The 168,743-nt window shown below is 67.1% G+C and carries 155 protein-coding genes and 2 pseudogenes (1 of these 157 only partly in view); 86 read left to right on the forward strand and 71 right to left on the reverse strand.

What is annotated here, in order from left to right; all coding sequences use genetic code 11:
- Together LQD00_RS13790 and LQD00_RS13795 are read left to right on the forward strand one after the other, a co-directional pair.
- On the forward strand, nt 1-1,237 hold the 3' portion of the coding sequence (locus LQD00_RS13790; RefSeq protein WP_232717761.1) for a UDP-glucose dehydrogenase family protein. The gene continues 200 nt to the left of window position 1, outside the view; 1,237 of the gene's 1,437 nt are visible here — the last part of the coding sequence; the start codon falls outside the window, past its left edge; the stop codon is at nt 1,235-1,237.
- 78 nt (nt 1,238-1,315) lie between these two features.
- Nucleotides 1,316-3,148: a hypothetical protein gene (locus LQD00_RS13795; RefSeq protein WP_232717762.1), complete on the forward strand. Its 1,833-nt coding sequence runs from the start codon at nt 1,316-1,318 to the stop codon at nt 3,146-3,148.
- Nucleotides 3,149-3,234: 86 nt separating this feature from the next.
- Here the strand turns inward: LQD00_RS13795 and LQD00_RS13800 are convergent, their stop codons facing one another.
- On the reverse strand, nt 3,235-3,825 hold the full coding sequence (locus LQD00_RS13800) for a TetR/AcrR family transcriptional regulator (RefSeq protein WP_232717763.1): 591 nt from the start codon (nt 3,823-3,825) through the stop codon (nt 3,235-3,237).
- A 106-nt stretch (nt 3,826-3,931) separates the two neighbouring features.
- On the opposite strand from LQD00_RS13800, the gene LQD00_RS13805 reads away from it, so the two are divergent.
- Complete coding sequence (locus LQD00_RS13805) at nt 3,932-5,530, forward strand: DHA2 family efflux MFS transporter permease subunit (protein ID WP_232717764.1); 1,599 nt, start codon at nt 3,932-3,934, stop codon at nt 5,528-5,530.
- Here the strand turns inward: LQD00_RS13805 and LQD00_RS13810 are convergent.
- From LQD00_RS13810 to LQD00_RS13835, 6 genes are all read right to left on the reverse strand, one after another.
- On the reverse strand, nt 5,492-6,619 hold the full coding sequence (locus LQD00_RS13810) for a PDR/VanB family oxidoreductase (protein ID WP_232717765.1): 1,128 nt from the start codon (nt 6,617-6,619) through the stop codon (nt 5,492-5,494). The two genes, LQD00_RS13805 and LQD00_RS13810, sit on opposite strands and share 39 nt — an antisense overlap.
- Before the next feature lie 9 nt (nt 6,620-6,628).
- Entirely contained in the window at nt 6,629-7,540 is a 912-nt protein-coding gene (locus tag LQD00_RS13815; protein ID WP_232717766.1) for a metal-dependent hydrolase, read from the reverse strand.
- The gene (locus LQD00_RS13820; RefSeq protein WP_232717767.1) at nt 7,537-9,318 is read right to left on the reverse strand and encodes an SDR family oxidoreductase; all 1,782 of its coding nucleotides are present in this window, start codon (nt 9,316-9,318) and stop codon (nt 7,537-7,539) included. The genes LQD00_RS13815 and LQD00_RS13820 overlap by 4 nt, the downstream gene beginning before the upstream one ends.
- A 238-nt stretch (nt 9,319-9,556) precedes the next feature.
- On the reverse strand, nt 9,557-10,810 hold the full coding sequence (locus tag LQD00_RS13825; protein ID WP_006868898.1) for a pyridoxal phosphate-dependent aminotransferase: 1,254 nt from the start codon (nt 10,808-10,810) through the stop codon (nt 9,557-9,559).
- Nucleotides 10,811-10,930: 120 nt separating this feature from the next.
- Entirely contained in the window at nt 10,931-14,518 is a 3,588-nt protein-coding gene (locus LQD00_RS13830) for a (Fe-S)-binding protein (protein ID WP_232717768.1), read from the reverse strand.
- A 240-nt stretch (nt 14,519-14,758) separates the two neighbouring features.
- Nucleotides 14,759-16,132, reverse strand: coding sequence for a WS/DGAT/MGAT family O-acyltransferase (locus LQD00_RS13835; RefSeq protein ID WP_232717769.1), 1,374 nt, complete (start codon nt 16,130-16,132; stop codon nt 14,759-14,761).
- A 262-nt stretch (nt 16,133-16,394) separates the two neighbouring features.
- Here LQD00_RS13835 and LQD00_RS13840 point away from each other — a divergent pair, with 262 nt between their 5' ends.
- Nucleotides 16,395-16,907, forward strand: coding sequence for a SanA/YdcF family protein (locus LQD00_RS13840; RefSeq protein WP_232717901.1), 513 nt, complete (start codon nt 16,395-16,397; stop codon nt 16,905-16,907).
- Nucleotides 16,908-17,021: 114 nt separating this feature from the next.
- Here the strand turns inward: LQD00_RS13840 and LQD00_RS13845 are convergent, their stop codons facing one another.
- Complete coding sequence (locus tag LQD00_RS13845; protein ID WP_232717770.1) at nt 17,022-19,226, reverse strand: acyltransferase family protein; 2,205 nt, start codon at nt 19,224-19,226, stop codon at nt 17,022-17,024.
- Nucleotides 19,227-19,382: 156 nt separating this feature from the next.
- On the opposite strand from LQD00_RS13845, the gene LQD00_RS13850 reads away from it, so the two are divergent.
- From LQD00_RS13850 to LQD00_RS13860, 3 genes are all read left to right on the forward strand, one after another.
- The gene (locus LQD00_RS13850) at nt 19,383-19,946 is read left to right on the forward strand and encodes a dihydrofolate reductase family protein (protein WP_232717771.1); all 564 of its coding nucleotides are present in this window, start codon (nt 19,383-19,385) and stop codon (nt 19,944-19,946) included.
- Between the two features lie 311 nt (nt 19,947-20,257).
- Nucleotides 20,258-21,616, forward strand: a complete 1,359-nt coding sequence (locus tag LQD00_RS13855) for a styrene monooxygenase/indole monooxygenase family protein (protein ID WP_232717772.1) — start codon at nt 20,258-20,260, stop codon at nt 21,614-21,616.
- Nucleotides 21,617-21,772: 156 nt separating this feature from the next.
- Nucleotides 21,773-22,705 carry an oxidoreductase gene (locus LQD00_RS13860; protein WP_232717773.1) on the forward strand — a complete coding sequence of 311 codons (933 nt, stop codon included), beginning with the start codon at nt 21,773-21,775 and terminating at the stop codon, nt 22,703-22,705.
- 82 nt (nt 22,706-22,787) lie between these two features.
- Here the strand turns inward: LQD00_RS13860 and LQD00_RS13865 are convergent, their stop codons facing one another.
- The gene (locus tag LQD00_RS13865) at nt 22,788-23,873 is read right to left on the reverse strand and encodes an NAD(P)H-dependent amine dehydrogenase family protein (protein ID WP_232717774.1); all 1,086 of its coding nucleotides are present in this window, start codon (nt 23,871-23,873) and stop codon (nt 22,788-22,790) included.
- Between the two features lie 36 nt (nt 23,874-23,909).
- Entirely contained in the window at nt 23,910-25,013 is a 1,104-nt protein-coding gene (locus LQD00_RS13870; protein WP_232717775.1) for a Rieske 2Fe-2S domain-containing protein, read from the reverse strand.
- A gap of 212 nt (nt 25,014-25,225) precedes the next feature.
- Between LQD00_RS13870 and LQD00_RS13875 the strand changes: the two genes are divergently transcribed.
- A complete protein-coding gene (locus LQD00_RS13875; protein WP_232717776.1) occupies nt 25,226-26,278 on the forward strand; it encodes an alpha/beta fold hydrolase in 1,053 nt (350 codons plus the stop codon).
- A 13-nt stretch (nt 26,279-26,291) separates the two neighbouring features.
- Here the strand turns inward: LQD00_RS13875 and LQD00_RS13880 are convergent, their stop codons facing one another.
- Nucleotides 26,292-27,350, reverse strand: coding sequence for a pirin family protein (locus LQD00_RS13880; RefSeq protein ID WP_232717777.1), 1,059 nt, complete (start codon nt 27,348-27,350; stop codon nt 26,292-26,294).
- A 106-nt stretch (nt 27,351-27,456) separates the two neighbouring features.
- Here LQD00_RS13880 and LQD00_RS13885 point away from each other — a divergent pair, with 106 nt between their 5' ends.
- From LQD00_RS13885 to LQD00_RS13895, 3 genes are read left to right on the forward strand one after another with little or no spacing between them, the layout of a single operon-like run.
- Nucleotides 27,457-27,882: a winged helix-turn-helix transcriptional regulator gene (locus LQD00_RS13885; RefSeq protein WP_232717778.1), complete on the forward strand. Its 426-nt coding sequence runs from the start codon at nt 27,457-27,459 to the stop codon at nt 27,880-27,882.
- Nucleotides 27,879-28,760 (forward strand): LLM class flavin-dependent oxidoreductase, encoded by an 882-nt coding sequence (locus tag LQD00_RS13890; RefSeq protein WP_232717779.1) that lies wholly within the window; start codon nt 27,879-27,881, stop codon nt 28,758-28,760. Before LQD00_RS13885 ends, LQD00_RS13890 begins: the two co-directional genes overlap by 4 nt.
- A 26-nt stretch (nt 28,761-28,786) precedes the next feature.
- Nucleotides 28,787-29,428: a TetR/AcrR family transcriptional regulator gene (locus tag LQD00_RS13895; RefSeq protein WP_232717780.1), complete on the forward strand. Its 642-nt coding sequence runs from the start codon at nt 28,787-28,789 to the stop codon at nt 29,426-29,428.
- On the opposite strand, the gene LQD00_RS13900 is transcribed toward LQD00_RS13895, so the two are convergent.
- Nucleotides 29,425-29,763 (reverse strand): hypothetical protein, encoded by a 339-nt coding sequence (locus LQD00_RS13900; RefSeq protein WP_232717781.1) that lies wholly within the window; start codon nt 29,761-29,763, stop codon nt 29,425-29,427. The genes LQD00_RS13895 and LQD00_RS13900 overlap by 4 nt on opposite strands.
- Before the next feature lie 155 nt (nt 29,764-29,918).
- Between LQD00_RS13900 and LQD00_RS13905 the strand changes: the two genes are divergently transcribed.
- Genes LQD00_RS13905 through LQD00_RS13925 form a run of 5 tightly spaced genes read left to right on the forward strand, consistent with a single transcriptional unit; the run spans nt 29,919 to nt 34,393 of the window.
- The gene (locus LQD00_RS13905; protein ID WP_232717782.1) at nt 29,919-30,692 is read left to right on the forward strand and encodes a hydroxyethylthiazole kinase; all 774 of its coding nucleotides are present in this window, start codon (nt 29,919-29,921) and stop codon (nt 30,690-30,692) included.
- 59 nt (nt 30,693-30,751) lie between these two features.
- The gene (locus tag LQD00_RS13910) at nt 30,752-32,113 is read left to right on the forward strand and encodes an LLM class flavin-dependent oxidoreductase (protein WP_232717783.1); all 1,362 of its coding nucleotides are present in this window, start codon (nt 30,752-30,754) and stop codon (nt 32,111-32,113) included.
- Complete coding sequence (locus LQD00_RS13915) at nt 32,110-32,985, forward strand: sulfurtransferase (RefSeq protein ID WP_232717784.1); 876 nt, start codon at nt 32,110-32,112, stop codon at nt 32,983-32,985. Before LQD00_RS13910 ends, LQD00_RS13915 begins: the two co-directional genes overlap by 4 nt.
- Nucleotides 32,982-33,731: an HAD family hydrolase gene (locus LQD00_RS13920; RefSeq protein WP_232717785.1), complete on the forward strand. Its 750-nt coding sequence runs from the start codon at nt 32,982-32,984 to the stop codon at nt 33,729-33,731. Before LQD00_RS13915 ends, LQD00_RS13920 begins: the two co-directional genes overlap by 4 nt.
- Nucleotides 33,728-34,393 carry a GntR family transcriptional regulator gene (locus LQD00_RS13925; protein WP_232717786.1) on the forward strand — a complete coding sequence of 222 codons (666 nt, stop codon included), beginning with the start codon at nt 33,728-33,730 and terminating at the stop codon, nt 34,391-34,393. Before LQD00_RS13920 ends, LQD00_RS13925 begins: the two co-directional genes overlap by 4 nt.
- A gap of 8 nt (nt 34,394-34,401) precedes the next feature.
- On the opposite strand, the gene LQD00_RS13930 is transcribed toward LQD00_RS13925, so the two are convergent.
- Nucleotides 34,402-35,157 (reverse strand): cutinase family protein, encoded by a 756-nt coding sequence (locus LQD00_RS13930; RefSeq protein ID WP_232717902.1) that lies wholly within the window; start codon nt 35,155-35,157, stop codon nt 34,402-34,404.
- Between the two features lie 120 nt (nt 35,158-35,277).
- Here LQD00_RS13930 and LQD00_RS13935 point away from each other — a divergent pair, with 120 nt between their 5' ends.
- The 5 genes from LQD00_RS13935 to LQD00_RS13955 all read left to right on the forward strand — a co-directional run bounded on the left by LQD00_RS13935 (nt 35,278) and on the right by LQD00_RS13955 (nt 40,769).
- The gene (locus LQD00_RS13935) at nt 35,278-35,661 is read left to right on the forward strand and encodes an SRPBCC family protein (protein ID WP_232717787.1); all 384 of its coding nucleotides are present in this window, start codon (nt 35,278-35,280) and stop codon (nt 35,659-35,661) included.
- 242 nt (nt 35,662-35,903) lie between these two features.
- Nucleotides 35,904-37,181: a hypothetical protein gene (locus LQD00_RS13940; protein ID WP_232717903.1), complete on the forward strand. Its 1,278-nt coding sequence runs from the start codon at nt 35,904-35,906 to the stop codon at nt 37,179-37,181.
- 53 nt (nt 37,182-37,234) lie between these two features.
- Nucleotides 37,235-38,542 carry a lipase family protein gene (locus tag LQD00_RS13945; RefSeq protein WP_269785018.1) on the forward strand — a complete coding sequence of 436 codons (1,308 nt, stop codon included), beginning with the start codon at nt 37,235-37,237 and terminating at the stop codon, nt 38,540-38,542.
- A 78-nt stretch (nt 38,543-38,620) separates the two neighbouring features.
- Nucleotides 38,621-39,139, forward strand: coding sequence for an alpha/beta fold hydrolase (locus tag LQD00_RS13950; protein WP_232717789.1), 519 nt, complete (start codon nt 38,621-38,623; stop codon nt 39,137-39,139).
- Between the two features lie 142 nt (nt 39,140-39,281).
- Entirely contained in the window at nt 39,282-40,769 is a 1,488-nt protein-coding gene (locus LQD00_RS13955) for a DHA2 family efflux MFS transporter permease subunit (RefSeq protein ID WP_232717790.1), read from the forward strand.
- Between the two features lie 13 nt (nt 40,770-40,782).
- Here LQD00_RS13955 and LQD00_RS13960 read toward each other — a convergent pair whose 3' ends face one another.
- Nucleotides 40,783-41,214, reverse strand: coding sequence for a DoxX family protein (locus tag LQD00_RS13960; RefSeq protein ID WP_232717791.1), 432 nt, complete (start codon nt 41,212-41,214; stop codon nt 40,783-40,785).
- 281 nt (nt 41,215-41,495) lie between these two features.
- Here LQD00_RS13960 and LQD00_RS13965 point away from each other — a divergent pair, with 281 nt between their 5' ends.
- From LQD00_RS13965 to lon, 3 genes are all read left to right on the forward strand, one after another.
- Nucleotides 41,496-41,639 (forward strand): hypothetical protein, encoded by a 144-nt coding sequence (locus LQD00_RS13965; protein ID WP_167330284.1) that lies wholly within the window; start codon nt 41,496-41,498, stop codon nt 41,637-41,639.
- Nucleotides 41,640-41,830: 191 nt separating this feature from the next.
- Nucleotides 41,831-42,436 carry a VOC family protein gene (locus LQD00_RS13970; protein WP_232717792.1) on the forward strand — a complete coding sequence of 202 codons (606 nt, stop codon included), beginning with the start codon at nt 41,831-41,833 and terminating at the stop codon, nt 42,434-42,436.
- A 161-nt stretch (nt 42,437-42,597) separates the two neighbouring features.
- Nucleotides 42,598-44,925 (forward strand): endopeptidase La, encoded by a 2,328-nt coding sequence (gene lon, locus LQD00_RS13975; protein ID WP_232717793.1) that lies wholly within the window; start codon nt 42,598-42,600, stop codon nt 44,923-44,925.
- A gap of 60 nt (nt 44,926-44,985) precedes the next feature.
- Here lon and LQD00_RS13980 read toward each other — a convergent pair whose 3' ends face one another.
- The 4 genes from LQD00_RS13980 to LQD00_RS13995 all read right to left on the reverse strand — a co-directional run bounded on the left by LQD00_RS13980 (nt 44,986) and on the right by LQD00_RS13995 (nt 49,462).
- A complete protein-coding gene (locus tag LQD00_RS13980; protein WP_232717794.1) occupies nt 44,986-45,804 on the reverse strand; it encodes a DUF1353 domain-containing protein in 819 nt (272 codons plus the stop codon).
- 117 nt (nt 45,805-45,921) lie between these two features.
- Nucleotides 45,922-47,187 carry a sulfotransferase gene (locus LQD00_RS13985; RefSeq protein WP_232717904.1) on the reverse strand — a complete coding sequence of 422 codons (1,266 nt, stop codon included), beginning with the start codon at nt 47,185-47,187 and terminating at the stop codon, nt 45,922-45,924.
- Complete coding sequence (locus LQD00_RS13990) at nt 47,187-48,272, reverse strand: DUF1214 domain-containing protein (RefSeq protein ID WP_232717795.1); 1,086 nt, start codon at nt 48,270-48,272, stop codon at nt 47,187-47,189. Before LQD00_RS13990 ends, LQD00_RS13985 begins: the two co-directional genes overlap by 1 nt.
- Nucleotides 48,269-49,462 carry a hypothetical protein gene (locus LQD00_RS13995; RefSeq protein ID WP_232717796.1) on the reverse strand — a complete coding sequence of 398 codons (1,194 nt, stop codon included), beginning with the start codon at nt 49,460-49,462 and terminating at the stop codon, nt 48,269-48,271. The genes LQD00_RS13990 and LQD00_RS13995 overlap by 4 nt, the downstream gene beginning before the upstream one ends.
- Nucleotides 49,463-49,813: 351 nt before the next feature.
- Here LQD00_RS13995 and dnaK point away from each other — a divergent pair, with 351 nt between their 5' ends.
- From dnaK to LQD00_RS14035, 8 genes are all read left to right on the forward strand, one after another.
- Nucleotides 49,814-51,661, forward strand: a complete 1,848-nt coding sequence (gene dnaK, locus LQD00_RS14000; RefSeq protein ID WP_005195174.1) for a molecular chaperone DnaK — start codon at nt 49,814-49,816, stop codon at nt 51,659-51,661.
- The gene (grpE, locus tag LQD00_RS14005; protein WP_232717797.1) at nt 51,658-52,281 is read left to right on the forward strand and encodes a nucleotide exchange factor GrpE; all 624 of its coding nucleotides are present in this window, start codon (nt 51,658-51,660) and stop codon (nt 52,279-52,281) included. The genes dnaK and grpE overlap by 4 nt, the downstream gene beginning before the upstream one ends.
- A gap of 136 nt (nt 52,282-52,417) precedes the next feature.
- The gene (gene dnaJ / locus LQD00_RS14010) at nt 52,418-53,617 is read left to right on the forward strand and encodes a molecular chaperone DnaJ (protein ID WP_232717798.1); all 1,200 of its coding nucleotides are present in this window, start codon (nt 52,418-52,420) and stop codon (nt 53,615-53,617) included.
- Nucleotides 53,618-53,620: 3 nt separating this feature from the next.
- Nucleotides 53,621-54,019 (forward strand): heat shock protein transcriptional repressor HspR, encoded by a 399-nt coding sequence (locus LQD00_RS14015; protein ID WP_005195171.1) that lies wholly within the window; start codon nt 53,621-53,623, stop codon nt 54,017-54,019.
- Between the two features lie 54 nt (nt 54,020-54,073).
- Entirely contained in the window at nt 54,074-54,541 is a 468-nt protein-coding gene (locus LQD00_RS14020) for an SRPBCC family protein (RefSeq protein ID WP_232717799.1), read from the forward strand.
- 75 nt (nt 54,542-54,616) lie between these two features.
- Nucleotides 54,617-54,919: an antibiotic biosynthesis monooxygenase family protein gene (locus LQD00_RS14025; RefSeq protein WP_006868930.1), complete on the forward strand. Its 303-nt coding sequence runs from the start codon at nt 54,617-54,619 to the stop codon at nt 54,917-54,919.
- A 39-nt stretch (nt 54,920-54,958) separates the two neighbouring features.
- Entirely contained in the window at nt 54,959-56,053 is a 1,095-nt protein-coding gene (locus LQD00_RS14030) for a hypothetical protein (RefSeq protein WP_232717800.1), read from the forward strand.
- Nucleotides 56,054-56,136: 83 nt separating this feature from the next.
- Entirely contained in the window at nt 56,137-57,210 is a 1,074-nt protein-coding gene (locus LQD00_RS14035) for a hypothetical protein (protein WP_232717801.1), read from the forward strand.
- A 15-nt stretch (nt 57,211-57,225) separates the two neighbouring features.
- Here LQD00_RS14035 and LQD00_RS14040 read toward each other — a convergent pair whose 3' ends face one another.
- The gene (locus LQD00_RS14040) at nt 57,226-58,377 is read right to left on the reverse strand and encodes an FAD-binding oxidoreductase (RefSeq protein ID WP_232717802.1); all 1,152 of its coding nucleotides are present in this window, start codon (nt 58,375-58,377) and stop codon (nt 57,226-57,228) included.
- Between the two features lie 131 nt (nt 58,378-58,508).
- Between LQD00_RS14040 and LQD00_RS14045 the strand changes: the two genes are divergently transcribed.
- Nucleotides 58,509-59,636: an amidohydrolase family protein gene (locus LQD00_RS14045; RefSeq protein ID WP_232717803.1), complete on the forward strand. Its 1,128-nt coding sequence runs from the start codon at nt 58,509-58,511 to the stop codon at nt 59,634-59,636.
- A gap of 35 nt (nt 59,637-59,671) precedes the next feature.
- Here the strand turns inward: LQD00_RS14045 and LQD00_RS14050 are convergent, their stop codons facing one another.
- Nucleotides 59,672-60,616 carry a serine/threonine-protein kinase gene (locus tag LQD00_RS14050; RefSeq protein WP_232717804.1) on the reverse strand — a complete coding sequence of 315 codons (945 nt, stop codon included), beginning with the start codon at nt 60,614-60,616 and terminating at the stop codon, nt 59,672-59,674.
- 86 nt (nt 60,617-60,702) lie between these two features.
- Nucleotides 60,703-61,128 (reverse strand): nitroreductase/quinone reductase family protein, encoded by a 426-nt coding sequence (locus LQD00_RS14055; RefSeq protein WP_232717805.1) that lies wholly within the window; start codon nt 61,126-61,128, stop codon nt 60,703-60,705.
- Between the two features lie 87 nt (nt 61,129-61,215).
- Here LQD00_RS14055 and LQD00_RS14060 point away from each other — a divergent pair, with 87 nt between their 5' ends.
- Complete coding sequence (locus tag LQD00_RS14060) at nt 61,216-62,580, forward strand: FAD-binding oxidoreductase (protein WP_232717806.1); 1,365 nt, start codon at nt 61,216-61,218, stop codon at nt 62,578-62,580.
- Here LQD00_RS14060 and LQD00_RS14065 read toward each other — a convergent pair.
- Nucleotides 62,558-63,766: a GGDEF domain-containing protein gene (locus LQD00_RS14065; protein WP_232717807.1), complete on the reverse strand. Its 1,209-nt coding sequence runs from the start codon at nt 63,764-63,766 to the stop codon at nt 62,558-62,560. The genes LQD00_RS14060 and LQD00_RS14065 overlap by 23 nt on opposite strands.
- Before the next feature lie 294 nt (nt 63,767-64,060).
- On the opposite strand from LQD00_RS14065, the gene LQD00_RS14070 reads away from it, so the two are divergent.
- The 4 genes from LQD00_RS14070 to LQD00_RS14085 all read left to right on the forward strand — a co-directional run bounded on the left by LQD00_RS14070 (nt 64,061) and on the right by LQD00_RS14085 (nt 67,892).
- Nucleotides 64,061-64,972, forward strand: a complete 912-nt coding sequence (locus LQD00_RS14070) for a LysR family transcriptional regulator (protein WP_232717808.1) — start codon at nt 64,061-64,063, stop codon at nt 64,970-64,972.
- A 424-nt stretch (nt 64,973-65,396) separates the two neighbouring features.
- Entirely contained in the window at nt 65,397-66,710 is a 1,314-nt protein-coding gene (locus LQD00_RS14075; protein ID WP_232717809.1) for a hypothetical protein, read from the forward strand.
- Between the two features lie 16 nt (nt 66,711-66,726).
- Complete coding sequence (locus LQD00_RS14080) at nt 66,727-67,527, forward strand: hypothetical protein (RefSeq protein ID WP_232717810.1); 801 nt, start codon at nt 66,727-66,729, stop codon at nt 67,525-67,527.
- A 5-nt stretch (nt 67,528-67,532) separates the two neighbouring features.
- Nucleotides 67,533-67,892, forward strand: a complete 360-nt coding sequence (locus LQD00_RS14085) for a hypothetical protein (RefSeq protein WP_232717811.1) — start codon at nt 67,533-67,535, stop codon at nt 67,890-67,892.
- A 72-nt stretch (nt 67,893-67,964) separates the two neighbouring features.
- On the opposite strand, the gene LQD00_RS14090 is transcribed toward LQD00_RS14085, so the two are convergent.
- From LQD00_RS14090 to LQD00_RS14100, 3 genes are all read right to left on the reverse strand, one after another.
- Nucleotides 67,965-69,647, reverse strand: a complete 1,683-nt coding sequence (locus LQD00_RS14090) for an acyl-CoA dehydrogenase family protein (RefSeq protein ID WP_232717812.1) — start codon at nt 69,645-69,647, stop codon at nt 67,965-67,967.
- Nucleotides 69,647-70,288: a TetR/AcrR family transcriptional regulator C-terminal domain-containing protein gene (locus LQD00_RS14095; RefSeq protein ID WP_232717813.1), complete on the reverse strand. Its 642-nt coding sequence runs from the start codon at nt 70,286-70,288 to the stop codon at nt 69,647-69,649. The genes LQD00_RS14090 and LQD00_RS14095 overlap by 1 nt, the downstream gene beginning before the upstream one ends.
- 86 nt (nt 70,289-70,374) lie before the next feature.
- Entirely contained in the window at nt 70,375-71,781 is a 1,407-nt protein-coding gene (locus LQD00_RS14100) for an amino acid permease (RefSeq protein ID WP_232717814.1), read from the reverse strand.
- Nucleotides 71,782-72,028: 247 nt separating this feature from the next.
- On the opposite strand from LQD00_RS14100, the gene msrB reads away from it, so the two are divergent.
- The 3 genes from msrB (at nt 72,029) to LQD00_RS14115 (ending at nt 73,878) form a co-directional block, all read left to right on the forward strand.
- Nucleotides 72,029-72,514 (forward strand): peptide-methionine (R)-S-oxide reductase MsrB, encoded by a 486-nt coding sequence (gene msrB, locus LQD00_RS14105; protein WP_232717815.1) that lies wholly within the window; start codon nt 72,029-72,031, stop codon nt 72,512-72,514.
- Entirely contained in the window at nt 72,511-73,059 is a 549-nt protein-coding gene (gene msrA / locus LQD00_RS14110) for a peptide-methionine (S)-S-oxide reductase MsrA (protein ID WP_232717816.1), read from the forward strand. Before msrB ends, msrA begins: the two co-directional genes overlap by 4 nt.
- 150 nt (nt 73,060-73,209) lie before the next feature.
- Nucleotides 73,210-73,878, forward strand: a complete 669-nt coding sequence (locus LQD00_RS14115; protein ID WP_232717817.1) for a GAF and ANTAR domain-containing protein — start codon at nt 73,210-73,212, stop codon at nt 73,876-73,878.
- 5 nt (nt 73,879-73,883) lie between these two features.
- Here LQD00_RS14115 and LQD00_RS14120 read toward each other — a convergent pair whose 3' ends face one another.
- Together LQD00_RS14120 and LQD00_RS14125 are read right to left on the reverse strand one after the other, a co-directional pair.
- On the reverse strand, nt 73,884-74,669 hold the full coding sequence (locus tag LQD00_RS14120) for a GAF domain-containing protein (RefSeq protein WP_232717818.1): 786 nt from the start codon (nt 74,667-74,669) through the stop codon (nt 73,884-73,886).
- On the reverse strand, nt 74,666-75,385 hold the full coding sequence (locus LQD00_RS14125; protein WP_232717819.1) for a GAF and ANTAR domain-containing protein: 720 nt from the start codon (nt 75,383-75,385) through the stop codon (nt 74,666-74,668). The genes LQD00_RS14120 and LQD00_RS14125 overlap by 4 nt, the downstream gene beginning before the upstream one ends.
- A 361-nt stretch (nt 75,386-75,746) precedes the next feature.
- Here LQD00_RS14125 and LQD00_RS14130 point away from each other — a divergent pair, with 361 nt between their 5' ends.
- The gene (locus tag LQD00_RS14130; protein ID WP_232717820.1) at nt 75,747-76,697 is read left to right on the forward strand and encodes a PfkB family carbohydrate kinase; all 951 of its coding nucleotides are present in this window, start codon (nt 75,747-75,749) and stop codon (nt 76,695-76,697) included.
- On the opposite strand, the gene LQD00_RS14135 is transcribed toward LQD00_RS14130, so the two are convergent.
- Nucleotides 76,694-77,326, reverse strand: coding sequence for a flavin reductase family protein (locus LQD00_RS14135; protein ID WP_232717821.1), 633 nt, complete (start codon nt 77,324-77,326; stop codon nt 76,694-76,696). The genes LQD00_RS14130 and LQD00_RS14135 overlap by 4 nt on opposite strands.
- 67 nt (nt 77,327-77,393) lie before the next feature.
- Here LQD00_RS14135 and LQD00_RS14140 point away from each other — a divergent pair, with 67 nt between their 5' ends.
- Nucleotides 77,394-78,131, forward strand: a complete 738-nt coding sequence (locus LQD00_RS14140) for a tyrosine-protein phosphatase (RefSeq protein ID WP_232717822.1) — start codon at nt 77,394-77,396, stop codon at nt 78,129-78,131.
- 166 nt (nt 78,132-78,297) lie between these two features.
- Here the strand turns inward: LQD00_RS14140 and LQD00_RS14145 are convergent, their stop codons facing one another.
- The 7 genes from LQD00_RS14145 to LQD00_RS14175 all read right to left on the reverse strand — a co-directional run bounded on the left by LQD00_RS14145 (nt 78,298) and on the right by LQD00_RS14175 (nt 86,279).
- Nucleotides 78,298-79,803, reverse strand: a complete 1,506-nt coding sequence (locus tag LQD00_RS14145; protein ID WP_232717823.1) for a Mur ligase family protein — start codon at nt 79,801-79,803, stop codon at nt 78,298-78,300.
- A 40-nt stretch (nt 79,804-79,843) separates the two neighbouring features.
- The gene (locus tag LQD00_RS14150) at nt 79,844-81,082 is read right to left on the reverse strand and encodes an acetyl-CoA C-acetyltransferase (RefSeq protein WP_232717824.1); all 1,239 of its coding nucleotides are present in this window, start codon (nt 81,080-81,082) and stop codon (nt 79,844-79,846) included.
- Nucleotides 81,079-82,776: an AMP-binding protein gene (locus tag LQD00_RS14155; RefSeq protein WP_232717825.1), complete on the reverse strand. Its 1,698-nt coding sequence runs from the start codon at nt 82,774-82,776 to the stop codon at nt 81,079-81,081. The genes LQD00_RS14150 and LQD00_RS14155 overlap by 4 nt, the downstream gene beginning before the upstream one ends.
- On the reverse strand, nt 82,773-83,645 hold the full coding sequence (locus LQD00_RS14160; RefSeq protein WP_232717826.1) for an alpha/beta fold hydrolase: 873 nt from the start codon (nt 83,643-83,645) through the stop codon (nt 82,773-82,775). Before LQD00_RS14160 ends, LQD00_RS14155 begins: the two co-directional genes overlap by 4 nt.
- Entirely contained in the window at nt 83,642-84,376 is a 735-nt protein-coding gene (locus LQD00_RS14165) for a hypothetical protein (protein WP_232717827.1), read from the reverse strand. Before LQD00_RS14165 ends, LQD00_RS14160 begins: the two co-directional genes overlap by 4 nt.
- The gene (locus LQD00_RS14170) at nt 84,373-85,566 is read right to left on the reverse strand and encodes an acyl-CoA dehydrogenase family protein (RefSeq protein ID WP_232717828.1); all 1,194 of its coding nucleotides are present in this window, start codon (nt 85,564-85,566) and stop codon (nt 84,373-84,375) included. Before LQD00_RS14170 ends, LQD00_RS14165 begins: the two co-directional genes overlap by 4 nt.
- A gap of 86 nt (nt 85,567-85,652) precedes the next feature.
- On the reverse strand, nt 85,653-86,279 hold the full coding sequence (locus LQD00_RS14175; RefSeq protein ID WP_232717829.1) for a TetR/AcrR family transcriptional regulator: 627 nt from the start codon (nt 86,277-86,279) through the stop codon (nt 85,653-85,655).
- Between the two features lie 119 nt (nt 86,280-86,398).
- Between LQD00_RS14175 and LQD00_RS14180 the strand changes: the two genes are divergently transcribed.
- Nucleotides 86,399-86,887 (forward strand): nuclear transport factor 2 family protein, encoded by a 489-nt coding sequence (locus LQD00_RS14180; RefSeq protein WP_232717830.1) that lies wholly within the window; start codon nt 86,399-86,401, stop codon nt 86,885-86,887.
- Between the two features lie 53 nt (nt 86,888-86,940).
- A complete protein-coding gene (locus tag LQD00_RS14185; RefSeq protein ID WP_232717831.1) occupies nt 86,941-87,753 on the forward strand; it encodes a mycofactocin-coupled SDR family oxidoreductase in 813 nt (270 codons plus the stop codon).
- A gap of 32 nt (nt 87,754-87,785) precedes the next feature.
- On the opposite strand, the gene LQD00_RS14190 is transcribed toward LQD00_RS14185, so the two are convergent.
- Nucleotides 87,786-88,793 (reverse strand): LacI family DNA-binding transcriptional regulator, encoded by a 1,008-nt coding sequence (locus LQD00_RS14190; protein ID WP_232717832.1) that lies wholly within the window; start codon nt 88,791-88,793, stop codon nt 87,786-87,788.
- Nucleotides 88,794-88,929: 136 nt separating this feature from the next.
- Here LQD00_RS14190 and LQD00_RS14195 point away from each other — a divergent pair, with 136 nt between their 5' ends.
- Nucleotides 88,930-90,117 (forward strand): acyl-CoA dehydrogenase family protein, encoded by a 1,188-nt coding sequence (locus tag LQD00_RS14195; protein WP_232717833.1) that lies wholly within the window; start codon nt 88,930-88,932, stop codon nt 90,115-90,117.
- Nucleotides 90,114-91,250, forward strand: a complete 1,137-nt coding sequence (locus LQD00_RS14200; RefSeq protein ID WP_232717834.1) for a CaiB/BaiF CoA transferase family protein — start codon at nt 90,114-90,116, stop codon at nt 91,248-91,250. The genes LQD00_RS14195 and LQD00_RS14200 overlap by 4 nt, the downstream gene beginning before the upstream one ends.
- An 81-nt stretch (nt 91,251-91,331) precedes the next feature.
- Here the strand turns inward: LQD00_RS14200 and LQD00_RS14205 are convergent, their stop codons facing one another.
- On the reverse strand, nt 91,332-92,306 hold the full coding sequence (locus LQD00_RS14205) for an isopenicillin N synthase family dioxygenase (protein WP_232717835.1): 975 nt from the start codon (nt 92,304-92,306) through the stop codon (nt 91,332-91,334).
- A gap of 167 nt (nt 92,307-92,473) precedes the next feature.
- Between LQD00_RS14205 and LQD00_RS14210 the strand changes: the two genes are divergently transcribed.
- A complete protein-coding gene (locus LQD00_RS14210; protein ID WP_232717836.1) occupies nt 92,474-93,157 on the forward strand; it encodes a GAF and ANTAR domain-containing protein in 684 nt (227 codons plus the stop codon).
- Nucleotides 93,158-93,181: 24 nt separating this feature from the next.
- On the opposite strand, the gene LQD00_RS14215 is transcribed toward LQD00_RS14210, so the two are convergent.
- On the reverse strand, nt 93,182-93,523 hold the full coding sequence (locus LQD00_RS14215) for an STAS domain-containing protein (protein WP_232717837.1): 342 nt from the start codon (nt 93,521-93,523) through the stop codon (nt 93,182-93,184).
- A 511-nt stretch (nt 93,524-94,034) separates the two neighbouring features.
- On the opposite strand from LQD00_RS14215, the gene LQD00_RS14220 reads away from it, so the two are divergent.
- Complete coding sequence (locus LQD00_RS14220) at nt 94,035-94,838, forward strand: SigB/SigF/SigG family RNA polymerase sigma factor (RefSeq protein WP_232717838.1); 804 nt, start codon at nt 94,035-94,037, stop codon at nt 94,836-94,838.
- 81 nt (nt 94,839-94,919) lie between these two features.
- Here the strand turns inward: LQD00_RS14220 and LQD00_RS14225 are convergent, their stop codons facing one another.
- Nucleotides 94,920-96,098 (reverse strand): zinc-dependent alcohol dehydrogenase, encoded by a 1,179-nt coding sequence (locus LQD00_RS14225; RefSeq protein ID WP_232717839.1) that lies wholly within the window; start codon nt 96,096-96,098, stop codon nt 94,920-94,922.
- A 1-nt stretch (nt 96,099) separates the two neighbouring features.
- Nucleotides 96,100-96,534 carry a hypothetical protein gene (locus tag LQD00_RS14230; protein ID WP_232717840.1) on the reverse strand — a complete coding sequence of 145 codons (435 nt, stop codon included), beginning with the start codon at nt 96,532-96,534 and terminating at the stop codon, nt 96,100-96,102.
- Between the two features lie 304 nt (nt 96,535-96,838).
- Here LQD00_RS14230 and LQD00_RS14235 point away from each other — a divergent pair, with 304 nt between their 5' ends.
- Nucleotides 96,839-97,264 carry an ATP-binding protein gene (locus LQD00_RS14235; protein WP_232717841.1) on the forward strand — a complete coding sequence of 142 codons (426 nt, stop codon included), beginning with the start codon at nt 96,839-96,841 and terminating at the stop codon, nt 97,262-97,264.
- A gap of 9 nt (nt 97,265-97,273) precedes the next feature.
- On the opposite strand, the gene LQD00_RS14240 is transcribed toward LQD00_RS14235, so the two are convergent.
- The 5 genes from LQD00_RS14240 to LQD00_RS14260 all read right to left on the reverse strand — a co-directional run bounded on the left by LQD00_RS14240 (nt 97,274) and on the right by LQD00_RS14260 (nt 102,222).
- Nucleotides 97,274-98,179 carry a glycosyltransferase family 2 protein gene (locus LQD00_RS14240; RefSeq protein WP_232717842.1) on the reverse strand — a complete coding sequence of 302 codons (906 nt, stop codon included), beginning with the start codon at nt 98,177-98,179 and terminating at the stop codon, nt 97,274-97,276.
- Nucleotides 98,176-99,153, reverse strand: coding sequence for a hypothetical protein (locus LQD00_RS14245; RefSeq protein WP_232717843.1), 978 nt, complete (start codon nt 99,151-99,153; stop codon nt 98,176-98,178). The genes LQD00_RS14240 and LQD00_RS14245 overlap by 4 nt, the downstream gene beginning before the upstream one ends.
- Entirely contained in the window at nt 99,150-100,259 is a 1,110-nt protein-coding gene (locus LQD00_RS14250) for a glycosyltransferase (RefSeq protein WP_232717844.1), read from the reverse strand. The genes LQD00_RS14245 and LQD00_RS14250 overlap by 4 nt, the downstream gene beginning before the upstream one ends.
- Nucleotides 100,252-101,370, reverse strand: coding sequence for a glycosyltransferase family protein (locus LQD00_RS14255; protein ID WP_232717905.1), 1,119 nt, complete (start codon nt 101,368-101,370; stop codon nt 100,252-100,254). Before LQD00_RS14255 ends, LQD00_RS14250 begins: the two co-directional genes overlap by 8 nt.
- A 204-nt stretch (nt 101,371-101,574) precedes the next feature.
- Nucleotides 101,575-102,222: a PAS and ANTAR domain-containing protein gene (locus LQD00_RS14260; RefSeq protein ID WP_232717845.1), complete on the reverse strand. Its 648-nt coding sequence runs from the start codon at nt 102,220-102,222 to the stop codon at nt 101,575-101,577.
- A 237-nt stretch (nt 102,223-102,459) separates the two neighbouring features.
- Here LQD00_RS14260 and LQD00_RS14265 point away from each other — a divergent pair, with 237 nt between their 5' ends.
- The gene (locus LQD00_RS14265; RefSeq protein WP_006868980.1) at nt 102,460-102,708 is read left to right on the forward strand and encodes a hypothetical protein; all 249 of its coding nucleotides are present in this window, start codon (nt 102,460-102,462) and stop codon (nt 102,706-102,708) included.
- A gap of 162 nt (nt 102,709-102,870) precedes the next feature.
- Nucleotides 102,871-103,734, forward strand: coding sequence for an SDR family oxidoreductase (locus LQD00_RS14270; RefSeq protein WP_232717846.1), 864 nt, complete (start codon nt 102,871-102,873; stop codon nt 103,732-103,734).
- 13 nt (nt 103,735-103,747) lie between these two features.
- On the opposite strand, the pseudogene LQD00_RS14275 reads toward LQD00_RS14270, so the two are convergent.
- Together LQD00_RS14275 and LQD00_RS14280 are read right to left on the reverse strand one after the other, a co-directional pair.
- Nucleotides 103,748-105,038, reverse strand: a pseudogene (locus tag LQD00_RS14275) (lipase family protein).
- A gap of 56 nt (nt 105,039-105,094) precedes the next feature.
- Nucleotides 105,095-107,356: an ATP-binding protein gene (locus LQD00_RS14280; protein ID WP_232717906.1), complete on the reverse strand. Its 2,262-nt coding sequence runs from the start codon at nt 107,354-107,356 to the stop codon at nt 105,095-105,097.
- A gap of 213 nt (nt 107,357-107,569) precedes the next feature.
- Between LQD00_RS14280 and LQD00_RS14285 the strand changes: the two genes are divergently transcribed.
- From LQD00_RS14285 to LQD00_RS14320, 8 genes are all read left to right on the forward strand, one after another.
- The gene (locus LQD00_RS14285; protein ID WP_232717847.1) at nt 107,570-109,222 is read left to right on the forward strand and encodes a flavin-containing monooxygenase; all 1,653 of its coding nucleotides are present in this window, start codon (nt 107,570-107,572) and stop codon (nt 109,220-109,222) included.
- A gap of 44 nt (nt 109,223-109,266) precedes the next feature.
- The gene (locus tag LQD00_RS14290; protein ID WP_232717848.1) at nt 109,267-109,896 is read left to right on the forward strand and encodes a flavin reductase family protein; all 630 of its coding nucleotides are present in this window, start codon (nt 109,267-109,269) and stop codon (nt 109,894-109,896) included.
- Nucleotides 109,893-111,515 carry a 4-hydroxyphenylacetate 3-hydroxylase family protein gene (locus tag LQD00_RS14295; protein WP_232717849.1) on the forward strand — a complete coding sequence of 541 codons (1,623 nt, stop codon included), beginning with the start codon at nt 109,893-109,895 and terminating at the stop codon, nt 111,513-111,515. The genes LQD00_RS14290 and LQD00_RS14295 overlap by 4 nt, the downstream gene beginning before the upstream one ends.
- Nucleotides 111,516-111,570: 55 nt before the next feature.
- The gene (locus LQD00_RS14300; protein ID WP_232717850.1) at nt 111,571-112,518 is read left to right on the forward strand and encodes an alpha/beta hydrolase; all 948 of its coding nucleotides are present in this window, start codon (nt 111,571-111,573) and stop codon (nt 112,516-112,518) included.
- An 83-nt stretch (nt 112,519-112,601) separates the two neighbouring features.
- Nucleotides 112,602-113,795, forward strand: coding sequence for a CynX/NimT family MFS transporter (locus LQD00_RS14305; protein WP_232717851.1), 1,194 nt, complete (start codon nt 112,602-112,604; stop codon nt 113,793-113,795).
- Nucleotides 113,796-113,851: 56 nt separating this feature from the next.
- Nucleotides 113,852-115,204: a hydroxysqualene dehydroxylase gene (locus tag LQD00_RS14310; RefSeq protein WP_232717852.1), complete on the forward strand. Its 1,353-nt coding sequence runs from the start codon at nt 113,852-113,854 to the stop codon at nt 115,202-115,204.
- Nucleotides 115,205-115,217: 13 nt separating this feature from the next.
- On the forward strand, nt 115,218-116,006 hold the full coding sequence (locus tag LQD00_RS14315) for a PaaI family thioesterase (RefSeq protein ID WP_232717853.1): 789 nt from the start codon (nt 115,218-115,220) through the stop codon (nt 116,004-116,006).
- A 246-nt stretch (nt 116,007-116,252) separates the two neighbouring features.
- Nucleotides 116,253-117,191, forward strand: a complete 939-nt coding sequence (locus LQD00_RS14320; protein WP_232717854.1) for a phytanoyl-CoA dioxygenase family protein — start codon at nt 116,253-116,255, stop codon at nt 117,189-117,191.
- A gap of 96 nt (nt 117,192-117,287) precedes the next feature.
- On the opposite strand, the pseudogene LQD00_RS22900 reads toward LQD00_RS14320, so the two are convergent.
- The 4 genes and pseudogenes from LQD00_RS22900 to LQD00_RS14335 all read right to left on the reverse strand — a co-directional run.
- Nucleotides 117,288-117,359 (reverse strand): annotated as a pseudogene (locus LQD00_RS22900) (hypothetical protein); the annotation flags it as partial.
- A 234-nt stretch (nt 117,360-117,593) separates the two neighbouring features.
- Nucleotides 117,594-118,733: a CoA transferase gene (locus tag LQD00_RS14325; RefSeq protein WP_232717855.1), complete on the reverse strand. Its 1,140-nt coding sequence runs from the start codon at nt 118,731-118,733 to the stop codon at nt 117,594-117,596.
- 34 nt (nt 118,734-118,767) lie between these two features.
- Nucleotides 118,768-119,796: a MaoC family dehydratase gene (locus LQD00_RS14330; protein ID WP_232717856.1), complete on the reverse strand. Its 1,029-nt coding sequence runs from the start codon at nt 119,794-119,796 to the stop codon at nt 118,768-118,770.
- Complete coding sequence (locus LQD00_RS14335; protein WP_232717857.1) at nt 119,789-120,604, reverse strand: HpcH/HpaI aldolase/citrate lyase family protein; 816 nt, start codon at nt 120,602-120,604, stop codon at nt 119,789-119,791. Before LQD00_RS14335 ends, LQD00_RS14330 begins: the two co-directional genes overlap by 8 nt.
- 201 nt (nt 120,605-120,805) lie before the next feature.
- Between LQD00_RS14335 and LQD00_RS14340 the strand changes: the two genes are divergently transcribed.
- Together LQD00_RS14340 and LQD00_RS14345 are read left to right on the forward strand one after the other, a co-directional pair.
- Nucleotides 120,806-121,957: an acyl-CoA dehydrogenase family protein gene (locus tag LQD00_RS14340; RefSeq protein WP_232717858.1), complete on the forward strand. Its 1,152-nt coding sequence runs from the start codon at nt 120,806-120,808 to the stop codon at nt 121,955-121,957.
- 46 nt (nt 121,958-122,003) lie between these two features.
- A complete protein-coding gene (locus tag LQD00_RS14345; protein ID WP_006867510.1) occupies nt 122,004-122,747 on the forward strand; it encodes a GntR family transcriptional regulator in 744 nt (247 codons plus the stop codon).
- 63 nt (nt 122,748-122,810) lie between these two features.
- Here LQD00_RS14345 and LQD00_RS14350 read toward each other — a convergent pair whose 3' ends face one another.
- The gene (locus tag LQD00_RS14350) at nt 122,811-124,289 is read right to left on the reverse strand and encodes an MFS transporter (RefSeq protein WP_232717859.1); all 1,479 of its coding nucleotides are present in this window, start codon (nt 124,287-124,289) and stop codon (nt 122,811-122,813) included.
- Nucleotides 124,290-124,384: 95 nt separating this feature from the next.
- On the opposite strand from LQD00_RS14350, the gene LQD00_RS14355 reads away from it, so the two are divergent.
- Both LQD00_RS14355 and LQD00_RS14360 read left to right on the forward strand, forming a co-directional pair.
- Nucleotides 124,385-124,888 carry a MarR family winged helix-turn-helix transcriptional regulator gene (locus tag LQD00_RS14355; protein WP_232717860.1) on the forward strand — a complete coding sequence of 168 codons (504 nt, stop codon included), beginning with the start codon at nt 124,385-124,387 and terminating at the stop codon, nt 124,886-124,888.
- Nucleotides 124,885-125,757: an SDR family oxidoreductase gene (locus tag LQD00_RS14360; protein ID WP_232717861.1), complete on the forward strand. Its 873-nt coding sequence runs from the start codon at nt 124,885-124,887 to the stop codon at nt 125,755-125,757. Before LQD00_RS14355 ends, LQD00_RS14360 begins: the two co-directional genes overlap by 4 nt.
- A 42-nt stretch (nt 125,758-125,799) precedes the next feature.
- On the opposite strand, the gene LQD00_RS14365 is transcribed toward LQD00_RS14360, so the two are convergent.
- Genes LQD00_RS14365 through LQD00_RS14390 form a run of 6 tightly spaced genes read right to left on the reverse strand, consistent with a single transcriptional unit; the run spans nt 125,800 to nt 131,798 of the window.
- Nucleotides 125,800-126,216, reverse strand: a complete 417-nt coding sequence (locus LQD00_RS14365) for a carboxymuconolactone decarboxylase family protein (protein WP_232717862.1) — start codon at nt 126,214-126,216, stop codon at nt 125,800-125,802.
- Nucleotides 126,217-126,262: 46 nt separating this feature from the next.
- Nucleotides 126,263-127,051 carry an IclR family transcriptional regulator gene (locus tag LQD00_RS14370; RefSeq protein WP_232717863.1) on the reverse strand — a complete coding sequence of 263 codons (789 nt, stop codon included), beginning with the start codon at nt 127,049-127,051 and terminating at the stop codon, nt 126,263-126,265.
- A gap of 50 nt (nt 127,052-127,101) precedes the next feature.
- Nucleotides 127,102-127,962 (reverse strand): carbon-nitrogen hydrolase family protein, encoded by an 861-nt coding sequence (locus LQD00_RS14375; RefSeq protein ID WP_232717864.1) that lies wholly within the window; start codon nt 127,960-127,962, stop codon nt 127,102-127,104.
- Nucleotides 127,959-128,963 (reverse strand): LLM class flavin-dependent oxidoreductase, encoded by a 1,005-nt coding sequence (locus LQD00_RS14380; RefSeq protein WP_232717865.1) that lies wholly within the window; start codon nt 128,961-128,963, stop codon nt 127,959-127,961. The genes LQD00_RS14375 and LQD00_RS14380 overlap by 4 nt, the downstream gene beginning before the upstream one ends.
- A 1-nt stretch (nt 128,964) precedes the next feature.
- The gene (gene hydA, locus LQD00_RS14385) at nt 128,965-130,443 is read right to left on the reverse strand and encodes a dihydropyrimidinase (protein WP_232717866.1); all 1,479 of its coding nucleotides are present in this window, start codon (nt 130,441-130,443) and stop codon (nt 128,965-128,967) included.
- Nucleotides 130,440-131,798: an aminotransferase class III-fold pyridoxal phosphate-dependent enzyme gene (locus LQD00_RS14390; RefSeq protein ID WP_232717867.1), complete on the reverse strand. Its 1,359-nt coding sequence runs from the start codon at nt 131,796-131,798 to the stop codon at nt 130,440-130,442. Before LQD00_RS14390 ends, hydA begins: the two co-directional genes overlap by 4 nt.
- A gap of 346 nt (nt 131,799-132,144) precedes the next feature.
- Here LQD00_RS14390 and LQD00_RS14395 point away from each other — a divergent pair, with 346 nt between their 5' ends.
- From LQD00_RS14395 to LQD00_RS14405, 3 genes are read left to right on the forward strand one after another with little or no spacing between them, the layout of a single operon-like run.
- The gene (locus tag LQD00_RS14395; RefSeq protein ID WP_232717868.1) at nt 132,145-132,987 is read left to right on the forward strand and encodes a substrate-binding periplasmic protein; all 843 of its coding nucleotides are present in this window, start codon (nt 132,145-132,147) and stop codon (nt 132,985-132,987) included.
- A gap of 24 nt (nt 132,988-133,011) precedes the next feature.
- A complete protein-coding gene (locus LQD00_RS14400) occupies nt 133,012-133,668 on the forward strand; it encodes an amino acid ABC transporter permease (protein ID WP_006867521.1) in 657 nt (218 codons plus the stop codon).
- A 49-nt stretch (nt 133,669-133,717) separates the two neighbouring features.
- Nucleotides 133,718-134,542: an amino acid ABC transporter ATP-binding protein gene (locus LQD00_RS14405; protein WP_232717869.1), complete on the forward strand. Its 825-nt coding sequence runs from the start codon at nt 133,718-133,720 to the stop codon at nt 134,540-134,542.
- Here the strand turns inward: LQD00_RS14405 and LQD00_RS14410 are convergent.
- Nucleotides 134,539-135,966: an FUSC family protein gene (locus LQD00_RS14410; RefSeq protein WP_232717870.1), complete on the reverse strand. Its 1,428-nt coding sequence runs from the start codon at nt 135,964-135,966 to the stop codon at nt 134,539-134,541. The genes LQD00_RS14405 and LQD00_RS14410 overlap by 4 nt on opposite strands.
- Before the next feature lie 66 nt (nt 135,967-136,032).
- On the opposite strand from LQD00_RS14410, the gene LQD00_RS14415 reads away from it, so the two are divergent.
- Nucleotides 136,033-136,530 carry a MarR family winged helix-turn-helix transcriptional regulator gene (locus tag LQD00_RS14415; protein ID WP_232717871.1) on the forward strand — a complete coding sequence of 166 codons (498 nt, stop codon included), beginning with the start codon at nt 136,033-136,035 and terminating at the stop codon, nt 136,528-136,530.
- Between the two features lie 10 nt (nt 136,531-136,540).
- Here the strand turns inward: LQD00_RS14415 and LQD00_RS14420 are convergent, their stop codons facing one another.
- Nucleotides 136,541-137,410, reverse strand: a complete 870-nt coding sequence (locus LQD00_RS14420; protein ID WP_232717872.1) for a siderophore-interacting protein — start codon at nt 137,408-137,410, stop codon at nt 136,541-136,543.
- Between the two features lie 106 nt (nt 137,411-137,516).
- Here LQD00_RS14420 and LQD00_RS14425 point away from each other — a divergent pair, with 106 nt between their 5' ends.
- Nucleotides 137,517-138,590, forward strand: a complete 1,074-nt coding sequence (locus tag LQD00_RS14425; protein ID WP_232717873.1) for an enoyl-CoA hydratase/isomerase family protein — start codon at nt 137,517-137,519, stop codon at nt 138,588-138,590.
- A 30-nt stretch (nt 138,591-138,620) separates the two neighbouring features.
- Nucleotides 138,621-139,397: an enoyl-CoA hydratase gene (locus LQD00_RS14430; RefSeq protein ID WP_119033221.1), complete on the forward strand. Its 777-nt coding sequence runs from the start codon at nt 138,621-138,623 to the stop codon at nt 139,395-139,397.
- Nucleotides 139,398-139,484: 87 nt separating this feature from the next.
- Here the strand turns inward: LQD00_RS14430 and LQD00_RS14435 are convergent, their stop codons facing one another.
- The gene (locus LQD00_RS14435) at nt 139,485-140,375 is read right to left on the reverse strand and encodes a LysR substrate-binding domain-containing protein (RefSeq protein WP_232717874.1); all 891 of its coding nucleotides are present in this window, start codon (nt 140,373-140,375) and stop codon (nt 139,485-139,487) included.
- 90 nt (nt 140,376-140,465) lie between these two features.
- Here LQD00_RS14435 and LQD00_RS14440 point away from each other — a divergent pair, with 90 nt between their 5' ends.
- Genes LQD00_RS14440 through LQD00_RS14455 form a run of 4 tightly spaced genes read left to right on the forward strand, consistent with a single transcriptional unit; the run spans nt 140,466 to nt 143,941 of the window.
- Complete coding sequence (locus LQD00_RS14440) at nt 140,466-141,701, forward strand: acetyl-CoA C-acetyltransferase (protein WP_232717875.1); 1,236 nt, start codon at nt 140,466-140,468, stop codon at nt 141,699-141,701.
- Complete coding sequence (gene pcaD, locus LQD00_RS14445; RefSeq protein WP_232717876.1) at nt 141,698-142,471, forward strand: 3-oxoadipate enol-lactonase; 774 nt, start codon at nt 141,698-141,700, stop codon at nt 142,469-142,471. The genes LQD00_RS14440 and pcaD overlap by 4 nt, the downstream gene beginning before the upstream one ends.
- Complete coding sequence (locus tag LQD00_RS14450) at nt 142,468-143,250, forward strand: CoA transferase subunit A (protein WP_232717877.1); 783 nt, start codon at nt 142,468-142,470, stop codon at nt 143,248-143,250. Before pcaD ends, LQD00_RS14450 begins: the two co-directional genes overlap by 4 nt.
- A gap of 10 nt (nt 143,251-143,260) precedes the next feature.
- Nucleotides 143,261-143,941, forward strand: coding sequence for a 3-oxoacid CoA-transferase subunit B (locus LQD00_RS14455; RefSeq protein ID WP_232717878.1), 681 nt, complete (start codon nt 143,261-143,263; stop codon nt 143,939-143,941).
- Here LQD00_RS14455 and LQD00_RS14460 read toward each other — a convergent pair.
- The 4 genes from LQD00_RS14460 to benA are packed head-to-tail and all read right to left on the reverse strand — an operon-like array spanning nt 143,887 to nt 151,367.
- Nucleotides 143,887-146,610, reverse strand: coding sequence for a helix-turn-helix transcriptional regulator (locus LQD00_RS14460; protein ID WP_232717879.1), 2,724 nt, complete (start codon nt 146,608-146,610; stop codon nt 143,887-143,889). The two genes, LQD00_RS14455 and LQD00_RS14460, sit on opposite strands and share 55 nt — an antisense overlap.
- Before the next feature lie 22 nt (nt 146,611-146,632).
- The gene (benC, locus tag LQD00_RS14465; RefSeq protein WP_232717880.1) at nt 146,633-149,413 is read right to left on the reverse strand and encodes a benzoate 1,2-dioxygenase electron transfer component BenC; all 2,781 of its coding nucleotides are present in this window, start codon (nt 149,411-149,413) and stop codon (nt 146,633-146,635) included.
- A gap of 11 nt (nt 149,414-149,424) precedes the next feature.
- Nucleotides 149,425-149,964: a benzoate 1,2-dioxygenase small subunit gene (gene benB, locus LQD00_RS14470; RefSeq protein ID WP_269785000.1), complete on the reverse strand. Its 540-nt coding sequence runs from the start codon at nt 149,962-149,964 to the stop codon at nt 149,425-149,427.
- Nucleotides 149,965-149,975: 11 nt separating this feature from the next.
- Nucleotides 149,976-151,367: a benzoate 1,2-dioxygenase large subunit gene (gene benA, locus LQD00_RS14475; protein WP_232717881.1), complete on the reverse strand. Its 1,392-nt coding sequence runs from the start codon at nt 151,365-151,367 to the stop codon at nt 149,976-149,978.
- A 230-nt stretch (nt 151,368-151,597) separates the two neighbouring features.
- Here benA and LQD00_RS14480 point away from each other — a divergent pair, with 230 nt between their 5' ends.
- The 4 genes from LQD00_RS14480 (at nt 151,598) to catC (ending at nt 154,884) form a co-directional block, all read left to right on the forward strand.
- Nucleotides 151,598-152,560 (forward strand): LysR family transcriptional regulator, encoded by a 963-nt coding sequence (locus tag LQD00_RS14480; RefSeq protein WP_232717882.1) that lies wholly within the window; start codon nt 151,598-151,600, stop codon nt 152,558-152,560.
- Nucleotides 152,557-153,663, forward strand: coding sequence for a mandelate racemase/muconate lactonizing enzyme family protein (locus tag LQD00_RS14485; protein WP_232717883.1), 1,107 nt, complete (start codon nt 152,557-152,559; stop codon nt 153,661-153,663). Before LQD00_RS14480 ends, LQD00_RS14485 begins: the two co-directional genes overlap by 4 nt.
- Before the next feature lie 73 nt (nt 153,664-153,736).
- Nucleotides 153,737-154,603 carry a catechol 1,2-dioxygenase gene (gene catA, locus LQD00_RS14490; protein WP_232717884.1) on the forward strand — a complete coding sequence of 289 codons (867 nt, stop codon included), beginning with the start codon at nt 153,737-153,739 and terminating at the stop codon, nt 154,601-154,603.
- Complete coding sequence (gene catC, locus LQD00_RS14495) at nt 154,603-154,884, forward strand: muconolactone Delta-isomerase (RefSeq protein ID WP_006867540.1); 282 nt, start codon at nt 154,603-154,605, stop codon at nt 154,882-154,884. The genes catA and catC overlap by 1 nt, the downstream gene beginning before the upstream one ends.
- 222 nt (nt 154,885-155,106) lie before the next feature.
- Here the strand turns inward: catC and LQD00_RS14500 are convergent, their stop codons facing one another.
- The gene (locus LQD00_RS14500; protein ID WP_232717885.1) at nt 155,107-156,282 is read right to left on the reverse strand and encodes a metallophosphoesterase; all 1,176 of its coding nucleotides are present in this window, start codon (nt 156,280-156,282) and stop codon (nt 155,107-155,109) included.
- A gap of 116 nt (nt 156,283-156,398) precedes the next feature.
- On the opposite strand from LQD00_RS14500, the gene LQD00_RS14505 reads away from it, so the two are divergent.
- Complete coding sequence (locus tag LQD00_RS14505; protein ID WP_232717886.1) at nt 156,399-157,241, forward strand: sulfurtransferase; 843 nt, start codon at nt 156,399-156,401, stop codon at nt 157,239-157,241.
- Between the two features lie 3 nt (nt 157,242-157,244).
- Here the strand turns inward: LQD00_RS14505 and LQD00_RS14510 are convergent, their stop codons facing one another.
- From LQD00_RS14510 to LQD00_RS14520, 3 genes are read right to left on the reverse strand one after another with little or no spacing between them, the layout of a single operon-like run.
- The gene (locus tag LQD00_RS14510) at nt 157,245-158,288 is read right to left on the reverse strand and encodes a spirocyclase AveC family protein (RefSeq protein ID WP_232717887.1); all 1,044 of its coding nucleotides are present in this window, start codon (nt 158,286-158,288) and stop codon (nt 157,245-157,247) included.
- 36 nt (nt 158,289-158,324) lie between these two features.
- Nucleotides 158,325-158,513, reverse strand: coding sequence for a ferredoxin (locus LQD00_RS14515; protein ID WP_232717888.1), 189 nt, complete (start codon nt 158,511-158,513; stop codon nt 158,325-158,327).
- The gene (locus tag LQD00_RS14520; protein WP_232717889.1) at nt 158,510-159,994 is read right to left on the reverse strand and encodes an aldehyde dehydrogenase family protein; all 1,485 of its coding nucleotides are present in this window, start codon (nt 159,992-159,994) and stop codon (nt 158,510-158,512) included. The genes LQD00_RS14515 and LQD00_RS14520 overlap by 4 nt, the downstream gene beginning before the upstream one ends.
- A 164-nt stretch (nt 159,995-160,158) precedes the next feature.
- Between LQD00_RS14520 and LQD00_RS14525 the strand changes: the two genes are divergently transcribed.
- The 3 genes from LQD00_RS14525 to LQD00_RS14535 all read left to right on the forward strand — a co-directional run bounded on the left by LQD00_RS14525 (nt 160,159) and on the right by LQD00_RS14535 (nt 162,903).
- Nucleotides 160,159-160,965 (forward strand): FadR/GntR family transcriptional regulator, encoded by an 807-nt coding sequence (locus tag LQD00_RS14525; protein WP_232717890.1) that lies wholly within the window; start codon nt 160,159-160,161, stop codon nt 160,963-160,965.
- A 133-nt stretch (nt 160,966-161,098) separates the two neighbouring features.
- The gene (locus tag LQD00_RS14530; RefSeq protein ID WP_232717891.1) at nt 161,099-162,598 is read left to right on the forward strand and encodes a class I adenylate-forming enzyme family protein; all 1,500 of its coding nucleotides are present in this window, start codon (nt 161,099-161,101) and stop codon (nt 162,596-162,598) included.
- On the forward strand, nt 162,595-162,903 hold the full coding sequence (locus LQD00_RS14535; RefSeq protein WP_232717892.1) for a hypothetical protein: 309 nt from the start codon (nt 162,595-162,597) through the stop codon (nt 162,901-162,903). The genes LQD00_RS14530 and LQD00_RS14535 overlap by 4 nt, the downstream gene beginning before the upstream one ends.
- A gap of 37 nt (nt 162,904-162,940) precedes the next feature.
- Here the strand turns inward: LQD00_RS14535 and LQD00_RS14540 are convergent, their stop codons facing one another.
- Entirely contained in the window at nt 162,941-164,170 is a 1,230-nt protein-coding gene (locus tag LQD00_RS14540; RefSeq protein WP_232717893.1) for a CaiB/BaiF CoA transferase family protein, read from the reverse strand.
- Between the two features lie 2 nt (nt 164,171-164,172).
- Nucleotides 164,173-165,270, reverse strand: coding sequence for a DUF7065 domain-containing protein (locus tag LQD00_RS14545; protein ID WP_232717894.1), 1,098 nt, complete (start codon nt 165,268-165,270; stop codon nt 164,173-164,175).
- Between the two features lie 196 nt (nt 165,271-165,466).
- Between LQD00_RS14545 and LQD00_RS14550 the strand changes: the two genes are divergently transcribed.
- The 4 genes from LQD00_RS14550 to LQD00_RS14565 all read left to right on the forward strand — a co-directional run.
- Entirely contained in the window at nt 165,467-166,621 is a 1,155-nt protein-coding gene (locus LQD00_RS14550) for an amidohydrolase family protein (RefSeq protein WP_232717895.1), read from the forward strand.
- Between the two features lie 4 nt (nt 166,622-166,625).
- Nucleotides 166,626-166,868, forward strand: coding sequence for a hypothetical protein (locus LQD00_RS14555; protein WP_232717896.1), 243 nt, complete (start codon nt 166,626-166,628; stop codon nt 166,866-166,868).
- Nucleotides 166,865-168,109: an FAS1-like dehydratase domain-containing protein gene (locus LQD00_RS14560; protein ID WP_232717897.1), complete on the forward strand. Its 1,245-nt coding sequence runs from the start codon at nt 166,865-166,867 to the stop codon at nt 168,107-168,109. The genes LQD00_RS14555 and LQD00_RS14560 overlap by 4 nt, the downstream gene beginning before the upstream one ends.
- Before the next feature lie 396 nt (nt 168,110-168,505).
- The coding region (locus LQD00_RS14565; RefSeq protein WP_232717898.1) for an IS110 family transposase at nt 168,506-168,743 on the forward strand (238 nt) is incomplete at its 3' end.

The raw sequence follows: 168,743 nt of genomic DNA on the forward strand, positions 1-168,743 counted from the left end.
CACCGACCACTCGGTAGCCGCCGACCACGCCTCGGTCCACTTCATCGGCGTCGGCACCCCGCAGGAGGTACGCGGTCATCGCGCCGACCTGTCACACGTCCACGCGGCAGTCGATTCACTTGTTCCCACGCTCCGGGGAAGACACGTTCTGATCGGCAAGTCCACCGTCCCCGTCGGCACGTGTGAGGAACTGTCGCAACGGATCTCGAACCTCTCGGCGCCGGGAGCCGAGATCGAGCTGTCATGGAGTCCGGAGTTCCTCCGCGAAGGCTTCGCCGTCGAGGACACCCTGTCGCCCGACCGTATGGTCCTCGGTGTCGGGCGACTCGTCGACGACCCGCAGGTCCCGCAGGCGGAATCCCTGGCCGGTCAGGTGGTCCGGGACATCTACCGCGAGGTCCTGGAAACCGGAATCCCGTTCATCGAGACCGACTGGGCCACTGCCGAACTCGTCAAGGTATCGGCCAATGCATTTCTCGCCACGAAGATCTCGTTCATCAACGCGATGAGCGAACTGTGTGAGATCGCCGGCGCCGACGTCGGCACGCTCGCCGACGCGATGGGGCACGACGCCCGGATCGGGCGACGATTCCTCAACGCAGGTTTGGGCTTTGGCGGAGGCTGCCTGCCCAAAGACATCCGTGCACTGACCGCCCGCGCCGATGAGATGGGTGCGCCTCGCGCAGTCGGGTTCCTGCGCGAGGTCGACGCCATCAACATGCGTCGACGCAGCGCCGCCGCGGAATTGGTTGCCGAAGCGCTCGGGGGAGAAGTCCTGGGCTGCAATGTCGCCGTACTCGGAACCGCATTCAAACCGGAAAGCGACGACGTGCGGGATTCGCCCGCTCTCGCCGTCGCCGGCCGTCTCGCGCTCGACGGCGCATCGGTCACCGTGTTCGACCCTCAGGCCATGGAGAACTCGCGCCGGGTACAGCCGATGTTGAGCTACGCCACCTCGGCACGCGCCGCGTGCGATCGAGCGGATGTTGTCGTCGTCACAACCGAATGGGCGGAGTTCGTGCACATGTCGCCGGACGAGCTCGCATCGGTGGTGCGGCACAAGCGCATCGTCGACGCCAGACGCTGCCTCGACTCGCAGGCCTGGCGGTCGGCGGGGTGGGACTACCGCGCGCTCGGCGGTCCCGTGCCCGCGCGAAAAACCGGGACAACCAGTTCGTTCACGCAGGTGAACGGCTCGCCGACGAAAGCGGTTCCCTCCGTACACGTGTTAGGTTGAACCCCGCGATGTGATCAGGGGACACCTTCTCGCCGTGGGGGCGTGCTGGGCGAGGTGCACAAGTGCAGGAATTATCAGATGACCGACACGGTGTTCGATTCGGCTGTGGGACCGGCCTCTGCGGCAGCAGAGAGCCCGGTCGAGTCCGCAGTGCTCGACGACGTGCGGTCCAAACTCCGTCTGCGCGGGCTTGACGGCGACGCTCGAGTGGTCCTCCTGGGGCTCGACGGGAACGGATGCGTGTCGGTCGGACGCTTCGACACCTCCCGCGGCACCGTCGCCGACACCTATGCCGACGCCGCGCTCTCACTCGGAGCGCTCGACCGTGCCATCGCCGACCACCTGACCCGAATCGGACGGGTCGAATCACCCACATCGCCCGAGTGGCAGGACGAACTCTTCGATCTCATCTCGCGCGGACGTGAACGACTGCAGGATTCCGATGGCACGTTTCTGATGGGACGCCAACACATTCGGTTGTTCCGGATGGCGCGGCGAGATGTCGAGGAGGCCGGTGGTGCGCTCATCGCACGCGGGGAGGATCTGGCTCGTGCGGCGGTGGCCGGCGCGCAGGCCCATGCAGTCGTCATCACCGACGGCCTCGGCGTGTGGCCCGGCCTCCGCGACGGGATCGCGAAAGCCGTACCGGTACCGGTCGTCGACGCCGCTCCCGGTCCGATGACGGCTCCGGTGCCAACCGGACCGCTCGACGGACCCCGGAACGAGTCCGAGCCAGAAGTGCGTGCCTCCGCTCCCGGCGACACGGCCGCCACCGACAGCCCTCCGACGCCCGTCGGAGAACCTGCGGCCGACGCACCGGCGGAGGCACCCGTCGAAGCCGCCACCGCGCAGCCCGACGACCTGGAACCCGGCGTCAGCGACACAGATGCCGGTGCCGATCTCGCCGAACCCGATGAGCGTCTCCCTGACGCCACCGATGACACGAAGCATGCCGACGCGGAGGACGGCGGCAGCGCTGATCCCGCAGAGGCCACCGCGACGGCCGACAGTCCGGACCCGGCCCAGCCGACACCCGGAGACGACGATCGAGTCGCGGTCGAGCCCCCGGCATCCACGGACGCAGAGGCAGCCGAGACCACGGACCGCCGCGGAGCCGACACTTTCGACAGCAAGGTCGAGTTCGCTGCCGAAGGTGAGACCAGGGCCGAACCCGAACCTGTCGTCGACGATTCCCCAGAGCTCTCTGCCGACGAGGTCACCGACCAACCCGCCACGGGGGTGGCCGGATCCGCGCCTGACGACGCCCCCACCGAGAAACTCTCGCTGCCGTTCGCCCCGCATGCCGGAAACCATGGTCGTTCAGGCGATTTCCCGGTCATCGGTGTCGAGCGGAAGCTCCATTCGCCGGTCGCGCAACCGGTGGACCCAGGCCCTGCAACGGCTTTCGGCGCCCTGACAGTGCATTCCGGGCCCACTCCGGTTCCGGAAACCGCGCCGGCTGACGTGCACATGCCGGACCCGGTCGTGTCGCCACACGCGAACGCCCCTGCACCGGAGTCATATTCGCCCGTCCCTCAGACCGGTTCGACGCCGGCTGGTTCTCGGCGCACGGCGAAGCGGCTAATGGCCGGGGTGGCGCTCGTCTGCGCACTCGCAGTCATCGGAGTCGCGGTCGCGCTGGCCGCGGGGAGCAACGACTCCTCGCCGGCACCGGTTGCAGGTCCGACCACGCCGGCGACGACGGCACCGACCACCCAGGAGTACGCCGATCCGGCGATCTTCGCGGAGGCACGTCAACCGGCGCAGCGTTACACGCCACCGCCACCGCCCGTGACGACCAACGAGCCGGCACCCTCGCCACCACGGCCCCGATCCCGCGCACCGCGACCGCAGCGCGGCGTGACGATCCCGAACCCGATCCCCGGACTCCCGCCGATCGTCCTGCCGTAACCGGGCGGGGATCAGTCGGGCGGGGATCAGTCGGGCGGGGATCAGTCGGGCGGGATCGGCCAGGCGGGGATCGGTCGGGCGAGCCGTCACTCGGCGGGTTGTGCCCGCAGTCCCCGCGCGATGAAGTCCAGGACGTTCTCGTAGTTCGCGTCGGCTTCCACGTTCGGCGGCAGTGCACCCATGAGTTCCAGGCTGACCGCCCCGTGCACCGCCGACCACGTCTGCATCGCGAGCGTCGTCGGGTCGCCCGTCGCGACCACGCCCGCGACCTGCCCGTAGCGGATGACGTCGACAAGTACCTCGAAGGCGTGAGCCGCGACCTCGAGCTCGGGCGTGCACCGAGCGGAGAACATCAGCCCGTAGACGACCGGACTCGACGTGGCGAAGCGACGGTAGCCGCGCCCCGAGCTCCGCAGACGCGCGGACGGATCGTCGTCGCTGGCGGCCACCGCTCGGCCCAGCTCGGCGTAACCGTCGGTGACCAGCGCATCCAGTAGTCCGTCGCGGCCGTCGAAGTGGTTGTAGACGCCCATCGGCGCGACGTTCGCCTCGGCCGCCACCGCTCGGACGGTCAGCCCCGCCTCGCCATCCCGCTCGAGGATCGTGCGGCCGGCTCGGATCAGTGATGAACGGATCTCGGCGGCTGAGGTACGGGTGCGCGGCTTCGCGGGGGACATATTGACAATCTACTAGAACGGTGTTCTTCTTGAATAGAACGTTGTTCTACAACAGTGGTACGGCGTTCCATATCCGAACTGTCGCTCACGGAACAGGAGAATGCTGATGCGTACTGGACGTATGGGTTCACGCTGGTGGGCGCTCGGCGCCCTCAGCTTTGCCGAACTGCTGGTCATGATCGACAACACGATCGTCAACGTCGCCCTGCCGACGCTGGCCCGCGACCTCGATGCCGGGATCTCCGGCCTGCAATGGATCGTCGACGCCTACACGCTCGTGTTCGCCGGTCTCCTCCTGACCGGCGGCTATCTGGGCGACCGGTTCGGTCACCGGCGGATGCTCCTCACCGGTGTCATCGGCTTCATGGGGGTGTCCATCCTCGCGGCGTCGTCGCAGAACCTCGGTCAACTCATCGCTTCCCGTGGTGGTCTCGGGTTCTTTGCGGCACTGGTGTTCCCGGCGACACTGGCCATCATCACGACGATCTTCGTCGACGCCAAGGAACGGGCGACGGCCGTCGGTATCTGGGCCGCCGTCTCCGGTATCGCCGTCGCCATCGGCCCCGTGATGGGTGGCTGGTTGCTCGAGCACTTCTCGTGGACGTCGGTGTTCTGGGTCAACGTCCCGTTCGGACTGGCCGCGCTCGCCGTGATCCTCGCGGTGGTGCCCGGCACCCGACCGCTGGCGGTGCCTCGATTCGACGCCGTCGGGGTGGGTCTCTCGATCGCCGGCCTGGGATTGCTCACCTACACCCTGATCGAAGCGCCGCACGTCGGCTGGGGTGAGACCCGAACGGTCCTCGGAATCGTTGCCGCTCTGGCAATCCTCACCGTGTTCGTGGTGACCCAATTGCGAATCGCGCATCCCATCCTCGACGTGCGGCTGTTTGCCAACCGGCACTTCGCCACTGCCGCCGGGATGATCAGCGTCGCGTTCTTCGCTCTGTTCGGGTTCATCTTCCTGATCACCCAGTTCTTCCAGGCGGTCAAGGGCTACGGCCCGCTCGCTGCCGGTGTGAGGACCCTGCCGTTCGCGATCGTGATGGCGGTGCTGTCGCCGGTGGCGATGGTCCTCTCACACCGGTTCGGGGCGCGCTACGTCGCGGTGACGGGCGCCTTCCTCATGTCCGGCGGGTTCGCGCTTGTCGAGTTGGCCTCGCGCACATCGGGATACTGGGAACTGATCATCTGGGCGATGTCGCTGATGGCCGCCGGCCTGGCGTTCATCTCGGGCCCGTGCACGCAGCTCATCATGAACGCGCTGCGTCCCGAACAGGCAGGCGCGGGAAGCGCGATCAACGACACCACCCGCGAGATCGGTGGCACCCTCGGCGTCGCGGTGCTCGGCTCGATCCTGACCTCTGCCTATGTCGCCGGCATCGGGGATCGACTGTCGGGTAGCGGTTTACCCCGTGAGGTGGTCGCCACTGCGGAGCAGTCGGTGATGGCCGGGGTCGAGGTCGCCGGCCGCGTGCCCGCCGCGATGAGTGAAACGGTCCGCACCGCGGTCCAGGAAGTGTTCATGGACGGCCTGCACAACGCGGTGTGGGCGGCGGTGGCCATCACCGCCGCAGCCGGCGTGGCAGCCGTGTTCCTGCTGCGCGGCACGGTGGCGGGGAGGGACGCCTTCGAGACGCAAGCTCCGGATGCTCATCGGGGAGAGGCGTCAGAGATCGAGCGTGAGGTTCCCGCCGGCACTGCGTGAGACGCAGGTCAGCATGGTCCCGGCCTCGCGTTCGGGCTCGGTCAGGATGTTGTCGCGGTGATCGATGTCGCCGGACAACGTCCTGACCTTGCATGTGCCACAGAAGCCTTGCTGACACGAGTACGGCACGGACGGCATCACCCGACGGATCGCGGCGAGCGCCGACTCGTCGGCGGCGACCGGGACCTGCGCACCCGTGGACGCCAGCGTCACCGTGAACGGTGAACCGTTCTCCACCGGTGGCGGGCTGAAGCGCTCATAGTGCAGTTCGATGTCCGCGCGGTCGGCCAGATGGCGGCGGAGGTTCTCCAGCATCGGGACCGGTCCGCAGCAGTACACGGCGAGATCGGCATCGGAATCCGGTACCGCCCCGACCAGTTCCGGCATGGTCGGGAGGCCGTGCTGATCGTCGGTGCGGATGGTGATGCGGTCGCCGAACCTCGCGACCTCGTCGAGGAACGGGATCGAGTCGGCGGAGCGGCCGGTGTAGATCATCGACCAGTCCAGCCCGAAACGTTCCGCCACCGCGAGCATCGGCAGGATCGGGGTGATGCCGATCCCGGCGGCGATGAAACGAATCCGGCGAGCCGGTGAGCCATGGCCGGGGACGGCCATCGGAAAGGCGTTGCGCGGTCCCTTGATCGACACCACGTCCCCGACCCTCAGGGCGTCGTGGACCTCGATCGAACCGCCGCCGCCGTCGGGGATACGACGCACCGCGATGCGGTAGTGCTCGCGGTCGGCGGTGTCGCCGCAGAGCGAGTACTCGCGCATCCGTCCGGACGGCAGCAGCACGTCGATGTGGGCACCGGCATGCCACGGCGGCAGCATTCCGCCCTCGGCGGCGGCGAGCGTCAACGCGATCACGTTCTCGTCATGCGCGACGACCTCGCGATCCACGATGCGCACCTGCGTGGTCCCGGGGTTGACCGGTGCCGGCCTCAACGGGGACAACGGGCGCCACGCGGGCCACCAGGCTCGCATGAACGCGGTGCCCACGGTGAGGATCGGATCGTGTCGCCACCGCCCGTAGAGATGCGGGGGCGGTTGGGTCAGACTCGTCGAATGCGGATGTGCGCGTTGGTTCATCGGACTTCCTCAGGCGACGTTGCGCGCGGCCGGCGACGACGCGAGATAGGCGACGGCCTGGGCGGTGCTGCCGATCTGCTCGGGACGGAACCCGGGGCGGAAGTAACTGAAGGTGGAGAAGACGATGCTCCGCAGCGGCGGGAGCACGTTGGCGCGCACCCCGCGGTGGAACTGCCACTTCTTCTGGATGTAGTTGTACGACACCGAGGTGTCCTGCTTCATGATGAACCGGTAACCGCGCTGCACCAGGAACAGCAGGATCGGCAGGACCACGAGCATGGCGCGTCCGCGCCGCAGGTAGCTGTCCCCGAAGTAGGCCGCGACATCGTGTGCGACCGCGCGGTGTTCCACTTCCTCCGCGCCGTGCCACATGAACAGGTCGGCCATCGTCGGGTGCGCTCCGGCCTCGACCCAGTTGTTGTTCAACGCGAAATCGCCGAGCACCGCGGTGTAATGCTCGAGCGCCGCGATCAGCCACAGCCGTTCGACGAGGTGCTTGTGTCGGGCCTCGGTGGAACCGCCCGTCGCCGGGCCGAGAACCCGGCGGAAGATCCACTCCATCTGCAACTGATACGGGCGCGGATCGATGCCGTGGTGATCGAGGAACTCCCACAGCACGTGATCATGGGCCTCGGCGTGCATGGCCTCCTGGCCGATGAAACCCCGCATCCGGGAGGCGAGCTCCTCGTCGGCGACCAGCGGCAGCGCCTCGTTGTAGGTCTGTACGAACCAGCGCTCACCCTCCGGCAGAAGGAGGTTCAGGACGCTGATGAAGTTCGACGCCACGGGGTGACCGGGAATCCAGTGCAGGGGCACGTCGTCCCAGTCGAAGGCCACATTGCGGGCATGTAGCTCGACGGGTCCGGGATCTGCCTGATCGGTCTGGGACAGATCAGTACGCGGGCGTTCGACGGTGCTCATCCGGTGACCTTCTGTCGGGCGCCGATGCGCGACAACCACGGCGCGAAACGGTAGATGCGATAGCCGACCTTCGCCTCGGGGGTCACCGGGACGACGGCCTTGTTGTGCTCGACGGCCGAGACGATTTCGGCCGCCACGCGATCCGGGGTGAAGCCTCGGCGCTGGTAGAAGCGGTCCAGGCGATCCCGTTGCGTCTGTTCGGAATCGGAGTCGAGGCCGGCGATCGGCGTGGACGACACGATGTTGGTGTCGACTATGCCCGGGCAGATGGCGCTCACGCCGATGCGGTGTTCGGCGAGTTCGGCCCGCAGCGACTCGGAGAAGAGCAGGACACCGGCCTTCGACGCCGAGTACAACCCGAGGCTGCGAGACGGCGTGAACGCCGCCGCCGACGAGACGTTGACGATGTGCCCGCCGACCCCGCGTTCCACCATCTGCCGACCGAACTCGCGGCTCCCGGTGATGACGCCGCGCAGGTTGACGTCGAGGAGTCGGTCGACCTGCTCGTCGGTGGCGGCGAGAGCTCCACCGGCCAAGCCGATTCCGGCGTTGTTGATCACGACGTCGGGCACGCCGTGCTGCTCCCGGACCATCGCGGCGAAGGACACGAACGCCTCGGTGTCGGAGACATCGAGGAGATAGGCGTGCGCGACCGCCCCGGCGACCTTGCAGGCCTGCTCGGTTTCGGCGGCGGTGTCGAGGTTCCGGTCGGCGAGAACGAGTTCGCAACCGCGTTCGGCGAGCAGTAGCGCGGTCTCCCGCCCGATACCGCTACCGGCACCGGTGATCACCACCAACTTCCCGGCGAGAGGCTTCGGTTCGGCGAACACCCGCAACCGCTCGACGGTCGGCGGCGCGTCGGTGCCGGTCTGTGCGGCGAGGAAGTCGAGGACCGTCTCGGTCAGGTAGTCGGGGTGGGTGTACGGCAGCCAGTGGCCGGTGGGGGTGTCGCGTCGCCACAACTTCGCCGCATAGTCCGGGGTGTTCTCGTAGATGGCCGGGCGCAGGGCGATGTCGCGTTCGTTGACCACCTGCAGGACCGGCACCGTCGTCGGACGCGGCTCCGGACGGATCAGTTTCTGGCGGATGTTGGCGCGGTACAACGCGAGTCCGGTGATCATGTCGCGGCGCAGGGTTCCGGCGACCACGACGTTCTCCGGTGGCGTGCCCTCGACGGTGTGCAGGAACTGCTTCCACGCCCGCGGATTCCCGAGCGCGGTCAGCAGGGCGTTCGGGAGGACGGGGAGCTGGAACAGTCCCGTGTAGGCCGACGAGAGCGATTGCGTCGCAATGGTTCGCACGCGGTGCGGCGTCGGACGGGTCAACCCTTCGCGGAGCAGCTGGCCGAGATGATCAAGGTTCGGTCCGGAGACCGAGACGAAGGAGGCGATGCGGGTGTGTGCACGCGGCCGGCTCACGGCCTCCCATGCCTGCACCGAACCCCAGTCGTGGCCGACGACGTGGACGGGAGCATGGGGGCTCACCGCTTCGGCGACGGCGAAGAGGTCGTCGGCGAGTTCGGCCAACCGGTACGCGGCCACCTCGCTGGGACGATCGCTCTCGCCGAAGCCGCGGCAGTCGTAGGCCACCACGTGGTACTTCTCGGCAAGCCGGGGCGCGATGTGCGTCCAGAGGTGGTGGGTGTCGGGCCAGCCGTGAACCAGCAGGACCGTCGGATTTCCCGGGTCGCCCAGTTCGAAGGTCGCCAGCGTGACGCCGTCGCCGGACGCCATCCCCCGCCGCCACTCGGGCCGCACCTGCACTGCCTGTTCGGACATCCGTGTCACCTCGCTGTAGACCCCGATTGGAGTTACACGTTACCAACGGTTACACAAATGTCTAGACCCTTGTGCGAACCCGTCTCACCGCGGATTCCCCGTGTACACGGGCTGAAACCGGACGGGTACGAAAAAGCCCGGGTCGGTGAGACCCGGGCCCTTCGAGACGGTCTTTCCCCTTCGAGACGGCCTTCCGCGAGCTTCGGGCCACCTCAGGGGGCGAGGTGGCCGAGCCTGTTCACTGCCGGTAAGACGACAGGAAGTTGCCGATCCGCTCGACGGCCTCCTTGAGGTCCCTCGACCACGGCAGCGTGACGATGCGGAAGTGGTTGGTGTCGCCGAGGTTGAACCCGCTGCCCTGCACGACGAGGATCTTCTCCTGCAGCAGGAGGTCCTGGACGAACAACTCGTCGTTGTGGATCTCGTGCACCTCGGGATCGAGGCGTGGGAAGGCGTAGAGGGCGCCCTTGGGCTTCACGCAGCTGACGCCGGGGATCTCGTTGAGCTTCTCCCAGGTGACGTTGCGCTGTTCGAAGAGCCGGCCGCCGGGGGAGACGAGTGCGTCAATGGACTGATAACCGCCGAGCGCCACCTGAATGGCATGTTGCCCAGGCACATTCGCGCACAGTCGGGTGGAGGCGAGGATGCCCATGCCCTCGATGAATCCCTTGGCGTGGTCCTTCGGTCCGGTCATCACGACCCAGCCCGCGCGGTACCCGCACACCCGGTACGCCTTCGACAGGCCGTTGAAGGTCAGGCACAGCAGATCCGGAGCCAACGACGCGACGTTCACGTGCTCGGCGTCGTCGTAGATGATCTTGTCGTAGATCTCGTCGGCCAGGATCAGCAGCGAATGCTGACGGGCCAGTTCGACGAGCTGCTGCAGGACTTCGCGTGAGTAGACCGCACCCGTCGGGTTGTTGGGGTTGATGATGACGATCGCCTTGGTGCGATCGGTGATCTTCGACGCGATGTCGGCGATGTCGGGGTTCCAGCCGTTCGCCTCGTCGCAGCGGTAGTGGACAGGGGTGCCGCCGGAGAGCGAGGTCATCGCCGTCCAGAGCGGGTAGTCCGGTGCCGGGATCAGGACCTCGTCGCCGTCGTTCAGCAGCGCCTGCATGGTCATCGTGATGAGCTCGGAGACACCGTTGCCCAGGATGACGTCGTCGACGTCGAAGAAGGGGAAGTCGGGGATCAGCTCGTACCGCGTGACCACCGAACGACGAGCGGACAGCACACCGGCGGACTCGGAGTATCCCTGCGAGTACGGGAGCGCATGGATCATGTCGCGCATGATCACGTCGGGTGCCTCGAACCCGAACAAAGCCGGGTTGCCGATGTTCAGCTTGAGGATGCGATGGCCCTCCGCCTCGAGCCGCTGCGCGTGCGCGTGTACGGGTCCGCGGATCTCGTAACACACGTTCTGCAGCTTGAGCGACTGCTCGAGCGGCTTGAGGTTCTGGTTCAGATGCGATACATGGGGCCTACTCACGGGTTCAATTGTCGCAGCCGGACGCAAATGGGTTTCCGCCAGTGCTGTGCCACCGTGGCCCAGCGCACGAAAAACGGGCTCCGACCGTGGTGGTCGGAGCCCGTTTCGGTACTGCTGTGACTACTTGTGGCCGGGCCGCTTCTTGCCGGCCGCGATGCCGAATCCCTTGGCCTTCGACGCCCCGGTCTCGGCGATGGTCCGGGCGTCGCCCGACCCGTTGTCCGACGGGGTCGGGACCTCGGTCCCGTTCGTCTCGGCCGGTGCCTCGGCTGCCGGTGCCTCTGCTGCAGGTGCTTCAGCTGCCGGGGTCTCCTCGACCTCGGGTGCCTCGGCGGGCGCTTCGGCTTCCGGGGCTGCCTCGGAAGCGGGGGTGGCCTCTGCGGGTGCTGCAGCAGGTGCCGCGGCCTTGCTCGCGCCACCGGGGCGCTTCTTGCCCGCGGCCATGCCGAAGCCCTTGGCCTTGGCCGGCTTCTCCTCGGTCAGCACCGCAGCCGAACCGCCCTGGGGTGCCTCGGTTGCAGGCTCGGCCTCGGCGGCCGGTGCCTCGCTCGCCGGTGCCTCAGTGGAGGATGCCTCTGCGGCCGGTGCCTCAGCGGCGGGAGCTGCTGCCGGAGCCTCCGCGGCCGGCTTGGGAGCGGCCTTGCCGATCCCGCCCGGACGCTTCTTGCCCGCGGCCATACCGAAGCCCTTGGCCTTGCCCGGCTTCTCTTCCGTTGCGGCAGCGACCGATGTGTCCGTTGCGGCTGCGACCGATGTATCCGTCGCGGTGGTGGCCGACTCGGTGTCGACGGTCGGGGCGGCATCGGGTGCCGACTCGGCCTCGTCGACCTTGTTCTCGGCGGGGGCGGTCACACCGGCGTCGGCTGCTGCCGCATTCGGGGTGGCCGTCTTCTGGCCGGGGCGCTTGCCCGCGGCCATGCCGAAGCCCTTGGCCTTCGCGGGCTTCGCCTCTGCCGGTGCCTCGGCCTTCACGGCCTCCGACGACTCGGTTTCGGCGGGAGCCGGTGCTGCCGACGCGGCAGGCTTGCTCGCCGCACCCGGCTTCTTGCCGCCCTTCATGCCGAAGCCCTTCGAGGCGGGCTTCTTCTCGGCGGGTGCCTCGGAAGGTGCCTCGGCGGGTGCCGATGCGGCGGCCGGTGCTGCAGCCGCGGCGCCCGGCTTCTTGCCGCCCTTCATGCCGAAGCCCTTGGACGCGGGCTTCTTCTCGGCAGGTGCCTCGGCAGGCGCAGCCGGTGCCTCGGTCTTGGCCGCGGCGCCGGGCTTCTTGCCGCCCTTCATGCCCAGTCCGACCTTCGGCTTCGGAGCTGCCTCGGTGGTCGCCGTCGCGGTCGCGGCCGCTGCGGCCGGGACCTTCTCGGGCTGGGGTTCCGGCTCCGGCTCGGGAGCACTCGGACGCGGGCCGAGGTAACGGCCGCCGAGCTTGACCTCGGTCTTGCCGCGCTTCACCGAATCGAGGAGCAGCTGGGCGACGTCGACGACCTCGACCTTGCCCTCGGACTCGGTGCCGCTGGTCCGGGCGGTCACACCGTCGGTGAGCATGACGCGGCAGAACGGGCAGCCGGTCGCGACCTTCTTGACCTCGCCGGTGGTGTCGCCCAGCGTGTCGAGCGCCTCGTCGACCCGGTCGATGTTGATGCGCTTGCCGATCTGCTCTTCCATCCACATGCGGGCACCACCGGCGCCACAGCACATGGACCGTTCGCCGTGACGCGGCATCTCGGTCAGGGTCGATCCGGCCGCACCCATGAGCTCACGCGGGGCGTCGTAGACCTTGTTGTGGCGGCCCAGATAACACGGGTCGTGGTAGGTGACGCCCTCGCCGAGCGGGGCGACCGGCACGAGCCGCTTCTCGCGAACCAGGCGGTTCAGCAGCTGCGTGTGGTGGACGACCTCGTACTTGGCACCCAGCTGCGGGTACTCGTTGCCCAGTGCGTTGAAGCAGTGTGCACAGGTGACGACGACCTTCTTGCGCTGCTCGGGCGCGGTCGAGAAGACCTCGCCCAGCATCTCGATGTTCTGCTGCGCGAGCATCTGGAAGAGGAACTCGTTGCCGGCGCGTCGTGCGGAGTCACCGGTACAGGTCTCGCCCTCGCCGAGGACCATGAAGTTGACCGCGGCCATGTCGAGGAGCTCGGCGACGGCCTTGGTGGTCTTCTTCGCGCGGTCCTCGTAGGCGCCGGCGCAGCCGACCCAGAACAGGTACTCGAAGCCCTCGAACGACTCGACGTCCTTGCCGAACACCGGGATCTCGATGTCCATCTCGTCGATCCAGGCGGTCCGCGCGGAGGCGTTCTGACCCCACGGGTTGCCCTTGTTCTCGAGATTCTTGAACATGCCGGCCAGCTCGGTCGGGAAGTCCGACTCGATGAGGACCTGGTAGCGACGCATGTCGAGGATGTGGTCGACGTGCTCGATGTCGACCGGGCACTGCTCGACGCAGGCACCACAGGTGGTGCAGCTCCACAGCGTCTCGGTGTCGATGACCGCACCCAGCGCCTCGGGATCGAATTCACCCTCGGCCGACTCGATGCCCTCGCCGCCGCCGATCTTGCCCTTCGACTCGCCGACCAGCTTGCGGGAGGCCTCGGCACGTGCGGCCTCGGGGATCGCGTTGAGCTTGTCCTCGAGGACGTTGCCCTCGGCGTCGACCAGACCGACCTCGTCGCCGCCCATGTCCTTACGGCCACCGGCCAGCAGGTACGGGGCCTTGGCGTTGCCGTGGTCGCGCAGCGACATGATGAGCAGCTTCGGCGACAGCGGCTTGCCGGTGTTCCAGGCCGGGCACTGCGACTGGCAGCGACCACATTCGGTACAGGTGCTGAAGTCCAGCCAGCCCTTCCAGGAGAAATCCTCGATCTTGCCCGCGCCGAACGCATCGACGTCCGGATCGGCGGTCTCCATGTCGAGGACCTTGCCCTGGCTCATCATCGGCTTGGCCGCACCGAGGGCGACGCCACCGTCGGCCTCACGCTTGAAGTAGATGTTGAAGAACGCCGAGAAGCGGTGCCACGCCACGCCCCAGTCCGTGTTCAGGCCGACGACGGCCAGCCACACCATGCCGCTCATCAGCTTGATGACCGCGAAGATCGACACCAGGGTCGGCGACGCGGGCAGGATCTTCGCCACGTTCATGGTGAAGAAGTCCGAGTAGGCGTTCGCATGACCGTAGGTCGCGATCTTCGACGCCTTCACCAGGATCATGCCCAGGCCCTCGAGCAGGACGACGGCCTCGACGAAGTAGGCCGCGCCGAAGCGGGATCCGGAGAACCGCGAGATGCGCTCGGGGACGCGCGGGTGGTTGAGCTGGCGGATCACGATCAGCACGATGATGCCGACCACGGTGCCGATGCCCAGGAGCTCGTCCCACAGGTGCCACGCGAAGGTGTCACCGAAGACCGGCCAGTGGAACGTCGGGTCGATCGACTGACCGTAGGCCTCGAACCACAGCAGGGCGCCGCCCATGAAGCCGACCATGACCAGCCAGTGGGCCCAGCCCACCGTCCGGAACTTCACCATCCGGGTGTGGGCGATGAATTCCTTGATCATGGTCGTCAGGCGCGGGATCACCGGCCAGAATCGGGATCCGTCGACCTTCTGGCCGAGTTTGATGGTGCGGAACATCCGCACCACCCCGGCGAGGAACAGGTACCAACAGAAGAGGCTGATCACCGCTGCTGTGGTGCCGATGGCAATCGTCGTGGCTGTCACGGGCGCGTACCGGCCTTTCGTCTAGGTCGTCCCGCCACCGGGGGAAGCGCACAGAGTGCGCAGGGCTGCCCCCACGGAGCGGTGTACTACAGGTAACCGTAATTCTTCGCGCCGGTGGCGCGCTGCCAAGGTTGGCCTAATTCTTGCTGGTCTAAACTCACAGCGAATGATACTCGCCAGTAACTTACTGTCGAGTCAGGGTGGGGAGGATCCCAATTCGCCTCCCGGCCGGCGCCGGGGTCAGCGGACGCGGGCCACTTTCTCCAGCTCCTCGAGGGCGGTGTCGAGGTGCGTCAGCAGTCGCTGCAGGCTCGGGACCTGCGCACGGGCGCCGATCAGCCCGAAGTTCAGGTGCTTCGCAGAGCTGGTCACGGTGATGTTCAACGCCAGCCCCTCCATGGCGATCGACACGGGGTAGACGCCGTCTAGCCGGGCGCCGTTCCAGTAGAGCTCCTCGGACGGTCCGGGCACGTTGCTGATGATGATGTTGAACTGCGGTGGGACGTACTGGACGAAGCCCGGCACGGTCGCGAACGCGAGCGGCGCGAAGTTCGCGGCGCCCAGCGCGAGTGCCTGCAACGGCCGGAGTCCGCGGACGACGTTCTTCGCCTGCCGGGCCGACGTCACGAGCGAGTTGAGCCGGCGTTCGGGATCGGGCTCGTCGGTCGCGAGGTCGACCATGATGGCGGTCACGGCATTGCCGTCGGAGTCGTCCTCGGTGTGCATCGATACGGGAACCGCCGCGATCAGCGACGAATCGGGCAGCGCGTCGTGCTCGATCAGATACGAGCGCAGGGCGCCCGAACACATTGCGACGAGGACGTCGTTGAGTGTGATGTCCAGCGCGTCGGCGACCGCACGTAGTCGCTCGATCTCCCATTGCTGGGCGGCGAACCGGCGTGCGCTCCCGATCGCCACGTCGAGGATGGTCCGCGGGGCGCGGGGAACGGGCGGCACGAAGCCGGGCTTGCGCAGGCCGGCGACGGCGACCTTGGCGGCCGCGGGGGCGATCCCCGCCACCTGCAGGCCGGCGTCGGCGATCCCGGCGATCCGCGAGCGCAGGGTCGGTGCGGGTCGTGGACGCTTCTTCCCGATGAGCTTCGGGTCCCACGGTGCCGACCCGGAGCGATCGTCGGGATCGGGTGTGAGCATGCGCTGCAGCAGGCGGAGCGCCGACACCCCGTCGACGATCGAGTGGTGGATCTTGCTGTAGATCGCGACCCGCCCGTCGTCGAGGCCTTCGATGACGTGGGCTTCCCACATCGGCCGGTTCCGGTCGAGCAGGGTGCCGTGGTTCAGCGACACATAGCGCAGTAGTTCGCGGATGCGTCCCGGGCGGGGGAGTACCGCGCGCCGGACGTGATAGTCGAAGTCGATCTCGTCGTCGTAGGTCCAGGCGACATTGCCCAGGATGGTGACGGGCGGCGCCGGGCGCTTGCGGAACAGGGGGTGGATCTCGCTGCAGGATGAGAAGGCCTCGATGACCTCTTCGACGAGGTCGGCCGACGATTGCCCCTCGCGCGGCACGAAGAGTTGAAGTCCGCCGACGTGCATCGGCTGCTCACGTGTCTCGGCGAGCAGGAACATCGACGAGGTCACCGGCATGTACTGCATGCACACTCTCTTCCACGGTTGTCGGTTACGCGGGGCGTCGGTTACGCGGGGCGTCGGATACGCGGGTGTCGGATACGCATCGGGGCTGAGCGCAGCAGATGGTCTCAATATCGGCCCGGGGTCACCGGAGCGGCGGCGAATCGTCATCTTGGGTGAGATGTATTCGTACACCTAGGTTGTACAGGTGAGGTCAGCAGCGCGTCTTGTCGTACCGGTGTTGCTGGTGGTCGTCGAACTGTGGATCACCGTCGCAGCCACGTGGATGTATGTCGTGGCCGGTGACCGGGTCCTCGACGCCGAGCAGGTGCCGGACGGGTCGACGCTCCTGGTGCTCGGTTCGCTGGTGGAGGACGGTGCTCCCGGCGACTATGTCCGCGGCCGGTTGGATGTCGCGGCGGAGCTGTACCGGGATGGGCGCGTTGCGCGAATCATCAATTCCGGCAACGGTTCTCCCGAGGCGGGTGACGAACCGACGGTGATGCGGAGCCATCTCGAAGCCGCAGGGGTGCCGGCGCAGGTCATGGTCGACGACCCGCTGGGACTCGACACCGCGGCGAGCTGCCGTCGCGCCCGGGAGGTGTTCGGCGCGGAGGGGTTGGTCATCGTGACGCAGGACTTCCATCTCGAGCGCGCCATCGCGCTATGCCGCGGCGAGGGCGTCGATGCCCGCGGCGTCGAAGCCGAATGTGATTGCCCCACATGGACACTGGTGCGCAATCACATCCGCGAGGCGGTGTTCGCCGGCCCGAAGGCGGTGCTCAGCCGGATAAGCTGAGAGCTGGCTTCGATACGGCTCGTCGCAGGCTCCTCGCCTACTCAACCAGCGGTCTGGTGGCCGAGTAGCACTGAAGCGCAAGCCGAGGGGCGTATCCAGGTCATCACCAGCCGGTCACCACCAGCCGGTGGCCTTCTGCAGGTCGGTCTCGATCGCCGGGATGAGGCTGCGTACGAACGTGGCAGACAGGTGGTGGTAGTCGTGCCACATCAGGATGTTCCCGACCACCGCCGGGCAGTACGTGTCGTCGCACATGGCGTCGGTGTAGTCCAGGAAGGTCATGTTCGGGAACTCGTCGGCGAGCGCGGCAGCCGGGTCGGTGGGCGCCATGGCCTGTGCACGTGAGACGCCGCAGACCTCGGGCTTGCGGCCGCTCGCGAGGCATTCCGGCGGCTTCAGCTTGCCGGTCGACCACGGGTTGTCGCGGATGCCGATCACCTTCTGCCCGCGGTCGCGGAACTGGGCGAAGATCTCCTCGTAGTCCTTGGGCACGTAGTCGCCCTTGGCGGCCCCCTCGGGAGGACGGGTGGAGGTGGTGAACACGTAGTCGGGCTTGTCCACGGCCAGGCGTTCCATCACGCGATTCGACCAGTCGTTGCACTGGTAGTACTTCTGGCCGAACCAGGTGAAGACGTGCTCGGTGGTGAGTGCACAGCCCACCTTGAGGTAGGTCGTGACGCGGAAGTTGTGCCGCTTGCCGATGTCGTTCAGCGCGGTGATCCACTGCTCGGCATGGGAGCCACCGACCAGGGCGATGGTGCGTGTGGCGTTCACGTCGCCGTAGTACCCGACCTTGATCGACGGGTCCTTCCATCCGCTGATGATCGAGTCGTAGGAGGTGATCGGCCAGTCCATGTCGACGACGTCGGGGCTCGGCTGGGCGGTCACCTTCGGGACCGGCGCACCGTTGAGGAAGGCGCGCCCACCCGGATAGAGGCGGGGGTCGAGGTTCTCGGTGTCGAGGGTCGCGTTGGCGGCGTCGCGCTGCCAGGTCACCGCGGCACTGCCGGCGGCGACACTGACGATCAGCAGGACCGCGAGAAGGGCCACCCGGTAGCCGCGGGAGTTCTGGAATCCCGGCTTGTTCGGCTTCGTCGGCGTGTTCGGTGCCTCCGACGCCACGGTCTTCTTGCGTCGCAGCGACCCGGACCGCAGCGGGGTCTCGACGTATTTGGTGGTGAGCCACGCGATCAGGACGGAGACACCCAGGATCCCGGTGCCCTCGAGCCAGGACACCTCGTCCTGATAGCGCCACGCCATGTAGAAGATCAGCAGCGGCCAGTGCCACAGGTAGAGCGCGTACGCGATGGAACCCAGCCACACCAGCTGCGGGTAGGCGAGACCACGACTCACCCGGGCCGGTCCCTCGGCGGGCCGGGCGGTGGCCGGAGAGCCCGCCCAGATCAGGATGAGAGTCGCGCCGACGGGCACGAGCGCCCAGGCCGCGGGGTACTCCTGGACACCGGCGATCCACCAGCCGCAGGTGATGATCAGGCCGAGGGCGATGAGGCTCAGCAGGTTGCGCAGGCGCGCGGACAGCGCCAGCTTGGGCATCCACACGGCGAGCAGGCCGCCGACGAGCGGCTCCCACAGTCGGGCGACGGTGTCGTAGTAGGTGAACGGCTGGTTGATGCCGTGGCGATAGTTGGCCCACGCGAAGGAGACCAGCGCGACGCCCAGGAGCGCGAACCCGACGATGCCGCGTACAACCTGAGGTCGGCGGAAGAACTCGATCTTGAGAGCCAGAGCGCGCAGCAGACCGCCGAGGGCGAGTGCACTGAGCAAGGTGATCAGGAAGAACTGACCCTGCATCGACATCGACCACAGGTGCTGCATCGGGCTGTTCGCGGAGTCGGCGGCCGCATAGTCCTGCGACTCGAACGCGAGATGCCAGTTCTGGTAGTACAGCGCGCTGGCCTGTAGCTCGGCACCGAGCGGACCCCACCGGGTCGTCGGCATCACGAGAGCGATCAGCGCGGCGGTGAAGGCCAGCACCAGCAGCAGCGCGGGAAGCAGTCGTCGGACCAGGCGCCAGAATCGCGGCCCCGGGTTGAGCGCCTTGCCCCACGACGCAGAGGCGGGCTGGGTGGCGAGCACATGCTTGAGGAGCGATGCGACGAAGAAGTATCCCGAGAGAGTCAGGAAAACGTCCACGCCGCCCGACACCCGCCCGAACCAGACGTGGAAGACGGCGACCAATGCGATCGCGATTCCGCGCAGGCCGTCCAGGTCGAGCCGATAACCCGAGGTGTTACCGGTCGCGGCGTCCTCGTTGGGCGTCGCGACGACCGGGGCTACTTCGGGAACGGGCGTGCGCACAGAGGGCGATGGTACTTGTCCGCGACGGTGCGTCACCGCCCCCGCGGCGGGTGTCGGCCGACCCACAGGATGTTCGTGGGTTCCCATTGCCGGGTCTACCTCGGAAAATGGCCGTAACCTCGGGCAATCCCCTCGAAACCGACTGTGAGGAGTTGCATGCTGATCTACACGATGGGCGTCTCGGTGGACGGCTTCATCCACGATCGCGACGGCGACTTCCAATGGCCGGGACACAGCGACGAACTCTTCGCATTCCACACCGATCGCGTCGGGAGCCTCGGCGGCACGATCCTCGGTCGCCGGTTGTACGAGACGATGCGGGTCTGGGAGACCGACCCGGCCATGCGCGACACCGAGGCGGGCGCTGTCTTCGCCGACATCTGGGCGGCGCTGCCGAAAGTCGTCTTCAGTCGGACCCTCGACGCGGTCGACGGCAACGCCAGACTCGCCCGTACGTCCGTCGCCGACGAGGTCGCGGAGGTCCGCGCCGCGACGGACCGCGACATCGAGATCGGTGGAGCGCACCTGGCGTCACAGGCCTTCGAACTCGGCCTGGTCGACGAGCTGCGGATCTTCCGGTACCCGGTCGTCGTGGGCGGGGGCACCCCGATGCTGCCGCCGGTCACCGATCGCGTCGACCTCCATCTGGTGGAGACCCGATTGTTCGGTGTCGTCGCATACGAGCGCTACCGGGTGCACAGGCGTCCGCAGGCCGAGTAGCGCCGACCGAGCGTGGCGAGGCCGCGCTGGGCTCCTTCGCCGGCCGAGTAGCGCCGACCGAGCGTGGCGAGGCCGCGCTGGGCTCCTTCGCCGGCCGAGTAGCGCCGACCGAGCGTGGCGAGGCCGCGCTGGGCTCCTTCGCCGGCCGAGTGGCGCCGACCGAGCGTGGCGAGGCCAACGCGTATCGAGGTCGGCCCCCCGACCACCCATTCGTTCGTGCTGCGTCTAAACCTTCAGCCACGACGATCCCCCCGGCACCCTGTCTCCCAGTCATCACATGCACCACTCGCATCCGATCTCAGGAGACACACATGACCACACGACGATCCGTCGCGATCATCGGCGCCGGACTCGCCGGGACCACCGCCGGTCTCGGCTTTCTCGACGCAGGTTTCGACGTCACGATCTACAGCGACCGCGACCGAGACTCGTTGCGCAACAAGGTGCCGCCGACGGGCGTCGGCGTGCTCTTCGGCAAGTCCCAGGAGTGGGACGCCGAGATCATCGAGGACCTGTACGACGTCGGCAAGACCACCGGCATGAGCGTGCGCCTGTACGGGGGCGCCGGCGAGGATCGCACCCCCGTTCTCGAATACGACCCCGACTACGGCTACGTCGCCGCGGCTGTCGACCTCCGCCTGCGCGCCGACGACCGGCTGGGGCGTTTCCTGGATCGCGGCGGACGCTTCGAGGTCACCACCGTCGGTCTCGACAACCTCGACGAGATCGCCGGCGGCGCCGACCTCACCCTCGTCGCCACCGGCAAGGGCGGACTGTCGACGCTGTTCCCGGTCGACGAGTCGCGAACGAAGTACCGCGAGCCGCAGCGTCGACTGCTCCAGGTCACGCTGAAGGGCGTCGATCACGGACCGGACGTGTTCTCCTACCGCTCGCAGGCGGGCGCCGGTCACTCGTTGTACAACCTCGACAGCGAGAACGGCGAGCTGTTCGTCGGCCCGTTCCTGCACAAGGACGAGGGAGCGACCTGGTCCTTCATCGTCTTCGCCAAGCCGTCGGGTGCCTGGGCGCCGCGCATCGACGACGTCCACGACGCGGTGACCGCACGGCGAACCATCGCCGGCATCTTCGCGGAGTTCTTCCCGGAGGATGCGCCGGTCATCGAGCAGCTCGACGTCATCGAATCCGACCCGGTGTCGTGGCTGAAGGGTGCGGTCACCCCGACCGTGCGTCAGGCGGTTGCCACCACCAGGAGCGGTCATCCGGTGGCTGCGATCGGCGACACCGCGATCGCCGTCGATCCCGTCGCCGGCCAGGGGGCCCAGAACACGCTCATCCAGGTCGCCGAGCTGGTCAAGGCCGCCCGCGCCCACGACGGCGAGTTCACCGCGGACTGGCTGGCCGACGAGTTCGAGAAGCATTGGGAGCGCCGCGGTCACGCGGCCACCGAGGTCACCCGCCTGTTCCTCGGTGACCCCGACTTCGCGACCCACCTCGAGTTGTCGTTTCCGGCTGCCGCCGTCGATCCGAACGTCGCCCAGGCCCTGCTCGGTCTGCTGTCCGACCCGAATCCGCTCCTCGGTCTGCGGACCCGTGCGGATGTCGAGAACTTCATCACTGCGGTGGCGGGAGAGCCGTTCGACCAGGTCCTCGCCAGGTTCGCGCCGGCCGGACAGTTCAGCGCCGCCGCGCCGGCGCCCGTGACCGTCTGACCTGTAGGTCGCACGACCAGTGGTTGCACCGCGCCCCGACCGCGTTCTCCGGAACGCGATCGGGGTGCGGTCGCGTGTGACACCCGAACCGGAACTGTCACAGGAGATGTGATACGAACAACAGCGTCCGTTGTGCCGGAGTCAGAGGGGGAGCACGTGAAGACGGGTTGGACATTGGCCGACGCGCCTTCACAGACCGGGCGGGTCGCCGTGGTCACCGGGGCCAACGGGGGAATCGGACGTGAAGCCGCCCGGGGGCTCGCCACTCTCGGCGCCACGGTGGTGCTGGCATGCCGCAACGCCGAGACCGCTGCCGCCGCGCGCGACGACATCGTCGCCGAGGTACCCGGTGCGGAGGTGGAGATCCTCGACCTCGATCTCGCCAGTCTCGATTCCGTGCGCGCTGCCGCCGAGGAGATCCGACGACGCCATCCGCGGATCGACGTCCTGGTGAACAACGCCGGGGTCATGCGCGCCCAGCGCGATCTGACGCCTGACGGCTTCGAGATGGACTTCGGTACCAACTTCCTCGGCCACTACGCGCTCACCGGGTTGCTGATGGACCGGTTGCTCGCCGCCGACGCCGCACGGATCGTCACGGTCGGCAGTCACGCTCACCGTGCGGGCAACATCGATTTCTCCGACATCCCGATGGACCGCACGTTCACCAGCGCCGGAGCGTATTCACGGGCCAAGCTCGCCCAGATGTTGTTCTCTATGGAGCTCGACCGCCGGCTGAGAGCCGCTGAGGCACCGGCGATCTCGATCGCCGCGCATCCGGGTGGCACACGGACCGGGGTGATGCGCGAGCAGAACAAATTCCTGCAGTGGGCGTATCACGCGCCGTCGCTGCGGTGGCTCACCGATCGTTTCATCATGGATCCGCCCGAGGGTGCCCTGCCGATCCTGCGGGCAGCCACGGACCCGAAGGTCTCGGGAGGCCAGTATTACGGTCCCACAGGGAGTTTCGGCCTGGCCGGTCCGCCGGTGCTGGTCGAGCCGTCGCCGAAGGCCAAGGACCGCGCCGTCGCCGAACGGTTGTGGGATGTCGGCGCCGAGCTCACCGGCATCAGTATCGACCTCGGCTGAAGGGGATTCCCGAAAGGCGTTCTCGAGGGAGGGATTTCTCGAGGAGTGGGTTCACCGAGGTCGATACCGACACCGCGCCGGCTCAGATCTTGAAGCGGCCGGCGAAGCTCCGTAGCGGGAGGTCGGCACTGGTCACGATCCCCGGCGGGGCCGCGACCACCGATCGTATCGAGTTGAGTGCGGGCAGGCCGGTGACGGTCATGCCGATCGACGCGAAGTTCTCTGGGTTGGACAGGTCGAATCCCCTGCGCGGGAAGATCATGTGCTTGGAGTAGATGTTCGGGTCGCCGGTCACCTGGGTGATGTAGCAGGCCTGGATGTTCCACGACGGATCGGTGTGCGGAGTCATCTGCCATTCGAGATGGGATTCCACGCGCGGCACGCCGTCGACCATGCCCTGGTACTTGATGTAGCTGCCGCCCAACGACCCGGCGGGTAGCTGGTACCAACCGAGGTCGACGTCTTTGGTGCAGGCGCCCAGCTCGTAGGAGAACGCCACCTCGTCGAGTTCGAGATCGAAGGCGTCGGCCATGAGGTACACCGAGTCGGCGAAGACGGCGGTGTACTTGTAGAGCGAGTCCGGGATCGACGGGTCATCGACCGGTAAGCCGTAACCGACGGCCTTCCAGGTGTCGACCGAATGATGGCAGGAGACGTCCACCGACTCGGTCACCGTGACGTTCTCGATCTCGGCGACGTCGGCGGTGTGCACGATGCCGAGGATCTGTGCCAGACCGGGATTCATGCCCGTGCCGTAGAAGGTGGCGCCTCCCTTGGCGCAGGCCTCGGCGATGACCTCGCTGACCTTGCGGCCGGAGTGGTGCGGATGGTTGGTGTCCCGGTGGAAGCCGGTGATCCAGTCGGCGGTGGTCACGATGTCGATACCGGCCTCGAGGACCTGCACGTAGAGATCCTCGTCGGGAAAGACGCCGTGGAAGGTGAGCACGTCGGGTCGTGCGGCGATGATCTCTTCCACGGTGCCGGTCGCGATCACGCCGATCGGGCCGATGCCGACGATCTCACCGGCATCCCGGCCCACCTTGTCCGACGAATAACAGTGCAGGCCGATCAGTTCCAGATCGGGATGATTGCGGATGCGGTCGATCATCTCGGTGCCCAGATTGCCGGTGGCCACCTGGAAGACCCGGATCTTTTCGGGTGCCGTCATCGTGAGGTCCTTTCGGGACGAGGGAGAAGAGTCGGGTCAGGACTGCGTAGCTGCGTCGGTGTCGACGCGTGCTGCCGCGCGGCTGTCGATGTGCGCTGCCGCGCGGAGTGCTTCGAGCTCGGACCGGCGGATCCGGACGAACTCGTCGGCCGAGGCGCCGCCGTCGGGATAGAACTGTCGGGCCCACTGTCGCAGCGCGGTGAATCCCGCGTACTCCTTGCGGGACAGGGCCGGTGGGTCGGAGTAACGCTGATGTGCCCAGATGTCGATGTCGGCGGCGAACTGCTCGATGACCAACTCGGCCATGGTCTTTCCGTATCGGGTGATCTCGCCGGTCTCCTCGCCGGGTTTGCGCCCGATCCAGACGGTGAAGCGCACGTCCGAGGTGTGCTCGTCGACCGGGGTGACCGCGGGCATCGTACGGTTGTCGACCATGCCCCAGCTCTTGGTGACCGAGCAACCGAGGCCGGCGTTGATGGATTCGACTCCGCTGGTCGCACTTTCGAGTGTCGCGCCTTCGTCGAAGGCGATGGTGAAGTCGACGTAGGACACCGGGCCGGAGAAATCGTGCCGGGTGAAATCCGGCATGAACGGTGTCTTGTGGACGAACTTGAAATGGGCGAAGTCGACGCCGTTCTCCATGATGTACTGCGGGTGGATCTCGAGGCCCGGCCGGAACAAAGTCGCGCCGGGAATCGGTGGGTAATAGTCGGCCGCGGTCGCGTCGTCGTCGAAGTCGGCGAAGATGTCCGGGACATCGAAATGCGGTGGCCGCCCGTCGACGTCGTGCCAGATCCAGACGGCTTCGTTGCGTTCGACGACGGGGTAGCTGCGGATGCGTCGACCCTTGTTGGGGTGGTTCTCGTAGGGGATGCACACGTTGCGTCCGTCCTGGTTCCACTCCCAACCGTGGAAGGGGCAGACCAGGTTCTCACCCTCGACGTGGCCGCCGTGGCCGAGGTGGGCGCCGAGATGCTCACAGTAGGCGTCGAATACGGAGATCCGGCCGGACCGGGATCGCCAGGCGACCATCTCGCGACCGAAATACTTCATCGTGTGCACGGCCCCGACGGCGATCTCGGTCGACCATGCGACCTGGAACCATCCGGTGGGTGTCATCGACAGCGGCGTTTGCGCCATGCGGCCACGGTAGGACGCGCAGAACCGGAATACAAGAGGGTTCTGTGAAAAAGGTCGAAAACAGCGTTCAAGTGGAGGTTTGAGGGGTCTCTCATCCGGTTACTCGTGTGTCCAACAAAATTCCTTCGAAACTGTTGGAACATCCGACGCCGGTTTGTATCATTGCTCCGGCGCTGTGACGTGGCTTACAGCAATGACGCCGGGAGGCCGAGATGAACGCAGGTGGTGCGCTACGCACTGCACGACTGGCAGACGCCCAGTCGATGCTGACGGGACTGGTACGACCGGCCGAGGCCCGACGCCGACTCCGCAGCCGTCAGTACGCCAACGCACTGTTCAACTCGCGCGAGCCCGAACGTGCCACCTGGACACTCACCGACGACGGCGCCCGCCTCCGGGTCCACCATTACGGATCACCGGATGCGCCGGTCCTGGTGCTGGTCCACGGATGGTCCTGCTGCATCGAGTACTGGAACCCGCAGATCAACGCCCTCGCCGAGCGTTACCACGTCATCGCCTACGACCAGCGGGGTCACGGGGAGAGCACGTGGGGCAAGCGCCGCTTCGACGCCGACGTCCTGGCCGACGACCTCCACACGGTGGTCGATCAGGCCGTGCCGCGTGACTCGAAGGCCGTGTTCGTCGGCCACAGCATGGGCGGCATCACCGTGCAGGCGTGGGCGCACCGTCACCCCGACCAGGTGGAGGAGCGTGCGGCCGCACTGGTGCTCGCGAACACGACCTGGGGCGGGATCGCCGCGGAGACCCGGGTCCTGCCGTTCCTCAACACCATGTTCAAGGCGCCGATCTGGCTCGGTCAGGCCGCTCTGTCGGTCCCGTTTCCGTTCCCTGGCGGTCGATTCGCGCGGAGTCTGGTCCGGACCCGCATCCTCAACGGTCGCTCGGCGACGGTGGATCACGCCGAGTTCGTGCTCGCGATGAGTCGTTCGTGCAACCCGGTCGCGCGGGCGAAGGCCGCGGTCGCGCTCATCGAACTGGCCCTGGGGCCGGTGGGAGCCGAGGCCATCCCCGTGCCGACCACGGTCATCGGTGGACGCCATGACCTGTTGCTTCCACACGCGATGACCCAGCGCATCGCCCACACGCTCTCGATCCGCGGCTATCTCGACCAGCTCGTCGTGCTGGACACCGGTCATGCCTCCAACATCGAGGCCGCCGAGGACTTCACCGCCGAGATCCATCGCGTCATGTACTCGGTCTCGACGCCGACCGAGTTGACAGAGCTGGAGGGTGCCGCGAGCTGAGCCGACCCGGGAATCACTCCCCGGGCCGCTCGACCCGTCCATCCGGGAACCGGGCGAAGCGCCCCTCGGTCCGCGGGTGGACCGGCGCGTCGGAGTCCCACGGCCAACCGCCGAACCGCGTGCGGCGGTAGTCGCTGTAGGCCTGATCGATCTCCTCGGCACTGTTCATGACGAACGGGCCGTACTGGACGACCGGCTCGCCGATCTCTGCGCCCTGCAGCACGAGGATCGTCGACGGTTCGTCCCCGTTGGCGACGGCCAACGCCGACGCCCGCGTCTGTTCAAAGCCGATTCCCGAGTCGACTGTTGCACCGTCGATCTCGACGCGAGCCGCCTCTCCGTGGACATACAGCATCCGGCGGGTGTCCGTCGAGGCCGGTGCCGGTAGATCGACCCTCGCGTGCGGTTCGAGATCGATCAGCCAGATCGCCACGTCCGCTGCCGGATCCGATGCCCAGGAGTGTTTCGGCGCCTCGAGTGCCGTGGCGGATCCGAAGGATCCAGCGATCACCCGGACGGTGGCCTTCGCCCCGTCCTCGTCGTGCACGACGACGGGGATGTCCTCGGACCACTGCATCGTGAACTCCGGATCGGCGGTCTTGTCGCGCGCCGGGAGGTTCAGCCAGATCTGGTAGAGCTCAAATGGATTGTCGCGATCGGCATTCACGAGGGGAAAGACCTCCGAGTGGGAGACGCCCTTGCCTGCGGTCACCCACTGCACGTCGCCGTTGCTGTACCGGGCGCTGGCGCCCGTCGAATCGGCGTGGTCGACGACGCCCCGGCGGACCACGGTGATGGTCTCGAAACCACGGTGTGGGTGCGCGGGAAAGCCCGGAATCGTGGTCCCGTGGTACATGTTCCAGCCCGACGGGTGGCCGAAGTCGCTGCCGAGCTGCCGGTCGTCGACGCCGGTGGCGGGACCCATCTCGGCATTGCCGGCCGGGTAGGCATCGAGATGATGGACTGCGAAGAGGAATGGGCCGACGCCGCGCCAGGGATGGCCCAGCTCGACGACACGGCCGGCGCGAGAGTGGTCCGCCGCGGGCGACTGGCTCGTTTGTGGGGAGGTCATGACGACTCCTTCTCGTTGTGGTTTCTGATCCTGCCGTCCACAACGCATCCGCATTCACTCTTATTTCAAGAGTGCTCTTGTTTCCAGAGAGGCGTACGCTCGCAGCATGGACACGGGGCAGGGCAGATCGAAGGGTTCGGTCACGATCACGGGATCGGTCACGATCGACGACCTCCTCGCCGGTTCCGACACTGTTCGCGCCGCACTCGAGACCATCGGGGGCGTCTGGCCCATGACGGTGCTCATCGCGCTCGACACCGAACCCCGACGCTACGGCGAACTGCGCCGGGCCGTGGTGGGTATCAACGACCGCATGCTGTCGCAGACGTTGCGGCGTTTCGTGCGCGACGGCTTGGTCGCTCGCGGGGTCATGCCGAGTCGGCGGTCCTGTGTGCAGTACACCCTGACCGATCTCGGTGTGGAAGTGCGGGCGGCCGTCGCCGAGTTCGCGTCGGTCGTCATCGGGCTGGCGCCGCGGGTGGCCGCCGCCCGGAAAGAGTTCGATCGCCGATCCGACGAGGAGTCATCATGACCGACTACGGACAACCGTTGCGTTTCGGGTTCTTTCCGAGCCCGCGGGCCGACCGGATCGACGACCTGCTCCGTCTCGTGAACGTCGCAGAGGCGGCCGGGCTCGATCTCGTCAGTGTCCAGGACCATCCTTACCAGCGGCGTTTCCTCGACACCTGGACGCTGTTGTCCGTCATCGGTGCTCGGACGGAGTCGATCCGGTTGTCGCCCAACGTCGCCAACCTGCCGCTGCGTCCGCCGGTGATGTTGGCCAAGGCGGCGTCGACTCTCGACATCCTGACCGGCGGCCGCGTCGAACTCGGTCTGGGGGCCGGAGCGTTCTGGGACGGGGTGGTCGCCGCGGGAGGGCCGCGCCGCTCTCCGGGTGAGGCGGTCGATGCCCTCGCCGAGGCGATCACGGTGATGAGGGCCTTCTGGGCAGGAGGCACGGTCGATCTCGACGGTGAGTTCTATCCCGTCCACGGACTCCACGCCGGACCCGCTCCGGCGCACGACATTCCGATCTGGCTGGGTGCGTTGGGGCCGCGGATGCTGCGGCTGACCGGAGAAGTGGCCGACGCGTGGGTGCCCAGCCTGCAGTTCGTCCCGCCGGATCAGGTGGCCGAGAAGGCCGCGATCATCGACGACGCGGCGCGTGCGGCCGGCCGGGACCCCGCGGACATCACCCGGATCTACAACATCGCGGGCACTTTCGGTTCCGACGCCGGCCTGCTCGCCGGCACACCCGCGCAGTGGGCGGAACAGCTGACGGACCTGACCGTCTCCCTCGGCATGAGCAAATTCATCCTGGCCACCGACGACCCCGACGATCTGGCGAGGTTCGCCGACGAGGTGGCCCCGGCGGTCCGTGAACTCGTGGCCGCAGAACGCCAGGCGTGAATCCCCAGCGGCTACCATCGGCGACCATGACCCCCGTCGACGCCCGCACCCCGGCCGGTACACCGGCGCCCGGTGCTCGGCGTGCGAATCGTCGGGGACAGGCGACCCGCGATGCGATGCTCGACGCGGCGATCAGTTCGTTGGCCTCAGGTGATCCGGCGTCGGTGTCGGGCAATCGGATCGCCAAGGACATCGGCGCGACCTGGGGTGCTGTCAAGTACCAGTTCGACGACATCGACGGCCTCTGGGCGGCGGTGCTGCACCGGACCGCCGAGCAGCGCGGCGATCTGCCGGTCAGCGTGAAACCCGAAGCGCCACTGGCCGAGCGGGTCGAGGCAATCATCGAGCTCATGTATGCGGGTCTGACCGCGCCGGAGTCCCGCGCCATCGAGACCCTGCGGGCAGCACTACCCCGCGATCCCGACGAACTCCGGCGACTGTTCCCCAAGACCGCCGCCGAGTTCGCGTCGTGGGGGCCGTCCTGGACCGAGTCCTGCCAGCGCGCCTTTGCCGACCTCGACGTCGACCCGGAACGGGTCCGCGAGGTCGCGGCGTTCCTGCCCGGCGCCATGCGAGGTCTGGTGTCGGAGAAGCAACTCGGCAGCTTTCAGGATCAGGAACTGGCGCGACGCGGACTCGCGCGAGCGATCGTGGCGCTCCTCAGCTAACCCCGCCACGCATCCGTCGAGCGGGACACGACGGTCTCGACCGTGAGGATGACGACGCACAGCATCGCCACCGTGCCCGGTCCGAAGACCAGGAGGTTGTCGATTCGTTCCCACGCGCCGGGACTCCACAGGGCCACCCATGTCAGGACCAGTGCGACGGCGGTCGCGAGCTCGCCGACCACATTGATCGTGATGAAGATGCGGGCAGACAGTTTGTGACGTTTCGCGATCCGGCGGGAGAAGTGGAAGTCGGCGCCGAAGGCCAACAGCAGGACGGCGAAGACAGACAACAGCACGCCGAGGTCGTCGGGGGTGAGGTCACGCATGCTGTTCATCGTCGCCCACGGTGCCGGGGGTCGGCGTGAGGCACGTGACATGTGTTGAAACCGGGCTGAGTTTAATTGCGGACTGATTGGCAGTGTCCGCATCCAACTGTATACAACTAAATGCAGTTCTAGACCCGGAGTGCGAACCACGAGGAGCAGTGCAGATGGAAACGACGACAGTCCAGTCGCCCGAAGTGAAGACCGCCATCGCGAGCCTCCGGGAAAAGGCCCCGTTCATCTATGGCCTGACCAACTACGTTGCGGCCAATCTGAGCGCGAACGTACTGCTCGCGCTGGGCGCGGGTCCCGCGATCGGGGCGGCGCCCGGCTTCACCACGGCGTTTCCCGCCGGTGCGGGCGCGGTCTGGATCAACGGTGCGGCCCTGATGTCCTCGGTGACTCCGGAGGCCTTGGAGGAGGCTGCCGCGACCGCACACACGGCGGGCACTCCGTGGGTGCTCGATCCGGTGGCCATCGGCGCAGGAGCCGGCGAGTACGACGAGATCCTCACGTCGCTGTTGAAGTACGAGCCGTCGATCATCCGCGGCAACGCCAGCGAGATCTCGGCACTGGCCGGCGGCGCCGGCGGCAGCGGCGTCGACTCGACGCTCGACTCCTCGGAGGTCATCGACACCGTCAAGGACCTGGCCGTCCGCCTCGACGCGGTGGTGGCGGTGTCCGGAGAGGTCGACTACCTCTGTGACCCGTCGGGCCGGGCGACCTCGGTCACGGGCGGCGATGCGAAGATGCCTCAGGTCACCGGCACCGGCTGCAGCCTCGGTGCACTCAGCGCGGCGTACTGCGCCGTCGTCGATCCGTTCACTGCAGCACGCGCCGCACACGCCGCGTTTGCCGCGGCGGGGGAGCGGGCAGGTGCTCGCACCACCGGCACCGGATCGTTCGCCGTGGCCTTCCTCGACGAACTCTCCACCCTCTGACCAGGCAGACGAACCCCGCCCGCCGTCAATCGCAGATCAGTCGCAAAGGAGCGAATGACATGTCCCGCAAGCAGATCCACTTGGCCGCATTCATGAATGCCGGCCCGCAGGGGACGGTCGGTTGGCGACATCCCGACGCCGGGGACGGCTTCCTCACGGCTGAGCACTATCTGCACATCGCCCGGATCCTCGAAGACGCCAAGTTCGACATGGCGTTCGTCCCCGACGCGCTCGCCGTCCCGCGAAGCCTCGGCGACTCCTTCGAGCCGGCGGTCAGATTCGGCACCGGCACACCGCGTCTGGACCCGATGACGGTCATCACCCTGATGAGTTCGGTGACAACCAAACTCGGTGTCGCCGCGACGATGTCGACCGGCTACCAGGAGCCGTACAACCTCGCTCGGTCCATGGGCACGCTCGATCACCTCAGTGGTGGACGCGCCGGGTGGAACGTCGTCACCAGCTTCCAGGATGCGGAGGCGCAGAACTTCAACCAGGACAAGTTGCCCGACCGCGAGGAGCGGTATGCGCGGGCCGAGGAGTTCCTCGAGGTGACCACCCGACTGTGGGATTCCTGGTCCGACGACGCGCTGATCCACGACAAGGAGTCCGGACGCTTCGCCCGCCCCGAGGAGGTCGAGGCGATCGACCACAAGGGCCGCTTCTTCCAGGTTCAGGGGCCGCTCGGCGTGCCCCGACCGCCGCAGGGATACCCGGTCATCGTGCAGGCCGGCGCGTCGCCGACGGGACGCGACTTCGCCTCCCGCTGGGCCGATGTCGTGTTCTGCAGCCACGCGTCGCTCGAGAGTGCCGTCGATTTCTACCAGGACATGAAGCAGCGCGCGGCCGCCCACGGCCGGGACCCCGAACAGCTCAAGATCCTGCCCGCCGCCACCACCGTCGTCGGCACCGACGTCCGCGACGCGATGGCCAAGCACGAGGCATTCTTCGAACTCGTCGACCACGAGGCCGGCCTGTCGCGCCTGGCGTATCACGTCAACGTCGACCTCACGAAGTACGACCTCGACGGCCCGCTCCCGTCGCTCGAAGTGGTTGGCGTGGAGGGTCATTACCGCGAGGTCGTGGAGTTCGCCGAGCGGGAGAACCTGTCCATCCGCGAGATCGGTCGCTGGTACGGCGCGCGTACCGAGGGAAACATGATCGGTTCGGCCGCCGACATCGCCGACACGATGGAGCAGTGGCTCGACGCCGGGGCCGCAGACGGATTCATGATCCAGGCGACCCATGTGCCGGCGGCTTTCGAGGACGTCGCCACCCACGTGGTGCCCGAACTGCAGCGCCGCGGGCTGTTCCGCACCGAGTACGAGGGCGACACGTTACGCGAGAACCTCGGTCTCAACCGACCGGAGCGGGGCGAATGGCGTAACCGGGCGAAGGGCGTCGTCGAGGCCGGCGCGTGACCCGCGCCGCGTCCGCGCTCGTCTCCGCGGAATGGCTGCACCGCAACGTTGATTCCGTCGTCGTACTCGATGCCAGCATCGCGAGGTCGGTCGACGATGCCGGGTTGACGGTGTTCGATCCCGGTCACGAGGTCTTCCGCGCCGCTCACATCGCGGGAGCCCGGTTCGCCGACCTGTTCGCGGCTTTCTCCGATCCGTCGTCGACGATCGCTTTCACGCGGCCGACGGTCGACCAGATGTCCGTGACAGCAGCGGAACTCGGCATCACCCCGGAGGACGACATCGTCGTGTACGACCAGCTCAGCGGCGCCTACGCCGCGCGCGTGTGGCTGGTGCTGCGGTCCTTCGGATTCGATCGTGCGCGTGTGCTCGATGGCGGGTTCACCCGCTGGCAGGACCGCGGCTACCCGGTCGCCACCGGCGACTCCACACCCGCCGCCGTCGCCGCGGACGTGGAGATCCGGGACCTCGGCACCCCGGTGTTCACCGACCTCGACGAGGTGCGTGCGGTGTCGGACGACGAAGGATCGCCCACTGCGCTCGTATGTGCTCTCCGGTCTCCCGACTACACGGGTGAATCCGGCGGCGACCGGCCCGGCCACATCCCGGGCAGTCTGAGCGTGCCCTACCCCGACCTGCTGAACGACGACGGCACCTTCTCGGCCGAGCGGACCCGGAAGGCACTGCAGCAGTGTGGGATAGACCGAGATGCCGAAGTGATCGTCTACTGCGGCGGTGGGATCAACGCCGCCGGTGCGGCATTGGCCTTCGTCGAGGCCGGATACCCGCAACCCCGGGTCTATGACGGTTCGCTGAGTGAATGGCGGAGTCATCCGGCGCTCCCGCTCGTGACGGGAGTCCTGCCGCGATGACCCATGGAGACCTTTCGGAGGCGCCGACGCTGGTCATCTTCGACATCGACGGCACGTTGCTCGACTCGGCCGCAGCGCATGACCGGGTGGCCATCGATGTGCTCGCCCGGCACGGCCTCGATGTACTCGCCAAGCCGTGGGAGGCGTACCGCGCCTACACTGATTCGGCGGTGACCGGTGAGGTGTACGAGGACAAGCACGGCATTCCCGCCGACCCGGCGTTCATCGCGGAACTGGAGCGGCTCTACGCCAAGGAGTTCGACGTTCACGTGTCCACGGGAGCGGTCGACGAGATCGCCGGTGCACGAAAGCTGCTGGCAGAATTGGCGACACGGCGTGATGTGTACGGTGCCTTCGCCACCGGGTCGTTTCGTGCCCTCGCCCGTACCAAACTGCGCGTGCTCGGCGTCGAACCGGACGACGTACCGCTCGCCACCGGTACCGAGTACGACAACCGCGCTGAGATCGTGCGCGACGCCATCGGCCAGGCATCGGTTCGTCACGGGATCGAAGATTGGCGGATGGTGATCCTCGGCGACGGAAAGTGGGACGAACTCACGGCCCGGCACCTCGGCATCCCGTTGGTCGGCGTGCAGACGGGCGCACATCGCTTCGCCGACGACACCGCACTCGTCGTCGACGACCTGCGGTCGGTTCGTGTCGACACGCTTGTCGGGTTGTCTGCAAGGATCGAGGGGCTCGCAGAGTCCGCCCTGTATGACCCGACGGAAGGTGACCGCCGATGAAGAGCGCCCGCGACGCGGTCTACGAAGCGCTGCACGAGCGTTTGACGCACGGCCACTATCCCGCCGACGCGACCCTCATCCCTCAGGCGCTGAGCGACGAGTTCGGGGTGTCACGGACCCCGGTCCGGGAAGCACTGGCGTTACTCGAACGCAAGGGGTTGCTGATCGCGGCGTCGCGGGGATTCGTCCTGCGAATCCGCAGCGATGAGGAGATGCTCGAGATCTTCGAGGTGCGAGCGATTCTCGAGTCCAGCGCCGCAGCGGCGGCTGCCGAACGCCACACACCGGTCGACATCGCCCGGCTCAGAGAGGCACTGGCGCAGAGTGCGAGTCACACCGATCCGGTCGAGATCCGACACGCACTCAATGTCTTCCACGACTGTGTGATGCGGGCGGCGCACAACCAGACGATCTACGGCATGGAACGGGACCTTCGCGATCAGATCAAGGTCAGCGCGCCGTGGTTCACCCCGACCGGTCGCGAGAGCTTCGAGAGTTCGGTGAGCGAGCACGAGCAGATCCTGTCGGCGATCATCGACGGATCAGCCGAGAAGGCCCGCTTGCTCATGCTCGAACACCTGAATCACGATCGGGACGTCCGAATTTCGCAGCTCGTCTCCCGGACGATGGGTGTTGCGGCGGGGGAGAGCCCCAGCCCCTGAACTGCGCCTCAGACTCGCCGTGCCACGAAGCGTGCACCGTCGAGGGTCATGCCATTGACCGAGTAGAGCGTGTGCAGGGCGTTGGGGCCGCCCACCGGCGCGCCGTCGCAGATGGTGTCACCGGCGACGCAGTAGCGCACTGTCTTCCCGCGGTACGGGGTGGAGACGCGGACCGGGGGCGCGCCGATGTCGGTGATGAAGCGGTCCGACGGGGCTCCGAAGAAGACGATCGCCGCGACATTGCGCGAGAGCGACGCCGGCAGCGGCGGCGGGACGAAACGGTCGTACGCCTTGTACTGCGCGGGAAGGTCGAGGCCGGCATGGACGGCGTAACCCGCGACGACCGCACCCTGGGAGTAGCCGCCGAGAACGACCTTGGTGTCTGGGCACTTGGCTGCCAGCGACTTGACGCGGTTCTGGGTGGTGCGAACGCCGTCGGCGACGGTCCGGGCGAACTTCAACTTGTTGCCGAACTGGTCGCTCGCCGGGTAGGGGACGCCATAGGCGGCAACGGACTTGCCGGGGAGCTGTGACCGGACGGCTTCGACGAAGGAAATGCCGGTCAGGCCCAGAGGGGGCGCGGGTTCGACGGTCCCTCGGGCGAACACGACCTCGACGTCGGGGCAGCCCGGCTTGGCCTCGGCCGCCGGGCTTCCCGCGATCACTGACCCGGCGACAGCGGCGATCAGGGACGCGGCGACGATGCCCAGCCGGGTGATCACGCCTCTCGGTCGGGTCCTATGTGAGTTCGCGTCGTGGTTCATTCTGATCCCGTCGGTGGTGGTTCGCTCGTCGTCACGGGTCGCATGGGACTGTCCCCCCGTTGTCGTGACCATTCCAGGTTCCCCGCCGGATGCGTCACCAAACGCGGAATACTGATCGTCATGCGGAGTCGCCACGTGAGCACGGTGATCGGTGCGTCAACCGAGGATGTGTACGAGTTCATCTCCGATCCCGACAATCTCCCGAAGTGGGCGGCTGGGCTCGCGAGTTCCGAGGTGGTCCGACGCGGTGACGATCTCCTGGCGGAGTCGCCGATGGGCACTGTGACGGTCCGGTTCGTTCCGCGGAACACCCTCGGGGTCGTCGACCACGACGTGATCCTCCCGAACGGCGACACCGTGCACAATCCGCTGCGCGTTCTGCCGCATCCGGACGGGGCCGAGGTGGTGTTCACGCTCCGACAGCTGTCGATGTCCGACGACGAGTTCAACCGGGACACCCGCATGGTCGAGGAGGATCTGGCGCGGCTCAGGGCACTGTTCTGACCTACTCTCCGATCCTCGATCAGCGGCGGGTCGCGGAGATCGTCGCGGAGCCCTGTCTCGACCACCCTTGACCAGGGCGATTTCGAGGATTCCGAGCATCGCCTGAAATCGGTGTTGCGCTGCGACGTTCGGTTGATCGGACGTATTTCGGAGGATTCCTCCGGTTTTGTCGATGCCGAATTGCTGGCTGACGACCTCAAGCATTAGATTCACTTCGGTTATGGGAATGTGACTCGGCCGTGATGGTCGGTTGCTTGAACGGGAGCATCGTGAACAAGGTCGTACGGGTATCGGTCTGCGCGGCGGTGGCAGTGGTCGTCGCGCTCGGTTCGCTGGTGAGCGGGGGTACGGCATCCGCCGATTCCCTGTCGCGGTATCTGAACCTGCCGCTGGTCAATCGTGATGCCTCGCAAGGCCCGGGCGGTGTGCACCCGGCGTTGCCGACCGACCCAGCAACCCTGCAGCGGCTGGTCGGGCAGGCCCGCGACCAAGGACTCGCGCCGTCGTCGTACCAGGCGTTGCTGTTCCAGTACTGGCTCGTCGAGACGACGACGCGCGCCGGTATCGACCTCGCGTCGTGGAACCCGCGTGCCGGTGTCGGCGCCAACCACCAGAACCTGCTGAAGTCCTACCGCTACTACGAGGATCTGCAGCTCGCGCATCGCGAACTGCAGTGGGCCGGCATGGGTGGCCTGGTCGGCGCCGACTTCGGCGGCGGCCTGCTCGACTACAAGGACGCCACCGAGATCTTCGAACTCAGCCGACTGCAGCCCGTCGCCCACGCGATCGTGGCCCGCGTCAACGAACTCGCGGGACCGCAGGCGGTCAACAGCCTCCCCGGCGGACTCCGCGCGCTGGCCCGCGTCGGCGCCAAGATCACCGCCGACGACCTGCGGCAGGTCCAGGGGCAGATCCTGGTGATGCAGAAGAACATCTTCTCCGACCTGATGCCGATGCACCGGGCCTACGTCGTCGGCGGTCTGCCGGCACTCCGGGAGATGCACGAGGCGGGCATCTTCGACGACGAGATCATGAGCGCCTGGGAGGGCATCGCCTCCAGGAAGCCCGCCGCGGTCGCCGCAGGCAATGCCCGTCTGCTGCAGCGCGAGCAGGGCGAGGTCATCAACAAGCAGTGGGACGCGACCCGCAACTACAAGGGCGACGTCGGTGAGGCCATGACCTACGGCAGCACCGTGGCCGCCGCGCCGTCGGTCGCCGGTGTGGTCCCGCCGCGCGACATCCGTCAACTCAAGGTCCCGGGCCGTGCGCTCGACGGTCGCAAGGTGACCGTGAGTCTGCCGCTGCCGGAGTGGAACTGGTCGGTCTACGAGGACCGCTGGGTCTACATCTCCACCGAACTTCTGCCGAAGTACCGCACCCAGGTCGAGTACCACTGGCCCGCACTGCGCGCCGCCATGAGCGTTCCGTACTTCGAGCAGATGGAAACACACCGTCCCACCCGAAACCTGCTGCCGCTGATGGAGTCGGTTCTGACCTCGATCAAGGTGACCTACCAGTGAACTCATCCTTCTCGCGTCTGTCCCGACGGATCACGCTCGTGGCCGTCCTGGCGATGGTCGCCTCCGGTATCGCGCTGGCCGCGCCGGCCGGCGCCGCGCCCAACCGGACGCCGGGCCTGAACGAGGTGCTGAACGGTTTCGTCGTCGGCGCACTGCGTGATGGTCGCCTCGCGAGCCCGCAGGAGGTCATCGACCCGCTGGTCGCCGGTGACCCCTTCTATGCCGAGCCTCGTCTGTCCGGGCGCGAGAAGCCCGGAGATGTGTTGAAGGCCAAGAAGGTTGCCGTCCAGTTCATGGGTTGGCGTCCGGCGAAACTTGACGCCTACAAGCTGATGTACGTGACCCGCGGGCTGCACGACGAGCAGGAGATCTCGACCGGGCTGCTGATGATCCCGCGCGACGGCAAACCCGACGCCACTCGGCCGCTGATCGGCTACCAACTCGCCAACGACAGCGTCGGCGCCTACTGCCATCCGTCCACGATGTGGACCGGCGGTGACCCGCTGGACGGTGCGTCCTGGTCGGCGCTGGGCCCGCTGGGCCAGTTCTTCGGCAAGGGCTACGCGGTCATGATGAGCGATGTCGGCAACGACGGTGATCCCAAGCCGCACGGCGTCTTCGCCGGCAAGTTCGCGGGCAAGGCACTCCTCGACGGTCTGCGCGCAGCGCTTCGGCACGACGGCAACGAGCTCTCCGAGGCGTCGCCGCTGGGCATGTTCGGGATCGCCGGCGGCGGTGTCGGTGCGGCCTTTGCCGCGGAGAACGCGAAAAAGTATGCGCCCGAACTGGATATCAAGGGCGTCGTCCTCGAGGGCATGGTCGTCGACCAGAAGAACTTCATCGCCACCGCCGATGGCTCGGTCGGCTCGGCCTTCGTCCTCGCCACGCTGCTCGGTCTCGAACCGCGTTACCCGGCAATGAAACTCGACGAGAAGTTCACCCCGGCAGGCAAGGCCATCGCCGACGTCTTCCGCACCCAATGCCAGACCCCGGCCTACTTCACCATGCCGTTCGTGCCGATGAACACGCTTTTCAAGAGCGGTGAGAACCCGGCCGAGATCGCCGACTTCCAGCCGGTCTACGAAGACAACAAGCTGGGCCGCAAGTCGCCCACCGCACCGGTGCTGATCGCGTCGTGCGCGAAGGACGACTCGCCGATGTCGCTGGTGCCCGCGAAGGATTCCCGGAAGCTTGCCGCCGACTACCGCCGCGGCGGCACCGAGGTCGACTACCAGCCCACCGACTGCAGCATGGTTCGGTTCCTCACCAACCTCTACGGCTGGGGCACAGATCTGTTCGGCATGCAGACCGTCGACTGGCTGGCCGAGAAGCTCGCCGAGAAGCCGCTCAAGGGGAAGTGAGTCCCGAGACCCTCCGATGAGAACTCGCGTCGGGCAGGGTCAGTCTTTGTAGCGATACCGAGCTACGAAGGGATCACGATGACACTGCTCCTGTTCGTCCACGGCGCAGGGGGTTTCGCCGACGACCGCCAGATCGCCGACGGCCTCGGCAGCGCTCTCGGCGTGCCCGTCGACATGCCGGAGTTCGCGAGCGACGACATGTCCTTGCAGGCGTGGGCTGAACCATTGCGCGTCCGGTTGTCGACGATGGGCGCCGACGACCTCCTGGTCGCCCACTCGTTCGGCGCGTCGATCCTGCTGCACGTGCTTGCCGAGCCGGGGTACGCCGGGCCGAGACGAGCGGTCCTCCTGGCGATGCCGAACTGGGGGCCGAACGGTTGGGACGTCGACGAGTACGAGTTCGCCGGCTCACCACCGCGCGGCGTCTCGCTGTCGTTGCATCACTGCATCGACGACGAGGAGGTCCCGCTCGGGCATCTGGACCTCAATGCCGCTCTGCTCCCGGACGCGCAGCTGCACCGCCACGCGGCCGGCGGTCACCAGTTCGTCGGCCAGGTCGAAGCCATCGCCGCTGACTTGCGCACCGCTGCTCCCTGAGTAGCCCCGGAGCTTGCGGAGGGGCGTATCGAAGGGGCCGTTGCCCACCTGCCACGCGTCTGCCCGTGACAGCGGCGGTTGCGCGTAGGCGTTCCGACCCCGACTCTGGGTAGACAGACCCGAGGCGTCCGGGAAGGCAGACATGACCGCGAACCGTCCGGCGGATGCAGTCCCAGGCGGGATACCGGCTGCATCGGCGGCGGGCCGATGGTTGATCGTCGCGGCGGTCCTGGGGTCGGGCGTCGCGTTCCTCGACGGCACGGTCGTGAATGTCGCACTGCCGGCCATCGCACGTGACCTCGACACCGGACTCCGGGGACAACAGTGGGTGCTCGACGGCTATCTGCTGACCCTGAGCTCACTCCTGCTGCTGGGCGGGGTCGCCGGTGATCGATACGGGCGCCGGCTCGTTTTCACCGGAGGCCTGGCGATGTTCGCGGTCGCGACGGTCGGTTGCGGGGTGGCCCCGACCGTCGAGTGGCTCGTGGCCGCCCGACTCGTCCAGGGTGTGGCGGCCGCAGCGGTCGTACCCGGCAGCCTGGCGCTGATCAACGCGGAGATCGCGCCGTCGGATCGCGGTGCCGCGGTGGGGTTGTGGGCCGGGATGTCCGGCGCGACCAGTGCGCTGGGACCGTTCGTCGGCGGTTGGCTCGTCGACGCGGCGTCGTGGCGCTGGGCGTTCTTCCTGAGCGTGCCACTGGCGTTGGGTGCGCTGGTCATCGCGATGAAGCACGTGCCGGAGTCGCGCGATCCGTCGGCGCCGCGTCGGCTCGATGTCGCGGGAGCTGTGACGATGACCCTCGGTCTCGCAGGAGTCATCTACGCGCTGATCGAGGGTCCGTCGCGCGGTTGGTCGACCGGAACGATCGTCGCGGGTCTAGTGGGCGTGGCGGTGCTCGTCGCGTTCGCGGTCATCGAGACGCGGGTGCGCTCACCGCTGTTGCCGCTGCGTTTGTTCCGGTCGTCGCAGTTCACCGGCGCCAACCTGACGACGCTGCTGGTGTATGCGGCTCTGGGTGGCGCGCTGTTCCTGCTCGCCCTGCAACTGCAGCAGAGTCTGGGTTACTCGGCGTTCGAGGCGGGTGCGGCGATGTTCCCGAGTACGTTCATCATGCTGTTCGGGTCGCCCTTGGTGGGAAAGCTCGCCCAGACCACCGGGCCACGGTTGCCGATGACCGTCGGCCCGCTGATCGCCGCGGGCGGCTTCGCGCTGATGGCTCGGGTGCAACCGGGGACGGATTATCTGGCGCATGTATTGCCGGGAGTCCTGCTGTTCGGGCTCGGTATGACGGTGACCGTCGCGCCGCTGACCTCGGCCGCGCTGGGAGCGGTCGACGACGCGTTCGCGGGGACCGCGTCGGGCGTGAACAACGCGGTGGCCCGCGTCGCCGGGCTGCTGGCCGTGGCGGTGTTGCCCGCGGTCGCCGGCATCGACGCCGGTCCCGGTGAGCCGCTCGGCGGCGGGTTCCGGACGGCGATGTACATCTGTGCGGCGTTCTGCGCGGTCGGCGGGCTCGTCGCCGCGCTGACCATCAGCTCCGGCGCGGGCTTCCGGCCGCAGGTCCGGGCCGGGGTGGACACCGCCTGCCAGGCTGCTTGTACCCGGCGCGAACAAGCCGCCGATCCATAGCTCGAACCCGCGCTCACCGCGGTTTCGAGCTATGAACCTCACCAGTCCCTGCTGCAACCGCCCACAGCACCAGCACGGGCTGGAAGAACAGACGAGTCAGACGCTTCTGGTCGGTGTCGAGGCCGAAGGCGTCGATGTGCTCGACATACTGATGGATGTTGCCGGGGAACACCGCCACGAAGAAGGCCGCGACGATCCACGAGACGACCTTGCGATACCGCGGCAGGGCGATGAGCGCCGCGCCCATCGCGATCTCCACCCCGCCCGAGGCCAGGACCACGAAGTCCTTGCCGAACGGCACCCAGTCGGGCACCTGGGCCTGGAACTCGTCGCGCTGCGCAGTCAGGTGGCCGATCCCGGCGATCGCCAGGACGGCTCCCAGCGCGATGCGGGCGATCGCGCGGCCCAGCGGTTGCCGTGCGGTGGCGGGGGACAGGATCGACATGCAGGCTCCTCGGAGATCGCCGGTTGTGTAACCGCAGTTCGTGGCCGATCGGGTTTCGGACTGGCCAGTAACCAAGGGGCCGATGCGATTTGGTCACTTGATCCAGGGTCCGTTATGTCGCATCGACCCTGATGTGTGTGGTACATAAGTGTGACCCCGGACACCGTCGTCCGGGGTATTTGTCCGCACGGAGGTCAGCCCATGCCCCTCGACTCGATGTCGGTACGCCGACACCTGTCCTCAGGTCCTTTGTTCGCCACGACGCGCCTCGGAGCGCGGTCATGACGCTACAGAGTGTGTGGGATGCGCTGAAAGCCTCCGCGGGAGTGGTCATCACGGCCGCGGCGTTCGCCGTCGCGCTGGCGGTGCTGGTCGTCGCCCAGGTCGTCGTCTTCGCGACCCGCCTCGTCGACCTCCCCGGCTGAACAACCCCCGCCGCCCGCCTGCTGGCTGAGTAGGCGAGCAGCCCGCGACGAGCCGTCCCTGCCTGCTGGTTGAGTAGGCGAGGAGCTTGCGACGAGCCGTATCGAAGCCAGCCGAGGAGAGTCTGGCGGTGACGCACGATCGATCAGGAATCGAGAAGCGTAAACAGTTCGACGCGCCATAGCGTCGAAGCATGACGAACATCAACACACTCACCCTCGAAGTTCCCGACATCAGCGCAGCGGAAGTCTTCTACGACAAGGCCTTCGGACTGGGCGACCGACTGCGGTTCCGGGCCGCAGAGGCGCCGAGCCAGGGTTTCCGCGGCTACGTGATCTCGCTCGTGGTCGCCGACCCGGCAGTCGCCGACTCCTTCCTCGAACCCGCGATCGACGCCGGTGCCACCGTGCTCAAGCCCGCCAAGAAGTCCTTCTGGGGATACGGCGGCGTGATCCAGGCGCCCGACGGTGCGATCTGGAAGGTGGCCAGCTCGTCGAAGAAACCGACCGGCGCACCAGCCCGGACCGTCGACGACGTGGTCCTCCTGCTCGGCGTCGACGACGTCGCGGCCACCAAGCAGTTCTACGCCGACCGTGGATTCACGGTCGGGAAGAGTTACGGCCGCAAATACGTCGAGTTCGAGAGCGGCCCGGACGCGGTGAAGCTCGCGCTGTACGGCCGCAAGGCCGCGGCAAAGGATGCCGGTGTCGACTCCGCGGGTTCCGGCTCGCATCGGCTGGTGATCGGCGGTGAGGCCGGGCAGTTCAGCGACCCGGACGGGTTTACCTGGGGATGCTGAGGCCGGAGGGCAACAGCTGCGTTTCGGCGCATCGCGAGCAACTCGTCGAGGAAAGCGGCGCCGCGCGTTGATCTCGCCCCGTTCGCCCCTGGCATAAATCAGTCGGGAACAAACTTCCAGCCATCGCAGTTGAGTCGATCAGACTTAACTCTGGAGGTTTCATGTCGCAGACATATTCACTGCCGGTCCTCTTCGTCCCGGACGTCGTCGTCCTGCCCGGCATGGTCGTGCCGATTCCGCTCGACGATGCAGCTCAGGCCACGGTCGACGCTGCGCGGGCGAGTGAGAGCGGAAAACTGCTGGTCGCCCCACGGCTGGACGACCGGTACCCCACGTACGGGGTGATCGCCTCGATTGTGCAGGTCGGGCGCATCCCGGGCGGCGGTCTTGCGGCCGTCGTCAAGGGTGAGACGCGTGCGCAGATCGGTACCGGGACACCCGGCCACGGTGCCGCGCTGTGGGTCGAGGCCACCGAGGTCGAAGACCCCGAGGTCACCGACGAGGTGCGAACCCTGGCCGGCGAGTACAAGAAGCTCGTCCTGGCCATGCTGCAGCGCCGCGAGGCGTGGCAGCTGATCGACGCGGTCAACAAGATGTCCGACCCGTCGAGCCTCGCCGACACGTCGGGCTACGCGTCCTGGCTCACCGACGAGCAGAAGCGCGAACTCCTCGAGACACCGGACACCGCCGCGCGACTGCGGCTGCTCGTCGATTGGACCGGCGACCACCTCGCCGAGTCCGAGGTCAGCGAGAAGATCGCCGAGGACGTCCGCGCGGGGATGGACAAGCAGCAGAAGGAGTTCCTGCTCCGCCAGCAGCTCGCCGCCATCCGCAAGGAACTCGGTGAGGACGAGCCCGAGGGTGCCGACGACTACCGGTCGCGCATCGAGGAGGCCGACCTGCCCGAGAAGGTGCGCGAAGCCGCACTGCGCGAGGTCGGGAAGCTCGAGCGCGCCAGCGACCAGTCGCCGGAGACCGGGTGGATTCGTACCTGGCTCGACACCGTCCTCGACCTGCCGTGGAACACCCGCACCGAGGACTCCACCGACATCAAGGGTGCTCGGGAGATCCTCGACGCCGACCACCACGGCCTCGACGACGTGAAGGACCGCATCGTCGAATACCTGGCAGTGCGTGCTCGACGCGCCGAACGCGGCCTGCAGGTCGTCGGCGGACGCGGATCGGGCGCCGTCATGGTGCTCGCCGGCCCGCCCGGCGTCGGCAAGACGTCGCTCGGCGAGAGCGTCGCCCGGGCGCTGGGCCGCAAGTTCGTGCGCGTCGCGCTCGGCGGTGTGCGTGACGAGTCGGAGATCCGCGGTCACCGCCGTACCTACGTCGGCGCGCTGCCGGGTCGCATCGTGCGCGCGATCGGCGAGGCGGGATCGATGAATCCCGTTGTGCTGCTGGACGAGATCGACAAGGTGGGTTCGGACTACCGGGGCGACCCGGCTGCGGCCCTGCTCGAGGTCCTCGACCCCGCGCAGAACCACACCTTCCGCGACCACTACCTGGATCTCGACCTCGACCTGTCCGACGTCCTGTTCCTCGCGACCGCCAACGTCATCGAGAACATCCCGTCGGCCCTGCTCGACCGCATGGAGCTCGTCACCCTCGACGGCTACACCGAGGACGACAAGGTGGCCATCGCTCGCGACTACCTGCTGCCTCGACAGGCCGAGCGGGCAGCACTGACTACCGACGAGGTGAGCGTCACCGACGCGGCGCTCCGCGAGATCGCGGCGAACTACACCCGGGAACCCGGTGTGCGACAGTTCGAACGGCTCCTCGCGAAGGCGCTGCGCAAGGCGGCGACCAACCTCGCGCAGGGTACGGCGACCGCTCCGGTCACCATCGACGAGCCGGACCTGCGCGACTACCTCGGCCGGCCCCGGTTCACCCCGGAATCGGCCGAACGGACCGCAGTGCCCGGTGTCGCAACGGGTCTCGCCGTCACGGGAATGGGTGGTGATGTCCTCTTCATCGAGGTCAACGCCACCGACGGCGAGCCCGGCCTGAAGCTGACCGGTCAGCTCGGTGACGTGATGAAGGAGTCGGCGCAGATCGCGCTGTCGTACGTGCGGGCGCACGCCGAGCAGCTCGGCGTCGACCCCGAGTCGCTCAACAAGACCATCCACGTGCACGTTCCGGCCGGAGCTGTGCCCAAGGACGGTCCGAGTGCGGGCGTCACCATGGTCACCGCGCTGGTGTCGATGGCGACGGGTCGACGGGTGCGCGCCGAGGTCGGCATGACCGGCGAGGTCACGCTGAACGGCCGCGTCCTGCCGATCGGCGGGGTCAAGCAGAAACTGCTTGCCGCACAACGCAACGGGCTGAAGACCGTCTTCATCCCGCAGCGCAACGAGCCTGATCTCGACGACGTGCCGGCCGAGGTCCTCGACGCACTCCACGTGCGCCCGATGACCGACGTCGCCGAGATCGTCGCGCAGGCTCTGGAACCCGCAGCGGGAGAACAGGTCAGCGCAGCCTGACGTCGGAGCACGATCAGCGGGGCGTCGTCCGGGCCACCGGGCGGCGCCCCGCTTTTCGTATCAACGGAGCCGCAGAGTGCGGGCGATCCCCTCCAACGCGCGGTAGACCACCCAGGCGAGACTCGTCACGGCAGCAGCGGGCACCAGCCACAACGCGCCGACGGCGCCGATCAGACTGGCCGCCCACTGGCGTCCCCACAGGGGTGCGGCGACGAAGATCATCAGCAGCGCCACCACGAGCGACCCCGTCGGCGACCACACCGTCCACGGCCAGTCGAACAGCAGCGCACCCGCGGAGCCGACTGTAGCGGTGATCCCCACGATGCTGAGCAACAGCCACAGCACGAGGCTCCACCGGCGGTAACCGCCTGCGATCCAACGGGTCCGGAGTGCCACGGCCGACCACATGATCCAGCGCTTCAGCCAGGGAACCCCGGACGTTCGCATCATCTCGCGGAAGAATCGGTCGGACAGGGTGTCGCTGCCGAGTGCACCCGAGTTGACGGCGTCGGAAATGAGCTCGTCGTGGATCAACGCCGCCAGCGAGTGCTTTCCGTAGGAGTCCTCGAACCAGCGCATGAAGCGCGGGACCGATGCGAGATCCGTCGGATTGTCGTCGCGCGGAACGAACGTCCGGGCCTTGTCGACCGCCGCACGGGCCTGCGACTCATCCATGCCGCCGCGTACCAACTTGGTCACCAGATCGTTCTCGACGTCCTCGTCGGAGTATCGAAAGGTGTTGAGGACGACGAACTGACGCTCGTCGATCTGGACGATCCCGACGCTGCCCCGACCGGTCGGATCGTCGACCTCGAAACCGGAGGACGGCGCCACTCGCCACGGAACCCAGCGGGTGGTACTCGATGTGGCGTCGCCCATCTCGACCTCCCGACCTCGGCACCTCCGACGGTAGCGCCGCCCAGTGCAGAGACGAGGAACATCCAGACAGACAGAGACCCAAGTGCAACCCGACGTGCGGGAATCGCGAGTCGTCGGTTACTGCCGGGCAGCGCTCGACGTCCACTCGGTAACGGCGTCGGTGTAGAAGGCCATCCGTTCGCGCAGGGCATTCGGTTCGATCCCGAACTCCTCTGGGCGGTACCGGTGTCTGCCCTTGCCATGACGCGGCTGCTCCCCGTTGTGCTCGGCGAGCATCGCCGCGACGTCCGGGGCATCGAGATCGGCTGCTGCATAGACACGTTCGACGGTCTCCCCGGGGCGGGACACCAGGTCCCGGTAGTCGAGGTCGACGACGGTCGCCGATCCGGCCGTACGGGAATCACGGAACTCAAGCGCTCGACGGAACCACAACTCCGACTGCTCGATCTGGAACCGGCCGACGTCGTGACCGTCGACCTCGTCGCTGTAGGTCGACCGGTAGGTCGCGAACAGGCTGGCACCCGACGCCACGGTCTCCACGATGTCGCGGTGTAGATGGACGATGCAGACACCGGGGTATGTCCGGGCCAGGGCGGCCAGTTCGGGCGTGTGGGCCGGCGCCTTCAGCAGCCATCGCCGCCGGGACCCGTCGTCGAGGATCTGCAGCATAGTGCGATGCGCTGCGTACTCACCGGTGAAATCCTGATCGGCCAGCCATCGGGAGTAGTTGTCGAGACGCATCGTCGAGCTGAAGCCCCAGTTGCGCATGGTCGTTCCCATGCCGAGTACGCACTCCTCGGGGAGGGCCGGTCCGGAATCGTGGACCGCGGCCATCGCCGGGTTCAGCACGTGGAGCGGGTTGGGCTCGGCAGTTTGGGTGTCGATCAGCCGTTCGCGTTGCTCCGGGGACAGCCTCGCGACCCGCCACGGGGCATACAGCTCGACTGGACGCGGCGCGCGGAGCCTGGGGTCGCGCGCCATGAGTCGGTACAGGAACGTCGTCCCGGTGCGCCAGCCGCCGATGATCACGATCGGCGGGAGCACCTCGCGTTCGGCCACTTCCGGGCTCTCCCGCACGGTCTTGTCGAAGATGGAGCGCGCCCGCAGTTTGCCGATCACCGCGTCCTGCGCGTTACGGATTCCGACAGCGTTGAGACGGCCGTCCTCGGTCGCCGACGCCAGGTACTGTTCCAGGCCCGGCCGCCACAGTGCCGGGTCGCCCAATCCCTCGACACCGTGCCCGGCAGTGGCCCGTTCGACGATGGTGTCGGTTGCCTCGACCCCCAGCCGGTACCGCTCGGGGCGGGCAACCCGATCGGCTTCTGCGGCCGCGTAGATGCTCTCGGCGACCTCGCTCCGCTGCGGCGGCGTCCACGTCATGATCACTCGCCTCGCAGGTCGTCGAGCCGGACCACCCGGGCGGACGGCAGTGGAGGTGTATCGACAGGCTGGAGGAAACGCATCACGATGATCCCGAAGTCGCGCCCCTCGGAGTCGATCCAGTCGCCCGAGCCGCCTGGGTTCTCCGCCGCGACAACGAATCGATACCGTCCGTCGACGACCGTCGCGGTCGCACCCGTATACGACACCGGGCGGTACCGGAAGTCGAGCGAGTTCAGAAAGCGGCTGTACGCCAATATGTTCCAGTATCGACACTCCACGACATCCCCCTCGATGGCCAGTGCCTCGCCGGGTCCGAGCTGCCAGCCGCCGCGGACGTAGTGGATTCCGGGTTCGGTGAACACAGCGCCACCGGCCATCTCCGACCAGTGACGCAGGACGTTCGGCGGATCGAGATCGTCTTTGGTCGACATCTCGAAGATCGTCGGGAGTATCGAGGTCGTGGCCGCCAGGGTGCCGAGCGACGACGCGAATCTCCCCGCGTCGATGGGCGGCGGCACCGGCGGTTCGACGATCGGTTCGATACTGCACCAGCCCAGTTCGTCCTTCTCGACGTCGTCGTGGAAGAACCGGACCCAGACGGCGCCGGACTTCTCCGGCAACTCCAGCCAGTCGCCGGCTCCCGGTGCGGAACCGCCGAGGTCGATCTCGAAACTGCCGTCGTCGTCGAATCCGATGGCGTCGCTGTCGATGCGGGCCGTCGCCTCCGAGCCGATGCCGCCCGTCCGGCGGTAGACGGTCACCGACATGTACGACGCGTCGCCGCGGTTCCCGCGGATCCGGTAGACACGATCACCACGAACCTCGGTGACCCAGTACCGGAAATCGGGGTTGTCCATCAGGAACTTGTGCCGCCACCCGTTGAACGGCACGAGCTCCGGGCGTTCTCGGTCGACTTCGAGGCGTGACAACTGATTCGACAACCCGCGCACCAGGGCGCGGAATCCGTCGGCCTGTTCTGCCGGGTCCAGGCCCGCGGTGTCGGCGGCGAGTTTGTCACCTGCGGAGCGGAGCGCGTCGATGAGACCGTTCCATGCGGCGACCTCTGGTCGAGCGTCCTCGGTCACGGGAGCCGGACCCGGTCGTCGTGCCGGTAATGAGGTCCGACGTCGTCGATGAGGATGCCCGGTTCGGCGTCGACCACCGCCGGGATGGCGTCGAGCACGGCTCGCACCGACGCGGTCGTGATCGGGTTGGTGTGGCCGGACCCGATGCCGAACTCCAGTTGGGTGCGCATCTCGGCCGGTTCGCCGCTGATGACGAGCGTGTACGCGATCGGGCTGGTGAACCCGCCGAACGGGAGATCATCGCCGCGAAACACGACTTCGGCGCCGGGAGCGGAGCGAGCGGGCCGAGTGGGTACCGAAGCGAGATACCAGCATTCCTCGTTGGTGAAGAAATGATGGTCGCCGAGGTAGCCGCGATGCGTCAGGTGCAGGGCGGCAGCAGTGCCCTTCTTGATCGCCGTCGCGCCGACCTGCGCATCTCGTTCGGCGGGGATGCCGCGCAGTGACGTCTCGACCCTCACCTCGGAACTGTCCGCGCCGTACAGCGCGTGCGCGACGTTGCCGGTGAGATCGCCGTAGTAGATGTCGCCGCCGCGTGCGACCGGGGACTCGGCGCCGAGGGAATCGAGTTCGGCGCCGAATCCGAGCGCTCCCAACCCGCCCCACATCGACCCGGCGCGGGAGAAGTCGACGGCCTCAACCGATCGCACATGACTGACCGACGACATCGCCTTGGCCATCGTCATCGCGACCCGCTCGACGATGAAAGTCGGATGGACGCCGGTCCCGTGCAGCGTGGCGCCGCCCGTGTGGCACGCCTCCAACATGCGTTGCGGGGACTTGCGGAAAGGGCTGAGCCAGTTCGGCATCGACACGTTGTGGTACGCCGCGGTCGCCACGACGTTCTTCCCCGCTTCGAGCAGATCGATGACGTCGTCGTCGAGTCCCTTGATCACCGCGGCCGGCGCCGGGGTGAGGACGACACAGTCCACGTCGAGGTCCTTGAAGGCCGCGCGGTCGCGGGTGGCGGCGATCCCGATCGGGTCGGACCGCACCAGCTCGCCGATGTCCTTGCCCTCCTTCTCGCGGTTGTGGACGAGGGCGCCGACGATCTCGAAGGCGGGGTCGGCGAGTGCGGCCCGGATGACGGCGCCGCCCACCTCGCCGGGACCCCAGACGGCGATGCGATACGGGCGACGGGGAGGGGAGTCCCCGGTTCCCGTCGTCGGTGTAGGACTGGTCTGCGTCATGGGCGGCCCTCGGGGACGGTGAAGTGGAATCGCTTGCTTCCTGTTGGAGAGAATCTGCCCGGCGGGCACAGGTGTGTCAAGGACCACACTGTGTGGCCGCGTGTTGAGTGAAACTCGCTCAACTTTTTCCAGCTATCCGGGAACAAACCCGGAAGGGGTCCCGTTACACACTTCGAGAAACCTGAGTGACACTGACTCAAGTAAGTTTGACTCGACGCTCCGATGTGAGTAGGACATGAGTCGGACGCACTGAAGTCCGGTCCCGCTGGGTTTCGGACATCATCCCCGCGTCAGCGAACCGCGGGGCCAAAGGACTTGGGTGCACACCCACAAACTAGGAGGAAGCCAAACATGTCTCGTGCTGTTGGAATCGACCTCGGCACCACCAACTCCGTGGTTTCGGTGCTCGAAGGTGGCGAAGCGTCGGTCATCGCCAACGCCGAGGGCTCGCGGACCACGCCGTCCGTGGTCGCCTTTGCGCGTAACGGCGAGGTGCTCGTCGGTCAGCCGGCAAAGAACCAGGCGGTCACGAACGTCGACCGCACCATCCGCTCGGTCAAGCGCCACATGGGTGAGGGTGACTGGACGGTCGAGATCGACGACAAGAAGTACACCCCGCAGGAGATCAGCGCGCGCACGCTCATGAAGCTCAAGCGCGACGCCGAGGCCTACCTCGGTGAGGACGTCACCGACGCCGTGATCACCGTGCCCGCCTACTTCAACGACTCCCAGCGTCAGGCCACGAAGGAAGCCGGCCAGATCGCCGGCCTCAACGTGCTGCGCATCGTCAACGAGCCCACCGCGGCAGCCCTGGCCTACGGACTCGACAAGGGTGAGAAGGAACAGACCATCCTGGTCTTCGACCTCGGTGGCGGTACCTTCGACGTCTCGCTGCTCGAGATCGGCGACGGTGTGGTCGAGGTCCGCGCGACCTCCGGTGACAACCACCTCGGTGGTGACGACTGGGATCAGCGCGTCGTCGACTGGCTCGTCGAGAAGTTCAAGGCTCAGAACGGCATCGATCTGACCAAGGACAAGATGGCCCTGCAGCGTCTGCGTGAGGCTGCCGAGAAGGCCAAGATCGAACTGTCGAGCTCGCAGAGCACCTCGATCAACCTGCCGTACATCACCGTCGACGCCGACAAGAACCCGCTGTTCCTCGACGAGCAGCTGTCGCGCAGCGAATTCCAGCGGATCACCTCTGATCTGCTCGAGCGCACCCGCGCACCGTTCCAGGCCGTCATCAAGGATGCGGGCATCTCCGTCGGCGACATCGACCATGTCGTGCTCGTCGGTGGTTCGACCCGTATGCCGGCCGTCACCGACCTGGTGAAGGAGCTGACCGGTGGCCGCGAGCCCAACAAGGGCGTCAACCCGGACGAGGTCGTCGCCGTCGGTGCCGCGCTGCAGGCCGGCGTCCTGCGCGGCGAGGTCAAGGACGTGCTGCTGCTCGACGTCACCCCGCTGTCTCTCGGCATCGAGACCAAGGGCGGCGTGATGCACAAGCTGATCGAGCGCAACACCACCATCCCGACCAAGCGCTCGGAGACCTACACCACGGCCGAGGACAACCAGCCGTCGGTGCAGATCCAGGTGTACCAGGGTGAGCGTGAGATCGCCTCGCACAACAAGCTGCTCGGCAGCTTCGAGCTGGGCGGCATCGCGCCTGCGCCGCAGGGTGTCCCGCAGATCGAGGTGACCTTCGACATCGACGCCAACGGCATCGTGCACGTCACCGCGAAGGACAAGGGCACCGGCAAGGAGAACTCGATCCGCATCCAGGACGGTTCCGGCCTGAGCAAGGACGAGATCGACCGCATGATCAAGGACGCCGAGGCGCACGCCGACGAGGACCGCAAGCGTCGCGAGGAGGCCGAGACCCGCAACCAGGCGGAGTCGCTGGTCCACCAGACCGAGAAGTTCCTCAAGGACAACGAGGACAAGGTCCCGGCCGATGTGAAGGAAAAGGTCGAGGCCGCGGTCAACGACGCCAAGGAAGCGCTGAAGGGCACCGACTCGGCCGCGATCAAGACCGCGATCGAGAAGCTGTCGGAGGAGTCGCAGGCTCTCGGCCAGGCGATCTACGCCAACGCTGCTGCGGAGTCCGCCGACGGTGAGGCCGGCGCTGCCGCCGACAGTGATCCCGATGTCGTCGACGCCGAGGTCGTGGACGACGCCGACACCAAGGAGAACAAGTGACCGCAGGATCCCATTCGTCGAATGGGTCCGGCGAGGAGCCGGTGACGGTGACCGATCGTCGTCGCATCGACCCGGAAACGGGTGAGGTGCGCGACGAGCCGGCCGCCGGCCCCGGCCCGGCCGACGCCGAACCCGTCGTGGACGAGTCCGACACCGAACAGCCGGCCGACGAGGCGTCCCCGGACGCCCGGCTCGCCGAGCTGACGGCCGACCTGCAGCGGGAACGCGCCCAGTTCGCCAACTTCCGGCGGCGAGCTGCCGAGGAGAAGCAGGGATCGGTTGCCTACGGCAAGCAGATCCTGATCGACAAGCTCCTCCCGGTTCTCGACGACCTCGACCGTGCCCGCGAGCACGGCGATCTCGAGACCGGCCCGCTCCGGGCAGTCGCCGACAAGCTGACCGCAGTGCTGAACGCCGAGGGCCTCGAGTCCTTCGGCGCCGCGGGTGAGGAGTTCAACCCCGAACTCCACGAAGCGGTTCAGCACGACGGCACCGGAGACCACCCGGTCATCGGCGCGGTGTACCGCTGCGGTTACCGGCTGGGCGAGAAGGTGATCCGCACCGCCATGGTGACGGTCACCGATCCCGAGCCCGCCGGCGACCGGACCGGTGCACAATAGAACGACCGTTTGTGGCCCTGAGGTGCGAGGAGCGAGCCTGCGACTCGCACCTCAGGGCTCTCCGGCGAGAGTACGAACACGAGTACAACTGAAATACCCATCCAGACAACAGAAGACTTGAAGGAGGTGACGTCTGGTGGCTCCACAACGTGAGTGGTTGGAACATGACTTCTACAAGGACCTGGGCGTTGCTTCTGACGCTTCGGCTGAAGAGATCAAGAAGGCCTACCGCAAGCTCGCACGCGAGCTGCACCCGGATGCCAATCCCGGCGATTCCGCGGCCGAAGAGCGCTTCAAGCGGGTGTCCGAAGCACACAGCGTGCTGAGCGATCCGGAGAAGCGCAAAGAGTACGACGAGACCCGTGCCATGTTCGCCGGCGGACGATTCCGTGGCGGTGGCAGCGGCTTCCCGGGCGGCGGTTTCCCCGGCGGCGGTACGACGTACACGACCGGTGGTGGCGACTTCGACCTCGGCGACCTGTTCGGCGGCGGCCAGACCGGCGGCGGTGGCGGATTCGGCGACATCTTCGACGGACTCTTCAACCGTGGTGGCGGATCCCAGCGCACGTCGACGGCCAGCCGTCCCCGTCGCGGCAAGGACCTCGAAACCGAGACGACGCTGTCCTTCAAGGACGCGGCACTCGGCACGACGGTCCCGCTGCGGGTGACCAGCCCGTCCCCGTGCACCACCTGTCATGGGTCGGGTGCCAAGCCCGGCACCAGCCCGCGAGTGTGCCCCAACTGCAACGGCTCCGGTTTCGTCAGCCGCAACGAGGGCGCCTTCGGGTTCAGCGAACCCTGCCAGGACTGCCAGGGCACCGGCTCGCGGATCGACGACCCGTGCACCGACTGCTCCGGCAGCGGAGTCAAGAACCGGACGCGCACCATCAACGTGCGTATCCCGGCCGGAGTCGAAGACGGACAACGGATTCGGCTCGCCGGACAGGGCGAGGCCGGACGCCGGGGGGCGCCGTCGGGCGACCTCTACGTCGTCGTCCACGTCACGCCGCACAAGCAGTTCACGCGCAGCGGCAACGACCTCCGGGTGCAGCTCCCGGTGCGGATCTCCGAACTCGTTCTCGGCGCGACGGTCTCGGTACCCACGCTCGAGGGCTCGGTCGGGGTCAAGATCCCGCCGAACACCACCGACGGCCGGACGCTCCGCGTGCGCGGTCGCGGCGTCCCCAAGCGGTCCGGCGGTGCAGGTGACCTGCTCGTGACGGTGAAGGTCGCGGTGCCGGACAAGCTCGACGACGCCGCGATCGAGGCGATGCGTGCCTACGATCAGGCCGAGAGGGCGAGCGGTTTCGATCCACGGGCGAACTGGGGGAAGTGAGTCATGGCCGGTCAGAAGAACTTCGACGCCGACGGCGCGACCTTCATGATCTCGGTGGCCGCCGAGCTCGCCGGCATGCACGCGCAGACCCTGCGGACCTATGACCGGCTGGGTCTGGTCACCCCGCAGCGCACGAGTGGCGGCGGTCGCCGCTACTCGTCCCGCGACGTCGACCTCCTGCGTGAGATCCAGCGTCTCTCGCAGGAGGAGGGCGTCAACCTCGCAGGGATCAAACGGATCATCGACCTGAGCAATCAGGTCGAGGCGCTGCAGCAGCGCGTCCGTGAACTCTCCGACGAGGTCGCCGCGTCGCGGAACCGACGCGGGGGCGAGCTCGTCCCGGTGCCCCGGACCAATGCGCTGGTCGTGTGGCAGCCGCGGCGGAAGCGATCCGGCGACTGAACGGTCGGGCTCGTTCCACCAGGGCGATCAACGGCTCCCGCGTACGTTGGATGTATGGCTTCCGACACCGTCACCACCGTTGACACGGGCTCGCACCGCGTTTCACGGCGCATCGTCGTGGACGCGCCGGCTGCCGAGGTCTTCGCCCTCATCGCCAACCCGCATCGTCATCCCGAACTGGACGGTTCGGGAACGGTGCGGGACACGCCCGTCAAGGGCCCGGAAAAGCTCACCCCCGGCGCGCGATTCAGCGTCGGGATGAAGCAGTTCGGCGTCCCGTACACGATCACCTCCACCGCGACCGACGTCGACACCGACCGCGTCGTCGAGTGGAAGCACCCCATGGGCCATCGCTGGCGCTGGGACCTCGTCGCCACGTCGCCGACGACCACACAGGTCACCGAGACCTTCGACTACTCCACGCTCAAGTTTCCGAAGATCATGGAGCTGATCGGATATGACAAGAAGAACGGGCAGGGCATCGAGGGCACCCTCCGTGCCCTCGCGAACCGGTTCGGCTGATACCACCGCCATCTTGCCGACAGCATGTCGATAAGATGGCGGAGACCTATCGGACCCGAACCAGGAGTCGACGAAATGTTCGTGATCACCAACCGCATCGATGTCACCGAGAACGCCGAGGCCTTCGAGAAGGCATTCTCGGACTCCATGCGCACCACGCTGAAGGGTGTTCCCGGCCTGCACCGCGCCACCCTGATGCGTCCCGAGGCCGAGGGCCTGCCCTACGTCTCCACCATGGAGTTCGACGCCAAGGAGGACTTCCTGGCGTGGCTGAAGTCTGATTCGTTCCGCGCATCGCACTCCGACGACCAGGCCCCGGGCATGCAGGCTCCGTCGGCCGTCGAGCAGCACACCCTGATCGAGACCTTCAACGCCTGATCAGGCCGTCCCGGGGCGGCCGCGAAAGGAAGCCCCTCCATGGAGTTCCAGGACGATGCGCCGTCATCCGGCGAGGAAGCGGTGGTCGTCCTCGGAGTCGTGGCCGCTCCCGGGCAACCGATCGGGCTCGCGCGCAAGCTCGTCGACGCGGACCTGATCGAGCACGTCCAGACCAGCTACCCCGGGGCCCGATGGCAGATCGAGGTCGTCGAAGCATCCGTGGTGCAGCCGCCCGCGACCGATGCCCAGATCGTCGACGCCGCGAGAGACGTTCTCCTCGAACGTGAATGGGACCTGGTGGTCTGCCTGACCGACCTTCCCCTGCACGTCGGCAGACGCCCCGTCGTGGCGCATGCCAATGCGGTGCACGGCGTCGCGGTCCTGTCGGTACCCGCCCTCGGCCCGACCGGGCTACGGCAGCGGGCGCGGACGACGGTCATCGGCCTCCTCGGCCGACTCCTCGGCGCCGACGCCGACGACCTCCGAGACCACGAGAAGTCACCGTCGACGTCGCCGCTGCGGCACCGGGTCCGCCAGTTGGGCACCGACGTCGACGACGAGGGCACCGCCTTCACCGCCCGGGTGCTCACCGGCAATCTCCGGCTCCTCTCGGGGATGGTGCGCGCCAACCGGCCGTGGCGCCTCGCGCTCGGACTGACCCGGGCCCTGACCGGTGCCATCGCCGCCGGAGTCTTCGCACTGGTCACCGCCGACATCTGGCTGCTCGCCGACACGTTCGGCTGGGTCCGTCTCACCGGCGTCGCCGTCGGCTCGATCGTCGCCATCACCGCCACTTTGATCATCGGCGCCGACCTCTGGGAACGGGGAACGTCCCGGCAGTCGCGCGAACAGATCGTCCTGTTCAACACCGTCACCGTCATCACCGTCGTGCTGGGGGTCGCGGCGTTCTATGCCGCGCTCTTCGTCCTTGCGACCGTCGGCGCCCTGTGCCTCGTGGTCCCTCAGGTCTTCGGCGACGCCCTCGGTCACGATCCCGGGATCACCGACTACCTGGAGGTCGCGTGGCTGACGTGCTCGCTCGCCACCGTCGGCGGGGCGCTCGGTGCCGGGTTGGAGACCGACGAGGCGGTACGCGACGCCGCGTACACCCAGCATCCTGCCGAGTCGGTCTGACGGGGTACCACCGACGGTCCGGCTGCCACGGATTCGGCCCCAGCCGCTAGGCTGCATGGGCAAACGTCGATGTGGAGGTGACGATGACCCAAGATCCGGCGAGCGGGGGACTGCCCGGATCCGTGGTTCTCGGGATATCCGTCGTGGACGATCAGATCGCGTCCGTGGTGCGCGACGCCGATGGACACATCCTGGCCAGTAACCTCGTCGACCTGCCCGATCCGTCGGCTTCCGCGGTAGAGGCCGCGATCGTCGAGCTGGTCGATTCGGTGCCGGTGGTCGTCGATCAGATCGGGATCTCGGTGTCCCGCGAGGACGTCCGCAAGCACCTGGCACAGGCCTTCGGGTCGAGTGGCGCCGCCGAGTCCTGGTACGACCGTGTCGTCGTCACCGGTTACGCCTCGGCACTCGCCGAGATCGCGTGCACTCATGCCACCCGTGGTGGCGTCGTCGCCGTCGTGGACCTCGATCGTGATGCCGCTCCGGCGTCCGGTACGACGGCGGCCACGGTCGACACGACGTCGGGAGCGGTCCTCGGAACGGCCGATTTCACCACCCACCGTCTGGCGCCCGTCACCGATCCGAACGGGGCGTCGGCGCTGGCGACCGCGGTCGCCAAGCTGCCGCGCGGTCGCGACATCACCTCGATCATCGTGGTCGGGCCCGGTGCGGAGATGCCGGGTATCGCACCCGCCTTCGAATACGCCGCCCAGCGGCCCGTCGCCGTCGCCGACAATCCGCCGCTCGCGTCCGCGATCGGAGCGGCCGACGCCGCCCTGGTGGCACTCTCCGCCCCTGCTCCGGCTGCACGGGTGTCCACCGGACGACGCTGGTGGTTCGTCGGCGCCGCGATCGGCGCCGCGGTGTTCCTCGGCGCGGTCGGACTGACCCTCCTCCTGGCCGCCGAGGCCGACGCTCCGGAACCGACTCCCGTGACGGTCACCGAGACACCCGCGGCCGTCACGATCACCGCCGACGCGAAGACGGTCACCCGGACCGAGACCGAGACCGAGAGGGCCCGCACGACGACGGTCACCAGCGCGCCGCGCCCGGTCACCCGGACGACCACGGTCACCGAGGAGATCCCGGGACCGTTCACGATCACCGAGACCGAGACGACCACGGTCGAGGTGCCCGCAGCATCGCCGGCGCCCTGACGCGTCGACCCGCGGTCAGTACACGGGGTCGTGCTGGATGTGGCTCGCGCGGACCCCGGCGATGATGAGTTTGCGTCGGGTCGCCTCGATCATCTGAGCCGATCCGGCGATGAGCACCTGGTGGTCCGCCCAGTTCCCGGCGTCGGCGACGACGTCGGCGAGTGTGCCGATCTCGTGGTCGATCCCCAGTTCGGCCGGTGTCGCCACCGCGGTGATCCACCACGGGTCGCTCTCCTCCTCCGACACCGCGGTGACCTGCAACCAGGGATTGGTGGAGGCGATCCGCCGCAGGACACTCAGGTCGTACAGCTCGCCGGGGTAGCGCATCCCGTAGAAGATGTGCGTCGGCGGCGAGTCCGCGCGCTTGGACATCTCGATGAGCAGGGCGCGCAGCGGGGCGAGTCCGGTGCCGCCGGCCACCATCAGGACGGGCCGATCCCGGTCGACGTGCAGCGTGCCGTGACTCTGCGACAGGGTCCAGACGTCGCCGACGCTGGTCTCGCTGACGATGGCCGAGCTGACCGTCCCGCCCTGGATCGCTCGCACGTGGAACTCCAGCTCACCGGCCGGGTTCGGCGGGATCGACGGTGAGAAGTTGCGCCACTGCTTGGGCCACTGCGGGACGTGCACCTCGAGGTACTGGCCGACGTGGAACGTCAGTGGCGCGTGCGAGATGAGACGTACGACGGCCAGGTCGCGGCTGATGCGGTACTTCTCCACGACTTCGGCCGTCCACCGCGCGGGGTGGGTGGCGGTCTCGGCGGCCCCGCGCATCACGCCGGTGACCAGCATCATCGCCTGGGAGACGGTCTGCTGCGCCTCGTCGTCCCAGTACCCCTCCATGAGACTGGCGAACTCGCCCATGAGGGCCGCGTACATCACGTGGTAGTGCTCTGGTTCGACCCCGAACTTGCGATGGTCGCGGCCGAGCTGGGCGAGGAACTCGACGAGGTCGGCGTGGCCGGACTCCGCGGGAATGGCCTCGAGGACGTGATCGATCACGCGATGGAAGGCGATCTGCTGTGCGGCCATCGAGACGCCGAACAGATCCCTGAGGTCGGGATCGATCGCGAACATCCGGGTGTAGACGTTGGTCACGAACCGGTCGGGCTGTCGGTTCACCGCTGTTCGCAGCTGATGCAACGTGTGGCGTGAGTGGCTCGCCATTCTCTGTGGACAACCTCCGTCGGCGTTCGTCCCCCGCCTGTTCCGAGAGCTCAACCCTAACGTCCGACGGTACAGAATTCAGGATCCGTCATCGTATGTCGGACTGTGATCCGGTGTGGCAAGGTACCACCATGACGTCCCTCGACGGTGTCCTCCCGGCCATCGTCGACGCGCATGTGCAGCACTGGAATCCGCGGCGCACCCCATGGGCGGTGACCCGCTCGTCGCGGCTGTACGGGTTCGTCCCCCGATTGGGGGACCGGGCATTCCCGTTCATCGCCTCGCGCGCCGACCGGGAGTTCGTGCTGACACCGCGAACGGTCGCGCGCCCGTACGAGCCGCGGCAGTACGCGACCGACGCGGCTCTGGTCTCGACGGTCGTCGGGGTGCCCATCGACACCGTGGTGCATGTCGAGTCGCACTGGCGTAAGGCACTACCCGCAGGGGAGCAGGCGTCGGCGCACAGCACTGCCGTGGAGGAGACGCGCTATCTGGAGCGACTCCCGTTCGGCCACTCCGGGGCCCCGCGTCTGGGGGCGATCGTGGCCCACGGCGACCCGCGCGACCAGGACTTCGCCGAGATGCTGGATCAACAATCCGCGGTCTCGCCGCGGGTCCGGGGTATCCGCCTGGTGGCGACGCGCCATCCCGATCCGCGCGTCCGCGACGGCGGCGACGCCGACAACATCCTGGCTTCGGCCGCCTTCCTCGACGGTTTCGCCGAACTGGCCGCGCGGAAGCTCGTCTTCGAGGCGGCGGTGTACTCCCATCAGCTCTACGACGTCATCGTGCTGGCGCGGGAGTATCCCGACACGACGATCGTCCTGAACCACTTCGGGATACCGGCCGGGGTGTTCGGCCCCATCGGGACGCGTACCGGTGCGACGGCTGCGGCGCGCGCGGACATCTGGCGGTTGTGGCGGGAACGGATGACCACCCTGGCGTCGTATCGCAATGTGGTGGTGAAGCTTTCCGGGTTGGCGATGCCGGTTCTCGGCTACGGCCACGAACGGTGGGGCAACATCGGGGGACAGGCGACGCTGTGCGAGATGATCGGCCCGTTCGTCGAACACGTCGTCGCCCACTTCGGTTCGGACCGCATCATGTTCGGCTCGAACTACCCGATCGACCGCCCGAACGCGGCGGTCGACGTCCTCATCGGCGCGCTCGTCGACTGTGCGTCCCAGTGGGGGGACGAGGCGCTGCGACGTATCTTCCGGGACACCGCGGTTCGCGTCTACGGACTCGACGAGACCTGACCTGACCTGACCTGACCTGACCTGCGGGCGGTTCGTCATGGATGGCGCGGACGTCCCCACCATCGTGAGCGGGTCGGTTCGGGGACAGGCACGTCACGCATGAGGCGTACCAGGATGTCGACGAGATCCGAGCACGTCGGATAGCGGTCCTGCGGTGATTTGGCAAGTGCTTTGGCGAAGATCGAATCCATCGCCGACGGTAGCCACGGACGGCGCCGGGTCAGGCGCGGCGGATCGTCGTTGATGTGTGCGTGGGTGATCGCGAAGGACGTGTGACGCGGGTACGGCGGTGTGCCGGTGAACAGTTCGACGAGGCTGCACGCGAACGAGTAATTGTCGCTGGCCGGTGAAAGGCGATGTGCTTGAAGCAGTTCCGGCGAGGCATACCCGATGGAACCCTGAACCCGGCCGTTGCGTGCGAGCGGCCGTGTGTCGTCGAGGAACTGGGCGATCCCGAAATCGGAGAGATAGGCGTCGACCGGGGTGGAGTCGTCCGCGTCGGGGCCGAGCGGTCGGGAGAGCAGGATGTTGGCCGGCTTGACGTCGCGGTGGAGGATCTCCTGGCCGTGTGCGTAGTCGAGGGCGCCGGCGATCTGCGCGGCAACCCGCAGGATCGTGTCCACGTCGGGTTCGGTGTCGTCACCGGGGATGAGTGCGGTGGCCGCCGGGCCGGCGGCGTATTGCATCGCCAGCCACATCGAAGGCTGGTGGCGCGGGCCGGGAGAGCCGGGCGGCGCGACGATCTCGCCATGCGCGCGCATCCGGACGATGTGCGGGTGGTCGAGAAGAGATGCGATGCCGAACTCGCGCTCGAACCGTTCGCGGACCCGGGCGTGATCGGCGGCATTCGGGTGCAGAACCTTGAGCGCGACCGGCCCGTCGCCGTCATCGCGATGGGCGCGGAAGACGTCCGCGCTCGCACCACCGCCGACGAATTCGTCGATGGTGAAACCGTCCACGCGGTCGCCAACCTCGAACACCCTGCCCAGAGTAGAGCGACGACGATCCGCGGGCGCGGTGCCGGACGAGGGTGTCGAGACCCGGGTACCGGAATCGGGCTCGACCGTCAGGATTTCGGTGTCAGCCGGAAGATCGGGAACTTTCGCCCCTGGGCGGTCTCGGTGTACTTGACGAACTGATCGGTGAACGCCGTGAACTTGGCCCAGGCGGCATCCCAGTCGGCGTCGGTGATCTCGACGACCTGCGTCTCGTGACGTTCGATGCCCTCGGTTGCCGGGGCCTCGACGGCGACCGAGTCGGGGTGCGCCCGAAGGTTGTGCACCCAGGCCGGCGTGGTCGGCGAACCCGCGAAAGATCCGATGACGAGCCACGACCCGTCGTCGGCGAGGCCGAACAGCGGGCCGATGCGCGGCTGGCCGGACTTGGCGCCGAGGGTGTGCAGCAGGACGAGGTTTCTCCCGAAACCCGCGGTCTCGACATGTCCGTTGTTGGCGCGGAACTCGTTGATGATGGTCGAACTGAAGTCGGTCACGATCTCCTTGATACGCCTGCGGAGCCCTGACCGGCAGGTGTGTCAAAGTGAAACCGCGGTCCGGGCGTCGAAGAATACGCTGAACGCATGAGTGCCGATACGAGTTCGCTGGCCGCCGCCCTTCCCGACGGAATGGTGATCACCGACCCCGACATCCTCGCCGGGTATCGCCAGGACCGCGCCTTCGACCCGGCCGCCGGTACCCCGCTCGCGCTCGTCCGCCCGACCTCGACCGAGCAGGTCCAGACGACGGTTCGGTGGTGTGCCGAGAACCGGGTCCCGATCATCACGCGCGGCGCGGGCACCAGCCTGTCCGGCGGCTCGACCGCGGTGGACGGCGCCATCATGATCTCCACCGAGAAGATGCGCGAGATCGCCGTCGATCCCGCGACGCGCACCGCCGTCGTCCAGCCCGGGCTGTTCAACTCCGAGGTCAAGGCCGCGGCGGCGGCCGAGGGCCTCTGGTACCCGCCGGACCCGTCGTCGTTCGAGATCTGTTCGATCGGCGGAAACGTCGCCACGAATGCCGGTGGCCTGTGCTGTGTGAAGTACGGGGTCACCACCGATTACGTGCTCGGACTGCAGGTGGTGCTCGCCGACGGCCGTGCGGTCCGGGTGGGCGGCAAACAGCTCAAGGACTCCGCCGGCCTCCCCCTGACCAAGCTCTTCGTCGGCAGTGAGGGGCTCCTCGGCATCATCACCGAGGTGACCCTGCGGCTGCTCCCGCCGCAGGGGCCGGCGAGCACGGTGGTCGGGGTCTTCGACTCGGTGCACGACGCCAGTCGTGCCGTCCTGGCCGTCACGGGCGAGATCCGCCCGGCGATGCTGGAATTCATGGACTCGGTGGCGATCAACGCGGTCGAGGACATGCTGCGCATGGGGCTCGACCGAGACGCGGGCGCGCTGCTCGTCGCCCAGTCCGATGCGCCCGGGGCGGCGGGTGCCCAGGAGGTCGAACTGATCCGGAACGCCTTCGAGTCGAACGGCGCGGGCGAGGTCTTCACCACCGACGATCCCACCGAGGGCGAGGCGTTCACCGCTGCCCGCCGCGCGGCGATCCCGGCGGTGGAGAAGCTGGGATCACTACTGCTGGAGGATGTCGGGGTCCCGTTGCCCTCGCTGCCCGATCTCATCGACGGCGTCGCCAAGATCGCCGCGGACAACCAGGTGATGATCTCGGTGATCGCACACGCCGGCGACGGCAACACGCACCCGCTGATCGTCTTCGATCCGGCCGACACCGCGGAGGCCGACCGTGCGCAGACGGCGTTCGGTCAGATCATGGATCTTGCCATCGAACTCGGCGGCACCATCACCGGCGAGCACGGTGTGGGCCGGCTCAAGAAGGGCTGGCTGCCCGATCAGGTGGGACCGGACGTGATGGAGCTGACGACGCTCATCAAGAACGCCCTCGATCCGGAGGGGCTCCTCAATCCGGGCGTGATCCTGTAGGCGTGGTCGGCACGACGGCGTAGGTTCCGCGCCGGTGTGCCTTGGCCTCGAACAGGGCGTCGTCGGCGAGGGCGAAGTCGCGTCGGATGCGTTCGGTGGCATCCTCATCGGTCATGTGCTCGCTGTACAGAGGGCCCACGGCGATGCCGAGGCTGACGGTCGCCCACTCGCCGTCACCGGTGTCGACGGGCCGGCCGCGGATGTCCTCGGCGACGGCCCGCGCCGCCTGTTCGTCGAGCCGCATCGCGATCGCGAACTCGTCGCCGCCGAGCCGGGCGACGACCGCCGGTTCGGCCACCGCGCCCCGGAGGATCTCGGCGACCTGCTGCAGCACGGCGTCGCCCACGGCGTGACCGTGGTCGTCGTTGATCCGTTTGAAGCGGTCGACGTCGGCGATGACGAGTGCGAACCGGTCGCCGTGTCCCCGGCGCAGCAGTGTCGTCGTCGCGAGGATGAACCCGCGGCGGTTCAGCAATCCGGTGAGCGGATCGGTGTTGGCCATCCGCAGTTGGTGTTTCAGAGTGCGCTGCAGATCGGACGTATATCCCTGGTGCAGGGTGACGGTTCCGCTGACGGCGACGAGCAGGGCCAGGGTCGCGGCGAACACGGTCACGGGTGCAGCGCCGTCCAGCCAGGCGAGAACGCCCAGGGTGCAGGTCACCGCGCTCGCCAGCACCAGGTGGACGTACACGACGCGGGCACGTACGAAATGTGCGCTGTAGGAGCCGATCACGGCGAACAGGGCCGAGAAGTACAGCGCGAGGCGAGGATCGGCGACGGCGAACAGGCACGCCGCCACCCCGATGTCCGCGTAGGCCACGAAGGCGTTGTTGAAACCGCGAACGTGTGACTTCTTGGTCCACCACATCACACCCAGGTGGACCCGGCTCACCGCGATCGCGGTGGGGATGGTGGTGGCGGCAGCGGTACCGAGGACCAGCGACCGCCACAGCGAACCCTGCCCGCCGCTCGGCGTGAACAACCCGAGCGCCGCGACGACACCGAAGATCAGCACCAGCCCGGCGATGGTGTACCGGATGTGGCGTTCGCGCAGGCGTAGCTGCCGGAGCACATCGAGCGTTTCGTCGTAGAGCCCACTGCGGCGTGCGATCTCCGCAGTGATCGAGTCTCGACCGAGCCCGCTGAACGGAGTAGATCTCGGCGCCCGGCCGATCGTTTCTTCCACCTGATCGAGCTCCGGAAATGGGGTTGGGACGGACAATACGAAGTCTTGACGAGCATTAGCGATGCTTCATCAGAGCAAGTGATAGCCGACGAGACCCGGGCGCGACAGCGAAAACGGGAAAATGGTGAAAAAGAAGCACCTGCCGAGGTCCTCCCGTCCCCTCCGCGGGGGGACCTCAGCAGGTAGCCCAAAACGCGAATGACATCTGAATACGATGCCATGCAAAAATGAGCATATTGCGTCGAAGCTCAACCTACAATCACATCAATCGGGATAACTGACAGGGGATGGTTGATGAATGGTTCTGGGGACGCCGGACTTCGCGATATCGACCTACGTCGACTCCGCATGTTCGTCGTCGTCATGGAGGCGCCGAGTCTCCGTGTCGCCGCCGACGACCTGTTCATCAGCCAGCAGGCGTTGTCGTCGGCGATCCGTGAGCTCGAGCGACAGCTGGGCGTCGAGCTGTTCTCCCGTTCGCGTCGCAGCCTGACGCCGACGCCGGCCGGGGAGGCCCTCTACCGCGGCGCGGTACCCCTCCTGGCCGGTGGTGAACAACTCGCCACGCAGGTCAGGCGCGTGAACGCCGGGTCTCCCGCGCCGTTCGTCATCGGGCACGCACCCGACCTGGCGTCGTCGGAGGTCTTCCGCATCATCGAACCCGTGGTTCTCGCCGACCCCTCGGTGCCGATCACGGTGCGCCCGGTGTTCGCCGACTTCATGCGCGACGAGTTGCTGTCGGGGTCGATCGACCTCGCGCTGGGACGTGGTGTGTCGGCGCCGCCGGACATGGCGACCACGATCGCCACCGAACACGAACTCCGCCTCGCGGTCCGCAGTGACCACCCGCTCGCCGCCCATGCCCGCGTCGACATGGCCGCCCTCGCCGATTACGAGATCGTCGTGTGGGGCCCCGAGCACGAGTACGAGTACACCGACATCCTCGTCGGGCTGTGCCGGCGCGCCGGTTTCGAGCCGCGCATCATCCTGTCGACGCTGCTCGGCACACCGCCGCACACAGCGGTGATCGCCCATCCCAAGGCGTGCGCCTTCGTCACCAACGAGCCCGGCTGGATCTACGCGAACTCCATCCGCATCGTCGAGTTCACCGATCCGCCGTTCGCACCCGTCCGGGCGATGTGGCTGCCCAACACCGCCTCGACGCTGCGCCGGCAGATCCTGGCGGCGGCGGAAGGGGTTGCGTGAGCGGAGCAGCTGCGCGATCCGGCGATGGAGGGATAACAAAGAGCCCTTGTTGCACGCGAGCTGTGTATCGAGCTGCGAAATTGAGAGCATCCGCTGGTAGCGTGCGACGCGGCTGATTGGGGGAGGCTGTGCTCACAGTAGACGGCAATGTGCTGCTCGACATCGCGGGAAAGTCGGAAGTGGCGTCCGATGTAATCGTCGCTTGCAAATACGCGAGTTACTACGCGAGGATCTCGGAGCTCCTGCCGGGATCGGCCACCGCATACGCATCGAGTTGGCGAGCATCAGAGCTGGGTCGACTCGAACCTGGTGTGGTGCAACGGTTGGAGAGTTTCGCCGCGGCGGTCCGAGGTGCGGCCCTTAATTACGAAGCAACAGACGAGGATTTGACAGCCTTCCTGGGGTTCGTTGGGGAACCCCCTCGATGATTCCGACGCGTGGGATTCTTGCCACCTGGCGACCTGCGGACGTTGTAGCAGTGGGGGCCGAGTTGGACGCTTTGTTCGAAAATAACGAAGGTTTCGGCCCTGGAGGAAAACTGGCCGATCTGAGATCGGCGGTCCCTGACGGTTACGGCAACGCGAACCCGAACTGGAAGGGCCAAGCCGCAGTTGCGGCAGGGGCTGCAGTCGGGCGAGTAAGTAAGTACGCTTGTGCCTTCGTCGACCTCGGGTTGGGTCCGTACGGGCAGGTAAGCCGGGAAGCGGCTGCCCTGGCGAGGGCGAAGGCATCGATCGACGAACTTGTCTCCGTCATCGAGTCCGGTGACTTGTACGTCACCGATAACTGGACGGTCTTGGTTCGCCCCACGCCGATGGAGCCTGACATGGCGAAGCTTATGGCATTGGCCGCGCAGGGATTTCAGACTCAACTGAACGGGCATCTGACCACTCTTGGACTTGCGGAACATAGGCTTGCTTCTCCTCTGGTTCCGGACAGCCTCTTCTTCGGTCAAATGGAGAACGACCTTGCTGGGGCTCCAAAAGATGCCGTCCCTGGTCTTCTAGGCACTGAACGCGCTCGAGAAAGTGCTCGAGAGGCACAGCAGCTCGAGTTGGTCAGGCACATGCAGGGCACTGTGACCCGCAAAGAGACGATGACGCGCGATGGCAAACCGGTGACGCGGTTGACGATGCTCGATGGGAGCAAGCAGGTCTATCGATCAGATGAGACAGGCGAGACAACGGAGTTCTACGACTCGGGCGGAAAACTGTACTCAACGAGAAAAGTGCAGTTAGACGGCGAAACTCGTACTGAGCTGATGCGCGATGGGAAATCGCCCGTAGTGATTACTGAGAGCAAGGGCGGCGGCGATGCGAAGGCGGTCGTCGACGGCGTCACGTTGACGATTCCATCTCATTCCGACATTGCCAGCGCGCTTGCAGGCGGCGGGGTATCTGGGGGGGTGGCAGGACTGAACCCGTACGTCAGGCAGCCGCCGTTCTCCGCGGCATCGTTTCTCTCCGCAGGTGAGGCCGCATCGGTCGAGGCGGGTATGGGAATCTCCGGACCGGGGCTTGCCGTGTTAGGCACAGCAGTTGCCGTGGGAATGGCGGAGGACGACTACACGAAATGCGTTGCAGGCTACCAGGGTGGCGCGATCATCGCTGGTGAGGTGGCACTCATGCTCGCAGGGCCGGAGTTGCGCCCGGTCGCTGCTTTGGGCGTGAGTACCGCAACGAGCCTTGCCACGGGGGCGATCGGTACTGCCGTCGGAAAAATGATGTGCCAAGAGTGAGGATCGACCACGAATCATGAACACGATTGAAGGACTCCGATTCCCAGTCCCAACGGCCTGGCAGAGCAACTCGCGGGGAAGCCTAGGCGGTGTTGCGATCTACGGGCTGCTCACATTGGCGTTGGTCGTATTCGCGGTCTTGGCGGCGCTCCACCAGATGCCGTTGGGAGTGCTCTCGGCGCTGTTAGTGGCTTCTGGCTTCGCTTTGGAAACCTCGAGTTGGTCGCGATCGACTCGGTTCCGGCTTTGGGACTCCGATCTTGCGCGAGTGCGTATTCTGTCGGGAGCTTTGGAGATTGCACGTAGCAGGCGGGTGATGAGGTTGGATACTGCGTCGAACGCGTTGTCCGGAGCGGGGATGCTTTTGTTCGCGGTCGGCATCGTGACAGACTCAATATCTCTGCCCCTTGTTGGTGGGCTCTCTGGTCCGATTTATGCAGTGATAGCCCTCGTACTCGGTGTGATGTATTGCGCTCGTGCGTTTTCGGTCGCTGTGCGGGACAAGCCACTCATGCGAGTCACGCCCGACGGAGTCAGCCTTCCTCACTCTCTGTCGCACCGCAGAAACTACTACAAATGGCAAGATGTGTCCCGCTGCGTTGCCGTTCCAATGAAAGGTGATCGGCGGGGTGGCGCATGGCTGTCGGTGGGTTCTGGATTCAACGGGTCGCATGAGTTCCGCGTCGACGAATCGGCGCTCGGCGCGCACGTGACTCTGCTCCTGATCGACTTCTACCGTCGCAATCCGAAGTTGCGCGACGAGCTCACTGATTCCCGGGTGCTCGGTCGTATAGAGGACGGGTCCTTACTGAAGTAGTCAAAGTGAGTGAGCCGAGACTGCCGGCCGCATACGTTGACGTTCTGCGCGAGATGGCGCGAGATCCGAGTAGAACGATGATTGTCCGCGAAGTTGTGGGGGAGTTGAATTCTCCCGCTATCACCGATCTCATATTCCCGATGCCGACTGAGTGGTCTTCAACAGACTATGAGCTGTTCCATGCTGATGAGCGGGTTCGATACGCCGAATTTGAAAGGCGAGTCGAACTCGCCGTCGACGAGTGGATGCTGACCTACCGTGGGTACGGCAATGGTCCCGACCTTCAGGGGCGCCGTGACCTGGAAGAGTGGACGCGTGAGCAATTCTTGAATGAAATCAGGCACTGGAAAGCTACCCAAGCGTAGCTGCTGAGACCCGCAGGCAGCCTCGGTTGGCTCGAACTGTCAGTTCGGATAGTCGCCGGTCCGGCGACTTTGTCAGTGCCGCTCGAGGACCGCGGCGAGGTCGGCGCCGCCGGGGAGCGCGCCGTACTCGAAGCTGCGGTCGGGGCCCAGTCGGCTCGCGATGAACGCGTCGGCGACGGCCGACGGGCTGTGCCGCACCAGCAATGACGCCTCGAGAGCCAGGGCCATCGACTCGACGGTCGACCGAGCCCGACGCTGGGCGTCGGCCGGGGTGAGTCGCGACAGTTCGCCGAGCTGCTCCCGGAGTCGGTCGAGGTGCGCGTCGAGAGTCCGGTCGGCGCCGCGGGCGAGGGAGACCTCGGCGTCGAAGGCGGCGACCGATTCGGGTTCGCGGGTCATCGCACGCAGGACGTCGAGGGCGATGACGTTGCCGGAGCCCTCCCACACGGCCATCACCGGCTGCTCGCGGTAGCGCATGGCGAGGGGGAAGTCCTCGGTGTATCCGTTGCCGCCCAGGCACTCCAGTGCCTCGTAGGCGTGGTGCGGTCCGCGCTTGCAGATCCAGTACTTGGCGACCGCGGTCGCAAGTCGGCGGAAGGCGCGCTCCTGTGGGTCGGCATCCTCGTCGTGGGCGCGGGCCAGACGGATCGCCGTGGTGGTCGCGGCCTCGGATTCCAGTGCGAGATCGGCCAGTACGGCGGTCATTGCCGGCTGGTCGGCCAGCGTGGCTCCGAAAGCCGCACGGTGCCGGGCGTGCCACGCTGCTTCGGCGACAGCCTGGCGCATGCCCGCCGCGGAACCGAGGACGCAGTCGAGGCGGGTCTGCGCGACCATCTCGATGATCGTGCGCACGCCCCGTCCGGGTTCGCCGATCATGACGGCGACGGTGCCGTCGAGTTCGATCTCGCTCGAGGCATTGGACTTGTTGCCGAGCTTGTCCTTGAGGCGCTGGATGCGGAAGACGTTGCGGGTGCCGTCGGGCAGGATGCGGGGGAGCAGGAAGCACGAAAGTCCTTCGCCTCCTGCGCCTTGCGCCTGGGCGAGAACGAGGAAGGCGTCAGACATGGGCGCGGAACAGAACCACTTGTGTCCGGTGAGAAGGTACTCGGCCCCCGGCCCACCGGTCCCCGCAGGAACGGCGACGGTGGTGTTCGCGCGGACATCGGAGCCGCCCTGTTTCTCTGTCATCGACATCCCGAAGATCGCCGACTCCTTGGTGGCGCTCAGCTCGGGGGAGTAGCTGCGGGACAACGCCTTCGGCACCCAGTTCGCGGCGACGTCGGGCTGGAGTTCGAGTGAGGGGATGACCGCATGCGTCATCGACACCGGGCAGGCGTGGCCCGGCTCGATCTGACCGAACAGCATGAACGCGGCCGCGCGCACGACGTGGGACCCGGGTTGCGGGTCGGCCCAGCAACGTGTGTGGGCGCCGTGGGCGATCGACTCGGCGATGATCCGGTGATATGCCGGGTGGTACTCGACCTCGTCGATGCGGTGGCCCCAGCGGTCGAAGGTCCGCAACACCGGCGTGATGGTGTTGGCGAGATGGGCGTCGTGCTTGAAGGATTCGCTGCCGACGAGCGCCCCGATCTCCCGGAGTTCGGCATCGCCCCAGGCGCCGTCGTGGCGGGCGACGGCTTCGGTCAGCACGGTGTCGAGTTCGTACTCGTTGACGTCGACCCGCGGAGCGGACTGGTTGAACACCTCATGGGTGAGGTGCGGCTGCGGATGGATGTGCGTCGCGGACTGGGTCATCATGCCTCCTGGGGCGTGGGTACGAGTGGCCGGTCCAGAACCCGTTCCGGGATCTGCAGATTCGTGAAGATCACCGCGACCGCGTCCTCGAGCCGGTAACCGAAATCGGCTCCGGTGGCGGCCTTCTGGACCGCGAGGCCGAAGATGGCCGACCAGAACGCCTTCGCCTCTACGTCGATCCCGGCGCGCAGCCTCCAACCGGTGCGTACCAGCGTCGACATCAACGCCTGTTCGCCGCGCTCGTGGAGTGTGCGGAGGGTGTCGGTGATGTGCTCCCGCAAATCGGTGCGGCGTGACGTCAACAGCATGGCGGTGGTGAACAGTTCAACGTCCCGTGCGCAGGGGCCGAGCAAGGTGCCGACGAGGGTGTTCGTGTAGTCACGCACGGTCGTGGTCTCGGCGGCGGCCTCTTCGGCTCGACGCCCCGCCCGCAGCACCCCGGCGCAGGCGACCTCGACGAAGAGTTGTTCCTTGGAGCCGAAGTAGTAGGTGACCTGGTTGGGGTAGGCGTCGGCGCGCTGACAGATCTGGGCGACCGACGCCGCGTCGCCGTGCTCGGCGAACACCTCGCCGGCGGCACGCAGCAGCGCCTGGCGGGTGGCCTTGCCGGCCTCCCTGCTTGCGCGTCCGGTGGTTGCCACGGGGATCCTGCTCGCTCGACGTCAGTGTTTGTATGGCAAACAATAAACTCGCACGACCCGCGCCGACAAGGGTTCTGCGGGTTTTCTCAGACCTCGCGGTCCGCCGGCTCCCCGGCATTGCGAGTCCAGGCGAGATAGCCGATGCCGACGCCGGCGAACCACACGGCGCCGACGATGAGCGCGATCCGGCCGTCCTCGTCGAAGAACAGCAACACGAAGACGAGTGCGAGGAAGGCGAGCGCGAGCCACGTCGTGACCGGGGCGCCCGGAACGCGGTAGTCGGAGGCAGGCAGTTCGCCGCGCGCGACCTTGCGTCGGTAGGCCATCTGGCAGAGCAGGATCGTCGACCAGATCACGATGATCCCGACCGTCGACACAGCGGTGATGTAGGCGAAGGCGTGTTCGGGGTCGAGGACGTTCACAACGACGCCGAGCACCATCACTGCCGCGCTGAGAGTGATGCCGGCGGCCGGGACCTTGCGGCTCGACAGCTTGGTCAGCTGCTTGGGAGCGTCGCCCGTGTGCGCCAGCGAGCGCAGCATGCGGCCGGTGGAGTAGATACCCGAGTTGCAGGACGACAGGGCGGCCGTCAGCAGGATGAAGTTCACGATGCCCGCGGCGCCGGGGATGCCGATGTAGGAGAACACCGAGACGAACGGGCTCTCGCCTTCCTGGTAGTCCTTCCAGCTGCGCACCGACAGGATCACGAACATGGCGCCGACGTAGAAGATGCCGATGCGGAACGGCACCGAGTTGATCGCCTTGCGCAGCGTGACCCGCGGGTTCTCGGCTTCGCCCGCGGTGACGCCGACGAGCTCGACGCCGACGTAGGCGAACATGACGATCTGCAGGCTCAGCAGGGCGTTGCTGAAGCCGGTGGCGAAGAACCCGCCCTCGTTCCAGAGATTGGAGACCGACGGCCCGACCTCGGGGCCGAACCCGGAGATCGGGAGCAGCACACCGATTCCGACGATGATCATGCCGAGGATGGCGGTCACCTTGATCGCCGAGAACCAGAACTCGGCTCTGCCGAACAGCCCGACGGAGATGAGGTTGGCGCCGAACAGGACCACCAGGGCGACCAGCGCGGTCACCCACACCGGGATCGCCGGCCACCAGTAGTTGATGTACTTGCCGGCGACCGTGATCTCGGCCATGCACGTGGTCGTCCAGACCGCCCAATACGTCCAACCCTGGCTGAAGCCGGCGAAGCGTCCGAGGAACTCGTCGGCGTACTCGCTGATGCCGCCCGAGATCGGACGGTAGATCAGCAGCTCGCCGAGCGCGCGCATGACGATGAAGATCGCGAGCCCGGCAAGTGCATAGGCGAGGACCAGTGCCGGGCCCGCCTTCTCGATCGCGCCGCCCGACCCGTAGAACAGGCCGGTGCCGATCGCGCCGCCGATGGCGATCATCTGGACGGTGCGCGCGGTGAGCCCGCGTTCGTATCCCTCGTCGACACCCGGTTCGGCGCTGCCGTGCTCGATCGTCACGTGGAGAACTCCTGACCGCCAGTGATTGTTGGCGGGCTTCAGGGTAGACCCGCCCGGCAGACCGGATTCGCCAGCCTGAATTGTCCGACCTGTGCAGGTGAGCCGTGGTTGTCGGCACCGCCACACGTGGTCGACCGCGGACGTTTGAGAGGCCGCGGGACCAAAACACGATCTCGCGTTGTTGTGCACGGTGACGCCGGAAAAGCTCCGCCAGATCGACGAGCCGCCGGTGTCGACAGGAGGAATCGTGAGCAACGACTACCGCAAGACCCCAGAGGCCTTGAACCGCCTCACCGACGTGCAGTTTCGAGTCACGCAGCGCGACGGCACCGAGCGCGCCTTCGACAACGAGTACTGGGACAACCATGAGCCCGGAATTTACGTCGACGTCGTCTCGGGACAGCCGCTGTTCTCGTCGACCGACAAGTACGACAGCGGCACCGGATGGCCGAGCTTCACCCGGCCCATCGACGACGCGGCGGTGACCACCACGACCGACCGCACCCTGTGGATGAAGCGGACCGAGGTGCGCTCGTCGGGCGCCGACAGCCACTTGGGCCACGTCTTCGACGATGGTCCGCGCAATGCCGGCGGACAGCGCTTCTGCATGAATTCGGCAGCACTGCGCTTCATCCCGGTGAGCGAACTCGAGAGCGAAGGGTACGGCGAGTACGCCGGCCTGTTCGGCGATACCCAAACCACAGACAGCCACATCGAAGAGGAGACCGCATGACCACCGAGACCGGTCAGATCACCGTCCGCCCCGGCACCGAGGCCGCTGTCCTCGCCGGCGGATGTTTCTGGGGCATGGAAGACCTGATCCGCAAGCAGCCGGGAGTCCTCGACACCCGCGTCGGCTACACCGGCGGACAGAACGACCACGCCACCTACCGCAACCACCCCGGACACGCCGAGGCCGTCGAGATCGTCTTCGACCCGAGCCAGACGACCTACCGGGACATCCTGGCGTTCTTCTTCCAGATCCACGATCCGACGACCCGCGACCGTCAGGGCAACGACGTCGGGACGAGCTACCGCTCGGCGATCTTCCCGCTGAGTCCCGAGCAGGAGGAGGTGGCCCGGGACACGATCGCCGACGTCGACGCCTCGGGTCTGTGGCCGGGGCCGGCGGTCACGACGATCGAACCGGCGGGTCCGTTCTGGGAGGCCGAACCCGAGCACCAGGACTACCTGCTCAACTACCCGAACGGCTACACCTGCCACTTCCCGCGTGCGGGCTGGGTGCTGCCGAAGCGGGGTGCCTCGACCACGCCGTGATCTACCGGGGCCGGTCGGAACCCGCCGACCGGCAGAGGTAACTTTGGACCGACAGATGACGCTCAAGGATCGGTCGTCGAGTCGATGTCGCGAAAGGGTTCCCTCTTGGCTGGTCATCAAGGCACCGATCTTCTGAGCAGGCTCGCGCAGGTGGCTCGCGCCCTGCATGCGAAGAGTCTGCACGGAGTCGACGCGGTCTGCTCGGAGATCGCGGGCGCGGCAACCGAAGTCATCGACGGCATCGAGTGCGCCGGGATCACCCTCGGCACCGGGAACCGGTTCCGGTCGGTTGCGCCCACCGACGACGTGGCCGACCGGTTCGGCCGCCTCCAGCAGGACCTCGGGGAAGGGCCGTCCTTCGACGCGGCGCGTCACCGATGCACGGTCCGGACCTCCGACCTCCGCGCCGACTCCCGATGGCCCGCGCTGGCGGCCGCCGTTGCCGTGTCCTCTCCCCTCCGATCGGCGGTGTCCTACGAATTGTTCACCGACCGTGATCGATTGGGGGCGCTGAATGTCTACTCGACGCGAGCCGGCGGCGTAAGCGAAGAGGCCATCAACAGAGGCCATGCGTTCACTGCACATGCGGCGCTGATGCTCGACGCCGCGCGGCGCCATGAGCAGTTCCAGGTCGCCCTGTCCTCACGCGATGTGATCGGGCAGGCCAAGGGGATGATCATGGAACGTTTCGCCGTCGACGCCGACCGTGCGTTCGACCTGCTGCGGAAGCTGTCCCAGAGTTCGCAGAAATCCGTCGTCGAGGTGGCGAGACAACTGACCTCCCAGCCGGGGACCCTGGCGCCCGGCGACGCGCCGTAGTCCGGTCAGGACTCGTCGGCGGGCGGTGTCCCGAACTCCGGGAAGTCCAGTACCCCCGTCGATCCCGGGTCACGCGGATGCTCCCGCTGGGCGGCGACGATGCTGCGTGCATGGCTGGTCGGGGTGACGGCGCGTGCGCGCGCCAGTCGCGTGAGCAGGACCCGGGCCGCCGCGAGATCGACGCCCCGGATCTCGGCGATGATCCCCACGGCGGTGGCCGTCACGGTGACTCCTTCCAGAACCGAGTCGATGGACTCCTCGAGTCGGACCTGGCGGACGTCACTGCCACCGGCGACCGACAGGGCGAGTGAGGTCAGGTCGGCGAACACCTGCCCGGCCTGATTCGGTTGGTCGTACGACCACGGATCGACGGTGTGGACGACGATCGCACCGATGGGCGCACGCATCGCGACCACGGGAAACGCTCGTACACCGCGGAATCCGGCGTCGAGTGCGTGGCGGCGGTACTGCGGCCAACGGGTGTCGGTCGCGTCGGTCAGATCGGAGATCAGCGCGATGGCGCCGCTGCGGGCACTCTCGAGCGCCGGACCCGAGGCGTACAGCAGCGGGTACGACGCGTGGTCCACCGCGGAGGACTCGGCGACGATGTGCAGGGACGGGGAGTCGGGTTCCCGGCGCGGGTCGAGAAGGACCACGGCCGCGGAATGAGCCTCGAAACACAGGCGGGTCCGCTCCGCGACGTCCTGCAGGACGGTCGGGAGGTCGAACTCGTGGACCATGGTCCCGGTGACGGACGCGACGGCGGTGCTCACCCGCCAGGCTTCGGTCATCGTGCGCCCCCGTTGTTCTCGTGATCGTGCGCTCCCCGGTCCGGGTCGTCGAGATCGGCGCCCGTCAGCTTCCGCGCGATGATGTCGTCCGCGACCCGCCCGATCGGCCGCCCCGATCGAAAGGCGTACGCGCGCATCCGGTCCAAAGCCTCATCCGGTAGCACCACGAGTTGCACGGCCAGCATCCCCGAGGCCGTGTAGACCCGCGATCGGGAGAACTCCCCGGACTGGTCCGTGGCCGACATCTCCTCGGCCATCGCGTCCGCCGGCGAGCTGGAGTCGGATTCGTCCAGGTATCGCGACCAGTTGTCGGCGATGGTGCGCGCTGCGGAGTCGGCGCACGCGGTGGCCCGGGCGATCTCGGCCTCGCTCAGTGGACCGGCAGTGGTGCGATACAGCTCCAGGACACCGAGCGGGCGACCGTCGTCCTCGACGGGGAAGGCGAACACGGCGGCGACACCCGCGTCCGCCACCTCGGCCATGAAAGCCGGCCAGTGCGCACCTGCATCGGTCGCCGTCACGTCATCGACGAGCTGCGGGGTCGACAGCAGGTAGGCGTCGAGACATGGGCCCTCGCCCAGGGTGAACTGCAGGTCGTCGATCCGGTGGGCCACCGGGTCGGTCGCATAGACCAACTCACGCACTCCGAGTTCCTTCGTGAACATCGCCGCGGCCGCGCCGTCGACCCCACACCACCGGACAGCGGTCTCACACACCTCCGCGACCCCGGCGAAGACCGGGGACCCTTCGCGAGTGCCGGCGGGAGGACGGGTTCCGTCCTCACTGCGATCACCACTCACCACGACCGGCTCCATCCTGCGCGGAGGGATCAGCCCTGATGAGTACCGCGCGCGTCGAGATGCAACGGCACCTGATGGACAGCGGTACTCCGGTCTCGTGAGCTGAACCCGGATACCAACTGTTCGGCGCCCGCACAGGGACCGGAACAGCTGCCTGCCACGCTACAACATCCCCGCCCGCACAGACGGACGGTCTCGTCGGCGCGACGAGCACGTTCGAGAACGGATGGAGGTGCCACAATCGACACGACCACCGGGCCGACCCGAAGGAGCCGACATGACCGATGACGATGATGCGAAGGTGCTCGTGATCGGGGCCGTGAACGTCGACCTGGTCGTCACCGCCGAACGACTTCCCGGGCCCGGGGAGACCGTCGTCGGGCCGGACGTCAGCAGTCATGGCGGCGGCAAGGGTGCCAATTCCGCGGTTGCCGCGGCCCGCGCCGGAGCCGCCGTTCGGTACTGCGGCGCGGTCGGCGACGACGAGATGGGTACGGGCGCGCTCGGCGAACTGGCGGACGAGGGCATCGACGTGACCGAGGTCGCCCGGGTCGACCGCGTCTCCACCGGCGCGGCATTGATCGTGGTCGACCCGTCCGGCGAGAACCAGATCGCGGTGGGGTCCGGGGCGAACGCCCGGGTTGCGCCGGATCGCGTCCGTGCAGCTGTGGCCCGCGCGGCGGACTGGGGTGCCGGATGTGTGCTGATCAGTACCGAGATAACTTCCGAAGCCGCGGTGGCGGCACTGAAAGCTGCTGCTGAGCACGGCATCCCATGTGTCGTGAATCCGGCGCCGGTCCTCGACGAGCTCGTCGGGGTGCTCTCGGTCCCGGACATCCTCACCCCGAACTCCTCGGAACTGCGCGACCTGTACGCGCGGACCCTGCCCGACGACCCGCGCGATCCGCCCGAAATCGAGATGGCAACGGCGCTGGCCGAACACCTCGACGTCTCCGTCGTGGTCACGCTGGGCGCCGATGGCGTGTTGGTCGTCGACCGTGCCGGCGTGACGTCGGTGCCGGCGGGTGAGGTCGAGTCGGTGGTCGACACGACCGGCGCCGGCGACACCTTCAACGGCGTATTGGCCGCTTCGCTGGCGGGCGGGCTCGGCCTGGTGGCGGCCGCGCGACGCGGTGCGGCCGCGGCGTCGCTGTCGGTGGCCCACGTCGGGGCGCGAACCGGGATGCCGACCGCCGAGGCCATCGAGCACGCCGCGTCGGGAACCTAGCGCGACAGGGGTTTCGGCCGCTCCATGTACCGGTGGTGTTCGTTGCTGGGCAAGAAGTAGTCACCCCGACCCCCGGCACGCAGCAGCGGTTGGGCACGTGCGGTGTCGTAGACGAGGTCGTCACCGAGCAGCTCTGTCGAGATGTGCACCTTCACGACCTCGCCGAGTACCATCCAGGTGTCCACGGACTCCCCTGCGGCCGAACGCAATTGGAAGGTGTCGGTGACCAGGCACTCAAAGGTGACCGGACTCTCGGCGACCCGGGCCGGGCGCACGAGCTCGGAGTCGAGGGCGGTCAGACCGGCGTGCTCGAATTCATCAGTGTCGGCGGGGAGTGCCGCAGAGGTGGCGTTCATCTTCTCGCCGACCGAATCGGTCGCGAGGTTCCAGACGAACTCGCCGGTCGACTTCGCGTTGGCGACAGTGTCTTTCCAGCCGACGCTCGCGAAACCGATGATCGGCGGGGAGTAGTTGAACAGGTTGAAGAAGCTGTAGGGAGCGAGATTTCGCGCCCCTGCATCGGACACCGTGGAGATCCAGCCGATCGGACGCGGGGCGATGATCGCGTTGAGGGGGTCGTGAGCGAGACGATGCCCCTCTGCGGGGGCGTACGAGTGGTACTGGATCATCGCTTCACCGTACGTGACCGGGGTACGGTGAATCGGACATGGACCGGGCAAGACGACGGAGGCCGGAGTGACCTTCTCCACTGCTGGTGAACGCGATGCCGACCGGGTTCTGCGATCTCTCGCGAACATCCGCGATCTCGGGGGACTGCCGCTCGTCTCCGGCGGATCCACCTCGCACGGGGTGCTGATCCGCAGCGACGCGCCCTATCCGGACGACGACGATCCGGTCGGTGTGCCGTGGCCGCCGTCGACCGTGGTCGATCTGCGTGACCCGTCCGAGTCGGGCGCTGTACGGGTGACGTGGCCGGCCGAGGTCCGGCTGGTACACCGCCAGGTGTCGTCGGGAGCACGAGTGGACCGCCTCGCCGACACCCCACTGACCGACATCTACACGGCGATGATGCAGACCGGTGGGGATCGGTTGACGGCGGCCCTCAACGCCTTCGACCCGGCCGGCCCGACCCTCGTCCACTGCGCGGCCGGTAAGGACCGCACCGGCGTGATCGTCGCGATCGCCGAACTCCTCGCCGGTGTCGACGAGGCCGCGATCATCGCCGACTATCAGCAGACCGAGCAGAACATCGCCGGGGTCCTGGCGCGCCTGCGGCACCGCGATCGCGTTCCGAGGGGTACGTCGCTCGATGCGCCGATCCTGCGCACGCCGCGGGAGGCGATCGATCTGGTCATCGACGCCGTGACCGGGCATCGGGGTGGCCCGTGGGGCTGGTTCGAGGCGAACGGCGGCGACGTCGGCCATTTCGAGGGTTGGGTGGCGCGATTCGCGCCCGGCGCGGCACCCGGTTAGGGAGACTCCGTGGTCGGCCCGTCGGGCGTCAAGGGGTGGGCGCCCGACGGGCCTGGCGGAGAAACGTCGGGGTGGTGCATTCCTCCGCGACGCGTATGCCCGACGGTATGCCGCGCCAAACACGGGGGCGCCGCGACTACAGCCTGCTCGGTGCCCGCATGCCGCATCAGGGCTGCGTATCGAGTGATTCCACGATGGCTCGTCGTAGTTCGGCCCGGTCGTCGAAGAAGGACGTCCGGGGACCGTACCGCCGGAAGGTGTCGCTCCCGCGCCCGGTCACGACCACGATGTCGTCGGGACGTGCCATGGACACCGCCCGGGTGAGCGCGGCTCCCCGATCCGGTTCTTCGACGACCACTGCGGAGTCCCCGTGGCGCGCTCCCCGTAGGACCTCGGCTCTGATCGCGTCCGGGTCCTCGTCCTCCGGACTCTCATCGGTGACGATGACGACGTCTGCGTACTGTGCTGCCACCTGGCCCAACGGTCGGCGCTTGCCGGGATCCCGCCCGCCGGTCGCGCCGACCACCAGGATCAATCGTCCGCACGCGAGCGACCTCAGGTAGGGAAGCAGTGCGTGCTGACCTGCGGTGTTGTGCATGTAGTCGACGATCGCCACGAACGACTGGCCGGCACGGACGGGTTCACAACGTCCCGCGACGCTGGTCACCGACGAGATCCCTTCGGCGGCGGCCGCGACGTCGACCCCGTCGGCCACCACGCTGGTGAGGGCGAGGAGCGCGTTGGCGACCTGGTGGGGACCCAGGGTCTGTAGGCGGATGTCGCCGGTGCCGTACGGCGTGTGAGCGGTGAATCGGGTTCCTGTGTCGGCACAACGGATGTCGGTCGCATACACATCGGCAGTCGCGTCCAGGGCCGAGCATGTCCATGTCTCGGGAGCGGTGCCGGCTGCGAGGCGTGCACCCCAGTCGTCGTCGATGCTGATCGCAGCGATCTGCGTCCGCTCGACGGTGAACATGTCCGCCTTCGTCGCGAAGTAGGTCTCCATCGAGCCGTGATAGTCGAGGTGGTCGTCGCTCAAGTTGGCGAAGGCCATGACACGGAAGGCGGTGCCGTCGACGCGGTGCTGGTCGACGGCGTGGGAGGAGACCTCCATCGCACACCCGGTGACACCGTGTCGCCGGAATGTCGCCAGCGTTCGCTGCAGCATGGGTGCCTCGGGGGTGGTGCGTGTGGGTACCAGGTCGTAGCCAGGGCCCCGGATGCGTGCGCCGGAGATGAGTCCGGCCGATTCGCCCGCCGCGGTGAGGGCGGCGTCGATGAAGTGGGTCGTGCTGGTCTTGCCGTTGGTGCCGGTGACACCGAAGACGCGGAGATCGCGGGAGGGTTCGTCGTGGAACCAGGACGCCAACGGGCCCACCACTTTTCGCGGCTCGTCGACGATCAGGGTGGGGAGTGCCGACGACGGTCGGTCGCTGATCGCCAGGACCGCGCCGGCGGCTGCCACCTCGTCTTCGAAATCGAGCCCGTGCCAGCGACTCCCCGGAATCGCCAGGTACGCATCACCCGGGCGGACGGTGCGCGAGTCATCGACGAGGTCGCGAACCATCCGGTGGCCGACACGGGGGTCACCGACGATCGGCGTTCCGAGGTACTCGGAGAGGCGATCGACGGTCATGCCCGATTCCGGGCTCACCCGAATCGGGAGCGTCATCCACCGGTGGTACCCGCCTTCGGGGTCGCGAAACCTGAGGTCACACCCGCTCGAAAATCGCGGTGAGTCCTTGCCCGCCGCCGATGCACATGGTCTCGAGGCCGAAACGCGCCTCACGACGTTCGAGTTCACGAAGCAGCGTCGTCAGAATCCGGACGCCCGTCGCACCGACCGGGTGGCCGAGCGAGATGCCCGATCCGTTGACGTTGGTGCGGTCGAAATCGGCGTCGGTGAACTTCCACTCCCGGGTGACCGCGAGCGCCTGGGCGGCGAAGGCCTCGTTCAACTCGATGAGGTCGATGTCGGCGAGTTCGAGGCCCGCGCGCGACAACGCCTTCGCGGTGGACGGGACGGGGCCGATGCCCATCACCTCGGGCCCGACACCGGCGACCGCCCAGGTGACCAGACGGGCGAGCGGTTTGAGGCCGAGACGCTCGGCGTTCGCGCGGGTGGTCACCAGTGTGGCTGCGGCGCCGTCGTTCTGGCCGCTGGCGTTACCCGCGGTGACGGTGGCCCCGGGATCGGACCTGCCCATGATCGGCCGCAGCCGGGCCAGTGACTCCAGGGTGGTGTCGGCACGGGGGTGTTCGTCGCGGTCGACGACCTTGTCGTCGCCCTTGCGCTGCGGAACCGCCACCGGGACGATCTCTTCCGCGAACTTGCCGCTGTCGATGGCGGCGACGGCGCGTCGATGCGATTCGACGGCGAGTTCGTCCTGTTCCTGACGCGGGATCGAGTACTCGCGGCGGAGGTTCTCCGCGGTCTCGAGCATGCCGCCGGGAACCGGATGGTTCTTGCCGCCGGAGGTGACGCGGCCACGGGCCAGTCGATCGTGCAGAGCTGCGGGCGCGCCTTTGGCACCCCACCGCATCGATTCGGTGTAATACTCTGCGCGACTCATCGATTCGACGCCCCCGGCGATGACCAGGTCGGCGACCCCGGTCTGGACGCGCATCGCGGCGTCGAGAACCGCCTGCAGGCCGGACCCGCAGCGCCGGTCGAGCTGCGAACCCGGCACGGTGATGGGGAGTCCCGCATCGAGTGCGGCGACACGTCCGATCGCCGGCGCCTCGCCGTTCGGATAGCACTGACCGAAGATCACGTCGTTGATGTCTGCCGGATCGATCGCGGTGCGGCGCAACAGCTCCGAGAGGACGGTCGCGGCCAGTTCGGTGGCCGGTACGTCGACGAATGATCCGCCGTAGCGGCCCACGGGGGTCCGGAGCGGCTCACAGATGACGACGTCGTCGGCTGCGGGTGGTGCCGTGGTGACGGTCATGCGGGTGTTCCTTTGCGGTAGTCCACTTCCTGGCCGGACCACCGGTGCGCCCACTCGCGCAGTTCGACAGCCCGGATCTTGGTTCCGTTGCCGCCCACCGTGGTCGGCATCCGCTCGATGACGTGTACGGCGCCAGGCACCTTGAAGGCGGCCAGCCGATCACGACACCAGGTCTTCAACGACGATGCGTCGAGGTCGGCGCGGGCGTCGACCGGCACGACGAAGGCCACGGCCTCCGTGTAACCACCCGGACCGGTGATCCCGACGACCTTCGCGGTCTGCACACCGGGGTGCTCGGCGAGGCGGTGCTCGATCTCGGCCGGGTCGACGAGGAAACCGCGCAGCCGCAGGACATCTCCCATGCGGCATACGTAACGGAATCCGCCGGTGTCGAGCGCGCGTGCGAGATCGCCGCTGCGGAACCAGCCGTCCGCGGTGAACGCGCGTGCGGCGGCTTCTGGGTTGCCGAGGTAGGCGTCGACGACGTTGGGGCCGCGGAACTGCAGCTCACCTTCCTCGCCGATGTCGCGGGCACGGTCGTCGAGCGGGTCGACGACACGTACCTCGATGGCGGGCTCGACCGGACGGCCACCACCGTTCCACCGCACCGACTCCGGGTCGTCGGACGACCAGAGCAGCGCCAGGGCGAAGACCTCCGACGAGCCGAAGACGCCGGTCGTCTGCGCCCCGGCCTCGTCGCGTGCCCAGCGCGCGATGTCGTGGGATCGGCCGAGGAAGTCGGCGATCCCCAGCCACCGCAGCGAGGACACAGAGGTTCGCCGGCCGTCGTGCCAGGTGTCGTAGAGGCGCCCGAACAGGTCGTCGCCACCGACGATGTGGGTGACGCGCAGTGACTCCACCCGTTCGAGGGTGGCCGCGGCGTCGAAGACGGGTTCCATCAGGATGGCTGCGCCGCCCGCGAGACCGGCCATGGCCGTGCTGAACCCGAAGACACCGGAAACCGGTAGGACGCCGAGGATCACGTCGCCTTCACGAACTCCCATGAGCACCGAGTCGGCGTGCGCGTGCCGGACCACGGCCGAATCCCGGTGCGCGGCGAGCTTGGGCGTCCCGGTGGAACCGGAGGTCGTGAACGCGACCGCGAGTTCGCCGGAAGGCGCGGCTCGTTCGCCTGCCGGGGTCCATGCCGCCGTCGACGGAGTCGCGGGTGCGGAGACTCCCGAGGTGTCGCCGCTGCCGGCGATCCAGGCCCCGGCACCGAGATCGAAATCGGGTGCCGCCGCCTCGGGCTTCGACGGCCCGGGAACGACCGCGATGGCCGGTTTGGGGTCGGCCGCGGAACTCGCCTCACGGAGGGTGCCGACGATGTCGAGTCCGTGGAACCGTGCGGGGACGGCGACCACCGCGGGTCGTGCCGACGTCAGGATGTGCGCGACCTCGCCGACGTTGTAGCGGGTGTTGACCCCGATGACGTGCGCGCCGAGGGCCGATGCGGCGAACTGCCAGACCAGCGCGTCGGACCAGTTGGGTAGATAGACCGCCAGACATTGGCCGCGGCGGATGCCGATGCGCGACAATTCTTCTCGCAGCTGATCGACACGGCGGCCGAGTTCGGAGCGGGTGAGGGTGATGACCTCGCCGTCGGCGACATCCATCGCGACCGGGCTGTCGGGGGACTGGTGGACGAGATCGGCGAGCATTCCGGCGAGCGTGGGATGAGTCGTGAGGGTCATGACACGACCTCTGGGGTGCGGCTTTCGGTCGGGAGGGATCGCAGCCAGGCGTCGGCGCGTGTTCCGAAGTCGGGGAGCTCCTCCATCGGGTAGTGGCCGTACCCCGCCAGCTCGGTGAACTGTGCACGCGGGCCGTCGAGTTCGTTGATCTCGGCGGCGGCGCGACGGACGGCGTCGACGTTGATCCACGGGTCGTCGGCGCCGCAGATCAGATGCAGCCCGCAGGTGAGATCGGAGAGCCGTTCGCGGACATCGTGACTGCCCCAGCCGATGAGGTCCGACGACGAGATCTCCGGGTCCTCACGTTTGTGCATGAGACCGATGAGATGTGCCTGCGCGGCGGGTACTGCTCGCCCGACGGAGGCGAGACTGCCGAGGTAGGTGCGCTCCGCACGGGCCGGTCCGGCCACATCCTCGAGTTCGCGTCGCAGGCCGGCGATCTTGACGCGGCCCGGCCCGGTCTCGGCGGCCATCGCGACTGCTCCGGCGAGCGGATACTCCGGCCGCGTCGCCAGCTCCAGCGTGAGCTTGCCGCCGATGGAACAGCCGATGACATAGGGCCGTTCGACGTTCAGCTGCCGCAGGACGGTGGTCAACCAGTCCGCGTAGTCGACGAGGCTGGTGACCGGGCCCGTCGGGCAGGGTTCGGAACGACCGTGACCCGGCAGGTCCGGCACGACGACGCGGTATCCGCGGTCGGCGATGTCCTGCGCGGCACGACGCCATTGGACGCCGCTCTGCCCCGCGGTGTGGATGCACAGCACGGTCGGGATGTCGGCGCTGAGCTCACCGGAGGTAGTGGGATCGGCGGTGACGATCTCGACGAATGCCAGAGCGCCCTGGATCTGGAGGTAGCGTGCCTCGATCATGAGTCCACCTCCTGGGCCAGTGCCCGCGCGTTCTGGATGATCGCGTGCAGCGGCTTGGTCAATCGCAGGTACTCGTAACCGTTACCGGCTGAGGAGAATTCACCGCGAAGGGCGCGCCGCATGAAGTCGTCGGAGTCGGACTGCGTGAGATCCACCCAGGTCGCGGGAGAGGCCTCGAAGGTGAAGGTGGCGCCCAGGGGGGAACGGCGCGTGACGTCGATGATCTGCCCCTTGTAGATACGCAGGTGCACTTCGCGGGTGCCGCACCGTAGTCCGACGGTGCCGTCCCAGGTGGAGACCGCCGAGGTGAACACGGTGTCCTGGTGCAGGCGGGCGCGCAGTAGCTCACCCCACTCGGCCGAGCAGAAGTCGAGTTCGGGCACCGGCTGGGGGCTGACGTCGGTACGCCATGTCTCGGTGCCGGATTCGCGTACCCGGCCGGCGTCGTCGATCAGGCGGACCTCGCGGTCGATGCCATCGGCGCCGACCCTGGTGACCAGGGTGGTCGCATGGACGTGGTCGGTTGCGACGACGGGGGTGGTCGCCGACCAGGAGATGGCGACACGTTCCGCGCATTGGACCGGCTCGGTGAGCCACTCGGCGAGAACCATCCCGAAAGACTGTGAACGTGAGGGAATGTGGAGCCCGTGGCGGTCGAGGACGTCGGCGGCGAGGTGGGCGCGGGTGGAGGTCCGGACTCCGACGCGGAGCGAGGCGATGGCGGTGGTCATGATCCGGCCCTGCCCAGCAGTTCATCGGAGATGATCCGCATCTGGATCTCGCTGGTGCCCTCGAAGATCTTGGTGAGACGTGCGTCGCGCCAATGCCGTTCGACCTGGAAGTCGGTGGTGTAGCCGGCGCCGCCGTGGATCTGGACGGCTTCACTCGTCACCCGCTCGGCCATCTCGGTGGCGACGAGCTTGCACATCGACGCCTCGAGCGAGCACCGCCGGCCGGTGTCGATGTCGGTGGCGACCGAGTACATCAACTGCCGCGCCGCCTCGATGTCGGCGGCCATCTTGGCGATCTTGAAACGCAGGTGCTGGAAGTCCGCGAGTTCGTGCCCGAACTGCTTACGGGTGTGCATGTAGGCGATGGAATCCTCGAGCGCGGCGCGGGCCAGGCCGATCGCACGGGCGGCGGTGTGGGCGCGCCCGACCTCCAGGCCGCTGACCGCGAGGTAGAAGCCCTTGCCCTCCTCGCCGAGCATGCGGTCGGCCGGGATGCGGAAGTCGTCGAAAGACAATTCCCAGGTGTTCCAGCCGAAGTAGCCGATCTTGCGGACCTTGGTGCCGGAGACGCCCTCGGGGAACTCGCCGCGTTCCTTCTCGACGAGGAAGGCGCTGATACCGCGGTGGGGTTTGGCCGGGTCTTTGTTCGGATCGGTGCGTGCGAACAGGACGAGGTAGTCGGCCTCGTCGGCATAGGTGCACCACATCTTGGTGCCGTTGACGACCCACTCGTCGCCGTCACGGGTGGCCCGGCAGGAGATGTTGGCGACGTCGGAGCCGGCCTCGGCCTCGGAGAGCGCATAGGCGCCGAGGTACTCGCCGCGCGCCACGCGGGGCAGCAGGGCGGCTTCCTGCTCGGGGGTGAAGCCGCCGCCCATGCCGTTGCCGCGCGCCAGCAGTCCGGACACGCTCATCCACGCCCGCGAGAGTTCCTCGGCGACAAGGCAGTACTCGAAGACGCCGAGCCCGAGACCCCCGTACTCCTCGGGGATCATGATGCCGAAGAACCCGACCTCGGCCATCGCCTTCTTGAGGGTGTCGGGAATGGTGCCCTGGACGGGGTCGAGCTCGTTGGCAACCGGCAGGACCTGCTTCATCGCGAAATCGCGGGCGAGGTCGCGGATGGCGAGGCGCTCCTCGGTCAGGTAGCGCGGGCTGTCGGTCCGGGGCTGTGACGGCCGATGGGTCATGGCCTTCTCCTAATGAATGCGGGCCGAAGTGATCGGAGAGGTGTCGTGATCACTCATTAACGGTCGTTCACCATTAGAGCATCGGGTCATGCCGAGGTCAATGGGTGAGCGAGGTCGGGACGGTATCCGACGAGGTTGAGTGCGTACTGGCCGTAGTCCTCGGCGACCTCGGCTGCGGTCCGTGGGCCGTCCGGGCGGAACCACACCGGGATCCCGGCGCACATCAGGAGAACCGCGGTGACCGCCTGATGGACCCGATCGATGTGGAAAAGTCCCTGTTCAACCGCTTTTTCGGCGATGTCGATGAACTGTTGTTCCTGCGCATCGCGCGAGCCGACCACGCGTTTGCGGTCGATCTCGCCCAGGTAGCGCAGCTCGGTGTTCGCGACCAGGCACTCGCGCGGCCGCTGGGCGGTGTACAGCGCATGGGCGACGACGGCGGCTCGCCACTGCTGGACGGGGTCCTTCCCGGCCCGACGGATCGCGTTGCGGGTCGCGGTGAACTGTTCGTCGCTCGCGGTCCGCAGGATCTCCACCAGCAGATCGGACTTGTTCTCGAAGTGGTTGTAGACGTTCGCGGCGCTGCAACCTGCACGATTGCCGATGGTTCGCATGGTCGCACCGTGGAAGCCCGCCGTGAAGAACTCGTCGAGCGCGGCGTCGAGGATGCGGTCGCGGGACGCTGCGGTCACCGAAGGCGATCGGGTGTTCATGTGCTCAGACTAGGTCGAAGTGTGGTCACCAGCAATGATGGTGATTGGTTGCTCTGTTGACCTGCGAATTCCGCGGCTTTATGGTGTGGTGCACGTGAACGAATGTTAATGGAGGCATCATGACGACCGACTCCGGCCTGGCGGCGCGGCTGACCCGTCTGGAAGACATCGACGCCATTCGGACGCTCGACGCCCGGTACTGCCGTCATCTCGACGACGGGAACTGGGACGAGCTGATGGCACTCTTCACCGACGACGGCGAGTTCGACGGTTTGTCGAACCCCAAGGGCAAAGCCGAGATGAAGGCATTCTTCGCCGGTCTCGCCGATGGCGGACTCACGTCGTTCTGGCATTTCATCACCAATCTCGAGATCGACGTCGACGGCGACGAGGCCACGGCACGGTCGTTCCTCTGGCAACCGTGCGTCCTCGACGGTGTCGCGTCGATCGCCGCCGGTCGCTACACCGACGAGCTGGTCAAACAGGACGGGCAGTGGTTGTACCGGGTGAAGAAAGTGCGCTTCCACTTCTTCGGCCCACTCGCCGATGGGTGGGACGAGAACCTTTTCTCTCTCGAGTCGGCCCGGAGGGCCGCCGTCAATCCGTAGAGTCGCGCCGTGGGGTCCGATCGGGTCCCGGCATCCGGCGAACAGGGGGCGGCATGGGACGGCTGGCGGACAAGGTCGCGTTCATCACGGGCGTTGCGCGGGGCCAAGGAAGGGCACATGCGGTACGACTGGCCGCCGAGGGAGCGCACATCATCGGCGTCGACCTCGCCGGACCCTTACCGGGCGTGCCGTACGAACCTGCCACCGAGGACGATCTTGCCGAAACCCAGCGACTTGTCGAGGATCTGGGCGCCAAGGCGATCCTGACCCGTTGTGACACCCGCGATCTCGACGGACTCCGCGCGGCAGTCGGCGACGGGGTCGAGGCACTCGGTGGGCTCGACGTCGTGGTCGCCAACGCCGGCATCTGCATCCCGGAGACCTGGGACGAGGTGACCCCGCAGAGTTTCGCCGACACCATGAACATCAACGTGACCGGGGTCTGGAACACCGTGACCGCCTCGGCCCCTCATCTGATCGAGCGCGGTGGCGGATCGGTGATCCTCACCAGCTCGCTCGCCGGAAAGAAGTTGCAGCCGTTCATGGTCCACTACACGACCAGCAAGCACGCCCTGGTCGGGATGTCGCGTGCATTCGCGGCGGAGTTGGGACAACACGACATTCGCGTCAACACCGTTCATCCGGGTGCGGTGATCACGCCGATGGGTTCGGGCCGGATGGTCGAACGCATCGAGGAGACCAACAAGGCCAATCCGCGGCTGGCGGGTATGGGTATGACCTTCCTCAACCAGTTCGCCGCCGAGGCCGACGAGGTCGCGAACGTGGTGGCCTTCCTGGCGTCGGACGAGTCGAAATTCATCACGGCCGAGGAGATCTCGATCGACGGTGGAGCGCAGCACTTCTGACCGGTGCCGCGCTCTCACCCGGTGCCGCGTTCCTAGGTGGTGCCGCGGGCCATCAGCTCGACCGGCAGGCGTCGGGACTCCACTTCGCGACCCGCGGTCAGATCCAGCAACCCGCGCACCGCGGTCTGGCCGATTTCCAGAGCGGGGGAGTGGATCGTGGTGAGCGGCACGGGAAGCTGCGCCGCGATGGGGATGTCGTTGTAGCCGACGAGGGCCAGATCCTCGGGGATGCGGAGTCCCAGGTCGCGGGCGACGCCGAGGACGCCGACGGCGATGGTGTCGGACACCGCGAAGATCGCCCTCGGCCGGTCCGGTGCGTCGAGCAGCATGCGCCCGGCCTCGGTGCCGCCGCGCACCTCGAAACTCGAGGCGACGACGCGACTCTCGGGGATTGCGATCCTCGCCGCGGCAGCCTCCCTGCGGAAGCCTTCGAGTCGATCCGTCGCCGTCGTGGCGTGGGCCGGGCCGGCGATGACGGCGAGGTCGGTGTACCCGCGATCGATCAGGTGACGTGCGGCGAGCGCGCCACCCCGAACGTCGTCGCCGCCGACGAAGGGGAGCCCGGCGTCGGCGTGCCGGGTCAGCGTCATCATCGGCAGGTCGCCGACCCGCAGCGAGGTGATGAACTCCTTACCCGGTCGGTGCAGACCGCTGAGCAGCAGGCCGTCGACCTGGCGCCCGACGAGTAGCTCGATGGCCGCGCGCTGGGCTTCCGGGTCGTCGGGCGGGCTGGAGAGCAGTACCGAGTAGCCGGCGCGGGTCGCCTCCTGCTCGATGCCCTGGTAGGTCGTGGCGACCACGCCGTCGGTGAGTCGGGTCATCACGACGCCGAGGGTCGTGGTCTTGCGGGTGCGGAGACTCGCGGCCCAGAGGTTGCGCTGGTAGCCGAGCTGATCGGCGACTTCGCGGACACGCAGTGCCGACTCCGACCATCCGTCCGCGGGTTCGGACTGCCGCAGTACCCGAGACGCCGTCGACACGTGGACACCCGCGGCTTTCGCGATCTCCTTGAGGGTCGGCGTTCGCTGACCACCGGCCACGTTGGCTCCCCCATCCTGTCGGTAGCGCTGTTGACGCTGCGCGTTCGAGCACCTACCGTAGCCCATGCAAACGTTCTCGCAAACGTTCCCATAAGACTTGTACGATCAGAAGCACGCCCGATCCCCGGAGGTTCCGATGTCCCGACCCAGCACCTTGGCGCAGCTCTTCGCCCTGGACTCGTTGCTCGATGCGGACGAAATCGCGATCCGGGACACCGTTCGCGACTTCGCCAACGTGCGTCTGCGACCCCACATCGGCGACTGGTTCGAGGAGGCGAAGCTTCCGGCTCGCGAGATCGCCAAGGAGCTCGGTCAGATCGGCGCTCTCGGCATGCACCTCGAGGGCTACGGCTGCCCGGGGATGAGCGCGACGGCCTACGGCCTGGCCTGCCTCGAACTCGAGGCCGTGGACTCCGGTATCCGCAGCCTCGTGTCCGTGCAGGGCTCGCTGGCGATGTTCTCCATCCACCACTGGGGTTCGGAGGAACAGAAGAACGAGTGGCTGCCGCGGATGGCCGCGGGTGAGGCGATCGGTTGCTTCGGCCTGACCGAGCCCGACTTCGGCTCCAACCCGTCCGGGATGCGCACCAACGCCAAGCGTGACGGCGGAGACTGGGTGCTCAACGGCACCAAGATGTGGATCACCAACGGTTCGATCGCCGACGTGGCGGTCGTGTGGGCGCAGACCGATCTTGCCGACAGCCCGGCCGGCATCCGCGGTTTCGTCGTCCCCACCGACACCCCTGGGTTCTCTGCTCCGGAGATCCACAAGAAGATGTCGCTGCGTGCGTCGGTCACCTCCGAGCTCGTCCTCGACAACGTCCGTCTGCCGGAATCGGCGATGCTCCCCAAGGCCGAGGGCCTGCGCGGTCCGCTGACCAGCCTGAGCGAGGCCCGCTTCGGCATCATCTTCGGCGCGATCGGCGCCGCCCGCGACTGCCTCGAGACCGCCATCGACTACTCGCAGTCCCGCGAGGTCTTCGAGAAGCCGCTCGCCGGCTACCAGATCACCCAGACCAAGATCGCCGACATGGCGCTCGAGGTCGGCAAGGGCCACCTGCTGGCCTACCACCTGGGTCGTCTGAAGGATCGCGGCGAGATCCGCCCCGAGCAGATCAGCACCGGCAAGCTCAACAACACCCGTGAGGCCATCAAGATCGCCCGCGAATGTCGAACCATCCTGGGCGCCAACGGGATCACCCTCGAGTATCCGGTCATCCGCCACGCCAACAACCTCGAGTCCGTCCTCACCTACGAGGGCACCTCCGAGGTCCACCAGCTCACCATCGGCCGCGCCCTCACGGGCCAGGCCGCATTCCGGTGAGCGATCTCGGCGCTCTCGACGGACTCGTCATCGCCGACTTCGGCCGGGTGCTCGCCGGGCCGTACGCGACGATGCTGCTCGCCGACCTCGGTGCCGAGGTCGTCAAGGTCGAGCGACCCGGAGTCGGCGACGACACCCGGTCGTGGGGTCCGCCCTGGGTGGGTGACCAGTCGTCGTACTTCCTGTCGGTCAACCGCAACAAGCGGTCGGTGGCGATCGACCTCTCCGATCCCGAGGGGCTCGAGGAGGCACGACGCCTCGTCGAGAGGGCCGACGTCGTCGTCGAGAACTTCATGCCGGGCACGATGGACCGGCTCGGTCTCGGTTACGACGCGGTGGCCGGCCTCCGGCCCGATGTCGTGTATTGCTCGGTGACCGGTTTCGGTGGCAACAACCAACTCCCGGGATATGACCTGCTGATCCAGGCGGTCGGCGGGTTGATGAGCATCACCGGCCCCGACCCGCAGACCCCGACCAAGGTGGGTGTCGCGGTGGTCGACGTCATCACGGGATTGCATGCGGCCGTAGGCATTCTGTCTGCACTGCGGCATCGCGACCGGACCGGGGAGGGGCAGCGGATCGAGGTGAACCTGCTGTCCTCGCTGCTCTCAGCGCTGGCCAACCAGTCCTCGGGTTACGTTGCTGCCGGAGTGGTGCCGACCGCCATGGGTAACCGGCATCCGAGCATCACGCCGTACGAGGTCTTCCGGACCGCCGACCGTCCGTTCGTGCTGGCCGTCGGCAACGACCGTCAGTTCGCCTCATTGTGCGAGGTCCTCGGACGTCCAGACCTGCCTGCGGACGAACGGTATGCGACCAACAGTGCCCGAGTCGCGAATCGTCAAGAGCTGGTGGCGATCCTGAACGACACGCTGTCGACGGCGAGCGCCGATCACTGGTTCGACGCGCTCACCGCGAAGCGGGTGCCGTGTGGCCCGCTCAACGACATCGCCGACGCCGTCGCACTCGCCGAACGGTTGGGCCTCGACCCAGTGGTCGAGATCGCCGACCCGCGTCGCGGGGAGCCGTTCCGGTCGGTGGCCAACCCGATCCGGATGAGCGCCACCCCGCCGAGGTACCGATCGGCGCCACCGCTGCTCGACGAGCACGCCACGGTGTCGGACCTGGTCTGACGCACGCCACAAACCCACCCTTTTCGGGCATTTCCACCCTCTGACGCGGGGTGGGTTTGGCGAAAAAGGGTGGGTTTGCGGCTATTTGGCGACGATTCCGTGATGCAGTTCCGCGACATCCGGATGCGCGCGGGTGCGCGACTTCCAGGCGTTCTCGCCGTAGGTGTTGAAGATCGGGTTGTTCGGATCGGCCTCGACGCCGCGGGATGCCGCGGCCAGTTCGGGCGGCAGGTCGATGATCGGGATGACCGCGTCGAGAGCAGGGTTGAGGAAGAACGGGATCGAGACCCGGTCGGTGCCGGGGCGGGGCGCGCGGACCCGGTGCCGGGTCGCTCGGAGGTAGCCCCCGGTTGCGACCTCGAGCAGTTCGCCGATGTTGACGATGAACGCTCCCTCGACAGGCGGGACCTCGAGCCAGGTGCCGGCGGCGGTCTCGACCTCGAGGCCCTCCGAGCCGGGTTCGACGAGCAGCAGAGTGAGCACTCCCGAGTCCTTGTGCGCGCCCACGCCCTGGGTGCTGTCGGCGGTACCGGGGTAGCGGACCACCTTGATCAGGGTCGCCGGCAGTTCGGCGAACGCCGCGTCGAAGAAGGACTCCGGGGCGCCGAGCGATACCGACCAGTGCCGCAGCAACCGCAAGCCGACCTCGGAGAGCGCCGCACCCCAGTTCTCGAAGGCGTTCCGGAAACCGACCGGCGACGACGGCCAGAGGTTGGGTCCCTGGAGCCGCCAGTACCCCTCGGCGCCCGGGATGACCGGGCGTTCCGGGCCGATGTCGATCTGCTCGCGCCAATCGACCTTGCCGTTCGTCAGTTCCCCGCCGAGCCGCGAGTATCCGCGGAACTGTGGGCTCTGCAGCTGGCTGATCTCGTTCTTGACGTCCTCGGGTAGCCCGAAGAAGTCACGCGCCAGTCGCAACACCCGGGTGAGCGACTCGACCGGTACGCCATGGCCGGTCAGATAGAAGAACCCGTGGTCGTGGGCGGCGTCACGCAGCGCAGCACGAAACGCCGCGGGATCGGCGTCGGCGTCGTGGAGGTCGAGGATCGGGAGCATGGTGCAAAGCCTGCCAGAGCGACGTACACGGGCGGAACGTCGTTCAGAGACCGTGAAACCCCGTCCATGAGGTCTGCAGGCGCTACGTTGGGTATTCGGGTCCGTAACACCACGGCGCCACCGACACGTCCAGGTGACGCGGTCGGTCGCCTGAGAGGAGTTCGATCGTGACCGAGGCGACCGGCAACGTTCATCTCCGCATCGCGGAGCTGGCACGAGGGCTGCACGGCGACGGGGCCGACGACGAACAGGTGGCCAAGACGATCGTGGCAGGTGCGGTGGCCGAGATCCCCGGAGTCCAGTACGCCGGACTGACGGTCGCCACGGACCGGCGCTCCATCGAGTCCTTCGGTGCGACGCACGAGATCGCGGAGATCCACGACCGGATCCAAGCGGAGGTCGGGGAGGGACCGTGCCTGTCGGCAGCCCTGCACGACCGGGTCGTCCACGTCCACGATCTACAGAACGACGAACGGTGGCCGAAGTACCGAAGCCGGGCGATGGGCGAGGTGCCGATCCGATCGGTGTTGTCATTCCAGCTCTTCGCCAATCGCAACACGATAGGGGCGCTCAATCTTTTCGCGGATGAGCCGAATGTCTTCGACCTGCACGCCGAGGACATCGGCATCGTCTACGCCACCCATGCCGCGCTGGCCTGGAACACGATCAAGAAAGACCAGCAGTTCAACAGTGCCCTGGCGAATCGCGACGTGATCGGACAGGCGAAGGGCATCCTGATGGAGCGGTTCGACATCGACGCGCTGGCAGCGTTCGGCCTCTTGAAGAAACTGTCCCAGGAGTCGAACACCAAGCTGGTCGAGATAGCGCGGCAGATCACCCTGAAGAGGTGACCTGCCGGCGCGGTACGTCGAGTGTTACTCGGAGACCGCGAATTCCGTTGTGGAGGGTCCGATCTCACCTTCGGTGAGCACCCGGCCGGCGTCATCGACGTTCTCGAAGAGGCGGACGTGGTCCGCCATGCCGGACAACTCGAGCGGACGGCTGACGGTTCGTTCACCCACGAGGACAACGGGAATCGATCGAGTGGAGGCTTCGTCGACGAATGTCTGCAGCAGAACCAGTCCGACGGTGCCGAAGAAGTTGACCGCGGAGAGGTCCAGGACGACGCCGTGGACACGGTCACGCGCGATACGATCGAGGGCGGCGGCGAAATCCGCTGCTGTTTCCCGGTCGACAGACCCGGAAAAGCGTTGCACACAATACGATTTCGCCGAATCGAACCGTCTGGTGGATGTTCTCTCCGCGGATTCTGCGCCCGCGTCGAATGCGGATCGGAAAATGGTGGAAGTGGTAAGAGGCATGAGGTGCTCGTCTCAGTTGTGAGCGTCACAGACATGATCGAACTGTCAAGTGCCCGGCCGATGAAGACGCCGAGGCCCAAGTTCACGATCGTCCTGAACGGAGATAAGCCGTGATATCGCGTGAGCAGCGAACCTTGGGTGCTCTGTTGCTCTTGTGTACGCAGCTCCTACCTGAACCGCACTCCTCACCCTACGGGTCCTTCGGCACTCGAACAAGGCCGATGGGGTCACGGTAAAAGGATTCCAAAAATCTCATATCGTGAGACACCGGAAGTGGACGTGTGGCGAAGAACATGATTGTCTAGTACTTGATGCGCGTCGAGTCGCGTGCGCTGCATCAATCCATGCTAGATGGGGCAGCAGTCAGCCCATCGGTCGCAAGATCTGAACGTCTGGGTGGTGACAAATGGCGACACAACGCGCCGAGCACGACGATTACAGCGACGTCCTTCCGATACTGCGAGAGATTCGCATAGAGCGGGATGACGACTTACGTGCCAAGAAACGCGACGAGGTGATCGAGCGGTGCCTACCGCTTGCGGATCACGTCGCACGACGGTTCTCCGATCGTGGCGAACCGGTTGATGACCTGCGCCAGGTTGCGCGGATCGGTCTCATGCATGCGGTCGACAGATTCGACGTCGAGCGTGGCAACAATTTCCTCGCTTTCGCCGTTCCGACGGTGATGGGCGAGGTCAAGAGGTATTTCCGCGACAGTACGTGGTCGATCAGAGTGCCACGTCGTGCGCAGGAGGCCTCGCTCAACATCGCGAAGGCCAGCGAGGAACTCCTGCAGTCCCTCGGACGGTCTCCGCGGCCGAGCGAGATCGCCGAGCACCTCGGACTACCTGTCGGAGAGGTCATCGAGGGAATGGTCGCGCGGTCTGCGTACACCGCGAGTTCCATTGATGCCGAGGCCGGTTCGTCCACGGACGGCTGGACCCTCGCAGACACCCTGGGTGACGAGGACGAACGTCTCGACATGGTCGAGGAGTTCGTGACGCTACGGCCGGCGCTTGCCCGACTCACCGAGCGTGAACGAACGATTCTGACCCTCCGGTTCTTCCGTTCGATGTCCCAGAGCGAGATCGCTCGCGAGATCGGCATCTCACAGATGCACGTGTCGAGGCTCCTGACCCGGATTCTCGAGACCCTGCGTGAAGAGGTCGCCGACGAGTTCGAAGAGCCTCTCCTGCGGGCTCACGGCTGATCGGGTAACGCCCGAACGGCTGACTGCTGAACCGACACCGGTCCCGGGGCCCACGCTGCGAGCGTGGGCCCCGGTTTCGGGTCACGGCTTCAGGATGACCTTCACCATGCCGTCGGCCTTGCGCTGGAACTTGTCGTACGCATCCGGCGCCTGATCGAGCGGCAGCTCGTGAGTGGCGAACGTGTCCACACCCAGCGGGTCGGCATCGGTGAGAAGCGGCAGAATGTCATCGGCCCACCGCTTCACGTTGGCCTGACCCATATGCAGCCGGATTTGCTTGTCGAACATGGTCAACATCGGCAGCGGATCGGCCATGCCGCCATACACACCGGACAGCGAGATCGTCCCGCCACGCTTGACGATGTCGATGGCCGAATAGAGCGCCCCCAGTCGGTCGACGCCCGCCTCCGACATCGCCTTGCGTGCGATCGGATCGGGGAGCAGTCCGACGACGGTCTGCATCGCCTTGTTCAGGGGTGACCCGTGGGCCTCCATCCCGACGGCATCGATCACCGAATCCGTGCCCAATCCGCCGGTCAGGTCGCGGATCGCCTCGCCCACGTCGTCGACCTCGTCGAGGTTCACGGTCTCGATACCGCGCCCCTGTGCGCGCCGAATGCGTTCGGGCACACGGTCGACGCCGATGACCCGGGCGCCCTTGTGGGAAGCGATCCGCGCTGCCATGTCGCCGATGGGACCGAGGCCGAGAACGGTGACCGTTCCGCCGCTGGGGATCTCGGCGTATTCGACCGCCTGCCATGCGGTGGGGAGGACGTCGGACAGGTACACGTAGCGGGAGTCCGGATTCTCCAGCGGCACCTTGATGTGGGTGAATTGTGCCTGCGGCACACGGAGATACTCCGCCTGGCCACCCGGCACCGATCCGTAGAGCTGCGAATAGCCGAAGAGAGCAGCACCCATGCCCTGTTCGGTCACACGAGTGGTCGAACACTGGGTCATGAGCCCGTCATTACAGAAACCACATGCGCCGCAGGAGATCTGGAACGGGATGACGACACGGTCCCCGACCCGGAGATCACCGGTGTCGGAGCCGACTTCCTCGACGATGCCCATCGGTTCGTGGCCGAGGATGTCGCCGGCGTTCATGAACGGGCCCAGCACTTCATAGAGGTGCAGGTCGGATCCGCAGATGTTGGTCGAGGTGACCTTGATGATGGCATCGGTGGGTTCGATGATCTTGGGGTCGGGCACCGTCTCCACGGAGACGTTTCTCTTGCCCTGCCAAGTAACTGCGCGCATATCAGGCCTTTCCCTCGTTGTGGCGGTCTTCGGACCGTTCTTCCCGGGCCCGCTCGTGCTTGCCCGCGTGGCCGACGGGGAAGTCGTGGTACCGCTCCTCGTATCGCTCGGCCTCCTCGGCCGTGGTCTCCGGCTGGATCGGATCCTGGTGCGCACGTTCGCCATCGCGTCCGGCACGCTGCCGCAGGAGCACGCGGCTGCCGATGAGGAGTCCGACGGCCAGGATGCCCGCCACGACTGCGCCGATGGCCAGCCAGATGGTCGCGTCGCGGTCACTGGCGCCGGCTGCGATAGCCGTGCCGCCGAGCACGAGCATCAGTCCGAGGCAAAAGAACCCGAGGAGGCCGACGGCCTTCAGGCCGCGGGACTTCCGTTCCGGCCGGCGGGCGATGGCCTCCCGAGAGGCGACCTCGCGGTCAGGTGTGAGATCTGGCATAGCTGTCCCTTCGCCAGGTGTGGTGGTGAATCCCCATCAGGGTTGACCAGCGGGTACCTCAGGGACCGTCGGCTGAAACGTCGGCGAGCAGTGCCGCGGCAGTTTTCGCAGATGAGAGGGCTGCTAGGAGTAATACATGGCTGTTGCCGACGAGGCTCGTTCTGCTAACGTGACGAGTCGTGCCACGGCGAGTATTGCCAGCGCGTCGAATACAGAAATGCAGTTTGGACTACGTCAGCGTGGGGCATTCATGAGCGGTCCGGTAAGAATCCACCCAAGACGACGTGTGAAGAAGACTCATTTGATGACCGACTCTGACGCCACATCCCAGCTATCGATCGATGGCAGCCTGCCAACGGTTCTGCGGGTTCCGGCGGCCACCGACCGCCTTGCGTTGGTGCGTGCTCTCGTCGAGACGGCCCTGTACATCGACGACTGGTCACTCGACGACGTGATCGACGCCAAGGTCGCAGTGGACGAGATCTGTTCGCAGATAATCTCCGCGGCCGCCGAGGGATCGTCGATGGAAATAGTCCTGCACCTCGCCTCCAACGGCGTGGTGGGTGAGGTCCGGGGTGAACTCGTCAACGGTGTCGAACTGGACGAGTCGACCTTCGGATGGCGCATCGTGCAGACCGTCACCGACACGCACACGATCAAGTACGCCGACGCCTTGCTCGGCGAGGACACCCGCCGGGTGACCATCGGCTTCTCCAAGTTCCGGGAATAGCAGGCAGTGTCAGCCGGGCAGTACGTCTGCTGCTGTCCGGCGCCAGTCCCCGGCGGCCTCGTCGTAGTCGATGAGACCCATCTGCGCAAACGCGTTGAGCCACCCTTCCATCGGCCAGGAGTTCCATCGCCGGTGAAAGGTCCGCGCATTGCGGAGGATGTCGTCGAGATGCTCGACGGGCGGACTCGAAACCGGGTGAAACTGGTGATACGCATCGGCGCCACCGACCCAGGCGATCCGAAAACCGTTGCGCGCTGCACACATCGCAAAATCGGTGTCCTCGCCGCCGTAGCCGTGGTAATCGGTGTGGAATCCCCCGATTTCGCGCCAGTCGCCTGATCGGATGGCAAACGACAGCGACCAGAACAGCACCATCTCCGAGGAGAGCTGCGTTTGGCACGGACCCGGGGCGGGCCGTGCCGGATGGGGGTCGAGGAAACGATGGAGCTCACGCGGATCATAGGTGGGCTGGTCGCGCCGAAGGTAGGTCACGGGCCCGCAGTACAGAAGGCGCAATCCCGGTGTGGCGGCGCACGATCGGAGATACCGCGCGATCATGTCCGGGCCGGGGATGCAATCGACGTCCAGGAACACCAGAAGTGTTGCGCCGGCCTCGATCGCGGTGCGGGCACCGGTGTTGCGCGCTTCGGCGAGTGGCAGGGTGCCGGGCTCGCCGCTGATGTGGACCACCCGCATCGGGTGACCCGTCGGCGCCGAATCGGAAACGACGGCGTCGATGTCGGGGTCGTCCATGGCGACGACGACATGGACGGCAGGATGCACCGTCGAGTACTCGAAAGCTTCGAGCTGACGTCGCAGATGCTGGTGGCGTCCGGACACGATGGTGATCACCGCGACGGTTTCCGCGCCGGCCCCTTCAGAGCTGCCGTGGTCGGCCGCCGGCATGGACGTCATCGGGCCACTTCTGCGACGACGCGGGCCGCGCGTTCTGCTGCTCCGGCGGTCTGCCACCGGGACCAGGTCGGCGCGGAATCATCGACCGACTCCACGATGGCCCGCCAGCGCTCGGCGTCGGGCCAGGTCGAGGCGACGAGAGCGAGTTCGGCCCGCGCGAGGTTGTTCGCGGTGGCAAGCTGCTCGGCGAACGGGCGGTCCTCCGGCATCACGACGGCGGGGCGTCCGGCGGCGGCTGCGTCCGCCACACTTCCCTGGCCTGCGCCGATCACGGCTAGGCGGGCACTGCACAGGAACGGCCACGGGTCGTCGACCCACGTACCGAAGGCCGGTCCGAGACCGACCACCTTCAGATCGGGGAGTGCTTCGGCCAGACCGATCGCTGGATGTGGTGCCCCCCGATCGCCGCCCGCGCCGGTGAGGACCAGGATGTCGGAGGCGAACGTGGGGTGGCTGACCTGAGGGCGGCCGTCGAACCGCGAGATGCCACCGGTGAACACCGTCTTGTGTAGATGCTCTTCGAGCCAGGCCGGCCGGTACAGGTCCCCGGGCCAGGGGGCGATGATCGTGTCGGCGGCGCGGTAGGCGAGCTGGTGGGGCAGGTCGTCGCGCACACCCGGCATCGCCATCACCACGACCGGTACCCCCAGCAGCCGGAGGAACAGGGTGACCTCGACCGACACGTCGACGACCATCGCGGCCGGCCGCCTGTTCGCGACGAACTCCGCGAGCTGGGCCATCCGGTTGCGCAGCCCCGCGTCGTGGCGAGGGGCCCAGTGCAGCAGTCCGCCCGCGTCGACGTCGGTGGGTGCGGGATCGGCGTCGTCCCGGTCGAGGGTGATGACCTCGCTGAAGGCGGGATCGGTCAGTTCGGCGCTGGTCAGCGCCACGACCTCGGTCTGCAGATGCGCGGCGACCGCCGCGGAACGGGAACAGTGTCCGCGGCCCTGATGGTGGACGTAGTAGCCGATCATGTCGGGCAGGCCTCAGCTGACGAGGAAGCGGTCAGACGTTCCCGGTCGGCCACCATCTCGGCGTAGATGCCGGTGTACCGGTCGATCATCGCGATGTCGGAGCAGTGCTCCTCGGCGCGTCGACGAACCTCGCGCCGGTCGAGGGTGAACGCCTTCTCGGCGGCCTCGGCGAGTGCGTCGACGTCGTCCCCCGGCACGAGCACGCCGGCGGTGTCGCCGACGATCTCCGGGATTCCGCCGCGGGCGAATCCGGCCACCGGCGTTCCGCTGGCGATGGATTCGGCGACGACGAGTCCGTACGGCTCGTTCCACACCGGCGTCACGAGGGCGGCGCCGGAGGAACCGACCAATCGGGCGAGTTCGCCTTGGTGGAGATGGCCCTCGTAGCGGACACGATCACCGAGGAAAGGCGCGACGTGGTCTCGGAAGTAGCGTTCGTCGCTGATCGGTCCGGCGAGCCGCAATCGGCGGCCGGTGATGCGGGCGGCCTCGATCGCGTGGTGCGCACCCTTCTCGGGGACGAACCGGCCGAACCAGACCAGGTCGTCTCCGCCGGTGCCGATCGGCCAGCGATCCAGCTGGACACCGTTGTGCACCACCGGTATCGAGCCGAGAACGTGCGACCAGGCCTGTGCGGTGTGCCGGCTGACCGCGACACACCTGGTCTCCGGTGCCAGTGCCAGCGCCGACTCGAGCCACGGCGTGGGTGGGGTGTGCAGGGTGGTGACCATCGGGGTCTCCACCGACGGGCCCATCGCCACCGGCAGGTAATGCAGGCTGTGGTTGTGGATCACGTCGAAGTCGCCGGGGTTCCGGGCGAACGAGAGCATCAGCGACAGGTAGGCGTGGTGGTCCTGCAGCGCCTCGATCGACGGCATCGACACATCCGAACGAGCGGCTGCCGACGGCTCGAAGAGCTCGGCGCGCAAGCGATCCGATTCCACCGGCAGATCGCTTCCGGCGCCGGCGAACAACGTGACCTCGTGACCGGCCATGGTCAGCGCCCGGGTCAGGTGCCAGACATGGGCCTCGAGACCGCCGGCGAACGGCTGGGCTATCGGGAACCGACTGGACGCGATGACGGCGATCCGCAGTGACTCACGCATCCAGCACCCGCGTGTAGAGCCCGGCGTGGGCCTGGGCGATCGTCGACCGCTGCGTACGGCGGTCCCGCCACATCGTCGGCGCCGGTCGAGCCGAATATGCCTGTGCGAGCGCGGCAACCAGTGACTCCGGATCGAAGTGGTCTTCGGTGAAGTCATAGCTGAAGCACTCCTGCTGCTGGTGGTAGAACCCGCAGGTCGGCGCGATCACCGAGGTGCCGAGGTCGTGGCAGGCCTCCAGCCAACCGGAGTGGGTGCCGAACCGGTAGGGCAGAACCGAGGCCGAGAGGTTGCTGAGGTAGTTCCACAGCTGGTCGTCGGTGTAGTACTCGTGCACCAGCACGCGGGCGTACGGATGGCGAGACAACGCGAGAGCGGTGGTGCCGAAGTCCGGGTTGTAGTAGTGGTTTCCGGGGACGAAGACCTCATCGTGCAGGTTGATCTGGATCGTCATGTCCGGATAGTCGGATGCCGCGTCCAGCAGTGTCATGATGACGGGTAGCGGATCCATGTTGGCACGCACGCTCTTGGCGTGTACGCCGACGACGAACTCGTCGGTCGAGGCTTCGCGCGGTGCGAACCGCGCCGGCGGCACGACATGCGGGTGCGGGAGCACGGTGGCGGACCGGGCCCAGCGCTGCGAGATCTGTTCTGCTGCACCCGGTGTCAGGGTGACGACCTCGGCGGCCGCGGGGACGAGGAGGTCGAGGACCTCTTCGTGGGCGCCGGGCTCCGGATGGTGCGGGTTGCGGAGGTCGTGCAGCGTGTAGACCAGCGGTTTGTTGTGCCGGTCGAGCTCGGTGAGGACGTCGGCCATCACCGCCGGCGTCACCGCGTCGAAGCCGAAGTGGAGGTGGAACACGTCGAATTCGTTGTGGTGCTCGGCAATCCACCGCGGGTCGAGCATCAGCGGCGGCCACCAGCCACCGGGGACCTTGGCGCCGTCCGCAGGCACCGGATCGGGGAGCCGGGTCACCGAGACGGAACCTGTGTCCAGAACGCTGACCGATCCGTTCACCGGTGAGAGGTGACGCACGTAGACGTGCGATTCAGGGACGGAAGCCACTCGGATGTGCGCGGGATTCGTCCGCGTCGTCCGTGAGCTGTCCACCATCTCGAGGGTTGCTGCACCGCCGAGTTCCCCGCCTAGTCCGTTCACTGTTCCATCCGATCACTTCAGGAGATGACCGGCTGTGCGCTCAACCGGGCCCGCAAGATGCGGCGTAGACGCCGCAGAACTGCCGACAGTCGGCATTTCGTATGCAGATACCCCGGGTGGAGGATCGTGAAACCACGACGACCCGTGTCGTGGTGGACCTCAGTTCTCGTTCTGGTGAGCGTTCAGGAGCAGGTGGTCGAAGGACTGGCGCACGGGATCAGGCAGCACGACGTACTTGTGCACGCCGGACACGATGTTCTTGGCCAGCTCGTTGACCTTGACGTTCGCCGTCTGGGACCGCCAACGCATCACCTCGAAGGCGCGTTCGGGACTGACTCCGTAGGCCATCGAGATCATACCCTTTGCCTGCTCGATCACGCCCTGGTTCTCGCGGAACCGCGCGACGTGCTCGTCGACCTGGAACTTGACCGTCTCCTCGTCGTAACCGGTCAGGTCGAGGTAGAAGCCCTCGGCACCGATCGGCTGGCCGTCGTCGTCGATGATCTGCTGGGAGACCACCGCGACGTGATGAACGGTGCCGGAGAGGTCGATGATGCGGTGTCGGCTGGAGAACGGCGTGCGTCGGCTCAGCATCGTCGCGACCATCTCGTCGAACGCATGGCGATCGTCGGGATGCTTGTGCCCGGCCAGTAGTTCGGTGGTCGGGGTGATCTCGCCCGGCTGGTAGCCGTGCATCTCGGCCACCTCGTCCGACCACCACCATTCCTCGGTGTCGAAGAGGAACCGGAAGCTGCCGACATGCCGGATGCGGGAATCGTCGGCAGGAATGTTGTCTATCTTTGGCACGGTTACCCCTAGAGCTGGAAAAAGGCACGCAGAACTGCACGCCGGCGGTCTCGGGCGATGTTTGAGCTTACCTGGGATCCGCTGGTTGCGAGAAGCGACCCGCACTGTGCTGCGTCGTGCCCGTCTCCTTGAGAAAAACTGCAGTTCAGAGGCCTGGTTTCGCTGATCTGAGCGCCGGGTAGGCAGATACCCACGGTGGCCGGGAGCCGGCCGCCGTTGAGACGCGAGGAGGTCTTGATGAGCACCAGCAGTGACAGCTCCGACGCCGCGGCGGCGACTGAAGGCGTCAATCCCGATCTGACCTCGACGGTCGGTGCGGAGGACCTCGACGAGGACCACCTGGCGCGCGATCCGCTCGAGGACGGGATGGATCCGCCGGAGGACTGGTCGGCCAGCGACCGCACCGGAACCACGGCCCGTGAGCAGCGAGAGGGCGAATCGCTCGACGAGAAGCTCGACCAGGAGATCCCCGACGAGAACCCCTGATCCATCAGCGACAGCTGGAGTCGCCACCTCCCTGACAGACGCGCCGGTCCCACACGGCGCGGCTCCCGGGAGGTGGCGATCTTCGCATCCGGGGACGGTCGCGTACGAGGGCGGCGCGTGGAGGCAGGTTTTCGATTCCACCGCAGCGGGCAACCGGCGGCCATGAGCGATCAGGAGAACTTCCCACACGAAGCGAAAACCATCCCCTACCCGGGCGAGACCGGTGACATGCCCGACCGCCCGCGCGACGAGATGACCGAGTACCGCGGCCGCGATCTGCTCGCGGGTAAGACGGCGCTGGTCACCGGTGGCGACTCGGGCATCGGCCGGGCGACCGCGATCGCGTTCGCCAAGGAGGGGGCCGATGTCGCGATCGCCTACCTCGAAGAGGATGAGGACGCTCGGCACACTGTCGAACTCATCGAGGCCGAAGGGCGCAAGGCGCGCGCGTACCGCGGAGACCTGGGAGACCCGACCCATTGCGCAGAGGTCGTCGAGCGCACCGTCGCCGAACTCGGTGGATTGAACATCCTGGTGAACAACGTCGCCTACCAGCAGGTCGTCGACGACTTCCTCGAGGTCGACCCCGCGCAGTGGTATCGGACCTTCGACGTGAACATCCACAGCTTCTTCCACACCACCCGTGCTGCCGTGCCTCATCTGACCGGTGGTGGCGCCATCATCAACACCTCGTCGATCAACGGACTGCGCGGCAACGACAGCCTCATCGACTACTCGGCGACCAAGGGGGCGGTCCTGGCGCTGACGTACTCCCTTGCGCAGTCGTTGATGGAGAGGAAGATTCGCGTCAACTGTGTCGCACCCGGGCCGGTGTGGACCCCGCTGATCCCGGCGACGATGCCGGCCGAGGCCGTGAAGGACTTCGGCACGCAGGCGCCGATGGGCCGCGCCGCCCAGCCCGACGAGATCGCGCCGTCGTACGTGTTCTTCGCGGCCGAACAACTTTCGTCGTACTACACCGGTGAGGTGCTGGCTCCGATCGGCGGCGAAACGCTCCCCGGCTGAGGGGGATTCATCGTCAGGGGATCGGCAGCGGTGCCAGGCTGTTCCCGCGCGGCAGCGACGCGCAGTTGCTGCGCGTGGGGATTCCGGTGAAGCGTTCGGTGAGGTATTCGGCGGCGAGCGGTTCGAACGGGAGAAACGCTTCCTGGTGGGTCAACCCGTTGAGCTGCTGGTAGGTGACATCGACTCCGCGTGAGCAGTATTCGTGCGCGAGGCCGATGACGTCCCCGGTGATCATCAGGGTGTCGCCGATCGCGTTGTAGTGGCCGACCGCGAGGAACATCTTGGTACGCGGCGTCCCCTGGCTGCCCATGATGTTGTCGTTGATGGCACGCACCACCGCGGGGACGTCGAGCAGTCCGGTGTAGGGCGGGGCCACCATGGCCGCGCTCGTGAGCCCCGGGTACTTCGACGCGAATTGCGAGATGCACTCGGAGCTGACGGCTTTCGTCACCTGCGTCCCGCGCTCGGAGAGGAAGGCGGAGGTGTCGAGTCGGTAGGCGCGCTGATAGGCGACGATCAGCGCGGGGATCACACCCGCCCATTTCGCGCTGCCGTCGATGTAGGGCAGGTTGTGGGCGAGGTCGACGGGGAGGCCGCCGGCAGCGGCTCCGATGATATTGAGTTCCGGGGCATAGCGCGGCGCGACCTCGGCTCCCCACTGCGTCGGAATGGAGCCGCCGGAGTAGCCGACCAGGCCGACCGGTGTGGACCGTGGGAGTCGCAGGAATGCCTCGGCGGCCCGGATTCCGTCGAGCGCCGCATATCCCGATTGCCGGCCGATGGTCCACTGTAGGTCCTCGCCCTCGTAGTCCGGCACCACCACGGTGTAGCCCGCCGCGAGATAGCCTGCGATGACGCCCTGTTCGGTGGTGGCGGTGCCGTTGGCATAACCCCCGGCGAGCGTGTAGGACGGGTCGCACTGGGAGCCGAGGGCGTCGTAGGCCATGTGGTACGAGATCAGCCGAGTCGGTCCCGGGACGAGTGGGCGCAACACCGTGGCGACCGTCGCCCGACCGGCACCGAACTGGTCGGTCGTTCGGTACAGGACCTGGGTTTCCGGTGATCGGAGTGGACAGGCGTGGTGTCCGGAACGTCATCGGCCGCGTCCGGAGCACGGTGCCGGGCACGGTGTCCCGCAGCGACGCGTCGTACCGGTAGAACGGGTCGGCCGAGGGGAGGGGTGCACCCGGGCCGGGCGCGGCGTACACGGGCGGCGGAGCTCCCAGGGCCCCCAGCATCATGCCGACGATCAACCCGGCGAAACCAGCCACACGCAGGAAGCTAATGCGCACCCCGAACGCCATGGCTCATTCAAACACCGATGGGCGATCGGCGTCGGACTTCTGGACCCGCCGCCGGGTCATCTGTTGGCCTGTAACCAGGCGACCACCTGGGTTCGCGACCCCACGCCGAGCTTGCTGAGGATTCGTTCCACATGCCCGTCCACTGTGCGCCGGGACACGACGAGTTTGTCGGCGATGGCTCGATTGCTCATCCCCTCGGCGACGAGTTCAGCGATCTCGTTCTCGCGCTTGGTGAGTGGGTTGGTCTCCCGTTCCGCGGCCGCGGGCTCGGCAGCCGGCGTCTCGAGTGCGAGTTCGACAGCGCCGGAGATCGTCATCTGCGCCGGCGGCGTGATCAGGTCACGAAAGACCGCGGGGCGCATGGCCGACGCGAGACGCTGTTGGGCGGCGATCGAATCCGCGGCGACGCCAGGACCGAATGCGGTCACCGAGGTACCCAATCGATTCCACACGGCGCGAGCGGCACCGAACAGGCGCGCCGATTTCTCGCACCGGCCCTCCGCCTCGGCCGCCCATGCCAGGAGTTCGATCGACAGCGCCGTACAGATCTTGTCCTTGAAGTCGCGCTGGATGCGTAGGGCTCGGGTGGCAGATTCGCCGGCCGCGGCGATGTCGGCCCGGTGGAAGTGGGCGAGACCGGCGACCCACAGCGCGTAGGCCTTGTTCCAGCGTTCGTCGTAGTCGTCGGCGACCGCGATGACATTCGCCGAGGTCGCCAGCGCGTCGTCGAGTGCGCCCTCGTACACCTGGGCCATCGCGAGTTGGAACTCCGCGGTCAACGCGGCCGCGGGATCCAGCTTGCGGTGCACGGGAATCGCCCGACGGTATGACCGGATCGCGTCGGTCGTCCGCCCGGTGAACAAATGATGCAGGCCCGCCCACTGGTCGTGATAGGCCATCAGCGCGATGTCGCCCTGTTCCTCCGCGATGACCGCGCACTCGGCCAGATGCTGTTCGGCGCCGTCGCGGTCGCCCTGGATGAGTGCAGTCCAAGCGGTCACCCAGAGGACGTGCGCGCGTTCGGTACGCGCCTCCGGTAGACGGTCGAGCAGGCGCTCGAGACGTATGCGTCCGTCGGCGAGGTTGCCCCCGGCGATCCAGTGATATCGCAGGGCGACGGCGAGTCGGGCGGCCTCTGCGAGGTCACGTTCCCGCAGCGACCAGTCGATCGCTGCGATCAGGTTGGGATGGTCGACGCGCAACTGCGCCAGCTGATCCGACTGTCGGGGTCCGAACCAGTCACGGGCATATCGTTCGGCGCGTTCCAGGTAGTGGTCACGGTGTCGGCGATAGATGTCGTCGCGGTCCCCGGCCCGGTCGAGTAGCTCCTGACCGTACTCACGGACCGTCATCAATTGGGAGTACCGCAGCACCGCACCCGACCGGTCCACGCTGACCAGCGACTTGGCGATCAGCTGGTCGAGGACGTTGATCACCTCGTCGGGGTCGTCACCGTCGTTTCGACAGACCGTCTCGGCGGCCTCGAGGTCGAAGCCACCAGGGAAGACCGACAGACGAGACCACAGTCGGCGTTCGCTGTCCGAGCACAGGTCATAACTCCAGTCGATCATCGCGCGCAGTGTCTGCTGCCGCGGTAGGTCGGTCCGGTTCCCGCCCGTCAGCAGGGCGAACCTGTCGTCGAGGCGCTGTACGAGCTGCACCGGGGACAGCGACCGCAGCCGGACCGCGGCCAGCTCGACGGCGAGTGGGATGCCGTCGAGCGCGATGCACAGCTGTGCGATCGACTCCGCGTTCTTGTCGTCGAGGGTGAAATCGGGAACAGCTGATCGTGCTCGTTCGACGAGCAGCGTGACCGATTCATAGACACCGAGGTCGGAGGTCCGCACGCCAGCGGCGGAGGGTGGCACGCTCAGCGGTGGCAGCTCGAAGATGGCCTCGCCGCCGACGCCGAGCCGCTCGCGACTGGTGGCGAGAATCCGGATCTCGGGGCCGTCGTCGAGCACGGTGGCGACGAACGACGCGGCCGCGTCGAGCACGTGCTCACAGTTGTCGACGACGATCATCATGTTGCGAGTGCGCAGGTGGTCGACGATCTTGTCCATCACCGGTCGATTGGACTGGTCGGTCACGCCCAACCCCGCGGCGGCCGCCGACGGCAGCGCGTCCGGCTCGCGGACCGCGGCGAGGTCGATCCAGCACGCACGGTCGCGGAACGCTCGCGCCGACCGCCCCGACACCTCCTCGGCGAGCCGCGTCTTACCGACCCCACCTGGACCGACGATGGTGACGAGCCTCGACTGTTGCAGTCGTGAACGCGCCTCGTCGATCTCTCGACGCCGGCCGACGAAGCTGGTCATCGAGTGCTTGTGAATCCTCGACCGGTTCAGGGTGTCCTCCAGTGTCGTCACACCAGGTGAATGTAATGGGCGCCACTCCATACCTGTGCTGTGACCCGCAACACGGGTAACGGAGGGGGTAATTCACCCCGTGCCTCCCAGTGTGACCCACGCCATGGTTGACCCAGCCAATCGTCCGGCCACGGACGAACGCCCGATCACCAGGAGAGGCACATGACCACCAGCATCCCGAATCACCCCGACGTCGTCGATGTCGTTGCCGTGGGAGCCGGATTCGCCGGCCTGTACGCGACACACAAGTTCCGTGACCAGATGAACATGTCGATCCGCGTCTTCGAGGCAGGTTCCGACGTCGGCGGCACCTGGTTCTGGAACCGCTATCCCGGGGCCCGTTGCGACATCGAGAGCGTGCACTACTCGTACTCGTTCGACGATGAGCTGCAACAGGAGTGGCAGTGGACCGAGAAGTTCGCCGGTCAGCCGGAGATCCTCGAGTACCTGCAGCACGTCGCCGACCGGTTCGATCTCCGCCGCAGCATCACCTTCAACACCCGCATCATCGGCGTCCACTGGGATGACGTCGACTCGCTCTGGACTGTCACCACGGACAGCGGCGAAACGATCCGCAGTCGGTTCTTCATCGCCAGCGCGGGCAACCTGTCCGTTCCCAAGACACCGGAATTCGGTGGCATCGAGAACTTCTCGGGGGAGGTCTTGCTGACCGGGAACTGGCCGCACGAACCGGTGGACTTCACCGGGCGCAAGGTCGCCGTCATCGGCACAGGTGCCAGCGCAATCCAGGCGATCCCCTTCATCGCCGAGCAGGCCGCCGAACTCACCGTGTTCCAGCGGACGCCGAACTATGCGACACCGTTGGCGAACGGCCCGATCGACCACGACGAGGTCGATCGGATCAAGGCGGAGTACGACGCCGTGCGCGAAGCCGCACGTAACCACTTCCTCGGCGTGCCGTTCACCGACGTGCAACCGTCGGCGCTGGCGGTCAGTGCCGAAGAACGACGCCGCGTGTTCGACGAGCGCTGGAATGCCGGCGGCTTCCGCCTGTTCATCGACTCGTTCCAGGACATCCTCTTCGACAAGGAAGCCAACGACACGATCGCCGAGTACATCCGGGACCGGATTCGGCAGCGCGTCACCGACCCGGCGAAGGCCGAGGCGCTCGTGCCCACCGGGTACGCATTCGGGACCAAGCGGCCACCGCTGGAGACGAACTACTACGAGGCCTACAACCGTGACTCGGTGAAGATCGTCGACGTCCGGAACACCCCGATCGAAGAGATCACGAGTACCGGCGTGCGCGTCGGCGACACCGTCCACGAGGTCGACACCATCGTGCTGGCCACCGGCTTCGACGCGATGACCGGTCCGCTCATGGCGATGGACATCCGCGGGCGGGACGGACTCCGCCTGTCCGACAAATGGGCGCACGGGCCCCGCACCTACCTGGGCGCGACGGTTCACGGATTCCCCAACCTGTTCCTCATCACCGGACCGCAGTCGCCCTCGGTGCTCTACAACATGCCGCTGGCCATCGAGGACCACGTCGAGTTCGCAGCGGACGCCATCACCTTCGTCCGCGACCACGGCCGCGACGTCATCGAGGCGACCGAACGTGCGGAATCCGAGTGGGGGCAGATCACCAACGAGATCGCCGACCAGACCCTGTTGCCGCAGACCAACTCCTGGTACATGGGCTCGAACATCCCGGGAAAGCCGCGCGCCTGCATGGTCTATCTCGGCGGTGCGCCCGCCTACCGCGACACCGTCGCCGAGGTGGTGTCCGCCGGCTACACCGGGTTCGACATCAGGCGCGCCGAGGTTCCGCTGACGGCGATCGCTTCTTGACGCCGAACCGGTTCTCGCGCAACGACCCTGAAGGGAGACAAGCGATGTCGACCCCAACCGCGACCCAGAAGAAGCTGGTCGACGTCTTCGGCAGATACGCCAGTGGTGTCACCGTGGTGACCTGTACCAATGCCGAGGGCCGCCCGCACGGCGCCACCGTGACGGCGTTCACCGCGGTGTCGCACGACCCGTATCTGTGCCAGGTCACGCTGACCAAGAAGTCGAAGGCCTGCCAGTACCTCGACGGCCGACCGTTCGCGGTCAATTTCCTCGCCGCCGAACAAACCTCGGTCGCCATGCATTTCGCCGGACGTCCGACGCTGCCCGCGCCGGTGCTCGTCGACGGCGATGAGGCGCCCTATCTCGATGACGCACTCGCCACGGTGATCTGCAGGCCGTGGCGGACCTACGACGCCGGGGATCATCTCATCTTCATCGGCGAGATCGTCGAGACAAGACTGCACGACGCAGAGCCGCTGCTGTACTTCGCCCGCGGCTTCCACCGGTTGACACCAGCAGATCCCCAGCACGCATGGGCCGGATGTTCCGACGACCCGCTCATGGGCTGGTTCGGCGAGGACGCCTCATTCGTGCCGGCGCATGTCGTCGACCAGCCCGTCAGCTCGAAATCACTTCCCGCTCACGTTCCAGCTCGCCAGGAGGCAAACGCATGACCACCACCGAGATCCGCAGTACCGATCCGGCCGAGACGCCGGTCCTGACCGAGAACCCGGTCCCCGACGCGGCCGAGAAGGCGAGGCAGACCTTCGCCACCCGCCCGATGACAGGTGACGAGTACATCGAGTCGATCAGGGACGGCCGCGAGATCTATCTGCATGGTGAACGCGTCGAAGACATCACCACCCACCCGGCCTTCCGCAACCCGATCCGGATGACCGCTCGGCTGTACGACTCGATGCACGATCCCGCGACGCGGGACAAGGTCACCGTTCCGACCGACACCGGCAACGGCGGCGTGACCATGCCGTTCTTCAAGGCATCCAAGAGTTCGGCCGATCTTCTCGCCGAGCGCGACGCGATCGCGGAGTGGGCACGCATGACCTATGGCTGGATGGGCCGCAGCCCCGACTACAAGGCCAGCTTCCTCGGCACGTTGCACGCGAACTCCGAGCTGTATGCCCCGTTCCAGGACAACGCCGAACGCTGGTACCGCGAGTCGCAGGAGAAGGTCCTCTACTGGAACCACGCGATCATCAACCCGCCGGTCGATCGCCAGTTGCCGCCGGACGAGGTCGGTGACGTGTTCATGAAGGTGGAGAAGGAGACCGATGCCGGCCTCATCGTTTCCGGCGCCAAGGTCGTCGCGACCGGTTCGGCGATCACCAATTACAACTTCATCGCGCATTACGGTCTGCCGATCAAGAAGAAGCAGTTCGCGCTGATCTGCACCGTCCCCATGGATGCGCCTGGGGTCAAACTGATCTGCCGGTCGTCGTTCACCGAGAACGCCGCGGTGATGGGCACCCCGTTCGACTACCCGTTGTCGAGCCGGATGGACGAGAACGACACGATCTTCGTCTTCGACAAGGTGCTCGTGCCGTGGGAGAACGTCTTCATGTACGGCGATGTCGAGAAGATCAACGCCTTCTTCCCGCAGTCGGGCTTCCTGCCGCGCTTCACCTTCCAGGGTTGTACCCGTCTCGCGGTCAAGCTCGACTTCATCGCCGGCCTGCTGATGAAGGCCCTCGACGCCACGGGGTCCGGCGGGTTCCGCGGTGTGCAGACCCGTGTCGGGGAGGTCATCGGTTGGCGAAACCTGTTCTGGTCGTTGACCGATGCGATGGCGCACAATCCCGAACCGTGGATCGGCGACACCGTCATCCCGAAGCTCGAGTACGGCCTGACCTACCGCATGTTCATGATTCAGGGATATCCGCGGATCAAGGAGATCATCGAGCAGGACGTCGCGTCCGGTCTGATCTACCTGCCGTCGAGTTCACGGGACTTCAAGAGCCCCGTCGTGCGTCCGTACCTGGACAAGTACGTCCGCGGGTCCAACGGCATCACCGCAGTCGATCGCGTGAAGGTGATGAAGGCGCTGTGGGATTCGATCGGCAGCGAGTTCGGCGGCCGGCACGAGCTGTACGAGCGCAACTACTCGGGGAACCACGAGAACGTCAAGGCCGAGTTGCTCTTCGCCGCGCAGAACCGTGGCGGCGTCGACCAGATGAAGGGGCTCGCGGAGCAGTGCCTGTCCGAGTACGACCTCGACGGCTGGACCGTGCCGGACCTCATCGGCAACGACGACGTCAGCTACTTCGGCAACCGGTGACGAACTGCCCCGGCCGCTTCCGAATCACGAACACCACAACCCCAAGGAGTACACCATGACACTCGATCCGCATGTCGCCCAACTGATGTCAGGCCTCGCCGAACAGGGCGTACCGGCCTTCCACCGGGTCTCGGTGGAGCAGGTCCGCAGCATCATCGACACGTTCGTCGGGCTGCAACTGCCGGCCGAACCGGTTGCGAAGGTGGACAGCGCCCACTATGTCAGCGACGGTCATGAGCTCGAACTACGGATCTACACACCCGAGTCGTCGGGACCCCTTCCGGTCATCCTGTACTTCCACGGAGGTGGCTTCGTCGCGGGAAGCATCGAGGTGATCGACGAGCCGTCACGCGCGATCGCGAACGCGGCCGGTGCCATCGTCGTCGCCGCGCAATACCGCCTCGCTCCCGAACACCGATTCCCGGCTGCGACGGACGACGCATGGGCGGCGCTGAACTGGGTGGCCGACAACATCGGTGCGTTCGGCGGCGACCCCGCCCGGTTGGTGGTCATGGGGGACAGCGCCGGCGGTGGTCTCGCCGCGGGTGTCGCCCAGCGTGCACACGACGCCGGGGCCCCGAGCGTCCGCGGTCAGGTGCTGATCTACCCCGCGCTCGGCCCCGACACCGCGTTCCCGTCGCGTGAACAGTTCGGTGAAGGCTATGTCATCTCCGCGGCCGACATGGACTTCTTCTGGGAGAACTACCTGCCGGACGCGGCCTCACGGGTCAATCCGGTTGCCGCCCCGACTCTTCGGGGCGATCTGAGCGGACTGCCGCCGGCGCTCGTCCTCACCACCGAGAACGAGGTGCTCCGCGACGAGGGTGAGGACTATGCGCGGCGCCTCGCCGACGCCGGTGTCGAGGCGGTCGCCAAGAGGTACCAGGGCCTGGTCCACGGAGTGTTCTGGATGTCGGGTGCCGTGCCGCGGTGCAACGAGTTGCGCCAGGAGGTCGCGGACTTCGTCGCTCGGATCTCCGCCGCCGCAGCAGTCGCGAAGTAGGGAGAGCGGAGGCCCCCGGGACACCACAGGTTCCCGGGGGCTCGCACCTTTCGTTCGTGGGCCGGCTGTTACGTTCGACTGTGATGTCAGAGCGCCGAACCCGGTCCGCGAACGAACGGACCACCGCCGGCGTGATCATCACCGCCGTCGGCGTGATGCTGGTGGCGGCCAACCTCCGCCCTGCTGTCGTTTCGGTGGGCCCACTGATCGGGACCATCTCGGCCGACGCCGGATTCAGCAGCGCCGTGGCGGGTCTGCTCACCGCGTTGCCCGTCCTCTTCTTCGGTATCTCCGCTCCCGTCGCGCCGAGGCTCGCGAACCGGTTCGGCATCGAGCGGGTCATCTTCGGCGCCCTGCTCGTGCTCATCCTCGGCATCGTCGTACGCCTCGTGCCGTCGTCGGTCGCACTGTTCCTCGGGTCGGCGGTCATCGGTGCTGCCATCGGCACCTGCAACGTCGTTCTGCCCGCCCTCATCAAGCGGGACTTCGCGCACCGGTCGGGGCTGATGACCGGCTTCTACTCGATGACGTTGTCCGGCGGTGCCGCGGTCGCCTCCGGGGTGAGCGTGCCGATCAACGATGCGCTGGGCGGGGATTGGCGTCTCGCGCTCGCCTCCTGGGGACTTCTCGCGTTGGTCGCGGTCGTCGTGTGGATCCCACAGTTGTCACACGTGCACCGGGTGACGGCGGCGAGCCCGACGTCGTCGTTGTTGCGTAACCCGATCGCGTGGGCGGTGACCGTCTTCATGGGCACCCAGTCGCTCATCTTCTACACCTTCGTGGCGTGGCTGCCGCAGTACCTGGTCGACGAGAACGGGATGACCCCGGTGGGAGCCGGTGCCGTCGTCGCGTCCGCGCAGGTGGTCGCGTTGATCATGTCGCTGGTCGCGCCGATCGTCGCCGGACGGTTCGACGACCAGCGCGTGGTGACCTTCGTGGTCCTCGCCGTCTGCGCGGTCGGCTTCGCCGGACTCATCGGCACCGACGTGTGGCCCGGGTTCTGGGCCGCGTGCGTGATGGTCGGGCCCGGCGCTTCCATCAGCCTCTCCCTGCTCTTCATGGTTCTCCGCAGCTCGGGATCGAAGCAGACCGGCCAGGTCTCCGGGATGGCGCAGTCGGTGGGTTATCTCGCCGCCGCGGTCGGGCCGATCCTCATCGGCCTGATCCACGACGTGACCGGCTCCTGGACGGTGGCGATGGCGGTGCTCTCGCTCGCCCTGGTGCCGCAGGGCGTGGCAGCCCTCGGTGCCGCCCGCAACGTCAAGATGATCGACTGAGACGAAACCGGCCAACCATCTCACGTCGTTGTGTGCCGGCCGCTACGCTGTGGCCCATGCATTGCGTGGTCGTGGGTGGGGGACTCGCCGGTCTGGCGTCGGCGGTATGGCTTGCGGAGGCCGGGCAACGAGTGACGCTCCTCGAGCGCCGCGGTTCACTCGGTGGCCGCACCATCTCGATGCCGCTCGCCGCGGTCGACGACGTGCCCGACAACGGCCAGCACGTCTTCGCCAGCGGATACGAACACCTCATGCGGTATCTCGAGAGCGTCGGTACCCGCGAGCACGTCGAGTTCCCCGGCCACATGACCATGCGGATGCCGGGCGGCGCCACGCGAAAGTCGGCTTTCGGCGGACTGACCGGTCTGCGAGCGGCACTCGGTGATCTCCCCGGGGTGGCCGGACTCGACCGGCTCCGGACCGCCCTCGCGCAGGCACGGCTGATCCGGCACGCATTCCGGCAACCCGAATGGCTCGATCAGGTGACCGCCGACGAGTGGTTCCGTCGGATCGGCATGCCGCAGTCGGCGCGGGACGCGCTCTGGGACGGCATTGTCATCGGCCTCACCGGCGACAAGACCGAGATCTCGTCGGCCAAGGTCCCGGCCGACCTGCTCGTCACCGGCGCCCGACGCGCCGTCGCGACCCGGACCCCGGTCTCGATCGGCTTCCCGACCGTGGACCTCGACACCCTGTTCGTCAACGGCGCGGAGAAGAGGTTCGCCGACGCCGGCGTCGACGTCCGGCATCGTGCGGTGGTGTCGTCCGTCGACGTCACCGACGGCACGGTCACCGGGGTGACGCTCGCCGACGGGGAAAAGGTCGCCGCCGACGCCGTCATCTGCGCGGTGCCCGTGTGGAGCGTGAAGGGGCTTCTCGACCAGGTGCCGGGCCACGAACGGATCTACGAAGCGGTCGACAAACTCACCCCGGTGCCGATCGTGAGCGTCAATCTCTACCTCGACCGCTCGATCGGCATGACCGACTGGGGCGAGATCCTCCACGGCGGTGAGGGTGTGCTGGAGCAGGTCTGGGACCGCCAGCGCATGCACGGCCGCGAACCGAAGGACAACTGGTTCTACTCGACGACGGTGTCGGCCTCGTATGACCTGATCGGCAAGACCAACGCCGAGATCACCGACATCCAGATGGACATGCTGCGCAAGTACTTCCCGCAGGCCGCGGACGCCCGGGTGATCCACAGCCACGTCGTACGGATGCCGAAGTCGACGTTCGCCCAGCGCCCCGGAACCGCGGGAATCCGCCCCGACCAGCGCACCGCCGTCGACGGCCTGGCCCTCGCCGGGGACTGGACCAGGACCGACTGGACCACCACGATGGAGGGTGCCTGCCAGAGTGCCGCGCGGGCCGTCGACGTGATCCTGGAGTACGCGAACTCCCGGCGCTGAGTAAATTCGTCCCATGCCGACGACATCGTCAGTCTTCTACATCGGTGGACCCGAGGTCATGCTGCGGATCAGCGGGCATGCCGTGTCCGCCGAACGCGGTGAAGCACGCATCGTGACCGGTCCGTGGCTCGCCGACCCCGCGGCCGGTGTCAACCGCGCCGCGCTCGCTGTCGCACTCGACGACGTGACCGGATACGTCGTCGACGCCGGTGCCCCAGACGGCCGCTGGCCGGTCTCCCTCGGCATCCGGATGGACTTCGTCGCCGACCCGCCGCTCGACGGGACACCGCTGGACGTCACCGGCGAACTCGTCGCCCGCGACGAGCGTGGCGCGATGACCACGGGCCGGGTGTCCGATCCGTCCGGGCGCCCGATCGCGACGATCATCCAGCGCTCACATCTCGTCGACGCCCCGACCACCCCGGGCGCCCACGCGACCGCCGAGGTCCTCGACGCGCCCACCAGCCCGGTCCGCGACCAACTGGGGCTGGTGCCCACCACTCCCGGCGTGCTGACGATGGCCCCGACGGTCCTCTCCGCCAACGGAATGGGCAGCGTGCACGGCGGAATCCTCATCTGCGCTTCAGAACTCGCCGCGATGTCAGCAGTCGAGGCGAACGGACAGTTGCGAACCACCAGCATCGACATCACCTACGTGCGCCCGTGCAACGCCGCCGACGTCACCACCTTCACCTCCGAGACGTTGCACCGTGGCCGAAGCCTGTCCGTGGTGCGGATCGTGTCGGCGAACTCGACGGGCAAGCCGTCGTCGATCGCGACCGTGGTGCTCCAACACATCTGAGATCCACATCACAAGTGAGTCTTTGGCGACCGGCATACCAGCATGGTTGCGGGGGACCGCATTTGCCTGGCAAGGTGCACACATACGGCCTGATCAAGGCGCGTGCAGATGACGTGCCTCGTGCAGCCGTATCTTTCGCGATCCGTCATCGCGTGATGCGGATTCGCGCACAACACAATCACCTTGCCTGCCGCCGGATGTCTTTCCCGAGCGGCCTGCCGGATGAGGGAAAGGATCGACTCGATCGTGGTAACTCAAACAGCAAACAAGAACGCCCAAATCACAAAGACCGAAATCCCCAAGAGCGACAACCAGGCGCGCGGCGTCGACGTGTACCGAACCCGTCTCGCCCACCGCAGCCAGATCGAACCGCGTCCCCACAACACCGTGTGGGGCAGCATGGGGAACCCCGGGCCGTTGTCGGCACCCGAACTGCGTCACTACGCCGACCGTGGCTACCACACCGAGAACAAGGTGTTGTCGGCCGCGGACATCGATGCATGCCTGAGCGAGGTCGCCGACATCACCGATCGTCTCGGGGAGGACGACCGGGTGATCCGCGAGTCCTCCAGCGGTGACGTGCGTTCGCTGTTCGCGGTGCACAAGCTCAGCGACCTCATCGCGGAGATCTGCGACCGCGAGGCGATCCGCGGTGTCGCAGAACAGATCCTGGACGACGAGGTGACGATCCACCAGAGCCGGATCAACCTGAAGCCGGGCTTCGCCGGAGGACCCTTCTACTGGCACTCCGACTTCGAGACCTGGCACGCCGAGGACGGGATGCCCGCCCCGCGAGCACTCAGCGTCTCGCTGGCACTCACCCCGAACCTGTCCACCAACGGTCCGCTGATGATCATCCCCGGATCGCATCGCCGCTTCGTCAGCTGCGTGGGCGCGACACCCGATGGCTACCACCGGGAATCGCTGACCTCGTACCGGCCGCCGTTCGGCACGCCGGAAGAGGAAGATGTCGCGACACTCGCCGACGAGCTCGGGATCGACACGATCACCGGACCGGCAGGGTCGGCGCTCTACTTCGACTCCAACTGCCTGCACGCCTCGAGCGGCAACATCACGCCGTATCCGCGGAGCAACCTCTTCGTCGTGTTCAACGCGAAGTCGAATGCGCTCCAAGAACCGTTCGGCGGGACCGCGCCGCGACCGGATCACTTGGCGCACAGGTGATCTGACCTCGATGCGGGGTTTGCGCGGAGCGCCCACTCCCGTTGCCTGAGGTGCGAGCGAAGTGTCCACTTCCGTTGCCTGAGGTGCGAGCGAAGTGTCCACTCCCGTTGCCTGAGGTGCGAGCGGAGCGTCCACTTCCGTTGCCTGAGGTGCGAGCGAAGTGTCCACTCCTGCTGCCTGAGGTGCGAGCGAAGCGAGCCACGAAGGCCTGGTGAGAATCTCGCCAGGCCTTCGTGGCTCGTCGCTATCGCTCCTCGCACCTCAGGCAGCAGAGGGGGCATCGCTATCGCTCCTCACACCTCAGGCAGCGGTGGGGCGTCGCTATCGCTCCTCGCACCTCAGGCAGCAGGGGGGCGTCGCTATCGCTCCTCGCACCTCAGGCAGCAGAGGGGATGCGTTGCGTCAGAATCCCGCCGACGAGCCCAGCGCCGGGGCGGGGTCGGTGAAGTAGTGCTCGCCGTCGAACCGGGCCGGGAGGCCGGCGGCGAGGTACGTGCCGACCCCCGGCTGATCCAGCTCGGTGAACAGCGGATTCCGCTGCAGCACTCCGGATTCGACGACCTCGTCGAACGTACGGTACCGCTCCGACAACACGGCGCACTTCGACAGGGCGTCCTCGACCTCGGCGGTGGTGTGGCGTTCGAACCACGCGGCGAACAGCGGCGTGAGGATCCCGCGGTGGGTGTAGCGGTCGGCTTCGGTGGTGAAGTCGGCACCGAGTGCTTTCTCGATCGCGGCCACCGCGTCGCCGGTCTCGGTCATGGCGACCAGATCCCGGAAGTGACGCGGGGTGAGGGCGACGAGCATGAAGCGACCGCCGTCAGCGGTGACGAAATCCGTTCCGTACGTGCCGTACACGTCGTTGCCGGTGGCCGGGCGGCTGCCGCCGCCGAGCTGCGGTTCGGTGAGGTAGCCGAGCGTCCCGGCGATCGCGAGGGCGGTGTCCTCGAGAGGCAACGTGATCTGGGCTCCGGCACCGGTCTGGTCGCGGCGTCGGACCGCGGCGGTGATCGCCAGCGCGGCGTACAGGCCGCACGCCACATCCCACGCGGGGAGGGCGTGGTTGACGACGCCGGCGTAGTCGGTGGGGCCGGTGATCGACGGGAAACCCAGTGCCGCATTGACCGTGTAGTCGACGCCGGGGGTGCCGTCGGTGCGTCCGAGTAGTTCGAGGGTGATGACGTCGGGGCGCTTGGCGGCCAGCGTCTCGTGACTCATCCACGCGCGCCCGCCGGCGTTGGTGACGAGAATGCCGCCACCTGGACCGCTCTCGGTGACGAGATCCTGGATCAGCTTCTGCCCCTCGGGCTCCCGGAAGTTCGCGGTCACCGACTTCTTGCCCCGGTTGAGGCCGGTCCAGTAGATGGAGTTGCCGTCGGCGGTGACCGGCCAGCGGTTGGTGTCGGCGGCACCGCCGACGGGGTCGACGCGGATCACCTCGGCGCCGAGCTGGGACAGCGTCAAACCGCACAGCGGCGACGCGACGAAACTCGACACCTCCACGATGCGGAGTCCCTCGAGGGGGCGGGGGTTGTTGCTCATGAGCGAAAGATCCTCCGGGAACTGGGTGTTCGGGTCAGGCCATCAGGACGTGGTAGCGCCAGTCGAGGACGTCGCGGTCCCCCTGGTCGTCGGTGTCACCGTGGGCGACGACCTTCGACCTCAGGCGCAGGACACCGCCGCCTCCGGCGAGCGGCGTCGCCTCCTCGACCTCGATCTCCGAACTCAGGGTGTCGCCCTCGTGGACGGGGCCGGTGTGGTCGCACGAGTCCCAGGCCACCACGGTGACCAGGTTCGGCAGGGCGCGGTTGGCCTGCGACAGAGCGAGTCCGATGGTGTGTCCGCCGTAGACGAGTCGGCCGCCCGCGGCCTTGCCCGCCACCCGCTCGTCATGGTGGGTGGCCGCGATGTTCAGCGACAGGCGCGCGAGTTCCGGTGCGCTGGAAACGACGTCGGCGCTCGAACGGTAGATGCGGCCGGCCAGGTCGGGGGAGAAGTGCCGGCCGCCGACCGATGACCGGAAGCTGGCGAGATCCCAATCGGGCAACGCCGGCTCGGCCTCGTCGCCGGGCCCGATGGTGCTCAGATCGTCGGCGTGCACGGTGCGACCGGGGTCGGCATCCGGGGACAGCGGCAGCATCGCGCACCGGTAGAAGTCGAGGACCGTCGCCCCGTTCTGGTCGGTGGTGACCATGTGCAGCGCGGCCAGACCGGTCGGGGCGCGGCCGGGCTTGGACTTGTTCTCCCGCAAACCGACGACCTCGGTCACGGTGGTGAGCGTGTCGCCGATCTCGGGGTAACTCAGGAAACGCAGCCCGCGGTAGAACAGGTTGGCCTTGACATGATGGGTGGCCAGCGTCGACTGCCCGATCGCGACGTCGGTGACCAGTCCCGGATGAGCGAGTGTGCCGCCCTCACCGACAGCATGGCCCAGGACGCGCCCCGCCAGATGGGCATCCAATGAAAGTCGCAGTCGGTCACCGAGAATCGCCTGATGGGAGGCGGCGAGACCGGACGTGAGTGTCAGTGACGGGGCGTCGTCGAAGACCTGACCGTGGGTCAGTTCGTCGAAGTAGGGTCCGCCGACCGCGATCGCCTCAGTCATCGACCGCCGCCTTCGCGAGGACGCGGCGAGCGGAGACGGCGAGGGCCTCGTCGAGCATCCGGCCGTCGAGCTCAGCGGCACCCGCGCCCGCGGCGGCCGCCTTCTCCAGCGCCTCGAGTACGCGTCGCGCATCCTCGACGGCGTCGGCGTCCGGGGTGAAGATCTCGATGGCACTTGCCAATTGCGCGGGGTGGATCACCCAGGTGCCATCGAAGCCGAGGTCGCGGACCCAGCGCTTGGCGTCCCGAAAGGTGTCGTCGTCGGCAATGGTCAGGTGGGGGCCGTCGACCACGTCGACACCCGCGGCTCGGGCGGCGAGTAACACCGAGTCCTGCACGACATGCCACGTCTGCATGGGCAGACCCGACGCGCGGCCCAGCGACGCACCGAGATCGGCGTACCCGATCAGAACGGCGTCGAGACGGTCGGTGGCCGCGCAGATCGCTGCGGCATCGCGGATGCCACGCGGGGTTTCCAGCAGCGCCTGGAGCCGGACCGGGGAGTCACCGAGCTGTTTGTCGGCCTCCAGGAGGTCGCCGGGGGTGTCGGCCTTGGGGAGCACCACCGAGGTCAGGTTCGGCATCTGCGCGCACGCCGCGAGATCGTCCGACGCCCACGGGGTGTCGATGGCGTTGATGCGCAGCGAGACCGCGCGATCGGCGCCGAACTCGTTGACGAGTTCGGCAGCGGCGGCGCGTGCGGTGTCCTTGTTGGCCGGGGTGACCGCGTCCTCGAGGTCGAGGACCACCTCGTCGGCGATCGAGGCCAGCGCCTTGCGTGCCTTGCGGTCGTCGGAGGCCGGCGCCACCAGAACGCCTCGTCTTCTCTGCACCATTGCTCCCAATTGATCGTGACAACCCGGGTGTCGGGTCCAAATGTGCGGCCAAAGTGTGCCGTCACGGTTCTATCAGACCTGGACGTCTGATGGGAAGGTTGACATAGGTACGGCCGATGGACAAAATGGCCGTACAAATCAGCCCGACCACGAAGAGCACAGGTGAGCCCCTCCATGAGCACGCTGTCAGCCGAAGAATCGTTCCTCGTCGAGACCGTTCGGCGGTTCGTCGACCGCGAGGTCAAGCCGACCGTGCAGGAGGTCGAGCACGCCAACGAATACCCCGAGAAGTGGATCGAGCAGATGAAGCAGATCGGGATCTACGGACTGGCCGTGTCCGAGGAGTACGGCGGCTCGCCGGTGTCGATGCCCTGCTACGCGCAGGTCACCCAGGAGCTCGCCCGCGGCTGGATGAGCCTCGCGGGTGCGATGGGCGGACACACCGTGGTCGCCAAGCTGATCACGCTGTTCGGCACCGAGGAGCAGAAGCAGAACTATCTGCCGCGGATGGCCACGGGCGAGATGCGGGCGACGATGGCCCTGACCGAGCCCGGCGGTGGTTCCGACCTGCAGGCGATGTCGACCGTCGCCAAGGAGGACGGCGACGAGCTGGTCATCAGCGGCGCCAAGACCTGGATCAGCAATGCCCGACGCTCGGGACTGATCGCGCTGCTCTGCAAGACCGATCCGGCGGCGCAGCCGCGACACCGGGGCATCTCGATCGTCCTCGTCGAACACGGTCCCGGACTGACGGTCTCGCGCGACCTGCCCAAGCTGGGTTACAAGGGCGTGGAGAGCTGCGAGCTCTCGTTCGATGGCTACCGCGCACCCAAGTCGGCGATCCTCGGCACGGTGCCCGGCAAGGGTTTCGGACAGATGATGAAGGGTCTGGAGACCGGGCGTATCCAGGTCGCCTGTCGCGCACTGGGTGTCGCAACGGCCGCTCTCGAGGACTCGCTGGCCTACGCGCAGCAGCGCGAGTCCTTCGGCCAGCCGATCTGGAAACACCAGTCGATCGGCAACTACCTGGCCGACATGGCGACCAAGCTCACCGCGGCCCGTCAACTCACCTGGCATGCGGCCGAGCAGTACGACAAGGGCGAGCGCTGCGACATGGAGGCCGGCATGGCCAAGCTTTATGCCTCCGAGGTCGCCATGGAGATCGCCCTCAACGCGGTTCGCATCCACGGCGGATACGGTTACTCCACCGAATTCGACGTCGAGCGGTACTTCCGCGACGCACCGCTGATGATCGTCGGTGAGGGCACCAACGAGATCCAGCGCAATGTGATCGCCGCGCAGCTCGTGGCGCGGGGCGGTATCTGACGGCGACGGTTCGTCGGCAGCGGTGGTACTCGAACAGGGGAGTGGGATGGGCGAGGTCGGGCAGTCCGAGCCGGCGTACAAGGTGCTGGCCGCCGAACTGCGTTCGCACATCGCGCAGGGTCGCTACAAGGGAGGTGTCCGGCTGCCCACCGAGTCCGAGCTCTCGCAGGAGTACGGGCTGAGCAGGCAGACGGTGCGCCGCGCCTTCCTCGAGTTGGTCACCGAGGGTTCGGTGTACCGGGTGCCCGGGCGAGGTACCTTCGCGACCGAGAACGCCGGTCAGTATCTACGGCAGCTCGGCTCGATCGACGACCTGATGAACCTGTCCACCGACACCGAGATGCAGGTCCTCGAATCCCCCTCGCGTCGAGTCGATCTCGAGGCCGCCGGGCGCCTGCGTCTCGACACCGACGTCGTCTACCGGATCGTGTTCCAGCGTTTCCACGACGGCGTGCCGTTTGTGGTCACGACCGTGTCGTGGCCCGAGTCGGTGGCGCGGCTCGTGATCGATGCGCCCGAGGTGAAGTCCGGGGCGACAAGTGATTCCACGATGATCGGTCTGCTCGAACCCCATCTGCAGTATCCGATCGAGGAATGCGCGCAATCCATCACGGCCACCACCGCCGACGCCGAGACCGCACGGCGTCTCGGCTGTCCGGAGGGACATGCGGTGCTGCGGGTAGACCGGCTCTACACCGACTCTCGTGGGCGGGCGGTCGAACTCGCGGTCAGTTACTTCCTGCCCGAGCATTACACCTACCGCGTGACGCTGCGTCGTAGCGGTTTGTGACGCACAACGAAAGTGGCCCGGCAGTCGACGATGACTGCCGGGCCACTCTCGCGTTCGGGAGGGTCAGTGACCGGCGCGGGCCGGCTGCTCTTCGACGATGCTCGATGCCCTCGCCTTGGTGGGGATCAGCAGGGTGATCGCCACGCCGACGAAGGCTGCGGCGGCCGCGATCAGGAAGCACCAGGTGAACGTCGATTCGTCGGGGACCTCGGTGCCGCCCAGCGAGATGGTCGCGCTGGCCAGGACCAGGGCCATGACGGCGGAGGCGACGGTGGTGCCCAGTGAACGCATCAGACCGTTCAGGCCGACGGCCGCGCCGGCCTCGGTGGGCGGTACCGACCCCATGATCAGGGTCGGCATGGCCGCATAGCCGATGCCCACGCCGATGGCGCAGATGATCGAGGCCAGCATCAGCTTCCACGCCGAGTCCATGAGGAAGAAGGCGAAGATGTAGCCGGCGCCGAGGATGCTCGCACCGATCGCGAGGGTGAACTTGGCGCCGATCCGGTTGATCAGCAGACCTGAGAGCGGTGCGAAGAACATCATCATCAGGCCGCCCGGGGCCATCCACAGGCCCGCGGCCAGAATCGACTGTCCCAGGCCGTATCCGGTCGCCTCGGGGAGTCGCAGCAGCATCGGCAGGATGATCGCCTGCGCCATCATGCCGAAACCGATGGCCGCAGCCGCGATGTTGGTCAGCAGCACGGCCGGACGAGCCGACGTCCGCAGGTCGACCAGCGGCTCCCGCTGGCGGAGTTCGAAGAATCCCCACAGAACCAGCACGGCGATGCCGCCGAGGCCCAGACCCAGCGTGCTGGCCGAGGTCCAGCCCCAGTCGTTGGCCTTCGAGACGGCGATGAGGAAGGCAGAGAGGCCGATGGCCAGGCCAACGGCACCGGGGATGTCGAGGCGTCCGCCCGCGGCGGTGTTCACGCGGGGGAGGAAGACGAGGACGGCGACCACGATGAGCACGCCGAGGCCGGTGGCGACCCAGAAGAGAGCGTGCCAATCCCAGGTCTGGACGATCCAGGCCGACAGGGGTAGACCGATGGCGCCACCGACGCCGAGCGTCGCCGACATCGCGGCCACCGCCATGGACGTGATGCGCGGCGGGGTGATCTCGCGGATGAGGCTCATGCCGACCGGGATGAACCCCATGGCCAGGCCCTGGACGCCTCGTCCGATGATCAGCGGGATGAGGGTGTCGCCGAGCGCGCAGAGCAGCGAACCGACAGTGAGCAGCGCGGCGCTCGCGAGCAGGACGCGCTGCTTGCCGAACATGTCACCGAGGCGGCCGGCGATCGGCATCGCGACGGCTGCGGCGAGCAGTGTGGCGGTGATGATCCACGAGGCATTGCCGATCGAGGTCCCGAGGAGACGCGGCAGATCCGGCTGGATCGGGATGATCAGGGTCTGCATCAGCGAGGCGACGAGACCGCCGAAGCAGAGCACCACGACGCTGATGACAGCGCCGGCGGGTGCCTTGTCGGCCGCGCCTGCGGCCTGGTCGTCGGCAGGCGCCTGACCGTGTACGTGGCTCATATGTGAGACCTCCTTCGAGGTATGCAGCATACATATGTAACGTACATAGGCAAACCGGACAGTACATTGTCCTGGTCGAATGTGATGGAGGAGACATGTCCGAGGACCACGCACCGTGGCAATCGCCGGTACACCGGGACCTGGCGGCCGAATTGCTGCGCATGTCCCGGCGTCGGAGTCTCGTCCATCCGTCGGTGGGACTGGAGAAGTCGGCTTTCGCCATCCTGTGGGTTCTGTCCGACGGGCGGCCGCGGACCCTTCGTGAGCTGACCGAGGAACTGGAGCTCGAGCAGTCAACGGTGAACCGACAGGTGAACGCCGCGATCAAGCACGGCTACCTCGAGCGCTTCGAGGTCGAGGACTCGTTGTCCAAGCTGATCCGCCCCACCGAACTGGGCCGCGAGGCCTTCAAGCGAGACGGGTTGTTGCGTGCGCAACGGCTGGAGCAGGTCTTCGCCGACCTCGCGCCGGGCAACCCTGAAGCGTTGCTGCACGAACTACGGGCGTTCAACGACGCCTATGAACGGACGCAGGACCGGCATGGGACCGGTGAGCGGAACGAGAAGAGCGATGAGGGATTGAAGAGAGGGCTGGCATGACCACTGGGGGCGGCACGTACGTGGTGACCGGATCGGCGTCGGGGATGGGGGCGGCTGCGGCCAAAGCCCTGTGCGGGGAGGGGCACACGGTGATCGGCGTCGATCTACGGGATGCCGATGTCGTCGCCGACCTGTCGACCCCGCACGGTCGGCAGAAGGCCGCCGAGGAGGTGCTGGCCAAGGCCGGCGGCAAGCTCGACGGCGCGGTCCTCGCCGCCGGAATGGGCCCGACCAAGGGGCGTGAGCGGATGATCACCGAGGTCAACGTCCTCGGCGTCACCGACCTGCTGACCGCCTGGCGCCCTGCTCTGGCCGCTGCAGACAAGGCGAAAGTGGTTGTCTTCGGCTCCAATTCGACGACGGTGACACCGCTGGTCCCGCGCGGCGCGATCCGACGACTCATCAACGGCGACACCGCCGGTGCCACCCGACAGATCCTGCGACGCCGCGGCGTCACCGCGCCGGTTGCCTACGCGGCGTCGAAGATCGCGGTCACCCAGTGGGTCCGCTGGCAGGGCACCAAGCCCGAGTGGGCCGGCGCGGGCATCCGGATCAACGTGATCGCACCCGGTCCGGTGATGACGCCGCTGCTGCAGGCACAGCTCGACAGCCCGCAGGCCAAGGCCGTCACGTCGTTCCCGGTTCCGGTGCGCGAGTTCGGAACCCCCGAACAACTCGCCGCATGGGTGATGACCATGCTGTCGCCCGCCGCCGACTTCATGGCCGGCACCATCATCACCGTCGACGGTGGAACCGAGGCCCTCATGCGTACCCGGGACTGGCCCCGGCCGCTGCCGGTGCGCGGGATTCCGAAGCTGCTGTGGAAGATGTACCGCGCGCCGAAGGACGGGCAGGTCGCGCAGTACTGACAGCAGTGTCCAGTACTGCCTGCGACCTGCCCGGCTCGGGTTTCAGTCGGACTGTTCCGCAGCGTCGAGTTCGCGAAGTACCCGCTCCGCGTTGCGGAAGGCCTCCAGGGCAGCTGGTACACCGACGTATACGGCGGTCTGCAGGAGTGCTTCCTGGATCTCCTCGTCGGTGACCCCGTTGGCCCGTGCGCCGCGCACGTGCGTCGAGAACTCGGTCTGCCTGTTGAGAGCGGTCAGCATGACGAGGTTGAGCAGGCTCCGCGTTCGGCGGTCGAGGCCCTCCCGGGTCCAGATGCCGCCCCAGCAGTACTCGGTGACGAGATCCTGCATGGGCTGACCGAACTCGGTCACCGCCGACAGTGCCTTGTCCACGTAGGCGTCGCCGAGGACGGTTTTGCGCATCGCCAGACCGGCGTCGTAGAGCTCCGAATGCGGTGTCGTGGTCGACGTCGTTGTCATGAGTTGTCTCCTTGATCGAAAATGTGGGGAATTGGTGAGGGAGGTGTCACAGCGCGGGACCCAGTTGGGTGCCGGGTGGTGTGCGGGCGAGCACCCGCTCGATGTCGTGCGCGGTGTGGCGAAGTAGTCCGGCGATCTCCGGAACCCGTTCGGGCGTCAGTCGGTAGGTGGGTCCTCCCACCCAGATCGCGTACGGCACTGCGCCATTGACCCGAACCGGGCAGGCGACCGAGGCCGCACCCGGCTCGAGTTCATCTCGTGAAGACGCATACCCGCGTTCCGCCGTCTCGGCGAGTTCCTCGAGGAACCCGTCGAGGTTTCTCCCGCGCGGCGAATCCCGGAACAGAGCATCGGCTTCGAGCTCCTGACGCACTGCCTCGGGATCACCGAGCGAGAGGAACACCTTGCCGGTCGAGGTCGACCACGCCGGCTGCATCCGGGGTACCGCACGGCGTCCGAGCCCGATGTTGTGCGGCGAGGCCGTCTGGGCGAGCACCATCACGGTGTTGGTGCCCTTGATCGGCTGGTCGAGTCCGCAGGTCTCCATCGCCTGGGTGGCGAGGGCCTCCAGGAGTCGGTTCACATACGACAGTGCGGTGTCCCGGTCCGACGTCGGGCTGAGCATGAGCAGCACCGACAGGGACATGTGAAAGCGCTTCGTGTCCTCGTTGAGGACCACCCAGTCCTCGGCGGCCAGTGCCAGCAGGATCCGGTGGCAGGTCGCCTTGGGGATGTCGGTGAGGCGGGCGACCCCGGACAGACCGATACCGTTCGGACTCGCGGCGACGGTCTGCAGGACGCGGAGGGTCTTCTGTACCAGCCCGGCATCGGCCACGGGTTCTCCTCAGATCGGGGTGATTGCAGGGGAAGCGGGTGTCGTAGGTGTCATTTGTATAGGGCGAACCGCCGATCGCGCAGGAAAGGACGGCCGAAAGCGCGCTTGGCCGGGAGCTGGCCCAGGTCGATGTCACCGACCACCAGTTCGTCGCCGCCGTTGTCCTCGGCCGTGGCAACCGTCTCGCCGTCGGGTCCGTAGATGGAGCTGCCGCCGAAGTACTCCTTGGGCCCCTCGATGCCGATGCGGTTGCTGGCCAGCACGTACATGCAGTTGAAGACCGCATGTGCCTTCAGCTCCAGATCGAATGTCTCACGCGAGTACCCGTTGCCGGAGGCGATCGGGATGCCCAGCACGGTGGCCCCCTGAACCGCTGCGGTGCGGGCGAGTTCGGGGAAGTGCCGTTCGTAGCAGATGATCGTCGACACCGGGATGCCGTCGGCGTCGACGACCTCCGGTGACTTGTCGCCGGGGCGGAAGTACGACTTCTCCGGGAAATTGAACGACAGCGGCAGGTGTGACTTGCGGTAGTCCAGGCGGCGTTCACCGCCGACGAAGATGGTCGCGGTGTTGTAGAAGACCCCGGCGGCCGCGGTCTTCTCGAAGATCGATGACACGATGGTCATCCCGTGTTCGCGTGACTTCTCCGCCACCATCGTGTTGCTGGGACCGTCGAGCGGCTCGCCGTAGACCAGGTAATCGGGATCGACGGGCATGGGCGCCACGAAGGGAACGGAGAAGAGTTCCGGCAGCTGCAAGACCTTGACGCCACGGGCCGCGGCCTGATCGATCAGATCGGCGACGACGGCGAGGTTGGCCTCTCGATCGGAGGTCGGCCGGAGCTGTAGGACGCCGGCGGTGACGATGCCGGGCGTGGACTCCTCGGTGCTGGTCTTTTCGGGGGTTGTCATGCGGAAACCTTTGCGAGAGAACGGATGGTGTCAACAGGGTTGGCGCCGAGCGGGAACACCACGGGCACACGGACTCCGGCCGCGCGGTATTCGTCGATCATGTCGGCTGTCTGTGCGGTGGTGCCGTAGGCGGTGACGCGACGGACGAGGTCGTCGGGGACCAGTGGCATGGCCTTGCGGATGTCCTCCGGGCGTGCCGGCCAACCCGCGATCTCCTTCAGGCGGTCGACGAGACCGGGCTCGACGCCGCAGTGGGAACCGATGTGCGGCTGCTGCATCAGGTACATGGTGAGGAACGCCTTGACTGAGTCCTTGGCATCTTCGGGGTTGGTGTCGTCGATCGAGCAGCAGATGATCTGCGTGATGTCGAGATCCTTGGTGAGCGTGCTGCGTTCGCGACCGCGCTGCAACGCGTTCACAGCCTCACGGGTGTAGCTCGTCGGCATCAGGAAGTCGAGGTAGACCCCGTCGGCGAGCTCTCCGGACAGTTCGAGCATCTTCGGACCGACCGGACCGGTGTAGATGGGAATGTCGACCGGCTTGTTCTCGGCGTACATCCGGTCGAACCGGATCTTGTCCATCGAGAAGTGCTCGCCCTGGAGCGTCACCTCCTCGTTGGCGAAGAGTGACCGGCAGATCGAGATGAACTCGCGCATCGTGCCCAGCGGCTTGCGGATGGGGGCACCGACCTTCGATGCGATCGGCTCCCACCACGCACCGACGCCGAGAATGATTCGCCCAGGGGCGATCTCGTCGAGGGTCTTGAAGGTGACGGCGGTGAGGGCCGGATTGCGGGTCTTGTTGTTGATGACACCCGAGCCGATGCGGACCTGATGGGTGCGGTCGGCGAGAAGGGCCATGACGCTGATCGCGTCTCGGGTCAAGCGGCCTTCGGCCACCCACAGGCTGTCGAAGCCTGCTTCGTCGGCGACATCGGCAATGGCCTTCGTCTCGTCCAGAGTGAAACGTTCACCGAGGTGAACTCCAAGTGGAATGGTCACATCACACCTCACAGTCGATGGGTAGGGATGAATCGGATCGATCGGCGGGGAGCGGGGTCGGTGTTCGGTCCCGCAGCGTCGTCCGAGGTTGGTACCGGCCGTGTCCGTACAGTTCCACCAGCTCACCGTCGCGGACGAGCTGCTGTCCGCGCGAGAAGACGTGGCGCGGTGCTCCGCTGACCGACATACCCTCGTAGAGGGTGTATCCGGCGCGGGAGCGGTGCCGGTCGGCCGAGATGGTGTGGTCGGCTTGCGGATCCCAGATGACGACGTCGGCATCGGAACCAGGGGCGATGGTCCCCTTGCGGGGGTAGAGGCCGAAGGTCTTTGCCGGGTTGGTCGACGTCATGTCGACGAACCGGTTCAGGTCGAAACGTCCTCGTGCAACGCCGTGTTCGTAGAGGACCATCAGGCGCTCCTCGGCCCCAGGGACTCCCGGCGGCACGTTCGGGAAGAAACCGCGCCCCTGCGGTTTCTGTGGTGGCAGGTCCTCGGGCTGGTCCATCGTGTAGGTCGCGTGGTCGGTACCCACCGACCCCAGGACGCCGGTGGCCAGGGCGTTCCACAGTGGCTCCTGGTGACTGCTCTCCCGGATGGGAGGTGAGCAGATGTACTTGGCCGCTTCGAAATCCGCCTGCGAATAGTCCTCGTACCCCGTCACGAGGTAGTGCGGACACGTTTCGCCGAACACGGGACGTCCGCGACTCTGTAGGGCCTGGATCTCGCCGACGCCGTCGGCCGAGGACACATGGACGATGAACAACGGTGTGTCCACCCACTCGGCGATCGTCGCCGCGCGCACGATGGCCTCGCGCTCGGCGGCGGCCGGATGGCCGTGCATGTGATGGTGCTCCTCGGTCTTGCCCTCTTCGATGAGTGCGTCGACGGCGGCGTTGACCATGTGGCCGTTCTCGGCGTGCACCATGGGCAGCACCCCGAGTGCTTTGGCCTCGGTGAACCCGCGGATGAGCACGTCGTCGGGCACCATCAGCCCGGTGTAGGCCATGAAGAACTTCCAGCTGGTGGCGCCGAATTCCTCTGTCAGCTGCCGCAACTGGTCGAACGAATCGTCGGAGTTCGCAGTCGCCGGCACCATCAGGTGGAAACCGAAATCGATCATCGAACCCTCTTCGGCGGCCGTCCGGCGACGGTGGAAGGCGTCGATCAGGCTCTCGCCGGGGAGTCCGCGGACGAAGTCGACGAAGGTGGTGGTGCCGCCGGCCGCCGACGCGGCGCTGCCGGTGCGGAAGTCGTCCGCGGTCCGGGTGGTGCCCTTGAGGTTGTGGTGCTCGAAGTGGGTGTGGGTGTCGATCCCGCCGGGAAGGACATAGTGGCCGTCGGCGTCGATGACGCGGTCTGCGGTCCACCCGTCGTCGACGCCCAGGGCGGCGATCTTGCCGTCGGCGATCAGCACATCGGCGCGGAAGGTGTCCGTGGCGGTCACCACATGACCGCCACGGATGATGAGACTCTCTGTCATCGAACCACTCCCACGGCGTCGTCGGCGTGGACGAGTGCCTCGTCGAGGATCGACAGCGCCAGGTCGATCTCCTCCGCGGTGATGATCAGCGGCGGTGCGAGCCGGATGACACTGTCCTGGCGGCCGATCCACAGACCGCGATCCTTGGCGGCCTTCACGACGGCGACGCCGGGGGTGGACTGCTCGGGTGTTCCCTTGAACGGGATCAGCGGGGACCCGTCGGTTGCCACGAGATCGATGCCCCACATCAGGCCGAGGCCCCGAATGCCGCCGACGCTGGGGTGGCGTCGCGCCAACTCCTCGAGGCCACGCTGCAGGCGCGCGCCCTGGATCGCCGCATTCTCCACCACACCTTCGGATTTCATGATCTCGATGGACGCGACGGCGCTGCCGCAGGCGAGCGGGTGCCCGGCGTAGGTGAGACCGGCCGGCAGGGCGATGTCGCGGAGGGCGTCGCGGATGTGCGCGCCCACGATCGTGGCACCGAGCGGGACGTAGCCGGAGTTGATGCCCTTGGCTGTGGTGAGGATGTCGGGCACGACGCCGAACTGCTCGATGCCGAACCAGGTGCCGAGTCGGCCGAACCCGACCATCACCTCGTCGCAGATCAAGAGGATCCCGTGCCGATCACACACCTCGCGAATGGATTTGAGGTAACCGGGCGGGGGAACGATGGGCCCGTTGGTGCCGGTGACGGTCTCCATGATCACCGCGGCGACGCTCCCGGGGTTCTCGTACTGGAGGACCTCTTCGAGATGGGCAGCGGAGTAGCGGGGGTCGTCCGGGTTTCCCCCACCCGGTACATAAGGGTCGAGCATGCGCACGACACCCGGCGTGGTCAGGGGTTCCAGCCCCCACCGGCGCGAATCGCCGGTCAGTGTCATCGCCCCGGCGCTGGCGCCGTGGTACGAGCGGTATCGGGCCACGACCTTGTGCCGGCCGGTCACCGCGCGGGCGATGGCGATGGCGGCTTCGTTGGCTGCGGCGCCGCCAGTGGTGAAGAAGCTGGAGGTGAGGTTGCCGGGAGTGAGGGCGTCGAGTTCGAGAGCCAGCCGGCTACGCGCCTCGTTCGCGAACGTCGGACCGATGAAGCACGACTTGCGGGCCTGCTCGGCGATCGCCTCGACCAGCCGCGGATGCTGGTGACCCAGATTGAGATTCACGAGCTGGGACAGGAAGTCGAGGTATCTGTTGCCGTTGCTGTCGACGAACCAACAGCCGGCGGCGTCGACGACGGTGATCGGGTCCGGGCCCGACTGCTTCGACCATGAGGTGAGCACGTGGTCGCGGTGGGCGCGGGCGATCCAGTCGGTTCCTTCCTGCGTCGTGGGCGTGAGCGTGCCGCTGCTCGTCATGGGGGCCTCCAAGGGGGGGTCTGGTTCAGCTAGTGAACCGCTGTCTCAGTGGGATGTGAGCAGCTTGGACTGGTTCGGTTTCGACCTTGTTACACAGTGGTTTCCATTCCGTACTGGATGAAAATCACTGCTGTGCAACCACTTCGGTAGACGCCCTGACCTGGGCCGATGGGCTTGAAACCCAGTGTTCACAAATGGGCAACCTCCGCTAAACGACCGGAACGTTGACTCATCCACCGAACCGAGATCGCGCTCAGTGAACCGACGCTGGGCGCGATGGCTCGGCTGTTTCCTCTCTCGCCCCAGCGACCCCCGGGGCGATCCCCCTCGACAGAAGGACAACGCGATGAGAAAGCTGCCTTTACGTGCCCTGGTGACCGTTTTCGGAGGCGTCCTGGCACTCAGCGCCTGCGCAACGACCGATGAGGGCAACGGTGATGTGGTGACCGTGGCGACGTCGGCCAACTACGCCCCATTCACAATGGTCGAGACCTCCGGTGACCTGACCGGTTACGCGATCGACATCGCCGAGGAGATGGGCGAGCGCATGGGCGCCACGGTCAAGTTCGAGAAGGTCGACTACAAGTCCCTGCTGCAGGGTGTCACCACCGGTCGCTACGACATGTCCGACGGTTCGGTGGTGTTCACCGAGGAGCGCGCGAAGCAACTCGACTACACCCACCCGGTTGCGTCGAGCGGATCGGTGGCGATGGTCCGGGCCGCCGACAAGGCGAAGATCACCGGTCTCGACTCGTCGCTGGCCGGCCTTCGGATCGGCGCCGTCGACGGCAGCGTGCAGCAACAGTGGGCGCTGGCGAACAAGGCCGACCTCGGGTATTCCGACCTCGTTGCCTATGCAGGACCGTCGCAGGCGATCCTGGACCTGAAGAACGGCCGCATCGACGCGATCGTCTACGACACCATCAACGCGCTGTACTACGCCCAGAAGAACCCGGCCGACGGCGTCGCCCCGGTCGGCGACTCGGTCAATCCCTCGATCGTGGCCGCGACCACCAAGAAGGGCAACACCGAGCTGCTCGACCGCGTCAACAAGGCCCTGACCGAGATGTACTCCGACGGGACCATCGGATCGCTGCAGATGGAGTGGTTCGGTCAGGCACTCCCGACCCCGACCTCGCTGGATGCGGCCAATCCGTTCCCGGTCGCGCCCACCAAGTCGGACCAGTAGTCCGCGGACCGGGTTGGTGACGAGATGACATTCGACGCACAGGTATGGGGCGAGTACCTCGGTGCGCTCCTGGACAGTCTGTGGGCGACCATCTGGCTGTTCCTCGGGAGCATGGCGATCGGTACGGTCGGTGGCGCACTGCTCGCGTTGATGCGCACCACCCCGGTGTGGCCGTTGCGCGCCGTGTCCATCGCCTTCACCTGGGTTTTCCGCGGCCTCCCGCCGTTGGTGATCCTGTTCTTCACGTACTTCGGACTGCCCGCGCTCGGAGTGGCCCTGACGCCGATGGCCGCGGGAATCCTGGGCCTCGGTCTGACCGCCGCGGCCTACACCGCGGAGATCTTCCGAAGTGGGTTGTCCGCGGTCGACCGCGGACAATGGGAGGCCGCGCAGGCCCTGGCGATGACTCCGACGCACTACATGTGGCGGGTCATCGCACCCCAGGCCTTCCGTGTCAGCATTCCGCCCTATTTCAGCAACGCCATCACCGCACTGAAGGCGACGTCACTCGCGAGCACCATCACGGTCGCCGAGATCACCGGAACCGCGAACAGGTTGATCAGCACCACCTTTCAGCCGCTGGAGATCCTGACGATCGTCGCGATCATCTACCTGCTTCTGAACACGGTGCTGGTGTTGTTGCAGTTCCTGTTCGAGCGTGCGTTCGCACTGAAGTCATGAGCACGGTGGTCGCGAGCACCGGAATCATGCGAGCCGAAGGAGTCCTGGCATGACCACACCCATCATCGAGATCTCTGGCCTACGAAAGAGTTATGGAGATCGCGAGATCCTCCACGGCGTCGACCTCACCGTGAACCAGGGCGAGGTGGTCGCCCTGATCGGGCCGTCGGGCGCGGCGAAGACAACTCTGCTTCGTTGCCTGAACCTGCTCGAGACACCGAGCGCAGGGACCATCGACATCCTGGGCAAACGTGTTTCCGGGCCGGATGCGAAGGGGCAGCAGAAGCACCTCCGGGGACGCGATCTCCGCGAGTTGCGTCGCGATGTCGGCATGGTTTTCCAGTCCTTCAACCTCTTTCCACACATGAGTGTGATCGAGAACGTCATGGACTCGCCGGTGAATTCATTGGGGCAGCCGCGGGCGGAGGTACGTGCCCGGGCGATCGAACTGCTGGAGGAGGTCGGCCTCGGGGACCGAATCGACGCCTACCCAGGCCAGCTCTCCGGTGGGCAGAAGCAACGTGTGGCCATGGCGCGGACGCTCGCCATGCAACCGCGCGTGGTCCTCTTCGACGAGGTCACCTCCGCAGTCGACCCGGAGATGAAGGCCGAGATTCTGCTGGTCATGAAAAGGCTTGCCACGAAGGGGCTCACGATGATCAGCGTCACGCACGAAATGGGATTCGCCGAGCAGGTCTCCGATCGGGTCGTCTTCATGGAACAGGGGCAGATCGTTGCCCAGGGCGGTCCGGAGCTCATCGCCAAACCGCCCACCGCGCGACTGGCCCGTTTCGTCAACGCCGTCGTCGATCCGGTCGGCGTGGCGATCGCCCAGGATCAAGCGAAGGACGAGGAGTCTCCCGAAGGGGGTTAGTCGGCCGACTTCTCCGTAGGTTCGGGCGCCGTCAGGTGGTGCCGGTCGTCGGGACGGATGGTCAACGCTGCCACGAGAACTCCGACGACGACACCCACGAGCGTGTCGCCGACACGGGCGGCCGCGATGCCGGTGCCGGCGGGGTGGCCGATCGAGGTCACCAGTAGTGCCATGGCGGTGACGAAGGTCGAGGCCAGTGCGTAATTGCGGGTCACCGTCAGTTCCGCGGCGGTCTGGCAGGCCACCACGATCACGACGAGTGGCCAGTAACCGAGGTCGGCGAAGATCACTGCGGCGGCGAGTAGGGCGCCTGCGGTGTTTCCGAGTAGACGTTGGATGCCGCGCTGAACGGCGTGGCCGTAGTTCACGCCCTGCAACGTGGCGATCGTGCCGAGTATCGCCCAGAGCGGGTGGTCCAGTCCGACGGCGACCGCCGACATGCCGGCGATCAGCGATGCGACGGCCATGCGAGAGGCGCTGAACCACAACGCCTTGTCCATCGCGGCGCGAAGGTAATCCGGGGACGAGGCCGAGACCGGCAGAGGTGTGTCGGGTGTCCGGGGCGTTCGGATGTCGCTGCGCACCTTGCGGAGTTCGGCCTCCAGTCGCGCGAAGTCGTCCTGCCGGGACAGCCCGGATTCGCGCCCGCAGAGGGCGTTCTCCGCGGCGTCGAGCAGTGCGATCAGTTCGTGGACGTGTTCGTCGACGCGTCGTTGTGGGGTGAGCGCGATGGTCTCCCGGGCCCGGGTGATCACCGCTCGCGCAGCTGCGACCGCCTGGTCGCCTTGCTGTTCGGTTGCCGACACGGCCGCGAGGGCGCGTGCCACGGCCACCCGGGAAGGACTGTGTGGATGGGACAGAGCGGGGGCCATCGCCACGGCCCAACCGACGAGGCCGCCCAGCGCGGCGGCCCCGGTGGCGGAGGCGGCGTCGGCCCAGGTGTTCGCGAATCCGGCCGCGCCCGCGGCGGCGAAGATCATGACGACGGGGCCGGGGCCGGTGATCCCGAAGACCAAGGTGAGCCAGTAGGCGATACCGGCGCCCGCCGAGACCAGCACCACCAGCGTCCAGACAGGCGCGCCCGCGACACCGAGGGCGGCGCCGAACGCTGTATAGGCGACGATCAGTCCGGCCACACCCGCGAGCTTGCGGGCCAGTCGGGGATAGGGCTCGTATCGGAGGAACGCGGCGGCGAGTGAGCCGAGGGCGGCGAACCCGGCGATCTCGGTCCGGCCGAGCAGGCCGCCGGCAACGAGGACGATCGCGCCGGCGAGCCCGACGCGCACGGCGATCGCCACCGTGGGGTCGGCGCGACGGAACTCCAGCGTGCTGCGCCACGCGGCCGGGGACACCGAATGCGCCAATGCCCTGCGCGAATGCTTCAGGCGGCTGCGGTCACGGGTCGAGGTGGGAGAGTCGGGCACCCGTCAACGATAGTACTTTCTCGGTAAATTATCTATGAATTATCTGCGAAGGGTTAGGATCGACGCATGTCAGAGCCCTCTGCGTCGTCGGATTACGTCGACCGTGCCCGCCGGGAGTGGGCGGCGCAGTATCCCGATCTCGACATGCGGCCGGTTGATGTCATCGGGCGCATCGTGCGGATCGGCTCGCTGGCCCTCGCACGTTTCGACCGTGACCTCGCTCCTCGCGGGATCACCCGAACCGAGTTCGACGTCCTCGGTGCACTCGCGCGCAGCGACGTACCGCTCCGAGCCAGCGAGGTCACCTCGGTCGCCGGCATCTCCGGGGCCTCGACCACCAAGAACGTGGAGCGGCTGGTCGCGATGGGCTTGGTCGAACGGAAGCGCCTCGAACGCGATGGCCGTGTGGTCCTGCTGTCGCTGACGTCTGCCGGGCGTGCACTCGTCGACGAGGAGTTCCCCCGCCGCATCGAGAGCGAACACCAGATGCTGGACGATCTCGACGACGAGGAGATCGAGACGCTGGTGAACCTGCTCCGGCGGGTGACGCGCAACGTCGAGTGAGCCCGCGGGATCAGAGCCCGACGCGCTCGAGCGCCTCGTCGAACTCCTCCGAGGCCTCCTTCTCGGTCTTCCCGTCGGCGAGCGCCTGCCGGTACACCGCGAACAGCTCGGTGCTGCGTTCGGAGTAGGCCTGCGTCCAGCGTTCGCTGTCCTGACGCCAGTAGCCGATGACGTCGTACGACTCGCGGCCCCACCGCATTTCGCTGCGCAGATGTTTGCGGACGGCTCGCGACTCCGAGGCCTCCCCGGCGAACCAGCAGTACCCGGCGTCCGTGAGATCCAGTGCTGCGACGGTCTCGGCCAGCTGGCTCGGGGTCCGTCCGTTGCCGCCGATCAGCGTGATCGTCTCGACCTTCCGCTCGGGTAGGTAGGCGAGATCGGTCGGCGACGGCACCTCGACCACCACGGTGACGCCGTCGACGACCGGGACATCCTCGATGATCCGCGCGAGTGCCGGGAGTCCGGCGAGGTCGGCGGCCAGGACGAGGCGGCCGGTGCCGGTCGGTGGCGCGAACCAGCTGCGCGCGTGCGTCATGACGACCTCGTGGCCGGGCTCGGTGCGCTGGGCCCACGTCGTCGCCGGCCCGGCGGCATGGATCACGAAGTCGACGACGACGGTGCCGGCTGCCGGGTCGGCCGCGCGGATCGAGTAATTGCGCCCGTCCGGCGCGGGGTCGAGGTCGTAGTAGGCCCAGATTCCGTCGCGGCACTGCATGGCGGGCGTCGAGCGCTGCGATTCGGCAGGGAAGTAGATGCCCACCGCCTCGTCGGCGACGCCGGGCAGTCCCAGGCCGGGCAGGTCCGCGACGTCGAATGTCAGTCGTCGCAGGTTGGGCGTCAGGTCGTCGACCCCACGGACGCGTGCTCTCGAGTAGCCCATGAGGCCACCCTAACCTCACTACCGTCGAACACCCGGGGTCTGGCCTCTGTTACTAGGATATGCAACCATCTGTGGAGGCCTGTCGGTGTGGAGAGGAGTTTCGATCGTGTCGGAACAATCAGTGCTGGTCCCGTCTGTCCTGACGGAGGAGAACGGGTCGGCGCGGTCGCTGATCCTCAACCGTCCGAAGTCGATCAATGCGATCGACCACGAGATGGCCACCGAGATCGCGGAGCGACTCGACGAATGGGCCGGTGACGACACCGTCAAGGCCGTCGTCCTGTATGGCGCCGGCGAACGCGGACTGTGCGCGGGCGGCGACATCGTCGCGATCCACCGCGACGCCTCGGCGCTCAGCGGCAATCCCGACTCCACCGACATCGACGCCGAGAACTCGCCGTCGGCGAAGTTCTGGTTCGACGAGTACCGACTCAACGCGGCGATCTCGAGCTACCCCAAGAGCTACGTCGCGATCATGGACGGCATCGTCATGGGCGGCGGTGTCGGCGTCTCCGCACACGGCAACGTGCGCATCGTGACCGACCGCACCCGTCTGGCCATGCCCGAGGTCGGCATCGGCTTCGTCCCCGATGTCGGTGGTACACACCTGCTCTCGCGGGTCCCGGACGGGCTCGGCCTGTACGCGGGCCTCACCGCGGCCCACCTCCGCGGCGCCGACGCCATCGCCATGGGTCTCGCCGACCACTTCGTCCCCTCCGAGTCGCTGCCGGCGTTCATCGAGGCCATCGGAACGGCCGGAGTCGACGCCGCGATCGCGGAGTACGCCACCGAAGCTCCCGAGTCCGAGCTCGCCGCCCAGCGGGAGTGGATCTCCGAAGCCTTTGCCGCCGAGACCATCTCGGAGATCATCGAACGGTGCCGCGCGGTCGGCTCCGAAGCGGCGACCAAGACCGCCGACACCATCGCAGCCAAGAGCCCCACCGCGCTGGCGGTCACGCTGCGCTCGCTGCGCGAGGCCGCGAACGACGCGACCCTCGAGGACACCCTGGTCCGCGAATACCGCGTCTCCCTCCGGTGCCTCCTGCATCCCGACATGGCCGAGGGTATCCGCGCGCAGGTCATCGACAAGGACCGCAACCCGAATTGGGCAGAATTCTCGGAGGCGGGCGTCGACGCGTTCTTCGCGCCGCTGCCGCACGACCTGACGTTCCCTGCCTGACCGACCACCTCAACCGGAAGAAGGACACTCGTGACCGAATACCAGACCATCCTCGTCGAACGCCGCGGCCGCGTCGGCATCATCACCCTCAACCGTCCGAAGGCGCTCAACGCCCTCAACTCCGAGCTCATGAACGAAGTGGTCGGCGTCGTCAAGGAATTCGACGTCGACGAGGCCATCGGTGCCATCGTCATCACCGGTTCGGAGAAGGCATTCGCCGCCGGTGCGGACATCAAGGAGATGTCGACCAAGACCTACGCCGAGGTCGCCAACCAGCAGTTCTTCGGCGCCTGGGACGAGCTGGCACGCACCCGCACCCCGATCGTCGCCGCGGTCACCGGCTACGCCCTCGGCGGCGGCTGTGAGCTCGCCATGCTCTGCGACTTCATCATCGCCGGCGACAACGCCGTCTTCGGTCAGCCGGAGATCAACCTCGGTGTCATCCCGGGCATCGGTGGCTCGCAGCGACTCACCCGCGCCGTCGGCAAGGCCAAGGCGATGGACATGATCCTCACCGGCCGCAACATGAAGGTCGAAGAGGCCGAGCGTGCGGGCCTCGTGTCGCGCGTCTTCCCCAAGGAAGAAGCCCTCGCCAAGGCCATCGAGATCGCCGAGGTCATCGCCTCGAAGTCGCTCATCGCGTCGGCCCTCGCCAAGGAGGCCGTCAACCGCGCGTTCGAGTCGGGTCTGACCGAAGGCGTCCGCGCCGAGCGTGGCCTGTTCTACTCGACGTTCGCCACCGACGACCAGACCGAGGGCATGGCCGCCTTCGTCGAGAAGCGGGACCCGAACTTCACGCACCGCTGATCTGAAACCTCTACAAACCCACCCTTTTTCGGCCCTTCCACCCCATTTGAGGTGGTGGATCTGCCGAAAAAGGGTGGGTTTGTGCGTTCAGGAGAGCGTGCGGAGCACTTCCACCGCCCGGTCGACGAGCGGTGTCCGACGCGCCGCGGCGTAGGCGGCGGCCAGGTCGACGTGGTCGATCGGTGCGGACAGGGGTCGGTAGACGACGCCGGCCACACCGAGAGCCGAGGTCGGCTCGGGCACGATGGCCACGCCGAGTCCCGCGGCGACCAGTGTCACCAGCGTCGACGTCTCCTCGACCTCGTGCCGGATGCGCGGCATGAATCCCGCGCGTTCCGACGTGGCGGCCAGGACTCCGGCGATGACCGACCGGCCGCCGCCGACATGGGAGATGAAGTCCTCGCCACGGAGCTGCGCGATGTCCACCGCCTGGTCCTCGGGAGTCGAGGTGAGCGGGTGATCGGCGGGAAGAGCGACTATCAGCCGGTCCGTTCGGATCGACTCCACATGCAGCCCGTGCGTCTCCACCGGCATCCGTAGCAGCGCCAGGTCGATGTCGCCCGACTCCAGGGCGGCTATCTGTTCGGGAGCCAGCATCTCGCCGCGGACGCTGACATCCACGTCGGGCAGCTCGTCGCGCAGTGCACGCACGAAGCGGGGGAGCAGCGAGTAGGTCGCCGACCCGACGCAGCCGATGGCGAGGTTGCCCTGCCGGCCGTCGGCGATCCGCTGTGCGCGACGGGCGGCGGCGTCGACCGAGTCGAGGATCGTCTCGACCTGACGCAGATAGTCCTGGCCTGCGGCGGTCAGCTCGACGCGCCGGGTGGAACGGACGAGCAGGGCCACGCCGAGTTCGTCCTCGAGCTGTTTGATCTGCTGGGAGAGCGGCGGCTGGGCGATGTGCAGGCGTTGGGCCGCACGGCCGAAGTGCAGTTCCTCGGCAACGGCGCGGAAGTACCGCAGGTGGCGCAGCTCCATGCGGTCATCGTACCCATTGATACTCACGTCATATCAAAGGAGCCCAAATGGATACTTCTCCATATAGCTGCTGGTCCCTAGGCTGGGCGCATGGCTACTTCGACTACCGCGGACACGGACATCGTTCTCTGTTCGCCCCTGCGCACCCCCGTCGGGCGCATGGGTGGGGCGCTTTCCTCCGTGCCGGTCACCCGCCTGGCAACCGACCTGCTGAAGGAACTGACGACGCGAACCGGCCTCGGCGAGGGCGACATCGACGATGTCATCCTCGGGCAGGGGTACGCGAGCGGTGAGTCGCCGGCGCTCGGGCGCATCGCGGCCCTCGACGCCGGCCTGGGTGTCGGTGTCCCCGGCATGCAGATCGATCGCCGGTGCGGTTCGGGCCTGCAGGCGATCCTGACCGCGGCGTCGTCGGTGGCGACCGGCGGCGCGCGTCTCGTGGTCGCCGGGGGTGCCGAGTCGATGTCGAATGTCGAGCACTACGCGCTCGGTCTGCGGTCGGGGATCAAGCAGGGTGGCGTCGAACTGATGGACCGCCTCGACCGTGGACGTCTCACCGCCGGCGGCGAATCGCATCCGGTACCGGGCGGAATGATCGAGACCGCCGAGAACCTGCGTGCGAAATACGGCATCTCCCGGGCCGACCAGGACGAGTACGCCGCGCGGTCGCACCATCGGGCTGTCGCCGCCCATGAGGCAGGCCGCTTCGCTGACGAACTGGTGCCGGTCACGATCCCCGGACGCCGCGGCAAGCCCGACACCGTCGTCGACCGTGACGAGCACCCGCGAGCCGACGCCACCGCGGAATCGCTCGGCAAGCTGCGTCCCATCCGGCTCAAGCTCGACGCGGAGTCCACGGTCACCGCGGGCAACGCGTCCGGACAGAACGACGGCGCGGCCATGTGCGTGGTGACCACCCGCGCCGAAGCACAGCGTCGTGGACTGGAACCCCTTCTCGCCCTGCGTTCCTGGGCCGTGACCGGATGTGAGCCCGAGACGATGGGTATCGGTCCGGTCAGCGCCACGGCAGCTGCCCTCGACCGCGCTGACCTCACCCTCGACGAGATCGACCTGATCGAACTCAACGAAGCCTTCGCCGCACAGGTCCTCGCCTGCCTCGACGAGTGGAAGATCGACGCCGGCGACGGACGGCTGAACCCCAACGGTTCCGGGATCTCCCTCGGCCACCCGATCGGTGCGACCGGCGGTCGAATACTCGCCACCGCCGCCTACGAGGCACGACGCCGCGAGGCGCGCTACGTCCTCGAGACCATGTGCATCGGCGGCGGCCAGGGTCTCGCCGCGATCTTCGAGACCACCCGATGAGCGCCCCGGTGCAGGTACACGCAGTCGTGTCGGGTCGTCCCGACGGTCCCACGGTCGTCCTGTCGAACTCGCTCGGGTCCACGCATCGCATGTGGGATGCGCAGCTGGCCGCACTCGAAGCGCGGTTCCGCGTCGTCCGCTACGACACCCGCGGCCACGGAGAATCTCCGGTTCCGCAGGGGCCGTACACGATCGACGACCTCGCCGATGACGTGATCGCCCTGTTCGACCGCCTCGACATCGAGCGTGCTCACCTCGTGGGGCTCTCGCTAGGTGGCATGACCATGATGCGGGTCGCCGCCCGGAATCCCGAACGGGTCAACCGGGTCGCGTTGTTCTGCACCGGAGCTCAGCTCCCGCCGCGGGAAGCCTGGCTCGACCGGGCGGCCACGGTACGCGAACAGGGCACCGGTGCCGTCGCCGAATCCGTTGTGCAGCGGTGGTTCACGCCCGAATACCTCAGCACCTACGGGGCCTCCCGGAAGTACCACGAGGACATGGTCGCCGCGACCCCGGCCGAGGGGTACGCCTCGTGCTGCGAGGTCATCGCCGAGATGGATCTCCGCGGCGACCTGCCGTCGATCGCGGCACCGACACTGGCCATCGCCGGCTCCGACGACCCGGCGACCCCGCCGGCGAAGCTCGAGGAGATCGCCGCCAACGTCCAGAACGGCCGCCTCCTCGTCGTCCCCGACGCGGCCCACCTGGCCAACGCCCAGCAGCCCGACATCATCAACCCCGCACTGATCGAACACCTGGAGCAGCAATGAGTTACGACAAAGTGGTCGCCTCGGCCGCCGACGCCGTCGCCGACATCCCCGACGGTGCGAGCCTCGCGGTGGGCGGTTTCGGTCTCGCCGGCATCCCGGGATTCCTCATCGACGCACTCCTCGCCCAGGGCGCGAAGAACCTCACCATCGTCTCCAACAACTGCGGCGTCGACGGAGCGGGACTCGGTCTGCTGCTCGAGAACCGCCGCATCGACAAGGTGATCGCCTCGTACATCGGCGAGAACAAGGAGTTCGGACGCCAGTTCCTCTCTGGTGAGGTCACCGTCGAACTCACCCCGCAGGGCACCCTCGCCGAGCGGATGCGTGCCGGCGGCGCCGGAATCGGCGCCTTCTTCACCCCCACGGGCGTCGGCACCCTCGTCGAGGAGGGGGGACTGCCGTGGCGCTACAACGCCGACGGCACCGTCGCCGAGGCCTCCCCGCCCAAGGAGGTCCGCACCTTCAACGGCAAGCCGATGGTGCTCGAGGAAGCGATCGTCACCGACTACGCACTGATCCGTGCCGCGGTCGTCGACACCGCCGGCAACTGCAGATTCCATGCTGCCGCACGCAACTTCAACCCGCCGGCCGCGATGGCGGGCCGCACGACGATCGTCGAAGCGGAGAAGGTCGTCGAGGTCGGCGAGCTCGGACCCGACGAGATCCATCTGCCGGGCATCTTCGTCCAGCGAGTTCTCGAACTGACCCCGGAACAGGCCTCGCGCAAGGGGATCGAGAAGCGCACCATCCGCGAACGCCCCGCCGTCGCCACCGTTTAGGAGAGCTGCCATGACCTGGAACCGGAACGAGATGGCCGCCCGCGCGGCGAAGGAACTCACCCGCGGCGACTACGTCAACCTCGGGATCGGCCTGCCGACCCTGATCCCCGACCACATGCCCGACGACTCCGGCATCTTCCTGCACGCCGAGAACGGCATCCTCGGCGTCGGTCCCTTCCCCTACGACGACGAGGTCGATCCCGACCTGATCAACGCCGGCAAGCAGACCGTGTCGGTGCTGCCCGGCGCGTCGTACTTCGACTCCGCAGCCAGCTTCGCGATGATCCGCGGCGGACACGTCGACGTGGCCGTTCTCGGCGGCATGCAGGTGGCCATGAACGGCGACCTCGCCAACTGGATGGTGCCCGGCGCGCTCGTGAAGGGCATCGGTGGCGCGATGGACCTCGTCAACGGCGCCGGCAAGGTGATCGTCCTGATGGAGCACGTGACCAAGAAGGGCGAACCGAAGCTCCTCGACCACTGCGCCCTGCCGCTGACCGGTCGCGGGATGGTCAGTCGGGTCATCACCGATCTCGGTGTGTTCGACGTCGCCGGAACGGGTTTCGACGTCGTCGAGTTAGCGCCGGGGGTCGACTTCGACACCGTCGCCGAGAAAACCGGAGCGCCGCTGGTCGATCAGCGCCGCGATGCGGCCAGCTCCGCGCGCGACCGCAGCCCGAGCTTCGCATAGATCCGGGTCAGGTGGTACTGCACCGTCTTCGGTGAGATGAACAGTTCGGCGGCCACCTCGCGGTTCGACAGTCCGCGGGCCACGAGGGCGGTCACCGCCTCCTCCTGCGGGGTGAGCTCGCCGGCGTCCTTCGGTGCGCCGTCGCGGTCGGGCCGTGACGTGATCAGCCCGCCGGCCTTCAGCTCCCGGTCGCACCGTTCGACGAAAGCGGTCGCCCCCAGGGACAGGTAGAGCTCACGGGCAGTACCGATGACGGTGTCGGCGGCGCGTCTCTTGCCGGCCCGGCGCAGGGTCTGCCCGTAGGCGAAGTTGACCCGGGCCTGGTCGTAGCGGAGTCCGAGGCCGTCGAGCAGTTCGAGTCCCTCCTCGAAGGTCCGACGCGCTCCGTGGATGTCGCCGGTGGCGCCGAGGTGTCGGCCGCGCGCGTACTTCAGACGTGCCGCCGCTGACCGGTGGCCATGTTCGGCCGCGCGGGTCTCGTACCGGCGGAGGAGGCGATCCGCATCGTCGAGCCGGCCCTCGATGACCTGGGCGTTCGCCAGTACGTCCACCCACGGCCAGAGGCCCGGTTCCGACAGTGCGGGAACGGTTTCGGCCATCGTGACGAGCGGTGTGAGGGTCCGGATGACCTTCGCGTACTCGGCGGCCGCCTCGGCCCGATGAGCACGGGCGATCATCTCGGGGATCCGCATGATCTCGTAATCGCCGATCGACGTGGAGCTGTGCGCGATGTGCCGGTCGGCCTCGTCCCAGTTGCCGCGGGACGCATGGATCTGGCATGCGGTCCAGTCGAGGAGCGGGGTGACGAGTTCGATGCCGCTGCTGCGCGCGAGGGTGAGGCCGGCGTCGACCCCGCGCATCGCCTCGTCCCAGTCCCCGGTGAGGAACTGGACCCGGGCCAGCCACGCCAACGCCCACAACGAGATCCGGGTGGATCCGCCGAGCTGGGCCATCGACACGGCGGCCTCGAGATTGGAACGGGCGGCGTCGATCTCGTCGAGACTGAGTTGCAGCCAACCCCTCCCCATGGTGGCGCGCTGTGCCTGAGCGCCGAACCGGATGCGCTCGCTGATCGAATCGTATTCGGCGCGTGCCGCTTCCGGTTGCCCCGACCAGGCGAGTCCGAGCCCGCGGATGACGGCGGCCTCGATGCGGGCGGCCGACCCCTGTCCGGCCATCTCCATCGCACGGTCGGCCCAGGTGACCAGTTCAGAGCCTTGGCACCGGACGAGGTTGTGCAGCACGTATCGCTGCGCGATCAATGCGGCGGTGTCGGGTTCGCGTTCGGCGTTGACGATGCCCCAGGCGCGATCGAGTCGGAGTTGCGCCTCCGACGACCGTCCCCGCAGGATGGCCAGGTAGGCGAGGGTCGCATTGCGCAGCGGTGTCTCGCGGAGGCTCTCGACGGTCGGGACGAGTGCCCCGGCTCCGACGCAATCACCCGCCGCGAGAAGGGAATCGACCGCGAGCGTGACCCGGGTATCCCGTTCGAGCGTGTCGGGGGTGAGGCGTCCGGCCTGGCGGTACAGTCGCGCGGCCTCCGCCCAGGCCCCTTCGGCGCCGCGCGTGAGGGCGAGGCCGGCCAGGTCATCGGCCAGGTCGGCGTCCGGGGTGGGGGTGGCGGCGACCCGGTGGTGGAGGCGACGCGCCGGATCGGTGACCACCTCCGCGGCCCGGCGATGGGCCTCGCCGACGGCGGTCATGCCCATGATCTCGAGGACGGCCGCCCGGACGAGGGGTGTGGTCAGCCGCGGCTGCGCCTCCGCAGGCGTCAGGGCGCCGTCGGAGGTGACCAGGGTGGACTTTCGGGCATCGTCGATGGCCCGCAACGGATCATCGACGCCGGCGAGATCGATCGCGGTGGAGAGCGGCTCGTTCGCGTCGAGGATGGCGAGGGCCTCGATGAGTGCGCGTGCGGGGGTTTCCGGAGCGGGAAGTGCGGCCCGGACCTCGTCGACGACACGTCGTGGGGCGGGGAGACGGCCGCCGCTGCGCGCCCAGGTTCCGGTGGGCACCTCGTCGAGCAGTGCGACGATGTCGTGCGGATTTCCGCGCGTGTGGGCGGTCAGCTCGTCGCGCATCACCGGGTGGAGCAGGATCCCGCGCTGTGCGGCGATCTCGGAGGCCGCGTCCGGGCCGACGCCGTCGAGTCGGAGCTCGTCGAATGTCGTTCCCGCCAACCGGATGCCCGGACGGCCGGCCGTGACCACGATCAGGATGCGGCACGACCGGTGCTCGCGGGTGAGTGTGATCAGGGCCTGGAGTGACTCCTCGTCCGCGGAGTCGGCGTCGTCGACCGCGACGAGTGTCGGCTGGTCGTCGGTGTCCGGGATCACCGCGAGGAGGCGTTCGGCGAGTTCGCCGGGGTTCGTCGGCGTGGCGCCGGTGGTGTCCTGCGTCAGCTGCCGGATCAGCGCTCCCGGGGACCGCGACTGCCACGGGGACGCCTGCGCGACAAGCACGTGTGCGTCGCCGGCTGTTCGGCGGTGGAGGTCGACCGTCCGGTTCAAGAGCGTCGTCTTGCCGATGCCGGGGTCGCCGGTCACGACCAGGAGATCCGTACCCGAGATCTCGCGGAGACGTTCGGTGAGGACGCCGACCTCACGGTCGCGGCCGGCACACACGGTGGAGATGACCATGTGGGTGGTGTCCCGGCCGGCGACCGTCATCGTCCCATCCTAGGACCGGGCGCTACCCGGTATCGCCACCCGCGACGGGCAGCACCGTTCCGGTGATGTACGACGCCTCGTCCGAGGCGAGGAAACAGATCGCCGCCGCCTGCTCGTCGAGGCTGCCGTATCGATGCATCAGCGACGACGAGAGCGTCTGGTCGATGTGCGCCTGGAACCACTGGGCCTCCACCTCGTTGCGCGGCTCGGGGGTGCCACGTGAGATGCGCCGCGGGGGAGCCTCGGTGCCTCCCGGAGCGGTGGCCACCACCCGGATGCCATCATCGGCGTACTCCATGGCCAGCGATGCCGTCATCGCGTTGACCGCGCCCTTGGCGGCCGAATACGGGATGCGGTTGATCCCCCGGGTGGCCGCCGAGGAGACGTTGACGATGACCCCGCCACCGCGGGAGACCATCGAGGGCAATGCCGCGCGACAGGCGAACAGCGTGGTCATCAGGGATCGGTCGATCTCCGCGCGGATCTGGGCGTCGGTGAACTCGACGAAGGGTTTGAAGTTGATGGCGCCGCCGACGTTGTTGATCAGCACGTCGACGCGACCGTACGACGAGACCGCGCGCCGGATCACCGACTCCGCACCGTCGTAGCTCTCCAGGTCGGCGATCGCCGACACCGCACCGGGGCCGGTCGCGTCGAGATCGTGCGCGACCTCGTCGACGAGCCCGGACCGGTCGGCCACGACAACCTTCCCACCCTCGGCACTGATTCGACGTGCAACCTGTTCGCCGATCCCCTGGGCCGCACCGGTGATGACGACGACTTTGCCGGCGAAGCGACCCGGTGTGACGAAACGCGGACGGCGAGCAGCCATCTCGTCGGACATCGCACGGCGCATCGTCTGCTTGGACCTGTCGGCGTGGGCCGAGATCAGGGCGCGGGCGCCGTCGTGATCGCCGGACTCGAAGGCGGTCACGATGTCGAGGTGGTCCTGGGCGCAGAGGGGATGACACCAGGTCGCGTTGCGCAGGACCTCACTCATCCGGCCCTTCACACCGAGCGCCTTGTACGCCTCGAGCAGATGGTCGTTGCCGGTCAGTGTGAACAGATAGTCATGGAACGCGGCATTGGTCTCGGTGTATTCGGCGGCGTCGACGAAATGCTCACCATCCACATACGGCACCGTCGCATCGGCCAGGAGTCGATAACCGGCGAGCTGCTGTGTGGTGAGTCGTCCGAAAGTCAGCTCCAGTGCGCCGAGTTCGAGGGCGGCGCGCGCCTCGAAGAGTGCGTCGGACTCGAAGATCGCCGGATGCTCCTCACCGATCTGGTAGCCCTGTGAACCGACGACGGTGGACGTCGCGGCTTCGGGTGCGGGTTCCCGGGATTCCGAGGCCGGGGCTGGTGGCGCCGGCGTCGGTTCGTGCAGCGGGGCCACGTCACCGGGACGGAAGATCTCCTGGCCGGCGATGGCCCGGGCCGTCCCGGCGGGGCGCAGCGTCCCCGCGTCCGAATCGAGTGCCGCATCACCGATCTCGCTCGGCCACATCCGCTGGCCGGCGATCCGGACGAGCGAGTCGTCCGCGGCCCGGGCGTCGGAACGGTCCGGTGCGTCTGAGAGATCGGCCGGCGGAAGCGTGATCTGCCCGGCGATCGCGCGGGCGTCCGGGCTGGCGATGATGCCCTCGTCCGTCGGAACGTCCGGTGCGGCAGGCGCGATCGGTGCGACGGTCGGCGCGTTCTCACCCGGGGCAACGGATGTCGCAGCCAGGGCGAACTTCTCGTAGTAGAACCCGGTCGGGTCGATCCCGGCCTCCGCCACGTGTTTACGCACCGCCTCGACCATCGGCGGCGGACCGCAGAGGTAGATCGCGACATCCCCGTCGAAGAGATGTCCGGGTTCGATGAGGCTCATGACGTAACCCTTGTTGACCGCCGTGCTCGCGGGGTCGGACACGCAGTGGTCCCAGGTGAACCCGGGCAGCTTCCCGGCGAAGTACTCGATCTCGTCGAGCGCGACCAGGTCGGTGTCGGTGGAGACGCCGTAGATGAGGTGGACCTTGCGTCCGCTGTTGTCGGCGTGCAGCTTTCGCAGCATCGAAAGGATCGGGGCCAGTCCGGTGCCGCCGGCCAGCAGCAGCACCGGCCGGTTCGCCTCGCGGAGAAAGAACGATCCGTGGGGTCCGGTGAAGGAGATCTGTTCGCCACGCGTCGCGCGATCGGTCAGATACGTCGACATCGCGCCACCGGGGGTCAACTTGATCAGGAAGATCAGGCGATCCTCGTGCGGTCCGTTGGCGAACGAGTAGGAGCGGCTGACCGGATCCCCGGAACCGTCGTCGGTGCCGGGGATCTCGATGTTGACGTACTGGCCGGGGAGGAACGCCAGCTCGCCCCGGTTCTCGATCCGGATCTCCAGGCGCATCGTCGACTCGGAGAGGCGTTCGAGTTCGATGACGGTCCCGGTGAACCGGGAGGCCTGGGTCTTGGCGATGTCTGATGTGGCCGGGACCTGCAGCACCAGATCGGATTTCGGTTTCATACAACACGGGAGAGCGAAGCCCTCGGCCGACTCGTCGTCGGACAGCGCATCCTCGATGTAGATCCCGCCGTCGTAGTCGCCGGACTCGCAGAACGACTTACAGGTTCCGCACGCACCGTCGCGGCAGTCCAGCGGGATGTTGATGCGCTGCCGATACGACGCGTCGGCGACGGTCTGGTCCTCGCGGCAGGTGATGAACCGGGTGACCCCGTCCTCGAAGGACAGGGCGACCTGGTGCGTCGGTGTCCCGTCGTCTGCGTGGTCGGCGGTGGTGCCGACGCCCTGATCGGTGGTGACAGTCATTTCAACGCGTCCTAGAAGTGGTAGATGTCCACCACGTGGTGGATGTAGTCGTTCTTCAGCACGATCGTCTTGCGTCGGATCAACGGCTGATCGCCCGAGAAGTCGATGGTGTAGAACGACGTGCCGTAGTACGGGTCGATCGTGCGGTAGCGGAAATACATGGTGTGCCAGTTGAACCGGACGTCGACGAGATCGCCGCGCCGGTCGATGACCTCGACGTTGCTGATGTTGTGACTGGTCCGTGGCTCGGGGAGCGAGGTCGCCGACGACCGTTCGGTCCGGATGCGGAACACGCGGTCCTCGAGCCCGCCCTTGTTGCCGTAGTAGATCAGCGAGATCTCCCGCTGCGGATCCTCGGTCAGGCGGTCATCGTCGTCCCACGACGGCATCCAGTAGACGACGTCGTCGGCGTAACACTCGAGCCACTTCTCGAATTCACGATCGTCGAGATAGCGCGCCTCGCGGTAGAGGAACTGCTCGATCATGTTCTGGGTGACCAGTTTTCCGCCGGCCTCGGTCCCGGTCGCGGCATTGGTCTCTGCGGTCGTCATCGCGTTCCCCTTCAGTGGTTCTCGGCGGTTGCGGTGGTGGAGTGCTCTTCCGCGGCGGCCGCGGCGCGCATCGTCTCCAGCCAGTAGCCGTGCTGGACGGGGTAGAGACCCTCGTCCTCGTTCTTGACGCCGGCCGAGATGACCCCGGTCATACCCAGCGATTCGGCGACCTCGTCCGGTCCGGTCAGCCAGTGTTCGGCACCGCGGCTCATGTCGTTCCAGGGCGCGGCCTGCGCGCGGAAGGTGAGCTGGCACGAGCGGAACTCCTCGAGATCATCCGGCGTCGCCATACCCGAGGCGTTGAAGAAGTCCTCGTACTGGCGGATGCGGTGCGCGCGGGCGGAGTCGCTCTCCCCCTTGGGGGCGATGCAGTAGATGGTCACCTCGGTCTTGTCCGGCGCGATCGGCCGGAAGTGGCGGATCTGCGTCGAGAACTGGTCCATCAGATAGACATTCGGGTACAGGCACAGGTTGCGCGAACCCTTGACCATGAACTCGCCCTTGGCGTCGCCGTGGATCTTCTTGAGCTCGTCCATCTTGTCCCACAGCGGGCGGTCCTGCGGATTGGCGGCCCAGGTCCACAGGCAGAGGTGGCCGTTGGGGTACGACCAGTAGCCGCCGCCGGACTTGCCCCAGCCACCTGCGTCGAGTGCTTTGGTGTCGTTCTTCGACTCGCCGGTGCTGCGTCGCGAGGTGGTGGCCGCGTAGTTCCAGTGGGTCGCGGTGACGTGGTAACCGTCCGCGCCGTTCTCCGCCTGGACCTTCCAGTTGCCGTCGAAGGTGTAGGTCGACGCGCCGCGCAAAACCTCGAGCCCTTCGGGCGACTGGTCGACGAGCATGTCGATGACGAGCCGGGTGTCGCCGAGGTGATCCTCGAGCGACTGCACGTCGTCGTTGAGGCTGCCGAACAGGAAGCCCCGGTAACTGTCGAAACGCGCCACCTTGGTCAGGTTGTGCGAACCGTTGACATCGAAGGTGTCGGGGTAGCCGGCCCCCTCGGGGTCCTTGACCTTCAGCAAGGTGCCGTCGTTGCGGAACGTCCAGCCGTGGAACGGGCAGGTTAGCGTCATCCGGTTGTCGGTCTTGCGACGGCAAATCATCGCACCGCGATGGGCGCATGCGTTGATGAGGCAGTGGAGCTCACCGCCCTTGTCGCGGGTGATGACCACGGGCTGCCGGCCGATGTAGGTGGTGAAGTAGTCGCCGGGGTTGGGCACCTGACTCTCGTGGGCCAGGTAGATCCAGTTGCCCTCGAAGATGTGCTTCATCTCGAGTTCGAAGATGTCCTCGTCGGTGAAGATACGGCGGTTGGCGCGGTAGACGCCGGCGGTCCGGTCATCGACGACGGCGTCGTCGAGGACCGTGTTCACGTGGTTCAGGTGCTCCGAAACGGACGCGGTCATGGTCGATAAACCTCCAGTGATGGGCTGCTCACTGCACTCTGGCACCACGTGGCGGCGATCACACCAGGGCATTCGCCGGTCCTGACCTAGGTGCCCATTGATAAAGAGCTTCGATCAATAAGGCCACCACAGGTCTTTGTCATGTATGTATCTCGCGATCTACCGTGTGTAGGACGTGGTCCGGGTCACATCGGATCGCGAAGAGGATTCCGACGACAAAAGGCGAGGTCATGGAGCTGAGGCACCTGCGCTACTTCGCAGCGGTCGCCGACACCTGCCATTTCGGCCAGGCTGCGGCAACCCTGCACGTGGCCCAGCCGGCGCTCTCCTATGCCATTCGCCAGCTCGAGGCCGAGCTCGACGTCACGCTCTTCATCCGCACCACCCGGCAGGTCTCGCTCACCCCCGCGGGGGAGTACCTGCGCGCCCAGGCCGAGCGCATCCTGGTCGGGGTCGACGAGGCGGTCGACGGGGTCCGGCGCATCGCCGCCGGACGCAGCGGCCTCGTCCGGCTCGGCCTGACCGGCATCGCCGCGTTCTCGCACCTGCCCCGGATCGCCCGGGTCGTCAAGCGTGAACTCCCCGACGTGGACCTCCACATCCAGTCCGACATGCTGACCCCCGGTCAGTGCGACGCCCTGCGTGCAGGCGCGATCGACCTCGGGCTCCTGCGGCCGCCGGCCATCGGTGACGACATCGAGACCCGGGTCATCGACCGCGAACCGCTGGTCCTCGCGGTGTCAGCGGATCACCGCCTTGCCGTCGAGCCGGTGGTGTCGGCCGTCGACCTCCGCAACGAACCCTTCGTGATGTACGACAGCCGCGACTCGGCCGTCAACGACGCCGCGATGCGGACCTGCCGCGCAGCGGGTTTCGTCCCCCAGCGCGCTCACCAGGCGACCGGCACGACGGTCCTGCTCGCCCTGGTGGCCGCCGGTCTGGGTGTGGCGGTCCTGCCGGCCTCGGTGCGGGCCCTGCCGCTCGACGGACTCGTCGTCCGAGATCTCGTCGACGCGGACACCGTCGAGGTCGCCCTCGCCTGGCGTCGCGGCGTCGACAACCCGGTCATCGCCGCAGTCGCCGACACCATCGCCGCTGCCTTCGAGACCACCGCCTTCGAGGCCACCGCGTACGAGACCACCGCCTTCGCACCCGCTGCTCAGCTCGGTGCCAGATTTGGAGATGAACGATGAAGATCACTCGCGTGGAAGCGATTCCATTCGCGATCCCGTACGTGAAACCCTTGAGGTTCGCCTCGGGTGAGGTCCACGAGGCCAATCACGTCTTGGTGCGGGTACACACCGACACCGGCGTGGTCGGTGTCGCCGAGGCCCCGCCGCGCCCCTTCACCTACGGCGAGACCCAGGCCGGGATCATCACCGTCATCGACACGATCTTCGCACCTGCGATCGTCGGGCTGTCCCTTCTCGAACGAGAGGTGGTTGCCTCCCGGATGGCGCGGACCGTCGGAAACCCGGCAGCCAAATCCGCGGTGGACATGGCGATCTGGGACGCGCTCGGCAAGTCCCTCGGCCTCCCCGTCGGCGACCTGCTCGGCGGTTTCACCGACCGGATGCGCGTCAGCCACATGCTCGGTTTCGCCGAGCCGGTCAAGATGGTCGCCGAGGCCGAGAAGATGGTCGACACCTACGGCATCCGCACCTTCAAGGTGAAGGTCGGCCGCCATCCGGTCACCCTCGATACCGCCGTCGTACGCGCACTGCGCGAGCGGTTCGGCGACGAGATCGAACTCTACGTCGACGGCAACCGCGGCTGGACCGCCGCGGAGTCCGCGCGCGCGATGAAGGAGATGTCGGACCTCGACCTCCTGTTCGCCGAAGAGCTCTGCGACGCAGCCGATGTGATGGGTCGCCGATGGCTCGTCGAGCAGCTCGACGTTCCGTTCATCGCCGACGAGTCGGTGCCGACGCCGGCCGACGTGACCCGCGAGATCCTCGGCCGGTCGGCCACCGCGATCAGCATCAAGACCGCCCGCACCGGCTTCACCACCTCGCGTCGGACCCACCACCTCGCCGAGGGGCTCGGCATCCCGGTGGTCATGGGCAACCAGATCGACGGCCAGGTCGGCACCGCGTGCGCGCTCGCGTTCGGCAGTGCCTTCGAACTGACCTCGCGCTACGCGGGCGAGCTGTCGAACTTCCTCGACATGAGCGACGACCTGCTCACCGAACCCCTGCAGATCCGCGACGGCCATCTCCACCGGTCGACCGCGCCGGGCATCGGCTTCGAGATCGATCCGGACAAGCTCGAGCACTTCCGCACCGACGACAACTGAACAACCTGAGAAGTACACCCCCAGCGTGTTTCCCGGCAGCCCCGGGAACCGTGAACCCACCGAGGAGAAACTGATGACCACAGTCGAGCACCCCCAGGAAGTGGCCACCGCCGCAGCCTCCGGAGCCTCCGCCACCGAGCGCTTCCACGCCGACAAGTCTCCCTTCGAGGCCGTCAAGGACACCCCGCCGGAGCGCGTCGCCACCCTGATCAACGAAGTTCTCGCCGGTGTCCACGAGACCATCCGCAAGCACAAGGTCACCTACGACGAGTACAACGCCCTCAAGGCGTGGCTCATCAACGTCGGTCAGGACGGCGAATGGCCACTGTTCCTCGACGTGTGGGTCGAACACGTCGTCGAGGACGTCGCCACCGAGCACCGCGAGGGCAACAAGGGCAGCATCGAGGGTCCGTACTACGTCCCGAACGCCCCCGAGCTGGGCTCGAAGGGCACCTTGCCGATGCGCGAGGGCGAGAAGGGTGATCGTCTGGTCTGGAACGGCCAGGTGCGCACGGTCGACGGCAACGCCCTGTCCGGCGCGAAGGTCGAACTCTGGCACGCCGACGACGACGGCTTCTACTCGCAGTTCGCACCGGGCATTCCCGAGTGGAACCTGCGCGGCACCTTCACCGCCGACGAGGAGGGTCGCTTCGAGATCACCACGGTCCGCCCGGCGCCGTACATGATCCCGACCGACGGCTCCTGCGGCAAGATGATCTCCGCCGCCGGCTGGCACCCCTGGCGTCCCGCGCACCTGCACCTGAAGGTCTCGGCGCCCGGCCACGAGCAGTTGACCGCGCAGCTGTACTTCCCGGGCGACGACCACAACGACGACGACGTCGCCAGCGCCGTCAAGCCCGAGCTGATCCTCGATCCGCAGGACGACGGCCAGGGCGGATACACGGTGGCCTACGACTTCGTCCTCGATCCGGAGAAGTGATGCTGTTCCACGTTCGGATGGACGTCAACATCCCCGACGACCTCGACCCGGATGTCCGGGCCGAGACCGTCGCCCGGGAGAAGGCGTACTCCCAGGACCTGCAGCGTTCCGGCAAGTGGCCGCATATCTGGCGGATCGTCGGCGAGTACTCGAACTACTCGATCTTCGACGTCGAATCCAACGACGAGCTGCACACGCTGCTGTCCGGACTGCCGCTGTTCCCGTACATGGACATCAAGGTCACGCCGCTCGCGAAGCACCCGTCGGACATCAACGCCTGACCTCGATACGGTCCTCGGGTAGCCCCTCGGACCTACTCGGCCAGCGGTGGATATTCCCCCGCTGGCCGAGTGCTTTGTCTGCTCGTTGAGTAGGCACGAGCGCAGCCGAGGGGCCCTCCTGCTCGTTGAGTAGGCGACGAGCGCAGCCGAGGGGCCCGCCTGCCTGCTCGTTGAGTAGGCGACGAGCGCAGCGAGGAGCCGTATCGAAACGACGCCCCGCTGTCAGCCCTGCGCGCGCAACGTGAACATGGTGATCTCCGGCGGGGCGAGGACCCGAACAGGCGGACCCCAGGCACCGGCGCCGCGCGTCGTGTACAGCACGGTGTCGCCGATCCGGTCCAGTCCGACGACCGACGGTTGTTGCAGCGGAACGAGATAGCGGATCGGCCACATCTGCCCCCCGTGCGTGTGGCCGGAGAACTGGAGTTCGACGCCGAGTTCGGAGGCCTCGACGGCCTGCTTGGGCTGGTGTGCGAGCAGCAGCACGAAGTCCTCGGGTGACGAACCCTCGAGCGCAGCAGGGAGATCGGGTTCGAAGGGTTCGGGCGCCGTGGCGTCGTACACGCCGGCGAGCTGGATGGTGGCGCCGTCGACGGTCAGCGGTACCCGCGAGTTCCGCAGTGTGCGCACTCCGTAGTACTCCCAGGTGTCGAGCCAGCGGCCGCCGTCGTCGGAGTAGTACTCGTGATTGCCGCTGACGCCGAACACCCCGAGGGGTGCGCGGAGATCGGTGAGCGGTTCCAGGGTGTCGCGGACGTACGGGATCTTGCCGTCGGTGAGGTCTCCGACGAGGAGCACCAGGTCCGGGTTCTGTGCGTTGACGTCGTCGACGATGCGTCGGGTGAACGACGCGTCGCGCGCGGGTCCGAGGTGGAGGTCGGAGACCACGGCGATCCGGAGTCCGTCGAATTGTGCGGGCAGGTTGTCGAACGTCGCGCTGACCTCGGTCACCTGCGGACGGGAGGCCTCGAACACGCCGTAACCGGTGACCCCGAGCGCCACGACGACGACGGTCGCCGTCGCGACCCTCATGCGGCGCAGTCTCCGCGGGGCCGCGTCGGCCGTCTCGCCGACCCCGGTGCTGCGGCGTCGAACCCGCCGAATGATGTTCGCCCCGAACGAGATCAGACCGATGATCGCGAGTCCGAGGAACAGATAGAAGACCGCACCGATCCAGATCAGGCCGACGGTGCCGATCGGCCGGGCCCACGACGGGTCCAGGGTCCGGCCACTCGCGAAGCCCACGACGGCCAAGGCCCACAGGACGGTGAGCGCGACGTCGGCGACACCCGACCACGGACGGGGGAGTTCGGTCGCGCGGACGATCCGGCGGTGAAGCCAGAACGTGATCAGACCGAAGAAGACCGCCGGAACCAGCACGGCCAGGAACAGCGCCACGAAAGGCCCCCTGTGAATCGCGGAGAGTGTCCCGCAGATGCGGACCGCCCCATTCTCGCATCGCGGGTCGTGGGCCTTCGCCGGGGTGTGGGCCGGGCGTCGATAGGCTGGCCGACATGAGCGATGTACTGATCAATCCGCTCGATCTGGCCGAGATGCTGCTCGGGACGCCGCCCGTGGTCCTCGACGTGCGCTGGCAGCTCGGCGACTTCGACGGTCGCGAGGCCTACCGGGAAGGCCACATCCCCGGCGCGGTGTACGTCGACCTCGACTCCGAGCTCGCTGCTCCGCCGTCCGGGGCGGTCGGTGGTCGGCACCCGCTCCCCGCGATCGAAGACCTCCAGGCCGCCGCACGGAGCTGGGGCATCAACGACGGCGTACCGGTCGTGGTCTACGACGACACGGGAAACCTGGCCGCGGCCCGTGCATGGTGGCTGCTGCGCTGGGCAGGCATCGCCGATGTGCGCCTGCTCGACGGCGGTCTCGCGGCATGGCGAGCCGAGGGTCTGCGCACGACGACCGGCGACGGCGGTCGGCCGCGTGCCGGGACCGTCACACTGACGAGCGGAAACCTCCCGGTCGCCACGATCGACGACGTCGCTTCCGGTACCACGACCCTGCTCGACGCCCGCGCCGGCGAGCGGTATCGCGGGGACGTCGAACCCGTCGACCCCCGGGCCGGGCACATCCCCGGCGCTCGCAGCGCCCCGACCGCGGACAACATCGACGAGGCCGGCCGGTTCCGGTCCGAGGAGGACCTGCGCCGACGCTTCACCGATCTCGGCGTCATACCCGGTAGCGAGTCCGACGTGGTGGTCTACTGCGGCTCCGGTATCAACGCGGCGCACGAGATCGCGGCACTCGCGATCGTCGGTGTCGACGCGACGCTGTTCCCCGGCTCGTTCTCGCAGTGGTCGTCGGACCCGGACCGGCCGGTGGCTCTGGGCGACCAGCCCTGACCGCTACTTCAAGTGCGGGCAGGGCGGGTTCTCGGCGAGACCGCACATGTTCTGGTGCAGGTAACTCGGCACGTCGGTGGGCGCCACGTCGGCGTGCATGTTCACCAGGTTGAAGCCGAGGAAGAACACCGCGAGGATCAAGTTCATCACCGCCGAGAACGCCAGGATGCGCACGACCGCGACGCCGCGGGTGATCTTGAGCCGCTCGATGCCGGCGTCGGTGATCAACTGATCGCCGTTGCGGCGGAAGAGATAGAAGCACATCGAGGCCACCATCACGACCGAGCCGAAGAAGACGCCCTCGTAGAGCGGGAACTGGTTGAGCGTGCCGGTGAAGATCGACCAGGTGTCGTTGACCCGCAGGTACGACCACAGGCCCTGACGCTGCAGGAACTGTTCGGAGGCGGTGTCGAGGACGAGGAAGATCAGCAGCAGCGCGATGACGATCCCGGCCTTGTTGAGCCGCGGCCATCGTGCCCGCGCGGATCTCACCAGCTTGTCGATGCCGACGACGGCGAGCGGGAGGAACAGCATGTAGTCGGCGAGTTCGTACAGGATCGGCGCCGGGGTCTCGGGGCCCTTGGCCACCCACCCCGGTACGAATTCGCCCCAGGTACCCATGTTGAGGAATGCCGAGTTGTACGAGAACACCGGTACCACGGCGTTGACGCCGACGTCCTGCCAGCAGGTGAGCAGCCAACCCATCATGAAGACACCGAGGGTGGGGAACTGCCCGTCTTTGCGGGTGCGGTGCACCAGCCAGATGACCGACGCGATCACGCCGACGATGCAGATGACCTCCGACGCCCGGATGATGACCAGAGTGTGGGTCGGTACCTCGTCGGGGCCCGTGGGGATCGGGGAGAACGAGTCGGAGAAGATCCAGCGGATGTAGACGTAGGCCTGGATCGCGACGAAGACCGCGCCCAGGCGGGCGAGCCACACGATCGGAGGCGACTCCTCGGCCACCGTCACCGTTCCCGTGTCATCGGGTGAGGTCTGCCCGATCGAACCCGAATCGGGTTTCTCCCCAAGTGAACTCGACATCTGATGTTCAGTCCTCCCGATGGCCGTCGGCCGGTCTCATTCGATGCGGATCGCGCTCTGCGGACAGTTGGCGATCGCCTCTTCGGCGGCGGTCTCCTGGCCGGCCCCGATGTTCTCGGCGAGCGGGAAGCTCACCCCGTCGTCGTCGAGGTCGAACAGATCCGGCGCGACGGCGATGCAACGACCGTGCCCGCCGCACTTCTCCTGGTCGACGACCACCCTCATCGGGCCGCCGCCCACTGGATCGTCTTGTGCTGCAAATACTCAGAGAGTCCGTGTGCGCCGAACTCGCGGCCGATGCCGCTGTGTTTGTACCCGCCGAACGGTCCGTCGGGCATGAGTCCGCCCCCGCCGCCGTTGACGACGACCATGCCGGTGCGGAGCTTTCGCGCGATGCCGTGCGCGCGTACGGGGTCGGCCGACCAGACGCCCCCGGAGAGTCCGTACGGGCTGTCGTTGGCGATCCGGACGGCCTCGGCGTCGTCGGTGAAGGGGACGACGACACCGACGGGGCCGAAGATCTCGCTCTGGGCGATCCTCATGCGGTTGTCCACGCCCACGAAGAGAGTGGGTTCGACGAAGAAGCCCTTGTCCAGACCTGCGGGTCGTCCACCGCCGTAGGCGATCTGGGCGCCCTCCTGCTGTCCGACGCGGATCAGCTCCTCCACGCGGGCACGTTGGGCCTCGCGGATCAGCGGACCCATCACGACGTTCGGGTCGGCCGGGTCGCCCACCGGTACGTAGTCGAGGGCCATCTTGATGCGGCCGACGAGTTCGTCGTGCAGTGACTCGTGCACCAGGATGCGGGTCATCAGCGCGCAGCCCTGGCCGGCGTGGGTGATGAAGCCGCCGAGAACGCTCGGCATCACCTGGTCGAGATCGGTGTCCTCGAGAAGGATGTTCGCCGACTTGCCGCCCAGTTCGAGGACCACCTTCTTCAGCGACTGTGCGCCCTGCCCATACACTTTCGTGCCCACGGTGTCGCTGCCGGTGAAGCTGATGATGTCGACGCCAGGGTGGGTGGTCAGGGCCTCACCGGCCTCGACGTCACCGGTGATGATGTTGAGGACGCCCGGCGGAAGGCCGGCGGCCTCGGCGATCTCGCCGACGACAAGGGCTTCGAACGGCGTGTACGGCGAGCACTTGAGGACCACGGTGCACCCGGCGGCCAGCGCCGGTGCGACCTTGCAGAGGTTGAGGAAGAGGGGGAAGTTGAACGGCGTGATGAGGGCCGCGACGCCGAACGGTTCGCGGACCACGACGCCCTGGCCGATGCCGTTGCCGATCATCGGCGGCAGTGCGGTCTCGAACCCGAAGGCGGGCAGAACCCGGTCGACGAGATCGAAGAAGTGGTCGATGGGGGTGCCGACCTGCAGGAATTCGGCGAGGGCGCGCGTCGACCCCGCTTCGGCGATCGACAGGTCCACCAGTTCGGCGCGCCGGTCGGCGAATCCCTCGGCCATCCGTCGTAACACAGCGGCGCGCTCGCGCACCGACATCTGCGGCCACGGTCCGTCGTCGAAGGCGGAGCGTGCGGCGGCCACCGCGTCCTCGACGTCCGCGACGGTCGCCTGCGGTACCGTTCCGATCACCGCTTCGGTCGCGGGATTGATGACGGTGATCGTCTCGTCGCCCCGGCCGTCGACCCACTTGCCGTCGATGAAGAGCTGACCTGTTCGAGTGCTCTGGCCTGGTACGTCCGACATCCCGTCGGCACCTCCCTTGCGTCCCGAGGGGATCACTAGATGAGTTAGATGATTCAACCGTACAATGGGTGTGTTCATTTACATGTCGGTTTCGTCAAAACGGAGGCCCGACACGGCCGGGTGTTAGGCTGAATCCCGCTCGGCAGTCGCCGGCTTCGAAGAAGGTGTGGGAATTGGCCAACAGCTCGTTCGACGAGAACGGATTGCCCCAGCGGATTCAGGTCCCGAAGACCGCTGAACTCATCGCTCAACAGATTCGCGGTCAGATCGTCCGTGGCGTGTTGAAGCCGGGCGACATGTTGCCGCCGGAAACGGTCCTGGGACAACGGTTCGACGTCTCCCGCCCCACCTTGCGCGAGGCTTTCCGCATCCTGGAGAACGAATCGCTCATCGTTGTCCGCCGTGGTTCGCGCGGTGGTGTGCAAGTGGTCTCGCCCGACGTGTCCGTGGCCGCCCGCTACGTCGGGCTCCTGCTCCAGATCCAGAACACGACACTCTCCGACCTGTACGAGGCCCGGATGGTCCTCGAGCCCGCCGCGGTGCGGATGCTGGCCGCGCGCCGGACCGACGACGACGTCAAGGCGCTCGTCGAGGTCATCGACGAACTCGCCGACCTCGTCGACGCGGGGGCGGAGTCCGCGGACTTCGACACCTGGTCGAGGACGGCGTTCCGCTTCCACGACCTCATTCTCGAGCGTGCGGGCAATCAGACGATCGGCCTCATCGGACGTGTCCTGGCGGACGTCGTCGCGACGCACATGTCGCGCGTCGTGTCCCGGACCACCGATACCGGGGAGGTCGCCGCGCAGTTCAAGAAGACGATCCGTGCGTTCCGGAAGCTGGTCACCCTGGTCGAGGCGGGTGACGTCGAGGGAGCCGAGGCGCACTGGCGCCGACACATGACCTCGGTCGCCAAGAAGATGCTGTGGGGTCGTTTCGCCACCGAATCCGTGGTCGATCTCTTCAACTGACATCAGGGTTGCCGTCGACAGCGCAACCACTTGTCTCGAATGGTGTAACTGATTGCACTGAATCATCTACGATGAGCGGTGTGCGGCTCGATGCTGCGCACCGACGGTGACCTCACGTGGATTGGCGGGAAACATGGGTGTCGGCCTTCTCCTGGACATGGTGGAGTCCGGGCTCGGCGACCGGGTCGCGCTCGGTGACCGTGCCTCGGGTCTGACCCATGCCGACGTGGTCGCCACCGCCCGCGGGGGTGCGTCGGTCGTCGCCGGGTGCAAACCCTCGGAGGTGATCTACCTCGGCCGTAACGGTCCCGGTTACCCCCAGGTGTTCTTCGCTGCAGCCTTTGCGGGAGTGCCCTTCGTCCCGGTGAACTACCGGCTGGGCGACGAAGTGCTCGGCGAACTGATCGACGACTTCGATCACCCGCTGATCGTCGTCGAGGAACGCTATCGCGACCGGGTTGCCGGACGTGAGCAGGTGCTCGACCTCGATGAGTTCCTCGCTGCGGCCCGCGCGTCGGAACCGTTGCCGCCCATCGATGTTCCCGACGAGGCGCCTGCGGTCCTCCTGCACACGAGCGGTACCACGTCGAAACCGAAGGTCGTTCCACTCCGGCACGAGAACCTCCAGGCCTACGTCTTCGCCACCGTCGACTTCGCCGGGGCCGCCGAGGACGAAGCGGCCCTCATCACGGTGCCGCCCTACCACGTGGCGGCGGTGGGGGCGACGCTCACCAACTTCTACGGCGGACGCCGCGTTGTGCACCTACCCGACTTCGATGCGCATGAATGGCTCGAAGTCGTTGCTCGCGAGTCGATCTCGTCGGCGACAGTGGTCCCGACCATGCTCGCCCGCATCGTCGACGCCCTCGACGGCGACCCCGCCGATGCGCCGGCGCTGCGTCTGATCTCCTACGGCGGTGCGCGACTACCGCTCCCGGTTCTCGAACGTGCCATGCGGGCGTTCCCCGCCGCCGGCTTCTGCAACGCCTACGGACTCACGGAGACGAGTTCGACTCTCGCGCTTCTCGGTCCGGACGACCACGCACAGGCCATCGCCTCCGACGACCCGCTGATCCGACGCCGCCTCGAGAGCGTGGGACGCCCGGTACCGGGGATGGAGATCGAGATCCGCGGCGCCGACGGCCGGCCGGTGGGACCGGGTGAGACCGGGGCGCTGTATGTCCGCGGTGCGCAGGTCTCGGGGTCATACCTGGGGAAGGGGTCGGTGCTCGACGAGCAGGGCTGGTTCCCGACCAACGATCAGGCCTGGGTCGACCACGAGGGATACCTCTTCATCGCGGGCCGCGCCGACGACACCATCATCCGTGGCGGCGAGAACATCGGACCGGCCGAGATCGAGGACGTGCTGCTCACCCACCCGGCGGTGCGTGAGACGGCGGTGATCGGTCTGCCCGACGAGGAGTGGGGGCAGCGACTGGTGGCGGTCATCGTGGCCGACCCGCAGGCAGGCATCTCCGCGGAGGACATCCGGTCCCATGTCCGCGCCCGGCTCCGGGGTTCCCGGACACCGGACGAGGTGATCTGGGTCGACGAGCTGCCCCAGACCGCCACCGGGAAGGTGTTGCGCCGCCGGTTGGTGGCGCAGTTCGAACGAGCACAGGAGAAGTCATGACGCTGAAGCCAGGAGCCCGACTCCGCAGCCAGGTCTGCGACACCGAGATCATCGTCGTGAGTCCGCCCGCGGGCGACGTCGACCTCACCTGCGGCGGCGTGCCCGTGGTCCCGATCGGCGAGGACGTCCCAGGTGGCACCATCGTCGCGGATCTCGACGGCGGTAACCAGCTGGGCAAGCGGTACACCTCCGAGGATGCGCCGGGCCTCGAGGTGCTCGTCACCAAGGCCGGGGCGGGAACGCTCGCCATCGGTACCGCCCCGCTCGTCCTCAAGGACGCCAAACCGTTGCCGGCGAGCGACTGAGGGGAGCGAGGGACGCCGTACGGCGGGGCGCTGAGCGTCAGCCCAGCACGCCCCGCTCGCGGTGGTCGCTGATCTGCTCGGGGTCGAGTCCGGCCTCCAGCAGGATCTCGTCGGTGTGCTGGCCGAGCCTCGGTGCCGGGCGTCGCGGCGTCGTGGGCTGTCCGTCGAAGTGGTAGGGCGGCGCGACGACACGGAAGTTCGAGCCGTCCTCGGCGGGCACCTCGGGCAGGAAGCCGTTGTCGAGGACCTGCTTGTCGTCGTGGAGTTCGGCGACGGTCGCGGCCGCGGCCCACACACCGGAGAACTCGGCGAGGATGTGCCGCCACTCGTCGAGGGTCTTCTCGGCGAAGGCCTTGTCGAGTTCGGCGATGCAGTCGTGCCGGTTGGTGTAGCGGCCCATGTCGTCGGCGAACCGTTCGTCGACGATCAGGTCGACGCGGTCGACGAGGGCGCACAACTCACCCCAGAAGCGTTGCGCCTGCAGGCAGACCAGGTTGATCCAGCGGTCGTCCTTGGTGCGGTACGCGTTGACGATCGGATTGGGGGCGTCGGTCCGATCCTGGCGCGGGATCTCGCCGATGTAGGGGGCTGCGGTCAGGTCGGGGCTCAGCGGCCACATTCCGGTGTTGAGCAGTGAGACGTCGACGACGCCGCCCTTGCCGGTGCGCTCGCGACGGAACAACGCCATACCCACCGCGCCGGCAATCGCGGAGGAACCCTGGAGGTCGTAGTAGGCGGCCGGTTGCATCGTCGGACGGTCGGCACCCGGAGGTGTCAGTTTGTGCATGGTGCCGCCGGCCGACCACGCTGCCGCCGCGTCGAATCCGCCGACATTCACCTTGTCGCCTTTGGAACCCCAGCCGGTTCCCCGAACGTAGACCAGCTTCGGGTTGACGGCGAGGAGATCGTCGACGTCGACGCGGAGCTTGGTCCGCTGTGCGGGCAGGTAGCTGGTGAGGAGGACATCGGCCTTCTCCACCAGCTTGAGGAGAAGGTCGTGGCCGTCCTCGGTGGTGAGATCGAGTGTGATGCTGCGCTTCCCGCGATTGGGCACCTCGAGGAAGGGGTTGGGCGCACCCTCCTTGCGGTTGAGGGCGTTCTGCAGATTCCGTTGGGGGTCGCCGGTCGGGGGTTCGACCTTGATCACGTCGGCGCCGAGATCGGCGAGGATGGCACCTGCTCCGGGAACGAAGGTCCAGGCGGCGATCTCGACGACCCGGACGCCGTCGAAAGGTGTTGAGACCGCGAAGTCCTCATCAGATGTCATGCTCACGCCTCCTCGGTGGGGGTGCTGGTGGCGCGCAGGGCGTTCATCATCTTGATCCAGTGTGAACGCTTCCAGCCGTCCTGGTCCTCACCCCAGCCGATCTCGCCGTCGAACTCCCAGCGCATCAGTGCGTTGCTGCCGAGTCCGCCCTCGCACATGTGGCTCACCGAGAACCCCTCGGCGGACATGGTGCGGTCGGTCAGGTCGGTGAGGTCGACCTGCATGTGGGCACTCCAACCGGTCTGCGGGTCGCGGAAGTTGCGCATCCGCGACCGAGTCTTGTCGAGGCGCTCGAATCTCCCGTCGCGGAGCAGCCAGCCGTGGTTGAGCGGCGACCAGCCCTCGGCGTCGCCGTCCTGTGGGCGGACGAAACCGAGAAAGCCGGTCTCCGGACCGGAATGGCCGAAGATGTACTGAATGCGGCCGCGGCCACGTTCGCGTTCGATCTCCCGCCACCGCGGGCCACCGGGGTGCAGGACCTTGTACTCGCCGCGGAGATACTCGGGCTTCTTGGATTGCATGTGGTGCCCACCGCGGGGTCCCCAGGTGCGGTCCCGGATGGAGTACGAGTCGATCGGGATCGACTCACCGCGTAGGACGAGTTCCCCCACCTGGTGACCGAGCTGGTCGAGGTGGGGACTGTGCATCGCCGGCGGCTCACCCGGGGTGAAGCGTCGCGGCGGGTGAACGGCGGTGTGCTCGAACGAGATCGAGAAATCGTTCGCCGGATCGGAGTAGGAGATCTGGTAGCGCGTCAGGGGTTCGAGCATCTTCACAGAGAAGCCGCCGTGCGGGAAGGCGATGTCCCGCAGATCAGGGTTCTCCGGCATCGGCTTGTCGGTCGCGTTGCGGTAGTAGGCGATGCGACCGAGGTCGGCGCCGCTGGGATCCCAGACGAAGACGCGCCAGGTCACCGTGCCGCGGTTGACGTCATACCGGGCATGCAACCATCCGCCGATGTGCCGGGCGGGGACGTTGAAGGACCACCAGTTCGTCTCCACCCAGTACGGGTCGTCGGTGGGTGGCACGTGGTACGTGTCATCCGCCGGTGTGAACGGAGTGTCCGCGGTGATCTCGCCGGCGTTTTCGTCAACAGTCACACCTCGGACGCTAGCATAGAGTTAACTTATTTAGTGATGATTTTGATAGCCACAAATCAGATAACTCATTGATCTGATGCCCTTGTGGGCCCCTGATTCGGCGTGCCACGATGGGACCCGTGGCTCAGCGCGTCGTCCCGCGCTGCCAGCAGTCCGATGGGCCCGGAGGAACTCGGGCGAAACGCGAGGAGATGCAATGCCGCTGCAGGACCACATGCAATTGATCTCGACCGACGACCATCTGATCGAACATCCCGGATTGTGGACCGACCGTCTGCCTCGGAAGTACCTGGAAGCCGGCCCCAACATCATCGAGAAGGAACTGCGGCCCGGTCGCCCACCTGCGCAGGTCTGGCGTTACGAAGACCGGATCTACCCCTACATCGGACTCAACGCCGTCGCGGGCAAGAAGCCGGAGGAGTACGGTGCCGAGCCCGTTCGCTACGACGACATGCTGCCGGGTTGCTACGACCCCAAGGCCCGGCTCGCGGACATGGACGTCGACGGCGTCCATGCGGCACTGTGCTTCCCGTCGTTCCCACGTTTCGCGGGCACGGTGTTCCTCGAGGGCGAGGACAAGGACCTCGCCCACGCGTGCGTGCAGGCCTGGAACGACTACCTGCTCGACGAGTGGTGCCCGACGGCCCCGGACCGGTACATCCCGATGGTGATCCTGCCCCTGTGGGACACCGAACTCGCGATCGCCGAGATCCACCGGACCGCCCAGAAAGGTTCGCGCGCCATCGCTTTCGTGGAGAACCCGGCCCCGCTTGGGCTGCCGTCCTTCCACACCGACCACTGGGACGGTGTCTTCTCGGCCTGCGAGGAGACCGGACAGGTCCTGTCGATCCATTTCGGGACGTCGGGCAAGCCGCCGATCACCGCACCCGAGGCGCCGATGGCGGTGATGATCGCGCTGTTCGGCTGCAACTCGATGTACGCAACCGCCGACCTGTTGTTCTCCCCGGTGTTCCACAAGCATCCCGAGCTCAGGTTCGCACTGAGCGAGGGTGGCATCGGCTGGGTGCCCTACATGCTCGAACGCATTGATCTCACCTGGGAGAAGCACCGCTACTACCAGAACATCAACCAGACGGTCCGGCCATCGGATCTGTTCCGCGAACACATCTTCGGGTGCTTCATCGAGGATCAGCACGGCATCGACAACCGGCACGCGGTCGGCATCGACAACATCACCTGGGAATGCGACTATCCGCATTCCGACTCCAACTGGCCGAACAGTCGCAAGGTGGTGGCCGAGTCCATGCGCAACGTACCGGACGAGGAGGTCCACAAGATGGTGGAACTCAACGCCCGCAAGCTGTTCAACTTTCCGCGGACCGAGGGTTGAGGCCATGGGCAACCGGCAGGATCCCGAACTCGTCGAACAGATCCCGGCGGCCGACTGGACCGACCAGGACCTCCTGACCCGTGACGGCGCAGGCCTTCTCCTCGACGAGGAGATCGAGGCCGAACGTGCGCGCGTCGAGGAGTCCGAGAAGTCGGGCGACGATGCCGCGGTCGCCGAGGGCGAGCAAAGGCTCAACCGGCTCATCGAGATCCGCCGCTCGCTCACCACCGAACGGAGTGGTTCATGACGGTGACCGACAGCGGTTTCGGCGTCCTGACGGACGAGAAGATCGAGCGCAGCCGACTCCGGAACGGTGTGCCCGAACGCATTCCGCACGCCCCCCACAACTACGAGGTGACCTGGGACGGCGTACGGCATTTCGCGCAGGCCTATGGTGACGACAACCCGCTCTTCTGCGATCCCGACTACGGTCCGAGGACCCGCTGGGGTGGGATGATCGCGCCGCCGGCCTTCCACTACACGATGGGTGAGGACGCCGCACCGAAGCCCGACGCCGAGACCAAAGCGTTGTTCCGCGGTGATCCCTTCGCCGGGCTGGGGTCGTATCAGGCGGTCATGGAGTTCGAGTGGTGGCGGCCGCTGCATCTCGGAGATCGCCTGCACTGCCTGCGTTCCCAGGTGGGCGTGGTGCCGAAGACGAGTGAGTTCGGCGGCCGGTCGGCGCACGTGACCCGGGCGTTCATCTACGACAACGCGCAGGGCGAACCCTGCGTGATCCGCCGCGGGACGTGGATCAACGCCGAACGCACGGCGTCGAAGAAGCGCAAGAAGGAAGTCCTCGAACCCGAGCCGTACACGCCCGAACAGCTCGCCGAGATCGATGCGGCGTACGAGGCCGAGGAGCGTCGGGGTGCGGAGCCGAGGTACTGGGAGGACGTCGAGGTCGGCGATCCGCTGCCGGTGAAGGTCAAGGGGCCGCTGGTCACGACCGACGTCGTCGTGTGGCACGTCGGCTGGGGTATGCAGCTGACACCGAACGGCGCCTTCGGGCACGCCTACAAGATCCGCAAGAAGGCCCCCGGGTTGTACCCGCCGAACGCGCTCAACATCCCCGACACCGTCCAGCGTCTGCACTGGGAACCCGAACGCGCACGCGAACTGGGCATCCCGACGTCGTACGACTACGGCGCCATGCGGGAGACCTGGCTGACGCACCTGCTCACCGACTGGATCGGTGACGACGGATGGTTGTGGAAGCTGTCGGTCCAGCACCGCGGCTTCAACTACATGGGCGACACGACGTGGCTCAAGGGACAGGTCGTCGACAAGCGGCAGGTCGACGGACGCAACGAGGTCGACGTCGAACTATGGTGCGAGAACCAGCGCGGTGCCATCACCTCGCCGGCCACCGCGGTCGTCCTGCTGCCCACCCGGTCGGCCCCCGTCGAGCTGCCCGACCCGCCGGCCGACAGCCGCGACGGCATCCTGCGACACGAGATGGATCGGATCGCCGACTCCCATCTCTGAGCAGCGTCCGAAGCTTGCGGGGCGCTCCCTCCGCTCCCTGAGCAGCGTCCGGAGCTTGCGGGGCGTTCCCTCCGCTCCCTGAGCAGCGTCCGGAGCTTGCGGAGGACGCGTGACGAAGGGCTGGTGAGCTGAACTCGCCAGCCCTTCGTGGCAGTGAGAATGGTTGTGGGTGATTGATCGTGTTTGGGTCTGACCTGCTTCGTGGCTGACGGTGCTGTCTTGGACGAGATTTGTCGTCCCGGCGGTCGGTCATCTACGAAACCCTGACCTGTGAGGGCCGGGGCGGGTGTGACCTGATTAGGACCGTGTCTGGCTGCTGGGCCGTGACTCTTCACTGTCCTGTCCACCCGCCCCGGTGAGGTCATCCCACACATCAGTGAAGGAGACATCACCACGATGACCCCAACCACGAACACCACGCAACCGCTAGTACTTGGCGTCGACACCCATCAACGCCGCCACCACGCCGCCCTCGTCACCGCCGAGGGCCGCCTGCTCGCCGATCACGAGTTCCCCGCCACCAGCACTGGCTACCACCAGTTGTGGCAGTGGGCCACCTCGTTCGGCCCCATCACCCAGGCCGGAGTGGAGGCCAGCGCCTCCTACGGCGCCGGCCTGACCCGGCTTATACACM

The organism is Gordonia metallireducens (assembly GCF_021245825.1).
Classification (GTDB): domain Bacteria; phylum Actinomycetota; class Actinomycetes; order Mycobacteriales; family Mycobacteriaceae; genus Gordonia; species Gordonia namibiensis.

Excerpts from the sequence above, each read along its gene's own strand:
- LQD00_RS14540 (WP_232717893.1), bottom strand. The coding sequence starts at position 164,170 with ATGACATCTGATGAGGACTTCGCGGTCTCAACACCTTTCGACGGCGTC.
- LQD00_RS14240 (WP_232717842.1), bottom strand. The coding sequence starts at position 98,179 with ATGACGTCCATGCCGGCGGCCGACCACGGCAGCTCTGAAGGGGCCGGC.
- LQD00_RS14435 (WP_232717874.1), bottom strand. The coding sequence starts at position 140,375 with ATGGAGCTGCGCCACCTGCGGTACTTCCGCGCCGTTGCCGAGGAACTG.
- LQD00_RS14535 (WP_232717892.1), top strand. The coding sequence starts at position 162,595 with ATGACGCTGAAGCCAGGAGCCCGACTCCGCAGCCAGGTCTGCGACACC.
- LQD00_RS13970 (WP_232717792.1), top strand. The coding sequence starts at position 41,831 with ATGACGAACATCAACACACTCACCCTCGAAGTTCCCGACATCAGCGCA.
- LQD00_RS14175 (WP_232717829.1), bottom strand. The coding sequence starts at position 86,279 with ATGAACACCCGATCGCCTTCGGTGACCGCAGCGTCCCGCGACCGCATC.
- LQD00_RS13880 (WP_232717777.1), bottom strand. The coding sequence starts at position 27,350 with ATGACCTCCCCACAAACGAGCCAGTCGCCCGCGGCGGACCACTCTCGC.
- LQD00_RS14230 (WP_232717840.1), bottom strand. The coding sequence starts at position 96,534 with ATGCCAGATCTCACACCTGACCGCGAGGTCGCCTCTCGGGAGGCCATC.
- LQD00_RS13865 (WP_232717774.1), bottom strand. The coding sequence starts at position 23,873 with ATGACGGCACCCGAAAAGATCCGGGTCTTCCAGGTGGCCACCGGCAAT.
- LQD00_RS13895 (WP_232717780.1), top strand. The coding sequence starts at position 28,787 with ATGACCCCCGTCGACGCCCGCACCCCGGCCGGTACACCGGCGCCCGGT.
- LQD00_RS14160 (WP_232717826.1), bottom strand. The coding sequence starts at position 83,645 with ATGATCGAGGCACGCTACCTCCAGATCCAGGGCGCTCTGGCATTCGTC.
- LQD00_RS14375 (WP_232717864.1), bottom strand. The coding sequence starts at position 127,962 with ATGACAACCCCCGAAAAGACCAGCACCGAGGAGTCCACGCCCGGCATC.
- LQD00_RS14045 (WP_232717803.1), top strand. The coding sequence starts at position 58,509 with ATGACGTCCCTCGACGGTGTCCTCCCGGCCATCGTCGACGCGCATGTG.
- LQD00_RS14030 (WP_232717800.1), top strand. The coding sequence starts at position 54,959 with ATGGAGTTCCAGGACGATGCGCCGTCATCCGGCGAGGAAGCGGTGGTC.
- LQD00_RS13800 (WP_232717763.1), bottom strand. The coding sequence starts at position 3,825 with ATGTCCCCCGCGAAGCCGCGCACCCGTACCTCAGCCGCCGAGATCCGT.
- LQD00_RS13905 (WP_232717782.1), top strand. The coding sequence starts at position 29,919 with ATGGAAACGACGACAGTCCAGTCGCCCGAAGTGAAGACCGCCATCGCG.
- LQD00_RS14255 (WP_232717905.1), bottom strand. The coding sequence starts at position 101,370 with ATGGTGGACAGCTCACGGACGACGCGGACGAATCCCGCGCACATCCGA.
- LQD00_RS14365 (WP_232717862.1), bottom strand. The coding sequence starts at position 126,216 with ATGACAACGACGTCGACCACGACACCGCATTCGGAGCTCTACGACGCC.
- LQD00_RS14070 (WP_232717808.1), top strand. The coding sequence starts at position 64,061 with ATGAATGGTTCTGGGGACGCCGGACTTCGCGATATCGACCTACGTCGA.
- LQD00_RS14015 (WP_005195171.1), top strand. The coding sequence starts at position 53,621 with ATGGCCGGTCAGAAGAACTTCGACGCCGACGGCGCGACCTTCATGATC.
- LQD00_RS14205 (WP_232717835.1), bottom strand. The coding sequence starts at position 92,306 with ATGCTCCCGATCCTCGACCTCCACGACGCCGACGCCGATCCCGCGGCG.
- LQD00_RS14225 (WP_232717839.1), bottom strand. The coding sequence starts at position 96,098 with ATGCGCGCAGTTACTTGGCAGGGCAAGAGAAACGTCTCCGTGGAGACG.
- benA (WP_232717881.1), bottom strand. The coding sequence starts at position 151,367 with ATGACCGCGTCCGTTTCGGAGCACCTGAACCACGTGAACACGGTCCTC.
- LQD00_RS14220 (WP_232717838.1), top strand. The coding sequence starts at position 94,035 with ATGGCGACACAACGCGCCGAGCACGACGATTACAGCGACGTCCTTCCG.
- LQD00_RS14150 (WP_232717824.1), bottom strand. The coding sequence starts at position 81,082 with ATGACCGTCACCACGGCACCACCCGCAGCCGACGACGTCGTCATCTGT.
- LQD00_RS13910 (WP_232717783.1), top strand. The coding sequence starts at position 30,752 with ATGTCCCGCAAGCAGATCCACTTGGCCGCATTCATGAATGCCGGCCCG.
- LQD00_RS14555 (WP_232717896.1), top strand. The coding sequence starts at position 166,626 with ATGGGCAACCGGCAGGATCCCGAACTCGTCGAACAGATCCCGGCGGCC.
- LQD00_RS14305 (WP_232717851.1), top strand. The coding sequence starts at position 112,602 with ATGTCAGAGCGCCGAACCCGGTCCGCGAACGAACGGACCACCGCCGGC.
- LQD00_RS14025 (WP_006868930.1), top strand. The coding sequence starts at position 54,617 with ATGTTCGTGATCACCAACCGCATCGATGTCACCGAGAACGCCGAGGCC.
- LQD00_RS13935 (WP_232717787.1), top strand. The coding sequence starts at position 35,278 with ATGCGGAGTCGCCACGTGAGCACGGTGATCGGTGCGTCAACCGAGGAT.
- LQD00_RS14310 (WP_232717852.1), top strand. The coding sequence starts at position 113,852 with ATGCATTGCGTGGTCGTGGGTGGGGGACTCGCCGGTCTGGCGTCGGCG.
- LQD00_RS14355 (WP_232717860.1), top strand. The coding sequence starts at position 124,385 with ATGTCCGAGGACCACGCACCGTGGCAATCGCCGGTACACCGGGACCTG.
- LQD00_RS14395 (WP_232717868.1), top strand. The coding sequence starts at position 132,145 with ATGAGAAAGCTGCCTTTACGTGCCCTGGTGACCGTTTTCGGAGGCGTC.
- LQD00_RS13980 (WP_232717794.1), bottom strand. The coding sequence starts at position 45,804 with ATGGGCGACGCCACATCGAGTACCACCCGCTGGGTTCCGTGGCGAGTG.
- LQD00_RS14405 (WP_232717869.1), top strand. The coding sequence starts at position 133,718 with ATGACCACACCCATCATCGAGATCTCTGGCCTACGAAAGAGTTATGGA.
- LQD00_RS14390 (WP_232717867.1), bottom strand. The coding sequence starts at position 131,798 with ATGACGAGCAGCGGCACGCTCACGCCCACGACGCAGGAAGGAACCGAC.
- benB (WP_269785000.1), bottom strand. The coding sequence starts at position 149,964 with ATGACGACCGCAGAGACCAATGCCGCGACCGGGACCGAGGCCGGCGGA.
- pcaD (WP_232717876.1), top strand. The coding sequence starts at position 141,698 with ATGAGCGCCCCGGTGCAGGTACACGCAGTCGTGTCGGGTCGTCCCGAC.
- LQD00_RS14170 (WP_232717828.1), bottom strand. The coding sequence starts at position 85,566 with ATGACCCATCGGCCGTCACAGCCCCGGACCGACAGCCCGCGCTACCTG.
- LQD00_RS14075 (WP_232717809.1), top strand. The coding sequence starts at position 65,397 with ATGATTCCGACGCGTGGGATTCTTGCCACCTGGCGACCTGCGGACGTT.
- LQD00_RS14165 (WP_232717827.1), bottom strand. The coding sequence starts at position 84,376 with ATGACCACCGCCATCGCCTCGCTCCGCGTCGGAGTCCGGACCTCCACC.
- LQD00_RS14265 (WP_006868980.1), top strand. The coding sequence starts at position 102,460 with ATGAGCACCAGCAGTGACAGCTCCGACGCCGCGGCGGCGACTGAAGGC.
- LQD00_RS13850 (WP_232717771.1), top strand. The coding sequence starts at position 19,383 with ATGCTGATCTACACGATGGGCGTCTCGGTGGACGGCTTCATCCACGAT.
- catA (WP_232717884.1), top strand. The coding sequence starts at position 153,737 with ATGACCACAGTCGAGCACCCCCAGGAAGTGGCCACCGCCGCAGCCTCC.
- LQD00_RS14350 (WP_232717859.1), bottom strand. The coding sequence starts at position 124,289 with ATGAGCCACGTACACGGTCAGGCGCCTGCCGACGACCAGGCCGCAGGC.
- LQD00_RS14120 (WP_232717818.1), bottom strand. The coding sequence starts at position 74,669 with ATGACCGAAGCCTGGCGGGTGAGCACCGCCGTCGCGTCCGTCACCGGG.
- LQD00_RS14440 (WP_232717875.1), top strand. The coding sequence starts at position 140,466 with ATGGCTACTTCGACTACCGCGGACACGGACATCGTTCTCTGTTCGCCC.
- LQD00_RS14520 (WP_232717889.1), bottom strand. The coding sequence starts at position 159,994 with ATGTCGGACGTACCAGGCCAGAGCACTCGAACAGGTCAGCTCTTCATC.
- benC (WP_232717880.1), bottom strand. The coding sequence starts at position 149,413 with ATGACTGTCACCACCGATCAGGGCGTCGGCACCACCGCCGACCACGCA.
- LQD00_RS14315 (WP_232717853.1), top strand. The coding sequence starts at position 115,218 with ATGCCGACGACATCGTCAGTCTTCTACATCGGTGGACCCGAGGTCATG.
- LQD00_RS14040 (WP_232717802.1), bottom strand. The coding sequence starts at position 58,377 with ATGGCGAGCCACTCACGCCACACGTTGCATCAGCTGCGAACAGCGGTG.
- LQD00_RS14245 (WP_232717843.1), bottom strand. The coding sequence starts at position 99,153 with ATGATCGGCTACTACGTCCACCATCAGGGCCGCGGACACTGTTCCCGT.
- LQD00_RS14020 (WP_232717799.1), top strand. The coding sequence starts at position 54,074 with ATGGCTTCCGACACCGTCACCACCGTTGACACGGGCTCGCACCGCGTT.
- LQD00_RS14145 (WP_232717823.1), bottom strand. The coding sequence starts at position 79,803 with ATGACGCTCCCGATTCGGGTGAGCCCGGAATCGGGCATGACCGTCGAT.
- LQD00_RS14485 (WP_232717883.1), top strand. The coding sequence starts at position 152,557 with ATGAAGATCACTCGCGTGGAAGCGATTCCATTCGCGATCCCGTACGTG.
- LQD00_RS14195 (WP_232717833.1), top strand. The coding sequence starts at position 88,930 with ATGTCCCGACCCAGCACCTTGGCGCAGCTCTTCGCCCTGGACTCGTTG.
- LQD00_RS13940 (WP_232717903.1), top strand. The coding sequence starts at position 35,904 with ATGGTCGGTTGCTTGAACGGGAGCATCGTGAACAAGGTCGTACGGGTA.
- LQD00_RS13890 (WP_232717779.1), top strand. The coding sequence starts at position 27,879 with ATGACCGACTACGGACAACCGTTGCGTTTCGGGTTCTTTCCGAGCCCG.
- LQD00_RS13950 (WP_232717789.1), top strand. The coding sequence starts at position 38,621 with ATGACACTGCTCCTGTTCGTCCACGGCGCAGGGGGTTTCGCCGACGAC.
- LQD00_RS13795 (WP_232717762.1), top strand. The coding sequence starts at position 1,316 with ATGACCGACACGGTGTTCGATTCGGCTGTGGGACCGGCCTCTGCGGCA.
- LQD00_RS14360 (WP_232717861.1), top strand. The coding sequence starts at position 124,885 with ATGACCACTGGGGGCGGCACGTACGTGGTGACCGGATCGGCGTCGGGG.
- LQD00_RS14130 (WP_232717820.1), top strand. The coding sequence starts at position 75,747 with ATGACCGATGACGATGATGCGAAGGTGCTCGTGATCGGGGCCGTGAAC.
- LQD00_RS14415 (WP_232717871.1), top strand. The coding sequence starts at position 136,033 with ATGTCAGAGCCCTCTGCGTCGTCGGATTACGTCGACCGTGCCCGCCGG.
- LQD00_RS13960 (WP_232717791.1), bottom strand. The coding sequence starts at position 41,214 with ATGTCGATCCTGTCCCCCGCCACCGCACGGCAACCGCTGGGCCGCGCG.
- LQD00_RS14450 (WP_232717877.1), top strand. The coding sequence starts at position 142,468 with ATGAGTTACGACAAAGTGGTCGCCTCGGCCGCCGACGCCGTCGCCGAC.
- LQD00_RS13920 (WP_232717785.1), top strand. The coding sequence starts at position 32,982 with ATGACCCATGGAGACCTTTCGGAGGCGCCGACGCTGGTCATCTTCGAC.
- LQD00_RS13875 (WP_232717776.1), top strand. The coding sequence starts at position 25,226 with ATGAACGCAGGTGGTGCGCTACGCACTGCACGACTGGCAGACGCCCAG.
- LQD00_RS14185 (WP_232717831.1), top strand. The coding sequence starts at position 86,941 with ATGGGACGGCTGGCGGACAAGGTCGCGTTCATCACGGGCGTTGCGCGG.
- LQD00_RS13965 (WP_167330284.1), top strand. The coding sequence starts at position 41,496 with ATGACGCTACAGAGTGTGTGGGATGCGCTGAAAGCCTCCGCGGGAGTG.
- LQD00_RS14295 (WP_232717849.1), top strand. The coding sequence starts at position 109,893 with ATGACCACCACCGAGATCCGCAGTACCGATCCGGCCGAGACGCCGGTC.
- LQD00_RS14280 (WP_232717906.1), bottom strand. The coding sequence starts at position 107,356 with ATGACCAGCTTCGTCGGCCGGCGTCGAGAGATCGACGAGGCGCGTTCA.
- LQD00_RS14135 (WP_232717821.1), bottom strand. The coding sequence starts at position 77,326 with ATGATCCAGTACCACTCGTACGCCCCCGCAGAGGGGCATCGTCTCGCT.
- LQD00_RS14505 (WP_232717886.1), top strand. The coding sequence starts at position 156,399 with ATGAGCGATGTACTGATCAATCCGCTCGATCTGGCCGAGATGCTGCTC.
- LQD00_RS14080 (WP_232717810.1), top strand. The coding sequence starts at position 66,727 with ATGAACACGATTGAAGGACTCCGATTCCCAGTCCCAACGGCCTGGCAG.
- LQD00_RS13805 (WP_232717764.1), top strand. The coding sequence starts at position 3,932 with ATGCGTACTGGACGTATGGGTTCACGCTGGTGGGCGCTCGGCGCCCTC.
- LQD00_RS14155 (WP_232717825.1), bottom strand. The coding sequence starts at position 82,776 with ATGACCCTCACGACTCATCCCACGCTCGCCGGAATGCTCGCCGATCTC.
- LQD00_RS14550 (WP_232717895.1), top strand. The coding sequence starts at position 165,467 with ATGCCGCTGCAGGACCACATGCAATTGATCTCGACCGACGACCATCTG.
- LQD00_RS14340 (WP_232717858.1), top strand. The coding sequence starts at position 120,806 with ATGAGCACGCTGTCAGCCGAAGAATCGTTCCTCGTCGAGACCGTTCGG.
- LQD00_RS13810 (WP_232717765.1), bottom strand. The coding sequence starts at position 6,619 with ATGAACCAACGCGCACATCCGCATTCGACGAGTCTGACCCAACCGCCC.
- LQD00_RS14250 (WP_232717844.1), bottom strand. The coding sequence starts at position 100,259 with ATGCGTGAGTCACTGCGGATCGCCGTCATCGCGTCCAGTCGGTTCCCG.
- LQD00_RS13945 (WP_269785018.1), top strand. The coding sequence starts at position 37,235 with ATGGTCGCCTCCGGTATCGCGCTGGCCGCGCCGGCCGGCGCCGCGCCC.
- LQD00_RS14455 (WP_232717878.1), top strand. The coding sequence starts at position 143,261 with ATGACCTGGAACCGGAACGAGATGGCCGCCCGCGCGGCGAAGGAACTC.
- LQD00_RS13930 (WP_232717902.1), bottom strand. The coding sequence starts at position 35,157 with ATGAACCACGACGCGAACTCACATAGGACCCGACCGAGAGGCGTGATC.
- LQD00_RS14460 (WP_232717879.1), bottom strand. The coding sequence starts at position 146,610 with ATGACGGTCGCCGGCCGGGACACCACCCACATGGTCATCTCCACCGTG.
- LQD00_RS14330 (WP_232717856.1), bottom strand. The coding sequence starts at position 119,796 with ATGACTGAGGCGATCGCGGTCGGCGGACCCTACTTCGACGAACTGACC.
- LQD00_RS13815 (WP_232717766.1), bottom strand. The coding sequence starts at position 7,540 with ATGAGCACCGTCGAACGCCCGCGTACTGATCTGTCCCAGACCGATCAG.
- LQD00_RS14510 (WP_232717887.1), bottom strand. The coding sequence starts at position 158,288 with ATGTCGAGTTCACTTGGGGAGAAACCCGATTCGGGTTCGATCGGGCAG.
- hydA (WP_232717866.1), bottom strand. The coding sequence starts at position 130,443 with ATGACAGAGAGTCTCATCATCCGTGGCGGTCATGTGGTGACCGCCACG.
- msrA (WP_232717816.1), top strand. The coding sequence starts at position 72,511 with ATGACCACCGAGACCGGTCAGATCACCGTCCGCCCCGGCACCGAGGCC.
- LQD00_RS14285 (WP_232717847.1), top strand. The coding sequence starts at position 107,570 with ATGACCACCAGCATCCCGAATCACCCCGACGTCGTCGATGTCGTTGCC.
- LQD00_RS13855 (WP_232717772.1), top strand. The coding sequence starts at position 20,258 with ATGACCACACGACGATCCGTCGCGATCATCGGCGCCGGACTCGCCGGG.
- lon (WP_232717793.1), top strand. The coding sequence starts at position 42,598 with ATGTCGCAGACATATTCACTGCCGGTCCTCTTCGTCCCGGACGTCGTC.
- catC (WP_006867540.1), top strand. The coding sequence starts at position 154,603 with ATGCTGTTCCACGTTCGGATGGACGTCAACATCCCCGACGACCTCGAC.
- LQD00_RS13995 (WP_232717796.1), bottom strand. The coding sequence starts at position 49,462 with ATGACGCAGACCAGTCCTACACCGACGACGGGAACCGGGGACTCCCCT.
- LQD00_RS14530 (WP_232717891.1), top strand. The coding sequence starts at position 161,099 with ATGGGTGTCGGCCTTCTCCTGGACATGGTGGAGTCCGGGCTCGGCGAC.
- LQD00_RS14090 (WP_232717812.1), bottom strand. The coding sequence starts at position 69,647 with ATGACCCAGTCCGCGACGCACATCCATCCGCAGCCGCACCTCACCCAT.
- LQD00_RS13955 (WP_232717790.1), top strand. The coding sequence starts at position 39,282 with ATGACCGCGAACCGTCCGGCGGATGCAGTCCCAGGCGGGATACCGGCT.
- LQD00_RS13835 (WP_232717769.1), bottom strand. The coding sequence starts at position 16,132 with ATGCAGTACATGCCGGTGACCTCGTCGATGTTCCTGCTCGCCGAGACA.
- LQD00_RS14480 (WP_232717882.1), top strand. The coding sequence starts at position 151,598 with ATGGAGCTGAGGCACCTGCGCTACTTCGCAGCGGTCGCCGACACCTGC.
- LQD00_RS14235 (WP_232717841.1), top strand. The coding sequence starts at position 96,839 with ATGACCGACTCTGACGCCACATCCCAGCTATCGATCGATGGCAGCCTG.
- dnaK (WP_005195174.1), top strand. The coding sequence starts at position 49,814 with ATGTCTCGTGCTGTTGGAATCGACCTCGGCACCACCAACTCCGTGGTT.
- LQD00_RS13820 (WP_232717767.1), bottom strand. The coding sequence starts at position 9,318 with ATGTCCGAACAGGCAGTGCAGGTGCGGCCCGAGTGGCGGCGGGGGATG.
- LQD00_RS14290 (WP_232717848.1), top strand. The coding sequence starts at position 109,267 with ATGTCGACCCCAACCGCGACCCAGAAGAAGCTGGTCGACGTCTTCGGC.
- LQD00_RS14345 (WP_006867510.1), top strand. The coding sequence starts at position 122,004 with ATGGGCGAGGTCGGGCAGTCCGAGCCGGCGTACAAGGTGCTGGCCGCC.
- LQD00_RS13925 (WP_232717786.1), top strand. The coding sequence starts at position 33,728 with ATGAAGAGCGCCCGCGACGCGGTCTACGAAGCGCTGCACGAGCGTTTG.
- LQD00_RS14270 (WP_232717846.1), top strand. The coding sequence starts at position 102,871 with ATGAGCGATCAGGAGAACTTCCCACACGAAGCGAAAACCATCCCCTAC.
- LQD00_RS14400 (WP_006867521.1), top strand. The coding sequence starts at position 133,012 with ATGACATTCGACGCACAGGTATGGGGCGAGTACCTCGGTGCGCTCCTG.
- LQD00_RS13870 (WP_232717775.1), bottom strand. The coding sequence starts at position 25,013 with ATGGCGCAAACGCCGCTGTCGATGACACCCACCGGATGGTTCCAGGTC.
- LQD00_RS13900 (WP_232717781.1), bottom strand. The coding sequence starts at position 29,763 with ATGAACAGCATGCGTGACCTCACCCCCGACGACCTCGGCGTGCTGTTG.
- LQD00_RS14060 (WP_232717806.1), top strand. The coding sequence starts at position 61,216 with ATGAGTGCCGATACGAGTTCGCTGGCCGCCGCCCTTCCCGACGGAATG.
- LQD00_RS14180 (WP_232717830.1), top strand. The coding sequence starts at position 86,399 with ATGACGACCGACTCCGGCCTGGCGGCGCGGCTGACCCGTCTGGAAGAC.
- LQD00_RS14420 (WP_232717872.1), bottom strand. The coding sequence starts at position 137,410 with ATGGGCTACTCGAGAGCACGCGTCCGTGGGGTCGACGACCTGACGCCC.
- LQD00_RS14560 (WP_232717897.1), top strand. The coding sequence starts at position 166,865 with ATGACGGTGACCGACAGCGGTTTCGGCGTCCTGACGGACGAGAAGATC.
- LQD00_RS13885 (WP_232717778.1), top strand. The coding sequence starts at position 27,457 with ATGGACACGGGGCAGGGCAGATCGAAGGGTTCGGTCACGATCACGGGA.
- LQD00_RS13840 (WP_232717901.1), top strand. The coding sequence starts at position 16,395 with ATGTATGTCGTGGCCGGTGACCGGGTCCTCGACGCCGAGCAGGTGCCG.
- LQD00_RS14325 (WP_232717855.1), bottom strand. The coding sequence starts at position 118,733 with ATGAGCAACAACCCCCGCCCCCTCGAGGGACTCCGCATCGTGGAGGTG.
- LQD00_RS14300 (WP_232717850.1), top strand. The coding sequence starts at position 111,571 with ATGACACTCGATCCGCATGTCGCCCAACTGATGTCAGGCCTCGCCGAA.
- LQD00_RS14515 (WP_232717888.1), bottom strand. The coding sequence starts at position 158,513 with ATGAGGGTGGTCGTCGACCAGGAGAAGTGCGGCGGGCACGGTCGTTGC.
- LQD00_RS14035 (WP_232717801.1), top strand. The coding sequence starts at position 56,137 with ATGACCCAAGATCCGGCGAGCGGGGGACTGCCCGGATCCGTGGTTCTC.